The sequence below is a fragment of the Arsukibacterium sp. genome, assembly GCF_018402695.1.
In the GTDB taxonomy this organism is placed as follows: domain Bacteria; phylum Pseudomonadota; class Gammaproteobacteria; order Enterobacterales; family Alteromonadaceae; genus Alishewanella.
The window spans coordinates 173,015-403,700 of the sequence record NZ_JAGYIM010000019.1 but is presented as its reverse complement, the minus strand read 5'-3'; the positions used below and the strand labels follow the sequence as shown (position 1 = coordinate 403,700).

Here is a 230,686-nt window from a genome sequence, read left to right as displayed (position 1 = left end):
CAAATGCAAGGCGCTGGTGGCGTGCTGGCATTTGAACTGAACGCCAGCCTGGAGCAAAGTCGCTATTTTATTAATCAATGCCGGCTGTTAAGCCTGGCAGTAAGCCTGGGTGATGCCGAGTCACTTATTCAACACCCAGCGTCAATGACCCATAGCCCTTATACGCCGGAAGAGCGGCAAATGGCAGGGATCAGCGATGGACTGATCCGGGTATCTGTTGGCCTGGAGCATGTTGCAGATATTATTGCCGATTTGGAACAGGCATTGGCAAAGATGCAGCAACAAGCCTGAAGCTGTTGTATACTGTGGGCTGGCCGGCTGTTGTAATCTAAGCTTTACAACAGTCGCTGCAGCTTTACAGTGCTTTTCATGAGCACACGATACACAGTCGCAGTCTTATCCTCTAGTATCCGCTCTACCAATAAGGTGGCATCAGCCGCTAATTTATTTGCAACAGGTTGTATATGAGTAAGACAAGCCAGTATGTATCCAGACAATCAGATGAAAACGGTATTATTGCCTGGTCAGATGAAGAAAATCAGATTTGGCATGAACTGATCAGCCGCCAGCTAGGGGTTATTGAAGGTAAGGCATGCAATGAATTTCTGGCCGGACTGGAAAAGTTAAAACTGCCCACTGACCGCATCCCGCAATTGGAGGAGGTGAGCAAGGTATTGCGCGCCACGACCGGCTGGGAGTGCGCTGAGGTCCCTGCTTTAATCAGTTTTGATAAGTTTTTTGAACTACTGGCTAATAAACGTTTTCCGGTGGCCACTTTTATTCGTTCTCGCGAAGAGTTTGATTATTTGCAGGAACCGGATATTTTTCACGAAATTTTTGGCCACTGCGCTATGCTGACTAATCCGGCTTTTGCTGAGTTTACTCATATGTACGGCAAGCTAGGTTTAGCCGCCAGCAAACAGGATCGGGTATTTCTGGCCCGGTTGTACTGGTTTACCATTGAGTTTGGTTTATTGAAAACGGCTGATGGTTTGCGGATTTATGGCGGTGGGATTTTATCGTCTCCTGGCGAAACAATATATGCGCTGGAGTCTGACAAACCAGAGCGTAAACCTTTTGATGCTGTAGATATTTTACGCACCCCATACCGCATCGATATTATGCAGCCAATTTATTTTTTGCTGAATGACATAGACGATTTATTTGATGTCGCTCATTTAGACATGATGGCTTTGGTTGAACAAGCCAAAGCCCTGGGATTGCATGCACCGCGATTTGAACCTAAACAAAAACAAGCAAGTTAGGAACTGGAATGACTGAATTAACTGCAATGAAATGCGAAGCCTGTAAGGCAGACGCCCCAAAAGTCTCTGATGCTGAATTGCCGGAACTGATGCGGCAAATCCCGGACTGGACCCCGGTATCCCGTGACGGCATCCTGCAACTCGAGCGGTTATATAAATTTAAGAATTTTAAGCAAGCCTGGGCGTTTCATAACAAGGTTGCGCAACTGGCTGAAGATGAAGGCCATCATCCTGCCTTGTTACTGGAGTGGGGTAAGCTGACGGTGACCTGGTGGTCGCATTCAATTAAAGGTCTGCACAAAAATGATTTTATCTGTGCCGCTAAAACAGATAGTTTACTGGCTGACTAACCTTCTGCTATGTTGATTTCACGCCAATAACCGCGGGGTTATTGGCGCGTGCCTTTTCGTTCTGTCCTGTTAGATCTTCTGCTGTTTTGCCTGCTATCTGGCGTATTACAGACTGCTTCTGGCTTATTTGTTCACATATCTTTACAAAATTGCTGGTCTGACTGTAGCCTGATACCGTATTATGTAACCATTAATTGGTATCGGGGTATGTCGCTGTTATGCGTTTAGAAATTCAATGTCAGAACCGCCTGGGGTTGGCTCAGGAGGTGCTCAATATTCTGGTGGGGTATCAGCTGGATTTGCGTGGAATTGAAGTGGATCCGTCGCTTAACCGGATGTACGTATCCTTTCCAACAGTTAATTTCGAGAAATTTCAGGAACTGATGGCAAAAATGCGGCGGATTGCTGGCGTGGAAGATGTCAAAACTACGGCATTTCTGCCTTCCGAGCGTGAGCATAATGAGCTGACAACCCTACTGAAAACCCTGCCCGATGGTCTGATTGCTATCGACATCAAAGCCAATGTTACCGTGATCAACGATGCAGCACTGGAAGCATTATCGGTGGCGCAGCAGGACATTCAGGGCCAGTCTCTGCAGGGCATGGTCAAAGGCTTCAATTTTCAACGCTGGCTGGAGAGCGACGAAGTGCTGGCACAAACCCGCCGGTTTGAAATACATGGCAAGCGTTTTATTGCCGATATTCTACCGGTAATGGTGCCCGATGAAACCGGCCATGAAATACTGGCCGGGGCGGTTATTAATTTAAAATCTGAAAGCCGTTTAGGCCAGCATATGGTCGCATTTAAGAAAGGTGATCAGGAAAGTTTTAACACCTTGCAGGCCAATAGCAACCTGATGCGCAAAGTCGTGCGCGAAGCCAAAAAGATGGCCCAGCTGGATGCGCCAATCCTGATTATGGGCGAAACCGGTACCGGCAAGGAGCTGCTGGCTCGTGCCTGTCACGCTGCCGGTAGCAGAGCAGCTAAACCGTTTTTGGCAGTAAACTGCGCCTCCCTGCCCGATAATGTGGCTGAATCAGAGTTGTTTGGTTATGGTTCAAATGCGTTTTCTGGCAGTAGCGAAGGTAAAAAAGGTATTTTTGAACAAGCCAATGGCGGCAGTGTGTTTCTGGATGAAGTGGGGGAGATGTCTACCCAACTGCAAACCAAGCTGATCCGTTTCTTGCAGGATGGCAGCTTCCGGCGGGTCGCTGATGAGAATGAAGTGAAAGTAGATGTCAGGGTCATTTGTACCACCCAGAAAGATTTACCCGGTATGGTGCAGGAAGGACGTTTTCGGGAAGACTTATTTTACCGGCTGAATGTTTTAACCCTGACCTTGCCGCCGCTGCGAGAGCGCAAACAAGACGTCGTACCATTGGCCGAATTCTTTATTGCCCGGTTTGCGGCACGACTTGGCCGTAAGGCACCGCGACTGACCGAAAGCTGTAGTCAGTTTTTACAACAGTATCCGTGGCCGGGTAATGTGCGGCAGTTAGAGAATGCTTTATACCGGGCGGTAACATTGCTCGATGGCTATGAGCTGGAAAAGGACCATTTACAGCTGCCCAGTTACACCAGTGATTTTGGTTATCTGGAGCAGGACTTTGATGGCACGCTGGATGAAGCGGTAAAACGGTTCGAGGCGAACTTATTGCGCAAGTTGTACCCGGCTTATCCAAGTTCGCGTCAGTTAGCGAAAAAGCTGGGGTTAAGTCATACTGCGGTGGCAAACAAGCTGCGTGATTACGGTATTAACCGTAAGACCGTAAAAATTTAATTACGGCTTTGTCTGTAATGTTGTACAAACTTATGGCTGATGGGCTTACCTGTCGGCCTTCCCGCTCAATCGAATTCACGTAAGCGCTTTTGTAGTTATTTCTGTACATTTTTTGCAGCAGTGCGGTGTTGCACCACGGTTGCCTCCCCCCTTCCATTTTTTATTGGTAAGCGCATGATAGCGCCCACATTCGTTGTTCGGAGAACCTTTAAATGGCAACTACTAAAAATACAATTAATCCGCTGGGAACTGATGGTTTTGAATTTGTGGAATACACTGCTGCCGATGCAGCCGGAATTCAAAAATTAAAAGACCTGTTTTATTCGCTGGGCTTTACCGAAGTGGCTAAACATCGTTCTAAGCAAGCCTGGCTTTATAAGCAGGGTGATATTAATTTTATCATCAATGCCGAGCCGAATTCTCAGGCCGAAGAGTTTGCCAGGCTGCATGGCCCGTCAGTTTGTGCCATGGCTTTTCGGGTTACTGATGCGGCTGCTGCACTGAAACATGCGCTGGCCAATGGCGCCAAAGAGTATAAAAACCAGGTCGGACCGATGGAGCTGAATATTCCAGCTGTCTATGGTATCGGCAGCAGCCTGCTGTATTTTGTCGATCGCTATGGTGCAAGTTCGGTTTATGATATTGACTTCAAATATTACGACAACTGGCAGGTCGACATGGCTAAACATAGTGTTGGCCTGGAAGTGCTGGACCATTTAACGCATAACGTAATGCGCGGCAACATGAACCTGTGGGCTGGCTTCTATGAGAATATCGGAAATTTCCGGGAAATTCGTTACTTTGATATCGAAGGCAAGCTGACCGGTCTGGTATCGAAAGCGATGACTGCGCCTTGTGGCAAAATCCGCATTCCGATTAACGAATCATCTGACGATAAATCGCAGATTGAAGAGTTTATTCGTGAATACAAAGGCGAAGGCATTCAGCATATTGCCCTGACGTCGGACAATATTTATGAAACAGTGCGTACGCTGCGCAGCCGTGGCATGGAGTTTATGCCTACCCCTGATACCTATTACAATAAAGTGAATGACCGGGTGGAAGGCCATGAGGAAGATCTGGAGCAGATGCGTGAGCTGCGGATCCTGATTGATGGCGCGCCGATGAAAGATGGTATTTTGCTGCAAATTTTCACCAAAACCGTGATTGGCCCGGTATTTTTTGAAATTATTCAGCGTAAAGGCAACGAAGGTTTTGGTGAGGGCAACTTTAAAGCCTTATTCGAGTCTATCGAAGAAGATCAAATTCAGCGCGGAGTATTAAGCGATGCGTAAATGGGCATCTTTTCCGTTAAAGGAAGGTGATGTGTCACGCCAGGCTCACGCCGATTTCCCGGAGCAGGCTATTTATGAGCGGGAAACCGGCCGTAGTGGCTTTTTTGGCCCGGCAACACACTTTCACCATACCCATGCACCAACCGGTTGGAGTGACTGGCAGGGGCCGCTGCGGCCCCATTTGTTTAACTTTAACGAAATTGGCCGTGACAAGGCACAATCGCCCTGGGCGGTGCCGGATTTACTGTTTAACAGCCACTGCAAAATGCGCACCTGGCGTTTGACCGATAGCATGAGCAAACTGGCGCGCAATGCCGATGGTGATGAGCTGTTGTTTATCCACGAGGGTAGTGCCGAGCTATATTGCGACTATGGCCATTTAAGTGTGCGTGATGGAGATTATATTGTTATCCCGCGCTCTACGATGTGGCGTTTAGTGCCACATGAGCCAATGTTTATTCTGCTGATCGAAGCCACTAACGACAGTTATCAGTTACCGGAAAAAGGTCTGGTGGGTAATCATGCTATTTTTGACCCGGCCATGCTTGATACGCCGAAAATAAATGACGCCTTTAAAGCGCAGTACAGCGAAGACAGCTGGCAGGTTGAAGTAAAACGCCATGGCCAGGTGTCAGTGATTACTTACCCGTATAATCCGCTGGATGCAATTGGCTGGCATGGCGATTTAGCAGTAATGCGGATTAACTGGCGTGATATCCGGCCACTAATGAGTCACCGCTATCACTTGCCGCCGTCGGCTCATACGACCTTTGTCGCTCAGCGTTTTGTGGTATGTACTTTTGTACCCCGGCCAATTGAAAGTGACCCTGGGGCATTAAAAGTGCCTTTTTATCACAATAATGACGATTATGATGAAGTGCTGTTTTATCATGCCGGTGATTTCTTTAGCCGCGACAATATTGAAAAAGGTATGGTCACGTTCCATCCGGCCGGTTTTACCCATGGTCCGCACCCGAAAGCCTTTGCTGCCGGTCGCGAGTATAAAAAGAAGTTTACCGATGAAGTCGCGGTAATGCTTGATACCCGGGATGCGCTGGAAATGGGCGAGGCGGCGCTGGCTACCGAAAACCCTGAGTACGTAAACAGCTGGAAAACCAAGCCTCAGGTTTAAGCCCCAGGAACAGATTCAGTTAAGGAATAATATGAAGTTAGCGAGTTTAAAAAATAATACCCGGGATGGCCAGTTAGTGGTGGTCAGCCGTGATTTAAGCCGTTGTGTGGCGATAAGTGACATTGCCACTACCCTGCAGCAGCTACTGGATAACTGGGCCGATTTATCTTTAAAAGCGGGCAAAGTATATCAGGCACTTAATGCTGGTAAACTGGATGGCGAAACGGCGTTTGACCCGACACAATGTGAGTCGCCATTACCGCGTGCATACCAGTGGGCCGATGGCAGTGCCTACGTTAACCATGTTGAACTGGTACGCAAAGCGCGCAATTCAGAGATGCCGCCAAGCTTCTGGACCGATCCGCTGATGTATCAGGGCGGCTCTGATGATTTTATCGGCCCACGTGATCCTATTGAGGCAGTAAGCACTGATCACGGCATCGATTTTGAAGGTGAAGTGGCGGTCATTACTGATGACGTGCCGATGGCTATCAGTCCGGAGCAGGCACTGGATAAAATACGGTTGCTGATGCTGGTCAATGACGTCTCGCTACGGGGCTTAATTCCCAACGAGCTGGCCAAAGGCTTTGGCTTTTTTCAATCGAAGCCAGCGTCAAGCTTCAGCCCGGTGGCCATTACGCCGGATGAGCTTGGTGACAAGTGGCAGGATGGCCGGGTGCATTTGCCGTTACTGTCGACCTATAACGGCAAACCTTTTGGTAAACCCAATGCCGGTATCGATATGACCTTTAACTTTGGCCAGCTGATTGCGCATGCCGCCAGAACCCGCAACCTGGGTGCCGGCGCCGTCATTGGTTCAGGTACGGTATCAAACAAGCAGGGTACTGAGTATGGCACTGCCATTACTGAAGGCGGTGTAGGTTACAGCTGCATCGCCGAAATCCGGATGATTGAAACCATCCGTGATGGCAAACCCAGCACTGCTTTTATGCAATTTGGTGATACCATTAAAATGGAAATGCTGGATAGCAATGGCCAGAGCATTTTTGGTGCTATTGACCAGCAAGTGGTGCAATATAAAGCGAAGTAATTAGCTGGTCCGGTGCAAGCACTCCGTACATTTTTTCTGCAACACGCCGTAAACCCATCCCTGGGGGCTCGTTTATGAACTTCTTCCATGAAGTTCACCCTTCGGGCAAGCGGAGCTGTTCAAATTCGTTCCTGACGAATTTGTCCGCCCGTCCAGGGCTGCAACGGTCGCAGAAAAAAGTACATACGTGCTTTCACCTCCTCTGCCAAGCGGCGATTCTTCTTGTCCAATAATTGAGCAGGTGTTACAGGATGAAACTCTATAGCTACTGGCGCTCTTCAGCTGCCTACCGGGTGCGGATCGCACTGAATTTAAAACAACTTAGTTTTGAAACAATACCGGTACATCTTCTAAAAGATGGCGGGCAGCAACATAGCGCTAAGTATCAGCAACTTAACCCCAACCAGTTAGTGCCGACGTATGTTGATGCTGAGTTCAGCCTGAACCAGTCGCTGGCCATTATTGAATATCTGGATGAGATGTACCCTGAGCCGGCGTTACTGCCAGAAGACCCTGCTGCCAAAGCACAGGTACGCTCACTGGCGCTGGATATTGCCTGTGATATTCACCCGTTGAATAACCTGCGGGTACTGCAATATTTAACCGGCCCGCTGGCCCTGAATGATGATCAGAAAACAGAGTGGATCCATCACTGGCTGCATACTGGTTTCAGAGCACTGGAACAGCGGTTGCAAAAGACTGCCGGCGAGTTTTGTTATGGCGATAGCATAACCCTGGCTGACTTGTGTCTGGTACCGCAAATGTATAATGCGTTGCGTTTTAAACTGGACACGCTTGAATATCCTACCATTAGCCGGATATATCACCATTGCCAGCAGTTGGCAGGCTTTGCCCTGGCAGCACCTGAGCAGCAAAGTGACGCCCAGGTTTAGTGATGGCTGAATTTAAACCAGCAACAAGCAATAAACCAAAGAAGCGAGCAGCTATGCCTAAGCGGCTTATAAACCGGGCACTGGTGTATGTTGGGGTGTTTGGCATCGTATTTCAGCTTACGGCGGCTTTATATGCGCTGTGGCACGGGGTGCAATTACAGAACTTTTGGTTTTTTATGTTGCTGGCACCACTGCTTTGTATCGCTTCCGGATTATTGCCAGCGCTGCAACCGCAGCGCGAGCCGGACTAGAATTGTCAGTTTATTCCTGCGGTTTGGGTATTGGGTAGCTTGAACATTCCTTTAATTTCCACCCGGGCAATGCCTTCATCATTAAAAATAAAGTTAACTTGGCCCGGGCCGCGATTGAAACGATAGCGGCCACCGTCAAAGTGTAAAACGAAGTTACCACGACCATCTTTCAACTCAGGTTCCTGAGTTAACTTTATTTCAAAACCACTTATTTCATAGTCGAAGCTGCTAATCGGCGCATTGACAAAGTCTGGCACCCATACTTCGTCTTCATTTTGCAGAATGAGCGCCAAAGCGTATTTTTGCGGCAGGCTGCCTACTATCAGACTTTGCTCGCCGGCGTTAAAATGATACTGGCCCTCTTTTCGGGTGAAGCCAAAGCCATATTGAAATGCGACTGTATCACCTTCTTGCAGTGTGTAAGTGCCATTACCCATCAGCTGAAACTGAGCAATGGCAGGCAAGCTAAACAATAAACCGATTACGACGATTAACATTTTCATTTCGTTACTCCGGAAACTGCCGTTAGTAAGCTATACCAATTGAGAGTACGTTAAACCTGGGTGACAGCAACAATCAGTTTCAGTTGCTGCCCGGGTTGCAGGTATCGATCAGTATTTATATTATTCCACTTTACTATTTCAGCAACAGAAACACTAAAACGTTGCGCAATCCGGGCTAGTGAGTCGCCCTTGCGAACTTTGTAGCGAACAGTGCGGGTAATAGCGGTACTCGCATTACTGCTGCTGTCATGCCACATTACCAATTTCTGGCCCGGTTTTAACGGGTCACGCTGCACCATGCCATTCCATTTTGCCAGCTCGGCAACCGTTACTTTATGTTCACGGCTGATGTCCCATAAGGTATCGCCACTTTTAACAATATATTCGGTTTTAACATTGCCACTGCTTCGACCCTGGGCTTGGGCAATGCGGTTTTGCTGACTTAATTCATATTTATCGGCAGCTTTCGCTGACATCGGAATCAGTAAGTGCTGGCCAATCCGAATAGTGTTACCGCTAAGTTTATTTAAGCGGCTAATAGCATCTACCGTGGTTTTATATTGGCGGGCAATTTTGCCCAGAGTATCACCGGAGCTAACGGTATAACTTTGCCATTGTAAGCGGTCTGCGGCGGGGGTCTGTGCCAGTAAGCGCGCAAAATTATCCGCCTTTGCCAGCGGAAGTACCAAATGGTGTGGGCCATCGGGATCAGTTGCCCATTGGTTAAACCCCGGGTTCAGGGCCTGCAACTCAGCAACACTTAGCTCAGCCAGGTCTGCGGCAATGGCTAAATCTATCTGACCATCGGTGGGAACTACGGCAATCTTAGGTTCATTAGCAATAAATTTCCAGACGATATCAAAGTCATCCGGTCGCTTTAAAATATCGACCAGTGCCAATAATTTTGGTACATAAACGGTGGTTTCAGCAGGTAAGTCGAGCGACCAGAAATCGGTTGGCAGACGACGTTTTTTGTTTGCTCTGATAGCCCGGCCAATCCGACCTTCACCAGCATTGTAAGCAGCAATGGCATTTAGCCAGTCATGCTCCAGCGTGTTATATAAATATTGTAAGTAATCCAGCGCTGCCCGGGTCGATTCAATAACGTCGCGCCTGCCGTCATACCAAAAGTTTTGTTTCAGGCCGAAACGGGTGCCGGTTGCCGGCATAAATTGCCACATACCAGACGCTCTGGCATGCGAATATGCAAAGGGATCGAACGCACTTTCGACGATGGGCAGCAGTGCCAGCTCAAGCGGCATGTTTCGTTTTTCCAACTCCTGAACAATATGGTACAAGAATGGCTGAGCACGGTTTGCTACCCGATCCAGATAGCTTTGGTGCTGGCTATAGAAGTTACGTTGTTCAACAATCGGCCGGGTTTGCGGTACGTTAAAGGTAAGTTGTAGCTGAATTCGTTGCCATAAATCTTCCAACTCAGTGGCGTCAAGTGGTACCAGCTGCTCAGCTGGTGTTTCGCCATACCACAGCCGGCTGGCTATTTGTTCGGCACTGGCACCGCTTACCTGCACCAATGCCGGGGTATTAACTGACTTATCGGTATCTTGACTATTTGATTCTGTCGTGCTGACACAGCCGCTAAGCAGTGCAACTAACATGACGGCAGATATTTTCAAATGCATAGCGTAATTCCGCGGAAAAAAATTCATGTTACCTGTTCAAAGCCTGATTGCAAGTCAGGATTTAAACTGATCTTTCATCGCTCTTAGTTGGCTGAACAGGCCAACAGCAGAGTCTTGCTGATAGCGCTGTTGCAAAGCATTGTTTTCACATCGCAAAAAAGGATTAATGTGTAGCTCGGTTGCCAACGTGGTGGGTAATGTGGGTTTATTTCGCCGGCGTAAATTCTGGCAATGTTGCTGATAAGCTTGTAAAGGCTGGTTATCAGGTTCAATCGTTAACGCAAAGCGCAGGTTTGCCAGAGTATACTCATGCGTGCAATAGACCTCGGTGTCAGCGGGCAATGCAGCAAGCTTTTGCAGTGAGTTATGCATTTGTGCCGGTGTACCTTCAAACAAACGGCCACAGCCAGCACTAAACAGAGTATCACCACAAAATAGGTAGGGTTTGCTGTAAAAGCCAATGTGACCGAGCGTATGGCCCGGCAAGTCGATGACCTGAAACTGAGTGTTAAAAGGTGTCAGCTGAACCACATCACCTTGTTGCACCTGTTCGGTTAACAGCGGTATTTTAGTATGTTCGGCTGTGGGGCCAATTATCCGTGCATCCGGCCAGGCTTGTCGCAATTCAGCAAGACCACCGGTATGGTCAGGGTGGTGATGGGTGATCAAAATTGCGTACAATGACTTCTGCTGTTGCTGCAAAAATGTCAGTACCGGTTTGGCATCGCCAGGGTCAACTACAACACAAAATGGGTTATCAGGCTGACACAGGCACCAAATGTAGTTATCCTCAAAAGCAGCCAGCGGGCTAATAGTCAGCATCAGGGTTTCTCTTAACATTTTTTCGTAACATTAAAGCTCTCTCAACAATAAAGCGGGTATAACCTTATCATGAAACCGGCATTGAACGAAAACGAACCGCAGGTCCCTGACAGCTGGCAGGCGTTTTTGCAGGGGCCGGCGTTAGCCCAGGCTATAGCCTCGCAGCTGCAACCATGGTGGCAACAAATATTTGGTTACTATTTGCTTAAAGTGGGCGATTTAAGCAGTGATTTGGAGTTGCCGGGTTGTAAAATTAAGCATCAGGTACATTTGGGCAGTGCTGACAATGGTAACAGTCATCTGATAGGTTTGCCGGATACTCTGCCAATAGACAGCCACAGCATCGATGCAGTGCTGCTTAGTCATTGTCTGGAGTATCAAACCGACCCGCACCATATTGTCAGGGAAGCCCACAGAGTGCTATTGCCTGATGGCTACTTGTTATTAACCGGCTTTAATCCGCTCAGCATTCTGGGGCTGGCTGGCATTGCCCCCTGGCTGAAACAACGATACCCATGGCAAGGCCGGTTTTTTTCGCCGGGACGCGTCAAAGACTGGCTGCATCTGATTGGTTTTGAAGTGCTGTCAGAAAAGCGCTTTTTTTACGGCAGCATGCTGGTTAACGAATATAATAACAACAGCATGCAACGTTTTGCTGAAAAGTATTTTAATTATTTCGCCGGATGTTATTTGCTGGTCGCCCGTAAGCGGGAGTTGCCGTTAACCCCCATCCGCCCCCGCTGGCAACTGACACCGGCCTTTAGTGAAGGCGTTAAAGGTGTCAGTGCCCGCCAGGGTTGCCGTTAAATACCAGTTTTAAAGCGGGCGCCGTTGCTTTACTCGGTAAGCTGACTTAACGAATAGCCTTGTTGTTGTAACAGCTGTAATAAGCCATCTTCTCCGGCAAGGTGCAGGGCTCCGACCAGTACCAGCGTTGTTTCGTTACTGCTCAGCGCTTGCAGCTGTGGCAACCAGGCGTGATTACGTTTTACCAGCAGAATGTCGTACAACTGAGGTACTTCCTTTAAATCTCCGATAAACAACTGTTCCAGTTTAGTTGCGTCACCACTGCGCCAGGCTTGCTTCATCTCAGCCAGCTGGTCCGCAACTTTATGCATATCGTCGAGGGTAGAGCTGATAGTCAAATCAGGATCGAGTTGATTCATACCATCCAGCACTGCCAAATGCTCATCAATAGTTTCCAGACCGGCAATGCTTTTATTTTGTTGCTGCCCAAGTTGCATATAATGCATATCAACGCCGGTTTCTGCTGTGCCCAGGCGCTGCATTTCGACACTGGCCAGCATCATCGCTGCAAAGCCGGGTTTAAACTGGCTGATAGCTGCAATAGGCACATTGCGTTCAGTGGCGTAAGTTTTCAGCTGTTGATAAACAGCGGGCGATAATACCTGTTCTAATGTTTTACCGTCGCTGTAAGTATTTTGCTGCATCATTTTAGTTAAACCAGCCGGGCTGGTTAACACGTTTAAATCGGTTTCGAACAGCAGATGAGTGCTGGCATTAAACGCTGTGTCGTAAGCAGCAGGCAATGGATAGTCACTTTTGCTCAGCAGGTGAACTGTACCCGCCAGATAAAAGTGCTGCTCGCCTTTGCTGACCTTCCAGACGCTGGCAGCCGATAATGAGTTGCTGAGCAGCAGTAACGACAAGCATAAAAACTGAGTAAATAAACGCATGGTGGCTCCTGACAATTATTAAAGGTTACTTAAAAACTACCACATTAAATCATCCGGGATCTGATAATCAGCATAAGGATCATCTTCATCAGGCTGTTGCTGCTTAGTGTTTAACAGCACAATACTGGCAGAATCACGCTGCATCAGTTTTTCTGCTACCGGAGCAGGAATTAAAATATATTGTTCCGCCAGACGGGCAATGGCCACCAGACCACGACTAAGCTCGTCATGCAGTTTGCTGCTTACATACAGTTTTTTCACTAACTTACCATCAACGAAATTAAAGCCAACATCACCTTTACTGGTAATTGCATTCGTTTCGATAATTTGTTTTACCTGAGCCGCAAGTGCTTTTTGGGCCAATTCAGCTTGTTTTTGCCGGTTTAGTTCACGATCGCGGGCCACTTGTTCAGCTTTGGCCTGCTGGGCCAGTGAGGTTTGCTGAGTGTCGGGCACGGCTTTCTTACCAGCTTGCGTCTTTTGCTGGTGTTTTTCTTTTTTAACTTTTTTAACTTTCTTTGCATCGGCCAGGCCGGCTTTCAGCAACTGATCACGTAGCGCGTTACTCATATAGGGATACTCGGATCACTGGGTAATTGTGGATATAGTGTACCTTAAGCAATCTTATTAACTCAAATGGGCCAGTTCGGTTATCATATACCAGTACTCCAAGCAAATGAGGTTAATTTTGCCATTTAAAGATTTAGCGTTAGATCCACGCTTACTCAGATCCATTCAGCATTTGGGCTTTGATAAACCTACTGAGATTCAGCAAGAAGCGATTCCTGCTGTGATGGTAGGCCGTGATTTAATTGTATCGTCGCAAACCGGCTCGGGAAAAACGCTGGCGTATTTATTGCCAATGATGCAGCGGCTGTTGAAAAGCAGGGCATTATCGAAACAGGATGCCCGCGCGCTGATCCTGGCGCCGACCCGTGAACTGGCCAAGCAGGTGTATGCCCAGTTGCGCTTGTTGGTGGCTAATACCCCAGTCACTGCGGCACTGATCGTCGGCGGCGAAAACTTCAATGATCAAGAGAGAATCCTCAAGCGCCAACCAACTATCGTGGTGGCAACACCGGGGCGGTTTGTCGATCATCTTGAACATAAAACCTTGTTTTTACATGGTTTGGAGATGTTGATTCTGGATGAGGCCGACCGGATGCTTGATTTAGGTTTCCTGCCGCAACTTACTTTTATTAATAAAGCAGCTGATCATCGGCTGCGCCAGACCATGTTATTTTCTGCCACGCTTGACCACGCTGAAGTGGATAATCTGGCACTGGCGCTGCTGAAGAACCCGTACCGGGTAGCAGTAGGGGCAGGTTACCAGCAACATCAGGACATTGAGCAGCGGTTCTTTCTTGCTGATAATTTAAGCCACAAGGAAGCACTGCTGAGCCACTTTTTGCAACAGCAGGACATTAATCAGCTGATTATGTTTACGGCTACCCGGGCCGACGCCGAGCGTTTAACCAGTGTCTGTGAAGCGGCGGGCTTTACTGCAGTGGGTTTAAGCGGAAAACTAAGTCAGCAACAGCGTAATAGTGTTATGCAGCAATTTGCCACTGGTAAATTTCAGGTGCTGGTTACCACCGATTTAGCATCGCGTGGCCTTGATCTATTGCAGGTATCACACGTTATAAATTTTGATTTGCCAAAACACCCGGAAGAATATGTGCATCGGATTGGTCGCACGGGGCGGGCAGGAGCGAAGGGGCAGGCAATATCGCTGGTGGGGCCAAAAGACTGGCCCAGTTTACAGAATATTGAAGCGTTTTTACGCCACGCTATTGAGTTTTCAGTGGTAGCGGCCTTACCCGCGCGATTTAGCGGGGTTGTTGCCCCAACGCAGCAGCCTATGGTGAGAAGTAAGGCCGGCGGATCGGCAAAAGCGGCTAAGCCAAGGCCGGTTAAGTCTGACAGCGTAAAAACCAAGGCACCAACCTATTTTGAAGGTGGCGACGATGGCAGTGGCCCAGTCCGTCGGAAAAAATAATTTGTTGCTGATTAATTGTTCAGCGTTTTTACTGCTACACTGAAAAAGTTAACTTGTTTCTGCTGCCGGTAACCCGTTATGGCAGATACAAATTAGCCGGTGCGGCCTGTAAAAGAATATATTTTCTGCTCGTCTGGTATTTATGTTGACCGCATGATCAGCTTCACTGATAATGCAGTTGAATATCTACCCGCTTGATTACCTGGCCGGTAATATTTAAGTCGCCGAAATTTCGGCAAATTTAGTTAAAGTAAGAGAGTGTTATGTCACAGTTAATTTCCGGTACAGTTAAGTGGTTCAACGAAGATAAAGGTTTTGGTTTCATTGAGCGCGAAGGCGGCAAAGACGTATTCGTTCATTTCCGCGCTATCAATGGTACAGGCCGTAAGACTTTAGTTGAAGGTCAACGCGTAACTTTCGAAGTTACCGAAGGTCAGAAAGGTCCACAGGCTGAAAACGTCACTGTAACCGGTTAATCTGATAGTTTTTGTAAAGAGCCAGCCAATGAGCTGGCTTTTTTATGTCTGCAAATCAAACGGCAAGCAAAGCTGCCCGGGGTTAGGTCTGCTAAAACCAAGGTGTAAACCCACCAGTCGCACGCCTTGTTGTTGCCGGCGTTGCCAGGCTTGCTGTAACAGTGGCAAAAACTGCTCCATACTGGCCGTCTGCGCCTGACATTCGACGGTAGTTTGCCGAAAATCGCTGAACTTAAGTTTTACCCCTATTTTTTGCAGGCCTTTGTCACCCTGATTAGCTAATCGACGTTGTAGTTTGGGCCATAATGAACTTAACGCTGCAACGCAATCCTGATAAACATCAATATCTGCCGCCAGGGTTTGCTCCACGCCAACAGATTTGGCCTGGCGCTCAACGCGGACCAACCGTTCATCAATACCCTGACTGCGTTTTAGCAGGCTATCTGCCATGGCGCCAAATTGTTTTACCAGCACTGCCAGATCGCAATGGGCAATATCTTTACAATGAGTTAAACCCAGCCGGGCCAGACGTTCTGCGGTTTTAGTGCCCACCCCGGGTATTTTAGCCAGCGGCAGTTTTTCTACAAAAGCAGCGACCTCACCCGGGGTAATAACAAATAAACCGTCAGGTTTATTTTCGTCGCTGGCAATTTTTGCCAGGAATTTATTTGGTGCTACCCCCGCTGACGCTGTTAAGCCGGTCTCTGCCAGGATAACCCGGCGGATATCTGCGGCAATCCGGGTCGCGCTGCCACCAAAATGACTGCTGTCGCTGACGTCAATATACGCCTCGTCCAGCGATAGTGGCTCAACCAGATCACTATAACGTTGGAATATAGCCCGTATTTGCCGGCTAACCGTTTTGTATTTTTCCATATTGCCCGCCATCAGATGCAGCTGCGGGCATAACTTAAGCGCCTGACCGGTGGGCATTGCTGAACGCACACCAAAAGCACGGGCCGGATAATTACAGGTGGCAATAACGCCACGGCTGCTGCGGTTACCACCAATAGCCAGCGGAATATTGACCAGCGCTGGATTGTCGCGCATTTCTACCGCGGCAAAAAAGCAATCCATGTCGATATGAATAATTTTACGCTGACTGCCCATAACGGTTATTTTGCTGTATTGATATACAGTATATTAGTGTGCTGTAGCAAGCTTGTAAAGCACAGCCCGCTGTAAAGCACGATGTGCAGTTTGTCAGATTAATTAATAGCTGCTCAATATGGACGGCCGGACGGCTATATTTTCGGTGCATCCTTTATCAATTCAGGGTAGAATATGCGCCAGTTGATACCTTCGTATTTTAAACCAGTTAGCGTAACCCGCGCCCAGGAGAAAGCATGTTAAAGCGTGAAATGAATATTGCCGATTTTGATCCGGAATTATGGCAGGCAATAACCGATGAAACCGCCCGACAGGAAGCGCATATTGAGCTTATTGCTTCTGAAAATTATGCCAGTCCGCGGGTATTGCAGGCGCAAGGTTCGCAGCTCACCAATAAATATGCTGAAGGTTATCCGCACAAGCGCTATTACGGCGGCTGTGAATTTGTCGATATTGCTGAAGATTTAGCTATCGCCCGCGCCAAGCAATTATTTGGTGCTGACTATGCCAACGTACAGCCACATGCGGGATCACAAGCTAATGCTGCAGTATTTTTAGCCTTGCTGGAAGCCGGCGATACTATTTTAGGTATGAGTCTGGCGCATGGTGGCCATTTGACCCATGGCTCCCATGTCAGTTCCTCAGGAAAATTGTATAAAGCTGTGCAGTATGGCTTACATCCTGAAACGGGTGTAATTGATTATGAGCAGGCTGAAGCACTGGCAATCGAGCATAAACCAAAATTAATTATTGCTGGTTTTTCTGCTTATTCAGGCATAGTCGACTGGCAGCGTTTTCGTGATATAGCCGATAAAGTGGGGGCGTACTTACTGGTTGACATGGCACATGTTGCTGGTTTGGTGGCGGCGGGTTTATATCCAAACCCGGTGCCGGTAGCAGACGTTGTTACAACGACTACCCATAAAACACTGGCAGGTCCACGTGGTGGTTTAATCCTGGCCCGTAAAAATGAAGCGATTGAAAAGAAGCTAAATTCTGCGGTATTCCCGGGAAGTCAGGGCGGCCCGTTGATGCATGTCATAGCGGCCAAAGCCGTTGCTTTTAAAGAAGCATTAGAGCCAGAATTCAAAGTGTATCAGCAGCAGGTGTTGAATAACGCCAAAGCGATGTGTGATGAAATGATTAAACGTGGCTATAAGATTGTATCGGGTGGTACTGAGAACCATTTGTTTCTGATGGACTTAATTGACAAAGACATTACCGGGAAAGACGCTGACGCCGCGTTAGGCAGGGCGCATATTACCGTTAATAAAAATTCAGTGCCTAATGACCCGCGCTCACCTTTCGTTACCAGTGGCTTACGTATTGGCACGCCAGCCATTACCCGTCGCGGTTTTAAAGAGGAGCAGGCACGTCAGGTTGCGGGTTTTATTTGTGATGTGTTGGATAATATTAATGACGACGCAGTAATTGAACGGGTGAAAGCTGATGTTGGTCAGCTGTGCAGTCGTTTCCCGGTTTATGCGTAACCGATAATTTAGTGCTATTATGGCCGCATTTGCGGCCATTTTTATCTCTGAGAACAGCCCATGTATTGTCCCTTTTGTAATGCTGATGACACCAAAGTAATTGATTCGCGTTTAGTGGCTGATGGTCATCAGGTTCGCCGGCGCCGGGAGTGTCTGGCGTGTCATGAGCGCTATACCACATTTGAGACGGCAGAATTAGTAATGCCGCGGATTATTAAACGGGATGGTTCTCGTGAACCGTTTAACGAAGACAAGCTACGTAATGGTTTATTGCGTTCTCTGGAGAAGAGACCGGTATCGACTGAGCAGATTGAGCAGCTTATTCACAAAATTAAATCACAGTTGCGGGCGACAGGTGAGCGGGAGCTGGCCAGTAATATGCTGGGTAATCTGATCATGGATGAGCTGGTTAAGGTGGATAAAGTAGCTTATGTCCGGTTTGCTTCGGTCTACCGTTCATTTAAAGATATTCGTGAATTTGGTGAAGAAATAGCCCGTTTAGGAGAGCAATAGTGGCTTTTACACCGGCTGACAACGCTTTTATGGCGCGCGCGCTGCAATTAGCTGCTAAGGGGTGTTTTACCACCGACCCGAATCCGAATGTGGGGGCGGTAATCGTGCAACATGGCGACGTCGTTGGAGAGGGCTACCATCATCAGGCCGGGGAAGGTCATGCCGAAGTCTATGCTTTAGCACAGGCGGGCGGGCAGGCCCGTGGTGCAACCTGCTATGTGACACTGGAGCCATGTAGCCATTTTGGCCGCACACCACCCTGTGCAGCGGCGTTGGTTCGCGCTGGCGTCAGTCGGGTAGTAATAGCCATGCTGGACCCGAATCCGCTGGTAGCGGGTAAAGGGGTGGCACTATTAGAGCAAGCCGGGATCAAGGTCGAAAGTGGTTTAATGGTGTCCGAGGCAAGGGCGCTTAACCGTGGTTTTTTAAGTGCTATGGAACGACAAAGACCCTGGCTGACATTGAAACTAGCGGCCAGCATTGATGGTCGTACAGCGCTGGCTAATGGTCAGAGCCAGTGGATAACCGGACCGGCGGCCAGAGCCGATGTGCAGTTGTATCGAGCTAAAAGCAGCGCCGTGTTATCCACAGCCAGCACCGTGTTAGCTGATAACGCCCGTTTGACGGTACGTCAAGCTGCTGATGATATGTCAATAACCACGTTAAACAATGGTGAGTTACGACAGCCATTACGAGTTATCCTTGACCGACGGCAGCAATTGACCGGCAGTGAGCCACTATTCAGGTTAGCCGGTCCCATATTACTGTGTGTCGCTGCCGATAAGCCGTTACGGCACATGCCATCGCAGGTTGAGCAGCAAGCGGTGCCGCTCGGTGGTGATGGTTATTTTAATTTAACCGCGTTGTTGCAGTTGCTGGCTGCCCGTCAGGTACGCAGTATCTGGGTGGAAGCGGGGGCAAGCCTCGCCGGGAGTTTGTTGCAGCAACAACTCGTTGATGAGTTCATTTTATATCAGGCACCGGTGTTATTGGGGCCGCAGGCCAGGGCTATGGCCGAACTGCCAGAACTAACTGAATTAAGCCAGGCCAACCGCTTCGCGTTCCATGATATCCAACGGCTTGGGCCAGATATCCGGCTGACTGCACTGTTGAGTCAAGCCAACGGACCAGAAAAAAGATAGCAACACTTTAAAGAACCGGTGAGAAGCATGACGATTGATACCGGTATTATTGCAGCAACATTTAACAAGGGTTTTTATGCAACTGAATACACCTGCTGAAATTATCGAAGACATTCGTCAGGGCAAAATGGTCGTACTGATGGATGATGAGGATCGCGAGAACGAAGGCGACCTGGTGATGGCAGCTGATTATGTTACGCCCGAGGCAATAAATTTTATGGCTAAGCATGGCCGTGGTCTTATTTGTCTCACCCTCAGTAAAAAGCGCTGTAAGCAGCTGAATTTACCGTTAATGGTCGACGCGAATAAATCACCCTTTGCCACCAACTTCACGGTTTCTATTGAAGCCGCGGAAGGGGTCACCACCGGCATTTCCGCTGCTGACCGGGCTCGAACTGTTAAAGCTGCAGTGGCGCGCGACGCCAGCCCGGCAGATATTGTGCAGCCAGGCCATATTTTTCCATTGATGGCTCAGGATGGCGGTGTATTAGTGCGTGCTGGCCACACCGAGGCTGGTTGTGATTTAGCCCGGCTGGCCGGCTTAGAGCCTGCAGCGGTAATCGTCGAGATATTAAACGATGATGGCACTATGGCAAGGCGGCCTGATTTAGAGGTGTTTGCCCGTGAGCACAATATTAAAATTGGCACTATTGCTGATTTAATTGAATACCGTAATTTAAATGAAACCACTATCGAGAAAGTGGCGACATGCCAGTTGCCTACCGAAGTTGGTGATTTTCAGTTAGTAACCTTTAAAGATACCATCGATAATCAGCTGCATTTCGCTCTGGTTAAAGGCGAAATTAAGCCGGAAGACGCAACATTGGTGCGGGTACATTTACACAATACTTTTTCTGATCTGCTATTGGCAGACCGCGCAGCAAATCGCAGTTTTCCACTGCATACTGCAATGAAACGAATTGCTGACGAAGGTGGTGTGCTGGTGCTGCTCGGCAAACATGAATCGACAGCTGAGCTGGTAAGAATGGTGCAGGCTTTTGAAGCTGAAGATAAAGGTGAACAGCCGAAAACGGTGCCGTGGAAAGGTACCTCACGCAATGTTGGGGTGGGTTCACAAATACTAGCCAGTCTGGGCGTTAAGAAAATGCGCTTGCTGAGCCAGCCGAAAAAATACCATGCCTTATCTGGTTTTGGGCTGGAAGTGGTCGACTACGTATCGGAATAACGGCAATGCCGTATTGACGGTTTTTGTGATATTATGCGCGGCTGATTTTTGCAGCCCCAGATTCGAGAGGATTTACCATGCAAGTGATTGAAGCCGGCTATGCAGCCAAAGGCAAGAAGTTCGCGTTAGTGGTGGCACGGTTTAATGGTTTTATTGTAGAAAGCCTGTTAGAGGGTGCCGTTGACACATTAAAGCGGGTGGGCAATGTGGCCGATCAGGATATTACGGTTGTGCGGATCCCGGGCGCCTTTGAGATGCCTCTGGCGTTGCAACGGGTCGCTGCCAGCAAAAAGTATGATGCTATTATTGCCCTGGGTGCGGTGATCCGTGGTGGCACGCCACACTTTGAATATGTGTCTGGGGAATGTACCAAAGGCATCGGCCAGGTAGCTTTAGCCTATGATTTGCCGGTTGCCTTTGGCGTTCTGACCGTTGATAGTATTGAGCAGGCAATTGAACGTGCGGGCACCAAAGCAGGTAACAAAGGCGCTGAAGCGGCAATGTCAGTGCTGGAAATGGTTAACGTACTGGATCAGCTGTAACAGGAAAACTTATGAAACCAAATGTGCGTCGTCAGTCGCGTTCACTGGCAGTGCAGGGTATATACAGCTGGCAGGTCAGCCATAACCCGATAGCCGACATTGAACAGCAACTTCTGCTGGAGAATAATGTTAAGCAACTTGATGTCGCTTATTTTCAGGATATTTTGCGTGGTGTTGTTTTGCACCATAGTAAACTGGATGAGGCGTTAAAGCCTTATCTGGAAAGGCCGTTTGAAGACATTGACCTGGTCGAGAAAGCCGTATTGCGGGTGTCAGCTTACGAGCTGAAATATCGGTTAGATGTGCCTTATAAAGTGATTATCAATGAAGCAATTGAGCTTGCCAAAGCCTTTGCTGCTGATGACAGCCATAAATTTGTCAATGGTATTCTTGATAAAGCGGTCCGGGTGTTACGCACCAACTAACGGAGAGCCGGCGTTTGTCGGCTTTTTTACATACTATGGGTGAATTTGAACTTATTGCCAGCTTTTTTGCTGACGCCGGTATTGCGCGGCAGGATGTGGTCGTTGGGGTGGGCGACGACGGTGCCGTCTTGCAAATGCGTGATGGCTACGATCTGGTCGTCACGACTGACACGATGGTTTGTGGTACTCATTTCTTTCCTGACGTCGATCCAAGAGCATTGGGCCATAAGCTGGTTACGGTCAATGTCAGTGACTTAGCGGCAATGGGAGCGGAGCCTGCCTGGTTATCGCTGGCCCTGACGTTACCGAACGTTGATGAGGCCTGGCTGCGCCAGTTTGCAGCCGGGCTGGCTGAAACAGCCGATTATTATAATTGTCGCCTGGTAGGCGGCGATACGACCCGCGGGCCGCTTAGCCTGACGATGATTGCCAAAGGCCAGGTACCCCGGGGCCGGGCCATTACCCGCTCAGGTGCTAAGGTGGGCGACTACATCTATGTTACCGGAACCTTAGGTGATGCGGGACTGGGGTTAAGGGTATGCCAGGGACATGCAGAAGCCAGCAAAAAACATCAGGCCCACTTGTTACAACGTTTTCATTTTCCGTCGGCCCGGGTGGCTTTAGGCCAGGCGCTGCGCAATGTTGCCAGTAGTGCGATGGACATTTCTGATGGTTTGTGTGGTGACTTACCCCACATTTTGCGCAGATCTGCAGTAGGAGCCTATATAGATGTTAATAAGCTTCCACTGTCGCAGGCATTGAAAGACAGCTGCGATCAGCCCACCGCGCTGAGGATGGCTTTGTCGGGAGGCGAGGATTACGAGCTGTTGTTCACTGTGCCAGAGAGTAAACGGGGCAGTCTTGATGTTCTGTTATCGCCCTATGGCGTACCGGTCAGTTGTATTGGCCGGATCACCGGCGTGGCAGGTAAATTGGAACTGAAAGCGGGTGAGCAACCATTTGAATATCAGCATCAGGGGTTTATCCATTTCCCATGACCACGACTAAATTTCAATTAGGCCGCTGGCAACACCTGCTGGCACTGGGTTTCGGTGCCGGTCTGGCCCCCCGGGCTCCCGGTACCTTTGGTACGTTGGTTGCTATCCCTTTTATCATTGGTTTTGCTTCACTTGGTGTTGTCTGGTACCTGGCATTTTTACTTGCAGGTGCTGTGCTGGGCATTTATATCTGTGGTAAAACAGCGCGTGACGTAGGGGAACATGACCATGGCGCAATTGTTTGGGATGAAGTGATTGGTTATGCACTAGCGATGTTGCTGGTACCGATCACTGCACAAAGCTTGTTAATTGGTTTTTTATTGTTTCGGTTTTTTGATATTCTGAAACCCTGGCCAATCCGCTGGTTTGATAAACGGGTTCATGGTGGTTTAGGTATTATGCTCGATGACTTACTGGCAGCCGTGCCAGTTTGGCTGATATTACAACTGCTTTTTTATTATCAGTTTCTGAATTAGCGGTTAGCAAGGACCAGAGCACAGGGTAAGGGAATGAAAAGAGTTTTACTACTGGCTTTACTGTTGCTGCTGGGTGCATCGTCGCCGGTCAGCGCTCAGAATATTGATTCAGCACAGACTACTGAAGCAGCAACGCAATTTATACCCACTCAGGAAGCTCAGTCAGTTTACGATTTTGATATCCGGCACTGGACCAGTAATGATGGTCTATCCAGTAATTCTGTCCGTGCAGTGATCCAGGACGAGTTAGGATATATGTGGCTCGGGACCTTGTACGGCCTGAATCGCTTTGATGGCCTGCAGTTTGAACATTTCACTACAGCCAATACCCGTCATCTGGCCAGCAATACCATTACTCGTTTGATGCGGGATAATACCGGTTTTATCTGGGTGGGGACTAAAGCTGGTTTGTCGGGTTTTGATCCGACTACGCTGAAGTTTGAACGTTACCCGATCGTAGCTGAAGTCACGGCGATGATTGCAGTGGCCGACGATGAAATCTGGGTGGCAGCGGATAATTTATTCCGGATAAAAAACGGTAAAATCAGCCGGATTGAAGCCGTTCGCAGCCAGGTTCATCAACTTGAAAAAGCCGCAGACAGTATCTGGGTGAGCAGTGCAGAGCATATTTATCAGCTGAACCCTGACGGTAGCCAGCAACTACAGATGTACCCCCTACCACTAGAGCTTGCCCAGACGCCGGTTTATGATTTAACGGTGACCGACCAGGGACTGCATCTCGCCAGCGAGAGCGGTTTCTACCATTTGACGCCGGAAGGCGAGATCCAGAAATGCCAGTTGCCCGATGGAGAGAACAGCCCTGTCTACAGACTTTTTAAAGACAGTCGGCAAGGGAGCTGGATCTCAACCTATCGCAAACTGTTTTATCGCCAACCCCAGCAGGACTGGCAAACGGTTACTACAGCTGAACTGGGTACTGCACCCTGGTTCAGTGACATTTTTGAGGACCAGCAGCAGAATATCTGGCTGGCCAGTTACAGTGATGGTATTTACCGCGCGGCAGCCGGTAATATCAGGCGGGTGATTGACGGCTTAGTTGATCCTGTTGTGCGCAGCGTTGGCCTGACGCCGTCTGACGAGTTGATTATAGCCAGTCAGTCAGCGCTGCAAACCCTTGACGCTTCCGGTAAATTTACCACCTTACTCGATGCTGGCGTGCTGGGTAGTCAGACTATTCACGATTTTTACTGGCCACAGCCCCAGCTGCTTTGGTTTGGTGCTGATAGCGGTTTATTGCAATACAATCTAAGCAGCCGTGAGCTCAGCGTACCTTTCCCCAGTTTGCAGGGAAACACCATTAAAGTTGTCCAGCCTGCCATCGATGGTGGTGTCTGGCTGGGTGGCGTCAGAGGGTTATACCATACCAAAGATAATCAACTGACGATGTCGCCATTGAATGAGCAATTTGAGTCCCGCAATATTACCGCAGTACACCAAACTGCAGAGCAGTTATTCATTGGCACTACCCGGGGCCTGTATCAATATCAGCAAGATAAACTGCTTCGATTGGGGGTAGGGACTGCGCTTTATAACAGCTATATTCTGGCCGTTATTCAGTTACCAGAAGGTAGCTTGTTAATCAGTACTATCGACGATGGTATATTTATCCGGCGTCCTGACCAGCATTGGCTGCAGCTGCATAGCGGTAATGGCATGCCACACGGACCGGCTGTCAGTTTTAGTTACGACGCGAAGCAGCAACAGGTATGGGTTAGCAGCCACAAAGGCATTTACCGGCTTGCGTTAGCGACTCTGCCAGACGACAGTAACCAACCGTTCATCATCAACGAAGTACTGACCCCATTTGACCGGCAGTTAGGTAGTGGTCCAAACCGCTGCTGCAACGGTGCTGGTCATGCCAAAATTGTGCGCTGGCAGAGTGAGTACTGGTTTCCGACTCTGAACGGCTTAATTGCTGTGCAGGCTGATTTGAAGGAAATGTCAGCGCAGACGTTAAAACCACAAATTAAACAGGTCACCACCAGTCAAGTGTATCAACTTACCCAGGGCCAGCAGCGGTTGGTGCTGGAAATGGACGAGCGCAATGTGACCTTGCATTATTCTGCGTTGGAGTTTATTAAACCTGACGCTTTGCAATTTCGCTACCGTCTGGAGGGATTTGATAATCACTGGTATGAGGTAGGACAGCGGCGTGAAGCCGTTTATACTAATTTACCGCCCGGCAATTTTACTTTTCAGTTGCAGGTGCGCCAGAGTGGTCACAGCTGGCAATCTGCAGCGCAAACCAGCCTGACCCTGATAGTGCCGGAACGCTTTGATGAAACCCTGCTTTATCGCTCACTGTGGCTGCTACTACTGCTATGTTGCTTATACGGCGTGTTATGGCTGGTAAGACGCAACACTTTACACAAGCAGCTTGAACTCGAACGGTTGGTTAAACAGCGGACGCAGGAGCTGGAAAACAGTAATGTCAGGTTAAATGAACTAAATGAACAACTGAGCCAGTTAACCCACAAAGATAACCTGACGGGTTTGCGCAACCGTCGTTTTATGTTTGAACAGCTACCAAAGGATATTGAGCACTTTCAACGCAACAGGGAATCGATGCAAGACCAGGGTAAATGTCTGGCGTTGCTGCATGTCGATTTAGATAATTTTAAACAAATTAATGATCAGTATGGCAACAGTGCAGGTGACAGCCTTATCCAGCAAGTCAGCGGCTTGTTAATCCGGGAAACCCGCGGCTCAGATTATGTAGTACGGTTTAGTGGTGCGGCTTTTGTGCTGGTGCTTCGGGATATTCAGGCCGATCTGGTTCGTCAGTTCAGTTACCGGCTGAACGAGCAAGTAGCGAAAGCGGCATTTAGCTTGCCTGATGGTCAGATTGTCAGACTGACGTGTTCAATTGGATATGCTCACTATCCGCTACCACTGCTGGGCGGCCAGTTAATTAATTGGGAAGTATCGCTGCAGCTGGCTGAATTAGCGTTGTATCACGTTAAACATAACGGCAAAAATGCGGTGGCAACGCTGGCGTTTGACTCACAGCTTGACGCGTTTGAGTTTGAAGACTCGGCGCATATTGAAGCACAAATTGAAAAGCTGCTGGCAGAAGGCCTGGTGTGGTTTGAGCAGGGAGACAGCCAGGCACTCTAGGGTACCTGACTGGGTTGATTAGCTAGTTGAGTTGATTAAGTGTTAGAAAAAGCCGTTACCTGCCGGCTAATCCCGTCACTGTCTAAACCCAGCTCAGCATAAATTTCCTGTTGACTACCATGTTTAATAAACTGGTCTGGTAGTCCAAGGTTCAGTACTTTTACGGCAAAACCATGCTGCAGGATAAAATCGTTAACGGCTGAGCCGGCCCCGCCAATCAGCGCATTGTCTTCTACCGTAACGATATGGCTGTGTTCTGCCAGCAGTTGCTGCAGCAGCGCATCATCCAGTGGTTTAACAAACCGCATATCGACCAGGGTTGCGTTAAGCTGTGTTGCGACCTGCTGGCACTGGTTTAGCAAAGGACCAAATGCCAGAATCGCTAACGTTGTTCCCTGCTTAATAACTCTGGCTTTACCCAGTGGTAATAGCTGCATTTGCTGTTCTGCGGTGACGCCTGTGCCGACGCCACGCGGATAACGAACGGCTGCTGGCCCCGGATGTTGATAGCCGGTATACAACATTTGCCGGCATTCATTTTCATCTGACGGTACCATCAACAGCATATTTGGAATGCAGCGCATAAAGCTGATATCAAATGCGCCCTGATGGGTCGGGCCATCCGCACCGACAATACCGGCCCGGTCAATGGCAAATAATACGTCGAGATTTTGCAACGCGACATCGTGGATCAGTTGATCATAGCCTCGTTGTAAAAAACTGGAATAGATAGCCACTACTGGTTTTAAGCCTTCAATTGCCATACCGGCTGCTAACGTAACCGCATGTTGCTCGGCGATAGCAACATCGAAATAGCGTTTGGGAAAGCGTTTAGAAAACTGCACCATATCGGAGCCTTCGCGCATAGCTGGGGTAATACCCTGCAGCCGTTCGTCCTGTGCCGCCATATCACACAGCCATTGCCCGAATATATTGGAGAAAGTCGGTTTTCCCGGTGCTTTAACTGGCTGACTGCTGGCATCAGGATCAAACTTGGCGACAGCATGGTAGCCAATGGGATCGGCTTCAGCCGGCGCATAGCCTTTACCCTTTTTGGTTACAATGTGTAGCAGTTGCGGCCCTTTTAAATTGCGCATATTGCGAATAGTATCGGCGAGGGTTATTACATCATGGCCATCAATTGGGCCGATATAATTAAAACCCAGCTCTTCAAAAAAGGTGCCTGGGGTAACCATGCCTTTAAAATGCTCTTCGGCGCGGCTGGCAAGCTCATGCAGGGGCGGTACGCCTTGTAAAATCTTTTTACCGCCTTCGCGCAGGCTGGTATAAAAGCTACCAGACAAAATTCTGGCAAAATATTGGTTTAAGGCACCGACATTTTCTGAAATCGACATTTCATTGTCATTCAGAATGACCAGCATGTCAGGGCGTACTTCGCCAGCGTGGTTCAGCGCTTCAAACGCCATACCCGCTGTGATAGCGCCATCACCAATAACCGCAACGACTTTGCGCTTTGACTTAGCCTGACTGGCCGCAATGGCCATGCCGAGTGCGGCACTAATAGAGGTGCTGGAATGGCCGACGGTCAGCGTATCGTATTCGCTTTCTTCCCGGCAAGGAAAAGGATGCAAGCCATCTTTCTGCCGGATACTGTGCATTTGCTCACGTCGGCCGGTTAATATCTTATGTGGATAAGCCTGATGACCAACATCCCAGATTAGCCGGTCAAAGGGGGTGTTATAGACGTAATGCAATGCGACAGTCAGTTCAACGGTACCCAGGCCCGACGCAAAATGGCCACTACTCTGGCTGACAGTTTTTAATAAAAAACGTCGCAGCTCAGCACTGAGTGCCGGTAACTTATCCTGAGGTAACTTACGCAGTTGCTCAGGCACATCGGCTGTAGCTAACAATGGGAAATCGGTCATATCTAATGCCATCTTCAATGCCTTTATTAAAACTTGCGGGCAATAATATAATGTGCAAAGGCTTTTAGCTCACCGGTATTGTATGCAAGGGTGCTAAGCGCCGCCAATGCATCCTGATAAAGTTGGTTTGCTTTTGCCTTGGCTTCATCCAGCCCCAACAGCGCCGGGTACGTGAGTTTATTTGCCTTGCAATCTGAACCCTGGGGTTTGCCAAGAACAGTGGTATCACTTTCAATGTCCAGAATATCGTCTTGTACCTGAAAGGCCAGTCCCAGCGCGCTGGCAAATTTTGTCAGCGCGTGTAACGTAGCGGGGCAATCCAGTTCACTGCTGTAATAGGCCAGCTGCACCGCGCATTCGATTAAGGCCCCGGTTTTCAAGCGGTGCATCTGCTCCAGTGTTGCTAAATCAGTGTGCTGATTAGTTTGCGCTAAGTCTATTGCCTGACCGGCGCACATGCCTGCTATGCCACTTGCTCTGGCAAGCAGTGATACACGTTTCAGCTTGCGTGTTGCACTAAGTTCCCCAGCGTCCCCGGCCAGAATGTCAAAGGCCAGTGCTTGTAAAGCATCGCCGGCAAGAATCGCAGTAGCTTCATCAAATGCTTTGTGACAGGTTGGCTTGCCCCGGCGTAAATCATCGTTATCCATTGCGGGTAAATCGTCATGGATCAGTGAGTAACTATGCAGACACTCAATGGCACAAGCCGCGCTATCCAGTTGCGCTAATGGAACGCCTAACATGTTACCACAGGCATACACAAAAAATGGCCGGATCCGTTTGCCGCCATTGGTCAGGCTATATGCCATCGCCTGATGCAGGCGGTCAGCAGTCTGTGGCAGGGCAGCCATTCGCAGTTGTAATTGTTGCTCAATCCGCTGTTGATACAACCTCAGGCTTTCTGGTGCCAAGTTACTCTCCTGGCGGTGGTGTGAATAATTGCAGACTTTCCTGTTGCTGTTGCTGTAATAACAACTGGACTTTCTGTTCAGCGCTCTGCAGTTGCTGCTGGCTTTGTTTTACCAGGCTGATACCCCGTTCAAACTGGCTTAAAGACGCATCCAATGATAAGTCGCCTTGTTCCAATTGCTGCACTATACCTTCGAGTTCTGCCATCGCCTGCTCAAACTGGCTCAGGTCGGCTTTCTTTTTAGTCATGACTATCCTCAAAAAAACTGTGCGCAACGTTACCTTAGCAGGCTATTATGGTCAATCATAACGAATAAGTGAAAGCCTAAATTACTTCTTTTCTGTAATTCAGTGCTCAATATTTACGAAGTTTTGTCGATAACCGACTATAAGCTAATATAAAATAATCATTATTGCCGTTTGGGCGTGTGTTGAGGAGTAAACAGTGGATATAGCAACCCTGGTTGGCATGATTGGCGCTATTGGTTTTGTAGTCATGGCGATGATTATTGGTAGTAGTGGCGACCCGGCTATGTTTGCTGATTTAGTGTCAGTGCTGATCGTCGTCGGCGGGTCTATTTTTGTTGTTATTGCCAAGTTTACCCTGGGGCAATTTCTGGGAGCAGGCAAAGTTGCCGTCAAGGCGTTTATGTTTAAAATTGAAGCGCCGGAGGAACTGATTGAAAAAGCAGTACAATTAGGTGATTCTGCCCGCAAAGGCGGCTTCTTGGCATTGGAGGAAGCGGAAATTCCCAACGCCTTTATGCAAAAAGGCGTCAATATGCTGGTTGATGGCCATGATGCTGATGTGGTCAGAGCAACGTTATTAAAAGATATCAGCCTGACGGAGAAGCGTCATGAAACAGGTATCGCTATTTTCCGCAGTTTAGGTGACGTTGCGCCGGCGATGGGGATGATAGGAACGCTGATTGGTCTGGTGGCTATGTTATCTAATATGGACGACCCTAAGGCAATTGGTCCGGCGATGGCGGTGGCGTTGTTAACGACTTTATACGGTGCTTTTATTGCGAACGTTATCGCGATACCGCTGGCAGATAAACTGGCTATCCGTAATCAGCAGGAAAAGCAGAATAATCAGTTGATACTGGATGCGATCCTGGGCATTCAGGATGGTCAGAACCCGAAAGTGATTGAGGGCATCTTACGCAATTACCTGGCTCAGGGTAAACGCGAGGTCGCTGCCGGAGAGCCGGCATGAACGATCAGGAAGAACAGGAATGCAAATGTCCCCCTCCGGGATTGCCACAGTATATGGGTACCTTTGCTGACTTAATGGCCCTGTTAATGTGCTTCTTCGTACTGCTATTGGCATTTTCTGAAATGGACGTGCTGAAGTTCAAGCAAATAGCCGGCTCAATGAAGTTCGCATTTGGGGTGCAGAATAAAATTGAAGTAGAAGACATCCCCAAAGGTACCAGTGTTATTGCGATGGAATTCAGACCCGGCCGGCCTGATCCGACGCCAATTGAAACGCTGCAACAGCAAACCATGGAAATTACCCAACAGGTAATAGAGTTCCAGGCTGGCGAGGAAGACTCGGCTGGTGGCCGACAGGAGCAGCGGGATGATATGACGGGCGGTCAGTCGGCCGCCAATGCCGAGGAAACCGCTGATGCCGAAGCCGCCGCAGCCGACGCAGCAGCTGAGGAAATGCAGCAACAAACCAATGAGATGGTCAAGAAACTGGCCGAGCAGTTGGAACAACAAATTGTTGACGGCGCGATAGAGCTGGAGTCGTTGGGGCAGCAAATTATTATCCGGATCCGGGAAAATGGTTCCTTTCCTTCAGGGTCGTCTTTTTTGCAGCCCAGATTCAGGCCCATTATTCAGCAAATTGGTACTTTGCTAAATGAGGTGCCTGGCGAGATAACAGTAAGTGGCCATACCGATGATATTCAGGTATCAGACGAGTTGCATAGTAATAACTGGGAGTTATCTGCCAAACGGGCTGTGTCGGTGGCAACGGAATTGATCCGGGCACCTGAATTTGATCGGCAGCGGGTGGTGGTGATGGGCCATGCCGATACCCGGCCACTGGTAGAGAACGACTCAGAGCTAAATCGCCGGCGCAACCGGCGGGTCGAAATTTCGATAATGCAGGGTAAGGCGAAGGAGTCTGATCCTATCAGCTTTGAACCTGCGGCTAACTAGACGCACCAGCCACATTACTGACTCAGCTATAGTCAATAGAGTAAGTGTTACAAATAAAGCCAGAGCGCAGCACGGTGTTAGGTGTTCCTCTGGCTTTGCGCTATAATCCGCGCCACTTTTTAGCGCTGTTACTGTCATGTTTGAATGCTATGCTTGAATTTATTATAAAACTGCACCCTGAAATATCGATTAAGAGTAAGTCGGTTCGCAAACGCCAGACAAAATTACTGGAGCGTAACCTTAAAACGATCCTGACCCAGGTTGACCCGGATGTGGTGGTCACCAACCTGTTTGACCATCTTACTGTCAGTTGTCTCAATGACTCGTCCGCCATTCGCAGCAAGCTAATTGAACGGTTAGAGTGTATTCCTGGGATTGTCACTTTCTCAGAGATGCGCACCGCATCGTTTAACGACTTACACGATATTTACTTACAGGTTCTGGCGGTGTATCAGACGCAACTGCAGGGTAAAACGTTTTGTGTACGGGTAAGACGGCAGGGCAAGCATAGTTTTAGTTCAATTGAAGCTGAGCGGTATATCGGCGGTGGTCTGAATCAGCAGGTTAGCTCAGCGAAAGTCCAGCTAAAGCAACCGGATATTACCATCAAGCTGGAAATTAAGCAGGATAAGCTGTTGCTGTTAAGTGAGAGCTTCCGCGGGATGGGCGGCTTTCCTTTGCCATCACAGTCCGACGTGCTATCCCTTATTTCAGGCGGCTATGATTCGGCTGTAGCCAGTTACCTGATGATCCGCAAAGGTCTGCGCACCCACTACTTGTTTTTTAATCTGGGGGGCGCTGCCCATGAGGCCGGCGTGCGGGAGATGGCATTTTATCTCTGGCAAAAATACAGTCTGTCGCACCGGGTTAAGTTTGTCAGTGTCGATTTTGCACCGGTGGTCGATAATATTCTGCAGCAGGTTGATAACGGCGTAATGGGCGTTATTCTGAAACGGATGATGCTGCGAGCTGCGGCAAAAGTAGCACATGATCTCGGCATTAAGGCGGTCGTTACCGGTGAGAGTATTGGTCAGGTCTCCAGCCAGACTATTGCTAACCTGGCGGTAATTGACCGGGTTATCCCGGATTTAGTGCTGCGGCCCCTTATTTACCATGATAAACAGGATATTATCGATATCGCCCGCCAAATTGGCGTGGAAGAACTGGCGAAGAGTATGCCGGAATATTGCGGGGTAATTTCTAACAAGCCGACCGTGAATGCCGTGCTGACAGAGGTTGAACAGAACGAAAGTAAGTTAGATATGGCATTGCTGGAGCAGGTGGTCAGAGCAGCCAAAGTGCTGGATATCCGGACTATTGATTATCAGGCAGAGCAGGAAGCGCATGTTGTCAGTGAACTTGCTGAGCTCGCCGGCAACGCGGTAATTTTAGATATTCGCAGCCCGGAAGAAACCGAGCATTCACCTTTCAATGATGTTGGCGTGCCGGTGCTTGAGTTACCTTTTTTCCGGCTGGCCAGTCAGTTTGCCACGCTTGATCCCAGTCGTCACTACTACTGTTATTGCAGTAAAGGGGTGATGAGCAGGTTGCAGGCGGTGCTGTTACACGAGCAGGGTCATAGTAATGTCTCAGTATATCGTCCTGCTAAATAACAGCGGTTATTGCTTTAATCTGTAGCAACATCTGTTGGTTAGCCGGCGCTGCAATTTGCAGCTGTGCGGCCTGCTGACAAACGTAGCCACAAATAGCGTCAATTTCGGTCTGTCGTCCGGCTTGCACATCCTGCTGCATTGAAGAAAAATTGTTAGCGGTCGCAGTGATGACCTGATACACCTTAGCCAGGCTGCTGGCGACATCCATCGGAAAGCCTGATGCTGTGGCGACCTGACAGACTTCACTAACCAGCGCTTCAATCTGTGGTTGATAGTACGGGGATGCCAGCTGACCATTCTGGCAATTCTCAATCGCTGTCAATGGGTTAATGGCCGCATTTATCGCCAGCTTTTGCCATAATATGGGGTAAATATCAGCCACCACGCTCAGCGGCCCCAGCGCCGTAGTCATCGCTGCGATAATATCAGCATCGCTATTACTCTCTGCTGTCAGTTTTGCCAGAAAGCTCATGCCCGCACCACTGTGGATCACGTGTTCTGGTGTGGCTTTGTATGCCGCCTGACTGGTTGATAAAAACCATAGCCCCTGCTCAGGCTTTAATTTGTCCAGTAGCGGCTGAAACGGAATAATCCCGTTGTGACTGATAACCAACTGCGCATGATCTGCCAGATGAGGCAATATTTGTGTTATAGCATTGTCAACATCATAGGCTTTCACCGGTACAAGCAACTGCCGGATTGGCAGGTCTGTTTGCTGCGGCAGCATTAACAATCTTTGCTCTTGATGCTGAATATCAGTAAAGGTTAACAGCAGTTCTTCAGGGGTTTTAAGCCAAAGCTTAATCGGGTATCCAGCAAGCTGCAGCCTGGCGCCGGCCAGCAAGCCAATAGCGCCCCGGCCAACTATGCTCCAGCTTAGCGCCGGCTGCGTGGGCGTATATGGTGCCACAAAGCACGTGCCAGATAAAAACTTACCACACCAGCAATGTCGGCCAGCCAGTCCAGCCAGTCGCCGGTGCGACGGGTAAAGTAGTGCTGCGCCAGCTCGACTGCGCCACCATATATACCCAACAACAGAAATGCGGGTAGTGGCGCAAGCTTAAAACCTTTCCATAGCAAGGCAGTAAGCACTGCAAAAATACCAAAATGAGCCAGTTTGTCGACATGTGCAAAGCCGCCACCAATCCGGTGGCCACTTAGCTCAGCCAGAAAGCCAGCGGTTGCCAGCACAAAACACAATACACATATCCAACGATAAAATATCTGTGGCACTACAATCCCCAGTCAGAAACGACGCTCGGATTGTAGCAGTTTTCTGGTTATAATCACCAGCAGACAGAATGGCTTATGCTAAGGAGATTTATAATGCCCTCATTCGATATCGTATCCGAAGTTGATCAACAAGAAGTATTGAACGCCGTAGAGAATGCCAACCGCGAGTTAACCACCCGCTTTGACTTTCGGGGTGTGCAGGCCGATTTCACCCTGAAAGAGAAAGTAATTACTATGAAAGCTGAAGCCGAGTTTCAGTTACAACAAATGCTGGAAATATTTCTGGCTAAGGCGGTGAAACGTGGTCTGGATGTCCGCTCATTTAAAGAGGGAGACGTCGTGCATTCCGGCAAAACCTATAGTCTCAGTGTCAGCCTGCTGCAGGGTATTGAGCAGGATATGGCTAAAAAGCTGGTTAAACTGATTAAAGATAATAAGCTTAAAGTGCAAGCGGCTATTCAGGGCGATCAGGTGCGGGTGACCGGCAAAAAGCGCGATGATTTACAGGAAGCTATGGCGCTGGTGCGTGGCAGTGAGTTAGAACAGGCCTTTCAGTTTACTAATTTTCGCGATTAACGTTACCGCCTGGCATTTTAGCCGTCTGGGTGCCTATTGACATTTTCCGCTTCAAGGTTACACTGCACGCGGCCTTAACTAAGGCCGCTTTTTTCAGGTGCTGCAGCTTGCTGCAGTTAAACGGGAATCTGGTATAAGCCAGAGCTGCCCCCGCAACGGTAAACAACTATCAAAACTTTGAAAACCACTGTCATTCGATGGGAAGGTAAAGTTTTGGCGCAAGCAGGTTGTTAGCCCGGAGACCGGCCTGAAAAGTCCATTAACTAACTAAGATGTGCGGTGGGCACATTGTAGGAGCTTTGATGTTTAAACCTGCTTTTGCAACCATATTGGTTGCTTCCTGCTGTCCGGCTGCAGCAACTACCGTCGATAACACTGCCATTGAACATATCAGTATCTACGCCAATCGCACTGCTACACCACAGCAAGATGTGCTGGCTAGCACTACGGTGCTGGAGCGGGCTGATATTCTGGCACGTCAGGCCAACGATCTACCCGAATTACTTTCACAGTTACCCGGTATTACTATGAGCCGGGACGGTGGCCGTGGTCAAAACAGCAGTATTTACCTGCGCGGCGGCAATACCGGGCACACCCTGGTACTGATAGATGGTGTGCGTAGCGGCTCTGCCACCTTGGGCTATAAAGCGTTAGCTATGGTACCGCTGGAACTGATTGAGCGGATTGAGGTTATCCGTGGGCCCCGGGCGGCCTGGTACGGCTCTGATGCGTTAGCCGGTGTTATTGCCATAACCACCCGGCGAAGCAGTGCTTTAGAATTACATGCCAGCGTTGGCAGTTACGGCCAGGCGGGAGCTGATATCAGCGCGAGTCAGCAATTGGAACGGTTAACACTGAGCGCCACTGCCGGCGCCAGCCAGGCAGATGGTTTTAATGCTCAGCCGGCGCTAGACCCAGATAGTGATGGCTATCGGCAACAATATTTCAAAGTTGCCGCTGATTATCGCTCAGATTTCGGCTTGTGGACGGCCCAGGCTGATGTTAATTCGGGGTTCAATCAGTTTGATACCAGTTTCGGTAATGAGGATGAGACTGATACCCTCAGCCGCGCCTATCTGCTTGGCTGGCAACAGCAATTGGGTAGCTGGCAACATGAGGTGCAGCTTAGTCGTAACCTGGACAGCGACAGTACTTTTGGTCCTGACTCGCGTAGCCCCTTTGTCACCGAGCGGGATGAGTTAAGCTATCAGGCTGCTTCAGACGTCAGTGCCAGCCTGCAATTTGTTGGCGGGCTTAACTGGTATCAGGAGCAGGTTGCCAAGTCAGCGACTGCGTATGAGCAAACCAGCAGAATCAACCGGGCGTTATTTGCCGGTCTGAATTATCAGTGGAACGTTTTGCAGCTGGAAGCCGCTGCCAGGCACGATGCAATTAATCAGTATGGTGCTGAGACAACCTGGCAGCTGGCGGCAGGATATCAGCTAACTGAACGCTGGCAGCTGCGGGTCAGTCGGGGTACCGCCTTTAAGATGCCGTCGTTTAATCAACTGTACTTTCCGGGGTTTGCTAATCCGGATCTTAAACCAGAGCAATCGGTATCAGATGAAGTTGCGCTAAGCTATCAGGCAAGTGGTTTACAGCTACAACTTGCCTGGTTTGACCGTGAGGTGACTAACCTTATTCAGGGGGTTGAACTGGCTGAGAACGTGGTATTGGCGACAGTAAGTGGTTTAGAATTCAGTCTGTTACAACATTGGCAACAATGGTCCAGTAATTTCAGTTACAGCTACCTGGATACTGAAAACCGCAGTAACGGCATGCAACTGGAGCGCCGGCCAGAAAATACCATTAATTGGCGCGGCAGTTACAGTGCAGACAAGTGGACCGCATTTATTAGCGCAGATTATCAAAGTGCCAGCTATCAGGGCGCAGACTGGTTTAGCGGGGATCCTTACCCAGATGCTCCGGCTCATACTATTTGGGGGCTGGGAGTTAGCTACACCCTTTCGCCCCAGCTGACATTAAGAGCCAGGCTGGCGAATATTACCGATAAAGATTATTACACCAGCCGGGGTTATGCGACTGCCGGTGCGAATTTCAGCCTGTCAGTCAGTTACATTCTGCGATAGTCAGAGCCAGGCTTTGATCAGCCTGGCGACGTCATCGGCGGCGGTCATATGACAATGATGGCCGCCAGTTATTTGCTTAACGGTTAATTGTTGATACCAGCTTTGCGTTTCAGTCAGCTTATTAATAAAAGGTCCATCAGTGGCGAGCACAGCCAGCACCGGAACCTTAACGGCCTGGCACAACTCTCTGGCCTGCGGCAGTGTAGGCCGATGCACCGACTTAAGCCGCAAGCGATAGTCGTTACGCCAGCTGATGCCGTGTTGATCTGCAACGGTGCCGCGTTTCGCCAGTAGTAGGGCTTCTGGTAAGCCAAAATCACTTTGTACCAGCCTGGCTTTGGCTGCCGCAACCAGGTCCGGGTAGTATGGTTTGCGTTTAGGTGGCGCTTTTAAACGCGAGATTATTCCCTGACGCAATTGTTCGCTGGCACTGGCTTCTGCAATTACAAAGCCCAGACTGTCAATCAGCACTAAACGGGCGACCAGTTCAGGAAAAGCTGCAGCCAGGGCGGTTGCTACCATACCGCCCATTGAATGACCAATTATGGTCAGGTGTTGCCAGCCCTGTTGCTGACACAGTGCGACAATATCTTCCACCCAGTCAAAAAAGTAATAGTGGGCATCGCTGCTTCTGTACGGCGAATGGCCATGGCCGGGAAAGTCTGGTGCCAACATTGCTACGCCTGTTAACGCATTGGCCAGGGGAATAAAGCTGGCGGCATTATCCTGCCAGCCATGCAGGCACAATACCGGCGGTTCAGAACGACTAAAAACCGGCCTGTTAGCCAGCGCGGCCAGTTGCATGCTATTTTTATAACCAGCTAAGGTAAAGTGTAAACAGTGATCCATAACAGGTACTTATTGCGTTAGATAGTTAACTAAAGGTACCAGCAGTAGTTTTCTGCCGCCCTGTTGCTGCCAGACACGTCATTTGACTCTGCCGGGTCGGACAGGCTATACCAGACTACTGCGTTACACAACAAAGGTTTAAAATATGCCCTATACCCATAATACCATTGTCAAATTGCAAAAAAGCAGTCCGGCGCAAACAGAGTTTTATCAGGCTGTGGAAGAAGTTCTCGATTCACTGGCGCCGGTACTCGATGAAGACAGCCGGTTTTGCAAGCATTCCATTATCGAACGTATGGTAGAGCCTGAGCGGCAAATTATGTTCAGGGTGGCCTGGGTTGATGACAACGGCGATGTTCAGGTCAACAAGGGTTATCGGGTTGAGTTTAATTCTGCCCTGGGACCTTATAAAGGCGGAATTCGCTTTCATCCGAGCGTTAATGCCAGCATTATAAAATTTCTGGGCTTTGAGCAGGTATTGAAAAATGCCCTGACCGGTCTGCCGCTCGGTGGCGGTAAAGGCGGTGCTAATTTCGACCCGAAGGGTAAATCTGATGGCGAAATTATGCGCTTTTGTCAGGCCTTTATGAGTGAGTTATACCGGCATATTGGCCCGACAACCGACGTGCCGGCCGGGGATATTGGGGTGGGTGCCCGCGAAATTGGCTATATGTTTGGCCAGTATAAAAAACTGACCAATCGTTTTGACGGGGTACTGACCGGTAAAGATTTATTATGGGGCGGCTCCCTGGTCCGCAAGGAAGCCACCGGTTATGGCTGTGTTTATTTCGCTGAGCATATGCTTGAAGGGAATAATGATACCTTGGAGGGGAAGGAGTGTCTGGTATCCGGCGCGGGTAATGTCGCGATATACACCATAGAGAAGTTACTTGAACTTGGTGCTAAGCCGGTGACCTGCTCTGATTCCAGCGGCACGATTTATCAAAAAAGCGGTATAGATATTAAAAGTTTGAAACAGATTAAAGAAGTAGAGCAGGGCAGGTTGAGTGATTACGCTAAGCGCCATCCTGACGCTGAGTATATCAGCCGCGACAGCTACCCGGATGATGGTCATGCGGTATGGCGTTTCGCCGGGCAGGTGGCATTTCCCTGTGCCACTCAGAACGAGTTAACCTCTGCCGATGCAAAAGCGCTGTTGGATAACGGCTGTTTTGCCGTCTGTGAAGGTGCCAATATGCCTTGCACTGCCGATGCTGCAGATGTGCTGCTCAAGGCGAAAATTGCCTACGCTCCGGGCAAAGCAGCTAACGCGGGTGGCGTGGCGACCAGCCAGCTGGAAATGGCCCAGAATGCCAGTATGCAGCGCTGGACGTTTCAGGAAGTTGATCAGAAGCTTAAAGATATTATGCAGGGCATTTACCAGCGTACCCGCGATACTGCGGTTGAACTTGACCAGCCCACTAATTTTATTCTGGGCGCAAATGTGGCTGGGTTTCGGCGGGTAGCCGATGCCATGATTCAACAGGGCGTGGTGTAGCTGGCAAAACAGTGCTGGTTACCGTGAGGGGGCTCAGGGGCTCAGCTATCTGGTGATAAATATTCATTATCATAAAACGTTCTGAGCCAGTGCGGACGGTAAACACTCATCAGGGTAATCGCCATGCCATTTAATAAGGCTTCTGCAAACCAGATAAGTAAGGCAAGCTGCAGATAATTCTGATAAATATCTGACCAGCTATAAGGTCCTTGCCAGTATAGCCAGAGTGCAGTCAGCAACATTTTGAAAGTGATCGTTAGCGCCGCGTTGGCAAAGCCAGCGACGAAAATATAGATGAACAAATGGCGGGGTAAATACTGGTAAGACAGAACAAAAATAAGATAACTGAACAATGCCGGCAATATAATCGTCGTCAGGGCCATACTGCCGGCCGCAGCCAGACTAACGTTACCGACAGCAACCAGAATAACCACAACAAGGCTACCAGTTAACCAGGCGATACGCCAGCCATGGCAAAGCACCAGAGTTGTTACCCCCAGCAAATGTAACTCCAGGCCGGGTTTAATGCCTGCCTGGACTAACCAGAACAGGGCAATAATCAGGACTGAACCAAACCACAGGTGCTGATAACCGGGATCTGCTTTTAGTTTTGGAATAATTTCACGCGGAAAAAACCGCAGCACCACTATTAACCAAATCAGCCAGCTTGCCCCCTGCCAAAATGTCATCGGCTTCTCCGCTTAACACCCGCTTATAACAGTATACCTGGCTTAGTAGTTTGGATCAGCCGGTACCTTATTTAATCAGGGTGGTTGCGGTATCCAGATAGCGTTTAGCCTGCTGTTTTACTTTGGCATAATCCATGTTTTCAGAGCCGAGATGCACCTCTTCTAATACGTCTTTTAAATCCGTTGTTTCACTGTGAATTTTTTCCAGAGCATTTTCCAGGGTATAGGTCAGTTGATGAATTTCTACCATGGCTTCCGGGGTAAGCTCGCCTTGCATCAGTTGCTGAAGCTTTTTGTTGTTCACCCGGAACAATTCAATTGCTTCGCTCAGGCTGGCTGCTTGCTGGCCTTGAAAATGATCAGGCCGCGGCTGATCCGCTATGCTGCCGAACGTAAAAGCTGCCAGAAATAACGCGGTGGTTAGGGTAATAGCCGTTTTCATAAAACCTCTTGCTACAGATGATAATAGTTATCAGTTACAATATCACAGCTAACAACAGTTGCAACAAGATTTTAGGATAAGCGGGGCTATTATACTGGCCCATTCAGACCCCCGGCCGCTTATCCCCTTGAAACAGGCTAGGGCTATTTGGTTTGCAGATAATCGATCAGCGCCAGATAAGCCTCCAGGCTGTTAATATCAGCATTGGGCGTAATTAAATAGCGACCATTTACCACTAATGCCGGCACACCATTGATTTTATTCTGTTGCATTTCGCTGGCACTGCGGCGCATTTTGTTAACCACCTGCTCGCTGTTTTCAGCAATATCAAAAAACCTTGGCTGATCGACCTGATGGCTGTTTAAAAACTGCTGTAAATCAACCGGTGTCAGTTGGCGTTTTTCTTCATAAAGCTTAAACAACGGGTCGGTTAAATGCTCCAGCCCCATTTGTTGTAAGCTGTAAAAAATCCGGGCGTCAGTTTGCCAATGCGGTACTGCAGCAGCATGTTTGCGCACCAGGCTAAGCTCTGGCCGGCGTAGCATAATGGCTTCCAGTACCGGTTCAAACTGCTGGCAATGCTGACAACCAAACCAGAAATATTGCACCAGATAAGGCGGCTTGGCATTTTCAGCATCGATATTGTCAACCAGCTTATAATGGACACCTTGCTCAAACTGCAATGGTGCCGGATTGGTTTGTTGTACCTTGGCCTGCTTACTGGTGTCTGCAGGTGCAGTGGGCTCAGAACACGCGGCCACCAGCCAACTTACACTGGCAATAAGCAGTAGTTTAACAACGTTAATTGAAGAAGTGTTGGCAGTCATAGAAGTCTGTTGTAGTAAAAATAAAGTGGCGTTATAACAACAGGGCGGCTGTGACTTGTCAACTGGTGCCAAGTCGAGTGGAACGCGGTCAGGGATAAAATAAATGCACTGTTAAACAGAGGATTCAAAGTAGTCAGGCCGCGTTCGCGGCCCGATTTATCATGTAGCGGCTTCACCAACCGTTTAAATTTTCTTATATTTAATCCGGTGTGGCTCCAGTGCTGCCGCGCCGTATGTGGCTTTAAGCCAGGCTTCGTAGTCTGAATAGTTACCTTCGAAGAAGTTAACCTGGCCTTCATCCCGGTAATCCAGAATATGGGTGGCAATGCGGTCCAGAAACCAGCGGTCGTGCGAGATCACCATGGCACAGCCCGGGAAATCGAGCAGGGCATTCTCCAGGGCGCGCAGTGTTTCCACGTCTAAGTCGTTGGTGGGTTCATCCAGTAACAGCATATTGCCACCGGCTTTTAACAACGCGGCTAAATGCACCCGGTTGCGCTCACCACCGGACAACTCGCCGATAAACTTCTGCTGGTCGTTGCCTTTGAAGTTAAAACGGCCGACATACGCCCGGCTGGGGATCTGAAAATTGCCAATTTGCAGCATATCCTGGCCATTAGAGATTTCCTGCCATACCGTATTTTTTGGGTTCATGCTGTCGCGGAACTGATCGACACTGGCGACCTGCACGGTGTCACCAATTTCAATGCTGCCGCTATCAGGTTGTTCACTGCCGGTAATCATTTTAAACAACGTCGATTTACCCGCGCCATTCGGGCCAATAATACCGACTATGGCGCCTTTAGGTACACTAAAGCTCAAGTCGTTGATTAGCAAACGATCAGCAAAGGATTTACGCAGGTGACTGACTTCCAGTACTTTATCGCCAAGGCGTGGGCCGGGTGGGATAAACAGCTCGTTGGTTTCATTCCGTTTCTGAAATTCCTGGCTTTGCAGTTCTTCAAAGCGGGCCATCCTCGCTTTACTTTTAGCATGGCGGCCTTTGGGGTTAGTGCGTACCCACTCCAGTTCCTGCTTGATCGAACGCTGACGGGCGTTTTCAGTTTTCTCTTCCTGCTGCAAGCGGGCGTCTTTTTGCTCCAGCCAGGACGAGTAATTGCCTTCCCATGGAATGCCATAACCCCGGTCCAGCTCTAAAATCCAGCCGGCAACGTTGTCCAGGAAATAGCGGTCGTGGGTAATGGCAACCACGGTGCCGGGGTAATCATGCAGGAAACGCTCGAGCCAGGCCACCGATTCGGCATCCAGGTGGTTGGTTGGCTCATCCAGCAGCAGCATGTCGGGCCGTTCCAGTAACAGCCGGCATATTGCTACCCGACGCCGCTCGCCACCCGACAAATGGCCAATATTGGCATCCCACGGTGGTAAGCGCAGCGCATCTGCAGCCCGCTCCAGGGTGTTGTCCAGGTTATGGCCATCTTTGGCCTGAATAAGTGCTTCCAGCTCACCTTGCTCACGGGCCAGCGCGTCAAAATCTGCGTTTTCTTCTGCATAAGCAGCGTATACCTGATCCAGCTTGCTAAACGCCTCTTTAACATCAGAGACCGCTTCTTCAACAATTTCCCGTACGGTTTTGCTGGTATCCAGCACTGGTTCCTGCGGCAGATAGCCAATTTTGGTACCGGCCAGTGGCCGCGCTTCACCTTCAAACTCGGTATCAACCCCGGCCATAATCCGCAGCAGGGTAGATTTACCGGCACCGTTCAAACCCAGTACGCCAATTTTGGCGCCAGGGAAAAACGACAGAGAGATATCTTTTAGGATGGTTTTTTTCGGTGGGACAACTTTCGACACCCGATGCATGGAATAAATATATTGCGCCATAGTGTTCTTGCTACCAGTTATTAAGGATGGCGCAAATTGTACGTCATTTTCAGGCATCAGGGAAAGCCACAGGCTACAGCAACGATAATGATGGCTTTTTACCCGCTAAATCTGTTCTAATAGCAGCCATTATTAGCTACTGAAATGCAGGTAAGTTATGGCCGAGTTTGAACACGATCCGAGTTATCAGAAATTTGTTGAAGAAGCCAAAACCAATGGCGTTGTCTGGACACTGGCCGATGGCGAAGATTTATTGGTGGTAGAGTCTGTCGAGTTTGAAGAAACCGATGTCATGCCGTTCTGGTCTAACAAAGCTGATGCCCAGGCTCACTGCTCAGATGAATGGGCTGGCTATAAGCCGGAAGCCATTCCACTGGATGTATTTTGCGAAGGCTGGTTAAAAGAAATGTATGACGATGGTGTATTAATTGGTACTAACTGGGATGAGTCGTTAAACGGCCCGGAAGTAGAACCACGCGAGTTACTGGAATCATTGGCACGGGTTCAGTAGTTACCGGTAAAACGGGGACTGCAGGGTATTTAATATAAAGTTGAGTTAATTACTAAACTAATGGTTTTGTTCTGCCGTAAAAGCATCACATTACCCTTAGTTGGATTTAAAGTATGTTGTCAGAAGAAGCCGTCTTGGTGCGTAGCGCACTTGAAGCACAGGGTCTTGAAACCCCAATGCTGGACAATGGCCTGTCCAGAGATGAAAAATATCAGAAAATCTCGCAGTTAATGACAGAGGTTGTCAGTACGCTTGGCCTGGATTTAACCGATGACAGTTTAAGTGAAACACCACATCGCATTGCAAAAATGTATGTTGATGAAGTTTTTGGTGGTCTGAATTATCAGAACTTTCCAAAAATCGCGTTGATTGAAAATAAAATGCAGGTGCGGGAGATGGTGAAGGTAAAAGACATCAGTTTTACCAGTACCTGTGAACATCATTTCGTTACCATCGACGGCAGTGCCACTGTGGCATATATTCCGCAAGGCAGAATTATCGGCTTATCGAAAATAAACCGGATTGTCCGGTTTTTTGCCCAGCGCCCGCAAGTGCAGGAGCGGTTGACCCAGCAGATTTTATTGGCGCTGCAAACCCTGCTGCAAACCAAAGATGTGGCGGTTACAATGGAAGCGGTGCATTACTGCGTAAAGTCACGTGGGGTAATGGATATGAATTCAAAAACCCAGACTACTGCTCTTGGCGGCATATTTAAGGATGATGGCCGCACTCGTGCCGAGTTCCTTGCCCGCTATTGAGCTCGCCGTTTCAATTGCAACATGGAAGGTGCTTCGGCACCTTTTTTGTTGTAACTTAGCTGTTACCCTACGCTGAGTTGCTGAGCAACCAGCTTATTGTTGTTGAATAAACTTGCTGGCTTCAGCTGCGGCTAATGGTTTACTGTAATAATATCCCTGGATTTCGTCACAACCCAGTTGGATTAACAAGTCGCGTTGTGCTTTGGTTTCAACCCCTTCAGCTATGGTTTTCAAACCGAGATTCCCAGCCATATTAATAATGGCGTTTACAATAGCCTTATCCTGATTGTCTGTCAGTAAGTCGCGTACAAAGGACTGATCTATCTTTAATTTGTTCAGTGCAAATCTTTTAAGATAGCTGAGCGAAGAATAGCCGGTGCCAAAATCATCAATAGCAATATTAAGACCACTGGCTTGAAGCTCGGCAATAAGTGCAATTGCCTGCTCAGGTTGCTCAGCCATCGCGCTCTCAGTAATTTCCAGTTCGACATTGGCTGCTGGTACCCCACTGAACTCGATAGCATTCCTGACATATTGTTGTAAGTTCTGTTGACGAAATTGAATACTGGATAAATTAATTGCCATATTTAAATGCCGGTAGCCAGCACTATGCCACTGTGCCAGCTGCTGCAGCGCGGTAATAATAACCCATTCACCAATAGCAACGATTAAACCGTTGCGCTCAGCCAGTGGTATAAATTCGGCTGGTGAGACCTCACCAAAATCATCGTGATACCAGCGCAGTAGGGCTTCAAAGCCAATTAACTGATGATGAACCAGAGAATACTGCGGCTGATAAACCAGGCTGAGCTGATCGCGCTCAATGGCCCGGCGCAGTGCATTTTCTAACAGTAAATTGCGGGTATGAAATTGCTGCATATCGGCAGTGAAAAAGGAATAACGGTTGCGGCCGCTTTCTTTAGCTTTATACATCGCAATATCAGCATGCTTATACAATTGCTGGAATTGCTGACCATCCTCCGGGTACATGGCGATGCCGATCGATACCGATAAGGTCAATTCTTGTTCCGCCAGATAATAAGGTTGTAAAATTAACGGTAACATCCGCTCAGCTAAGTGGGCCGCACCATTGGCATCGGTATCGGGCAATACCAACACAAACTCATCGCCACCCAGCCGGCACAGGGTGTCTTCCGCCCGGCACAACTTGCGCAGACGATGCGCCACCTGAACGAGTAAATCGTCTCCTGTCTCATGTCCCAGGCTCTCATTTATCTGTTTGAAACGATCCAAGTCCATAAACAGCATGGCCAGTGGCTGACCATTGCGTTCGGCATGCAATATGGCTTGCTCGGTACGGTCCATCAACAGGCTGCGGTTGGGTAGCTGGGTAAGCGGGTCAAACTGCGCCAGAAATTTTATTTGCGCTTCATCTTCCTTGTATTGGCTGATATCACTGAACAGCGCAACATAATGACTAATTTGATTGTGCTCATCAGTGATCTGGCTGATCGACAGCCACTCCGGATAGGGGCTGCCGTCTTTGCGCCGGTTCCAGATTTCCCCCTGCCAGCTGCCTTGCTGGGCAATAGCCTGCCACATATGTTCATAGAAGTTCTTGTCTTGCCGGCCGGAGGCCAGTATTTTCGGATTTTGCCCCAACACCTCACCGGCGGTGTAACCACTGATCTTACTGAAAGCCTGGTTTACCATTACAATTTTTTGTTCAGCATCTGTTATCAGCACGCCCTCTGAGCTTTGCTCAAACATTCTGGCCAGTAATTGCAGGGTTAATTCGGCTTCTTTGCGTTCGGTAATATCCAGATGAATACCAACAGTTAACGCAGTTTTCTGGCCCTGCTCATCGAGCAGCGTTTTACCGCGCGACAAAATCCAGCGCCAACTGCCATCAGCGTGACGCATCCGGAAGGTGTTGTCATAGGTGCTGTCTGGTTCACTCTGCTGCAGGTAGTGGTGAAACGCGGCACAGGCCTTGGCTTTATCCGCTGGATGCAATAAGTTAGTCCAGCAGCTGCTGAGATTGTTTGGTTGGTTGTCGTTAAACTCGCTCTTTTGATAGCCCAGCATGGCATAGTATTCGCTACTTGCAGTTAGCTGATTGGACTGTCGCTGAAGCTCCCAGCTGCCACTATTCGACGCGGCGATAAAAGATTTTTGTCGCTGCAGCTCGGTGTGCAGGGCGGCGGTGCGCTGTCGGACCGTTCGTTCCAGCTGATATTTATGCATTTGGGTCTGAATAAGCTGTGCAACCAGCGCTGCCAGCATAGCGCTGAATAATAGAGCCAGCAGTCGCTGCCGGTAATCAGCGTATTTGTCGCCCCAGCCATTTTTAGGGACGAGCTGCAGCTGCCAGCGGACTTGACCAAGCTCAATTAGCTGCACGACCGGATCGTGGAAAATGCTAGCACCTGACTGACGGATAGTCTGAGGAGTATCGTCAGACTGCAATCGCTCCAGCTTAAAACGCAGGCCCTGCTGTTGCAGGTCATCGAGCCGCTGCAAACTTTTCAGGTCGGCCAGACGTAAGGTGACATTTACTAATCCCCACCATTCCTGTTGTGCAGGGTCCAGATAAACTGCCAGCCGGCCAATGACCCCCTCGCCACCCTGTTTCAGTTGATAGGGGCCAGTCACGCTAATGGCGGTGCTGTTCCGGCTGGCCCGGGCTGCGCTGGCCTGTTGCGGATCAGCCGTAATCTTGTAACCCAGCAGATCTTGGTTGCCCGGCAACGGATACACGGCTGCGACTACCCCGTCCGGTGCCAATGAAAGCGCGGTGACATTCTGATAAAAGGAGAAGAGGGTACTGGCGAACTGGTCAAACTGGCTGAGATCTCCTTTTTGTTGTCTGACAAAGGCTGCCAGCGCATTGCTGGCGCTGAGTTCCCGGCTTAGCTCTTGTTGCAGTGCATAAGCGAAGGCACTGGCGCTGGCGCTTACCTGACGCCGCTGCTGCTGTTGGCGTTGCTCGGACAGATAATTAACCAGGCTAAGGCTAACCACCAGGGTCACGGTAAAAATCAGCAGGATTACGACGATGATCAGCCGGCGCTGTTTACGGATAAGTTGTGGCATAGGGCATTAAAACTACACGAATATGACAGAATCTACAGTTGCTTAGTGTAGCAGTTCAATATGGTAAATAGTGACTAATCATAAAATATCCGAAACCGCTTGTTGCAAATAAAAATGATTATCAATACACTATTGGCCAGTTTTGTATTGGATTATCACAATATGTTTTGGCAAAGCCCTGCACTCAGCCGCCTGATGCGACTGCTGCATAGCTACAGTTCGATGCTGGTATTGGTGTTACTGCTGTTTTTTGCGATCACAGGTATTACCCTGAATCATACAGCTTTAATCAGCAGTACCGCTGGTCAGTATCAGCATCATCAGCAAATTCCGTTACCCGATTCACTGCAACGCCAGGCATTACCGGCCGAGCCTGCTGCAATGGCAGCGTTAGCTGATGACATCCGGCACTGGTTAGCTGAAGAGCATCAGCTACCGTCTGGCCGGTTACAGCTTGAGATACTGCCAGACGAACAAGCGTTGCTACTCGATTTTAAAAGGCCTGCGGGTTACAGCAGTGTCTGGGTCGATTTTGCCGCCAATACCGTCGAGGTTGATAATTATTTTGCCGGCTATCTGGCACTGGCAAATGATCTGCACAAAGGACGTGATGCCGGCAACAGCTGGCGCCTGCTGATTGATGTTACGGCAGTAGCCTGCATTATTTTTGCTGTGACGGGCTTTTATCTGATGTTACTTAACCGTTCCCGGCGCAGCGCCGGGAACCGCCTGGCGTTGCTGGGGATGGTGTTGGCCCTGCTGGCCTATCTTGGTTCGTTCTATTAATTTTTATAAACGTTTAGCCGCAACAGAAAGAAGGGGCCGCAGATGAAAAAAATCATTTTACTATTGTCAGGATGGGTCGGTTGCTGGATGGCTGCACCGTCGACAGCACAAGAGATGCTGATTGGGCTGGAGATCCCGCAGCAACAGGCAGCACAGTATTACCGGCCTTATGTGGCCGTCTGGATTGAAGATGAGCAGCAGCAGCCGGTGAGGTTGCTGACGGTCTGGCAGGATAAACCTGACTGGTTGAAAGATTTACGCCGCTTCTGGCGCAAAACCGGTCGCAGCGACAGCGCTCTGGTAGATGGCATGACCGGTGCGACCCGGGGCCCCGGCCGTTATCAGCTTAGCTGGGATGGTCTGGATGACGAGGGCAAGAAAGTGGCGGCAGGTCAGTACGTGTTGTTTGTCGAGGCAGCACGGGAACAAGGCGGGCGTAGTTTACAACGTCAGCCGTTCAACTGGCAGCAGGGCGCAATAACTTTGCAACAACCCGCTGCACCTGAGCTTGGCCCGCTAAGCCTGACGATTAAATAACTGTGTTTATAAATTAAGGATATGATTATGCGATTACGTTTATCCCTGGCTGCCGCTGTATTGAGTTTACTGGCCACTCCCGCCAGTAGCCATACGTTATACGTCTTGCCCAGCCACTTTGTTATATCAACAGACAGTAGCTGGATAACCGCTGATCTATCAGCGGCAAATATGACGTTTCAGGCTGATAAAGGTGTCAGTCCGGCTAATTTTAAGTTGTATCTGCCGGATGGCACAGTACAGGGGGCAGCGGCCAGTCATCAGGGTAAGCGTAAATCTGTGGTAGATGTTGAGCTGACTACTGAAGGCACCTATCGCTTCGAACTGGGCGGGCCTGCACGCTATTTTACCAGTTATCAGTTAAACGGTGAGCGTAAGCGCTTGATGGCCGATAAAATTGCGCGGGCGGCGACCTTGCCTGAGGGCGCTGAACAGGTGCAAACTATCCAAAGCCGCAGTAAAGCAATCAGTTATGTTACGGTAAAACAGCCCAGTGACAAGGTGGTTACTCCACGCGGTGAAGGACTTGAATTGACAACCAGTTTGCACCCGGCCGACATAGTTGCCGGCGAGCCGCTGACTGTCACTCTGCTGCTTGATGGCAAAGCCCGGGCCGGGGTCGCGATTGAGTTAAGTTTTGACGGTGAAAACTATCGGGATGACGCCATGCGCCGGCAGGGTGAAACTGACAGTAAAGGTCAGTTCAGCTTCACCCCGGCGACCGCAGGACGCTATTTATTACAGGCGCGTTACAGTGCTGATATTGCCAGCGATAAAGCCGACCGGATCAGTGAAGCTCTGACCTGGAGTTTTGAAGCTGCTTTACCATAACGGCTTACCCTGACAGCTCGCTTTAACAGCTGGTGGGAGCTGAACTGACACGATTTAGTCGTCCAGCTCCCAGTCGTCCAGTAGCTGGCGTAAGCGCTTTTGTTCCAGCAGTTCGTCAATCCGCCGGCGCGCCTCATACTTCTGTTTTGCTTTACTGTCTTTGCTGACCTCTTTGCGTAGCTCGATGTCAGTAGCCAGATCGTCTTCTTCTACTTCCGGGTTAACAGCTAACAACATAGACAATACCTCCGTTTTTTTGCCTATTTACCGTTATTCCGGCCGATACAACAGTGAATTATTTTGTATTTAACGATAAAAAAATTTTACTCAAGTTCAATTTGTAATTCAGCGGCGGCCAAAAGCGGCTGAAATACCTGTTTGCGAGGAGAAACGCTTTGCTTACTGGCAATTATATTCTCTATAAAATCAATAACTTTTTCTTGAAGCCTGACTTTGTTTAGTCGGTTAATCCGGGCTATGCCACCTGGGCTCATCACGTTTACTTCAATCAGCTTGCCGTTGATAACATCAATGCCAGCAAAAAATAAACCATCGCGCGCTAACTTCGGGCCGATATGGGCACAGAGTTTTTTCTCCTGCTCGGTTAGCTGATGTTTTACGACAGTGCCGCCCGCATGCACATTTGAGCGCATATCATCTGGCGGTGGAATACGCCGCATCGCACCAATGGCTTTACCGTTTAACATTAATATCCGAATATCGCCCTGCTCAGCGCCCTCGACATACTCCTGCAAAATAACGTAATTACCCTTGTCGCCATCACCAATATAAAAGTCCAGCAGGGAGCGGGCGCTTTGTGCGGCTGATTTTTCCATTACAATAACGCCTTTGCCGCCATAGCCATTTAGCGGCTTTAAAATCATTTTATCGTTGGCTGACTCCGCCAGTACCCGCGCCAGATAATCTTTGTTTTTGGAGACATGAGTAACCGGAATAAACTCATTGGCGGGATCGTGTAGTGAGGCGGTATACATTTTATTATTTGCAATCCGAATGCCGTCTAAATCATTCATAATAAAAGTATCTTCCCGAACTGAGTCGAGAAAGTTCAGTACTATCGGATCCAGCGGTGGGTTTAGCCTAATAAAAATAGCATCAAAGGCAGCCAGCGGTAATTTCTGTTGGTTGAATTCAACTTTCTGGTAAAAGCTGGCGATGTTGCTGGACACTTTCTGACCCTTTACCACCACCTTGCAAAAGGCCATAGCAATACTGTCGCGCACCGTCAGGTTGTTGGCGTGGGTTATTGCCACACTATGGCCACGGCTTACTGCCTCGTGGATCATCCGGATAGTACTGTCACCATCGGGCAGCACTTTTTCCCAGGGGTACATCAGAAAACAAATACGCATGTGATACTCATTTAATTAATAGGGTACTTTACTGATAATGTGCTAAGCATAATGGGCTTATGAAAAAAGGAAAGCGGATGATAGCGCACCTGTCGCAATTAACTGCGGTTTTAAGCGCAATAAAGTGAGTAAAACGGATGTGTTGTTGCATCCAGTTGACGGGCAGCGGCGTAACTTGGCTAAAACAACAAGGAACCAAATATGGAAACATCACAACAACAATTACTTGAATGGTTGTATGCCACCGCCAATGGCAACCGCTCAGCGTTTGAAAAACTTTATCAGGCCTGTTCAGGAAAATTATTTTCCGTATCACTGCATTTGCTGCGTCGCCACGACTGGGCCGAGGATGTGCTGCAGGATGCTTTTGTCAGGATTTGGCACAACGCGGCAGATTATCATGCCGATAAAGGCACAGTAATGACCTGGATGATCAGCATTACCCGCTACCGGGCACTCGATTTACTGAAGTCACGCCGGATTAAGGCCGAGCATATCGATGTCACTGATGATTTAGCCGCCGAGATAAAGCCGGGGGAGGTGCTGGGCTTAACCAGGGAAAAGGTTAAGTTAGATGAATGTATGGAAGCTCTGGTGCCAGAGCAACGTCAGTCTATTCAGTTGGCCTATTTAAATGGCTTGAGTCATTACGAAATTACCGAACACACCGGCTCGCCGCTCGGCACAGTGAAAAGTTGGATCCGGCGTGGTTTAACCCAGTTAAAGAGGTGTCTTGAAGGATGAATTATCTACAACCACAAAGACTGGACGCTCTGGCAGTAAACTTTGTTTTGGGTGGTATGCGTGGCAAGGCAAGAATGCGGTTCCAGCGTTTAATTGCTACCGACAGCCTGGTTCGAAGCACCGTATGGCGCTGGGAGCAACACCTGAACCCACTGGCCGCATCGTTACCTGCTACCGCGCCCCGGTCTGAAGTATGGCAAAAAATTCAGCGCCGCTTAGGCTGGCTGCCACAGGAGCAGGTGATTAACCGCAATACCCGGCCACTATGGTTTAGCCTGGCTGCAGCCGCTTGTGTGCTGCTGGCCGTAGTGTTTGTCCAACCGATGCTGACGTCGCCTGTTAAAACCGAAGTAGCGATTATTCAGACCACTGAAGCCAAAGCATTATGGCTGGTTTCGCGTCAGGAGCAGCAATTGGTGTTAAAAGCCACGACAGCGGTAACAGCAGCTGCTGACAACGACTATCAGCTCTGGATGCTGCCTGCTGATGGCCAGCCGCCGGTGTCACTGGGGATTTTACCGCAACAGGGTGAAACCACAGTACAGTGGCCTGCCGCAGCCTTGGGTATTGATATTGCTGCACTGGCGGTCAGTTTCGAGGCCGTTAGGCGGCTCGCCAACCGGCCAGCCTACCGGGCCAGTGTTATTTACTGCCGAGATTATCGCCATCTGACTTAGGATAGGTCAGTCTTAAACATTAAAAACCGCTGCGGCGGTTTTTTATGTTTTTTTTATCTGGTTGCATCCAGTGGTGCGGGTAGGTCGTTTCTTGGTGGCAACTTAAATAAAAAGGATCCAGATAATGAAACGTTCAATATTATTTCTTGCAGTTACTTCAGCGTTAAGCGCTGCCGTAATGGTTGGTGATTTGCAGGCATCAAGCCACCGGGAAGCACCAAGCATTACCCGTTCCCCCACCGTTGATGCAACTGATTTTTATCTCTTTAACAGTTATGAAAGTGGCCGGGAAGGTTATGTCACCCTGTTAGCGAACTATATTCCGTTACAGGACGCTTATGGTGGGCCCAATTATTTCGCGCTTGACCCGGCTGCCGTATATAGCATTCATATCGACAATGATGGCGATGCGATGCCCAATATCAGCTTTAATTTCCGCTTTAGCCAAAGCCTGGCAAATGACGGAAATGGCGTGCAACTGGCTATTGGCCCTGAGGGCGATCAGAGGATGGTTGGTGTGCCGCTGAAAAATGTTGGCGGCATCAGTAGTGACAGCACTGCTGCATTAAACTTCAACGAAAATTATACTGTTGAAATGGTAAGTGGTAGTGATGTCAGCACGCTTATGCCGGCCGATGGCGCAATGCAATTTACCAAACCCTATGATTATGTCGGCAATAAAACCTTCAGCAGCAGCGCTGCTTATCAGGCTTACGCCGAGCAATATGTTTATGATGTCGCGATGCCGGGTTGCGATGCAGAAAGCCGGATATTTGTTGGCCAGCGTAAAGACCCGTTCGTGGTCAATCTGGGCGAAACGTTCGATTTAGTTAACTACGTACCGGTTGAGGGAGACAGTGCACCTGGTGCTGGCGATGGTGGCGGTTTTCCGGGTGGGATTACCCAAACGAGTGCTAATGACGATTTGACTGACAAAAACGTCACAACCCTGGCGATTGAAGTCCCTACCAGTTGTATCACCGGCTCAGGCAATGGCGTTATTGGTGCCTGGACCACAGCCAGTTTGCCGCAGGCGCGTATTTTAAACCCAAATGCTAACTTTAGCCGGCCTGAAGTCAATGGTGGTGCGTTGGTCCAGGTATCACGGTTAAGTAATCCGCTGGTCAATGAGCTGGTTATTGGTCTGGCTGACAAAGACAAATTTAACAGCAGCAAACCGGCGGATGATGGCCAGTTTGCCGATTATGTCACGCACCCGACATTGCCTGCGTTGCTAAACATTCTGTTTAAAGATGCCGTTAACACCACTCTTGGCACGGATATAGAAGATTTAGCGCCTGCTAACTTTCCGCGGACAGACTTAGTCACTGCATTTTTAACCGGTTTTCCCGGTGTTAATCAGTTATCGACCGTCACGCCTTCCGAAATGCTGCGACTAAATACCGCTATACCTGCTACACCCGCCGCGATGCAATCTGCGTTTGGGGTGGCAGGAGATGACCTGGCAGGCTTTCCGAATGGTCGCCGCCCGGGTGATGACGTGGTTGATATTGCCCTGCGGGTAGTAATGGGCGCACTGTGCCACGATATCCCCATTGCCGGTGAGCCAACCAATTTAGGGTTATGTGAACCTGCTGATGCGCCGGTTGGCAATGTGCCTTTCACTGACGGTGCGCCACTCGATGCCTCGATGTTAAACAGCCAGTTTCCTTATTTGTTAACGCCGTTAGCGGGTTCACCTAACTAAGGAGATAGTTATGACTAACTTAGCATTAAAAACCACCCTGGTGCTGGCAACGCTTGCAGGGCTTGCCGCCTGTAACAGCAGTAGTGATAAGCCCAATAAACCGCCGCAGCTGGTCAGCAGCAGCTTTGTTACGGAAACCGACATGGTCATTATGGATAGGTTGGTTGCTACTGATCCGGAAAACGATCGTCTGCGCTTTAGTTTAACTATGGAGGCAGTAAGCGGCACTGTGGCAATTCAAAGCGATGGCCAGTTTGTTTACACCCCGGCCAGTGAGTTTACCGGAGACGACAGTTTTGTGGTGCAAATTTCCGATGGTGAAAACGTTACAGAAGCGACCGTTGGCATTGATGTTCAGGTAGCCGTTGTCTCGTTTCTTGGTTACAGCCGTGAGGCTTTTGCTGCTGATGGCACCGCTACACCATTAGCGGTAAACGGTCGGGAGTTTACGATGGACGCAATGGCCGAGGCAGATTATGCCGATTTGCTTGATGGTCTGTAAGTTGTAAAAAAAACGGGGCAATAGTCGCCCCGTTCTTTATAAGGCTTGCCTATGAAACACGTATTTTTTGTATTGTTTGCTGTAATTTGCACTGCAGTTCATGCTGACAGTTACAAACCATTAGCAGACGAAACGATAGCTTTGGCGATGCCTCTGCCGTTAACGGGGCAGATGAGCAAACTATCCGCACGAGTTGCTACCGAACCGAACGACGCCGATGTTCTCAAGCTGGCCACTCTGTATTTGCATGGCGCGCGTCAGCCTGGCTACGATGCCTGGTTTCATCAGGCTGAATATTGGCTGAGTCAGCTAAGTGCAGCCACTCGTCGCGGTATTGAATACCCGCTATTGCAGGCTGATATTCTGCAACAACAACATCAGTTTGATGCGGCATTAACCAGCCTTGAGCAGGTGTTTGCAGCAGAGCCGCAGCATTTATCAGCCAGCCTGATGGCCGCGCGTATTTATCTTGCTATGGCACAGCATCAGGCGGCGCAAGACGCTTGTAATAGGTTGTGGCAGCAAGACCTGTTTCTGTTTTCAGTGTGCAGCTATGAAGTGGCCGGCCGCAATGGTGACTGGCAACAAAGCTATGCTGCGTTAGTAACGCTTTATCAGCGTCAGCAGAGCTTATCAAAAGAGATTGAACTGTGGCTGCGCGGTATCCTTGCTGAACAAGCGGAACAATTGGGTAAAACTGCTGAGGCCAGAAACTGGCTTAGTCCGGTGCTGGCAGATGCCCCGACCAGTTTATGGATAAAGTGGGCAGATTTAAGCCTGGCATTAGAGGATTATCGCCAGGTGTATCAACAGTTGCTAGTGAAACATCAGCAGCTTGGCCTGGCCGACAGTCTGCTGGTCAGGCTGGCCGCGGCTGAGCAACAATTGACTGTTGAAACCAGCATCAGCACAGAACTGACAGAGCGGATACAGTTAAGACTTGCCCGGGGCGATACCGAGCATGCAGCCGATTTGGCGCATTATTTTTTAAGGGTTGCCCCCAATCCTCAAGCTGCGCTGCACTGGGCTGAACTGAATTATAAAACCGCCAAAGAGCCGGACGATATTGCCTTACTGCGGCAAAGCGAACGGGCGTTAAGCCGTCAAAAAGGAACAACCCCATGAACACAGGTTTGAAGTTAGTTTTTTGTTTACTTGTTACAGGCCTTCTTGCACCCGCAGCATTGGCACATAAATTCAGTACCGCCTATATGGATGTGACAGAGCAGGCTGGCCAGCCGGTATTGCTCTGGAAAGTTGCGTTGCACGATTTAGCTCAGGCTAAATTACTAGTGGCTGACAATAGTCATCAGGTGTCATGGCAACAGGTTATGGATAGTGCAACCACGCTAAATACGTATTTAATCAGCCATATCGGATTTAGCAGCGCTGGTCAGCCCTGTCAGCTCAAAGCCGTGGTCGCATCTGACTGGCAGTTACAGCGACTGCAACGTGATCTTTACTTGTTACTACCAATAGCTGTTGACTGTGCAAATAGCGACAGTTGGCAATTGACATACCAGGCGTTATTTACCAGCGAACCCAGCCACAAGTTGCTGTTGTCCTGGCAAGTACCTGGCGCCGAGGCTAACGCCGTATTGGCCGCAGATTCTATGAAATTTCCTAATAACTAGCGCTTTTTCGGAATTAATAATGAAAAACTATCGAAATACCATAGTGCTTGCTGCATTAGGCTTAAGCGCGCAGCCTGCAGAGCTCGCTGCCGACCCATTGTCTTCTCATATGATGGAGCAAATTAGTATTAAGGGTCGGCAAACTGATTTGCTGGGTCAGGCCAGGTCGGCATCTGAAGGCATGATAGGCAATGCGGAGATAAGTGACCGGCCATTGTTACGAACCGGAGAGGTACTGGAGTTTATCCCGGGTATGGTGGTCACGCAACACAGCGGCAGTGGCAAGGCAAATCAGTATTTCCTGCGGGGCTTCAACCTTGATCATGGTACCGACTTCAGTACAGCAATCGATGGTATGCCACTTAATATGCGCAGCCATGGTCACGGTCAGGGCTATACTGATCTGAGTTTTATTGTGCCTGAGCTGATCAGCCAGATCGAATATCAGAAAGGGGCATATCATGCAGACGCTGGTGATTTTTCGGCGGCAGGATCTGCCCGGTTCAGTTTACAAAATCGCACCAAAGATGAAGTGGTAATGACGATTGGCCAGAATAATTACCAGCGACTGCTGGCAAAAGGCAGTAGCAGGCAAGGCAGCGGCAACTTGCTGCTGGCAGGTGAGGTGCAGCGGTATAATGGCCCATGGACTGATATCAACGAAGACGTTGATAAATTCAATGCCGTTGCCCGTTATAGTCAGCCGCTGGCCAGTGGCCAGTTTACCGTTACCGCTATGACCTATAACAACAGCTGGAATGCCGCCGATCAGGTCCCAAACCGAGCGGTCACAACAGGTCTGATTGACCGGCTGGGATCGCTGGATCCGACCGTTGGCGGTAACAGCAGCCGCTACAGTCTGTCAGTTGGCTGGGATAGTGATGCCTGGCAGGCGAATGCCTATTTAATTGATTCAGATATGGATTTATGGTCCAACTTTACTTATTTCTTAACGGATCCAGTAAATGGGGATCAGTTTCAGCAAGTTGATAACAGGCGTATAGCAGGTGGGGCGCTTAGTCATCACTGGCATCACCGTATTGGTGAGTTTGCAGTCGAGCATGTGGTGGGGGTGCAGCTGCGTTACGATGATATTGCTGAAGTAGGTTTATATAACACACGGGCAAGACAGCGACTAAATACTGTGCGCAGCGATAAGGTGGAGCAAGGCTCTGTCGGACTTTACAGCCAGTCCGATATTCAGCTGAACGCTGACTGGACTGCTCATATCGGCCTGCGTTACGACTATATGAAAGCATCAGTCGACAGTGCGCTGACCACTGCCAATTCCGGTAATGCTGCTGATGATATCCTGTCGCTGAAAGCCGGCGTCAGCTATCAGTTTGCTCCTAACTGGCAGGCTTATTTTAATACTGGCCAGGGTTTTCATTCTAATGATGCCCGGGGCGCCACCACAGTGGCAGATCCGCTATCACTAGCAGCGGTAGCACCCGTTGATTTACTGGTTAAATCAGATGGTGCTGAGCTGGGGCTGCGTTTTTTTGATTACACCGCATTTAATGCTTCTGTAGCTTTGTGGTACCTGCAGCTCGATTCTGAACTGTTGTATGTTGGTGATGCCGGCACCAATGAACCTAATCGGGGGAGCGAGCGCTTCGGTGTTGAACTGGCCGCGTATTACTGGCTTGGCTCAAACTGGAGTCTGGATGCCGAGCTGGCGTTAACCCGCTCGCGTTTTTCCGGGCAGGCAGAGGATGAAGGCAACTATGTTGACGGCTCCTTACCATTGGTGGCCAGCATCGGGCTGATCTATAAAGCCGCTGCGCCATGGCAGGCAAGTATACGGTTGCGTCATTTCGGTAAACGTACTTTAGACAGCTTTAATCAGCAGCGCTCTGCTGCGACGACAGTAGTCAATGCCGGCTATCAGTATGGCTGGCAGCAGTGGCAGTTTAATCTGGAGTTATTAAACTTGCTGGACAGTAACCAGAATGATATTGACTATTTTTACAGCTCGCGCTTACCAGGTGAGCCGGCAGAAGGCGTGGAGGACCGGCATTCCCACCCGCTGGAGCCGCGAACTTTCAGGATTTCGGCAAGCTATCAATTTTAATCTGCTGCTATCGCTCAGTGACAGATCGGTTTAAGCTTAACTAACGTAACAGCTGACAGTGCAAGTCAACAGCATAACTGGAGATTAAAAATGAAAACATGGTTAAACGCCGCGGTGTTAGCAACATCAGTGATATCAACCTCAGCCATGGCCAATCAGTGTGGTGAAATACTGGGGCATGCTATGCAGCAACTGAACACCCGGGAAACGGTTGATTTGTGCGAGCAGTATCAGGGCAAAACCGTACTGGTGGTAAATACAGCCAGTAAATGCGGCTTTACCAAGCAGTTTGAAGGGCTCGAAGCCTTATACCAGAAGTATCAGGATAAAGGGCTGGTAGTATTAGGTTTTCCCTCTGACAGCTTTAAACAGGAATATGACGACGCTGAAAAAACGGCTGAAGTGTGTTACCTGACTTATGGCGTGAAATTCCCAATGTTTACCACTACTAAAGTAAAGGGTGATGAAGCTAACCCGGTGTTTAAAGCGTTAATTGCCAAAACCGGTGAAACGCCTTCCTGGAATTTCAATAAGTACCTGGTAAGTGCCGACGAACAAACCGTTAAGCATTTTGGTAGCCGCACCGCACCGGACGACAAAGATTTTATTGCTGAACTGGAAAAAATGCTGGCAGCTAGTAGCAGTGGTGAAACTGCAGCCAAATCTGGCGAGTAATTAGATGGCCAGAGGGTCAGCTGCGGCTAGAACCTCGATTTGGACATCACAGAGTGTCTGAGTGAGTGCGCAAGCGCGAGCGAGTTGCTGTGATGGGCCAAAGCGAGTGTTGTAGCTAAAGCAGTTGACCTTGCACCAGCCGCAGTCAACTAACTATGAGCAAGCATGTTGCTGATTACTTTTGGTTCTGCTCAAAAGCTTCATCAGCAGTATTGGGTTTCGCTTCAGCGGCTGTTCTGGCCAGTACATCACAGCGCTCGTTTTCCGGATGGCCGGCATGACCTTTAACCCAGTGCCAGTTCACTTTGTGCCTGGCTGCGGCAGCATCCAGTCGTTGCCATAAATCCTGGTTTTTGACCGGTTGCTTCTGGCTGGTTTTCCAGTTGTTGCGCTTCCAACCGGCCAGCCATTGCATAATACCCAGCCTTACGTACTGGCTGTCTGTCGTTAAATCGACCTGACAGGCAGATTTTAAGCTTTCCAGGGCAATAATAGCGGCCAGCAGTTCCATCCGGTTATTGGTGGTAAGGCGAAAGCCACCGCTTAGTTCTTTGCGATGCTGGTTATACACTAAAATAGCGCCGTAACCGCCAGGTCCCGGGTTACCCAAACAGGAACCATCGGTATAGATCGCAACACTTTTCTGCATAAAGCCTTTCCTCGAAGCAAAACGGCGTATAATCTAACGTAATTGCAGTAAAAAGCGAAATCTATCATGTTAAAGCGTCAAATTATTCTGGATACCGAAACCACTGGTATTAACCCCCGGGAAGGCCACCGCATTATTGAAATTGGTTGTGTTGAATTAGTTAATCGCCGTTTTACCGGTAATAACTATCATGTCTATATTAACCCGGAGCGGGAGATTGAAGCCGAAGCCATAGCGGTGCATGGTATTACCAATGAGCGCCTGGCTAATGAGCCAAAATTTCGCGATATTGCTAAAAGCTTTTATGACTACATTCAGGGAGCAGAGCTGGTTATTCATAATGCCGCTTTCGACGTGGGTTTTATTGACCATGAGTTTGCCCGGCTGCGGCCGGCATTACCGCCGGTAAACGAATACTGTGCAGTGCTTGATACGCTCAAGTTAGCGCGGGAACTGCACCCGGGACAAAAGAATAACCTTGATGCACTGTGCCGACGTTATGATATCAACAACAGCCATCGTACCCTGCACGGTGCCTTACTGGATGCTGAAATTCTGGCTGATGTCTATTTACTGATGACCGGTGGGCAGGTCAGCCTGAATTTAGCTGCAGAGCAAGATCAGGCTGAGCAGGGCGATACCGGCCAAACAGCAATTATTCGTAGCAGCAAGCTAAAGGTTATCAGAGCGTCAGCCGATGAACTACAAGCGCATGAAAGCCGCCTGGATTTAGTCCAGAAAAAAGGGGGAATTTGCTTGTGGCGAAACTAAGCGGCCAATGGTGGGTGGTACTGTGGTTAGCATTATTACACTTACCCGTTATGGTGCAGGCACGTCAGGATACCGCTGGGTCAGTTGAGCAGTCGCTGACCGAGGAGCAAGCCAGTGCCCGGGCCGAAGGGTTCGCCTTACTAGCCGACTTACCCACTAAAAATCAGATCCCTTTTTTTGACAACCGCTTTCGGATTGACAGCGAAGTTGAAACGATAACGCTGTTAATGTTTCGACGCCCCGGTAGTGCCTCAGTTGTGTTGGTGCGACCCGATGGCAGTAAATTGCACTTTAATACCGCAGAAGAAAATCAGGTACGTTGGCACGATGCTGCCAGTTACGATTTGATTGAAATTAACAACCCAATGCCTGGACCGTGGCAGGCTATCGGCCGCATTTTGCCTGAAAGCCGGATCATGGTGCTGACTGACATTAAACTGGACGTTGACCCTTTACCAGACAACCTGATGGTAGGGGAGACAGTAAAAGTAACGGCACGGCTGTTAAACGGTGATACTACGATAAATGCGCGTGATTTTCGGGACGTGTTGACCCTGGAAGTGATTTTTATCAGTACTAACAATGCTGAGTTTGATAACTTTGGCCGCGGTATTATTCAGGTCGCGACGTTCCGGGATGATGGTCGTGGCTATGATGAGCGGGCGCGCGACGGGATTTTTACCGGCGAATTTAAACTGGATTTTGTTGCCGGCGAGTGGACACCAAAATATATCGTGCGAACCGCGCTTTACACCCGGGAGCTGGAGCAGGATCCTGTTATTTTAAAGCCTGCGCCAATTAATCCTGACGTACTGTTGGCCGACACAGAAACCGATAACCATCAGGTTAAATTTACGCTGACAGAGTCAGGAGTGGACGCGGCGAGTTTGCTGATCCAGGGACGGGTGCGTTATCCGGACGGCAGTGTCGACCAGTACGCCCTGAACGCCGAGGATAACCCTGATAATACATTAGATGTGCTGAATAAAGGCTTTGGTAGCTATATTCTGGAAACGGCGGTATTTGGCAACTGGCAAGATGGTCGCGAGTTTATGCTGACGATGCCAGAGTTAAGCTTTGTGGTAAATCAGCAGACATTTGCGGCACCAGAGTTGGCGCAGTTACCCAAGCAACTGCAGGGCGAACTGGTTCCTGAACAGATTGAAGCAGAAGCTGGCTTTCCCTGGGCGTTAGTCATTGGTATTAACTTATTTATTCTGATTACAGGAAGCTTTGCCATCTGGTTTATCATGAGTGGTAAAAAGCCTGCTGCCCTGTTGTTTTGGCGGAAAAAGTCCGCTGCGAGAGCGAGTCCGGCCAAGGTGTCTGAAGCAGGTAATAACAGCACCAAAAAGGCGCCGCCGCAGACAAAAGCACAAAAAAACAACGATCTGGATGATATTCTGGATCTTTCCCTGCCGGATGACTAAGGAATAGCCAAAAGCGACAAAAAAGAAGTTGACGGACTATGGCCATATCCGTATCATTCCCGCCGCACCAGACAATACCCAAACGAAATTGTCAGGTGTAATTAGCGCGGAGCGGTAGTTCAGTCGGTTAGAATACCGGCCTGTCACGCCGGGGGTCGCGGGTTCGAGTCCCGTCCGCTCCGCCAATTTTTGTTGCTTCTTCGGAGCGGTAGTTCAGTCGGTTAGAATACCGGCCTGTCACGCCGGGGGTCGCGGGTTCGAGTCCCGTCCGCTCCGCCATAGCAGCAAAACGCTTTCTGATACCGGAGCGGTAGTTCAGTCGGTTAGAATACCGGCCTGTCACGCCGGGGGTCGCGGGTTCGAGTCCCGTCCGCTCCGCCACTTCAGTTAGTTTGCCAAGAGCTCATGCTCACTCCAGCGCGGAGCGGTAGTTCAGTCGGTTAGAATACCGGCCTGTCACGCCGGGGGTCGCGGGTTCGAGTCCCGTCCGCTCCGCCACTTCATTTAGTTTGCAAAGAGTAGCAGCTCACTTCAGCGTAGAGCGGTAGTTCAGTCGGTTGCTCTCTGTTAAGAGCTTAGCCGGCCTGTCACGCACCTAAGCCATATGGCTCGCGGGTTCGAGTCCCGACAGCGAAGCCACTTCATTTAGTTTGCAAAGAGTAGCAGCTCACTTCAGCGCAAATCGGTAGTTCAGTCGGTTGCTCTCTGTTAAGAGCTTAGCCGGCCTGTCACGCCCCAAGCCATATGGCTCGCGGGTTCGAGTCCCGACAGCGAAGCCACTTCATTTAGTTTGCAAAGAGTAGCCGCTCACTTCAGCGTAGAGCGGTAGTTCAGTCGGTTGCTCTCTATTAAGAGCTTAGCCGGCCTGTCACGCCCCAAGCCATATGGCACGCGGGTTCAAGTCCCGACAGCGAAGCCACTTCATTTAGTTTTCAAAGAGTAGCCGCTCACTTCAGCGCAGAGCTCGCGGGTTCAAGTCCCGATGGTGAAGCCAGCAAACTTTATTTTTTATTGGCTGCCGGGCACGCCGCGGGCAACGTTAAGCGAAAGCTGGTGCCGATACCCAGTGTTGAATCGACACTAATGCTCCCTCCCAGAGTACTGGCAACCAGGTTGTACACTATTGCCAGTCCAAGACCACTGCCGCCATTACTTCTCTTCGTGGTGTAAAAGGGCTCAAAAATTCGTTTTTGCTCTGCTTTGGCTATACCTTTGCCGCTGTCCCGAACGATAAGTTGTACTTTATTTTGTTGAATTTGTTCAATCAGAAATTCAATCTGATTACCATTTTTCTCCTGCTCAAAGGCATGAATACAGGCGTTAATTACCAGGTTGGTGATCACCTGAGCGATGGCTCCGGGATAAGTCGTGATCTTGACCGGCTGCGGACATTGAATAATATGATTTACATTAAAAGTTTTGGTATAGGGTTTCAGCGTTGATACTAACGTGTGAAGGTATTCTGCCAGGTTGATAGTTTGAATATCATAACTGGATTGGTCTACCGCCGTTTTTTTAAAATTAACGACCAGCTCCGCCGAACGGTTCAAAGTACGTTCAATCACCGCATGGCTGTCACGCAGCGCCATGATAGTGGTTTCAAGCTTGCTGCGGCTTAACGTGTTGTTTTCCAGTAATTTCTGAAGTTTATCTGTTAACTCAACACAATGCGAATTAGCGGTAATGGCAATGCCCAGCGGAGTGTTAACTTCGTGCGCCACCCCAGCAACCAGTGTGCCTAAGGATGCCATTTTTTCTGATTCAACCAGCTGTGCCTGCGTCTGCTTCAGTTCGTCAATATGCTTTTCCAACTGTTCGGTGCGTTCGGCAACGCGACGTTCAAGTTGCTGGTTTAACTGCTCAAGTTGTTGCTGATATTGCTTTTTCTGGCTCGCTGTCAGAGCACGACCATACAAGTCGGCCAGTGCTGCAACAAAATGGGTTTCATCATCTGACCAGTGCTTTATCGTTTCTTTTTGTTCACAACAAATTATGCCTATCATCTCACCGCCAAAGCGGATTGGCACATCCAGCATGGAAACAATACAGGAAGGAACAAGATAGTCTTCAGTAAATTCAGCCGTAGCCGGGTGGTTACAGGCGTCATTGGCGCGGATTACGCGTTGATGGTCGAGCGCACTGAAATAAGCAGGCAGGTCACGACGGTGAAAGGTGGCTTTTTCACTGCTTAAGGGTAAATCGGTATCCAGTAGTTGTTCACAGGTAATAACATCGCGATTATCATCAAAACACCACAAGCTTACCCGTGCTATTTTTAAGCCATTTAAACAGGCTTGCAATAACAGCAGTTCAGCGGCCTGGCTATCGCCGCTATCAAGCACCGGACTTAATGATACATGGAGCAGAATATTTTCAAGCGTTGTATCCACATCAACCAACTTTCTGGTTACGGCAGATTGTACTGCCTGCTATATTCGTTGCGGTTAGCTTATTGTTTACTATAGCAATGAATATAGCAGCAGGCGAACAATGTAAATAATAAACTGATTGTTTAGCAATTAATTCTTAATAGGCAATTTGCCAGCGATAAACCAGCCCAGAACCATCATAATGACAAATCCTGCGGTACCACTGCTAGCAGCGGGTAATGCCGCTATGGCCGGTCCCGGACAATAGCCTGCTAATCCCCAGCCAACACCAAAGATAGCCGCACCGGCCAACAGCGATCTATCCAAGTGGTGTTTTGATGGTAAAAAGTATTGTTTGTTAAGTAACGGTGCGTCACTTTTTAACACCAGCCTGTAGCCAAGTGTATAAATTAATAATGCTGCGGCCATCACTAATGCCAGACTGGGATCCCAGTTACCGGTTACATCTAAAAAGTTTAACACTTTTTGCGGGTCAATCATTTTTGAAACAGCAATACCGGCTGAGATCAGCAAGCCGGATAACAGGGCAAAAAACAGTTGCATAAGTAAACTCCTTAACTAAAACAAACTGGCGACAACGACTCCGGTAGCCATAAACATCAGCGTTGCCGCAATGGACCGCGGTGAAAAACGAGCAATACCGCAGATACCATGGCCTGAGGTGCAGCCACTGCCCCAGGCGGTGCCAAGGCCAACCAGTAAACCGGCAATCAGTGTTCTGCTGCTAAGATCTGGGGTACTGAAGTTAAAATCACTGATTACCAAACTGACTACTATAGGCCCCAGCAGTAAACCGGCAACAAACGCCAGTCGCCAGCTGCGCCCCTCACGTTGAAAAATGGCCTGACTGGCAATGCCGGAAATACCCGCAATACGGCCTAATGTCGCCAGAAGTAATAACGTGCCCAGGCCAATCAGGCTGCCGCCAATTAACGCTGAAACTGGTGTAAAATTGTCCATGCCACCCCCTAATTCTGTTGGCTGTTCTGGATTGTCGGGTTCGCGGTAAGCCAGTCTTGCATGCCACCGGCTACTGAATAAACGTCAGTAAACCCCATCCGTTGCAACGATTCTGCGGCCAGGGCGGAGCGGCCACCAGAGCGGCAAATTAGGTATAACGGTTCACTGGCTAATTGTGCCAGCGCCACATCAGCCGCACAGCCGCTGGCTGCAACTGCCGGATGATTTGCCAGTTGCATTTCCAGAACGCCCCTTGGATAATTAACCGCGCCAGCAATATGCTCCTGCGCAAACTCGGCCGGCTCTCGTACATCAATCAGCCGTGGTTCCGGATGCTTTGCCAAATACGCTACCAATTCAGCAATGCTTGCTTCCTTGATATTAGCTTTAGCTTCAGCAATCAATTGTTGTGATGTTTTCATGTAGAGCTCCATAATTTACGTTAAGTTGAATTAAAGAACGGACTGAGTAATAACGACTATGGCCATTACTGCTAAAAATATGGCAAAGCCCCGTTGTAATTTCTCCTTTGGTAACCGGCGGCCAATCCAGCCTCCCAGATAGCTGCCAGCAATGCCGGCAAATATCATTAAAGCAATTACTGTCCAGTCAAACTGTAGTCCCTTTGCGCTGAACACCATGAAATATTTGGCAAAGCCGACAAAAGATTTCATGGCAATAATTAATAAGCTTGTGGCAACACTAATCGCTATAGGCAAGCCGCCCATCAACACTAACGCCGGTACAATTAAAAAACCGCCACCAACACCAACAAAGCCGGTTACCGCGCCAACGACCAGGCCATCGGCAATAACTTTAGGTTTGTTAAAAGACTGTTGGCTTGCGTCATCTTTTAACTTGCTGCGCCACATAAATACTGCGGCGACAAGCATTAGCAGTGAAAATACCAGCAGTTGCCAGCGACTGTCGATAAGTGTGCCTAACCAGGCTCCGCCATAAGTGCCAACCATGCCAGGCAAACCAAACCATAATACATGGCGCCAGCTTATCAGTCTGTTCATGCCATTATGAATAGAACCAAACAAACTAATGCCTGCAACAATTAACAACGAAGATGCGATAGCAAGTTCTGCAGGCATACCAATGAGATACAGCAGTACCGGTACTGTCAGAATGGAACCGCCTGAGCCAAATAGGCCGAGGCTTAAACCGATAATTAATGCCCCAATTAATGCCAGCACTTAGCCTCCTTATATATCAAAAATGAATAAGCTTATAACCTGGATTATTCTAGAGCGTTTTGTCCGAGTCGGCAATTAAAATTTAGTATATTCTAATTTATGTGGGCCAAAAGAACATAAATCAGATTGGTGTTACCGGGATTTGAGAGTCTGAGAGAGTAACCCAGACTGTGTTGAGGCTTTTTGCCTTAACACAGTCTGGTCAGCGGAGAGTTAATCAGCAGGCGAGTTTTTGCTGGATTTCAGTGACAACAGTCGCAATATCAAGCATTACTTTTTCGCCGGTTCGGCGGTTTTTATATTCAACCTGCTGGTTGTCAAGATTACGTTCACCTATCACGATAGTATGAGGCAGGCCAATCAGCTCCATATCTGCGAACATAACACCAGGGCGTTCGCGACGGTCATCAAATAATACTTCAATGCCAGCAGCAGTCAGTTGTTGATAGAGTTGCTCAGTGACTTCTGCAATGCGTACCGATTTGTGCATATTCATTGGAATAAGAGCGACCTGAAACGGTGCTATTGCATCTGGCCAGATAATGCCATTTTCGTCATGGTTTTGCTCAATTGCTGCGGCGACAATCCGTGATACACCAACACCATAGCAGCCCATGGTCATGATTTGATGTTTACCTTCTTCATTTAATACGCCGGCTTTTAGTGCTTTTGAGTATTTTTCTCCTAGCTGAAAAATATGGCCAACCTCTATGCCGCGTTTAATGATCAGGTTACCGAAGCCACAAGGGCTTGGATCGCCGGCAATAATGTTACGGATATCAGCTACCTCGAACTTTGGTATATCACGTTCCCAGTTGACACCGGTTAAGTGATAGCCGTCTTTATTGGCACCAACGACAAAGTCGGCCATGTGCACAGCACTGCGATCGGCAATAATTCTTACTGTTAAACCAACCGGGCCAACTGAGCCAGCGCCCGCATCACATAATGCGCGAATTTGCTCGTCAGTGGCGAATTGGAGAGGGCTGGCAATGCCATTCAGCTTCTCTGCTTTTAACTCATTCAACTCATGGTCACCGCGAACAATCAGCGCAATGAGCTGCTGCTTACCCTGTTCATCAGCTTCTGCCTGCACAAACAGCGTTTTGGCTATATTGGTGCTTGATACCTGAAGTAGCGTTGCTACCTCATTGACGGTGCCTGCACCAGGCGTTGCCACTTCGCAAAGTGCCTTAGTTGCAGCGGGTCTGTCACCTTTCGGTGCCAGGGCTTCAGCCATTTCAATATTTGCGGCGTAGTCACTGCTGTCAGAAAAGGCAATAGCATCTTCGCCAGACTCTGCCAGCACATGGAATTCATGTGAGACACTACCACCAATAGCGCCACTGTCAGCTTGCACCGGGCGGTAATCCAGCCCCAACCGGTTAAAAATATTGCAATAGGCGCTATACATCGCATCATAGGTTTGCTGCAAGCTGGCCTGGCTGAGGTGGAAAGAATAGGCATCTTTCATTATGAACTCACGGGCACGCATTACCCCAAAGCGTGGTCGTCGCTCATCCCGGAATTTAGTTTGGATCTGATATAAATTCAGCGGCAATTGTTTGTAACTGGTAATTTCCCGCCGCACTAAGTCGGTTATGACTTCTTCATGCGTAGGGCCTAGCACATAGTCGCGCTGATGGCGGTCTTTAAAACGCAACAGCTCGGCATCCATGGTATGCCAACGGCCGGACTCCTGCCATAATTCAGCGGGTTGCACCATCGGTAGCAGCACTTCTATTGCGCCTGCTTTGTTCATTTCCTGACGGACAATTTCTTCAACTTTACGTAGTACCCGCACGCCAGTGGGAAGATAGCTGAACATGCCGGTGCCGAGACGGCGGATCATTCCGGCGCGTAGCATCAGTTTATGGCTGATAATTTCGGCATCGGATGGGGTTTCCTTCACCGTAGATAACAAATACTGGCTGGTGCGCATACTACTCTCAGAAAATAGTCATAAAATTGCCGTCATTCTAGCAAGTCATTTAGTCCGGCAGAAGTTGAATCTGATGTTTTATTGGCTTATTTGTCACCTGCTGGCCTGAAATCATGCCACCCAGGGTATAAAGCTCACCATTAAGCTCCAGTAAAGAGCGGACATCCATGACCGGTTCACTGTCTGCCGCGGTTTGCCATTGTTGCCTGGCAACAGAATATATCCAAACTTCGCTACTGGGATTAGCTGCTTGCCCATCAAAACCTATTCCGCTGAAATTATAGGGGGTTTTACTGCCACCAACAAAAACGATGACTTGCTCACCGTCAAGCATGGTGCCGGTAGCAGCCATTCTAAAGCGGGCTTTGCCGGACGGGTGCGGCACTTGTTGCCAGTTTATCTCGTTTGCTTTGCTGCCGATGGTACCTTGCCAGCAAGCAGGTTCACTGACAAAGTTGCGTGGTTTTTCATTAGGGTACTCGATAGCGACACCATCACATAACAGTAGGGTGTTGCCAACAATACCACCCGCCAGGCCAAATACCGGTTTACCTGGGAATGGCGTAGCCTGTGACCAGCGCTGCGTAAAGTTATCAAATAATTGCACCAGATTTACGTTGCCATGATCGCTCCAGCCGCTGGCCAGATAAATATAGCGATTCTGATAGGGCAGGGCGACAGCATCATCTACTGGTACCGGTATATCATTAAGCCGTGTATAGCGCCGGGTTACCGGATCAAGCCGGTAACTGTCGGTTGCGGTTTGCTTGTTGCCATCGTTGTTGATGGTAAAGCCACCGAACAGAAAAAAATTGTTGTTCAGGGCAACTGCGCTGGCTGCAGCCCGGCCACTTAAGCGTTGCTGACTGGGCACTGCTGGTAGCTCTGACCAGCCAAATTCACCCAGGGTATGCATCCATACTTTGTTATGAAAATCAACGCTTTGTTTGCCCGGACCAATTCCCATTGCACTGACAATGTAGGTTTTACCGCGTACCGTAGTGCTGGCAACGCTGTTGTTGCTGACCGGTTCGGGTAGGTCCGGGATAGCTATGCTACTGGCTGCAGCCGTCAGCAAACTAAGGTAGCTGAGAGATTTCAGTAACATGGTTGTGTTCTCCATTGACAGTCCATTTAATATTAAAGTTGTACAAAGTCATACCGTAATGTTGTTCGGCATCGCGTTGTTTTTTATATGATGGCCGTGGATCTTGTTTTAAAACTTTTTCAATCAGCAACGCCAGTTCAGGATGCGCAGTCTGAGCCTGGCAGAATTGTCTGGCTGACTCACTAAAACTTACCGCCATCAAGGTTTCAGGCGCACTGTCTGCAAAGCCACCTGCAGCATTGGGCAGGGCATCAGCATAGGGTAAATACGGTTTAATGTCTAAAATGGGTGTACCGTCCAATAAATCGATGCCACTGAGCTCCAACACCAGTTTGTTATGTTGCCGGTATACCTTCTCTAGTTTTACGACAGAAAGACCAATTGGATTAGGTCGGAAGGTCGCACGGGTAGCAAAAACACCTTTTCGGGTATTGCCACCAAGCCGTGGTGGCCTGACTAACGGCGACCAGCCTTTACTGGCTGTCTGATGAAATACAAATACCAGCCATAAATGACTGAAGCTTTCGATACCCCGGACAATATCATCGTCGGCGTAGGGTGGGTTGAGTACCAGTTTGCCTCTTGCCTCGGCGATCAGCCCAGGTTGTCTTGGGATGGCAAACTTCTGTTTATATGGCGACTCAATGGTGCCAATAACCTTAAACTGGAAAGAACTCATTATTAAATGACGCAAGCTGCATAATTAAACGGGCATTATGCAATTGCAATGACTAAACAACAAGCGGTAGTGTAGCCGTCTGAATATCTTTGACGCTATACGCTTATTGAGGTAAGAATAGTGCTGCCAATGTTAATTAAAGAGTAGAAGATGGAACGAAAAACCCTGTTAACAGAATGCCCTGACTCAAAGGGCCTCATTGCGCAAATTACCAACATTTGTTACAAGCACCAGCTAAATATTATTCGTAACACTGAATACGTCGATCCGGTCACTGGCCAGTTTTACATGCGCACCGTACTGGAAGGGGTGTTTAATGACACGACTTTGCTATTCGATTTAGACCGGGCGTTGCCAGCGGGTAGTCGTCGCAGCTTGTTGAGCGACAGTGCGAAGCGGGTCGTGGTATTGGTTACCCGGGAGGCACATTGCCTGGGTGACATTCTGATGAAAGTGTTCGACGGTTCACTGGCGTTAGATATTGCCGCTATTGTTGGCAATTACGCTGATCTTAGCAATCTGGCTGACAAATTTGCGATCCCATATTATTACATCAGCCATCAGGGGATAAGCCGTGCAGAGCATGAGGAGAAAATTCTGGCAACAATAGCACCTTATCAACCAGAATATGTGGTACTAGCAAAATTCATGCGCATTTTAAGTGCAGATTTCGTGGCAAACTATCGCAACCGGATCATTAATATTCATCACAGCTTTTTGCCTGCTTTTGTTGGTGCCAACCCCTATCAGCAAGCGTTTGAGCGCGGGGTGAAAATCATTGGTGCCACGGCCCATTTTGTTAATGAGCAACTGGATGAGGGGCCGATTATTGAACAGATGGTGCGGACAGTCGACCATAATTTTAGTGCCAGCGATATGGCCAAAGCGGGCCGCGATGTTGAAAAAGCGGCACTTAGCCGGGCTTTACAACTGGTTGTTGAAAACCGGGTTCTGGTTCATGGCAATAAAACAGTAGTGTTATAGACAACGTTTTACTTCTGGCTGATTATCTTTAATACTTCAGCAATGTTGGTATTTTGCAGCTTAGGTGAGATGAGTTATGAAGTTACTTATTTTAATGTGTTACTTGTTTGCGGGTTTCGCGACTGCAACCGCAACCGCAGCTAACGAAGAATCGGCAGAGCTGCATCCGCAACTGGAAGTGTTCCGGCCTTATCTTGGCCAGTACTGGCAGGGCAATTTGACTCAGCCTGGCAGCGAAAAGCAGGTTATTGACCGCTCGCACTGGTCACGGGCACTTAATGGTCAGGCAGTAAAAACGGTGCATTCAATTAATGAGGGTGAATATGGCGGGGAGTCTTTTATTTTCTGGGACGACGCTAAAAATAGTCTGGCCTACTATTATTTTACAACCGCTGGTTTTTACACGCACGGCACCATGCAATTTAATCCTCAAAGTGGCGAAATTACAGCGTTGGAGAATGTTGAGAACAATCAGAATGGTATTACTCAGGTAAAATCGCACAGTAAAATTATGCCTGATGGAAGTTTGCAGGTACGTTCCAGTTATTTACAAAATGAACAATGGGTTGAAGGTCATAGTGCGGTGTATCAACCCGTTGCTCCTCAGGAAATTATCTTTAAATAGCCAACGTTGAACTGTCAGTTATCGAGTGGGTCCATGGCATAAATGTCGTCAATTTTATCGGCACAGGTATGGCTGACCCGCAGATCTTTTACTCTGCCGTTGCGCAAACTGTATACCCAACCATGAATGGCCAAAGGCTGGCCGCGTTCCCACGCCTCCTGCACAAAACTGGTGTGGCAAAGATTACGAACCTGCTCCATCACGTTCAGTTCAATTAACCGGTTTAGCCGCTCATTTTCATCATTGAAACTATCAACTTCCTCCCGGTGCATAGCATAAACATCTTTCACGTTGCGCAACCAGTTATCAACAAAGCCAACCCGTTGTTTCATCATAGCGGCTTTTACACCGCCACAACCATAATGTCCTACCACTAAAATATGCTTAACTTTCAAAATATCGATAGCGTATTGTAGTACGGACAAACAATTCATATCCGAGTGCAGCACGAGATTGGCCACATTACGATGAACAAACAGCTCGCCGGGTAGCAGCCCGACTATTTCATTAGCCGGGACCCGGCTGTCTGAGCAACCAATCCATAAATACTCTGGTGCTTGTTGCTCAGATAACTGTTTAAAAAAACCTGGCTGCTCACGTTCTATCCGATCTGCCCAGTTTTTATTATTGATAAATAAATCTTTAAATTTTGGCATAACACTGATCCTGAAAAAAGTCGCGTTAAGATAGCTGATTCTACCGCAATTAAGAGCACCGACCAGCCCGAATTAAAACCGGTGTTCCGTGTCGTGGCGGATATTGACGAAAATATTCCGGGTGACGGCTGCCCGAAAAGCTGGCTATACTAAGCTGAGCTAACCCACTTAATTTTATGGAAAGTACCGCAAGGAGTTGCAATGATCCCGGTTATTTTATCTGGAGGGTCGGGTACCCGGCTCTGGCCTTTGTCCCGCGCCAAGAAACCGAAACAATTTTTGTCGCTAGTCAACGAAAAAAGCATGCTGCAGAACACGTTGTTGCGCCTCAAGGGCATAGAACAACTTGCCCCACCTATTGTGGTTTGTAATGAAGACCATCGATTTATGGTAGCTGAACAACTGCGTGAGCTCAATATTAATGATGCTTGCATAATGCTTGAACCGGTAGGTCGTAACACCGCGCCAGCTATCGCTATCGCCGCTATTCAGGCTATGCAGGAAAAGCAAGACCCGGTGTTGCTGGTGCTGGCCGCTGATCACGTTATTCAGGATATACCCGCTTTTCAGCAGGCGGTAGCGGAAGCACATGTCGCGGCAGAGGCCGGCAAACTGGTTACCTTTGGCATTGTCCCAGTGTCTGCTCATACCGGTTATGGTTATATTCGCCGTAGCAAACAGAATATCGCTGATATGATTAATACCTTCCAGGTAACTGAATTTAAGGAAAAGCCAGACAAAAGCACCGCGGAGCACTACCTGGCATCAGGTGAATATTGCTGGAACAGCGGTATGTTTATGTTTAAAGCCAGCAGTTTATTGGCTGAGCTTGAAAAATTTGCGCCCGATATGCTAAAAGCCTGCAGGTTAGCCGTTAACGCCGCCGCTCAGGATCTGGATTTTGTCCGGGTCGATAAAGACGCGTTTAGTGCCTGCCCCGCAGACTCACTGGATTATGCAGTGCTGGAGAAATCTGACAATACGGTGATGATTCCACTCAATGCGGGATGGAGCGATGTCGGCAGTTATGATGCGCTATGGGACGTGATGGCGAAAGATGCTCAGGGCAACGCATGTCGGGGTGATGTAATGCTGGAGTCAACCCGCAACAGTTACATTAATGCAGAAGAAAAGCTGGTGGCTGTTATTGGCTTAGATAATGTCATCGTGGTCGAAACCAAAGACGCCGTTCTGGTAGCTGATAAAAATAATATTCAGCAAGTAAAAAATATTGTGCAACGTTTACAGAGTTACGGTCGCACTGAAGTGGATTTACACCGTGAGGTATTTCGTCCCTGGGGTAAGTACGACTCAGTCGATCAGGGCAGCCGTTATCAGGTGAAACATATTACTGTTAAACCCGGCGCAAAACTGTCAGTGCAGAAACATCACCATCGGGCCGAGCACTGGGTCGTAGTCAGTGGTACTGCTTTGGTAAGAAATGGCGATAAAGAATTTATGGTGACTGAGAATGAGTCCACTTTTATTCCAATTGGCGTGGTTCATTCCCTGGAAAACCCCGGCAAAATTCCGTTGGAACTAATTGAAGTGCAGTCGGGTAGCTATCTGGGGGAGGATGACATCGTCCGGTTTGCCGATAAATATGGTCGGGGGTAGTATGAGTACCTTGTCCTGCTTCAAAGCTTATGATATCCGCGGCAAGCTGGGTCAGGAGCTTAACGAGCAAATTGCCTACAGTATTGGTCGGGCCTTCGCCAGAGTAATGAAGCCTAAAAGCGTGGCAGTGGGCGGTGACATCCGTCTCAGTTCTGAATCACTGAAGCTGGCACTGACGTTGGGGCTGCTGAACGAAGGTGTCGACGTGTTGGATTTGGGCATGACCGGTACCGAGGAGGTTTATTATGCCGCCCAATCTCTGGCTGTTGACGGGGCAATAGAGGTTACAGCCAGCCATAATCCAATAGATTACAACGGCATGAAGTTGGTTCGTGCACAATCAAGACCAATAAGTGGTGATACGGGTCTTTTTGCTATCCGCGATGAGGCACTACGGCTGCAAGCGGACTTGTATGAACCGTCAGCATTAAATGAATTAACCCGTCAAAGCAAGATCATCGCTGCGAATACCGTATGGCAATTTGGTCGTGCCAGTTATCAAAAGCACAGTATCTTAATTCCTTATATTGAACATCTGCTGACCTACATAAACGTCACTAACGTTAAGCCACTGAAACTGGTGGTTAATTCAGGCAATGGCGCAGCTGGACATGTTATTGATGCGCTGGAGCAAGCGTTTATTCAACGTGAAATACCTGTGCATTTTGTCAAGGTTAATCATCAGCCAGATGGTAACTTCCCCAATGGTATTCCCAATCCATTACTGGTAGAAAACCGCCAGGTAACTGCAGAGGCGGTGCGTCATTATCAGGCTGATTTTGGCATTGCCTGGGACGGAGATTTTGATCGGTGTTTTTTATTTGATGAGCAAGGTAATTTTATAGAAGGTTATTATATTGTTGGCATTCTGGCTGCAGCATTTTTGAAGAAACAGCCTGGTGCGAAGATCATCCATGATCCCCGCTTATACTGGAACACCGAAGCCATTGTTGAGCAAAACAATGGCAAAGCAATTTGCAGCAAAACAGGCCATGCTTTTATTAAAGAACGAATGCGCGCCGAAGACGCCGTGTATGGTGGCGAGATGAGCGCACATCATTATTTTCGTGATTTTGCCTACTGTGATAGCGGAATGATTCCCTGGTTGCTGATAGCCGAGTTATTGTCATTATCGGGTAAAAAGTTGTCACAATTAGTACAGCAAATGATTGCAGACTATCCATCCTCAGGTGAAATAAACTTTAAAATTGCTAACCCGCAACAGATTATTGCTAAATTAGCAGAACACTATGCACCTTTCGCCATTGAAACTGATGATATAGATGGATTAAGTATGAGTTTTGGCAACTGGCGGTTTAATTTGCGCGTTTCCAATACTGAAAATGTTATAAGATTAAATGTTGAAGCCCGGGGCGATGTAAAGTTGATGGAACAAAAAACGGCGGAACTAAAGTATTTCTTAACTGAAGCTGAATAGCATTGGTTTTTTTTAGTTTATATCTCTGTATTAAATGCAGCAGTAGCTTTATTTAATCCGTTAAATTGCTTATCCTTTATCAAATTTTATATAAAGGAGCCAATCGTGTCTTTATTGTTAGATAAAAAAGAACTTAAGAAAGCAGCGAAAGAATTAACGTTGGTTAAACTGACAGAGGTTATTGAAACGCTGAATGGTGTTCTGGCTGAGCGTCAGCAGGAAGTTGAATTAATTGCCCAGCTTGAACAACTAGCGAAAGCTCAGGGTTACACTATGGAGCAGCTTGGCTACAAACAAAGCAGTGATGTTGTGGTGGCTGAGAATAGTGATAGCAGTAAAGCAAAGCGACCTGTTAAACCGAAATTTAAAACTATTAATAAAGACAGTCAGTTTTTCTACGTTGAAAATGGTCAATTACAGTTGTTGCGTACCCATACTATGAAAAAGGGTTTACAACAGCGCGGAATACAGGTTGTGCCATTAGCTAAAGTAGATAAAAAATTTGCAAAGGACATCGACAAGCTCATTGCTGATGCTACCGCTCAGGCTGTTGAGAATTTTAATAGTAAAGTTGCAATCTGGAATGAGTGGGCCGTGGCCAATGGTGGCGAAATTCTCGAAAAACGTTAGAGTGGACAATAAATAGAAAAACCGGCAGCGCTGCCGGTTTTTTCGTTATTTATATGACGTAAGCTATTTTGGTTGCGCATCCAGCGACTCACCATTCACAGCAATACTGGCATCAGCCATTAAGAACACATATAACCACATCAGGTCTTCCGGCGTTTTTAGACTCATAGGGTCCTCTCCGGGGTAGGCTTTGGCCCGCATGGCGGTGCGGGTGGCGCCGGGATTGATACAATTTACCCGAATTGAACTGCCAGCGTATTCGTCGGCCATCACCTGCATTAAGCCTTCAGTTGCGAATTTTGATACTGCGTAAGGGCCCCAGTAAGCGCGACCCTTCCGTCCAACGCCTGACGAGGTAAATACGATAGAAGCTGCCGGTGCTTTTTTCAGTACCGGCATCAATGCCTGGGTCATCAGCATCGCACCAGTGACATTTATCTGAATGATATCTTGCCAGCTGGCCAGATTAATATGTTCGAACGGGCTGAGTACCCCGAGTAAGCCGGCATTGTGTAATACACCATCCAGTTTGCCGAATTCCCGCGCTATCGTCGTTGCCATATCTTTATAATGGCTGGCTGTAGCCCCCTTTAAATCAAGTGGCACAATCGCAGGCTCGGCGCCTCCGGCTGCAACAATCTCGTCGTATACCGCTTCAAGCTTCTTTACGGTTTTACCCAGCAAAATAACTGTTGCGCCATAACGGGCATAGGTTAAAGCAGCGCAGCGGCCAATACCATCACCAGCGCCGGTAACTAAAATAACTTTACCTTGTAGTGCCCCTGCAGGAGCAGTGTAGTTATCCATAAAATCTAACCTGTTAGCGTTAAAAAACGGCGCAAGCATACGCTTAAAACAACTATTTTGCATCTTTCTTGCTACCAAGCGTATTTTTACGCTAGCGATCTGACAGACTTTGAGTTAACTTTAACTGGTCGTAGCTGTTCAGTATGGGCAGCCACTCTAAACTAAAAAGAATTCGTGATAAGCAAAGCAAGGTTTTGCTTTGCAATAAAAAAATAAGCGTTAAGGACGGGGAGAAATTATGAAAAAGCTTGCTATTAGTATCGCTGTTGCGGCAGCGGTCGGCCTGGCTGGTTGCGGTGATTCGTTAGAAGATATAAAGCAGGAAGTTGCTGAACAAGGACCGGTTGCTCCGGCTTCGAGAGTAATATTTGACCCAACTGCGGGCCGGGTATCGGTACCCAATGATTTGTTATTTCAGGGCACTACCGATGGCACCTTGACGCTGGACAGTGGCGAAAGCCCGGATTATAGCAACCCCCAGACAGCTCTGGGCGCGCTGGATGGCTGGTCCACTCAGAACCCTTTTGCTATTGATCTGAGTTTTCCGTCAGGTGTTACGCTAAACGCAGACACTGCACAAACTCCGGGCGCTGTCCGGGTTTTCAAAGCCCTGATGGGTGACCCGATGTCACCAGAGGCGGCCTGTACTGAAGTGCCACGCGGTGCTGCTTGTCAAATTGTTGAAGAATTGGTTTTTGGTGAGGATTTCGTAACGGCCGGTCGTGGTAACAGCGTGGCGGTTATTCCGTTAAAACCCCTGGATAATGCAACGACCTATCTGCTGGCACTGACCAATGTACTACAGGATAGCAATGGCGAGTCAGTAAAGCCCTCAACAACCTATGAACTGGTTAAACAGGATATTGCCACGTTGCCACTGGCTACTGATGCTCAGCGAGCGCTGCAAGGTGTCATTAACAGTTTTGAAAATGTCTTGGTGCGTGACGAAGGGTTGGATAAGGACAATATTATCTATACCGCAGCGATTACAACCCAGTCAGCAGGTGCAGTTCTTTCTACTTTAAAGCAATTGATGGCATCACCAACCCCAACCGGCTATGGTCCTTCACCATTAGTGGTAGCCGATACCGGTTTAACAGTCTCACAATTGAACCCGGCATTTGCTGGCAATCCTGCATTTGCCATTACCCGCTACTACACAGGTACCATGAACCTGCCTTATTATCTTGGTTTACCAACGGAAGCAAACCCTACGGCACCATTAACTACCCGCTGGATGGCCCGTTGTGATAGTGGTGCAATTATTGCTGCCTTGCCTCCGGAAATGAAACCAGAAACCCCGGTTTCTGAAAACGATGGCGCGTGCCAGGCATTTAGCGGTGGCGCATTAAGAGACTTAGGGGTCGATGACGATCGGCATTTAACCAAGTTTAATACTATCCCTAAAATAAACGGCTACCAGACGGTTGATGTGCAGATGACCGTGCCGGATGCTAACGTCATTGATATGCCTGAAGCAGGCTGGCCAGTAGTTATTCTGCAACATGGTATTACTTCACGCCGGTCAGACATGCTGGCGATTACCGGTACTTTAGCGTCTCAGGGTTTTGCTACGGTGGCGATTGATCATCCGCTGCACGGTGATCGTGGCTTTGGCCAGTTAAATGCCAGTGGCGGTAATGCAACTGTCTATATGAACCTCAGTAATTTATTAGTTACCCGCGATAATCTGCGGCAGAGTATTGCGGATATGCTGGCGTTACGTCTGGCGCTGAATTTTGCTCAGGGTGTCGATTTAGACACCAGCAGAGTGCAGTTTTTAGGCCATTCACTTGGTGGTATTACAGGTACCTCTATGGTGGCCCTGGCAAATACCAGTACTGGCAATACAGATTTAGATGCATTGTACAGTGTTGAAACTGCGGCGCTGGCAATGCCGGGCGGTGGTGTTGCAAATTTCCTGCTTGATTCAGCGGCCTTTGGGCCATTAATTAAAGCCAGTGTTATGTTGGGCGCCGGAGGCGAATTAACGACGCATTTTGTCACCTATGTTGCCGCAAATACCGACTGTGGTGTACCAGAGGCTGAGACAGCGGCCACTTACCCGGCCTGTGCTGCTCCCGTTGTCAATGACTACCTGGTCAGCTTAATGGAGCCTGAGAATGCCGCCCAGCAGGCTCGGGTGTCAGCAACGTTAACCCAGTTTGCTTTTGCTGCACAGACCGTTACCGATGCCGGTGATCCGAACAACTATGCTGAGCGTCTCGTTAACAGTGAAACGCCGGTATATATGATTGAAGTTGTCGGCAACACTGATGGCAATCTGCCAGATCAGGTTATTCCCAACGGTTACTTTAACCCACTGGTCGCACTGGCTGCAGGTAAAATGCCATTAGCGGGTACAGAGCCACTAGCCCGCCTGTTAGGAGCAGTTGCTGTGCCTGCGAGCGCCGGTGGCATCGGTTTGAATGGTAGTAATGCGATTGCCAGATTCAGTGCCGGTGATCATGGTTCTATTCTGAGCCCGGCTGCCAGCCCCGCCGCGACGCAGGAAATGCAAACCCAAAGCGTTACTTTTTTCCTGAACGCAGGTCAGGGTTTGTTAGTATCAAACCCTGCAGTATTGGCCAGCGGAAACTAAGCCTGCTGGTATGAAGAAAGCCCGGCGGCTTCAGGCGCCGGGCTTTTTCTTTTTAAAATTCAGGATAGAATACGCCAACTCAAACACACAGGAGTATTATTTTGGCATTTTTAATGGAATATGGCATGTTTCTGGCGAAGGCTGCGACTATTGTTTTTGCGATAGCACTGGTGGTTGGTATTGTGGTGAACGCCAGCCATAAACCGAAGGCAAAGAAAGGCCAGCTCGAGTTTACCGATATCAGTAAACAATATCAGCAGCAAACTGAGGAATTACAGCAGCGTTTACTGGATAAAAAAGCGTTTAAGCAGTGGCATAAAGCCCGGCAAAAATCGAATAAATTGCAGGACGGCAAGCAACCCTGCCTGTTTTTGCTCGAGTTTAACGGCTCTATGGACGCCAGAGAAACAGAGTCTTTGCGGGAGGAGGTGACAGCTATCCTGACTATTGCCAAACCAGAAGACGAAGTTTTGCTGCGCCTTGAGAGTGGCGGTGGCGTGGTGCATGGTTATGGATTGGCGGCTTCACAACTGGACAGGATCCGTCAGCAAGACATACCGCTTACGGTAGCCGTAGATAAAGTGGCAGCAAGTGGGGGCTATATGATGGCCTGCATTGGTAGCAAAATTATCGCAGCCCCTTTTGCTATTTTAGGGTCGATAGGGGTAATTGCTCAACTGCCCAATTTTCATAAATTACTGCAGAAAAATCATGTCGACTTTGAACAGTTTACTGCAGGTGAGTTTAAGCGGACCGTAACGCTGTTTGGTGAGAACACTGAAAAAGGCCGGCAAAAATTCCAGCAGGAACTGGAAGAGACCCATGTTTTATTTAAAAGCTTTGTGCAGCAGCATCGTCCGCAGTTGGATGTAACCCGTGTAGCAACGGGTGAGCACTGGTTTGGATATCAGGCACTCGAATTGCAACTGGTTGACACTATTCAGACCAGCGACGATTATCTGATGACTAAAATGTCGAGCCACCGCATATTTAAAGTGACTTATCAACTGCGAAAGGGTTTGGCTGAAAAAGTGGGAATGGGTTCTGCCAGCGTGTTTTCAGTCTGGTGGCAAAAATTTGTGCAACAGAACTGGCAACGTTAACAGTATTGCCCGGTGACAACTACAGGCCACTTTCAGCCTGTAGTTGTCTGCAGCAATACTGACATTAGCGCAGGTGATGAAAGTCGACACTTTGTTCTTTAACACCAGCGGCCGCATCGTTAAATACTGCCTCGTCAAATTGCTTTTCACTTTTGCCAACAATACAGGACACCATGGCATCGCCGGTCACGTTTACTGCGGTGCGGGTCATATCCAGTAAGCGGTCCACCCCAATTATCAGGGCGATACCTTCTACCGGCAGGCCTACTTGTTGTAACACCATTGCCAGCATAATTAAGCCAACCCCGGGCACGCCTGCGGTACCAATTGACGCTAAAGTTGCGGTTAGAATAACCATCAGATAATCAGCGACGGTAAGGTCCACCAGATACACCTGAGCGATAAATACCGTGGCTACACCCTGCATAATGGCAGTTCCATCCATATTGATGGTAGCGCCGAGCGGCACAGTAAAAGAGGCAATACTGTTTTTGACGCCAAGTTTTTTAGTAACCGTTTCCATGGTAACGGGCATAGTAGCGTTGCTGCTGGACGTACTGAAACCAAACAAGGCCGCGTCACGCATCTTACGAAGAAATATCAGCGGATTTAAACCCGTTAGTAATTTCAAAATAACACTGTAACTGACCAGACCATGGAAAATAAGCACTGTCAGTACTATGCCGAAATACTTCGCCAGGCTGACAATGGTATCAAAACCCAGGGTCGTAAATAACTTAGCCATTAAGAAGAACACGCCATACGGTGCCAGGTTCATTAATATGGTTACCAGCTTCATAATAACCTCACTGAGATCATTAAATACCGCAGCCAGTCGCTCGCCGGGCTTGCCGCTTAATGCCATGGCAATACCAAACAAAACTGCAAATACAATGATTTGCAGCATATTGCCCTGAGCCATCGACTCAATCGGGTTGCTGGGGAATATATTAATAAATACCTCAGCCAGCGAGGGGGCTTCTGAAATGTCAAAGCTGGCATCAGACTGGCGTTCTACACCCTTGCCGGGACCAACTAATATAGCGGCAGTCATAGCCAGGCTAATTGCAATAGCCGTAGTGATAAGGTACAGGCCAATAGTTTTGCCGCCCAGCCGTCCCAGGGTAGAGGTATCTGACAGTGAGCAGGTACCACAAACCAGAGATACAAAAACTAAAGGCACCACCAGCATTTTTAAGCTGGCGATAAAAATTTCGCCACCAACATGAAAAATACCATCTACAAAAAAGGCTTTCAGTGGGATGGCAAGGCCAAATAGTGAAAGAACCCGCTCTTCCTGTCCCGCTAAAATACTTTTAAAAAAGAAACCAACACAAATGCCGGCTATCATGCCGATAACGATACGGGCCGTTAATCCCAATTTACGATTATTGCTCATTGTTTTAGTAATATATCAGTACGTATTTTGCCTAAGACTATCAGTTTGCAGGGCTATTGGGCAGGTTTGGCAAAAATTTTTTTGAAAATTGCTGTGACGTAGTGATAATTAATGGTTTAAGATGCAATTAACAAAAACTATATATAAAAAACAGCTAGGGAGAGTTTTCATGCGAAACATCCGGCAACTACTGGTTGCATTAATGATTACGTCGCTGGCCGCCTGTGGTGGCGGTGGTACCTTGGGTAGTGGCGGCGATGGCGGCGATGGTGGTGGCTCAGGAGGCAATACACCTGTGTATTCCCTGGCACTGTCACTTACTGATGCTCAGGGCACTGCAACGGGTGAGTTGTCGCAAGATACGCCGTTAACGGTCAGGGCAACCCTGAGCGCGACCAATGATGGTAATGTTGCCAATCAACTTATTACATTTGAACTGACAGGCGAAGGGTTAGCCAGCTTTGGTAACGACTCCGGTGCGGCTTCAACCAATGCTGATGGCGTTGCGACCATAGCCCTCAACGTGGGCAATCAATCTGGTGCCGGCCAAATAACAGCTAGCTATGGTGACGCAACAGCAACAATTGTTTTTAACTCTGCTGGTGACGGTGGGGATGACGTTGATACTACTATAGGTAGTGTAAGACTGATTGCAGACAAGTTGTTACTCGGCTCTGGTGCCTCAGATAAAGTAGAATTAAGCGCGCTGGTTCGTGACACCAACAATGTTACGTTGGCGGATGTACCTGTTACTTTCTCGGCAGACTCCGGTGAAATCAGCATAGTCGACACGGTAACGGGCAGCAATGGTATTGCCAGAGCAACATTGACCACCTTGTCTGACAGTAACAACCGCGATATTACCGTTGTTGCCAGAGTGCAGCAGCAAACTGCTGAGCTGGTTATCGATGTGGTGGGTACTAATCTGGAAATCGCCGCACCTTCAGCTGTCGTGTTAAATGATAGCGCCACTATTGATGTATTTGTCACTGACTCCAGTGGTAATGGTATTCAGGGTGTGGTACTGGATGTGAGCTCAGCGCTGGATAATACGTTAAGTGAAACCAATCCGGAAACCGCAGGCTCAGGCGGTAAAGCGTCGTTCAGTTATACCGGGGTAAACAGTGGCACCGATACTCTGACAGTATCAGCGCTGGGTATCTCTGCGAGTGTTGAACTTAACGTCAGCCCGGATACGTTCGTGTTTCAGCAGGTCAATGGTGAGGAAGATACCGTTGTTGAAATCCCCCTGAATACGGCACAATCTCTCGGTGTACAGTGGCTAATTGATGAGTCCCCTAATTCTGGTGAGCTTATCAGTTTTGCTACGTCTCGTGGCTTTATCGCAACTACGGCGGCCGGTCTGGTTGATGAAAATGTTACTGTGTCACAAACTACCGATGCGGCAGGTGAAGCTGAGGTGTTTGTGCAGTCTGACTATGCTGGTTTAGCAACAATTGCTGCGCAGGCTGGCGATGCGGGTAGCAGTGTCAATGCACAGAAAATCGTTGAGTTTGTTGCAGTTACGCCAACTAAAGTTGAAGTTCAGGCGTTTCCTGCTCAGGTTGGTCTGGGCGAAAACAGTGCAATACGGGCGATAGTGCGTGATGCTAACAACAATCCGGTAAAAAACCAGAACGTGGTATTTACTCTGGATAATGCGGCAGGCGGTCAGTTAAGTTCAGTATTAGCAAGAACCAATTCACAGGGCGTGGCATCAACGGTGTTTACCGCTGACTCAACTACCGGCGGCGGCGTAGCTGACTTGAATCTGGTGGTGAAAGGTGCATTGGCTGCTGATGATACCATCGTCGGACAAACAGAAATTGCCGTAGGCCGCAGAACCTTGTTCTTCCGTTTTGGTACCGGTAACGTTATTACTAAGCCGAACGATAGTACCTATTCAAAAGAGTTCTCGATTATAGTTACTGATAGTTCAGGTAATCCGGTGCCAAATCAGCAGTTGAATGTGGCTGTTGTGCCGTTAGCTTATTCCAAAGGTGTTTGGGTAAAATCGCCTACACCGCCGGCGGCATTCCGTAACTGGGCTGCTGAAGTATCCATTACTTGTCCTAATGAAGATGTGAATTTAGACGGTGTTCTGGAAATCTCCGAAGATACTAACGGTGATGGTCAGATCACACCTGGAAATCTGGCGACAGTGCCGGGTACGGTAACAGCGGATGATAGCGGCATCGCAGTGTTTAATATCCAGTATCCGCAAGATGTGGGAGCCTGGTTAGATGTCCGGCTTCAGGTATCTGGTACGGCTTCAGGGACTGAAAACGTCGCCTCCCGTGATTATGGTTTACCGGTGTCCAGTGAAGATGTAACGACTGAAACATCTCCACCACCTAGTAATCCTTTTGGGGTGGTAGGCAATTGTTCTATTACCGATTAATGCTATCGCAGCCCGCTTAACAGTGGGCCTTAAAAAAACCGCCAGTTTGGCGGTTTTTTTATTCCCCCAGGATTACTTAACGCTGGAACTGATAAACAGAACCTAAATTTAAGATCTGGGTAAGTTCATCCAGCGCGGCCCGTGACTCTGACAGCAACTGTGGATCGGCCAAATCTGCTTCCGAGATTTGATCGCGATAGTGTTTATCAACCCAGTTGTTTAGCGTGGCAAATAACTGGTCGTTCATCAGCACTCGTGGGTTGACTGCCTGACGCTCCTGCTCACTTAGTGCTACCCGTAAACGTAAACAGGCAGGTCCACCACCATTACGCATACTTTGTTTTACATCATAGTAATGGACATGCTTAATTGGCGTGCCACGCCCGGTGAGTTCAGCCAGATAACGACTCACTGCCGGGCTGTCCTGGCATTCAGTCGGGGCAATAATAGCCATTTCACCATTGGCCAGAGTTATCACCTGGGTATTGAACAGATAGGTATTAATGGCTTCCTGCACAGACACATCGTTATCATTTACCTCGATCAGGAAGAGCTCACTGCTATTGCCAAATTTACGTTTAATTTCATCCAGTTTACTCTGAGTATCAACAAAGGCCTGCTGATGATAAAACAGCACATTCTGGTTACCCACTGCGATAACATCGTTATGAAACACGCCCTGATCGATTACGTCGGGGTTTTGCTGCATATAGACGACGTGGTCGCTAGTTAAGCCATGTAAGCGGGCTACTGCCTCACAGGCTTCCAGTGTGTGTCGGGCAGGGAAGCGTTTGGGCGCTGCTTTAGTTTGATCGAACGCATAACGACCAAACACAAAGAGTTCAACACCTTTTTTGCCGTAATCACTGCACAATCTGGTATGATTCGCCGCACCTTCATCACCGAAATGGTCGTTATCGGGTAAGTGCTGGTGATGAGCGAAGTGCTCAGGATCAGCAAACATGGCTTGTAATATCCGGCCGGTAGTCTGAGGTTCGAGTGAGCGGTGAAATTTATTGGTTAAGTTTGCCGGGGTAAAGTGTACTTTGTGATCTGCAGTATCTGCACTGGGCGAGATGGTTGCGGCGTTTGCAGTCCACATACTGGATGCAGAACACACCGCCCGGAATACCGCCGGGGCTTGCCTGGCAGCAGTGGCAATGATATCACTGTCTGAACCGGTAAAACCGAGTCGGCGTAAGGTATACACATCCGGGCGCTCTTGCGGAGCCAGCACGCCTTGCACTAAACCTAAATCGTGCAATGCCTTCATTTTCTGCAAACCTTGCTTAGCGGCTTGTTTTGGGCTGGAAGTGTTGTTAGCGTTAGATAAAGAGGCAACGTTGCCGACTGACAAGCCGGCATAGTTATGGGTTGGTCCTACCAGACCATCGAAATTTGCTTCAAAGTACTTCATTTTTGCTTTATATCCTTCTGTTGGAAGGGGCACTGTTTTTATTATTGTTGCGGCCGCTTATGTTTTTTATGCTTCATTTAGGAGTTGGCTATCAAATAGCCGTTGGGCCTGTAAAATGGCCCGGATTGCATAATAATGAGTTTATTCACTTGTCACAACTGCGGTTTGCGGATATATGTTAAAAAAGGGCGGCCAAAAGGCAGCCTACGTTAGGGAATTCAGGTTTTAAGATGGCGAAATCACTGGTAATAGTCGAATCACCGGCAAAAGCAAAGACAATAAATAAGTATTTAGGAAACGATTACGTCGTTAAATCGAGCGTCGGTCATATCCGCGATCTGCCAACAAGCAGTAGTAAAGATAAAGCCCGCACTACCGATAAAAGTCTGAGCAAAGAGGAAAAAGATTATAAAGCGCTGGTGGATCGGATGGGTATTGATCCGGCGCATGGCTGGAAAGCCCGTTACGAAATTTTGCCTGGTAAAGAAAAAGTGGTAAAGGAACTGAAAGCGCTGGCTGACAAAGCTGACACGGTCTATCTGGCAACGGATTTGGATCGCGAAGGAGAAGCTATTGCCTGGCACTTGCAGGAAATTATCGGCGGCCAGCCTGAAAAATTTAAACGGGTAGTATTTAACGAAATTACCAAATCCGCCATTACTAATGCCTTTGTTGAACCTGGCCAGGTTAATGTTGATCAAGTAAATGCCCAGCAAGCCCGCCGGTTTTTGGACAGGGTAGTGGGCTTTATGGTGTCTCCGCTGTTGTGGAAAAAAGTTGCCCGCGGCTTATCTGCAGGCCGGGTTCAGTCTGTGGCGGTTCGGCTGGTTGTGGAGCGGGAGCGCGAAATAAAAGCCTTTGTGCCGGAAGAATACTGGACCCTGGCCGCTGATACGTTGACTGAGGCCCGACAACCTTTGCAGTTAGATGTGGTAAGGGAAAATGGTAAGGCCTTTAAACCGGTCAATAAAACGCAAGCTGACAGTGCAATTGCACGCTTGAAAAACGCCAGTTTTGAAGTGAAAGAGCGGGAAGACAAGCCAAGCAGCAGCAAGCCTCAGGCACCATTTATCACCTCAACCTTGCAGCAGGCAGCCAGTACCCGTTTAGGTTATGGCGTTAAAAAAACCATGATGCTGGCCCAGCGGCTGTATGAAGCCGGCCATATCACCTATATGCGAACTGACTCAACCAACCTTAGCGCTGAAGCTGTGAGTGCTTGTCGCGATTATATAAATGAAAAGTTTGGTAAAAAATACCTGACCGCTGAGCCCATCAGCTACGGTAGCAAAGCCAATGCGCAGGAAGCGCACGAAGCGGTGCGGCCATCTAACGTTAGTGTGTTAGCCAGTGATTTGACTGATATGGAAGCCGATGCCAGAAAACTCTATGAGCTAATCTGGCGTCAATTTGTGGCGTGCCAGATGCCGCCAGCGCAATATGATGTGACAAATATTACGGTCGCTGCAGCAGATTTTGAGTTAAAAGCCAAGGGGCGGGTGTTACGTTTTGATGGCTGGACCCGGGTGCAACCGGCAGTGAAGCGTAAAGGTGAAGAGGACAACGAGCTGCCAGATGTCAAACAAGGTCAGCAACTGCAGCTACAGCAATTACAAAGTGCTCAGCATTTCACCAAGCCAACTGCTCGTTTCAGTGAAGCCAGTCTGGTTAAAGAGTTAGAAAAACGTGGAATTGGCCGGCCTTCGACTTATGCTGCCATTATCTCTACCATTCAGGACCGGGGTTACGTCAGGGTCGAGAACAAGCGCTTCTATGCTGAAAAAATGGGTGAGATTGTCACCGACAGGCTGGTAGAGAATTTCGATGATTTAATGAATTACGATTTTACCGCCAACATGGAACTGACGCTTGACGATATCGCCAAAGGGCAACGGCAATGGCGTAAAGAGCTGGACAATTTTTATACCGGCTTTTCTGACAAATTAAAGACAGCGGAGCAGGACCCTGAACACGGCGGTATGCGCGCGAATCAGTTTGTACTGACAGATATCGACTGTCCGAGTTGTGGCCGGAAAATGGGTATTCGTACTGCCTCTACCGGGGTGTTTCTGGGATGTTCAGGGTATAACCTGCCACCAAAGGAACGTTGCACAACCACCATGAACTTGTTGCCGGGCGATGAGGCGGTAAAGGTCACCGATGAAGACGAGCTGGAAACTGAAGCATTGCGCCAGAAAAAACGTTGTGCGAAATGTGGTACGGCGATGGACAGTTATCTGATTGACGAGCAGCGCAAGTTGCATGTGTGCGGTAATAACCCGGAATGCGATGGCTACGAACTGGAGACGGGTAACTTCAAAATCAAAGGCTATGAAGGCCCGCTGATCGAATGTGATAAGTGTGGCAGCGATATGCAGTTGAAGTCGGGCCGCTTTGGTAAGTATTTTGGCTGCACGAACAGCGAATGCAAGAATACCCGTAAGTTGCTACGCAGTGGTGAAGCCGCGCCACCAAAAGAAGATCCGGTGCACTTGCCCGAACTGAAATGTGAGAAATCGGATGCTTATTTTGTGCTCAGAGACGGCGCTGCCGGTTTGTTTCTGGCCGCCTCTACCTTTCCTAAATCCCGGGAAACCAGAGCACCGTTAGTCAGTGAACTGAAAATGTTCCGTGAGCGAATTTCACCGAAATTTTATTACCTGGCCGATGCACCGGTTAAAGACAAAGAGGGGAACCCCAGTATTGTGCGCTGGAGCCGCAAAACTAAACAGCAGTATGTGATGACCGAAAAAGACGGCAAAGCTACTGGCTGGGCAGCCTGGTATGAAAATGGCAAATGGGTGGTTTCATCTAAAGACAAGCCGGCGACAAAATAGCCTGATGGTTACTTAATTTTTGGCTGAACAAAAATGGCACCGGCAGGGTGCCATTTTTCTGCTTACCATTTACGTTTAGGCGCAAACAGCTCGTCGATATCTTTGTTTTCTTTTTCTTCTTTCTTTTCCCGATCCCTTAAATTGCCCGCCTTAAGCTCAGTAGCAATATCCTCCAGAGTTTGCACAACTTCGGCTTTACGGCTAACGACATAGTCATCCTGATGGCTGCTGCCATTTAGTGACGTAAGGGCTTTTTCAAAATACTGACGGGCTGAACCAAGCATATTGTTGCTGCGGGCTTGCTTGCCACGCTTAATCTGGCTTTCGACATTAATTCGTAATTGCAGTACTTCCAAACGTTTATCTTCGGCAATAACGGTAGAGGTATCGATGTTACCTCGGGCATGTTCACTGCGCAAAGTGGTGCGTAGTTTTTTGATGCCGCGGATAAGACCGATTAATTGCTGGTCGTTATCAGGCAGGGTCAGATTGTCATTGCCTGGTACATCGGTACTAGCCGGTTCGTTCAGGCGGCTCTCTTTCTCTTGCAGCCGTTGTTTTAATTCTCTGGTAGCCGGATCCAGTTCAATCATAGCGCGCAAGGCAAAAGTGGCCCGCTTCAGGAGCATTGTGGTAATGGCTGGAGTAAACGGTACATTAGCCGTATTGGCCAGCATATCCTCTGTCTCATCCAGCATATGACGTAATTTGGTAAATTCAGCGCGTTTAAGGCTGGCTATCCGCTCTTTATGTTGTTGCACAACATTGACGACAACAGCAATAATCACCAGGGCTACAATTAGCGAGATGATAATGGGTAACAACATGCAGACCTCTGACCGTTTTCGCGTTTATAAATTATAGTAATCTGAATTGATGGCAATGAACAGTTTTCTGAATGTCAGGGTAACGTTAACCTGAAGCTACCACCACTAAGCTCACCGTTGTTCTGCAGACTTACCCTGCCCCGCAGGTTTTTATTGTGATGAGCATGAGCGATCAACTTGGCAAAAAATATACCAAGCCCGGTATGACCATGACGTAAATCCAGTTTTTGCATATCCGTTGCGGCGTGGTCCAGCATAAAGTCAGGGAAACCAGGGCCATCATCTGCAACCTCGATATGCAACATATTGTCAGATACCTCTGCACTGACGATTATCCGTTTATGGCTGTAACGAAGCGCATTGGCAACTGCATCGTTCAGAATATTTAATACCAGATCGCGGTCAAAAAACCAGTTTAAATCGTCTTCGGTGTTAACCGTCACTTCAAGCCCGCGCTGAGTAGCATAGTATTGGTTTTTCAATAGCAGCTCTTCAAACAACTCACTCAGGTAATGCTGGTCAATTTGTACCGGTAATTGCTGACGATCAAGGCGATACAACGACAACAACTGCAATAAGTTCGAATTAAGCCGGTTTGCTTCATAATTAAGCAAGGCTAGTTCTTCACGAGCGGCATGCGACAATTTACTGCCCTCGGCCTGAATGAGTTCTGCCGACTGAATGACCATACACAAGGAATTTTTCATATCATGAACACTGCATGCCAGAACAGTGGCAAAGTCGATTTCTGTGGTGTTAGGCATAACGGCTCCGGGCATCAGACGGAAATGTCTGTCATTCTGTTGTTAAAATTTTTTGCTACTAATAGTTATAGCATTGCCGAATATAAAAATTAGTTGGAATATCTGACAAGACGGGTATATTGAACGGTGATCATTCTTTACCGGACCTGGGCCAGATGAAATTACAGCAATTGCGTTACATTGTAGAGGTGTTAAACCATAACTTAAATGTGTCTGCAACGGCAGAAAGCCTTTATACCTCGCAACCTGGGATCAGTAAACAGGTTAGAATGCTGGAAGATGAGCTTGGTATCCAGGTATTTGGCCGCAGCGGCAAACATTTAACCCATGTGACCCCGGCCGGACGTGATGTGATTGAAATAGCTCAGCAAATTCTGGCCAAGGTTGAAAGTATCAAAGCGGTGGCCAAGGAGCATACGTTACCTGATCAGGGTAAGTTGAATATCGCCACCACCCATACTCAGGCCCGCTACGCCTTGCCGTCGGTTATCAGCGGTTTTATGCAAAAATACCCTAAAGTTTCGCTGCATATGCACCAGGGCTCACCGCAACAAATCTCCGAGGCGGCGTCACGTGGTGAAGCTGATTTTGCTATAGCCACGGAAGCGCTGCATTTATATGGTGATTTAGTGATGCTGCCGTGCTATCACTGGAACCGCAGTGTTATCGTCAGGCAGGACCATCCTCTGGCTCAGCTTGGCCGGAAAATTGCGGTAGAAGACGTGGCACAGCATCCGATCGTCACTTATGTATTTGGTTTTACCGGGCGTTCTGAGCTTGACCGCGCTTTTGCCGCCAAAGGTCTGGAGCCACGTATTGTATTTACCGCAACTGATGCTGATGTACTAAAAACCTATGTCAGGTTGGGCCTGGGGGTAGGGGTTATCGCATCGATGGCTATCGATCCACAACTTGATAAAGATTTAGTTGCCCTGGATGCCAGGCACTTGTTTGAAGCGTCGACTACCAAAATTGGTTTTCGAAAGGGAGCCTTTTTACGGACATACATGTACGACTTTATTCAACGGTTTGCCCCTCACCTGACAAAAGACGTAGTAGAACGGGCCAATTTATTGCGCAATCAGGAAGAAATTGACCGGATGTTTGACAGCTTTGAGTTACCGGTACGTTAAAACCTGCCGTTAAAAAACGGTCAGGTCGCGGTCCTGGCCGTTTTATCACCTTCTATTTCCATTTGCTACAACAGCTCGCTGCGCAGTTCTTTGCAGGCTTTAACCATGTTTATCAGGGCAGAGCGAGTTTCATCCCAGCCCCGGGTTTTTAAGCCGCAATCCGGGTTGACCCATAGTCTGTCAGCCGGAATTTTAGTGGCGGCCTGCCTAATGAGCTGCTTTATCCAGCTAACTGTGGGCACGTTAGGGGAATGAATATCGTACACGCCCGGGCCAATTTCATTCGGGTAAGCAAAGTGCTCAAATGCGCTCAGTAATTGCATATTCGAACGGGACGTCTCGATGGTAATAACATCAGCATCCAGTGCAGCGATGGCCTGAATAATGTCATTGAACTCGCTGTAACACATATGGGTATGAATTTGCGTGGTATCACGAACTTCGCTGCAACACAGCTTAAATGCTGCTACTGCCCACTCCAGATATGACGGCCACTCACTTTGTCGTAGCGGCAAACCTTCTCTTAGCGCCGGTTCGTCAATCTGAATTATTTCAATACCCGCAGCTTGTAAGTCCAGTATTTCAGCTCGTAATGCCAGGCTGAGCTGACAAGCTATATCCCGCCTGCTGATATCCTCGCGCGGGAAAGACCAGCCTAATAGGGTTACCGGTCCGGTCAGCATGCCTTTTACTGGCTTGCTGGTTAGCGACTGGGCATAGCAACTCCATGCTACCGTCATCGGCTGCGGCCGGCTGACGTCACCAACAATGATTGGGGGTTTAACACAACGTGAACCATAGCTCTGAACCCAGCCAGACTGACTAATCACAAAGCCTTCCAGTAATTCACCAAAATACTCCACCATATCATTGCGCTCAGCTTCACCATGTACCAGCACATCAAGTCCTATTTGCTCTTGTTCTGCAATGGCCAACTGTATGTGCTGTTTTATTTGCTGTTGGTATTGGTGGAAATCAATTTTACCTGTCTTTACCGCCAGCCGGCTTTGCCGGATATCGGTGGTTTGCGGGAAGGAACCAATAGTCGTCGTCGGCAATAGTGGCAATTTAAAGTGCTGGCGCTGTGCTTGCTGGCGCTGACTAAAAGGTGAGGAACGACTGGCTGTACATGTTTTCAACTCAGCTACAGCCTGCTGCACCGCCGGGTTATGCACTCTGCCCGAGTTTGCTCTGGCTTTCACTGGCAAACTGTATTGGTTAATGGCAGCTAATTCGCCGGTCTGCAGGGCATGTTTTAACATTGCCAGTTCCTGGCATTTTTGTTTGGCAAACGCAAACCAGCTGCGGCATTCGCTATCCAGTTTTGTTTCCAACTCAAGGTCAACCGGGCAATGCAGCAGCGAGCAGGAGGGGGCCAGCCAGAGCTTGTCCCCGCGCTGCTGATACACCGGCAGCAACTGCTGGTACAAAGCGGTTAAGTCACTGCGCCAGACATTGCGGCCATTTATAACGCCAGCCGACAATACCCAGTTGTCTGGCACAGCCTCATGCAGCACTGCTAAATCACTGTTATCGGCCACCAGATCGAGATGCAGGCCGTCTACGGGCAGCGTTGTCAGCACCGGCAACTGGTGGCTGACATCACCAAAATAGCTTGCCAGCAGCAACTTTACCTCGCCTTTGTTCAGCTGCTGGTAGCCTGCAACAAATGCCTGCAACCAGCTATCGTCCAGCTCCAGTGCCAGTATGGGCTCATCAAGTTGCAGCCAGTTGATCCCCAAAGCGTTCAGCCGGTTGAGAATTAGCTGATAAGTTTGTAACAGCTGGGGTAACAGCGCCAGCTTATCCTGTCCGGTCTCGCTCTTTCCCAAGTGCAGGTAACTTAGCGGCCCCAGTAGTACCGGTTTAGCATTTATGCCGGCTTGTTGCGCTTCGGCAATTTGCTCAAACCAAAAGTTATCGGTCAACTGAAATATCTGGTCTTCAGCAAATTCCGGCACAATATAATGATAATTAGTATTAAACCATTTAGTCATGTCACTGGCGGCGGCAGGCTTACCTTTAGGGGCGCGACCACGGGCAATCCGAAACAGCGTATTGAGATCGACTGCATCGTTATCCGCGCGGTGACGCTCTGGGATCACCCCAAGTAATAGCGATGTCGCCAGCACATGATCGTACCAGGCAAAATCGCCGACCGGTACCAGGTCAATTCCCGCGTCGGTTTGCAACTGCCAGTGTTGCTGGCGTAAGTTGCTGCCAGTTTGCAGTAATTGTTGCTGGCTGATGTCACCCTGCCAGTAGGCTTCCAGTGCTCTTTTTAATTCACGTTTGCGGCCAATACGGGGAAATCCAAGATTGTGAGTTTGCATAATTTCTTCCTTTTAGACGTCTAGATGTTGAAGCGTCTATTGTTTGTGATTATGCTGTTGCTGACAAATGAAAAAAAGGCGTGTGGCAGATGAAGAAAACTCATAATGATTGAAATTAAACATCTGAAAGCTATTCAGGCGATTGCCGATCTCGGTACGGTGCAGGCTGCGGCAGGTTTCCTTTGTGTTACCCAGTCTGCACTATCGCATCAACTGGCAGAGTTGGAGCGCCGGCTGGGCCAGCAAGTGTTTATTCGCAAATCCCAGCCGGTTGTTTTTACGCCCTGTGGCCAGTTGTTACTGCAAAGTGCGGCTAAGATTTTGCCGGAAATTAGCGCGCTCAACCAGTTGCTAAGGCCGGCTGCAACTGACTTCACAGTGCTGAAATTGTGCGTCGAATGTCATGCCTGTTTCCATTGGTTAATGCCAGCGGTTAAAGTATTTACGGGGCAATTTCCGCATTATCAGATTGACTGGGTAGCCGAAATTGAGCATTTGGCGGTGGAAAAACTGCTGCAAGGAGAGCTGGACGTAGTGCTGACCTCCGATAAACGCGCTGATGACAGAGTGAGTTACCAGCCTCTTTTCACTATGCAACTGCGGGCCTTACTAAGCCCGCAGCACCCGTTAGCAGCAAAGCGCTGGTTAGAACCCGCTGATTTGCAGCAGCAAACTTTACTGGGCTATCCTATACCTGAGCATCGGCAGGACGTTTTACGGTATTTTCTGAAAACACTACCATTTAAGGGGGTGCAGCGGCAAGTCAGCCAGGCCAGCCAGATCCTGCAATTGGTCGCCGCTGAGCAGGGGGTAGCGGTATTGCCTGACTGGATGGCAGAGCCCTTTTTACAGCATGGGTTAATAGCCAGCCTGGCCCTGGGACGTCGGGGCTTGTGGCGGCCGATGTTTCTTGGTTGCCGGCGACAGGATGCGCAGACTGATGCGATTCAACACCTGACGCACGTCTTGCGGAACCACCGGCCGCAGAGCACCCATGTTGCTTGTACTGGGGGCCCCGATTAACGTACTATTTATCGCGGTTATCATTGATAGCGAACAGCTATGCCACCAGTTGAATTAATATTATTGTTGTTAAGCCCGTTGTTTCTGCTCTGCGTAGTGTTGGAGTGGCGTTATGCTGTACTCAAAAAGCTTAGCTGGTACCAATGGCGTGATACAGTAGCTAACGCTTCATTGGCGCTATTGCACCAGGGCTCAGATATGCTGGCGGTTCTATTGTTAATGCCGTTTTTTTACTGGCTGCATCAGTATAGGGTGTTTACTATTGAACTAACGGCACTTAACTTGCTGCTGGCGTTTATTCTGCAGGACTTCCTGTACTACTGGTTTCATCGTGGTTCGCATCACATCCGCTGGCTGTGGGCGTCGCATGTCGCACATCACAGTTCGCGGCTAATGAATTTCAGTACGGCTTTTCGGCAAAGTCTGACTTATCCATTGTCCGGCATGTGGTTATTCTGGTTGCCAATGATTTTACTGGGTTATGACCCGAAATTAGTGTTCGCCGTAGTTGCCCTTAACCTGGCATTCCAGTTTTTTGTGCATACCCAGGCCATTGGCCGGCTGGGCTTGCTGGAGCAAGTATTTAATACCCCATCGCACCATCGGGTGCATCACGCCTGCAATGCTATTTACATTGACCGTAATTTTGCCGGGGTACTGATTATCTGGGACAAGCTGTTTGGGACTTTTGTCTCTGAACAAGCCGACGAACCTTGTCGCTATGGGATTACTGATGATTTCAACTCGACTAATCCGCTCACCATTACGTTTTATGAATGGCGGCGAATGTGGCAGGAATTGCGCTGTAAAGAGCGGTCGCAGCCAGCTTGGAAGGTATTACTGAAAATGCCAGGAAAGTTGCCAGCCAAGGAATACCGATAGCAATTCAATTGGAAAAGGATACCGACCAATGAAAACAAAAAGTCGTTTTGCTCAGCGCCTGGCCTGGTTCCTGGACGAGAGTATTCCGCTACCGGGTGGCTATAAAATTGGTCTGGATGGGGTCATTGGATTAATACCAGGAGTAGGTGACTTTATTACCGGCCTCTTATCCAGCGCCATTATCTATAAAGCCTATCAGTTAGGTGTGCCGCGTATGATATTGGGCAAAATGATTATAAATATGATGATTGATACGATAATTGGCGCTATTCCAGTCGCCGGTGATTTGTTTGATTTTGTCTGGAAATCGAATAGGCGCAATGTTGCTTTACTGGAAGATTATCTGCAGCAACCTAAACGAGTTTACCGAAAATCAGTTATGCAAAACATATTATTCGTTGTTGCGCTGTTTGGTATTCTGGCACTGACAGTCGCCTTTATCGTTTGGATAGTAGGATTGCTTGTGGCGGCTATCAGTAGTTAAAAGCGAATTGTATCGGGAAATGATGATCTGGATTTGATGTTCAGTAAAGCGCTGGGGCAGTGTCTGAATTGCTTCAACTCTGGCAAATCTATGACTGTTGCCAGCTCGGGTTGGTAATGCCGGCAATGTTAACCTCCGCTCCGCCAGAAAAAATGCCTGAATAAGTTTGGGCACAGCTGCGCAAAAAAAGCAATTTGCACTAAGCTTGAATAAAGTCATAGCACCCCGAGGTGATTTATGAAATCTATCAAGCTTTTACTGTTGTTAACGCTGATGTTAGTAATAGTTTCCTGCAAACCTGTGTCTGAACCCGAAATCGCGACGCCGGCCGAGCCGACAGCACAGCGTATGTCAGCGGTACCACCACAATGCTCACTGACCATGGGCTTTGATGCGTGGGAGCCGTACCAGTATATGACAGTCGGCAACACCGTTACCGGCCTCGATGTTGAGCTGGTAAGGGCGGTCGCTGCCGAAATGCAGTGTGAACTGAGTATTGTTCAGGGGAGTTGGGTTGAACTGCTTGGCTTGTTAAGAGAGGGAGAAATCGATTTTGTGCTTGGCGCTTCAATTACTGAAGATCGACAGGCATTTGCCTATTTTTCTGAACCCTACCGCCAGGAACAGTTTTCATTATTTGTGCGGGCAGCTGACGTTGACTTGCCCGTTAGCAACATCGAGGAGTTTATCGGCGCTGGTCATAAACTTGGTATCGTCAATGAGTACTATTACGGTGATGAAATTGCCGAGCTGTATGCCTCTGCTGAGTCCCGGCCACAATTTGTTGGCGCAATTATCAGTGAAATGAATATGGCCCGTTTACTGGACGAGGAAATTGACGGTTTGCTGGAAGATAGCTTTGTTGCCGCGTCAATATTGCGACGCAAAGGACTGGATGAACTTATTGAGCCGCACCAGATAACCCTGGGTAATAATGATGTCTATGTAATGTTCAGCAAAGCGTCTGTTGAAGAGCAATCAGTCGCTGAGTTTAATCGGGGTTTAGCAGCGATCAAACAAAATGGTTTATATCAGCAAATAGTTCAGCGATATCAGGACTAGCGCTGAGCAGTTTAGCTTTTTACCTGTTGTTCAGCCAGATTAAATTGGCGCTGGAGAATGGCTGCGGTAAAACTGGCCTTCAGGTAAAAACCACGGGGCAGGGTTTTAATTGGCTCACCATTGGCGCCGACAGCCGACGTCAGGGCTTTACTGTCGGCCGCTTTTGGCCTGAGCTGCAATACCTTGCCATGGGCACCACGGATTTGGTCAATACCTCCGAGGGTAATTAATTCCATTAATTCTTCCCAGTCTTGTTGCAGCGCCAGTTGTTCTGAGGCTGACGGCTGCCATAAAAATGCGGTGCCAATGATTCGCTCTGCCAATGGGATCTGGCGTTCCGCCAATATGGGTACCCAGAGTACCTGTTGCAGTTTCTGGCATATCCATGATTGCTGCCAGCTTTGACTGGTAACGCCAGTCAGTGGCGCTACACAGACGTAAGTGCTTTCCAGTGGCTTACCTTGCTGATCAATCGGTAACGTTTTTAATTCAATGCCCAGCGCCGGGAAGTCAGGTAGTGCCTGAGAGCCGGCTTCGGCACCCAAGGCCAGTTCCAGCAATTGACCAACCCAGCCTTTGTCTCGCTTTAAATCTGCAGGAATAGTTACTTTTAACTGACTAGCCAACTGGCCAAGCGTCAGGCCTGCAATATTGTGGCAATGTTGTAATAGTTGTTCGGTAGTTTTCACAGGGGTAGTGCTCAAAAGGCCATTCGCTGTATTAAGTGGTTTCAACCACGCTTTACCCTAGCATTTTTATCGCCGCGGTGCTGCTTAAAAACGCAGCAAACTAACTTATGCACAGCTAAGAAAAGTGAGTTTCGGTATTCTGAAGTCTATAAGTTATTGTAATTATCAGGTTTAAGTCGGAGTGGCCCAATGTTGAACTGGCAGACTTTATTGTTACTCAACAGCCTTTCGCAACTTAACAACAGTTTTATCCACAGAGTCTGTGAAGAAGTTCACATCGGCTGGTTTTAAGAAATGATAAATGTGGATAACTTTGCTTTACATAAGCAATAGCCCGGGTGAAATTGTGTTTGCCGTAACCGCGACTTTGTGAAAGAATCTTTGTTATAGCAGAAATAGACTCGCTAGAGGTTTGTGTGATCGATGCCGAAGGTTTTCGGGCCAATGTCGGCATAGTGATTTGTAACACCCAGGGACAGGTGTTTTGGGCGAAAAGGTATGGTCAGCATTCCTGGCAGTATCCACAGGGTGGCATCGACGATGGCGAAACGCCAGAGCAGGCCATGTATCGCGAACTGCATGAGGAAGTCGGGCTCCGGCCTGAAGATGTAGAAATAATCAGTGTTACTAAGCATTGGTTGCGCTACAAACTTCCGAAACGCTTAATTCGTAAAGACAGCAATCCTGTGTGTATCGGGCAAAAGCAAAAATGGTTTTTATTGCGTTTGACCTGTCGGGAAGAAGATGTAAATCTGGCTGTAACATCGCATCCTGAGTTCGATAACTGGCGCTGGGTCAGTTATTGGTATCCGGTGCGTCAGGTAGTGGCTTTTAAACGAGAAGTGTATCGAAAAGTCATGCGAGAATTTGCCCCGGTCGCTTTGCCATTTAGCCGCAGAGATGTTAAGAAAAAATATTAAGCAAAAATATAACAAATAGTGAATTTGCTAAAACCGACAGGACAATGAGGTTCTTATGCTAAGCCAGTTACGGCGGATTGTTCAGGATGTGGCTCAGGAGCCAGCTCTAGACAATGCTCTGGCTGGCTTAGTTTCAAGTATTAAAACCGCGTTAGCAACAGAATGCTGCTCGGTTTATCTGGCTGATTATCAACAACAGCACTTTATGCTGATGGCCACTGACGGTTTAAATCAGGACGCGGTTGGTAAAGTTGCTATCGGTTTTTCTGAAGGCCTGATTGGCTGGGTAGGGCAGCGGGAGGAGCCGATAAACCTTGCCCAGGCCCAGCTTCATCCGCGTTTCAGGGTTACTCCTGAGGTGAGTGAAGACCGTTTCTCTGCCTTTCTTGGCTGTCCAATAATCCATCATCGTAAAGTACTTGGCGTATTAACCATTCAGCAGTCGGCTGAGCGGGTGTTTAGCGAAGACGAAGAATCTTTTCTGGTTACGCTTGGGGCACAGCTCGCCTCAGTGCTGGCCAATGCAGAAATGCGTGACGCGGCCAGCCAAAGCCCGTCTACTATGGCAAAATCGGGTCAGCTGGCAGGTTTGCCAGGTGCGCCAGGCATGGCCATCGGCGAAGCATATGTCTTGCAGCCGTCCAGTGATTTTGATGCCATTTCCCTGAAAAAGTCTGACGAACCTGAAAAAGAGCTGGCCTTATTTTACCGGGCGGTCAAAATCACCAAGGCCGAGTTTAACCGGCTGGCCGAGCGAATGGCGGGTCATATACCAGCCGATGCACTGGCGATCTTTGATGTTTATCATCAACTGCTTGATGCAGCCAGCCTCGGCCGGGAAATAGAGCAACAAATTGCTGAAGGCTGGTGCGCTAAAAGTGCGTTAAAGCGGGTGGTGGAGAAATTCGCCCGCCAGTTTGATGATATGGACGACCCTTACCTGCGGGAACGGGGTACTGATATCCGCGATTTAGGGCAGCGGGTTCTGAATAATCTGCTCGATTCTGAGCAACGCAAAGTGAAACTACCACAGCGGGTGGTATTGGTCGCTGACAATGTCACTGCAACCATGCTGGCTGAAGTGCCGCGGGAGCAGCTGGTAGCTATAGTATCGCTGCGGGGATCGGTCAACTCACACGCCGCAATTATGGCCAGGGCGCTGGGTATACCTGCAGTCATGGGCGTAAACGAACTGCCATTGCTGCACTGGCAAAATCAGCAGGTGATTGTTGATGGTTACGAAGGTCATATTCTGCTGTCGCCGGTGGAGGCTATTTGTGCCGAATACCGCCGGCTGATTAATGAAGATGCTGAACTGTCGGCGCGCTATCAGCAGGAAGTAGCATTGCCGTCACAATCTGCCTGCGGCAAAGCATTTAAGCTGATGGTAAATTGTGGCCTGGCAATTGAGCTGGAAACCAGTAATGCTGAGTATACCGATGGTGTGGGGCTTTACCGAACTGAGTTTCCGTTTATTATGCGTAATCGGTTTCCCACTGAGCAAGAGCAAGTGGAGCTATACCGTAAAGTTCTGAGTGGTTATGCTGGCAAGGCTGTGGTAATGCGCACACTGGATGTCGGTGGTGATAAAGCACTACCCTATTTCAGTATCGTTGAAGAGAACCCCTTTCTGGGTTGGCGTGGTATACGGCTGACACTCGATCATCCGGAGATTTTTCTGGTGCAAATCCGGGCGATGCTAAAAGCCAATATCACCCTGGATAATTTACATATTCTGCTACCAATGATTTCTGATCTGGCAGAGGTGGATGAAGCAATCCGGCTAATCCGCCAGGCCAGTTTTGAAGTCAGTGACGAGCTTAATATTGCGCTGCCTAAACCAAAAATTGGCGTAATGATTGAAGTCCCCTCCATTATGTATCAGCTACCTGAATTGGCAGCACGAGTCGATTTTTGCTCGGTAGGTACCAATGATCTTACCCAGTATTTGCTGGCAGTGGACAGAAACAATGCCCGGGTGGCAAACCTGTATGATGCATTGCATCCCTCTGTACTACGAGCCTTGAATTTATTGGCTGAGCAGGCCCGGCAGTTAAAGTTCCCTATCAGTATTTGTGGTGAACTGGGAGGGGAGCCCGCAGGCGTACTGGTATTAGCCGCAATGGGCTATAGCCGCTTTAGTATGAACAACAGTAATCTGGCCAAAATTAAATGGTTATTGCGTCGGGTGAACGTCACTGAATTGGAAGCACTATTGCCTGAAGTGCTGGCTTGCCAGTCGCCAAAGCAGGTGAAACAATTGGTACAGCGTTTTCTGGAACAAAAGCAGTTGCTTAGCCAATTGAGAGCGTAAAACTTATTCAGCTTATTTAATGGTGCAAGCAGCTGGCTTGTACCGCAGTATTTATATTGAGATGTCCTTTGTTAACAATACTTCTGATCTCTGCGCTTATTGGTTGCCTGGCTGGCTTTCTGGCGGGCTTACTGGGTATTGGTGGTGGTCTGGTTATTGTACCGGTATTGGTAGTACTGTTGCCAGCATTAGGCGTGGTTAGTCTGGATAACGTTATGGTGGTTGCGGTAGCCACATCACTGGCCTCGATTATTATCACTTCCGGCTCTTCCATTCGTGCGCACCATAAACGCAATAATGTCAGCTGGTCGCTGGCCGGCACCGTTATGCTGGGTGCAGGTCTTGGTGCCGGCTTAATTGGCCTGGTAGCGCATCATATTAATGGCGCTACGTTACGGGGTATTTTCGGGGTGGCTGTATTTTTGCTGGCCCTGAGAATGCTGGGGTCACGCAGTATCATAGGGCGGGCGCTGTTGCCGGCGAAGCCTGTGCTTGGCGCTATTTCAGCGGTGTTAGGTGCGATATCGGGTTTGCTGGGTATCGGTGGCGGTGCTTTGGTGGTGCCGGTACTGAATTACTTTTCTGTCGATATGCGCCGGGCTATCGGCTGTGCCGCCGCCAGTGGTATCGCTATTGCCGTACTTGGCACCCTGGGGTATGTTATTGCCGGCTGGCAACGCTACCAACTGACCGAGGGGTTTATTGGTTATATTTATTTGCCTGCGCTGGCTGGTATTGTGTCGACGTCGGTATTTACCGCGACGCTTGGAGCCGCAATGACCCAGCGTCTGCCCGTACTCACCATTAAACGGGTATTTGGGGTATTTCTGATGCTGGTAGCCGTCAGAATGGTCTTTAGTTAGTATTTTTAGCCATGACAATGGCTGGTTTTAACGTGTTGAAGGATAAAAATGACAAGTTCCTACCTCGAGTTTCCTGATATTGACCCGGTACTGGTCTCAATAGGCCCGTTGTTTGGTTATGGGCCATTAAATATCCACTGGTACGGCGTTATGTATGCAGTGGCATTTGGCCTTGCCTACTGGCTAGCCAGTCGGGCTGCTGCTAAGCCAGGCTCGGGCTGGACGAAAGAGCAAGTCAGTGACTTGTTGTTTTTCGGTTTTCTCGGGGTCATTGTTGGTGGCCGGCTGGGCTATGTATTTTTTTACAACTTCGAGCAATTAGTGGCAGAGCCGCTCTACTTGTTTAAGACCTGGCAGGGCGGCATGTCATTTCATGGCGGCTTACTGGGTGTATTGGCGGCCATGGCCTGGTTCGCTAAAAAGTACCGAAAGTCTTACCTGGAACTTGGCGATTTTGTTGTCCCGTTGATTCCTCTGGGGCTGGCTGCCGGCAGGTTGGGCAATTTTATTAATGGCGAATTATGGGGCCGCACTACTGATGTACCGTGGGCAATGATCTTTCCCAATGGCGGTGACGTGCCCCGTCATCCTTCGCAGTTATATCATGTGGCACTGGAAGGCATTTTACTGTTTATTATTATTATGCTGGTGCGGCGCTTCCAGCCGGCTACCGGGACATTGGGTGGTGTATTCCTGTTGGGTTATGGTGTGTTTCGTTTTTTTGTCGAGTTCTTCCGCCAGCCAGACGCTCATCTTGGCGTACTATCAGCCAGTATGACGATGGGCCAATGGCTGTGTCTGCCGATGATCGCAGCGGGCCTCGGCCTGATAATTTACGTTAATAGCAAACCAGCAGTACCGGCGCGAGGAGCAAAATGAAACAATATCTTGATTTAATGCGTCATGTGCTGGAGCACGGCCATAAAAAAACAGACCGCACCGGCACCGGCACTATTAGCATGTTTGGTTACCAGATGCGTTTTGATTTACAGCAGGGCTTTCCGCTTATTACCACCAAAAAATGCCATTTACGCTCGATTATTCATGAGTTGCTATGGTTTTTAAAAGGTGAAACTAACATTGGTTATTTGCAGGACAACGGCGTGTCCATCTGGAACGAGTGGGCGACTGACAGTGGGGAACTGGGCCCGGTGTACGGTGCGCAGTGGCGCAGCTGGGCCAGCCATGACGGCCAGGTTATTGACCAGATAAGCCAGCTAATCAATGATATTAAACGCACGCCTGACTCACGCCGCTTAATTGTCAGCGCCTGGAACCCGGCCGTATTGCCCGATACCCGTTACTCACCGAAAGAAAATGCCGCTATGGGTAAACAGGCGTTGCCGCCATGCCATACTTTATTTCAGTTCTATGTTAATGATGGCCGTCTGTCATGTCAGCTTTATCAGCGCAGTGCTGATATTTTCCTTGGTGTACCCTTCAATATTGCCAGTTACGCCTTACTGACCATGATGGTAGCGCAGGTCTGTGATCTTCAACCCGGCGATTTTGTTCATACTTTTGGTGATGCCCATCTGTATTTAAATCATCTGGATCAAGTGAATACGCAGCTGGCCCGCGAGCCTTATCCAATGCCAACCATGCGGCTGAATCCGGAGATTAAAGATATCTTTGGTTTTAGCATTACTGATTTTACTTTAGAGAACTATCAGGCTCATCCCCATATTAAAGCGCCAGTGGCGATTTAATGACAACATTACCTATGATTTTCTGGCCTGGATCTTGCTTTTGCTATAGCCAAAAGCGTTCAGGCTTGAAAAGAGGTATATATGAAGTGGCTATGGTTTGCAGCAATTGGCTTGCTGACAGGTGCGGTGCTGGCCGGTTGTGCACGCCCGGTGGCACCGGCAGCAACAAGCAACGGTATCTGAACTGAGCCCGCAGCCGCTGGGGTTTTACACAGAGCGTTTAGCCCGGCAACTCTTTGCCCAGTTAGACGACAGTCCGCTTTGGCTAACCCGGCCGCAAATTGCCGTTAGTAGTTTTTTGCCTGCGACGGCTCTGCATTTGCGCGACGCTAACACTGAGCAGCGCGACTTTGCCAATCAGCTTAGTGAGAGTATGCTTGCTCACAGCCGTCAATTTGGTTATGCCGTTTACGAATACCGATTGAGCAATGAGGTTATGCTGGCTGAAGACTATGAGCAGGCGTTAAGCCGGCAACTTAGCGACATTAACAGCAAAGGCGAAGCCAATACGCTGCTTACCGGTACTTATACCCTGCAACAGGATGCGGTGATTGTAAATGCCCGTCTAATCCATATTCCATCTAAACAAGTTTTGGCGGCCGTGACAGATTACATACCGGCAAACGTGTTATGGAGCACACAGCAGGTCAACAAACGTGGTGCCATGTTTTACCGGCAAAGCCCGGCAGGAGAAAATCAATGAAACGGCTAGCAACATTCACAATACTGACAGCGCTCAGCGGCTGTGCAGTGCCGGAACGCAGTGTCACTGTTACCGGCCAAAGTGGTGATACTCCGGACAATCGCTCGCAACGCATCGCCAAGCTGCCAAGCTTTGTCTCACCGGCCGGCAACGATGCGCAAAGTTCTGCTGGTTTGCCCTTGTTAACGGTTAATGACTATGTACGCAACCTGGCCCATGAATTAATGGCGTTGCAGCACAGTCTGGATAGTGACAGTCAGATTGGCGTAACAGACTTCAGTTATGTCGACTCAGCCCTCGACCAGGGGTCGGTATTTAGTAATCATTTAAGCGAAGCGATGATTTACGACTTACATAAATTCGGGGTGCCGGTGCTGGACTATAAAGTGACGGATTATATCCGGGTAACCGAAACCGGGGACTTTGTCTTAAGCCGCAACTATGAAGAGCTGTCAGATGAGGTGGCGATTCGTTATGTGGTGACAGGCACACTTACTACCCATCAGCAGGGCGTATTAGTTAATGCCCGTCTGGTACAAATTGACAATAAGCGGGTAGTTTCCGCGGCCCGCACTTTTATACCGCGGCACATTGTCCAGGCGGTAATTTCCCGTCAGGGTGAACAGGTGATGCGAATTAAATAGTCATAATAAAGTCGTTCAGATTACAGACTGTGGCTAAAGAAACCCTATATCTCGCCGATATACTGAAACAGACGTTCAGTATATCGGGCATATCATGATAAAAAAAAGTATTCTCATCACCTTTAGCTGCGCGGCGCTGTTAATAAGCGGCTGCAGCGTGTTACCCCTCAGTCAGAATGACGACTCGCATAACCCACAACTCACTACAGACACGCCCTACATTATTACCGAACCTGGCGCTCGCACTGAGCAAACAGCGCCTGACTATCAGTTGACAGCCTATCCTGCAAGCGGCGGGTTCTACGCCAGCCATAAACAACTGGACGACTATGTCGCTGAGTTAGCTATGCAGCTTTACCAAAATAGTGCGGCGCCGGCTGCTGATTACCGGCTTGCTGTCGCAGGCTTTGCTGAGTTAACCCCGTCACGGAATAATCTGCACCCGCTCGGCAATGCCCTGGCAGAGCGCTTTTTACAGCAAATGCCACGTTATGGCATCACTATGGTCGATCATAAACTGACGGGTGGTATTAAACTTACTGCACAAGGTGATGCGGTATTCAGCAATCGGGCCGGTCAGGTAGCAGCCAATCAGCAAATAGATTACATCCTCAGTGGCACCGTGCAACAAAACCAACGCGGTGCCCAGGTAAATGTGCGGATTATGCATTTAAAAAACAAAACTATACTGGCCAGCGCCAGCCAGTTTATTCCGCAGTTTGTGTTAGATAGTGATCAGCATGGTTGGTAGCGAAATCCCGCTCAGCTTTCGCAGGGAAAAACATTAGTCTTATTTTTGGTGAGGGCGTCGTCAACTGTTTATGCATGGGCCAAAGATACCATTCACTTAAGCCGCTTATTCTGTTAGACTTTTGCCCGTTGAATTACCACCTACTTGCCCTATAGTTAAATGGATATAACGGCCCCCTCCTAAGGGGCAGTTGCAGGTTCGATTCCTGCTGGGGCAGCCATCTTCGGCATCTCAATCTGGACGTACACCAAACAACCTAAAGACCTGGGTTACCGATACTAATCAAATCACCAATTTGTAAGTGGCTTAGCAGAGTCGGGGTGCTGGCGCTGGCCCAGGCAGTGTCGGTGCTAACGTCGGTAAGCTTCAGGTTGATCGGGCTTTTATGCAGCTTTTCCAGACCATCTTTGCCAGCAAAACGTTGAATCTGCATCACGGTGATGCTGTCACCGGCCTTCAGCCCCTGCCGGCTGCCCTTATCGATCGCCAGTTGATGTTGGTCGATATGGCTAACTTGCGCCAGTAATCCCTGGCACTGGGTTTGCTGCTGCAGATCTTTAGCGACCGCTTTTAATACAGTATCAATTTTCTGACCATAGGGCTGTTGCCAGAACTGCTGGCTATGGCTGCCCGCAATGGCGGTTTCAGCCTGCCAGTCTGCCTGTGTGCGGTATTGTTGCTGATATATAATCTGGTTGTTGAACAAATCAAAAAGTGACACATCCAGCGCAAAGTAGCGTTGATAACGGTCGTCCTGCCAGAAACGGCTGATTTTTTTACCTAGTGATAAGTCACTTATGTTGGTCAACAAAACAAATTGCTGGCCGTCCGAGAAGAACTGCCGATTCACTTTGTTGCTCATTGCAGCCGGTTGTATGCTGTAATCAAGAGTGGTTACAAACAGTGCAGGACTGTAATCCTGCATATGGCGCGACAGTTGTGCCGTTATATTTTTATCCAGTGCAAACAACTGACCATAAACGGCATCCTGGCGGGCGCCAAGGGCAACCTGGGCCAGTAACAGCGGTTTTTTCTGCTCAGCGCCATCACAACTTTGTTGTTGCAGCAAAATTTCGGCCTGCAGCGTAACGGTTACCATGTCGTTGTTGTAGTGTTCATTTAGCAGGCGTATCTCACGAATTTCTGAGCTACTGTCCAGCGTCAGCTGATGCTGCTGCATAACCCCGGCTACCAACTGTTGCTGGCTGGTTACCCTTACCCCGGCAAATAAAGCGGCCCTTTCAAGAGCATCAGAAATGGCGGCTTGCTTAGCTTTGCCAATATCGCCTTGCTCTATTGGTGCCTGCCCTGTCATTTCATACCAGTTGGCACTTAAAGGTGCACTAAGCAATAAAGCGCAGCAAGAACTGATCAAATATCGTAATTTCATAGAGGGCCAATATTGCGTTGCAATTATCTTCATTTCTTAGTTAAAGCAAAAACTGTGCCTTTGTTAAACCGTGACCCATGGCAGCAGCGGCATACCGGGGCGTTTTTAACTGCATTTAACCCTGCCAACGGGAAGGTGGCGCAGAATTTGCTTTAGAAGCCAGTAGAATCGATAGCAATAATTCAGGATATACCCTGACTACGGATGCCTTATGAAGAAAATAGCCTTTATCACATTTTCTGCACTATCTGCCCTGATGTTAAGCAGTTGCAGCCAGATTTTTGATAAGCATATTGAGTATACACCGGTTAAGCCCGACGCCTTTCCTCTGCTACATGCTGTTGGTATGGCGCCTATTTCGTTGCAGCCGGGTGAGTCTGACAGTCAGCGGATTTTACTGGCTATGCGGGCGTCTAAGCTGGAAGCTTATCGCGAGCTTGCTGAGCAGGTATATGGTCAAAGAATTGACAGTAGCAATAGTGTCAGGTCTATGGTGGCCGGCAATGATCAGTTTGGGACGTCGGTGCAAGGGGTAATTCGTGGCGCAAGGGTCGTAAAAACTTATGCGCTGGATGATGCTTATATTACTGAGTTAGAGCTTGATTTTGAGCAGGTGTATCATTTGTATCAAAACGTCTATCCACGTCAGACTATAAAAAGCATTCACTATTATTAACGATTTCAGATCCGCAGTCCGGCAGTAGTATCAGGCTTTGATGCCTTTACCCATGTTGTCAACGGTGGGTTTACCTTTATTGGTGTAGGTTAAGCCAGACTTTCCTCTTGCTGACAATAACTCTGTTTTCAGGCGTTGCAGTGTCAGCTGGCTTTGCTCCAGCGTTAGCTGATTGACATCATTTTGCTGTTTACAGTCAGCGAGTAGGTGTTCTAACGTAGCAACCTGCTGGGTGAACCAGGGTTGCTCTCTGGCGGTTTGCAGCAGTTCATTTGCAGCAATGCGGCTATCGGTGGCTTGGATCTCAGCGAGCAAGGTTTGTTTCTGTACTGTATTAGCGTTAAGGCTATCGATATCGCGGGCGGCGAGGGCGGCAAGTTCTTGCCGTAATAACAACAGCAACGCGTCCAATTGCGTTTGCTGTTGTTGTAGCAGGGAGCTCAGAGGTTCAAATTGGCTGTTCATTATTTATTAAACAAATCACCTTCGAATTGCATAATCCGCCGGGCAAGTTGCTCAACATTTACCTTGTACTTGCCTTCGGCAATGGCCTGCTTGATTTTATCAACCTTCTCCTGATCGATGCCACTGGCAGCATTGGCCTTTTCCTGCAATTTAGTAAATTGCTTAGCCTGTGGTGTTATCGATACCGAGTCCTGGCGCTGTGCTGCACCTTGCTGGGTTGCCTGTTGCGTTGCATTTTGCTGCACAGCGGCTTGCTGCCGCTGTGAAGTCTGATCAACTTTGTCATTCTTTACCTGAGACGTATTCTGCAGGTTATTGATATTTATCGCCATGATAGAACCTCTTTACCTTAAACCAGTTCCCTATGTTCAGGTTAACGGCTGAGCTTTAAAAAACTTTAATTTATTTTTTAAAATTTTACTCTTACCTGATTAACAGCAACCACTTCTGTCTGAATTGTCCGGCCAGACTGTTGATTTTGTACCGATATGGTATCGCCAAGTGTGCCATCCTGTTCTGCGATACCACTGGCCGATACACTAAGGCCACTGTTGTCAATCAGTATTGTAACAACATCCCCGCGGCAGACAAGACAAAGATCCTGCATTGTAATTAGTTGGCCGTTGTTCATTGCTCTTTTACTTCTGGCGCCAACTATCTGACGCGGATCGCTAACCAGATTACCGCGGACAAAGCGCCGCTCTTTATCTTCTGTCTGTAGCATATCGGCTGTGATCACCGTACCTGTAGCAATATTTTGGCGCACCGTGACGGTCTCAACCATTTCAGTCACTTTAACCGGGATATAAAGTTGCCACGGCCCGGGCTGATTGCATCGGATACTGACGGTAAACTGGCGGGAATTTTTGTGTTGTGGCCGGCTAAATTCAGGCGCGTCAGCACATTGTTTATTACCGATGCGATTGTCCAGTGGCACCACCTCTATTTGAGTAGCGCTGTTGCTGCTGATATTAAGTTCTTGCTGTAGCCATTTTTGTGTCATTTCAGTCAATTGCTGCGGGCTATATTGGGCGACGTCTGATACGTTGGCCCAACTCAGATTACTGATAAAAAATAATAAGATAAAGACAGTCGGATAAAATTTATCGTACTTGTTCATATGGTTTCAGCTATGCTTTGGGGGCTAACAGTTATACTATTGCCGGTGTAACTTAAATTAATATTGCAAGGTGGCTGAACCACATAAACGGGTTTAGTGCCTGTTGCAATTTACTCTGGCTGCTTCATTGTGATATCGCCACAGGCGTTACTGCAATAATAACGCCAGAATGTAGTAACAGGAGTGGCATATGGCCAGCATATTAGATTCCGTCAATCAGCGCACCCAACTCGTCGGTCAGAACCGCCTGGAGTTGCTGATGTTTAAATTGGCCGGCCAGCAACGATATGGCATCAACGTATTTAAAGTACGCGAAGTACTACAATGTCCAGCGCTGACTGCCATTCCCAGACGGAATAAATATGTGCGGGGTATTGCCCATATCAGAGGGCAGACTATTTCAGTAATAGATCTTAGCCTGGCAACCGGTGGTAAGCCGGTTGCCGATCTCAGAACTGCCTTTATCATTATCGCCGAGTATAATCGTTCAGTGCAGGGGTTCCTGGTCAGTTCAGTGGACCGCATTATTAATATAAACTGGGAAGCAATAATGCCGCCGCCAAAGGGAACCGGCGGTAAGCAGAGCTATTTGACGGCGGTCACCGAGATTGACAAAGAACTGATCGAAATACTCGATGTAGAGAAAATTCTGGAAGAGATCTCACCGTCGCCAACCACAATAAGTGATGACATAGATACGGCAACCATTAGCAGCGACCTGGGAGACCGGCTGATATTAATTGCTGATGATTCCACCGTAGCCCGCAACCAGGTAAAAAGAGCGCTGGAGGGGCTGGGGGTTAAAATGCACCTGGTCAACAATGGCCGCGAAGCGCTCACCTATCTACAACAGGTTGCGAAAGAATGTGAAGCATCAGTTACCGAAAAAGTGGGTTTACTGATCTCTGACATAGAAATGCCGGAAATGGATGGCTATACCCTTACCGCAGAGATAAGGCTTGATCCACAACTGAAAAACCTGCATGTTATTTTGCATACCTCGTTAAGTGGCGTGTTTAACCAGCAAATGGTGCAAAAAGTGGGCGCCAACGATTTTATTGCGAAATTTAATCCGGATGAACTGGCAGAGTCGGTGCAAAAGTGGCTGCACGCAAAATAAGCGCTAAGGGCGAGTAGTGACCAATAAAGAGCTACAGGAAGGCGAGTATAAACTGTTTCGGGATTTTCTCGAGCAGCAGTGTGGCATTGTGCTGGGGGACAACAAGCAATATCTGGTAAAAAGCCGGCTTGGCCCCCTTATGAACCGTTTTAATATTGCCACCTTATCTGAGCTGGTTGGTAAAACCTTAAGCCCGTTTGAGCGGCAATTACGCTCTGCCGTAATCGATGCAATGACCACTAACGAGACCTTATGGTTTCGGGATACCTATCCCTACGAGTTATTGAAAAAACAAATTCTGCCGGAACTGGAAAAAAGTTGCCGCACCCTGAAAATCTGGTCGGCGGCCAGCTCATCTGGGCAAGAACCCTATTCAATTGCAATGACCGGTCTGGAGTACCAGCAAAGCCGGCCGGGATCATTTAGCCTGGGCCTGAACATTCTGGGTACCGATATTTCGAATACCATGCTTGAACACTGTCAGCGGGCCGAGTATGACGGCCTGGCGCTATCAAGAGGCTTATCGCCAGAGCGGCGCAGCCGGTTTTTTGAAGATAGCGGCAACGGCATGATGCGGGTAAAAGATTTTGTCCGTAAAAACGTCAGTTTTCGGCATTTAAACCTGCTTGACAGCTACACCCTGTTGGGCAAATTCGATATTATTTTTTGTCGCAATGTGCTTATTTACTTCTCTCCTGATTTAAAAGCAAAAATTATTAAACAGTTTGCCCAATCACTTAATCCCAGAGGCTATTTGTTTCTGGGCGCCTCAGAATCTATTTCCAGTGTCAACAACGATTTTGAAATGCTCCGCTGTAACCCTGGCATTATTTATCGTAAAAAGGTTTAACCTCCGCTGCTGAAAAACTGGCCTGTGTTTTGCATTTGATTTGCCATAGTTCCAGTTAAGGTGGCAAAAAAATGGCAATCAGTTTTGAAAAAGCATTTGGTATGCACCCTCATGCATTATTAATTCGTGAAAAACGCTCTGAAGTGTTGGCCGAAAATATTGCTAATGCTGATACCCCGGGCTACAAAGCCAAAGATGTTGACTTTCAGCAGGCACTGCAATTAGCGAAGTCCCGCCAGGGACAAAGCGCCAGCCGCACTCATGAGCAGCATTTTCATATTGCTTCCACTATGGCGAAAGACAGCTTATACCGTCATCCAGATCAACCTGACACCGGTGATGGTAACAGTGTGGATATTCATCGCGAGCGCAATGCTGTCATGCAAAACAACCTGGAGTACCAGGCCAGTTTAACTTTCCTAAATAGCCGGATTTCAGGGCTGAAAAAAGCACTTACCGGTACAGGTCAATAATTATGAGCATCTCAAAAGTATTTGATATTGCCGGCAGCGGCATGACTGCACAGTCGGTACGAATGAATACCACAGCCAGTAATATTGCTAATGCCAACAGCGTTAGCAGTAGCGTGGATGAAACCTATCGTGGTCGTCATCCGGTATTCGCCAGCGAGTTATCTGAGGCAAGACGGCAGCAGGGTGACAGTGCAGGGGTAAAGGTGTTGGGTATTGTCGAGTCAGATGCCCCCCTTAACGTGGAGTATGCGCCTAATCATCCATTGGCGGATGAAAATGGCTATATCTACAAACCTAATGTCAACATTATGGAAGAGATGGCCAATATGATTTCTGCTTCCCGCTCATACGAGACCAACGTCCAGACCGCAGATGCAGCAAAGCAAATGATCATGCGCACCTTGCGAATGGGCCAGAGTTAATAAGGAATAGCAGATGAGTACTATTAACAATAACCCGACCAATACTAACCCTGCATTAGATGGCATGTACTGGGAAAACGGCAATAAAGTGCCGGAAAAAAATAACGGCGCCCTGACCCAGTCTGACTTTTTTGCGTTGCTGACCCAGCAACTGGCTTATCAGGATCCCACCAAGCCGGTGGAAAATGATCAGATGATTGCCCAAATGACTAATTTTACTATGGCTGATGGTATTGGTTCACTTAACGAGAGTTTTAAAGGGCTTTCTGAAAGTATGACCTCTAACCAGGCATTGCAGGCCTCGTCGCTGGTTGGCCGCACGGTACTGACACAGTCAGATGAAATTGTGTTTACCGGTGACTCCTTATCGCGGGGCCACATAAATCTCGATCGGGCAGCGGACAATATGCGGGTTAGGATTGAAAAGCCCAACGGCGAGTTGGTCACCAATTTTGACGTCAACAGCCCGGCAATGGGTAAAAACGAATTTGTCTGGGATGGCACTGATGCTAATGGTGAACCAATGCCACCCGGTGTCTACAAAATTAAAGTTGAAGCCAGTTTTGCCGGGGAGAACGAGTCGATACCAGTAAATGTGTTTACCCCGGTATCCAGCGTAAGCCTGGCAGGCAATGGCAAAGGAATTACTCTTAATCTGGTTGGGTTAGGGGCAGTAAAATTAACTGATGTTCTGGAAGTTTCTTACGGTTAAGCAACCGTTTAAGGTGAGGTGATTTATGAGTTTTCAAATAGCGTTAAGCGGCCTGGCTGCTGCCCAGAAAGATCTGGATACCACGGCAAATAACATTGCCAACGTCAACACCACCGGCTTTAAGGAGTCTCGTGCTGAATTTGCCGATGTTTATGCAACATCTATTTTTTCATCGGGTAGAACCAAAGTGGGTGATGGTGTTACTACGGCTACAGTTGCCCAGCAGTTTAACCAGGGGTCATTGCAATTTACTAATAACTCTCTGGACCTGGCAATTACTGGTGAAGGCTTTTTTGCAACAACACCTGATTTACAATCACAGGATTTAACCTACACCCGTTCCGGTGCTTTTAAGCTGAATAAAGATAACTTTATTGTCGATAACCGCGGCAACTTTTTGCAGGGGTTTACCGTTGATCCGGTAACGGGTGAGAACAGTTCAGTGAGCTTAAGTACGTCATCACCTATTGCTATTCCAACGTCAGCAGGGGCACCACGCGAAACCAACAATGTGTTTCTTAGCATGAATGTCGATTCAAGGGCGCTGGAAACCGCAAGTCTGGGGTTTGATGCCACCGATCGTGCGACATACAATCACTCCACCTCAGTTACGGTGTACGATAGTTTGGGTGAGTCGCATATTCTGACCACCTATTTCAGGAAAGTGGATACCACTGCGCCAGATCCATCACAGTGGGAAACATTTGTCGTATGGGATGACCAAACCGCTTCCCCCATTCCGGGTGACGATATTTATTTCGATTCGAGTGGTAATTTTGATACGACCTTGGGTATTCCGGAAGTACGCTTGCCTGCCGCATTATTAAATGACCCGGCAAACGGCTATTTAACTAACGGTGCCCAGTATGCAAATGACGTGGTAGTTAACTTTCGGGATGCTTCGGGCACGCGGGCACCCACGCAATATGCTTCAGGCTTTGATGTCAATAACCTGAGCCAGGATGGTACGACTGTAGGCAGCCTGACCGGCGTAGATATTGATTCATTTGGGCGTGTTCTTGCCACTTACAGCAACGGCGACTCATCATACCTGGCGCAGGTAACACTGGTACGCTTTGCTAATGTCCAGGGCTTAAAACAGGTCGGTAATACCTCCTGGAAGCAAAGCCTGACCTCAGGCGAGCCTATCGGCGGCCAGGGCAATACTGGTACTTTCGGGGCGGTAAATGCGTCGGCGCTCGAGCAGTCCAACGTTAACCTGACCACGGAGCTGGTTGATTTAATCAGTGCGCAGCGTAACTTCCAGGCCAACTCACGGGCATTAGAGGTTAACAGCACCCTGCAACAGACCGTCCTGCAGATCCGTTAAGTTTAACCCCCTTCCTACGCTCAAAAACGCTACCTTCTGGTGGCGTTTTTTTATCCAATTTAGATTCTTAAGCTAACTGGCATTAAAGTTGCTTTACAATAGCAGAGACGTTTAACGGAGCGCGTTATGGACCATTTGTTATACATCGCCATGAGTGGTGCCAAAGAAAATATGCATGGCATCAGCGTGCGGGCAAACAACCTGGCTAACAGCAATACCGTTGGCTTTAAAGCCGATTTTGAACAGGCCCGTGCTATGCAGGCATTTGGTGAAGGCCTGCCATCCAGAGTGTTTGCCATGACGGAACAGCCAGGTCAAAACTTTGACGCCGGCCCAATGATCATGACTGAGCGGGAGCTGGATATTGCTATCCAGGGGGATGGCTGGTTTGCCGTGCAGGATGAAGATGGCAACGAAGCCTACACCCGCGCTGGTAACTTACAACTTAGCCCCACAGGCATGTTGGAGACAGCAAGCGGCCGGGCAGTCATTGGCGATGGCGGCCCAATCCAGTTGCCGGTGCCGCTGGCTAAATTAGAAATTGGTCAGGACGGCACTATTAGTGCGTTGCCGCAGGGCGCGCCAGCGAATGCGCTGGAAGAAGTTGGCCGGATAAAACTGGTTAATCCAGTGTATGCCGATCTTACCAAGGGTACTGACGGCTTGTTCCGGCGCAAAGACGGCCAGCCGGCAGCGGCAGATATCAACGTCAGCCTGTTACATGGCGCCTATGAGGGCAGCAATGTTAATGCCGTGGGTGAAATGACTTATATGATAAGCCTGCAGCGTCAGTTTGAGCTGCAGGTGAAAATGATGAAGAGTGCCGAAGAAATGGACCGCCAGCAGAATGCTTTGCTACGGATCATGGGCTAGTTAACTGATTAATGGGCGACAGCCCGGGAGGTAGCAGATGCATCCAGCTCTGTGGATAAGTAAAACCGGATTAGACGCAAAGCAACGCGATATTTCGGTTATTTCAAATAACCTGGCAAACGCCAGCACAGTTGGCTTCAAAAAAAGCCGGGCAGTGTTTGAAGACTTGCTCTATCAGAACGTTAATCAGCCTGGTGGACGTTCGTCGCAAAACTCTGAGTTGCCAAACGGTTTGATGATCGGCGCCGGTACCAAAGTGGTGGCCACGCAGAAGAACTTTACCCAAGGCAATATGATAACCACTGAAAACAGTCTGGATATGATGATCCAGGGCCATGGCTTTTTTGAAGTGCTGATGCCGGACGGGACAACTTCTTATACCAGAAACGGCCAGTTCACGGTGGATGGCGACGGCAATCTGGTAACCTCTGGTGCCGGTTTTCAGGTGCAGCCCAATATTGTGATTCCGCCTGATGCCACCAGTATTACCGTGTCTCAGGATGGCGAAGTGTCGGTGCGTCTGGCAGGCCAGGTTGATAATGCCGTGCTGGGCCAGTTAACCGTTACCAACTTTATTAACCCGGCTGGCTTAGAACCGACGGGACAAAATCTGTTTAAAGAAACCGCGGTCAGTGGCGATCCGGTGCAGGGCATTCCGGGTCTGGAGGGACTGGGCATTATTGTTCAGGGCTCGCTGGAAACGTCTAATGTCAATGTTACGGAAGAGCTGGTCAGTCTGATTGAATCGCAGCGGGTTTATGAGATGAATTCAAAAGTTATTTCCTCGGTCGATCAGATGCTGGGTTTTGCTATTCAGCAATTATAAGCGGAGGGGTTATGCGTATTCTTGTTTCGGTTTTATCAGCAATTGTGGCAGCAGTATTATTATCTTCATGCGCAGCGACCCAGCAGCCTTTTGAAGATGATCCCTATTATTCGCCAATACCGCCGGAACCGGCACCGCGGCCGGTGCTGAAAACCGGCTCGCTGTTTGCCCAGCATCACTCCAATAACTTGTATTCTGATAATAAAGCGCGGCATGAGGGCGACATTATTACTGTCGTACTGCGCGAGCGGACTCAGGCGTCGAAGCAAGCAAAACACGAAACTGAAAAAGAAAGCAGTGTCAGTGTTGATCCAATGATTGGCCTCGGTGGCCGGGCAGTATCTGTTGCCGGCAATGTGTTGCAATTTGGCGCGAGCTCTAACTCGGAATTTACCGGTGATGCCAAAGCAGATCAAAGTAACAGTCTGGTGGGCGATATTTCAGTCAATGTATTGCAGGTGATGGCCAACGGCAATTTAGTTATTCGTGGCGAAAAGTGGTTAACCTTAAATACCGGTAAAGAATATATCCGCTTAACCGGGGTGATCCGGCCACAGGACGTTGATGTCAATAACACCGTTGAATCAAACAAGATTGCTAATGCCCGCATTGAATACAGTGGCACCGGTGCGCATCATTATGGCCAGTCACCCGGCTGGCTGAACCGTTTCTTTAATGGCCCGCTGTGGCCATTCTGAGCAATGTGGCGATGTTAATCAGCACTTTGAAGTGCCCAGATGACTTTTTCAGAGGAAAGACTATGTTGCGGATAAAATGGCTTGGCGCTCTGCTGGTATTCCTTGCGATATTACCGGCAGAGGCGGCTCGGATCAAAGATGTTGCCGATATCGATGGGGTGCGGTCTAACCAGCTGGTGGGCTATGGTTTGGTGGTGGGATTGCCGGGCACCGGTGAACAAAGCCCGTTTACCGAGCAGAGCTTTCGTACCATGCTGGCAAATTTCGGCATCAACATGCCGGCGGGGCAGCGCAGCCAGATAAAAAATGTGGCGGCGGTGGCGGTGCATGCGGAGTTACCGGCATTTGCCAAGCCCGGGCAGACTATTGATATAACCGTGTCCTCTGTCGGCAGTGCCAAAAGCTTGCGCGGTGGAACCTTGCTGCAGACGTTTTTAACCGGCCTTGATGGCAATGTATATGCGATTGCTCAGGGCAGTTTAATTGTCAGCGGCCTTGGGGCTGAAGGCCTGGACGGCTCACGCATTCTGGTCAATACGCCAACGGTAGGGCGCATTCCTAATGGGGCCATGGTTGAGCGCGAAGTGATCTCTCCTTTTGGTAATGGCGACTTTATTACCTTTAATTTAAAGCGGGCTGATTTTACGACCTCAAAAAGACTGGCTGAGGTGATTAATCAGTTTATGGGGCCGGAAACGGCTTACTCTCAGGATGCCAGCTCTGTGCAAGTCAGGGCACCGCGCGACATGTCGCAACGGGTGTCGTATTTGTCTACCCTGGAAAATCTGGAGTTTGAGCCGGCCGATCATTCAGCCAAGATTATTATCAACTCCCGAACCGGTACTATCGTTATCGGTAAAGACGTCAGACTGTTTCCGGCGGCGGTTACCCATGGCGGTTTAACAGTCACCATTGCCGAGAACCCAGAGGTGGTGCAGCCAAACCCCTTTGGTGAGGGCGTGACGGCAATAGAGGAGAATTCAATTATTGATGTTACCCGGGAAAACTCGCGGATGTTTAAATTCGACCCGGGCGTGACGCTGGACGATTTGGTTCGCACCGTAAATGCGGTAGGTGCAGCACCGGGCGATTTAATGGCCATTTTAGAGGCACTAAAAGAAGCTGGCGCCATCCATGGCGAGCTGGTGGTGATCTAACATGAGCCTGACTAAAACCCAAGTGTCTTATCATGATGTCAACAGCCTGCAGAATATCAGAACTGAGGCCAAAACCGATGAAAAAGCCGGGTTACGGCAGGCTGCGGAGCAGTTCGAAGCTATTTTTATGAGTATGCTGCTAACCAGTATGCGTAAAGCCAACTCTGCATTTGAAGCCGAAGGCATGATGAATAGTCAGACCACGGAGTTTTATCGTGATATGCATGACAGTCAGTTATCTACCGATTTAGCTCAGAAAGGCGCACTGGGTCTGGCCGATTTACTGGTACAGCAGCTTGACCCAACGGCCGGAGTAAATCGTCCGGCCAAAGATGCAGACCTTAAGATGCCAGGCTCGGCCAGTTTTAATCCGCTGCCACAGCGGCCCGACGCCAGCAAGGCAGTAAACAACAGCGAAATCAGCGCCGGGGTAAGACAGGCATTGCAGGCCATTGTTCAGTCGCCAGCCGCTGCACCGTTAAATGCCAGTAACACAGCACCTGCTGAAACGGCTGCCACTTCACCGTTAAAACAAGCAGACTGGCAGATTAGCTCGCCACAGGAATTTGTCCGTAAATTATTGCCGGCGGCAAAGCAGGCAGCAAAAGCGCTGGGGCTGGACCCAATGGCAATGATTGCCCAGGCCGCACTTGAAACTGGCTGGGGTCAGCGCATGATTAAAACCGCCAAAGGTGATAACAGTTTTAATTTGTTCGGCATTAAAGCTAATAACAATTGGCAGGGCGACAGTGCGGTAGTCGATACGCTGGAATTCCGGGGTGGGGTAGCCCAGAAAGAGCAGGCAAGGTTTCGCTCGTACGGCTCGCCAGAGCAAAGCCTGCAAGACTATGCCAGCTTTATCAGTGACAACCCGCGTTATCAGCAAGCATTGCAGGTAACCGCGGAGCCTGCTGCCTATTTTAATGAATTGCAGGCAGCAGGCTACGCCACTGATCCTGAATATGCCCAAAAATTATGGCGGTATATCAAAGCCCAACTTTCAATCAGGTGCGGGCCGAGTTAAATGCCACTCAAGATTTTAATTTTGGCGCCGATGAATAGCATGTTAGCCACCCGATGTGGCAACGGAGCACCCTATGTCAGATAATTTATTACGAATTGGTACGTCAGCGGTATTAGCCAGTAATACCTTGCTTAATACTACCAGTAATAATATTGCCAATATTAATACTCCTGGTTATGTAAGGCAGCGCACGGAATTTGAATCGCAAATTCTTGGGCTGGGAGTGGGTAAAGGCACGACAGAGCGGCTGGTCAGCGAGTTCACACTGAAACAAATGCGACGGGATACGTCAAATTTCACGTACGCTGAAGCCTATGTCAGCGAGGCCAACCGGGTAGATTCGTTATTTTCCAACCCCGCGAATAGCATTGCAACGGGCATCAATGATTTGTTCCGTCAGGTACAAATTGCGAACAACGAACCCGCGACCCTGGCAAACCGGCAGTTGATCATTGGCAGTTCCCAGGCACTGCTAGATAAGTTTGATACCTTGTCCAGCCTGGTACTTGATCAGGAAAGTTTTGTTAATCAGCAGATGGAAATTTATGTTGATGAAACGAATGGTTATATAAAACAAATTGCATCCCTGAACAAAGAAATTGCCTCCTATGGTACCGGTTCCAGCAGGCCTATCCCACTGGATTTGCTGGATAAGCGCGATAAGGCAATTCTGGACCTGTCAGAGATGGTTGAGATTAATACCCTGGACGCGGCCAACGGTGAAAAACTGGTGTTTATGACAACCGGTCAGGCCATAGTCGTTGAACAGGGTAACTTTAATCTGATGGCCCTGCGTGGTGATCCGGACCCGTCCCGGCGCGAATTACAACTGGAGTTGTCAGCCCGCAGCTCAATTACCCGCGATGTCAATGTGAAAGAGGTCGGGGGTAAAATAGGTGGCTTAATTGCGTTTCGAGAGGAAGTGCTGGACCCCACCCAAAACAGGCTGGGGCAACTGGCCCTATCGATGGCTGATGCCTTTAATAGCCAGAACCGATTGGGCATGAATTTAAATGGCGAACTGGGTGGAGATATTTTCCGGTTACCTGCTGCTAACGGACTGGCTCTGAGCAGTAATACCGGCACTGCTGTGGTCAGCAGTGTTATTGAGCCTGGAAAAGGCACCCAGTTGCCGCCAAATGACTTTTTAGTAACCGTTACGGCTGCAGATGAAATAACGGTGCAAGCGCTGGATGTTAAAGGCAATGTTATTACGGGATCTGACAAAGTGATTAGCGGCCTGACATTTCCGGCAACGATTAATTCAGACGATGTGGCTTCTGACGATTTATTTGGATTACAGATTACTATTGATGGGGCACCTGCGGTTAATGATCAATTTATTCTGAAACCGCTGGCGACCGCGTCACGCACCATTAATATGGCGACAACCCGGCCAGAAGATATCGCGCTGGCATCGCCGGTACGCACTGAATTTAATGTGTCGAACTTGGGTAATGCCCAAATCGAGGGTTTAGCTGTTACGGATACGACGCCGGCGACTGCACCGGACTATGGCTTTGAGGCAAGCGCGGGTTTAGTTAATGGTCCCTGGCAAATGACCTATGTTGGCGGTGATACCTTTGAAATTGTTGATAATCTGGGTAACCCGGTGGCAACTGCTGCATTTGGTTCCGGCCAGTACCAGAACATTTTTGAGCAGGCAGGGGTAGATGTCGGCTTTGATTTCTCGGTAACCGGGGTGCCGAGTATTGGTGATACATTCAGTATCGCCTATAACGCGGGCGGTTTTAATGATAATCGCAACGGTCTGGCCATGGCGGCTCTGCAAACGGCAGATACAACCCGGTTAAATGCTCTGTCAACCAGTACCGGCGTTAATTCGGTCAGTTTTAATAAATCGTACGGTGAAATGGTCAGCTTAATCGGTGAGCGGACTAATCAAGCCAGAAATTCCGAGCAGGCGTCACAAGCTTTATTGGAACAGACCACTGCCTGGTACGAATCATTGTCGGGGGTGAGTTTGGATGAAGAAGCGGCTAATTTGGTGCGCTTTCAGCAAACTTATGCTGCGGCGTCTAAAATTATTTCCACGTCTCAAACGGTGTTTGACACCTTATTAGCCGCGGTGAGGTAATAGTATGCGTTTGTCATTTAATATGAAGTTTAATCAGGGCTTGAATGGCATTCTGGACACTAATGCCAAAATGAACCGGGCGCAAGACCAGTTAACCAAACAGACCCGTATTTTAACGCCTGCTGATGATCCGGCGGCGTCTGCAAAAGTGCTGGGACTGGATCAAAGCATTGAACAAGTAGACCAGTATCAGAATAACAGTGTGCTGTTGAAGAATAACCTGGCACTGGAGGAGACGGTATTTACTAATATGCGGCAATCGATGGATCGGGCCAGAACGTTGACCATCGCCTCTGGTAATGGTGCTTATACTGCCGAAGATCGTCAGGCTGTGGCGCAGGAAATGAAAAATATTCAGGTTGAGCTGCTGGATCTGATGAATACCCGAAATGCCGAAGGTGGTTATATTTTTGCTGGTTTTCAGGATAAAACCCAACCCTACGTTTTAAATCCGGCCTCTGGTGAATATGAGTTTCAAGGTGACGATGGCCAAAAAGCGTTGCAAATTTCTCCAACGATCGTGTTACCCGGCAATGACAGCGGAAAACTGGTATTTGATGATGTCAATGGCCGCTACAAAACAACGGCGGCGGTGATCAGTAGTGGCGGCGCTACTGCTGCTGAAATAAATATGGTGGATCAAAGCCGGTTTGACAACTTTTACAAACAAAATTATGACAGCCTGACCCCGGCAAACAATGACTTTAATGTAGTGCTTACCGCGCCGTCAAATTATGAAATTCAGCGTGATGGTGTACCGCTGGTACCGCCGGTAACCGGAACCTTTACTCCGGGCGAGGCAATTAATTTTCAGGGCCTGGCCATTACGATTGAAGGGGCTGCTGCTGTGCCGGGCCAGGTAGACTTTTCCCTGCAACCGCCAGAAAAGAAAAATATCCTGACCACCTTGGGGGAGTTTATTACTGCACTGGAAGACCCCACTATTGATATCTCCGGCTTTAACGAGGCGATCAGCGATTCACTGTCACAGATCAGTGCGTCTTCAACCAAAATAGACAGTTTTTTGTCCACTATTGGTGGCAGGGTGAATGTGTTGGACAGTGTGTTTGGCACCAATGAAGATTTAACGATTAATAACAAATCGTACCGGGCTGATCTTGCAGAAGTTGATTATGCAGCAGCGATAACCGAGATAACCAAACAGGAAATTGCACTGGAAGCTATTTCGGCAACGTTTACCAAAGTGTCTGGTGTTAGCCTGTTTGACTATATAAGATAAATTGTATCCACACGCCTGGCATTCGCCATGCAAATCAAAAATAGTGAAAATTAATTCAAGTTATCCGAATTTCCACCGATAAATAAGTATCAGGCAGATAAATCAGGAATTAAGGGCTGATTTATCACTAGTTACGGAATATCGGGAGCATTATCATGGCTTTATACGTAAACACCAACACATCTTCGTTAAATGCCCAGCGTCAGCTGTTTAATTCTGGTAATTCATTGGATACCGCTTTTAAACGCTTGTCTTCCGGTTTCCGGATTAACAGCGCTGCTGATGATGCTGCTGGCTTGCAAATCAGTAACCGCTTAACCAGCCAGATTAATGGCCTGGATCAGGCGGCCCGTAATGCGAATGACGGTATCTCTCTTGCCCAGGTAGCAGAAGGGGCGATGGATGAAATTACCAATTCATTACAACGGATCCGTACCCTGGCTATTCAATCGCAAAATGGTATTAATAGTTCCACAGACCGGGCTGCGCTTCAAAAAGAAGTTGCCCAGCTAAAACTGGAGATAAGCCGGGTCGCGTCCACCACGCAGTTTGGTGAAACGAACCTGCTAGCGGGTGGCTTCTCAGCGACTTTCCTGGTAGGGGCCAACGCCGGCCAGAATATTGATATCCGTTTATCGCGTGCAGCGGGTTATGGCACTACATCATTGGGTTTAGACGGATTATCGGTATCCTCAGTGGGAGGCGCTTCTGCTGCATTAGCGCTAATTGACGATGCGATTGGTGTCATCGATGGCACGCGGGCAGATTTAGGTGCTATTCAAAACCGTTTTCAGGCAACGATCCGCAACTTAACCAATATTTCAGAAAATGTTGCCGGCGCCCGCAGCCGGATCCGTGATACCGACTTTGCTAAAGAAACCGCAGAGTTAACCCGGACCCAGATCTTGCAGCAAACCAGTACTACTGTGCTTGCCCAGGCCAACCAGCGGCCGCAGGCAGCATTAAGTTTGCTGCAGGGCTAACCAGCACACCCCCTTATCAAAAAGCCACCGCCCGGTGGCTTTTTATTTTAAATGAGTTAAAATCAGAAATTGTATTGAAATTGCTTTTTTTTAATATTATCTAAAGTTTTTCTATTTTATTCCGATATATATATTACACGTTTTAACAGTTATCTCTGTGATAAAGGCGATTTCTGTTAGTGTTTAATTTAATATCAGGAGAGTAACCATGGCTTTATATGTCAATACTAATACATCATCATTAAATGCCCAGCGGCAGTTGTTTAACTCCGGAAATTCTCTGGATGTGGCATTCAAACGTTTATCATCAGGCTTTCGGATTAACAGCGCTGCAGATGATGCGGCGGGCCTGCAGATCTCTAACCGCTTAACCAGTCAGGTGAATGGTCTTGATCAGGCTGCGCGAAATGCCAATGATGGTATTTCCCTGGCTCAGGTTGCAGAAGGCGCAATGGATGAGATAACCAACTCATTACAACGGATCCGTACCCTGGCTATCCAGTCGCAAAATGGTATTAACAGTTCGTCAGACCGGGCGGCCCTGCAAAAAGAAGTTGACCAGCTGAAGCTTGAAATGAGCCGGGTTGCTGACACGACCCAGTTCGGCGTCACAAATCTGTTAGCTGGTGGGTTCTCTGCTTCATTTCTGGTAGGTGCTAATGCTGGCCAGAATATTGACATCAGACTCTCGCGGGCTGCCGGTTATGGTACAACATCATTGGGCTTAGCTGGACTTGATGTAAGCACCGTAGGGGGGGCGTCAGCAGCCTTGGCGTCAATCGACAGTGCTATTGGTATTATCGATGGCACCCGGGCTGACTTAGGTGCAATTCAGAACCGGTTTCAGGCTACTATTCGTAACCTGACTAACATTTCAGAAAACGTCTCAGGTGCCCGCAGCCGGATCAGGGATACCGACTTTGCTAAAGAAACGGCGGAGTTGACCCGTACTCAGATCTTGCAACAAACCAGCACCACTGTGCTGGCTCAGGCAAACCAGCGGCCACAGGCAGCATTAAGCTTACTGCAGTAAAACCGTAAGCCGGGATAGTATCCCGGCTGCTCTAGGCTTTTACAAAGGAGCAGTAATATGACACTTGTTGTGAACAGCAACCAGTCGTCTCTGGCTTCGCAACGCTTGCTCAGTAATGCTACTGCCGGTCTTTCAACCAGTTTTGAACGGCTGGCTTCCGGTCTGCGGATAAACCGGGCGGCAGACGATGCCGCCGGATTGGTAATATCCAATGTGTTAACCAGTCAGGTTAATGGTTTGGACCAGGCAGTACGAAATGCCAATGACGCGATATCATTGGTACAGGTGACAGAAGGCGGTATGGATGAAATCCAGACTTCCATTCAACGGCTGCGCGTACTGGCTATTCAGTCTGAAAACGGCATTAACAGTAATGCTGATGCTGCGGCATTACAGCAGGAATTTGATGAGTTAACCGCGGCTATTCAGAATATTGCAGACAATACGGAATTTGGTGGCATTAAGTTACTTGATGGATCGGTGTCTGCGGTCGTGTTTCAGATTGGTGCCAATGCCGGCCAGCAAATCAGTATTGACTTGGCAACCGGCTACGGCAGTGATGCCAGCGGGTTAGATATCGCCGATATTACTCTGGGTACAGATGATATTGCTGATACCCTGCAGCGGCTTGACAATGCGTTGATAACCGTCGACGGTGCCAGGACAGATCTGGGGGCCTGGCAAAATGTGCTGGAAACGACCATTCGTAACCTGAGTAATATTAGTGAAAATGTTTCAGCCTCACGCAGCAGGATCAGAGATACCGATTATGCCAGAGAGACCACTGAATTAACCCGAACTCAGATTATTCAGCAAAGTAGTACGTCAGTATTGGCGCAAGCTAATCAGCGGCCACAAGCGGCGCTAAGTGTGTTGAACTAAGGTGTAGCACAGAGTCAGTAGCAGAGTAAAAACTGGGTTTAGCCTGCGTTAACAGAGTAGGTATTGTAAAAGCCATGCTGGATTTTTTCTGCATGGCTTTTTCTTGGATAAAAATAAATAAAAAAAATTAAATTTTTTCCTAAAGTTCTTCAGCATGCTGCCGACAACCTGATTAAGCCAAGTTGCAGCTTGGCTCAGATAGCGGGATACCCGTATTTTTAATCATAGTCTGACGTAGTTATTTACCGAAGATTAAGGAGTGACTCATGGCTTTATATGTCAATACCAATACTTCGTCGCTAAATGCTCAGCGGCAGTTATTTAATTCAGGCAACAACCTTGATACAGCGTTCAAACGTTTATCTTCAGGTTTTCGGATTAACAGCGCCGCTGATGATGCGGCCGGCTTGCAGATTTCAAACCGCTTAACCAGTCAGGTTAACGGTTTGGATCAGGCCGCACGTAACGCCAACGATGGTATTTCTGTGGCGCAGGTAGCTGAAGGTGCAATGGATGAAATCACCAACTCATTACAGCGTATTCGTACTCTGGCAATTCAGTCGCAAAACGGTATCAACAGTTCAACTGACCGTGCTGCCCTGCAAAAAGAAGTCACTGCGTTAAAAGCAGAGATGAGTCGTGTTGCAACTGATACCCAGTTTGGTACTACCAACTTGTTGGACGGTAATTACAGCGCCAGCTTCCTGGTAGGTGCGAACGCCGGCCAGAATATCAATGTGTCTTTAACGGCCAGTGGCGGTTATGGCACTACGGCGCTGGGTTTGGCCTCGCTGGATATCAGCACTGTGGACGGTGCGGCCTCTGCACTGGCGTTAATCGACACTGCAATTGGTAGCATTGATGGTACCCGTGCTGATCTGGGTGCTATTCAGAACCGGTTCCAATCTACAATCCGTAACTTAACCAATATCTCTGAAAACGTATCAGGCGCCCGCAGCCGGATCCGTGATACAGATTTTGCCAAAGAAACGGCGGAACTGACCCGGCAGCAGATCCTGCAGCAAACCAGTACTACGGTATTGGCGCAGGCAAATCAGCGGCCACAGGCAGCTTTATCGTTATTGGGTTAAACTAATACGCGTAGCGGTGAAAGCCTTAATTAAAGCTTTCGCCCTGCGCGCCGATAAGGAGGCTGGGTATGAGCAGCATTAATACAATGAGTGCAACACCGGCAAAGTTTGTCCCTGTTGCTGATAGTGTCGGTAAGCCCGCCAGTGCTGAGCCGCTTAAAGTAAGTCAGGCTGAAACCGCTAAAGTCGTAACCCCGGTTATTGACGTTAGTAAAGCCGAATTGCAACAGGCGGTAGATGTCGTTAATCAGGCGGTCGCACTGGAACAGCGTTCGCTGAGTTTCTCAATTGATGATGTGTCGGGGCGTTCGGTCATTAAAGTGGTAGACTTTGCAACAGATGAACTGATAAAACAAATTCCTTCTGAGGAGTTGTTAAAAGTTGCTCAGGATATTAAACGATTACAGGAAGAAATGGGGCAATCTATTGGCCTGTTAATTGATAACAAAGTGTAGAGGTGAAATATGTCTGGTATTAATTTCCTGGGTTCAGCTTCAGGTTTGCCATTGGAAGAGCTGGTATCGACCCTGGTGAAAGTAGAGCGTGACAGTAAACTGGGACGGATCAATACCACCAAAAAGACATTGGACACTTCTTTGTCTGGCGTAGGGCAGTTAAAATCCGCCCTGTCAGCTTTTCAAGATTCAATAAAAAAACTTTCAGGCAATACGCTTAACGCCAGAACTGCCACTGTCACCCAACCAACTGACAACAAAACTTACATCGAAGCCTCTGCCTCAAACACTGCGGCAGCAGCCAATTTTGATATTAAAGTTAATCAATTAGCTTCAGGTAGTCGGCTGGAGAGTGCCGACGCCACTTTTGGGGCGGCAGACGACGTTATTTCTACCACTGATGGCACTTTGACATTTGCCGCTAACGGCAAGAGTTTTGATGTTGCTGTTACAGCCGGCATGACCCTCAATGAATTGCGTCAGCAAATTAACGCTCAGAGTGACAACTTTGGGGTTAACGCCAATATCATCAACGCCGGTGGAGCCATTGGTACCAAACTGGTGCTGACTTCTGATGAGAGTGGGGCAGGTAATGATTTAGTTATCAGCAACAATAATGCTGAGCTTGATAATATTTCGACAGTTCCCACCGGCGCCACTGCCGGGTTAACTGTCAGCCAGGCGGCACAGGACGCAATTATAGAAGTTGATGGCATTACCGCTACCAATAGCAGTAACATTTTTACTGATGTTATTCAGGATGTTACATTAACGGTCAAAGCCATTACGCCTGATGGTAATAATGCGGCGGTCAATATTGCCACTGATAATGCCTCGGCTGAAGAAAACATTCAGAATTTTATCAATAATTATAATGTGCTGGTTGATCAGGTAGCAGATTTAACCAAAAAGCGTACGCTGGGCCCTGATGGTAAAACGGTCACCGCAGAAGGTGGCGCTTTAGCAACAGATCAGATGCCTAAAAATATTATGAGTCAGTTGCGTGGCCTGCTGGGTAATGTAGTTGAAGGCGCAGACGATTCATTGTCCACTTTGTATTCGTTAGGGATCACCTTTCAGGAAGATGGTAAATTACAAATTTCCGGTAGTTCAGAATTTGGTGGTGACTCCGGCCGTGTCCGCTTTGACCGGGCCCTGAACGAAAACTTTGACGGTGTTGCTGCGTTTTTTGGCGGCGAAACAGGGTTGGCGACCAAACTGGATGGGTTTTTAAAGGAGTTTACCCAAAACGGCGGTATTATTGCCAGTAAAGAGAATTCGCTTAAAACACAAATTGATAAAAACACTAAAGATTTAGACGCAGCCAACCGATATATAGCTAGCTTCGAGCAAACACTGCGTAGTCGCTACACTGCGCTTGATGCCTTGTTAGGATCAATGCAGAATATGTCGTCTACCGTGACAGCACAGCTGTCCAGCTTGCCCGGATTTGGCACCAACAAATCGAATTAGTGGAGAGCATTATGAGTTACGGAATTAAAGCGTATAAAGCCGTTGGTATTAAAGATGATTTAGCGGTTGCTGATCCACATCGCGTTATACAGTTACTGATGTTGGGTGCCCTGGAAAATATGGCAAAAGCAAAAGGCTGTATTGAACGAAAAGACTACGCTGGCAAATCAGCATCCTTATCAAAAGCCATGACAATTATTGCTGCGTTGCAGAGTTCATTGGATATGGAGGCCGGCGATATTTCAGACAACTTGTATGCCTTGTATGATTTTATGCAAAACCATCTGATCCTGGCGAGCCGGGAAAAGAGCATTGCCAAAATAGATGACGTACTTGAATTACTGGTGACTATTAAAGGTGCCTGGGATCAGATCCCGGTGCATGCCCGTCAGGAAGGTTATGAAATGCAGGCGCAAAAACAGCAGCGGACAGCCTGATGTCTGAACTGCAACAACGAGCAGAGTCTGCGGCAACTATCCGGCTGCAGGCTGAACAGCTGGTTGATGACCCCGCCTATTCAACAGAACAACTTGGTCAGTTGCTGCAACAGTTGCAGCAGCTCCTGCAATTGCCTGCGGTTGAACCCACAGCAGATTATGCCACTTATTTACAACATAACCTTGACTGGTTACAGGCTTTAATGGCAAAAATGACGACAGAAAAAGAGGCTATTGCGACCACAATGCTGGAACTCCAGAAAGGAAAAAAAGCAAAGCGCAGTTACGGCCAGAATAATTAACCCGCCACCGGGATTTGCCATGCTTAAATTCATTAACTATCAGGTAGCTGAAGACAGTCAGCAGCACGACACCGAACAAGCCTTATCCGTATCCATCCAACAGCAATTTACCGCCAACCTGGAAGCATTTAAGCATTTTATGCCGTCGGTTGTACCTATGATTGAACAACATCAGGTGCAACAGTATTCAGTTTTTGCTACGACAGCAGCGCAGCTCAATATAGTCGATTTTGCTACCGGCCGGGTCTGGTATAGCGCACAGCCACAGCAAGAAGTGCAGCAGGAAGTAGAAGCATTTTGCGCGGCCGCACCTTATCTGATGATTGAAACCGCCAATCCGCCTGGCGAAGCGTGGTCTGATGAGTCGCTGCCGCTTAGCGCGGAAGCCGTGTTAATGTTTGGCCTGGGTTTTGGTTTTCAGCTTACCGAGCTGCTGCAAAACTGCCGGGTCAACTATTTGGTGCTGTATGAGCCGGATCTGGATATCTTGTTGTGTTCTGTGCAGAGCTTTGACTGGCAGGCGTTGTTTGAGCTTGCGGAAGCACGCGGTACCCAGCTATTCCTGCAACTGGGTAATGATGGCCATACTATCAGTGAAGATTTGGCTGAACTTCTCCCGCTACTGCAAAGTGACCGTTTGTATATTTATCGACATCGCTTTCACCCTATGCTGGATGAAGTTATTCATTCTCTTTGGCAGCACAACGGTAAGTTACGGCAATTTGCGGGTAGTAATCAGAATTTGCTGCCGTCAACCAGCTTTTATGATTATGTCGCTGAGCGTAATGCCGGGGTGCTGGGAAACTGCGATATCAGCAGCAGCAACGGCGATGAACAACGCTATCAGCGAAACCTTGACGTGCTGGCAAAGTTTTATCCTGCAGTATTCAAAGCAATCCAGCAGCATTCGTCAGATAGCTGGAAATTAGTGACTGATCATCAGCATCGTATCAATTTATGGCATCCCAGACGCAATGCCTTGTTTCACGAGAATATGGAGTTGGAAGCCGCTACGCTGGTCAACTACTTTATCCATCATCCCTATAAAGATGATGTTCTGTTAGCGCAGCAATCTTTAGGCAAGCTGAAACATTATATTCATTTCTGCCATGTCAATCAGGTACAGCCACTGATAAATGAGCAGTTGCAGGGGCAGAGTATCCTGCCAGAAGAAGTTGACTCATTAATTATTTTTGGGGTGGGGCTCGGCCGGCATATCGAGTTACTTACCGCAGAGCGGAAAATCAGAAATCTGTATATTTGCGAACCTAATCTGGATTTTTTTGCCGCCAGTTTACGGGTCACCGACTGGGCCGCAATACTGGAAAGGGCAGACCAGCAAGAGTGCAGGATTTATCTGAACCTGGGAGGTGATGGCTCAACCTATTTTTACGATCTGATGGCTCAGTTTTATCAGGTGGGTGCTTATTCCATTGCTAACACCTACATGCTGAGCTCATACTTTAATCATAATATGCAAAAATCTATCAGCGACTTACGCTCAGAATTGCGGGTCGTGCTGGCACTTGGTGAGTACTTTGATCACGCCAGATATGGCGTAGCGCATACTTATAACAGTATTGCCCAGCAACACAAGTTTTTGAAAGAAGACCGGCGTTGTTACCGAGATTTACCACTGATGGAGATACCGGTATTTATTGTTGGCAATGGTCCAAGCCTCGATGACTGTATCGAATACCTGAAAGAATATCGCGATCAGGTTATTCTGATCAGCTGCGGTACCGCCTTGTCATCGTTGTATAAACAAGGTATTAAGCCTGATTTCCATGCTGAAATTGAGCAAAATCGTTCAACCTACAATTGGATAACTCAGGTAGACGACCCTGCTTATTTAAAGGACATCTGGTTAATGAGCGTCAACGGCATTCATCCTGATACCGCGACGTTGTTCAAAGACGTTGTTGCTTTGCTTTAAAGATGGCGAGTCGTCAACCTTTCTGTTCCACAACGGTTTACAGAAAAAAGGGGTTCAGATTGCGTCACTAAGTTATGCCTATCCTACGGTGACCAATCTTGTAATGAATTTTATGCTTCGTTTGGGTAGCAAAGCCCTTTACCTGTTTGGCGTTGACCTTGGCTTTATTGACGTTCGTAACCACCACTCCCAATCCTCTGCCTATTACCGGGCTGATGGCAGCGAAGTGTATAATTATCAGAAGGCTCACGGCGGGGGTATTCCCGCCAAAGGTAACTTTATACCCATGGTGTTTACCAAACGTGAGTTTGAAGTTTCCCGCAAGCTACTTGAGCAAGCGATTGAAAAAGCGGGCCGCAAACTGGAAATTTACAACTGCAGCAATGGGGTCTATATCAGCGGTGCGATGCCGTTACAGCCGGCTAATATTTTACTGGAAAAGCATAGGATAAATAAATATGACGCGATTTCAGAGTTAGTGGACACGGCGTTCTACACACCGCAACCAGACTACGCCGAGGATATTTTTAATAGCCTGGATATAGAACGGTTTGAGCAAACGATCCAACAGTGGCTTGCTTTGTTTGACACAGAAATCACTGACAGCAAAACGGCCCGGCAATTTGTAGAGGAGCAGTGGCTGTTATTGCGTTCAACCGTCAAAGTTCCTGCAGACCCGACTTTTTGCTTATTGTACGGCAGCACCAACTATTTTGGCGGGGTGCTGACCAAATTAGCATCCTGTATCAGTACTGACGCGCCCGCTATCCTGGAAACTTTTAACCAGGTTCGGGATATTTGGCGGGATTATCTAATTACAGCAAAAAATGAATTTATCGCTCAGCCACTTAAGTTTGATGATGTTAACGTTGGGCACTTGTTCCAGTCCAAAACTACCGGCTGACCTGAGATTTATATGGATAAAAATGAGCAAGGTTTACACTGATACTGTTGAGGCAATTGATAACTGGCTGCTACCCCTTAGTGCTAACTTTGCCAAAAGCACAATAATAGCGATTTTTGGCGCAGGGCCTTATGCCAGGCATCTGGTCGCACGTTTAAAAATGCAGGGTTTTAGCCGGCTATACTTTTTGCTGTCGCAGCCACGTACTTCGCAATTAGATGGTTATCCGGTGATTTCGAGCTCACAATTATCTGCTTATGGTATTGAGGTTATTCTGGCGGGTTCAATGGCTGAACCCGTTGCCCAGCAACAAGCATTAAACTCTATGGGGATTACCGTACCTTTTTATTATCTGGAAGGCGGCCATTTGCTATGTTCTGAACCAAGGTCTAATCCTTGCAACGCAGCACAATTGTCAGCATTGAAAGATAAACACAAAGGGCAGACTTTTTTTATTATTGGTAATGGCCCTAGTCTGAATCAGACTCCTCCTGAGCATATTCAGAATGCGATTTGTATGGCCGGCAATGGCATATTATTGCGGCCGAATTTTATACCGGATTATTATTTTTTGCTGGAGGAGAGAGCGCTCAATCACTGGCAAGAACGTATCCGGGCACTCAACGTACCTAAAATGTTGGCTTCTCATTTGCATTTTCAGCATGGCGATGCAGACAACCTGACATATTTTCCGGCCTGTTTCCAGTCAGACAGCGATACGGTCGACCCATATCAGTATGGTATTCCATCTGGCGGTACTATTATCAGTTCGATGATGTATTTTGCGGTTTATATGGGGGCCAAGCAGGTTGTTATTATTGGGGTTGATAATAATTATCGCGGCGCGCAACAGCAAACTCATTTTGCGCCGGGCTACTATACTGAGCAGCGACAGCCTATGGCAGAAGAAAAAGCGTTAATTCTGGCTGAGCGACAAAAACAAGGTATTTTACGGGCAGCACGGATGGCCGAGGTCAATAATGTTGCTGTCTATGATGCGACGCCTGTGCAAAATAACCTCGGGATCAACAAGATTGATTTCAGTCAGTTTAGTGTCGCCCATTAAACAATCAATTTGCTAAGGCATCAGTGATGATTAAAGTGCTACATGTCGCTTCTTTTATTGGCAATATCGGTGATAACGCCAGCCACCTTGGGTTGTATGGCTTGTTAAAGCGTCTTTTGCCTTTGCACCAAATCACTCAGCTGGAGATGCGCAAGTTCTATCAGCAATACTCAAAACCTGACAAGCTTTATTTTAATCAACGCTTTATTGAGATGGCTAACAGCTACGATCTGGTGATTATCGGTGGGGGTGGATTCTTAGATTACTGGCACAAAAACAGTCAGTCTGGCACCACTCTCGATATCGATCCTGATCTGCTGCAGTATATTAAGACACCCACTTTAATAAGCAGTATGGGCGCAATGGCGCTGCAACAGGTACCTGAAGGGAACATCGCTAAAGCGCGCAGATTTTTTACAGCATTGCAGGCCAATCCGAATATCAGAGTGGCGGTTCGAAATGATGGTTCGGTGAATTCTATTCAGCGTGATATAGGGCCAGAGTATCTTGAGGGGCATAACAGAGATTCTGGACCATGGCTTTTTCTATCAGCCAACTGAGCATACCGGGTTACCGCTTGGGCCCTATGTCGCCTTAAATATCACAGAAGATCAGCTGGGGATGCAGCGGGCAAGCACTGAGCCGCTGGATGCTGAGCAGTATTATTCTGAGCTTAGACGGACATTAGTTCATATTGTCGAGCGCCACCAACTTAGCATATTGTTAGTGCCACATATCTACAGTGATTTGCGCGCCATCAACCAATTGCTGGCCAGATTGGATGACTGGTTTGTCAGACAACACATCACTATCGCACCATGTATTCAGGGCGATAATGGCGCAGATTATTTATTTAATCTCTACCGGCTGAGTAGTTTGGTTATCGGTATGCGCTTTCATACTAATGTCTGTTCGTTGGCTATGGAGTTAAAGGTTATTGGCCTGGTAGCGTTAGACAGGATAAATTATTTATATAACAGCTTGGGTATAACGGATAGCTGTGTCTCGGTGACCGGTGCGTTTTCACAGCAGTTAAACAAGACCATTGATACTAAGCTCAAGCAAGCTGAAGCTGGTACCTTAACTGAACTTGAGAACAGAAAGGTCCAAACTGCGACGTATTACCAGGGGGTCCTGTCACAGTTTGGCTTAACAACTCTCAAATAAACTTCAGAACTTCGCGGCTTCAAGTTTGGCTAATGCCAGCCAGAATCCTTCCCCATCGTTTTTATGGCCTTGCCATATTTCCGGAATGAAGGTAGCTGTCGGCGCACAACGCTTTAGCTCAGCCGCCAAATCTGCAAAATCTATTTCACCTTCACCGATTTGTAAACCTTCGCCATCAACGCCATCGGCATCGACAATATGTAAGTGGGCAGTGTAGGGGCCTACTTTAGCAACAAACTCGCTAAAAGATGCTTTCTTTAAATTACACGCCAGTTTGGAGTGAGATATGTCCAGACATATCCGCATATCATTTTGTTGGCAAAAAGTGACAACATCATCGGCGTCCATAAACAAATTATGAAAACGCTGACCGCCAAAGTGCCATGGATAGGGAGGCATGGTCTGGGGAATAATCTCCACCCCGGTTGTGTCTAACTGCTGAATGGCGTCGGCAATCAGTCGATATTTTCCGGCCCGTTCATGTTCAGGCATAAAACTGTCCATGGTAAAACCGCCGGCATTAATAATAATCTGTGGTATGGTCGCTTTATGAAAATACGACTTCAGCTGTCGTGTCCTGTCGACAACCCGTTGTAGTTCACTGATAGAACGTTGCCTATACGCAGCATCTGCCGAACATAGATCCATAATATGGTCGCCGGCGAACAGCTCCGGGCTGTGGACCACAAAGTCCATGGCGTAACCGGCCTCGGCCAGAAACTTGGCCGGGTCCAGCTCAAGATCTTTATAGCTGAAATGAAATTCGAGCAGGTCAAAATTAGATTTGGCATGCATGGCTGCGAAATCGTGGTAACGCACCGGAATCCCAAAGGGACGTGTCAAACTTATAAGCTCTGGCTTTCACCGCGTCTGAAGTTAAGATCGGATGGGTAAAAGAAGTCACCTTCTGCTATATCACGATTTGCCACTTTGCCAACCAGTTCATGTTTTTTGTACGGCGGTAAACCTTTCCCCGGGCTGCGGCTGCTGATCACATCCGCATCAATCCGCTCACCTGTTTTAATGGCTTTACTCGCGACAAGGCTTTTGGCAAGTACTTCCCGGTTCATCATTTCACCCTGAGTTACTTTGCGGATGTCGGCAGTTCCTAATGCTTGCTCAGTTTCCCGAATTCCCTGGACCATTTGGGCAAACTCAGCTGGCAATAAACTTACCCGGTGATCGTTGCCTTCCATGTTTCTATCCAGAGTAAAGTGTTTTTCAATTACCCTGGCACCAAGTGATACAGCCGAAATGGCCACGGAAATACCTCTCTCATGGCCAGAATAACCAACAAAGCCGTCGGTAACCAATTCTTTTAAGCGATGCAGATAGCGCAGGTTAACGTCTTTAAACGGGGCCGGGTAAGTCGAATTGCAATGCAGCAGTACAAACTGAGCGCCTTTGCGCTTAAACAGCGCGATAGCATCTTTTATCTCTGACTCGGATGACATGCCGGTAGAGCACAACAGGGGTTTGCCGGTTTTAGCCAGCTTTTCCAGTAACTCATGATTGGTTAAGTCAGCTGATGCAACTTTATAAGCCGGCATGCCATAACGCTCTAATGCGTCCAGGCTGGCTGCGTCCCAGGGCGTGCACAGCGGGGTAATGCCCTTGGTTTTGCAATAGTCAAATACCTTGAACATTTCAGCGGTTGAGAGCTGAAAGCGTGCCAGTAAATCAAGGGTATACTCAGCGCCCAGATCTTCACCATCGTTTCCCGCAGCGGCCTTTGCGGTACATGCTGTCCATATCTGCGAAGCTGAAATTTGGCGCAATCAGCTCCGGCGTGAACGGCCTCGTCAACCAAGTCGACAGGCCAGCTCGATATCACCGTTATGGTTGTTGCCGATTTCGGCGATGATATATACAGGGTTGTCATTATCTATAATCGCGCTGCCAATCTGAATGGGTTGCTGTTTAAAGCTGGCGACAGCGACCAGACGTTGTTGCCGGTCGATAAGGGGGATGTACTCAATTTTATTGGAGAACATCGCTTCAATTTCTTCGCGCGGCGCATCTTCAGTAATGATATATAAAGCTCTTATTCAGCGCATCGGCAACTGGCCGGGTAATATCCAGTTCAGCGCTGCTAAGCAGCCAGCGACGCAGGTCGCCATCGGTAATGACACCTTCAAGCACGCCATTGGCAGCGACCGCAAAAACAATCCGGGTTTTGTTTGTGCTGATTTTACGAAGGGCATGGCTAATCTCATCGTCGGTAAATACCACATAACGTGCGACGTTACGCTCAATAATCATAGTCCGCTCTCCTGCATTAACACCGATACAATACGCAAGTCTGTTAATGAATCAATTTCCCACGATTCTTGTTCCTGCATGCAAAACATGGCAATTTTTCCACCCAGCCGGTTTTTGTATTGTTGCAAAATGGTCGCTTTAGTCAGGTAAATGGAACCGTTTTCCCGATATTGCTTATCTTGTTGCTTGATATCCTGCCGGCGTGGGCGGTGTAAATAGTCATACAAAGCATGGGGCTCTGAAGGGTTTTTCCAGAAGAACGCATGGCTCTCGCATACCGAAACCAGCGAGTCGGCCTGTAACTTTTCAAACAAATTAATGGCCTGGTTTAAACTGTCTGGCAAGCGTAATGGCGAAGTCGGCTGCAATAATACGATAACTTCATCCTTGTCTCCGCTAAGCCAGTGCTGCTGAGCATGTAACATCACGGCTTCAGTAGAAGTGGTATCTTCTGCCAGTTCAGCAGGCCGCAGGCCGGGTATTTCAGCACCTGCTGTTTGCGCTATCTCTGCTATTTGCGCAGAATCAGTAGAGACGATAACTCTGCTGATTAGCTCCGATGCCAGAGCTTGCTGAATACTCCAGCTGATCAGGGGGAGGCCGTGAACCGAACGGATATTTTTGTCTGGTATTCCTTTGGAACCACCGCGGGCAGGTATTAAAGCCGTATATTTCATCACTGAGGTATCCGTTTTGCTATAGCGACTAATGTATCTGTCTGATCACGTGCCGCAAGGTAATGTTCATAAGCCTGGTGTAACGCAATACTGCTGGCATCGTGTGACGTGGCATTAACGCCAGTAGGTTTATGCTGTAAACACCACTGCAGATGGTTCCACACCGGGTACCGTTGTACGGCGCTGATATGCTGGATTTGCCAGCCAGCTTGTTGAAGCACAAAGCTCAGTGTTTGCCGGGTGTGTAACACCAGATGTTCAGACCAAAAGGTAAAGTCCTGAAAGGCCTTGGGGCCATGACAAATCAGCCAGTCTCTGGCATGCGGCACTTCGACGATCAAAGTTGACTGGCTGGCACTCGCGGCATTGAGTTGCGTAAGGATAGCGAGCGGGTCAGTTAAATGCTCCATCACATGAAACAAACTAATAACGTCTGGTACAAATTCATTAATGTCATTCAAATCCTTAGTGACCCTGAAACCATCATTAAGCAGCAGCTCGCGGTTAGCTTTATTAAGCTCTATAGCCAGATGGTTACTGCTAACAGCACTGTCACGGCGTAACTGATAGCCTGGGCCGCAACCAAAATCTAACCAACGTTTGCCAGCGATATAAGGTTGCAGGAGCTGACTACGTCGTGCAGTATCCAGTAAATCCATATCATTTCTGGGTGCTGCCGAAGATGGCACCGCTTTATCGGAATAATACTCAGCTGATTTTCCGCCAAATTCAGGATCCAGAAATATCACGCCAGACTGACTATCAGTATAAACTGCGGTATTATCATCCCGGCAGCGATCGGCAAGTTTACGGCTGTGTTCCGGGGTAATAAAACCCGCTTGTTCTAACATGGTTAGCGCTGGTAGTTTGGCCATAATATTAACTCTTTTCAAATTTGGGCGGGGTAGATACTGCCGCCAGACCTTGCCAATATTAAGCTGTACTTCCGGCATCGACAGTAAGCACAGTACCGGTTACCGCCGCTAGCCTGTTCACTCAGCAAATACAGCACGGCTGCCTGCGGCATCATCCGGTGTTGCCAGCCGGCCGAGCGGGCTGCGTCGTTTAATACTCTCAAGCTTATCGCCCTGTAAGCTCTGGGTCATGTCGGTTTGCATATAGCCTGGCGCCACACAGTTTACCGTGATGCCGGCTTTACCCACTTCCCGCGCCAGCGACTTACTAAAACCTTCCAACGCCGCTTTACTGGCCGCATATACGCTTAAGCCATTGAAGCCGGTGCGGGCAATAATTGACGAAATATTGACGATGCGGCCGGTCTGATTCAGCAACATCGGCCTGAGCAGGTATTTACTTAGCAAGATTGGTGCCTGCACGTTAACATTCAGCAAACTGCTGATTTCACTGTTATGCATGGTGGCCAGTACCCCGTCGTAGCCGACGGCCGCATTGTTGACTAGCGCGTACGGTCGGCCAACCGTTTTCACAATGCGACTGCACAGCGTCGGTATCCCGGCCAGCTCAGCCAGATCGGCCGCCATAAAATGCAACTCAGCGTGCTGTTGTTGCAACTGTTGTAACTCCTGACTATGGCTTCTGGCCAGCGCCAGCACGGTATAACCAGCGTGCAATAGCTGGCGGCAAATGGCCAGGCCTAAACCGCGGCTGGCACCACTGACTACGACTAATTTCGTCATACTAAGGTCCTTGCTTGTTTACCACTGCCGGCAAGAGGCAAAGCGGCGACCAGTTGAAATTTAATAGGTATCTGGTGGCGTTGCAGCTGCCGCTGACAGTGTTGAGTCACCCTGGCAACCAGCTCAGTGATATCAGTATCCTGGGTTGCAACCAATTGCGCCATTACCAGCTGGCCCAGAATGCTGCTGCTTTTGGCGTATACCCGACACGCTGCCACGCCCGGCACTTGCAGCACAACCTGTTCCACCTGCTCGGGGTGGACTTTGTTGCCACCCACATTGATGACCCCGCTGGCCCGCCCGAGAAACAAAACACGATCCGCAGTCAGTTCTACTAAATCCTCGGTATTCAGAAAACCATCCGCATCTACTCTGTTTGCCAGTTCAGGCGCAAATGTTGCTGGCCCTTTCAGCCATAAGTGCTGTTGCTGATCAACCTTAAGCTGCAAATCATAATAGCCCTGGTCAGGTAGCGCCTCGGGAAGCCGGCCTGGCCATCGCTTACTGCAAACGCCACGCCTGCTTCGGTAGAGGCATAGATATGGCGCAGTTGTGCCTGCGGAAACAGCTGCTTCAGCCGGTTTAATAATGGTTGATCAACAATTTCACCACCCAGGGTCAGCTGTTGTAAATGTAATGCAGTAACCTTGCTGCTAAACAAAAATTGCCGCCATAACGAGGGGGTCGCAGACAGCGCCGTCACGCCGGCCTGCACCAGCATATCAAGCCGCTGTTCAATATCGCCGTCGCTGGCGTCAATAAGGCAGGCGCCCGATAACAAGCTTTGCAGCACAACCTGCAAACCGGCAAACCGAAAGGGTTGATACACCAGTCCCCAGCAAAGTTGGCTGCTGGAAGCTTTTGTGTTGACCGTTTTGGTAAGTTGCGCCAGGCTGTGTCCTATCCATTTGGGGGTGCCGGTGGTACCCGACGTCGCCAGATACCAACGGCTGTCGACAGCAGACTGTTTCGCGGCAGCGGGGCGGGTTGAGCGGCTTTGCTCAGCAGGCAGTTCTATTTGCTGATCTGGCAATAAATATAAGGCGGCACAAACACCATCATAGGCCAGCAGGCCAACAATGAAATCGGTAAATTGATGATAGGGTAAGGTGACATTGTACCGTTGCTGCTGACTGATTTGCTGGCGCTTTAACTGTGCGGCTGTAGTTAATTGCTGATAGCTAATCTTGATAACAGAGCCGTCAGCAGGATCGCAATACTGCAACGCTATAGCCGCGCCAGGGTGTTGTTGAATGAGTTCCAGCAAACAAGCGGCCATTTAGCCTCCTGCGAGCTTTGCCTGATACTGCTGGTAAATCCCGACAAAATCAGCAAAAGTACGTGGATAAACCGCAATTTCCATTTCGCTGAAGGGATCAAAACCCAGTTCTTCATCCAGCTGAGCAACCAGCATGGCAAGCCCAGCGAGTCGAGGCCACTTTGTAATAGCACCGTGTCGTCGGTAACGGGCTCCGTAAGCTGACAATTTGCCAGTTGCGCCACCTGCTGCAGGCACCGTCTGATTTGTTGATGTAAATCTGTTTCGGTCATTAATTAATCCTGAAAGTGAATAAACTCGGCGGCGGCAGCGATTTGCCTGGGCAATTTTGCCAGAATATGGCTGCGCTGAGCCCGCCAGTCTGCAGTGTTATACTGAAATACTTTAACGCAATGGCCGGTATGCTGTGGATCTGAGCTTGCTGGTTTATCTGCACAGTGTCGATAACCAAACAGGCGGTGCATGTTTAACACGCTTTGATTAAACGATAGCACCTCGGCGTGTAAAAAACTGATGTCTGGCTGGGCGGCGGCATAATCGAGCGCGGCAATTTCCAGTAATAAACCGCTGCCCGGCCAGACATCAGTCTCACCCAGATAGCAACCCCACTCCAGACCGGACGCAGCGACAGGATCAAAATAAAGTGCGCCAATGGGCCGTTGATTCTGGCGGAAAATATAAAAGACTTTGTCAGAATGCGGCAGCTGATTAAACCAGGCCAGATGCTCCTGCCAGCTTATTTCGTTGCTGTTATGCATATTCTGGCGAATACTGGCCTGATTACGCCAGTGCCACAGTTGGGTAAGGTCTGTTTCCTGTAACAAGGTAAAGTGACTGCGCGGATACACTTTATTGCTCAAATTAGGGCTCATAGTGCCAGCCTGATTTCACGTTCAACCATAAAAGCTTCTGCAGCGGTTAAACCTACAGTACTGCCACGCCATTGCTGTCGCAGGCTAATAGCCTGCAATGAACGGCTATGGGGCCAGGGTCTGAGCTCTGCCGTATAGCACCGCAAGGCATCATTAACTTGGGGTAAAACTGAACTTATATCAATATAACATTGGGGACGGAATGGCGCCTGCTGCTGTGCGGCCCACTCGGTACTGCTGGGGACCTCAAAGCAGTATATGCTCTGCACGCTCTGGCTTGGCTGCGGCCGGCAGGCAGTCAGTACCGCCTGATAGGTCAGGCGGTGGTCAATATTTAAATCGCCACCAAAATGGGTATAAATAAGCTCTGGGTGCAGTGGCTGCAGGGCCTTTTCCAGCGCCTGGACGATTTTTAATAACGGCACGCTATCCATAGCGTTGTCGGCAAAATCCAGAAACTGTACTGACTGCACTTCCAGTATGCTGGCTGCGGCCTGTGCGGCTTGCCTGCGGGCCGACAGTCCGGCTTGCTGGCCGGCTCTGGATGTTTCACCATCGGCCATAAAAATCAGATGCACCTGATCGCCCGCTGCGCTATGTAAGGCAATTGTACCGGCACAGCCCAGCACTTCATCGTCAGGGTGCGCTGCTACTACTACGACTGTTTTCACGGCTTTTCTCCATCTGTATCTGTGACCGGCACGAACCTGACCTTGGCTGTCAACTGACCGTCACTGTCAGTTTCTGCCGCAGTAAACTCCAGCCGCCAACCGGCAACATTAATATAAGCAGGCGGATAACCTTCACCGTCCAACATCCGGATGAAATCATACAGTTGGGCAGCGCTTGCTGTATCAGGCAGTTGGCTCTGGGCCGGTATACGCCGGTCAAAATAGGTGACTTCACCCTGTTGCGACCGGGGCGTCAATTGCTGGTTAATAATCTGACTAATCAGCTGGTAAACCAGCGGCGCAGCGCGTTGGAAAATGTCTGTTGCCGTGCCGGCCAGTGATAAGGATAGTTTGCCAAAAATCGGGCCTGCATCCAGTTGCTCTGTCATTTGTAGTGCGGTCAGTTTAGTGGCGGTCAAACCCCGCAAAATAAGATTTTGTAACGGACTGCCGCCTCTGCCAAAGGGCAGATCTGTCATATGAAAGCATACGCAACAGTAGCGACGGGTAATGTCAGTAGGGACTTTCCAGTTCCAGTGCGGGAAAAAAATATAAGCGGGCTGTAACTCAGCTAAATAGGCAGTGGTTAGTTGATCCCGGCTGGTAATCAGCTGCCAGTTACCAGGTAAGTTAGCGGTATATTTTTGAAAAGCTTCTATATTCCAGCTTTTCACTGTTGCGACCAGGTACGTTGTCACGCTACACATTGCCTTTCGTTAAATGATCCCAACTTAAAGGCGTGCCTTTTGTCAGCGGCTGACTGGCGGGCCTGCCTAAAAACAGCGGCAGATATTTGGGCGCCAGGCCATATCCCGGGCGCACTGAGCGCAGGTTTGTTTCGGTAAATACGTCTCCTTGCTGTATATCTTCAGCAATATACAAGGAGCGGCGGTACTTGCGTGACGCCTGCTCGCTTGAGGTACCGCCATAAGTGACTTTACCCAATGCCACTGCAGCGCGTTTGCACTCTTGTACCAGCGCACTAAACTCGGCCGGTTCCAGCGAAAACTCGGCATCAACGCCACCCTCGCTGCGGTCGAGGACAAAGTGCTTTTCAATAACGGTCGCCCCCAGCACAACACTGGCTACCGCCACACCGATACCGGCAGTGTGATCAGATAAACCTACCTGACAACCAAACAGCGCAGCTAAATGCGGGATGGTAGCCAGGTTTGCATCAACAGGATCAGCAGGGTAGTGGCTGGTGCACTTTAATAAGATAAGCTCATTGCAGCCATTGTCGCGCAGCACCTCTACTGACTCGGCCAGTTCGGTTTGGGTGGCCATACCGGTTGACATAATTACCGGCTTACCGGTTTTTGCCACCGCTGCCAGCAGCGCATGGTCACTGTTTTCAAAAGAGGCAATTTTGTAACATGGGACGTTAAGCTGTTCGAGATAATTGACGGCCATAAGATCAAAAGGCGTGCTGAAAGCCAGCATGCCATGGTGCTGCGCCCGCTCAAAAATCGCTTGGTGCCAGTCCCACGGGGTCATCGCCAGTTGATAAAGCTGATACAGTGACTGACCCTGCCACAGATTGCCTGGATCATTAATTACAAAATCACCGTGCCGGATATCGAGAGTCATGCTATCAGCGGTATAAGTCTGGATTTTAATCGCGTCTGCCCCACAGGCCGCGGCTGCATCGACCATCGCCAGTGCTTTGTCCAGTGACTGATCATGATTGCCTGATAATTCGGCAATAATAAAAGGCGGTTGCCCGGGGCCAATACGTCTGTTCCCAAGCAAAAAATCTGACATAGTTAACCTCTTACCAATGTGTTGATTGCACTGACAACCGCTTGTGTACCGGCTGTGGCGGGCACTAATGTTGCGGCCTGCTTACTAATCCTCGTTAACAGCGTGGGTTGAGTCAGGTAATAGCGCAATTGCTCTGCAAAGTAACTGGCTGACACCTCAGCAGCCTGACCCAACCACACGCAAGCGCCAAGCTTGGCTAAATAGGCTGTGGTCGCCTGCTGGTTTTCCGCCACAGTCACTACCAATGCTGGCAGGGCACATTTGCATCTTTCCCAGTGGCTGGCACCGCCGGCACCAAGCATGAGTCGCGCCTGGTACATCAAACGGGCCATATAGTCGCACTGAACATGTAAAGACACCCCGGGTAGCGCTGCACAGCGTTGTTTCAACTCTGAGCGCAATGGATGTGTTGCCCCGATAACAATATCGGCAGTCAATCCGGGAAACTTTAGCTCGCTGATAGCATCCACTGCCATTTTAGTCAGATTGAAGGGATCAGCACCACCAAAAAAAACTAATAACCGATTGTTGCGCTGCCGGTAGTCGGTGCTTTGTGCCTGACAGAACTCCGGGCGCAGCAGCACGTAGCTCGGGCCCAGCAATTGTTTACAATGTTGAGGTACTAGTTGTGTGTAGCGTGATTCAGCGTCTGGCAACAAGTTCTGGTCTAATACCAAATCACAGTCATGCGACCGGTCGGCAAGGTCATCTATCACCATTACCTTATGGCAGCGTTGGCGCAGCTGCAGGCAATAATGTGCAGCCAGCGAGTAATGATCAACAATCAGTAACTGATAATCTTCTGTAAGTGCAGCCAGTGATTGAATCGCATCACTGGTTTCGGTCAGGGTGGACTCTGCGCTAAGCAGGCTGACGCTATAACCCCGTTGCGCAATTAATGCGCCCAGGTGGCCTGGCTCGGCCCGACACAAAAAATGAATATCAGCACGTTGCGCCAGGCTATCGGCTAATGCGTCCGCCAGTGTCAGGCAGCGCATCACATGGCCAGAGCCGATTACGTCAGAAGCGTCGCAGCGAAAAGCGATATTCACTGCTGCTGTTCCTGCTGCAGCAATTTATACAGGAGTTCAGCTCGATGCCAGTCTTCAGGGGTGTCGATGTCCTGTACCAGATGATCCGGTAACACCCACATTCTGCTGTTCTCGCCAAACACCGATTTATTACCAAGCCATGCGTCAGTTCGTCCCCAGTAAAACTGGCCGGCATCGTGAAAGGTGGCGGGCAAATCCTGGGAACGCTTGCCAATACTGTTCTTGTCAAATGGTGCAATGCCATTGACGGTTTGCAGCAAAGCGCGTTGAATCGGGAAGGAGAAACGTGCGGCCGAAAACACATAATTAAGGTCAGGTGTACTATTTAGTTGCTGCCAGGCTTGCAGCAACAAAGTCGCACTGAGTAGCGGAGTAGTGGCATAAAGACAGCAACAATGGCTTATCGCACAACCCTGTTGCAGCAACTGTTGCAGCTCGTAACGAATCACGGCACTGGTACCAGTATAATCGTCGGCCAGTGCTGCCGGCCGGGTTGCAGCTACTTCAGCGCCAAACTGACGGGCGACGTCAGCAATTTCGGTATCATCTGTTGATACCAGCACCCGCTCAAAGCAGCCGCTTTCAAGTGCGGTCTGAATGGGGTAAGCCAGCATCGGCTGGCCACAAAAGTCTTTAATATTTTTGCGCGGGATACGTTTACTGCCGCCCCTGGCCGGAATTATAGCTACTCTCATGCCAGTAACTCTGTCAGCGTATCAGCAATATATTGTTGTTGCTCACCGCTTAGTTCCGGAAACATCGGCAGGCTTAAAATTCGCTCATAAAAGTCTTCCGCCTGAGGGAAGTCGCCCCAGTCAAACCCCAGTTGCTGATAATATGGCTGGGTATGAATTGGAATGTAATGCACATTGACACCAATACCGGCAGCACGCAGGCCATCAAATACCGCTTTGCGCTTTGTTTTATCGTCCAGTTGGATAATATATAAATGCCAGGCGCTGATATTAAAGGCCTCCGGTTTCGGCAACCTAACAGGCAGTGCGGACAGCAACCGCTGGTAGTGAGCTGCCAGCAGCTGACGCTTTTGGATGATAGGCAACAGCCGCTGGCTCTGGCTTAAGCCCAATGCGGCTTGTAAGTCAGTCATCCGGTAATTTAAACCAAGCTGCAACTGCTGATAATACCAGGCGCCATGACTGGGCTCGGTCATTTGCTGCTCGTCGCGGCTAATGCCATGGCTTCTGAGCAAGCGCATTTTATCAGCAAGCAGGCTATCGTTGGTCAGTGCCGCACCACCTTCAGCGGTGGTAATAATTTTTACCGGATGAAAACTAAATACTGTGATATCACTGTAGCGACAACAGCCAACCGGTTCATCCTGGTAACTTGCCCCGACCGCGTGTGATGCATCTTCAATGACCCTGAAACCAAACTCTGTTGCCAGATAATGTATTTGTTGCATATCGCAGCTGGCCCCGGCTAAATGCACCGGTATCACGACTTGGGGAAGGGTATCATTGCTGCGAGCCTGCTCCAGTTTATGTCGTAGCTGGTCAATAGCCATATTACCGGTGTCAGGCTCTACATCAACAAAGTCAACGGTGGCACCACAATAGCGGGCACAGTTAGCTGAGGCAACAAAGCTAACGGGCGAGGTCCATACCCGGCTGCCCGGGCCAACGCCCAGTGCCAGACAGCCAATATGTAATGCCGAGGTCGCACTGTTTACAGCCACTGCCTGTGTTGCTGTGGTCAGTTCACACAACCGCTGCTCAAAGGCCGGCACGGCCGGGCCCTGAGTTAAAAAGTCGCTTTGCAGTACATCGATAACCGCATCAATATCCTGCTGACTGATATGCTGACGGCCGTAGGGGATCATTTAAGCATAATCCTGGTTAAACTGACGGATGGTGTTGATATCCATAAAATCAGGATTAGTATCAGACACATATTCAAAGTTTACCGCAACGGCCTGGCCTTTTTCCCCTAAGGCATTACCGCTAAAGTCATTACTGCGGTTAAAAACTTAATTGCCGGCGCAATCACGTAGTGATCGGCAAATTCAAAAGTATGATACGACATATCGCCGGGGCACATCATTTCATGCAACTTTTCACCGGGGCGAATGCCGACAATTTTTACGGGTAAGTCGGGCGCCATCGCTTGCGCTAAATCGACAATCCGGATTGATGGGATTTTAGGGACGAATATTTCACCGCCCAGCATCCGTTCAAAGTTTTTTAGTACAAAATCAACACCTTGCTGCAAGCTAATCCAGAATCGGGTCATTTCGGCATGGGTAACCGGCAGGTGGTCATGGCCTTTGTCAATAAGTTGCTGGAAGAATGGTACAACTGAGCCGCGGGACCCAACGACATTGCCATAGCGGACTACTGAAAAGCGTGGCCGGGTGCCGCCGGAGATGTTATTGGCGGCAACAAACAATTTGTCGGAGGCCAGTTTAGTGGCACCGTACAAGTTAACCGGATTGGCGGCTTTATCGGTGGATAAGGCAATCACCTTTTCCACGTTATTATCCAGCGCGGCATTAATAACGTTCTCAGCGCCATTGATATTGGTACGAATGCATTCCATCGGATTATATTCTGCGGCAGGCACCTGCTTTAACGCAGCGGCGTGAATCACATAATCGACACCATGCATGGCGCGGCTCATTCGCTGGGCGTCACGCACATCACCAATAAAGTATCGCATGCAGCTGTGGTCAAACTTCTGCTGCATTTCATATTGTTTTAATTCATCACGTGAATAGATGATTATTTTTTTTGGCTTGTAGCGCGCAAGCAGTGTCTCGGTATATTTATGACCAAAAGAACCGGTGCCACCGGTTATTAATATGGTTTTTCCATCAAACATAGCGCGCCCTCAACAAATTTTCTGGCATAGTAGCTGTCGTTGTGACTTTAGCACAAAGCCACAAGCCTAATCTCTAAAAAGCTGGTAGCGTATTTTTACATTACTTTTAGCATAAAGCATAAAGCATGCCTAAACTTAGATTTTTAGTGTTTTTATAATGTTAGGCTAACTTTAGCGCCGTTGTAACCCGCCCGCCAGTTAATTGGTAACTTTACCTCGGATCGACTAAACTATAACCAATTTCTTCGCACAGGTAGTATTGCTATGAAACTGAATAACCCTACCGGTTTAAACAACCTGAATCAGGCACAGTTGCAACAGGAAAGTCTGCTGAAAAAGCTGGCCACAGCACGGCGGATTAACAGTGCTGCGGACGATGCGGCCGGCTTGCAAATTGCCAACCAGCTGAGCAGCAGTATTAATGGTAACGCGCAGGGCGAGCGTAACGTCTACGATGGTATTTCCCTGGCGCGTGTGTATGAGCAGGGCCTGCAAGGCATTAATGATAACCTGGGCGAACTGAACCGTTTAGCCGTAGCGGCCGGCAATGGTATTTATGGTGCAGAGGAGCGTCAGGCGTTGCAAACTGAAGCTGACAGCTACCTTGCCAACATTCAGCAGACTATCGACAATACCGAGTTTGCCGGTAAAAAATTGTTTGGCGCCGATGCGTCAGTCGCCTTTGGCACCGGTAATGGTGCAGTTAACCTGACGACAACCGATGTGCAAACTGCGTTGCAAAACCAAGATGCATTTAATATAGACTTCAGCTCTGCAGCTTCTGCTGAACAGTCACTTGGCCGGATCACTGATGCCATTGACGTGATAGGGGGATTACAGGCTCAGGCCGGTGCTGAAGCGAACCGGTTTGCCAGTGCCGGCAATAACCTGAATAGTCAGCAAATAGCAGAATCTGCAGCCCGCAGCCGGATAGAAGATTTAGACTTTGCCAAAGCAACCAGTGAAAAAACTGCCGCCGATATTCTCAGCCAAAGTTCAACCAGCGTGGCCATGCAGGCCCGGATGCAACAGCAGCAAGCGCTAACGTTGCTAAGCTGATCCCAGCACAGGCTATCGTAGTCAGACGAACGCTATTTTTTTGACAGCTGTCAAAAAAATAGCGTTTAAGGTTGCAAGCGCTGGTTTGCGCAGTACAATGAAATTAAAGCAATAACAATAATGCGGCACAATGGCAGCAAATCCCCCTCTTTATATTGTTGATTTACAACAGCGTCGTGCCGAACGACTGGCGACAGTTCTCAGTTTTATTAATGAACCGCATCAGCTGCTTAGTGACCAGGCGCTGTTGCAGCAATTAACAACAGAGACACCTGCGGTGGTGTTGCTTGGCGCTGTTGGCAGTGCTGAACATGCTGATTTGTTGGTCCGCTTCCCTAGTTGCGCTTTTTTACTGATAGGCGAGCCACTTACGCCGTTACTGCAGTATCCGAATGCAGTTGGCTTGCTGACTGAGCCATTTTCATACAACTCCCTTACCCAGTTACTGCGAGATTGTCAGCAATATCACCGTTTATTACCCGGCCAACGTCAGACAGAAACTATCCTGAAGTTTGATGGTATGGTGGGCCAGACCGAACCGATGCAAAAAGTGCGTTTTCTGATTTCGCAAGTGGCTAAAACTGATGCCAATGTGCTGGTATTGGGCCAGTCGGGGACCGGTAAGGAAGTGGTCGCCCGAAATATTCATTTGCTATCGAACCGCGCCGCCGGCCCGTTTGTGCCGATTAACTGCGGTGCGATACCGGCAGAGCTGCTGGAAAGTGAGTTATTTGGCCACGAGAAAGGTGCCTTCACCGGCGCCATTTCGACCCGCAAAGGCCGGTTTGAACTGGCACAGGGCGGCACCCTGTTTCTGGATGAAATAGGCGATATGCCCCAGCCAATGCAGGTGAAGCTGTTGCGGGTGTTACAGGAACGGATTTTTGAGCGGGTAGGTGGCAGTCAGACCATTAAAGCTGATGTCCGGATCATCGCCGCGACCCACCGCAACCTGGAGCACATGATTACCGAAGGGCAATTCCGGGAAGATTTATTTTACCGGCTGAATGTGTTTCCGATTGAAACCCCGGCCCTAAGTGAGCGATGTGACGATTTGCCTTTGCTTATTCAGGAGCTACTGAACCGCCAGGCTGCCAGTCATCAGACCCGGATCCGCTTTACTGAGCGGGCGCTGGAGAGTCTGAAACTGCACAGCTGGCCGGGCAATGTGCGAGAGCTGGCTAATTTACTGGAGCGAATGCTGATAATGTATCCGGACCAGGTAGTAGATGTCTCGGAGCTGCCACAAAAGTATTGTTATCTGGACATAGACAGTTATCAGCCTGAGTATCCGGAAGCGTTGCTTGAGCGCGATATGCTCAATGACTTGTTTGCCGCGAGCGCGGACGACGCTGAAGACGATGTCGCCGCTGACAACAGCAATACAGCGCAAAATACTAAAAGCCATAGTGGTATTGCCGTGAGTTTGCCCCAGCTTAGTGATATCCCGGCAGACGGCTTCGATTTAAAAGAGTACCTGGCTGAACTGGAAGTGCAGCTGATATCCAATGCTTTGCAACACCATGATTATGTGGTGGCCCGCGCTGCTGAAGTGCTGGGTTTGCGCCGGACCACCCTGGTTGAAAAAATGCGCAAATATAATCTTGGCCGGGATGAGTAGTGGCTGCCTGTCAAGCCTTTGACGGCGCATAATGTTTTTTAATGAGCATAATCAATAGTTTAACCTTGGCATAATCTCTGCATCAACTTTATTATTTGCAGTAAGGTCAGGTACTATGCCCAATGTCAGCCATTTTACGTCGAGCAATACCGCGCAAGCGCTAACTCAAGCTGCATTTTGTCCGCAGGAGCTAAGCAGCATGGTTAGTCAGGCCTTGGCGGGCCTGCAAAGTGATGCCGACCATCGGCTGCAGCATATTATAAATGTGCTACCTGCCGGGGTGGTGCTACTCAGCGGCAGAGGCATTGTGTCAGAAGCTAACCCGGTTGCAACGACCATGCTGGGCCAACCTTTATTGGGCCAGCCCTGGCTTGAAGTAATAAACCGTTGTTTTGCGCCGCGCAGTGATGATGGCCTGGAAGTGTCTTTAAAAGATGGCCGTCGGGTTAAACTCGAAATCAGTCCACTGAGCCCGGAGCCAGGCCAGCTTATTGTACTGACAGATCTGACACAGACCCGCCAGTTGCAAAGCCGCTTGGCTCATTTACAGCGCTTGTCTACCCTTGGCAAAATGATGGCAACTCTGGCTCATCAGATCCGCACGCCACTGTCATCCGCCATGCTATATGCTGAAAATCTGGCAAGCAGTAAGCTTACTCCTGTATCACAACAACAATTTCAACAGAAATTACTGGCACGACTGCATGACTTAGAGCAGCAGGTCAACGATATGTTGCTATTTGCCCGTGCCGGCACAGCCCAGGCGGTGCAGCCCTTTACCTTGCAAAGTTTACTGAATGAAGTAACGGCTGCAGCCGAGGCATTGCTGCAGCAGCATCAGGCACAGCTGACCATCAGTACCCGCTGTCAGGATGTGTATTTACTGGGTAATCTCAGCAGTCTGGCCGGCGCCATTAATAACCTTATTCAAAACAGTATTCAGGCGATGAAGGGTGGCGCTCATATTCATATTTCAGCGCAGCAACAAGGTACCAATTTACAATTAACCATTACCGATAATGGCCCGGGCATTGCTGCTGATTTACAACCGCATATATTTGAACCATTCTTCAGCCGGCAGCCCCAGGGCAGTGGTTTGGGGCTGGCCGTGGTACAGGCCGTGGTGAACTCGCATCAGGGAAATGTGCAGTACCTGCAACGCCCTGATTGCGGTGCCTGCTTTGTTATTAATTTACCCATTCATTTTTCTGAACCAAACAATCCGCAAGCTAATTCTTTAAGCAGAGGTATCGAATGACTACAGCTACGCCAATACTGATAGTAGAGGATGACGCCGGGTTACGTGAGGCCTTGTGCGACACACTGAGCCTGGCAAATTATCAGGTGTTTAGTGCTGACAGTGCCGAAAGTGCCTTGTTGCTGCTGAAAAAACAGCGGGTACAATTGGTGGTCAGCGATGTGCAAATGGGCGAGGTCTCCGGGTTAACTTTATTAAAGACCTTACGCCAACATTATCCACAGTTGCCTGTACTAATGATGACCGCCTATGCCAACGTGCAGGATGCGGTTGAGGCCATCCGGCTTGGCGCCGTAGACTATCTGGCTAAGCCTTTTGCGCCTCAGGTATTGCTCAGCACCGTCAGCCGTTATGTGTTAGCCGAGCAAGCTAATTCGGCGACGCCTGTGGTAGCGGCACCGGCCAGCATAGCACTACTGGAGCTTACTGCCCGGGTCGCCCGCTCTGAGGCCAGCGTGATGATTTCCGGGCCCAGTGGTTCCGGTAAGGAAGTACTAGCACGCTATATTCACCAGCAATCTGGTCGTGCGCAGGGCCCGTTTATTGCCATTAACTGCGCTGCTATTCCAGAAAACATGCTGGAATCCACCTTGTTTGGTTATGAAAAAGGCGCGTTTACCGGCGCGATTGCCGGCTGTCCCGGTAAGTTTGAGCAGGCACAACACGGTACCTTATTGCTGGATGAAATAACCGAAATGGATTTAAACCTGCAGGCCAAATTATTGCGGGTATTGCAGGAGCGGGAAGTTGAGCGGCTTGGCAGCCGTAAAACCATCAAGCTGGACGTGCGGGTGCTGGCTACCAGTAATCGCGATTTACAGCAGGCTGTCGCTGAAGGCAGCTTCCGCCAGGATTTATTTTTCAGATTAAATGTGTTCCCGTTAAACTGGCCGGCGCTGGCCGAGCGGCGCGAAGATATACCCCCGCTGGCAATGCACCTTATCAGCAAATACTGCCAGCAGCAGGGGCGGGCGGTATTGTCGCTCAGTGACAGCGCAAAGCAGCTGCTGCTGCAGCATAGCTGGCCGGGTAATGTCCGTGAGCTGGATAATGTTATCCAGCGCGCGCTGATTTTATGTCAGGGAGAACAAATTACCCCGGCAGATATCCTGTTATCAGCAGATTCAAACACCGCCACTGCCATGTCCGACAGCCAAACTGTGCCAAAATCTATGGCACAGCCCTCAGCTGAAATAGCAGCAGCCCCGTCAGTACTAACACCTCAATTGCCAGCAGATACCGCGGTACCAGAGGATTTTAAAACTGAATTACACGAGCAGGAGCACCGAATTATTCTGGCAACGTTAAAAGCCTGTGCTTATAAACGCAAAGCGGTGGCAGAAAAGCTTGGCATAAGTGATCGTACTTTAAGGTACAAGCTAGCCCGGATGCGGGAATCGGGTATTGAGTTACCGGCCTGAGTAGCCTGCCTACAACGATTGAAAAGCCAGCATGCTGGCTTTTTTTGTATATAAATCATAACTATAAATGTGGCATAACTCCTGCTTAGTTACCTTGTGGCCGACCGCTGGCAATTTATTGACACCGCGTTGCTGAACCGGCTCCATTTATCAGGCTGTTGTAAACAAGGCTTTATTTAACAAGGTACCGTTATGAACATTAAAGGTCAGGCGTTATACGCCCAAATGCAATCGATGGCCAGCCAGGCCCGCAGTGTGTCGGCCGAGATGAAACCGCTTAATCAGCTGACGGAGGTCAACCCCAGTCAGTCTGAATTCAGTACCTTATTTAAAGATGCGTTGAAAACCGTTAATAACGTGCAAATGGAAGCCGGAGAGCTGAGAACCCGGGTTGAAATGGGTGATCCGAATGTGTCGCTGGTCCAGGCGATGATTGCCGCGCAAAAATCGTCACTGGCGTTTGAGGCAACAGTACAGGTACGCAACAAAATGGTTGAAGCGTACAAAGACATTATGTCAATGCCGGTTTAAGGGGTAGCACGTGGCAGATAATCAATCGACAGAGCTGGCAATTAGCCCTAATGATTACAACAGCTCAAATAATTCTGAAGCTCAGGAGCAGAAATCCGGGTTTCTCGGGGCGATTGGCGGCGTAGATATGATGCGTCAGGTTACCCTGATGGTCGCCCTGGTAATTTGTCTGGTCATTGCCGTATTAATTTTCTTCTGGGCCCGTCAGGCCGAAATGCGCCCGCTGGGCACTTATGCTACGCAGGAGCTTATTCAAACCCTCGATCATTTAGATGCGCAGCAAATTAAATATCAGCTGGAAGGCAACGTGATTTATGTACCTGAAGATCAGTATCAGGCGGTAAAACTGGGTTTATCCCGGGCAGGCCTTACTCAGGAGCCTTCAGCAGGAACCGAGTTTTTATTGCAGGACAGTGGTTTTGGTGTTAGTCAGCGCCTGGAAATGGAGCGGTTAAAGCACAGCCGTGAACAACAACTGGCCCGCACCATTGAAGAGCTGCAAAGTATTGCCCGCGCCCGCGTGCTGCTGGCTATTCCGAAAGAAAATGTGTTTGCCCGTCAGGCCGCCTCGCCGTCTGCGACCGTACTGGTTACTGCGCGTGGCGGTACCGTGATTCGCGACAGCGAAGTTGATGCTATTGTTGATCTGGTTGCCTCTGCCGTGCAGGGCATGGAACCGTCTAAAGTAACAGTCAGTGATCAGAGTGGCCGGCTGCTGAACAGTGGGTCCCAGGATGGTAGTGCTGCCCGTTCGCGTCGCGAGCATGAATTGCAGCGCGCCCGGGAAGATGAATACCGCCAGAAAGTCGACTCTATTCTGCTGCCGGTGCTGGGTTATGGTAACTATACCGCTCAGGTTGACCTGATGCTGGACTTTACCGCTGTAGAGCAAACCCAGAAACGTTTTAACCCCGACTTACCGGCTATCCGCAGTGAAATGACTATCGAAGAAAGCAGTGTCGGTGGCAGCAGCGGGGGGATTCCCGGCGCCTTGTCTAACCAGCCGCCACTAAATTCAACTATTCCGGAAGAAGCGGACGATGGTGCTGCAAGGCCGGTTATCCCGGGGCGCAATCACAAAGAAGCCACCCGAAATTACGAGCTGGACACCACTATCAGTCATACCTCACAGCAAAGCGGGGTTATCCGCCGGCTGTCAGTGTCGGTAGCGGTGGATTACGAGCCTGGTGAAGCCAATGCCGATGGTGTCACGGTACCTCAGCCCCGCACGCAGGAAGCACTGGCCAATATTCGTCGCTTGTTACAAGGTGGTATCGGTTTTGATGCCCAGCGTGGCGATACCATCGAAGTCATCTCTGTGCCCTTTGTCCGTGAAGAACTGTTTGAAGAGCCGGCGCTGGCAATTTATCAGGAAGAATGGTTTTTACGGATCCTGCGCTTGCTGATAGGTGGCCTTATTATCATTGCCCTGATGCTGGGTATTGTGCGGCCGATGCTGAAAAAACTTATCTATCCTGAACAAACTGATGATGCCTACGATGATAAAGCCCTGAGCAGTGGCTTAGATCTGGGTGATGACACCATAGATATGCTAAATTCAAGTTTTGATGAAAACGCAGTGGGTTTTGCACCTGACGGCACCTTAATGCTGCCAGACCTGCACGGCGATGAAGATTTACTGCGGGCGGTTCGGGCACTGGTCGCCAATGAACCTGAGTTATCCTCTCTGGTAGTGAAAAACTGGTTGGCTGAAGATGAATAATATAGAAGAAAAACCTACGTTTGATGTTGGTAAGCTGGATGGCGTTGAGAAAGCAGCCATTCTGCTGCTCAGCTTATCAGAGGAAGATGCCGCCCAGATTTTAAAGCATCTCGAGCCTAAACAGGTACAGAAAGTCGGCCTGGCAATGGCGCAGATGACGGATTTAAATCAGGCGAAAATCTCAGCTGTGCATCGGTTGTTTATTGAGCAGATTCAGAACTTCAGTACTATCGGCTTCCAGAGTGAAGAGTTTATTAAGCGGGCGCTGACCGCCGCACTGGGTGAAGAAAAAGCCGCCAATCTGATTGACCAGATTGTGCTCGGTGGGGGTGCCAAAGGGCTGGATTCGCTGAAGTGGATGGACTCCAAGCAGGTGGCCAATATTATTCGTAACGAGCACCCGCAAATCCAGACCATAGTGCTGTCCTATCTGGAGCCGGAGCAATCGGCAGAAATTTTATCGCAGTTCTCAGAGAAGGTACGGTTGGATTTAACCATGCGTATCGCCAATCTGGAAGAAGTGCAACCTGCAGCATTACAGGAATTAAACGAAATTATGGAAAAACAATTTGCCGGTCAGGCGGGTACTCAGTCAGCGAAAATGGGCGGTTTAAAAGCGGCGGCCGATATTCTGAATTATCTGGATACCAATATGGAAGGTCAGCTGATGGATTCAATCCGTGAGCACGATGAAGAAATGGCCCAGCAAATTCAGGACCTGATGTTTGTGTTTGAAAATCTGGTTGATGTTGATGACCGTGGTATTCAGGTGTTGTTACGGGAAATTCAGCAAGATGTATTGATGAAAGCCCTGAAAGGCACCGACGAGAATTTAAAAGAGAAAATTCTGAAAAATATGTCAAAACGCGCAGCTGAACTGCTGCAGGACGATTTGGAAGCGATGGGGCCGGTGCGGGTCAGCGAAGTGGAAACAGCGCAGAAAGAAATCTTATCTACGGCCCGCCGTTTATCAGATGCCGGTGAAATTATGCTCGGTGGTGGCGGTGGCGAAGATTTCTTATAAAAACCCCGCTGTAACAGGCAACGGAAGACGTGATGACGAAAAGCGCATACAGCCGTAACCGGCCATATTCACCGGACCCTGCCGCAGCAGAGCAGGTTAAGCACTGGCATACCCCGGATTTAACTGCTGAGGCCCGCAGTCAGGATACCCGCACTAATGCCCTGAATATGCAGCAGCCAGAAGCCCGGGCAGCAATGGCTGAAGCGGCAGAAGAAGAGTTAGTGGTTAAACCCCTGACCGCAGCAGATATTGAACAAATGCGCCAGGAAGCTCATGACGAAGGCATGTTGCAGGGCAAAGAAGAAGGCTTTGCCAAAGGTTACAGCGAAGGCCGTGAACAAGGCCAGCAAGATGGCTTTAAACAGGGCCTGGCGGAAGGTAAGAAACAAGGCTTAGCCGATGGTGCGACAGAGCTTGATACCCTGCGGGCGGAGTTAAGTGTATTACTGAGTCAGTTACAACAGCCACTGGCAAAAATAGATAGCCGGGTAGAGCAGGAGTTGGTGCAGCTTAGCCTGGCCATGGCCAAGGCAGTGATCAACGTCGAAGTGACCACGAATCCAAAAGTTATTCTGCAGGCCTTGCAGGAAGCGGTTAATGCGCTGCCACTGCAAAGCAGCAACCTGGTGATAAAACTTAACCCGGCAGATGTAGCCAGTGTTAAGCGTCATTACAATGACACAGAATTAGCAGAGCGCGGTTGGCAGTTGCGGCCAGAGCCCTTGGTTGAACAAGGCGGTTGTCTGGTTGAAAGCACCAGCTCCAGTGTCGATCGCAGTTTAAATCAGCGCCTGCAAAGCAGCCTGGAGCACTTTTTGCAAGCTTCAGAGACGGCTGATGCCGCAGTAAGTGTTAAAGCATCCGAACCGGCAGGACCTGCTCAATCAGCGGACAGCCTGACAGAGCATGCTCAAGCAGAGGATACTCAAGCAGAGGATACTCAGGCAAAGAATGCTCAAACACAGGATGCTCAAACACAGGATGCTCAACCAAAAGAGTCGGGGTCACATGACTGACAGCACCAGCTTGCTGCAACGGCTGCAACAGCAACAGCAGTATATCCACCCATCATTGCCTGCGGTATCCGGCCATCTGGTGCGGGTAGTCGGCTTAACCCTGGAAGCCACGGGCTGTCGGGCGGCCATTGGTCAGCCATGTCTGGTCGAAAGTGCCCGCGGTGCTATTCTGGCTGAAGTTGTCGGCTTTGCCAACGACCGGTTATTTTTGATGCCGCAGGATGATATTGCCGGCGTAGTGCCGGGTGCCCGGGTTACCCCGGTTATTCAATACAAGGGTGTGCCGCTGACATTAAATTTACTGGGACGGGTGATTGACGGCGTCGGTAAACCGCTGGACGGCAAAGGGCCGATTAACGCCACTGAATTCAGTAAAGGCAAAGGTAAACCGATTAACCCGCTACTACGCCGGCCGGTTAAACAACCGCTGGATGTTGGGGTACGGGCAATCAACAGCATTATAACCGTAGGCAAAGGCCAACGGATGGGGCTATTCGCCGGCAGTGGTGTCGGTAAAAGTGTCTTACTTGGCATGATGACCCGCGGTACTGCCGCCGATGTCATTGTGGTTGGGTTGGTCGGTGAGCGGGGCCGGGAAGTCAAAGAGTTTATCGACGAAATTCTGGGCGAAGAGGGTAAGGCACGATCAGTGGTGATTGCCGCACCGGCCGATGTATCACCGTTAATGCGTTTAAAAGGCTGTGAAACTGCAGTGCAGGTTGCCGAATACTTTCGTGATCAAGGGCTTGATGTATTACTGCTGATTGACTCTATCACCCGCTATGCCCAGGCGCAGCGTGAAATCGCCCTGGCGGTTGGCGAGCCACCAGCCACCAAAGGGTACCCGCCTTCGGTTTTTGCCAAATTACCGGCGTTAGTGGAGCGGGCGGGCAACGGTACCGGCCACCAGGGCTCGATAACGGCTTTTTATACCGTGTTGTCTGAGGGGGATGATTTACAGGATCCGATAGCAGATGCTTCGCGGGCTATCCTCGATGGCCATATTGTATTGTCCCGCGCGCTGGCGGACAGTGGCCATTTTCCGGCAATAGATATTGAAAAGTCTATCAGCCGGGTTATGCCAGCCGTTACCAGTGCTGAGCATCAGCAACTTGCCCGCACAATAAAGCAGTTGTATGCCAGCTACCAGCAAAGTAAGGATCTGATTGCCATCGGCGCTTATGTGCGCGGTAGTGACCCGTTATTAGATCAGGCCATTGGTTTGATGCCAAAAATAAAAACTTTTTTACAACAGGGTATGCAGGAAATTGTACCTTACGATGACAGCCTGACGGCGCTGAGCCAGGTAATGCCTGCACAGCGAATGGCCGGCTAATGGCAACTCACCGCTTTAGTTTAATTATAAAAGTTCAGCGCGAACGCGAGGACAATCTGCAGGCGCAATTTATTAAAGCCCAGCAATATTTTCAGCAGGCAGAGCAAAAGTATCAGGGACTGGCAAATTATCGTACCGAATATATCCAGCAGAGCCAGCGCCAGGGTAGCCAGGGCTTGCAAAGCCGGCAGTACAGCCAGTATGTCAATTTCATTGGTAAGCTGGACCAGGCACTGATCCAGCAAGCCAGAGTCGTGCACCAGGCAAAGGCGGCGGCAGAGCAACGCAAACAAAGCTGGCTGAAAATGCAAACAAAACGCAAGGCGCTGGAGCTGTTAGTCGAGCGGGCAGATAGCGCGGCGTTGCAGCTGCTGGAGCGGCAACAACAAAGCCTGAGTGATGAGTATGCCGGCCAGCAATTTTATCGCCGGCAACTCAGCCAGGAGCAGTAATAGTGATTATTCTTAAAACTGGCGCGATTTTTGTATTAAAACATCAGTAATACCGCAATCAGTAAGCGGTAAGCAGTGAATAATCAGCACAACCAGGAGATCCAGATGAATCCATTGTTGTCACTTTCTTTTGCCAGCTCAGGCTCCGTGGCGGCAGGCGCAGAGCCAGCTGCTCACCATGCCGAGGCCGCAATGGATCAGACTACTGGTGCGCAAGACTTCGGACGCCTGCTCAATCAATCAGGCGAGCAGCAAACGACAGGCAGGCAAAGTTTTGCCGGTTTTAATATATCCGCTAAAGGCAAACGGGCCGCCAGCATGGAAGGACTGCCTGCAGGCCGGCCCCAAGATAAAATTCCCCCGGTTATCTCGCCCGATACTGAGCTAAGTCAGTTGGCAGACGCAGACAATGAGCCCGGCACCCTGCTAGGGATGTTAGATCTGGCAAGCCAGACCCGACTGCAACTTACCGCTGGTCGCGCTGAAAAAGGCAAGGCAGCTGCTGAAGCGGCTACCGATCCGGGTACGACGTCTGGTGCAGATAGCACAACACTGCCAGACGGGAAAAAAGTGGCGAAGGGCGAGTGGTTTATTCTGCCGGTATATCCGGAGCTGGCTAACGCCGACGCTGTCGACCATGATGCTCCCAATGCAATGCTTAAGGAAGTACCCGCTGCCAAAACTGCCGCTGGCAACCTGAATCAATCCAGCGCAGAGCAAGCCGCAGCGACAGCGTTGGCTGCGGCGGGCAAAAATGCTGCTGCCGGGGATGGTAGCGACGGCACTACAGACGATAAGTTAAACCCCAATCAGCACAATAACCAGGGCGGCAAGGTACTTGCTCAGCAAGCGTTAGCAAATCAGGCATCAGATGCAGATACTGCTGTTGCCCAACATAACATTATTGCCGGTGAAGCCGATGTCACGGCCGACCGGCAATCGAATGCTGATGAGTCCGGATCTGCTGGTTTGTCCGATAAGTTTTCGGCTACATCGTCTGGCCAGTCCAACGACGAAAAAATAGTCGCTGCCTCCCCAGCAGCATCAGTGTCCTCTGCAAAAGATGGACAGAGTACAGTGTCAGCTGAAATTGAAGCGGAGCTGGCGGCCCGGCAACTCGCCATCGACGACCGTGTTGCAACTGACCCTGAATTGACTGCTGAACTTCAAGCCACAGCCCAGGCTGGGTCTGCAGCGGTGAAAAGTGCTGCGGCAAACCCGTCGGCAGAGCCCGAGCGAAGTGGCGTAGAGGCACCTGAACTTCAAAAGGCTACCGCTAGCTCAAAGCCCACAGCAGCGACCATTTTTGACAACGCAGATAAAACTACCGTAGTTACGGCTGATGCTAAGCCAGGAAGTGTCCTGGCCAGTGCCGCGGCGGTCGCGGAATCATTGCTGGCAAAACAAGCACAGGGTGGGGCGGCAGACAGCGCTACTCAAACTAAACAGACACAAGGCGCAGATACTGACACTGGTGGCCAGCAAACGAAAGCCGACCTTGGCGCAGCAGTCAGTGGTGTCAGAGCTGACTCATCGTTAAGTGGCTTTGGTACTATTGCCAGTTCAGCAGGGCAGAGTCAGAGCGAGGCCATTTTAGCCAGACTGGATGCAGCGACGGTAACCGGCAGCCAGCAAACTGCAGAGCGGGCCAAAGCGCAAAGCGTCAATAAGTCGGTTACGGAGCAACTCAAGCAGGTCAATTTACTGGCGCAGAACGCGGCAGGTCAGTTAAAAGAGCGGATCAACCTGATGGTACGGCAGAATATTCATGTTGCTGAAATCAGGCTAGACCCGGCAGACTTAGGCCAGATGCAAATTCGGGTTAATTTGCAACAAGAGCAAGCATCAGTACAGTTTATCGTGCAGCAACAGCATGCCAAAGAGTTGTTAGAGCAGCAGATGCCCAGATTGCGGGAAATGCTGCAGCAGCAAGGTATTCAGTTGGGTGAAGGGCATGTTCAGCAGCAACGCCAGGGCGACAGCCAGACCAGTGGCCGGCGCGATGGTCATACAGCAAGCGGCCAGAGCGGCAATGAGCAGCTGAGTGACGAACAGGCGACAGTTGTGCAGTTAGACGTTAAGCTTAGTGAGCGGATTGTCGACTACTATGCTTAGTAACACGTTAAATCACAATTGCATTGCAAAGCAGAAGCGGCCAGCGATAAACAATTTACAATAGTGGCAGCCGGTGAGCATAATAGCCTGAAATTATAAAAGATACGGAGTTCAGATGGCAGCGGATGGCGATTTAAAGCTGGGTGAGGGCAAAGGTGGCCTGAAAAAGATCATACTGCTGGGCAGTGCAGTTTTGCTGGTATTACTGCTGGCCGCTGGCGCTTACTTTTATTTTCTGGGCAGCGAAAGTGCTGAACAAGCCGCTAATGCAGAAACATCAGAGAGTCAGGCCAGTGGCGAGAATCGGCCAGCAGGCCCTGAGGGAAACGCGTTATACGTTGCGTTGCCAAGACCTTTTATTTTTAATGTTCCCGGTTCGGCGCGGGATAGACTGGTGCAGATAAAAGTGCAGTTGTTAGTGCGGGGAAGCAATAACGAGACGTTAGCACTTCGCCATATTCCGTTGATTGAAGCCAGTTTGTTAGCGGCGTTCAGTAGTGCCAACGCCGATGAGCTTGTTACAACGACGGGCAAAGATGCCCTGAAAAACAAAGCCCTCAGTGATTTACAGCAAGCCTTGCTGGAAGTCGCAGGCTCAGTGGTGGTGGAAGAGGTGCTTTTCACCAGTTTTGTTATGCAATAAGAGTGAGCTAACGTGACCGATTTATTGTCGCAAGATGAAATTGATGCGCTGTTACACGGTGTCGATGACGTCGAAGAAGAAGAAATAGACGACGGCGGTGATGGCCGCGGCCGGTCTACCATGGAATACGATTTCTCGTCGCAGGATCGTATAGTCCGTGGTCGTATGCCTACTCTGGAGATGGTTAACGAGCGTTTTGCCCGTCATATGCGGATCAGCTTGTTTAATATGATGCGTCGCACTGCCGAGGTCTCTATTAACGGCGTGCAGATGATTAAATTTGGTGAGTATGTTCATACCCTGTTTGTACCGACCAGTCTTAATATGGTGCGGTTCCGGCCTTTAAAAGGTACCGGTTTAATTACCATGGAAGCACGGTTGGTGTTTATTCTGGTCGATAACTTCTTTGGTGGAGATGGCCGCTACCATGCGAAAATCGAAGGCCGGGAATTTACCCCAACCGAGCGGCGGATCATTCAGATGCTGCTGAAGCTGATTTTTGAAGATTACAAAGAAGCCTGGGCGCCGGTGATGGATGTGTCCTTTGAGTATCTTGACTCGGAAGTGAACCCGGCAATGGCCAATATTGTCAGCCCGACTGAAGTGGTGGTAATCAGCTCATTTCATATCGAACTGGATGGCGGCGGCGGCGATTTTCATGTCGCGTTACCCTACTCGATGCTCGAGCCCATCCGGGAGTTGCTGGATGCCGGGGTACAAAGTGATAAAGAGGATACCGATTTACGCTGGAGTAAGGCGCTGCGTGACGAAATTATGGACGTTAAAGTCGACTTATCTACCAAGATGCTCGATGTAGACTTAACCCTGCGGGAAGTAATGGAGCTGAAAGCTGGCGATATTATTCCGGTGGAAATTCCAGAGCATATCACGGTGTTAATAGAAGATTTACCGACTTACCGGGCGAAACTGGGCCGGTCACGTGAGAACGTAGCCCTGAAAATTATTGAGAAAATCAGACGGCCGGAATCAGTTAAATCTGAGCTTCACGTCTTTACCAAAGGTGGCCGGCGCCTGGATAGCGATGCAGATATTTCAGAATTAGAAGCCGATCTGAATTTAACAGAGCGGGACAGAGGGTAACATTATGGCAGACGATAAAGATACGATGGACGAATGGGCGGCAGCCATGGCGGAAGCCGAGGGAGAGGACGGTGGTGCCAAAGCCGTTGATCTGGAAGAGCTGAAAGATGAAAAATCTAATATTACCGTTGATGAACAGCGCAAATTAGACACGATTCTGGATATTCCGGTAACGATTTCGATGGAAGTGGGCCGGGCAAAAATCAGTATCCGTAATTTATTACAGTTAAATCAGGGCTCGGTGGTTGAGCTGGAACGGGTAGCCGGTGAACCGCTGGATGTATTAGTCAACGGTACCCTGATTGCCCATGGCGAAGTGGTGGTGGTGAATGATAAATTTGGTATCCGGCTGACCGATGTGATCAGTCAGATTGAACGGATTAAAAAGTTACGCTAATGCAGTTACTGATAAAAACCGGGTTAAATGTGCTGTTATGGTTAGCGCTGGCAACGGCAGCTGGCGTAGCGGCACCGTCGGCAGCAGCTGGCCCACAGCAGCAAGCGTCAGGCCAGCAAGCAGAGCCCGAGCCCTCAGCGGAGCAAGAGCCTCCAGCTGGGAAAGAGCCCTCAACGGGACAAGCGCCTTCAGCGGAACAAGAGTCTTCAGCCGGACAAGAGTCTTCAGCCGAACAAAAGCCCTCAGCTGAACAAGAGCCCTCAGCCGGAAATGAGCCCTCAGCCGAACCACGGCAGGGGGTGCCGTTTCAACGACAGGACCCTCCGGCAGCACGCAGCCCGAACAGTGGTATTAGTCTGACCAAAATCGCCATTTCTCTGGCGGCGGTGCTGCTACTGGTCGTTGCGCTTGGCTGGTTATTCAAAAAATTGACATTACGCTTGCCGGGCAGCCAGCATGTTAAAGTTATTTGCTCGGTGCCGCTTGGGCAGCGAGAAAGGCTATTAGTTATTGAAATACAAGGAAAACAGCGGGTGCTAGGTGTCACGCCACAAAGCATCAATATGCTGTTTGAGTTAGAAAATTCCCTTCCCGAGACAAAGTTGGCATCAGACTTTCATACACAGTTGCAATCATTCCTGAAAAAGTAAGTTTTTATGTTGCGATTGCTGTGTGTGTTGTTGCTGTTACTCAGCCCTGCGGTGCTGGCCGATAACAGTATGTTGTCGGCTGTAACCGTTACCACTAATGATGATGGCTCACAGCAATACAGCGTAACGCTGCAAGTGCTGGCGCTGATGACCATGCTGAGCTTTATTCCGGCAATGGTGATTATGATGACCAGCTTTACCCGGATTATTGTAGTGCTGGCCATTTTGCGCCAGGCGATCGGCCTGCAGCAGACGCCATCCAACCAGGTACTTATCGGTATCACTCTGTTTCTGACGTTTTTCATTATGGCGCCGGTATTTAAAACCGTTAATGAGCAGGCCATTCAGCCCTATCTGGATGAGTCAATTACCCCGGTGCAGGCGCTGGATGCGGCAATTGTGCCGGTAAAAGCCTTTATGCTGCATCAAACCCGGGTCAGAGACTTAGATACCTTCGCCCAGATTGCTGGTATTGAAGTGTTAGAGCAACCACAGGATTATCCGCTGACGGTGGTTATTCCGGCATTTATCACCAGTGAATTAAAAACAGCCTTTCAGATTGGCTTTATGCTGTTTATTCCGTTTCTAATTATCGATTTAGTGGTGGCCAGCGTGCTGATGGCGATGGGTATGATGATGTTGTCGCCAATGATTATCTCCCTGCCATTTAAACTGATGATGTTTGTGCTGGTCGACGGCTGGATCCTGGTGATGGGTACCCTGGCCACCAGTTATGGAGTAGGCACATGAGTCCAGAGGTCTTTGTCGATGTGCTGCGCGATGCGCTGTTTATCGTGATTTTGCTGGTTAGCGCTATTATTCTGCCATCACTGTTTGTCGGTTTAATTGTCGCGGTATTTCAGGCCGCCACTTCTATTAACGAACAAACCTTAAGCTTTCTGCCCAGGTTAATTGTCACCTTGCTGGCCCTGATATTTGGTGGCCACTGGTTTGTGCGGGTGATCATGGATTACACCCAGGATTTATTCCTAAGTATCCCAACCGTGGTGAGTTGATGGAGTTTCCGCTGGATATATTAATGCAGGGCATAGCAGATTTTCTGCTGCCGCTGTGTCGGGTTACCGGCATGCTGATGATTATGGCAGGCCTGGGCGCGCGTAATATTCCAATGCGGATTAAAACCGGCCTGGTGGTGATGATTACCCTGGCAGCAATGCCAATGTTACCACCGGTAACACCGCCCGACTTATTATCGGCGGCAATGTTTGTTGAAGTGTTTTTTCAGATCATGATTGGCTTTGCACTGGGTTTTATTTCGCAAATGTTTATTACTACCTTTGTGTTGGCAGGCCAGTTACTGGCCACCCAGACCGGCTTGGCGTTTGCGTCCATGGCTGACCCGTCCAGTGGCGTCAGTGTGCCGGCCATCGGCCAGTTTTATCTGATTTTAGCCACCTTGCTATTTTTTGTATTTAATGGCCATTTAATTATGATCCAGATGCTGGTGTTCAGCTTCGACACCTTGCCTATTAACGGCTCCTGGTGGGACGTAACCAGTTACTGGACCATTGTTGAATTTGGCGGCTGGATGTTTGCCACCGCGCTGGCGATTGCCCTGGCCCCCATCGTTGCCATGCTGGTGGTGAATTTATCGTTCGGCATAATGACCCGGGCGGCACCGCAGTTAAATATATTTTCGATAGGTTTCCCTATCACTATGTTGTCCGGTTTACTGATTTTATGGCTAACCCTGGACACCTTTTTATTCCACTACGACAAGCAATGGCAGCACGCAATAGACTACAGCTGCCGGCTTATTGGCTGTTAACGGAGGCTGACCATGGCAGAAGATTCCGGCGCAGAAAAAACCGAACAGCCCACGCCCAAGAAGCTGCAAGACGCAGCAGAAAAGGGCCAGATAGCCCGCTCAAAAGACCTTGGCACGGCTTTTGTGTTAATCGCCAGCGCGGCCTCAATGCTGATGTTTGGCAAAATGCTGGCCGTCGGGGTGCTCAATGTCGGCCAGCGCATGATGCATCTCGATCAGAAAGATATGTTTGAAACCAACTCGATGTTTACTGCCTGGAGTGAGGTCGGCGAGGAGCTGTTGCCACCGCTGGCCGCTATTTTTGGTTTTATTCTGGTGGCTTCTTTTGTAGGTAACTGTTTATTAGGCGGTTTTAATTTCAGCTGGCAGGCGGCAGGGCCGAAATTGAGCAAAATGAGCCCGCTCAAAGGCTTTAAACGAATGTTTGGCTTGCAAGCTTTAGTGGAGCTTGGCAAGGCCATCTTAAAAGTGGCGGTGGTGGTTACTGTTGCGTATCTGCTGCTGAAATTTTTCTTTATGGACATTATGGCGCTGTCGCTAATGAGCGAGCCGAATAATATCGAGTCGGCGCTGTATGTACTGGCCTGGCTGTTTCTGGGGCTGTGCAGCAGTGTCTCCATTATTGCGATGGTGGATGCCCCTTATCAGAAATGGAACCACATCAAGCAGCTTAAAATGAGCCTGCAGGAAATTAAAGACGAGCATAAAAACTCGGAAGGTAGCCCGGAAATTAAAGCCCGCATTCGCCGCACCCAGATGCAAATGTCGATGAAGCGGATGATGCAGGAAGTCCCAACGGCCGATGTTATCGTCACCAACCCGACCCATTTTGCGGTGGCATTAAAATATGACCAGGGTAAATTCCGGGCGCCGGTGGTCGTGGCTAAAGGCGTGGATGAAGTCGCCATGCATATCCGCAAAATCGGCAACGAGCATAAAGTACCGGTGATTGAATCGCCGGCGCTGGCCCGGTCAATCTTTTACACCACTGAGCTAGATCACCCCATCCCCGAGCAGCTGTTCGCAGCGGTAGCTCAGGTACTGGCTTATGTGTACCAGCTGAAAATGTACAAAAAAGGTAAAGGCAGCCGGCCAAAAACGCTGGCCAGGGAACTACCAATCCCGGCCGATTACCGCCATTAAGTGCCACCAGACACCGCTAACACAGCAAAAAAAGGGTCAGAGTGAATAATTTATTCACTCTGACCCTTTTTTTGCTGGCAGTTATGGAATGGTTTTTGCTGTTACTGGGCTAGCCACGCATTATGCGCCAATAATTTGTTAGGTACGCCATGCAGTTTGTTCAGTATTTCAACAACTTTGATAAATCAAAATTGTCTTTTATGAAAGGGCTTGGCACGCCGATGCTTATTCTGGCAGCACTGGCGATGGTAGTGTTACCGTTACCACCCATTCTGCTCGATACCTTGTTTTCATTTAATATTGCGCTGTCGCTGGTCGTGTTGCTGGTGACCATTTATACCCTGCGACCACTTGATTTCGGTATTTTCCCCAGCGTACTGCTGGTGGCGACTATCATGCGGCTGGCCTTGAATGTTGCCAGTACCCGGGTGGTGCTGCTGGAAGGCCATAATGGCGGTGATGCGGCCGGTAAAGTGATTGAAGCCTTCGGCTCGGTGGTTATCGGCGGTAACTATGCTGTCGGTATCGTGGTGTTTTTAATTCTGATCATCATTAACTTTGTGGTAGTGACCAAAGGTGCGGGGCGAATTGCTGAAGTGTCGGCCCGCTTTACCCTGGATGCGATGCCCGGTAAACAAATGGCAATAGATGCCGACTTAAACTCTGGCCTGATTACCCAGGATGAAGCCCGGACCCGGCGTGAGGAAGTAACCAACGAAGCGGATTTCTACGGTTCAATGGACGGTGCCAGTAAGTTTGTCAAAGGTGATGCGATTGCCGGTATTGTTATCCTGGTCATTAACTTAATCGGTGGTCTGTTTATCGGCATGCTGCAGCATGATTTAAGCTTCGGCGATGCCATGGAAATTTATACCCTGCTGACCATCGGTGATGGTCTGGTTGCCCAGATCCCATCGTTGTTGCTGTCAATCGGCACCGCTATTATCGTTACCCGGCAGAATAAATCGGGTGATTTAGGCGAGCAAATGACCGCACAGCTTAGCGACAACACCCATGTGTTGTTTATTGCGGCTGCGGTACTGACCTTAATGGGTATTGTACCTGGCATGCCACATTTTGCCTTTTTAAGCCTGGCCGCGCTAATTGGCGGTACCGCCTGGTTTATCCGCAAAAAAGCAGTGCGGGTGCAGGCAGCACTGGTGACAAAAAATACTGCCCCGGCAAATGATAACCAGGTGCAACCGGTGAAGGAGATTGGCTGGGATGATGTCCAGGGCGTCGATACCATAGGTCTGGAAGTGGGCTATCGTTTAATACCGCTGGTTGACAAAGCGCAGGGCGGTGAGCTGCTGAACCGGATTAAAGGGGTGCGCAAAAAACTGTCCCAGGAGCTGGGCTTTCTGGTGCCACCAGTGCATATTCGGGACAACCTCGATTTAGAGCCAAACAGCTATCGGGTGGCGTTAATGGGGGTGACCAGCGGTGAGGGCGAACTACGCCATGATAACGAACTGGCGATTAACCCGGGGCAGGTATTCGGTCAGGTGAAAGGGGTGCCTACTAAAGATCCGGCCTTTGGTCTGGAAGCGGTCTGGATATCCAAAGATCAGCGTGAGCACGCCCAAACACTGGGTTACACCGTAGTTGACGCCGCAACAGTAGTGGCTACTCATCTGAGCCAGATTTTAACCAATAATGCCGCCAATTTACTGGGCCATGAAGAAGTTCAGAACCTGCTGGATATGCTGGCCAAGCATTCACCGAAGCTGGTGGAAGGCCTGGTACCGGATGTGTTGCAACTGACTACCGTCGTCAAAGTGCTACAAAACCTGCTGCAGGAAGGGGTGCCAATTCGTGATATGCGCACCATAGTGCAGACACTGGTGGAATATGGCAGTAAAAGTCAGGATGTTGACGTGCTTACTGCGGCCTGCCGGATCTCACTGCGCCGGTTAATTGTGCAGGAAGTGGTGGGCAGTAAACCAGAAATTCCGGTAATTACCTTCGCCCCGGAGCTTGAGCAAATGTTACATCAGTCCATGCAGGCCGCCGGCAACGATGGCGCCGGTATCGAACCCGGGCTGGCCGATCGGATCCAGCAATCATTGCAGGAAGCGCATCAGAACCAGGAATTAAATGGCGACAGTGCCGTGATGCTAACGTCAGGAATTTTACGCTCAGTCATGGCACGATTCGTGAAGTATACCATTCCAGGTCTGCGGGTATTGTCATATCAGGAAATTCCCGATGATAAACAAATTCGAATTGTCAGCGTTATTGGTCAGCAAAACTAGGAGTAACTCATGAAAATTAAACGCTTTGTCGCTAAAGATATGCGTACCGCCTTGACGGAAGTCAAAGAGTTCCTTGGACCAGATGCGATAATATTATCAAATAAAAAAGTAGCGGAAGGCGTTGAGATTGTCGCCGCAATTGATCCGGAGAGCCAGAGTGCTAAACCTGCTGCAACCCCAGCTACCACAGCGCCGCACACGCCAAGGAGCGAGCCCCGGTTCAGTGCCCGGATTGATGATAGCGAGCCCATGCCAGCGGCCAGAAATACGCCGGGTGAGCAGACAGAAGCCCCGGCCGATTCATTGCGTGAATTGCTGGCCCGGCAAATGATTAAACAGCAGGGCCGCGAGCCAACTGCGCAAAGCAGCAAGCGCCCGCCTGCTGCAGCGCAGCAGGCAGCAAATCCAGCCGCGGTGTTTGAGCGTCAAAGTTCTGGCACCAATTCAGCTGCGGCGGCCAGCCAGTGGCAGGAACTGAGCAAACAACAGCAACAACAAAGTCAGGCCATGGCCACCCAGTTTGAAGCCATGCGCAATGAAATGTTGTCGATGCGTCAGTTACTGCAACATCAGGTGTCGGGCTTAATGTGGCAGGATCTGGCCCGGCGGGAGCCGGTGCGGGCATTGGTAATTGAGCATTTACAGCAACTGGGCTTATCAGAGCAGGTTGCCGATCAGCTGGCGTGTTTTATGCCGGAAGATATTGGCGCCAGCGAAGCCTGGGATACAGCGATGGAACTACTGAGCGGGCAGCTGAACACCACCAACGATGATATTTTACGCCGTGGTGGTATTGTCGCCTTAGTCGGCCCTACCGGAGTAGGTAAAACAACTACCGTGGCCAAGCTGGCAGCGGGCTTTGCCAAGCGTCATGGTGCTGACCAGGTGGCGTTAATTACCACAGATTCATACCGGATAGGTGCGTTTGAACAACTGGCCACTTATGGTCGGATCATTGGCTGCCCGGTTAAGCAGGCGAAAGACAGTGACGAGCTAGCGATGTTGTTAAATCAGCTGGCGCAGCGCAAACTTATCCTTATTGATACGGCCGGCATGAGCCAGCGTGACGTACGTCTGGCGGAAAAACTTGCCAGTTTAGTGCATAATTCACGTGTCAAAATAAAAAGTTATCTGGTATTGTCTGCGACAGCGCAGGCCAGAGTAATGCAGGAGACGGTCGCGCAGTTCAAACGGATTTCTCTGGCGGGTTGTATTTTTACTAAACTTGATGAATGCTTAAGTTTGGGGGAAGTAATCAACGTGGCCATTCAAAATGCATTGCCGGTTAGTTATCTGACCAATGGCCAGCGGGTGCCGGAAGATATTGTGGTAGCCGATGCCGCCGATTTAGTGCAACGTGCTGAAATATTGCGGCTGACTCATAGCAGTACGGAACATCAGTGGTATCAGGATGATATGTCCCGAACGGAAACAGCCTATGCATAGTCACGAATTAATTGACGATCAAGCCAGTGGCCTGAGAAGAATGAATAAGCAGATGGTAAAAGTAATTTCAATAACCGGTGGCAAGGGCGGCGTGGGTAAAACTAACGTCAGTCTGAACCTGGCAATGGCAATGGCTCAGCTGGGCAAAAAAGTGCTGGTGCTGGATGCCGACCTTGGTCTGGCAAATTGCGATGTGATGCTGGGTTTGCGGGTAGAAAAAAATCTGTCACATGTGTTGTCCGGCGAGTGTGAGCTGGACGATGTTATTATCGATGGCCCTTTTGGCATCAAAATTGTGCCCGCTACGTCAGGCTCACAAAATATGACCGAGTTATCGCCGGTCGAACATGCGGGTTTAATCCGGGCTTTCAGTGAATTAAAAACACCGGTTGATGTTCTACTGGTTGATACGGCTGCCGGTATTTCCGATATGGTATTAAGCTTTTCCCGGGCATCTCAGGATGTGGTGGTAGTGGTCTGTGATGAGCCGAGCTCAATTACCGATGCCTACGCGCTGATGAAAATCCTTAGCCGGGATCATGGCGTTGAGAAATTTAAGATTGTCGCCAATATGGTGCGCAATATGAAAGAAGGCCAGGAATTATTTGCCAAATTAAGCCGGGTAACCGACCGTTTTCTGGATGTCAGCCTCGAGCTGGTGGCCACGGTGCCCTACGATGAAAATGTGCGCAAAGCGGCCCGGAAACAAAAAGCCTTTATTGATGTATTTCCGAAAAGTCCGGCCAGTATGGCCGTAAAAAGCCTGGCATTAAAAGCGATAAAATGGCCGGTGCCGGCTAATGCCTCTGGTCATCTGGAGTTTTTTCTTGAACAACTTTTGCAGCCTCACGCTGACCAGGGGGTAGTGTGAACAGTAAACTGGCCGCATATGGTGGTGTTGACCAGATGCAGCAGCTGGTTGAACGTCACGCTCCGTTAGTAAAACGTATCGCTTATCATTTAATGGCCCGCTTGCCGGCCAGTGTGTTGGTGGACGATTTAATTCAGTCCGGCATGATTGGCCTGATTGAAGCAACCAAAAATTTCGACGGTAGCAAAGGTGCCAGTTTTGAAACCTTTGCCGGCATCCGCATTCGTGGAGCAATGCTGGATGAAATGCGCCGTGGTGACTGGACCCCTCGCTCGGTGCACCGCAACGCCCGCTTAATTGCAGACACCATAGCTGAACTTGAAGCTGAGTTCGGGCGCGATATTAAAGACTTTGAAGTTGCTGAAAAACTTGATATATCCCTCGATGAGTACCATCATATGTTAACCGATGTCAGCACAGGCAGAATTATCGGTATTGAAGATCTCGGTGTGTCAGAAGATGTATTGGTAACATCTGACGACAGGGACGGAGATCAGTTATATGAACAACAAGCGAATGAAGCATTTAATAAAGCACTGGTAACAACCATTAGCAGTTTGCCGGAGCGCGAAGCTCTGGTACTCTCACTGTATTACAACGAAGAATTAAATTTAAAAGAAATTGGGGCAGTGCTGGATGTCAGCGAGTCCCGGATAAGTCAGATCCATAGCCAGGCACTTGTGCGCTTAAAAGCCAGAATGCAGGCTTGGGTATAAATTAGAGCAGTTGAGATACCAGGCGTATTATCTCGTCGGAGGGGACTTTGGATAAAAATATGAAAATTCTTGTGGTTGACGACTTTTCAACCATGAGGCGCATTATTAAGAACTTGCTGCGTGACTTAGGCTTTACTAATGTGTCAGAAGCTGATGATGGCAGTACTGCTTTGCCTATGTTGCAGAACGGCGATTTTGATTTTGTGGTTACCGACTGGAATATGCCCGGCATGCAGGGTATCGATTTGCTGCGGGCTATCCGGGCTGATGCCAAGTTAAAGCATATTCCGGTACTGATGGTGACCGCTGAAGCGAAAAAAGAGCAAATTATTGCCGCCGCTCAGGCTGGCGTTAATGGCTATATTGTTAAACCTTTTACTGCCGCCACCCTGCAAGAAAAGCTGGCAAAAGTCTTTGAGCGTTTAGGTTAAGCCGTAACTGACAAGGAGTGACACTATGTCTGACACGACGGCTGCTGATATTACGCTGGAGCAAGCAAAAGAACTGGTGCAGTTACTGGAGATGGGCGAGCAGCAGCTGGCAAATAAGCTGGTGCAATCCATAACGGTCCCCGGTTCTTCTGAGTTATTTGCTGAGGTGGGTAAACTCACCCGGCAACTGCACGATTCGCTGAAAAACTTCCACATTGACCCGTCGTTGAATAATTTGCTGGAAGAAGATATTCCAGACGCGAAAAAACGGCTCAATCACGTTATCGACATGACGGAGCAAGCGGCCAATAAAACCATGGATGCGGTTGAATCCTGTCTGCCGATTGCTGATCAAATCACCCAGCAGCTTAATCAGCTGCAGCCGCAGTGGCAGCGTTTAATGCAACGGCAAATTCAATTGGCCGAATTTAAACAGCTCTGTCATGGTGTTGACGGCTTTATGCAACAGGCCAGTGTCGATTCTGCCACGTTGAACGCGTTACTGACTGACGTTTTAATGGCTCAGGACTATCAGGATTTAACCGGCCAGATTTTACGCCGGGTTATTGAGCTGGTCCGTGAGGTTGAAGATAGCCTGATTGGCCTGCTAACGGCATTTGGGCAAACTAACCCTGATTTACCAGAAATCAAAGCTAAGCCAGCCAAAGCGAAAGCCAAGGCTGCACATGAAGCAGAAGGTCCCATTATTGATGCAGCGGAACGTGATGATGTGGTGTCTGGTCAGGACGATGTTGATGATTTACTGTCCAGTTTGGGATTCTAACAGAGGTGTCTGCGCATGAGCTTTGATATGGATGAAGACATTTTACAAGACTTTCTGGTCGAAGCCGGCGAGATCCTGGAGCTGTTGCAGGAGCAATTGGTTGAACTGGAGAATAATCCAGATGATGCCAATTTACTGAACGCTATTTTTCGTGGCTTTCATACTGTAAAAGGCGGCGCTGGCTTTTTATCATTAACTGAACTGGTTGATGCCTGCCACGGTGCTGAAAACGTATTTGATATTTTGCGTACCGGCAAACGGCGGGTTACCCCGGAATTAATGGATGTTATTTTACAAACGCTGGATGCGATAAATGCGATGTTTGTCGAAGTACAGGCGCGTCAACCGCTAACCCCTGCAAACCCGGCGCTGCTTGATGCGTTACATCACTACAGTGAACCGGAACGTGCAGGTGAAGCGCCGCCGGCCATTGCGGTATCTGCTGAACCAGAACTGCCAGCTGAGCCTGAACCACAGATATCGGCAAGTACTGAAGCAGGTGATATTGACGATATCAGCGAAGCTGAATTTGAAAGAATGCTTGATGAGTTGCATGGTAAAGGGGCACCCGGGCGGGCAGAGCCTACAGCCGCCGTCGCGCCGCAAGCGCCGCTTACTGATGATGACAGTGCCGATATTACCGATGATGAATTTGAAGCTATCCTGGACCAATTGCATGGTAAAGGTTCGTTCGTGCCTGATACCAATAAAACAGCAGGGGCGCCACCAGCGGCAAAACCACCAGCTAAACCCGCTGCCAGTGCTGCCGCAGCCGGGCCATCAAGCGATGATGAAATAAGCGACGATGAGTTTGAAGCATTGCTGGATGAGTTGCACGGTAAAGGTAAAGCCCCGGTAGAAGTGCCTGCGCCGGCAGAGCGTAAAGCCGCGCCTTCAGCTGCTGCGCCCGCAGCGCCAGCCGCAGCAGCTAAACCCGCCACTGCGCCCGCGCCGGCAACCCCGGCACCGGCAGCAGATAAAGCCGCTGCTGCTAACGCTGCGCCAGCGGCTGAAACCACAGTCCGGGTTGATACCAAGCGGCTTGATCAGATAATGAATATGGTGGGCGAGCTGGTACTGGTGCGTAACCGTCTGGTCAGTTTATCCACCAGCACCCAGGACGAAGAGATGACCAAAGCCATTTCTAACCTGGATGTAGTAACGGCAGATATTCAGGGTGCAGTAATGAAAACCCGGATGCAGCCAATTAAGAAAGTCTTTGGTCGCTTCCCCCGGGTTGTCCGTGATTTAGCCCGGTCACTGCAAAAAGACATTAATCTGGTGCTTGAGGGCGAAGATACTGATTTAGATAAGAACCTGGTAGAGGCACTGGCCGACCCATTGGTGCATTTAGTCCGTAACTCGGTTGACCATGGCATTGAAATGCCTGATGTCCGTTTAAAGGCAGGTAAGCCGAAAGTCGGCCTGGTTAAGCTGGCTGCTACCCAGGCTGGCGATCATATTCTGCTGACTATTCAGGATGATGGCGCCGGCATGGACCCGGAAAAATTAAAAGGGATTGCCATTAAGCGTGGCATTCTGGATGTCGACGCTGCCGCTCGGATGTCTGACAACGAAGCGTTTAATCTGATTTTTGCCCCGGGCTTCTCCACCAAAGAACAAATTTCTGACATATCCGGCCGTGGCGTGGGTATGGATGTAGTGAAAACCAAAATTAATCAGCTAAACGGTACTGTGCAAATTAATTCTAAGCTGGGTGAAGGCACCTTGCTGGAGATTAAAGTGCCGCTGACCCTGGCTATTTTGCCAACGCTGATGGTGATGGTGGGGAAACAAACGTTTGCCTTGCCGTTGGCCGGCGTTAATGAAATTTTCCATCTGGACCTGGCAAAAACCAATATTGTTGATGGTCAGTTAACCATCGTCGTGCGCAATAAAGCCATTCCGCTGTTTTACCTCGAGCATTGGTTAGTAAAAGGTTCTAATAAGCAACTGCGCCGGGAACAGGGCCACGTGGTTATCGTGCAAATCGGTACCCAGCAGGTTGGTTTTGTGGTCGATTCATTAATTGGCCAGGAAGAAGTCGTGATTAAACCGCTGGACGCCTTATTGCAGGGCACCCCAGGTATGGCGGGTGCGACTATCACCTCTGATGGGGGTATTGCTTTAATTTTGGATGTACCAAATTTACTGAAACATTATGCCAAAAAATCCAAGATTAAATTTGATCGGTTTAATAAGCTAAACGCTTAAGAGAGTGCTGCATGACGATCAGGGTACTGATTGTAGATGATTCCAGTTTTTTTCGCCGTCGCCTGACGGAAATTCTGAATTCAGATCCGCAGCTGGAGGTGATCGATACCGCCAGCGATGGTCGTGAAGCAGTCACTAAAGCGCTGGCTTTAAAGCCCGATGTCATCACCATGGATATCGAAATGCCGGTGCTGGACGGTATTAGTGCGGTACGGGAAATTCTGCAAAGCCAGCGCATCCCCATTCTGATGTTTTCGTCATTAACTCATGAAGGCGCTAAAGCAACTTTTGATGCACTGGATGCCGGTGCTGTCGATTTTTTACCGAAGAAATTCGAAGACATAGCCCGGGATAAAGAAGAAGCCGGTAATGTGCTGCGGGACCGGGTCAAAGCAGTGGCCCGCAAAAGGCCCTTAGGGCGCACAACGTTCAGTAGCTCACAACAGAGTAGTTTACACGGTAGCACTGCTAACACTACTGCACCCGGCCGGCCTGCTTTGTCAGGTAGCAGTAGTGGCCTGACCCGCGGTGCGCTGGGCCGGCCCCAGCTGAGTGAACGGCTGGGTGGCAATGTTGCACGCACTGCTAACTTTAAAGCCAGCGGCCATAGCTATAAATTAGTTGCTATCGGTACCTCCACCGGTGGCCCGGTTGCCCTGCAACGGATCCTGACTAACCTGCCAGCTGACTTTCCGCTACCAATAATTTTAATTCAGCATATGCCTGCCGCCTTTACCGGTGCTTTTGCCCAGCGGTTGAATACCCTGGCAAAAATTGAAATTAAAGAAGCCGCCGATAATGATATTTTACGCCCGGGCGTGGCCTATCTGGCACCGGGCGGTAAACAAATGCTGGTAGATGGGAGCGACAGCCAGGCCAGGCTGAGAATTAAAGAAGACGATTCAGCACGTATTACGTTTAAACCCAGTGTTGATGTCACCTTTGCTACCGCTGCCAGGGTTTTTCAGGACAAAGTACTTGCCGTAGTGTTAACTGGTATGGGAGCAGATGGCCGGGAAGGGGCCAGAATGCTTAAACAGGCGGGCTCGCGGGTTTGGGCTCAGGACGAGGCAAGTTGCGTGGTATATGGCATGCCTCAGGCAATTGCAGCGGCAGGACTGATGGACCTCGAGGTCAGTTTAAATGAGGTGGCCAGCCGGCTGATAACGGAAGTGAAACATGGATAAACTGGCAATCAGTGGTTTTTTACTGGCGGTACTGGCCGTAGCCGGGGGTTTTATGCTGGAGGGCGGTGCCCTCAGTACCCTGCTGCATTTACCGGCGTTTATTATCGTGGTGGGGGGCACTGTGGGGGCCGTGATGTTACAAACTCCGTTGCCTCAGTTCCGGCTGGGCCTGAGTATGTTGCCCTGGGTATTAAGGCCACAAAGTTTACCCATGCAAAACGCGGTAGAGCGAATTGTTAACTGGGGCACTTCAGCCAGAACCAATGGTTTTCTGTCGCTGGAGTCTGCAGCATTGGAGGAAAGCGACCCGTTTTTACATCGCGGCTTAAATTTACTGGTAGACGGCGTTGAGGCGAAAGTATTGCAAGACACGCTTGATGCTGAACTCACCCTGGAGCGAGAACGCTTGTTACGTGGCGCCCGCATTTTTGAAGCCATGGGGGGATATAGCCCGACTATCGGTATTGTCGGCGCGGTACTGGGGTTAATTCAGGCAATGGCTAATATTTCAGAGCCAAAATTACTCGGCATGGGGGTGGCTACTGCCTTTGTGGCAACGATATACGGCGTTGGCTTTGCCAATTTGGTATTTATTCCGGTAGGCAATAAACTTAAAAGCCTGGTGTATCAGCATACTTTGTATCACGAACTGATCGTCGAGGGGTTGGTATCGATAGCTCAGGGTGAAAATCCGCGCAATATCGAGCGCAAGCTCGCTGCATACCGGCTGAGTTAATTACTATGTACCGGCACAAGCAGCAACATCAGCACGATGAACCCGAGCAACTCGACCGCTGGTTAGTGTCGTATGCTGATTATATGACGCTGATGTTTGCCCTGTTTGTGGTGTTGTACGCCATGTCAGTGGTAAAAGATGAAGAATTCAGTGCCCTGGCTGATACCCTGACTAATGTATTCGAACGACCAGCCCAAAAGGGCAGTGGCGTTAGTGGCAGCGGGGTATTACCACAACAAGCACCGCAAAGTGATTTCAACCGCTACGGCAGCTCACTGGAGCCAGCGCAAGGGCCCGAGCTGGTGGCCGATGCCAGTAAGTTGTCAGACGTGCGCCGACAACATCTTGGCAGCCCGTTAGTATCGCTGGAACAAGAGCTTACCCAAGCACTGGCGAATTTAATTGAGCAAGGCGTGGTCGATATTCAGCAGGACGAAGACTGGCTGATTATTGAACTGAGCAGTGGCTTGCTATTTGCCAGTGGCAGTGCAACGGCAACGAGTTCTGCCAGAACCCTACTCAATGAAATTACCCGGATAATTAACCCGATAAATAACTTTATCCGGATCCGGGGGTATACCGATAACCAGCCGATAAATAACGAGTTATTTTCGTCAAACTGGGAGTTGTCGGTAGCCAGGGCAACATCGGTATTGCGGATGCTGGAAGCGCTGGACACCCCTTCTCATCGCATGGCGATAGAGGGGTATGGTCAATATTACGCCGAAAGTAGTAATGAAACGGCCCAGGGCCGGGCAGAAAACCGTAAAGTTGTTATTGCGCTGTCACGTTATGGTTATATGCCGGATGAGCTGGAGCAGCAGCAACAAAGCGAGGACTTACAACAACAATTACAGCAGGTTACTCAGGAAGATGGCAGTATCAGAGTAATCGCTTTGCCAGGTGGTGGGGTTAGAATCACCACCCGTCAGGACAATCCGGATGCACTGCCCGAACAACAGGAACCCTGAATGTGGTAATTTGGACAATAGCAAATCAGAAAGGTGGTGTGGGTAAAACCACCACGACTGTTACCTTAGGTGGACTGCTGGCTGAGCGCGGCAAAAGGGTATTGCTGGTTGACACCGATCCGCATGCTTCACTCACTTACTATTTCGGTATCGACGCTGAAGAGCTGGAAAACAGTGTTTACGATATTTTTATTCGCGGTAAAGACATTACCCGGGAAGAAATTTTGCAGTCGTTGTGTCCCAGCGGGGTCAGTAATCTGGATATTCTGCCGTCATCGATGGCGCTGGCGACCCTGGATCGGTCATTAGGTAACAAGGGCGGTATGGGGCTTATTTTAAAAAAAGCCCTGCAAAAAGTGCAAACTGAGTATGACTATGTGTTGCTTGACTGCCCACCGGTAATGGGCGTATTGATGGTCAATGCCATAGCCGCCTGTAACCGGATACTAATACCGGTGCAAACCGAGTTTCTGGCTCTCAAAGGCTTAGAACGAATGATTGCCACCATGGCACTGATGCGCAGCTCGCAGCAAAAAGATTATGCCTTTACTATAATTCCCACTATGTATGACAAACGAACCCGGGCCTCGCTGGAAGCGTATAAAGAGTTAAAGGCGAAGTATCAGGATAAAGTATGGTCTGCGGTGGTACCGGTAGATACCAAGTTTCGTGATGCCAGTGTGGCGCAAACGCCACCTAACGTCTATGCGCCAGCCTCACGTGGGGTGTTTGCCTACAACACCCTGCTGACTTACTTATTGCAGCTGGCGCCGGAGGCATAATGAGCAGTTTAATTGCCAGTCAGAAAGTGATGCAGCACTACTTGTCAGCCTTATTAACTGACGATGGGGCGACCGAAACCAGTCTGGTTGAAGATGCTAAAACCCGCGAGCTGAACCGGTTGCTTGCCCAAGCCAGCCCGGTCGCTAAGGTAGCAGCGCCGGACAAGGGCAAGACTGCTATTAGTGCTGCCGTACCGGTTAAACTGCAGCTGAAAACAGATATTCACTCCGAAGTGCCAGCTGCCCCTGCGGTACAGAGCCGGGATGTCCCTATTGCCCAGCGCCTGGGCGCAACCAGCGTAACTGAACCAACCGTTATCGCCAAAAAAACAGAAACCCGGGCTTATCGGCAGGGCCGCTTTCAGGCATTATTTTTTAGTGTCGCCGGTTTAAAACTGGCCGTGCCGCTGACTGAGCTGGGCGGCATCCATCAGTTGGGCGAGATAAACAGTTTGTTTGGTAAGCCGGCCTGGTTTAAAGGCGTTATGCTATACCGGCAGCAGAAAATCAGTGTGGTGGACAGCGCCCGCTGGGTGATGCCGGAAAAATATGATCAACAACTGCAGCAAAAGCTAAACTATCAGTATGTTATTATGCTTGGCACCAGTAATTGGGGGCTAACCTGTGAAACGTTAATTAATACCTTTAGTCTGGAACAGGACGAGGTAAAATGGCGGGAAACGGATGGCAAAAGACCCTGGATGGCAGGATTAATTAAAAAGCATATGTGTGCTTTAGTTGATGTTGACGCTATGATTAACCTACTTAATCGCGGTCAGGACATTAATGCCTGAGCAGGCAGTGAATTTTACAGGAGCGGTATATGAGCAATAATCAGGCAAAGGCAGCCGGCAAAAAAGAAAATGCCGATCTGGTTTTACAGTGGGTGACCTTCCGTTTGCAGGAAGAAACGTATGGCATCAACGTTATGCAGGTTCAGGAAGTGTTGCGCTATACCGAAATTGCTCCGGTGCCCGGTGCGCCTGGCTATGTTATGGGGATCATCAACCTGCGTGGCAACGTTGTCACCGTTATCGATACGCGGGCCCGGTTCGGCCTGGCACCGGGCGATGTGACTGATAACAGCCGGATTGTCATTATTGAAGCGGAACGTCAGGTAATCGGCATTCTGGTCGACAGTGTCGCTGAGGTGGTGTATCTGAAGCAGTCTGAAGTGGATACCGCACCAAATGTTGGTACTGATGAAAGTGCCCGTTTTATCCAGGGCGTATCAAATCGCGAAGGCGAACTATTGATACTGGTTGACTTAAACAAACTGCTCAACGATGAAGAGTGGGAAGAAATTAATAGCCTGTGAGCGGAGTACTGCCGATGAACCCATGGCTGCTGGGCCAGGCAATTGTTATTGCAATTTTACTGGTGCTGCTATTCTGGTTATTACTGAAACAACGTAGCAGCGGTAGGGAGCAGCTGGCGATACTACAACGACAGCTGGAGCAAACTAATCAGCAACTTAGCAGTGCGCAAAGCGAAACGGAAGAATTACGGGCCGGTATTATCGGGGTAGGCCAACGGGTATTAACGCTTGATCAGCGGGTACTGACGCTGGAAAACGAATTGCAACAGCTGCAAGGCGCCTGTGCCGAGTTGGCCGAGCAACAGCAGGCGTTATCGCTGACCGATCCTGAAAGTAAAATTTATACCCGGGCAATGAAAATGGTCCAGTTGGGCGCCGATTTAGAAGAAATTATGCGTGAATGTGAACTGCCCCGGGCCGAAGCCGAACTGCTGTTCAACCTGCACCAAGCCAAATCCTAGTCTTCCAGAAAAAAGGGTCAGAGTGAATAAACAATTCACTCTGACCCTTTTTAACTAATTTTTTATTCACTCCGACCCATTTTATTAGGTTTTTAAGTCAATTCTCTGGTGGATATTTTGCCATTGCTCAGGGAATTTCCCCTGTAGTACATAAGAAAAGGCAATTAGCTCCGCAATCACAATGTACAGTTCTTTCGGGATGTTATCACCTAGCTGTAATTGACTTAGCAGCCGGTTCAGCTCATCGTCCTGGTGAATAAGAACACCGTGCTCTCTGGCCAGGGCAATAATGTCTTCGGCCAGTTCACCATGCCCCTTGGCGACAATGGTCGGTGCAGATTTACCATCATATTTTAAAGCCGTGGCACTTTTTTGCTTCGCGCTGTCTGTCGGGGTGGGGTTTATTGAATCGTTTTTACTCATACTCTCACCGTCAGCAGGCTATTGTGGCGTGGGATCAGGCTGTCAGGTATTTTGCCAAGTTGACAGTCAGCCTGGCTAACGGTTAACCCTTGCGCGGCGATGCGGTCTTTAAGCAACGGCAGAAACTTCTGAGCCAGCCGTAACGCCTCATTATGATCGGTATAAAATTGCAGTTGTAAGTCCTGCTCCTGTAATTTGGCCACCGCCAGCAGGTTGCCATATTGCTGTAAATCAAATTTCATAGTCAGTTGCCATTGTTTCTGACTTTTACCACCACTTTTACCATCAGCTTCGCGTTGCTCTATCATCAGTTGCGGCATAATGGTCTGCCCCTGTTGCTGCAGTGGCAGCTGCAACAACCATTGTTGTAGCTGGCTTTGCGCGTCAACAGTCGCTAACTGGCTTTGCTGAAGTGGGCTGCTTAAGCTTGCCAGTTGGCGCAGTGCAGTAGCGGCCTGGCCGCTATCCAGCTGCGCTACCAGCTGGCTTAACCGGTTTGCCGGGGTGTTATTGGCAGGCGTAAGCTGCTTCTGGCTTAAATGTCCCAGCAGTAATTGAATCGCCAGCGCCAGGGTACCGCCCGTCGTCTGCGGGTTCGGTTGGCTTTGCAGGGGTTGAAACTGCAGCAGAGCGCTAAGTTGAGCAGCGATAGCAGGTGGTGCCAGTGGTTTGCTGATTTCTGGCAGGCTTTGCTGGATTTGGTTGAATAACTGCTGCAACGGCGCGGGCAGGTTTGGCATGCTATTGGGCTGCATTAACGGCTGAGATAATAAGGGTACAAGGTTACGCCAGGCCTGTGTTTTAACATCCGGGGCCAGCTGCATCAACTGTTTGTTAACATTGCCGGTTGCCGGCACGTTTTTAGTTGTAGCGGGCGCTGTTTCTGCTTTTACCGGCGGGGCCTGCCAGTTGACCGGTCTGTCAACCTGCTGCTGACTAACGGTTAGTTGTTGGCTGTGGCCGGCAGGTTGGATTATCAGTTGCCACTGGCCATGCTTTGTTGCCGGCGGTTGTAATTGCAGCAGCAGCGGTACCATTGGGTTACCGCCTGCTGGCGGGACGGTTGTCGTATTGCCGGCTGCGTTTTTGCTATTAAAATTTGCGAGCGTTGCAGCAAGTTGTGGCGAAACACTAATGCTTAGCTGACCCAGGCTGATTTTAGCGGCGTCTGCTGACACAGTGTGTTTGATGGGCGCTAACTGGCTGATCAGAGCCTGTAGTAATTGTTGCTGCGTCGCCGGTGTTAGCGGCAGAGCCCGTGCTTCAGCAGCCGTCGGTTGCAATACCGGTTGTAATGAAAGCTGTGCCGGTGCCGTGGTCTGGCTGAAGGTTATATTGAGAAGCACTGGCTGACGACTGCTATTTTGCCCCGGCGTGGAGCCGTGCTGGGAAGAGGCAGCTTGTTGCTGGCCGCTCTGAATAAGCTTGCTAAAAGCAGCAACGTCCTTGGGCGATAAGGTCAGCAACAGCGGGTTAGCTGTTGCAGAACCACTCAGGGTTAACTGGCCTGTTTTCAGATCCAGTTGCAGTGGTACCGTCAGGTTATTGGCTGCGGCCTGGCTATTTACAGCACTATTAATCGCCTGGTTAGCCACAGCAGTGAGCTGACCCTGCTGTGACAGCTGAGGTAGCTGCTGGTTCAGCCACTGGCTGATAACCGGCTGCAGTTGAGCCGGGCTGAGGTTGATGCTGCTGGCAGGCGCCGGCATGGTCTGCAGGGTCAGACTCAGCTGGTTATTTGCTGCCGGGGTTAATTTAACCTGCAACTGCGGGCCGAATTGCTGACTAAGCTGGCGGCTTAGTTGGGCCGGCAGGCTGATAACCAGCGGGCCTTGCGGGGTTTGCAGTTGTAGCTGGCTGCTGCCAGATAACATCTGCAAACGGGCCGTGTACAGCTCACCAACTAACAGTTTTAGCTCAGCGCCTTTAGCCCCGGTTTGCTGAGTAGTGCCTGGCAGCGGGTGTTGCAGTAATTTGTCCAGATTGATCTGGTTCATATTTCCCCTGATTAATCACCGCACCCGGCGTGGATCTGATTCGTATTCCGGTCACGGTATGCTACTATGCGCGCAATTTTAACAGCAGTCGATACCGAGGCCAGTGAACATAACGCAGCCATCCGCTACAGCCACCACTGCAAGCTCCCCCGGGCCCGTTACGCCTATTTTGCAGGGCGACGGTTTAAGTTGTATCCGCCAAGACCGGGTATTGTTTTCGCGATTATCTTTGCAACTTAGTGCTGGTCAGTTACTGCAGATACAAGGCAAAAATGGTGCCGGTAAAAGCTCACTACTACGTATTTTAGCGGGCTTAGCCCAGCCTGACGACGGTCAGCTGTATTATCAGGCTAAGCCATTGGCGCATTGCTTGCCAGCTTATTGTGGCAACTTGTGCTATATCGGCCACCAAAGCGGTGTGCATGAGCAATTAACCGCACTGGAAAATTTACACTTCTGGCGTGCGGCCTCAGGCCTGAACAAAGCAGACGACTGGGCTTTACTGGCGCACCTTGGGCTGGCGGGTCTGGAAGACGTGCCGTGTCGGATGTTATCAGCCGGACAACAACGCCGGGTGTCACTGGCCAGACTCTGGTTAACGCCTGCATCACTCTGGATCCTGGACGAACCTTTTACCGCACTGGATCAAAGTGCTATCGGCTTGCTGCAACAGCATATGCTCGATCATCTGAATCGGGGCGGCGCTATTATTCTTACCACCCATCAGAGTCTGACCCTGCAATTTCAGTCTCTGGTACAGCTGGAGCTGGCCTACCGATGGTAAGTGTTATTTTCTTACAGCGCGAGTTACGGTTACTGGCCCGGCAAAAGGCAGACTGGCTTAACCCTATTCTGTTTTTTATCATCGTGCTCAGTCTGTTTCCGCTCGGCGTTGGGCCAGAGCCTAATATGTTACGTATTATTGCTCCGGGAGTTATCTGGATAGCCGCATTACTCAGCGTGTTGCTGGCCTCCGAGCGGCTGTTTAAAGACGATTACCGCAACGGTGTGATTGAGCAGTTAGTTGCTGGCCGGCAAAGCCTGTTAGCATTTGTGCTGGCAAAAACTTTTGCTAACTGGTTAAGCACCGGCTTGCCGCTGCTATTACTGTCGCCGGTTGTTGCCTTACTGCTGGGGTTAGAGCAGGCAGCCCTTGGCGCGATGGCATTGACCTTGTTGCTGGGTACGCCATTGCTCAGCCTGTTAAGTGTGCTGGGCTCGGCGCTGACCATGGCAGCCGATAAAGGTGGTATTTTACTGGCGCTGCTGATACTGCCGCTGTATATTCCGCTTTTAATTTTTGCCAGCAGTGCCATCGAGGCCGCCAGCATGGGGCTGGGCTATCAGGGACAGTTGGCCATTTTACTGGCCATGTTATTATTGGCGTTAGCGCTGGTGCCGATGGCCGTGACCAGTGCCTTGCGAATTAATGTGAGTTGATATGTTTAAGTGGTTAGATCCGTACGCTAAAAGTGAAACGCTTTATCATTTCTGCGGCAAACTGTTACCGTACCTGATGGTAACTGCACTGACCCTGCTGCTGCTGGGTAATGTCTGGGGGCTGGCGTTTACCCCGGCTGATTATCAGCAGGGCGACAGCTACCGGATCATTCACATTCACGTACCTTCGGCCATCATGTCAATGGGCGCTTACGCCGCTATGGCCAGCGCCGCTTTTGTGGCGTTGGTTTGGCAAATTAAAGTGGCGCACTGGGCCGTGCTGGCCATTGCGCCTATTGGTGCTACTTATACCGCAATTGCCCTGATCACCGGTATGGCCTGGGGCAAGCCGATGTGGGGCGCCTGGTGGGTATGGGATGCCCGCTTAACTTCGGAACTTATTCTGTTATTTCTGTACTTAGGTGTTATTGCCTTAAACGGTGCCTTCAGCGACCGTCAGGTTGGCGCTAAAGTGTCCAGCTTGCTGGCATTAATCGGGGTAATTAACTTACCTATTATTCATTTTTCAGTAGAATGGTGGAATACCCTGCATCAGGGCGCCAGTATTACCAAATTTGCCAGGCCCTCGATTGACCCGAGCATGCTGTGGCCACTGTTAATCAGTATTCTGGCCTTTGCCGTATTATTAATGGCACTAACCTGTTTACGGCTGCGTACTGCCATTTTAGTGAACGAGCAGCACCGGCCCTGGGTCAGAAAGCTGGTAGGAGGCCTATAATGCATTTTCAGTCTTTCAGTGAGTTTCTGGCCATGGGCGGCTACGGTTTTTTTGTCTGGCTATCTTTTGGCATTACCTATCTGTTGCTGCTGGGGTTGATATTAATTAGTGTGTATCAGCAAAAACAGTTTAAACAGCAACTTAAAGCCACGATTGCCCGCGAACAACGAGTTAAGCAGTATCAGGAGCAACAAGTCTAATGCAACCAAGACGGAAAAAACGCCTGTTTTCGATTTTACTGATCATCAGCCTGATTGCCGGGGCTATTGCTGCCATGCTGTACGCGCTGCAGCAGAATATAGACTTGTTTTATACCCCGACCCAGTTAGTAGAAGGCCTGGGCAAAGACAAGGTAAAACCTGTGGTAGGCCAGCGCCTGCGCATTGGCGGCATGGTGGTGCCGGGCACGGTGTCACGTGACGGGCAAAGTTTAAAAGTGCGGTTTCAGCTGGTTGATACCGGGCCAACGGTCTGGGTAGAGTACGACGGTATTTTACCTGATCTGTTCCGCGAAGGTCAGGGTATTGTGGCGCAGGGCACCTTGCTGGCACCCGACGTTATTCAGGCCAGTGAAGTGCTGGCCAAACATGATGAAGAATATATGCCACCCGAAGTTGCAGAAGCCATGAAGGGTATCCGGCATGTGCCGCCGTCACAGGCTGATTTCCCAGCCAGCGACAGCTCGCCAGACGGCAATGACACCAAACCAGAATATAAACCAACTTATTAAGGGGCTGGGCGATGATAGCTGAATATGGCCAGCTGGCACTGACCTTTGCCCTGGCGTTGTCTGTTTTGCTGGCCGCAGTGCCACTGTATGGTAGTTTTAGTGGCAACCAGCGGGCGCTGTTGCAGGCCAAACCGCTGGCCATTGGCCTGTTTATTTTCTGTTTGCTGGCCAAGCTGGCGCTGGTGCATGCGTTTTTAAACAGCGACTTTACCGTGATAAATGTCGCCACTAACTCCAGCTCTATTTTACCCTGGTACTATCAAATCACTGCCAGCTTTGGCTCGCACGAAGGCTCGATGCTGCTGTGGATCTTAATGCTGGCCGGCTGGACGGCACTGGTCGCAATATTCTCCAAAGGTTTGCCGCTGCTGATGCAGGGCCGCATTCTTGGGGTGCTGGGGCTGATCAATATCGGCTTTATTGCCTTCTCGCTGTTTATGTCAAACCCGTTTGCCCGCAGTTTGCCGTTTTATCCGGTCGAGGGTATGGATTTAAATCCGCTACTGCAGGATTTTGGCATGATTATCCATCCGCCATTGCTATACATGGGTTATGTGGGTTTTGCCGTATCGTTTGCGTTTGCAATTGCCGCCTTAATTGGTGGTAAATTTGACAGCACCTGGGCGCGCTGGGCCCGGCCCTGGACCCTGGCAGCCTGGTTGTTTTTAACCCTGGGTATTATGTTTGGCAGCTGGTGGGCATACCATGAGCTGGGCTGGGGCGGCTGGTGGTTCTGGGATCCGGTAGAAAATGCTTCATTTCTACCCTGGTTAGTGGGCACTGCCTTATTGCACAGCCTGGCGGTAACGGAAAAGCGCGGTACTTTTAAGTCCTGGACGGTGTTACTGGCACTGGCCGCCTTTTCGCTTAGTTTGGTTGGGGCCTTTTTAGTGCGGTCCGGCGTGTTAGTGTCAGTGCATTCTTTTGCTGCTGATCCGGATCGTGGCATCTTTTTACTGGTTTTCCTGTTGCTGGTTATCGGTAGCTCACTGGCGCTGTATGCCAGCCGGATGAATTCAGTGCGCAGCCAGGCCCGCTATCAGTTGTTTTCCCGCGAGGTAATGTTGTGGGGTAACAATGTGTTTTTACTGACCGCCACGCTGGTGGTGTTCTTAGGCACCTTGTTTCCGTTATTTCACAAAGAGCTGGGGCTGGGTACCATCTCAATTGGCGAGCCGTTTTTTAATCAGATGTTTTATTACCTGACCATTCCGTTTGCCCTGCTGTTGGGGCTGGGCCCCTGGGTACGCTGGAAGCAACAACCGGTAAAGCCGCTGCTGGGGCCGTTAAGTTTAATTGCCATTGCCAGCCTGGTACTGGCGCTGGGCACATTGGCGGCAATGCAAAGCGTGCAGGCAAATTTAGCTCTGCTGGGCCTATTGTTAGGGGCCTGGGTCGGGTTATCGGCACTGTACGAGCTGTATCAGCGAATGAGCCAGTTTGGTTCGGTCAGCAAAGGTGCCTTTAAATTGCATGCCAGTCACTATGGCATGACGATTGCTCATATCGGTTTTGCGGTGTTGGTAGTCGGGGTAGCGATGACCAAAACCTACAGCGTCGAGCGCGATGTCCGGATGCAGCTCAACGACAGCATCAGTCTGGCCGGTTACCAGTTTACCTTGCTGGAAGTGTATCCGTTGGAAGGCGCAAATTATGGCGGCGAAGCGGCAGAGATAGCCGTTCATGATAAAAATGGCGAATTTGTCAGCCAGCTGCATGCAGAAAAACGCTTTTATACTATTCAGCGTACGGTGATGACAGAATCCGCGGTGCACGCCCGGCTAAGCCGTGATTTATATGTATCACTGGGTGAAGCCTTACCAGACAATGCCTGGGCGCTGCGGCTGTACGTGAAGCCGTTTGTGCGCTGGATTTGGCTGGGTGGCTTACTGATGGCGCTGGGTGCTCTGGTAGCATTGCTAGACAAGCGCTACCGGCGCAGCGGGCCCACGGTGTCTGCAGTAACTCCGGCGGAGCAAGCGAATGCGTAAACTGATGTTCTATCTGCCATTGGCGTTGTTTCTGGCCCTGGCGCTGTTTTTACTCAGTGGCCTGTTTTCTAACCCGATGGAACGGCAGTCAGTCACCACCGACAAACCGCTGCCAGCTTTTAATTTGCCCGATTTAATGAACCCGGAAAAACGCTGGCAACCGCAGCAGCTGCATGGCGAAACTTTTTTGCTGAATGTCTGGGGCACCTGGTGCCCGACCTGTAATGCTGAATTAAGCTATATGACCGAGCTAAGAGAACAAGGAGTTAAAATTATTGGCCTGTACTATGTGCTACCGGCTGATCCGGTGCTGGGCGAGCGTTTTGATTTAGCCGAATTACAGGCCGATGTCAGTAACAAATTGCAACAACGTGGTAATCCTTATCAGTTTAACATTCTGGACTTTGATCGCAGTCTGGCGCTGGATTTAGGAGTAAGCGGCGCACCGGAAACCTTTATAATTGACAGTACGGGCATAGTGCGGGCCCATCATATTGGTGATATTAATCCGCAGGTGTGGCGCAGTAAACTGGCACCGCTTTATCAGCAATGGCGCCAGCAGGATGGAGTCCAACCATGAAAATTATCAGCGGCTTGTTCGCTCTGTTCATGCTAAGCCTGCCCGTGCTGGCAACGGAAGAAGCACTCCGCTTTGACAATGAAGCGCAACGCCAGTTATATCAGCAGCTGACTGCTGAACTACGTTGCCCGCAGTGCCAGAATCAGAATATTGCCGATTCCAACGCGGTGGTGTCGGTCGATATGCGCCAGAAAACCTATGACATGATTATGCAGGGTAGCAGCCGTAGCGACGTGCTCGATTACATGATTAACCGCTACGGCAATTTTGTCCACTACCAGCCACCACTGAACCGTTACACCTTGTTGCTTTGGCTAGCCCCATTGCTGATGCTGTTGGGGTTGTTCGCGTTGCAGTTAAAGCGGCGCCGGCAGCAGGCGGCAGCACAGGCAAACGAGCAGTTATCCGGGCTAGCAGAAGAGCAACCATCGGCAACGCTTGACGCTGAACTGGATAAACTGATTGAACAATACCGGAGTAAAAAATGATGTTATGGCCGTTACTGTTTGCTGCCCTGATAATGCTGGCCCTAAGCGCTATTATTATCAGCTGGCCCCGAAAGGCCAGTGCTGCCAATAATCAGACACCCTTGCAATTGTTTGAAGAGCGTCTGCAATTATTGGCCTTAGCGCGGGACAGTGGCGAACTGGCCGAGCAGGATTTTGCCAGCGCCGCAGCAGAGTTAAAACAACAGTTTAACCAGCAACAGCAACAAACAATGAATTACAGCCAGCCGAAGCGGCAGCTCTGGTGGCATCTGGGGCTAGTGGTGTTTGTGTTGGTCGTGGTTGCCGCCATTTACCGCTTTAATGGCCATTACACTGAACTGGCCGACTGGCAGCAAGCCCGGGTCGACTTAGCCAGCTATGGTGAGCGGTCGTTGCTGGGAGAAGGCGAGCCGTTATCTGAACATGAAACCCGCTTATTTGCGCTGGCACTGCGGACCAAGCTGGCAGAAGAGGGCGACGATGCGGTAGCCTGGATGTTACTGGGCCGGATCTGGATGTCGCAGGGGCTGATGGAAGATGCCATTGATGCCTTTGAAAAATCATTGGCGTTAAGCCCGAACCGGATCCCGTTACTGCTTAATTTCGCTCAGGCGTTAATCGTGGTCGGCGGTGATGACAACCTGGCCAGAGCGGGGCGCGCCGTGGCCAGAATATTGCTATCTGAGCCTGACAATCTGGATGCGATGTCACTGATGGCGTTAATTGCTCATGAAAAAGGCGACACCGATGAAGCAATTAAAGCCTGGAGTTTACTGGCCGAGCAACTGGAGCCATCTGATCCGCGCTACCCGCTGGTACTGAGTAAGCTCAGCGAGCTGGGTGTCGATAGTAGCGACAGCATTGGCCGGCAAATCCGGGTGCGTTTAACGGTGGCGCCAGAACTGGCCGCTGATAATCCAGACGCCAGTTTATTTTTATTCGCCCGTGCCGTAGATGGCCCTAATTTACCGTTGGCCGTGCAGCGAATTCCGCTGCCCAGCGGCGAAGTAGAATTGTTGCTGGACGAGAAAATGGCAATGCAGCCTGATTGGACGCTGAGCCAGGCGGACCAGGTTGTGGTGGTGGCGCGGATGTCTCAGGCCGGTACGGTTGAAAAAATGGCCGGCGATCTGCAGGTTGAATCGGCTGTCCTTACTTTTAATGATGCAAAAATCAGCGTGAAGCTGACTCTGGAACCCTGACATGGTCGTTAACATCCTTAAGCTTCGTTTTGGCCTGACCCTGGTGCTAACACTGGTACTAGCCGGTTGTGCCAGTAAACCGGCATCGCAAACAGCCCCGCCGCAAGCCCAATTGGCCCAACCCGGTGTGTCGCAGCAAGACAGCTCAACTGAACAACCTGCTGATGGCAACGACTATGTTGCAGCAGCTGAAGCCGCCGATACTGAAGCAGCGCCCTATGCTGATCCGCGGGATCCGCTGGAAAGCATTAACCGGCCATTATGGGACTTTAACTACGACGTATTGGACAAGTACCTGCTGCGGCCTGCTACCGTCGGTTACATGACGGTGGTACCCAAACCGGCCCGCAAAGGCCTGATAAATGTGGTAGAAAACCTGAATGAGCCCGCCAGTTTTCTAAACGGTTTATTGCAGGGTAAACCCGGCCGGGCCGCAGTGAGTGCCGGTCGTTTTCTGGTTAACTCTACCGTGGGTATTTTAGGTCTGTTCGATGTCGCGGCGAAAATCGGCCTGGCCGAAGCCGATGAAGACTTCAACCAGACATTAGCGGTGTGGGGCGTGGGCGACGGAGCCTACCTGATGATCCCCGCCAGGGGGCCAACCACAGTGCGTGGCACAGCGGGTGGTATTGTCGACGGCCTATACTTCCCGCTCGGTTTGCTGAATACGCCATTGACCATTACCCGCTTTGCTATCGATGCGCTGGACAGCCGCGAACAATTAATGAATGTTGAGCAAATGCTGGAAGACTCACTTGACCCTTATTCATTCGTTAAAGAGTCGTATTACCAGCGCCAGGAATTTAAAATATACGACGGTAATCCGCCGCAGCCCGAGGAAGAAGAGCTGGACGACGAGCTGCTGGATTATTTGGACGAATTCCAGTAAATAAAATCACTCCGACCCCTTTTTCTTTTTCTTAAATAAATAGAAAGCAGAAAAAGGGTCAGAGTGATTTAAATTAAATAATGGAGCAACAGAATTAAGGATTATTATGCTTAAAGTACTCAGCGTATTCGGTACCCGCCCCGAAGCCATTAAAATGGCGCCACTGGTTAACTTGTTAAAAGATGACAGTGAGATTGACAGCCGGGTCTGCGTAACTGGCCAGCATCGGGAAATGCTGGATCAGGTGCTTAGCCTGTTTGCCATTGAGCCCGAGTATGACCTGGCCATTATGAAATCCGGCCAGGACTTGTACGATGTTACCACCAGCATTTTATTAAAAATTAAGCCGGTACTGCGCGATTTTCAGCCTGACATTGTGCTGGTGCATGGTGATACCAGCACCACCTTTGCGGCGGCGCTGGCTTGTTATTATGAAAAAATTGCAGTGGGGCACGTTGAAGCCGGGCTGCGTACCGGCAATATTTACAGCCCGTGGCCGGAAGAAGCTAACCGTAAACTGACCGGCGCTATTACCCGCTTACATTTTGCGCCTACTGATACGTCTGCCGCTAATTTGCTGGCTGAAAATGTTAGCGCTGATACGATTGTGGTTACCGGCAATACGGTTATCGATGCATTGTTACAGGTAGTCAATAAAATTGGCCAGGATGACAAGCTTAACGGTGCTTTTGCCCAGCAATTTCCCTATGGTCAGCATGGCCGGCGCTTAATTCTGGTTACCGGCCATCGCCGCGAGAGCTTTGGCGACGGTTTTGAGCAAATCTGTGCAGCGCTGGCTGACGTGGCTAAGGCCTTTCCGGATTGCGATATCGTCTATCCGGTCCATCTAAACCCCAATGTCCGCGAACCGGTGTATCGTTTGTTAAGTGACGTCAGCAATGTTCACCTGATCCCGCCGCAAGACTACCTGCCGTTTGTCTACCTGATGAGTAACGCCACTATCGTGTTAACCGACTCGGGTGGTATTCAGGAAGAGGCACCCTCGCTGGGTAAGCCGGTGCTGGTTATGCGCGATACCACCGAGCGGCCGGAGGCGGTCAGTGCCGGTACCGTTAAACTGGTTGGTACTGATCGGCAGAAAATTGTTGAGCAGGTGAGCCGCTTGTTAACTGACAACGAATACTATCAAAGCATGAGTTTTGCGCATAACCCTTATGGCGATGGCAAAGCCTGTCAGCGGATTGTTACTGCGATAAAACAGCAAATGGCAGCCGGCGAATAAGCTTAAGACGGTCTAAACAACAGTTTAAATCAGTTTGTCAGCCATGCTATGCTGCATAAACTAAAAATGCCAACACCCTGTAACGAACGAGAATTTGGACGGAGAAAAAATGGATTTTAGTCAGATTATCGGCAGTGTAGCCAGTGGTACCCAGCCACAGCGCTGGCTGATTACCGGTTGTGCCGGTTTCATTGGTTCTAATTTGCTACAGGCATTACTGGCTGCAGATCAACAGGTTACCGGGCTGGACAATTTTGCTACGGGCCATCAGCGTAATTTAGCTGAAGTGCAAAGTCTGGTAAGCCCGGAGCAGTGGCAAGGTTTCACCTTTATTGAAGGTGATATTCGTAACGCTGAACACTGCAAGCAAGCGGTTGCCGGTGCCGACTATGTCCTGCATCAGGCTGCGCTCGGTTCAGTCCCGCGTTCACTTGCCGATCCGGTTACCACCAACGAAGTGAATATCAGTGGCTTTTTAAATATGCTGGTGGCTGCCCGCGATGAAGGCGTTAAGCGGTTCGTGTATGCGGCGTCCAGTTCAACCTATGGCGACCACCCGGCGCTCCCCAAAGTGGAAGCCAATATTGGTAAGCCGCTCTCACCCTATGCCATCACCAAGTATGTTAACGAGCTTTATGCCGATGTCTTTAGCCGCAGTTACGGTTTTCACAGTATAGGCCTGCGCTATTTTAACGTGTTCGGCCCGCGGCAAGACCCTAACGGTGCTTATGCCGCGGTGATCCCGAAATGGACCGCCGCTATGATCGCTGGCGACAAAGTGGTGATAAACGGTGATGGCGAAACCAGTCGTGATTTCTGTTTTGTTGACAATGCCGTCCAGGCCAATTTACGCGCAGCATTAGCCGATATAGAACAAAGCGAAGTTTTTAACGTGGCCGTAGGGGACAGAACCACCCTGAACGAATTATTTCGCGCTATTCAAACGGCACTGGCCAGCAATGGTATTGCTTATCCGCATTGTCCGCAATACGCTGATTTCAGACCCGGTGATGTGCGCCATTCGCAGGCCGATGTCAGTAAAGCACGGCTTATGCTGGGCTACTTACCCAGCCACACCATTAACGAAGGTATTGCGGTAGCGATGCCCTGGTATATTGCCCAGCCAGCGAAATAATGGCAAAAGGAAAGATATGACAGCTTTAACAGATGCAAAACTGGCTATTATCGGCCTTGGTTATGTTGGCCTGCCGTTGGCCGTCGAATTTGGTAAGCATTATCAGACCCTGGGTTTTGATATTAATCAGGCCCGGGTCGCTGAATTGCAAAGCGGTACAGACCATACGCTGGAAGTCAGCAGCGAAGAGCTGGCCAGTGCCAGTAAGTTGCAATTCAGCCACCAACTGGATGAATTAAAAAGCGCCAATATTTATATCGTTACCGTGCCAACGCCCATCGACGAACATCGCCGGCCCGATTTAACGCCGTTAATCAAAGCCTCCGAAACCCTGGGCAAAGTCATTAGCCCCGGCGATATCGTCATTTATGAATCAACTGTCTACCCGGGCGCCACCGAAGAAGATTGTATTCCGGTTATCGAGCGGGTCAGTGGCCTGAAATATAATATCGATTTTTATGCCGGCTACAGCCCCGAACGCATAAACCCGGGTGACAAAGAGCACCGGGTCACCACCATTAAAAAAGTCACCTCCGGCTCAACCCCGGCTATTGCCGCTACCGTAGATGCCTTGTATGCCAGCATCATCACCGCCGGTACTTATCAGGCCAGTAGCATCCGGGTAGCCGAAGCGGCCAAGGTCATCGAAAACACCCAGCGCGATTTAAATATTGCCCTGATTAACGAACTGGCCGTTATTTTTAATAAACTGGGCATTGATACCGAAGAAGTGCTGCTGGCGGCAGGCACCAAGTGGAACTTTCTGCCGTTCCGGCCAGGTTTAGTTGGCGGCCATTGTATCGGCGTCGACCCTTATTATTTAACCCATAAAGCACAGTCGATAGGCTACCACCCCGAAGTGATTCTGGCCGGTCGCCGCATCAACGACAGCATGGGCCGCTATGTAGTCAGCGAGCTGGTTAAAGCCATGGTGAAAAAACGCATTCATGTCGCCGGTGCCAAAGTGTTGCTGATGGGCCTGACCTTTAAAGAAAACTGCCCGGATATCCGCAACACTAAAGTGATTGATATCGTCAGTGAGCTTAAAGAATACGGCGTAACTGCTGATGTGTACGACCCCTGGGTTGATGGCAAGGAAGCCGAGCACGAATACGGCATTACGCCTATTACCAAGCCGGCCAGCGGCAGCTACGACGCCATTATCCTGGCCGTTGCCCATAAACAGTTCCGCGAACTGGGTGCTGCAGGCATTAAAGCCCTGACCAAACCCGACCATATCATCTACGATCTGAAATACCTGCTACCCGCAGGCGAAGCCGACCTGAGGCTGTAACCGCTATCTCCGTATAAACAAAAAAAGGGTCAGAGTGAATAATTTATTCACTCTGACCCTTTTTCTGGCCTGCCTTTAGTTTTCCGGCCAAAACTAATGTTGTACTTATTAGTTATGTGTTGCACAAAGCTTTCGTTCGCTAATGGATAATTATGCTTAATCGCATCGCGGATTTTTTTCAACTCATGATCTGGCAAACGCTGCTCAAATAAGGCTTGGTAATTTTCTAAACGCTGCTCAGTCGTTTCTGCCAAATTTAAATAGACTTGATGTGGGCTGATAATATTAATGTTCACGCCTCTGGCATTGGCATGATAACTTGACCAGTGATAGTCAGCAGGGTGCGGCACCATCATCGCCCTAACCGGATTCAGCTCGATATATCGCTGACAGGACAGAAAATACTGATCGCAATCCACCAGACTATCTTTGAATCGCCCGTCCCATAAGGTACCCACCCGGTGATAGCGCTTATTAAAATAGTGTACATAACCCCGTCCCAGGTTCTGCATTACCGTTGAAATAGCACCATTTTGCCGGCCAGTCAGCAGCAAATGAACATGATTACTCATTAGCACGAAAGCATGCAGTTGCACCTGATAGGCTGTCAGATGTGTCGCCAGTATCGATAAGTAGCAAGCTTTGTCAGTGTCGTCATAAAAGCAATTGCTGCGGTTGTGGCCACGTTGCACCACGTGGTAAGGCATATTCGCTATCAGGTATCGTTTTCTACGCGGCATTTTATTGAAATTAAGTTAATTAAATTATAAAAAAATATAGCAAGCATGGTGGCAGATGCAATAAAAAGGGTCAGAGTGATTTTTAAAATCACTCTGACCCTTTTTATTTGGGCGATAAGGTCGTTACAGCGGGTTAGCAGCATGCTAAACTTTTGCGGTTATTTAGGCCTCATCTCACCGGGCTATATTTTTTCAAGGAAAGACAATGTCTGAAGCAGCAACGCTGGCCACTGGCAGCGTTAAAGGTATCGTTTTAGCCGGCGGTTCGGGTACCCGCTTGTATCCCATTACCCGTGGCGTGTCGAAGCAACTTTTACCTGTGTATGATAAGCCGATGATTTATTATCCAATATCGGTGTTAATGCTGGCCGGTATCCGGGATATTCTGATCATAACTACCGCTGAAGATCAGGCGAGCTTTCAGCGTTTACTCGGTGACGGTAACGATTTAGGGATAAATTTTCAGTATTGTATTCAACCCAAACCGGATGGTCTGGCGCAGGCGTTTATTTTAGCAAAGATTTTTTAGCTGGCAGTGCCGCGTGTCTGGTGTTGGGTGACAATATATTCTTTGGTCATGGCTTGCCTGAAATGTTAGCTAGTGCCGCCACGGCTGCGGCTGACAAAGCGACAGTATTTGGTTATCGGGTAAGTGATCCTGAGCGCTATGGTGTAGCAGAATTTAATGCCGCAGGCGATGTGGTGTCTATTGAAGAAAAACCGGCTAAACCCAAAAGTAATTTTGCCGTCACCGGCCTTTATTTTTATCCGCCGGATGTCGTCGCTAAAGCCTGCCAGGTAAAGCCGTCAACCAGGGGCGAGTTAGAAATTACCAGCCTTAACCAGATGTATCTGGCAGAGCAACGTCTGAAAGTAGAGCTTATGGGCCGCGGCTTTGCCTGGCTTGATACCGGCACGCACGAAAGTCTGCTGGAAGCTTCTGCTTATATTGAAACGATTGAGAAACGACAGGGTTTAAAAATCGCCTGTCTGGAAGAAATCGCTTTTGAAATGGACTACATCAATAAACAGCAATTGTTGGCGCTGGCAGCACCGTTAGCAAAAAACCAGTACGGCCAGTATTTAATTCAACGTGCAGAAGATACCCAGTTAATATGATTATTGAAGCTCAGTCACTGTCGGGCTTGCTGTTGCTAAAGCCTGAATTAATTGGTGACGAACGCGGCTATTTTGCTGAAACCTACCGGCATGATGCGCTGACCGAGGCCAGTGGCATTGCTTTTAATTTCGTCCAGGATAACGAATCACGTTCCCGTTATGGCGTGTTAAGGGGCTTACATTATCAAAAGCCGCCTTATGCGCAAACTAAACTGGTTAGGGTTACCGAAGGGCGAGTGCTCGACGTCGCGGTAGATATACGCCAGGGTAGCCCTTCGTTCGGGCAGACTTTCAGCGTTGAACTTAGCAGTGATAATAAATATCAGTTGCTGGTTCCGCGCGGTTTTGCCCATGGTTTTGTGGTGCTATCAGAGTTTGCCACGTTGTGCTATCGGGTCGATAATTATTATGCCCCCAGCCATGATGCAGGTCTGGCTTTTAATGATCCGGCACTTGCTATTGATTGGCAGCTACCAGCGGCAGATATTATTTTATCGGCCAAAGATCAGCGTCAGCCTGGCTTGGCGCAACTGCAGTCAGGTTTTGCAGTTGGCAACAACTTATATCAACAAGCACCAACGTTATGAAAAAGATTAAACTGATGTTGCTTGGCGCTGGCGGTCAGCTTGGCCAGTGCATTCAGGCTGAAGTAGGCCAGTTTGCTGCGCTTGAACTTGTCAGCTTTAGCCACCAGCAACTGGATGTTACTAAGCTGGCTGCGCTGCAGCAGGTCATGACAGAGGTGCAACCTGCTATCGTGATCAATTGTGTCGCTTATACAGCAGTAGATAACGCTGAAACAGACCCTGGTAATGCTTATTTACTGAATTGTGACGTGGTGGCCGATATTGCCACGCTGTGTCTGCAGCAAGATGCCGGGCTTATTCATATCAGCACCGACTACGTCTTTAATGGCCAACATTACCGCCCTTATCAGGAAAGCGATCTGGCCGCGCCAGTGGGGCAATATGGTGCCAGTAAACTGGCAGGCGAACAGGCGCTGCTGCAGGCCGGGGTGGCAGGGGTCATTTTACGTACCAGCTGGCTGTATTCAGAGTTTGGCAACAATTTTGTAAAAACGATGCTAAAGCTGGCCCGTTCACGGTCTCAGCTTGGTGTAGTGGCGGATCAAATTGCCAGCCCGACGTATGGCCGCGATCTTGCTCAAGCCATTTTAACCCTGGCAAACCAGGCTGATTTTTGTCAGCGCTTTACGCCAGCTAAAGTGTATCACTATGCCAATCAGGGGGTTGCCAGTTGGTTTGATTTTGCCAAAGCCATTTTCGAGTTCAGCAACCAGCCCTGCCAGGTGCAGGCTATCACAACTGAAGCCTATCCGACGCCAGCCCGGCGGCCGGCTTACAGTGTGTTAAACACCGCAGCAATTCGTCAGGATTTGCAACTTCCTATTCCGTACTGGCGCGACAGCCTGCGGCGCTGTCTTACTGAGTTAGCAACAGAGTTATGATGAAAAAAACCATTTTAATTACCGGCGGTGCCGGCTTTATTGGCTCAGCACTCATCCGTTATTTGCTGGCCGAAACACCTCACAGCGTTATTAACGTCGACAAACTAACTTATGCCGGTAATTTACAGTCGCTGGCTGAAGTCGCTGACCATCCCCGTTATCATTTTGCCCAGGTGGATATTTGCGACCGGCCGGCGCTGGATATCTTGTTTTACCAATACCAGCCCGACTGGATTATGCATCTGGCCGCAGAGAGCCATGTTGACCGGTCAATAGACGGACCAGCAGCATTTATCCAAACCAATATCGTGGGTACTTATACGCTGTTGGAAAGTGCCCGACATTATCTGGCGGGGCTAAAGCCGGCGCTACAGCGGGCATTTCGCTTTCATCATATCTCTACCGATGAAGTGTTTGGCGATTTAGAGGGCAGTACAGATTTATTTACCGAAAACACGCCCTATGCGCCCAGCAGCCCATATTCTGCCAGTAAAGCCAGTTCAGACCACTTGGTCCGGGCCTGGCACCGTACTTATGGTTTGCCGGTGGTCATTACCAATTGTTCCAATAACTACGGGCCTTACCATTTTCCGGAAAAGCTTATTCCGCTGGTTATCAGTAATGCGCTGGCGGGTAAAGCCTTGCCGGTTTACGGTAAAGGTGAGCAAATTCGTGACTGGCTGTATGTTGAAGACCACGCCCGGGCATTGTATCAGGTGGTTTCTGGGGGCACAGTGGGTGAAACCTACAATATTGGTGGGCATAACGAAGTTAAAAATATCAGTGTCGTAGAGCAAATCTGCGACTTGCTGGATGAGCTGGCACCAGCAGCGTTTTGCCAGCTGAGCGAATTTAGCAGTTACCGTCAGCAAATCCGCTTCGTTACCGACCGGCCGGGGCATGATCAGCGTTATGCCATCGATGCCAGCAAAATACAACGTGAGCTGCAATGGCAGCCGCAGGAAACCTTTGCCAGTGGTTTACGCAAAACAGTACTGTGGTATCTGAATAATCGGCAATGGTGGCAGCCACTTGTTGATAGTGTTACTGCAAAGGCGCCGGCAAAGGGCCACCAGTGACAGCCGCCGCTAATAAAGTGCTGGTTAGTGGCGCATCCGGTTTTATTGGCCTGGCATTGTGCCAGCAGCTGCTTCAGGCCGGTTATGCAGTAAAAGCACTTGGCCGCAATTTAGCTGCTCTGCAAAACTTAGCACAACGCTACCCGCAACAACTTGAGTGCGTGAATCAAGACTTGGTCGCTGCCGCGCCCACCCCGGAATTATTTAATAATGTTGATTTTGTTGTGCATCTGGCCGCTTACGCCTCGGCCGCCGGTATCTCAGCCGCTGCATTAAAAGCGCTGAATGTCGATGCCAGTGTTGCTTTGGCGCAGCAAGCCCAGCAAGCCGGGGTAAAACGTTTTATCTTTTTAAGCAGCGCTCAGGTTGTCGCAATAAAGGGGGCAATAAAGGGGTCAGAGTCATTTAATCCGCAGGATAGTTATGCGTTAAGCAAACTGGCTGCAGAGCAGGCATTGCAGGCGCTGTGCCAGCAGGGAGCCTGCAGTATGCAACTGGTTATCATCCGGCCGCCATTAGTGTACGGGCCAGGTGTCAAAGGCAATTTTGCCCGGCTGCAACAGGCCGTGGCTAGTGGCCGTTGGTTGCCGCTGGGTGGATTAAAGCATAATAAACGCAGCTATCTGGCACTTTTGAACCTGACCGACTTTATTCAGTTATGTATTACTCATCCACAAGCGGCTGACCAGCCATGGCAGCTCTCTGATAACGCTGATATTTCAACCCGCGAGTTAATCAGTAATATGGCCCGCGCTCAGGGTAAGCCAGCGCGGCTGTTGCCCGTACCGCTTTGGTTGCTCGGCACAATTGGCAAGCTTACCGGCCACAGTGGCGCCGTTTCGCGCCTGACAAGCGCCATGCAGCTGGATATCAGTGCTACCCAACAGCAACTTGGCTGGCAACCGGTAATAACAATGAAGCAGCAGTTGGCATTAATGTGTCAGTCAGCTGCGGTCGAATAAACTACCAATTGCTGCTAAAAACAGCGATTATGGCAACAAACCGACTTATTGGTAGCACCCTGGTGCGGGCCTATGATAAATTATTGCTAATTTCCGCTTATACCGTTTAGATGGACTTAACCATGCAATTAAGTGTGCACTCTTTTATGCAACTGACACTACCTAAACCGGCCGTGCTACTGGCAGGTTTTTTTGTTTCAGCAACGTTTCTCTCTGGCTGTGCCACCACATCGTCCGCACCTGCGTCTTACTCGTCATATGCCAAAGCACCGCAATTTATCGCAGCAGAAATGGCCAGTCAGCTGGTTCAGGCCCGGGCCGGTCAGCAACTCACTTTCAGTAATAGTCCGTGGGGACAGCAGGTAACTGCACAAGTTGTCAGTCGTTACTTTTCCGCTGCCGGCCGTGAGTGCCTGCAGCTTCAGTTGACTAGTAACAGCGCCGACAGCGCTGTTATATGTCGCTATAATGAGCAGCAATGGGCTGTAAACCGTGAACTTACCGTTGCTAACCTGCCGCAGGAATAAATATAACCATGAAATTTTGTCGTCTAACGTTCAGCCGCTGGGTGATCACTCTGGCTGCATGCAGTATTGCATTGCCGGCTGCAAGCCAGAGTTTTGGGGATTTACCCGCAGCGCAGCAGGCTCAGGCACTACAAGCCCAATCACAACAAACAGACTCTCAGCAAATTCAGCTGCAACAGTTACAAAATGGCCAGATTAACCGACTGCCACCTCCACTGAGTGAGCAACCCAGTCAAACCAGCTGGCAGCAGGGTACCTATGGACCACTTGGACCAGATGGCAATCAGCTTGAGGATGAGATTCAACCCTTTGGCGCAGAGTTATTCAGCGGTGGCTTTCGCGGGGTTCGGGCTGACGGCTTAAACCCGCAATACCAGATTTTGCCAGGCGATCAGATTACCTTGCGGGTATGGGGTGCAATAGACATCGACCGTATCTTACCGGTTGACGCTCAGGGCAATATCTTTATCCCTACCATTGGCCCGGTAAAAGTGATGGGGGCCAGTCATAGCCAGTTAGACGGTATCGTCCGCAATGCAGTGCGTCGGGTGTATTCTGATAACGTTAGTGTTTACACTAACTTGCAGGGTGTGCAGCCGGTAGCGGTGTTTGTCACAGGTTTTGTTAATAAGCCGGGGCGCTATGCCGGGGTTCCCAGCGATTCAATCCTGTATTTTATTGATCAAGCCTCGGGCGTTGATAACCAATTAGGCAGTTACCGCAATATCCGATTAATCCGTAACGGCGAAACGCTGGCGGTGATGGATTTGTATCAGTTTTTATTACATGGTGAGCTTGCTCACGACCAATTGCAAAGTGGCGACACCATTTTGATAGAAGAACGGGGCCCGGTTGTTACGGTTCACGGTGATGTTGGCCGGCCGTACCATTATGAATTAAATCAAACTGAACAGCAGCAGTATCTGGCAGGTGAAGTGTTAACCGAACTGGCGCAGCTCAATGCTGGTGTCTCCCACGCCCTGATCCGCGGCATGCGCGACAGTGGGCCGATAGCCCGCTATCTGCCATTGTCAGAATTTAATCAGGCCAGGGTAGCCAACGGTGATGAGGTAATGTTTTTTGCTGATCATCAGCAAAATAGCATCGTCGTGCAATTGGAAGGCGAATATCTTGGACCTTCCCATTTTGTGTTGCCCAAAGATGCCATGTTGCATGAACTGTTAAATATTGTGGCGATTGAGCCTGAACTTACCGATTTTCAGAATATTTCATTGCGCAGGCTCAGTGTCGCTGAACGGCAAAAACAGGCATTAGATGAAAGTCTGCGCCGACTGGAAACCACCTATTTAGGCGCACCATCGGCTACTGCCGAAGAGTCGGCAATTCGCGCCCGCGAAGCCGAGCTTATCAGTGAGTTTGTCGCTCAGGCGCGGGAAATTCAGCCCAACGGCCGCATGGTGCTGGCACATAACGATAACATTGTCGACTTGCGGTTGCAGGACGGTGATATTATTACTATTCCATCCCGTTCCGATGCCATTCTGGTTAGTGGCGAGGTGTATATTCCGCAGGCCGTAGTTTATGTGCCGGGCCGCAAAGCCATGGATTATATTGAAGGTGCCGGTGGTTTCAGCCAGCACGCTGATGAAGACAGAGTATTAGTGGTGCGCCAGAATGGCGAAGTGCGGAACGCCAGCGATGTTACGCTGCGCCCGGGTGATGAAATATTAGTGTTACCCGCCGTGACGACTAAGAACCTGCAGTTAGCTGCCAGCATTACCCAGATTTTATATCAGGTAGCAATTGCCGCCAAAGTGGTATTGGACCTGTAAAAATGCAATTACGCTCACCCTGGCAGGTATCTATTCACGTCTGGCATGCATTGTTTATGCGTGAAACGACGGCCAGAATAAGTGGTGACCGGTTTGGCTGGACCTGGCTGCTAGTCGAACCTATTGCTCATCTGATTATTTTAATTAGTGTCCGCCAACTCATGGGCCGGCTGAATCTGACCTCCGGTGCAGAATTTATCCCCTGGCTTATTATCGGCATCATGGCATTCTTATTGTTTCGCAATGCCATGAATCGCAGCATGAATGCGATTGCCGCTAACCGTGGTTTATTTGCCTACCGCCAGGTGCATCCGTTCGATACTGTGCTTATTAGGGCAGTGCTCGAAGGGGTATTAAAATCAATAGTGTTGGTGCTAATGGTTTTGGGTGCTTCGTTTTTGGGGCATGATATTTTGCCGCATGACGCTATTATGGTTGGCTGGGTATGGCTTAATATATGGCTGCTCGGTCTGGGCTTTGGTTTGTTATTCGCAGTAGCGATTACGCTGGTGCAAGAGCTCGCCAAAATAATCGGCATGATCACCTTTCCATTGTATTTTTTATCTGCAGTTATTCTTCCTGTTCAGTTAACGCCTCATTACATACGAGAGTATTTGCTTTACAACCCGGTGTTACATGGCGTTGAAGCTTTGCGGCTGGCTTTTTTTGAGCACTATCGCACTGTAGATGGTATTAGCTTGCTATACCTGCAATTTTGGACTGCATCGATACTGTTGCTTAGTTTAATGCTGCATATTCGCTTAAAAACACGGCTGATGGCGCAATGATTGAAGTTAAAAATCTTTATAAACGTTACCACGGTCCCTTCGGCGGTGACTGGGTATTAAAAGATGTTAACTTTCATATTCCGCGAGGAGTCAGTGTCGGTCTGGTTGGCCGCAACGGTGCCGGCAAGTCCACATTACTGCGGTTGCTAGGTGGTATGGATGCCCCCGATAAAGGCCAAATCATTCAGAACTGTAAAGTATCCTGGCCTATCGGCTTAGGCGGCGGTTTTCAAAGCACCATGACCGGGCGACAGAATGTAAAGTTTGTGGCCCGCATTCACGGCGGTGACGACAAAATTCCGGAAATTATTGAATTCGTGCAAGATTTTGCTGAAATAGGCCGGGCGTTCGATCAGCCGGTAAAAACCTACTCCAGTGGTATGCGCAGCCGGCTGGCATTCGGGCTGTCGCTGGCATTTGACTTTGATGTTTACTTATCAGACGAAGCCACTTCAGTAGGTGATGCCAGTTTTAAAGAAAAAGCAAAAAAAGCCTTCAGAGATCGGGTTGGCCGTTCCAGCCTGATCATGGTGTCGCACAGTACCGGCATCCTCAGAGAGATGTGTGAATCGGGTATCTGGCTACACAAAGGCCAGGCTATCTGGTATGACAAACTAACAGACGCGATTAACGATTATCATCAAAGCATAGGTAAGAAAGAATAATGAATAGGGTGCTACGCGCTAAAAAATTTGCCAGGTCTCAGCCACATTGGGCATTAAGTTTTGTGGTTATCGTGTTAGCGGTATTGTATTGGGGCGTTATGGCCTCCGACCGCTATGTGTCACAAACCCATATCGTATTACAAAGTCCGGAAATCAGTCCGATAGGCTTTAATGTCTCGTCGTTGTTGGCTGGCACCAGCGGTTCCGGTGATTTGCTTCTGTTAAAAGATCATTTGCAATCTGTTGATATGCTGCAAAAGTTACAGCGAAAGCTGGATATTCGCAGTCACTATGCTAATGGCGATATCGACTACTGGTCTCGTTTAAGTAGTTCCGATGTCGAGCTTGAAAAACTGTATGACTATATTCAAAACCGAATCGAAATTCATTTTGATGAATATGCCAGTGTGCTGCGGATTAAAGTGCAGGCGTATAGCCCTGATATGGCCCACGCTATTGCCCAGACCTTGTTAAGTGAAGGCGAGCAGCATATGAACGATATGGGGCAGCGCTTAGCGGCGGAACAAGTTGCTTTTATCGAAGAGCAGGTGGCAACCCTGGAAAAGCGCTTGTATTCAATCCGCGAAGAACTGATTACCTTTCAGAACGAACAGGGCATGGTATCGCCGACCGGTACGGTGCAAAGTTTCTTTGCCATCGTCTCACAGCTTCAGGGCCAATTGTCTGTTTTAGAAGCCCGAAAAAGTTCTGCCGCCAGCTTTCAAAGCCCCACGTCACCTGAGATCATCCGCCTTAACAGTGAAATTAACGCCTTGCGCCAGCAAATTGACACAGAAAAGCAAAAAATGGCCACTGCCAGTGGTAATTCGTTGAACCGGATTTCGGCCCAGTACCAAACCCTGGAACTGAAAGCCCAGTTTGCGCTCGAGCTTTATTCCAATGCCTTATTAACCCTGGAAAATACCCGGGTTGAAGCCGCCCGTAAACTTAAGCAGGTATCAATACTACAACAACCAACTGTTCCGGAATTCTCAACTGAGCCCAAGCGTTGGTATAATATCGTTATCGTTATTTTCTTCGCTATTTTTCTGGCCGCTATTGCTCATTTAACCCGCGCCATTATCCGGGATCACCGGGATTAACTATGGCAGGTGATCAAGGCTTGCTGTTCTGCCCACCGCTGAACGGCAAAGAACCGGTGATGTTGGTAAGTAACACCGCACCGGAACGTTTTCGGCTGCAGCCTTTGTTGTCTGCCCAGGATGCCACGACAGCGCAGTTTATTCAGTGCTGGCAGCAAGCTGCGGTATCACGGTACAACCGTTATCCGGATGCTGATACTATACCGCCGGCTTATGTGCTGCTGGTGCTGCAAACCAACATGCCCAAAGCAGTTGTCAGCCAGATGTTTGTTAAAGCCCGGCACCTGGCGCAGCAAAGTGATGCGGTGGTGCTGGTGTGTCATGATCAGCATGCCAGCTGTCAGCTAGCCGCAGCATATTGCAACAATAGCCTGGTACAGTTATGCCCACCTCAGGTTCACCATGCAAAATTACTGGCTAATGCTGCTGCCGTTATTACTGCTAACAGCTGGTTGGGCTTTGAGGCGCTGTTGTGGCGCAAAGCCGTTTATAGTTTTCTACCGTCATTTTATCTGGATGGCACCCATTATTGTGGCTCGCCATCTGAAGCGGAGCCGACTGCAGCCGATGACAGTGTGTTGGGTAAATTAGTGTGGCAGATATTTTCCGACGCTAAGGTAGACAGTGCACTTACAGATGGCAGGTTAACGAAAATAAGCCATGACGCTCAGCTTGAGCCTGGCAGTGGTTTTATTACAAGTATGCAGGCTATTCAGTGGCTTTCATGGCAACGCCAGCAGCGCCAGCGCTTTGCACCCGAGCTGTATGCCATTGGCTTTAACCGGATTTGGCGGCCCGTGGTCAAACAATTTATCCAGGGTAGTAAGTTACACTTCGTAAAACGAGCAAAGCAGGTGCCAACGAATAGCCATGCGGTTAGCTGGGGCTTTAAACCGTTAGCGGGTCTGGCAGAGTCGGTAAGCCTTACCCGCTTAGAAGATGGCTTTTTACGCTCAGTGGGTCTGGGTGCCCAGTTTGTTAAACCGCTATCCTGGGTGGCCGATAGCTGCGGATTGTATTTTGACGCAACCGCACCTTCAGATTTAGAAAACTTGCTTGCTCAGCATCCGTTCAGCCAGCCTTTGTTAGAACAAGCCGCTGAACTGATCAGCCAGCTGCAAAGCAGCGGTATCAGTAAGTACAATACCGGCATTGCCAACTGGCAACGGCCGGTCACGGCTAAAAAAGTAATTTTAGTGCCGGGCCAGGTTGAAACCGACGCGTCTATCGCTCGCGGTGCGCCCGGCATAAAGCAGAATATGGCGCTGCTACAGGCCGTGCGCCAGGCCAATCCTGACGCCTGGCTGATATATAAACCACACCCTGACGTCTTAGCCGGCGCCCGGGCCCGGGGCGAGAACGAGCAGCAGGCATTGGACTATTGCGACCAGCAGGTAACCGACTGTAGCATAGTCGCAATGTTTGACCAGATTGATGAGGTACATGTGTTGACCTCGCTGGCCGGCTTTGAAGCCTTGATCCGCGGGGTAAAAGTAACTTGTTACGGTATGCCGTTTTATGCCGGCTGGGGTTTAACCACAGATAAGTACCAATGTCAGCGCCGTGGCCGGCAATTGACATTACAACAATTAGTGGCGGCGACATTGCTGTTATATCCACTTTATATTTGCCGCCACACCGGCTATTACACTAATGCACTGGCTACCCTGGCAGATTTGCAGCAGTGGCGCCAGCAGAAACCTACATTCAGCAGTAAACTTTGGCAATGGCTAAGGTGGGGACTAAATAATTTTGTTAAACCAAAATAATGTAACAGGTCGCCAGCAGCTACGGCGAGCCAAACAGGCCCCAGCGACGTATTGCCGTAGTCGGAACTCTGGCTGAAACCATGTTAGGGTTCAGAGCTGATCTGTTAAAAACCATGGTAGCGGCAGGTCATCAGGTATATGCCTTTGCCACCGATTATGACGAGCAAAGCCGGGCGGCCGTGCAAGCGCTGGGCGTAACGCCGGTATGTTATAAATTAAGCCGTTTTAGTTTAAACCCGCTGGCCGATTTAAAAACCTGTTGGCAGCTGTATAAATTGTTTAAACAGTATCAAATTAACCTTACTTTTTGTTACTTTGCCAAGCCGGTTATCTATGGCAGTTTAGCAGCCTGGCTGGCACGGGTGCCATTGCGGGTAGCTAAAATAGAAGGTTTGGGCCGGGCTTTTACCGTGCCTGCTGCGGGGCTAACCGTTAAAGCTAAAATTGTGCGCAGATTGCAAGTCGCGTTATATCAGCTTAGTTTACCCACTACTCATTGTGTGTTTTTGCTAAACCAGGACGATAAAACCGATTTAATTGACCATTACCGGATCAAGCTTAACCAGTTGTGCGTGTTAAAAGGTATTGGTGTCGAGTTAAATAAATTTCCGGTTATACCGGTTTCTGCGACCCCGGTAAGGTTTATCTTTGTTGGCAGGTTATTAAACGAAAAAGGCATTCGCTATTACCTGGCGGCCGCTGAGCAGCTTAAAAAACGCTACCCCGAAGTGGAATTTGTGGTGTTAGGCCAGCCAGACGCGGGGGCCGATGCGCTATCCTCTGCTGAGTTGGATTACTATGTACGGCAAAATATTGTTTGTTATCCGGGCAAAGTCAGTAATGTTGTGCCATTTTTGGCGCAAAGCAGTGTGTTTGTGCTGCCGTCATACTACCGGGAAGGGGTGCCACGCAGTACCCAGGAAGCGATGGCCATTGGCCGCGCTATCATCACTACCGATGCCCCTGGTTGCCGGGAAACGGTAGAGCAAGGCAGGAATGGTATTTTAGTGCCGGTGCACGACCAGGCCGCGCTGGAGCAAGCCATGTTATATTTTATTCAACAGCCGCAGCAAATTTGTATCATGGGCCAGCAAAGCAGGTTGCTGGCAGAACAACATTTCGACGTGCATAAAACCAACGCCAGAATTATGAAACTGCTTCAGTTACAGTAATAAGCAATGTCACAACTACCTCACAGAAGTGTCGTAACGTATCCAGCCCATTTCCCTGGCATTTTCGGCTGCCAGTTTAGCGGCTAAACTGCTACAATCTGCGGTTTATTAACAAGTACAATTTCAGGTTTACCCAAATAAGGATATAAAAGTGAAAGTTACTAAAGCTGTTATTCCGGTTGCCGGCTTAGGCACCCGCATGTTGCCTGCCACTAAGGCTATTCCAAAGGAAATGCTGCCGGTGGTCGATAAGCCGCTTATCCAATATGTGGTGCAGGAATGTATTGCCGCCGGAATAAAAGAAATTGTGCTGGTAACGCACTCCTCAAAAAACAGCATTGAAAACCATTTTGACAAGAGTTTTGAGCTGGAATCGATGCTGGAAAAGCGGGTAAAACGCCAGTTGCTGGACGAAGTGCAGAATATTTGCCCGAAAGACGTCACTATAATGCATGTGCGCCAGGGCGAAGCAAAAGGCCTCGGCCACGCCGTGTTGTGCGCGCGGCCATTAATTGGCGATGTGCCTTTTGCCGTGGTGCTGCCTGATGTGTTAATTGATGGCTATGACAGTAACCTGAAAAAAGACAACCTGGCCCAGATGAACAGCTTGTTTTCTGAATCGGGTATCAGCCAGGTAATGGTAGAGCCGGTGCCGCTGGAAAACGTCAGCAGCTACGGTGTAGCCGATGTCGAAGGGCATAAAATGGCCGCCGGTGAGTCGGTACAAATGACCGCTATTGTTGAAAAGCCGCCGGTAGAAGAAGCCCCGTCTAATTTAGCCGTAGTTGGCCGCTATGTATTTGGCCCGGAAATCTGGGAAGCACTGGAATATACTCCGCTGGGTGCTGGAGATGAAGTGCAGCTGACCGATGCCATCGCTATAATGATGCGCAGCAAGCAGCAGGTTAATGCCTACCATATTAAAGGCCGCAGCCACGATTGTGGTAATAAACTGGGTTATATGAAAGCCTTTGTCGAGTTTGGCCTGCGCGATAAAAATTTAGGTGCAGATTTTAAAACAGAACTTAAGCAATTAATCGCTAAATATTAATGCTGGTAAATAAATTACCGGCAACGTGGTACCAATAAAAATTAATCAAAAAAAGAGAGTGTCCGATGCAGCTTTTAGCAGGTATTCATCAAAGTGATTTATGGCAACAGCTGATAACAAATTGCCAGCTGCCAATAATTAGTAATTTTAATGATGAGTTAAGCGCTGAGTATCCAGCTGCCCTGCTGCAAAGTTGTATTAGCCTGGAAGAGTTACAATTACTGTTGCAACGACAGGCTAAACAGGCAGCAGAGCAAAACCCGGCGCAAGTTGCCCTATGCTTTGATGCGCCGGAAATGGTTATTGGTCGTTCATTACAGCAGGGCAACAGCATCAAAGAGGCTGTTGCCAGCTGGCAACAACAAACCACGGTGCTGCTGCAAGTGCAACAGCAATACCGGCGCCAACTGCAGCTACTGCAAACGGATGCGCTGCTGCAAAACCCGGCTGCCGCGCCAGACTGGCTAGCTACGGCGCAGCAGTCAGCAGCAGAACCACAGGCAGCCGCACAGCAAATAGCAGAGCCATTCGTTGCGTCAAGTCCAGATATTTATGTATTGCTGGCTGCCCAGGCGCTGCGTCAGGATAACCAGGCTTACCAGTTATGGCAGCGGCTTATTGCCTGTAGCCTGCCGTTAACTGAACAAACCAGTTTGGTTTTAGATTTGCAGAATCTGCAACAGCAGCTAACTAATAACTCCAAAGAAGATGCCCTGCAAAGCCAGCTTAATGCCAGTAACGAAGAGCGTGATTTATTATTGCAGCAACTACTGCATGTGCAGGAAGAGTTAGAACAACTGTTTCAGAAAAAACAAAACGTAAAGCAGCAGTACAGTCAGCTTGAGCAGGATTATCGTAATGAGATGGCGACTCTGACAGCCCAATTGCAGAATGGCGAGCAAACGGTTGAGAAAACAGCAGAGCAGCTGCATAAATTTCAGGATGAACTTACCCGGATAACCGAAGCGCATAACCAAACTCAGCAGCAGCTAAGCGCCAGTAATGATGAGCGTGGTCTTTTACTGCAGCAGTTACTAGATGTTCAGGAAGAGCTGGAAAAGCTATTTTTGCAAGAACAAGCATTAAAACGTAAGCACGACACGTTAGAGCAAGGTTATCGCACTGAGGTAACCAGCTTGAATGAAAAGCTGCAACAAGCCGAGCAAGCAATAGCAAAAAGGGATAAACAACTTAATGCTCTTCAGCAAGAGTCGACACAGCTGGCAACGGAAAAACAAGCGCTCGAAAAGCAGAACATTAAAATAGAGCAAGACTTCCGTAAAGAAATCGCCAGTCAGAATGAAAAACTGCAACGCCTGGATTCTGAGCATGCGTCGTTGCAGCAACAACATACTACTATTAAAAAGGAGCATGCGACGTTGCAACGACAACATGCTGATACTGAATCTTCGCTGGCCGTCAGCAATAGTGAGCGCGACTTGTTCCAGCGGTTGCTGCTTAATGTACAGGACGAGATGGAGCAATTTCATCAGAAAAATCTGCAGCTTCAAGCCAATCTGGATAAGGCCACGAACGCTTACCAGGCAGAGCACAAGCAAACTATTACGTTACAAAAGCAGAATGAACGTAGTCAAAGTAAACTGGAGCAGCAGTTAAAAGTAGCGGTAGCAGAAGCTGCCCGGGCCAGGCAACAGGCTGCGGCCTTCAGTAACGAATTGGCTGCGATTAAAGGTTCAACCCTCTGGAAAAGCGGTGCGCCGGTAAGAAAGTTAGCCAGTGTCCTAAGTAAAAGTGAGCGTGAACGTCAGCGTATGCAGCAAGATGCGGCGTTAATATACACCTCTGAATACTTCGATGTTGAGTGGTATTTGCAAAGTTACCCCGATGTTGCCGAGTCGGGCATCAACCCGGCAGAACACTACTTGCGTTTTGGCGCGAAAGAGGGTCGCTACCCCGGTCCCTTATTCGATGGTAACTGGTATCAGCAGCGCTATGCTGATGTCGCCGAAGCGGGTCTTAATCCATTATTACACTTTATAAAGTTTGGTTGTGCCGAAGGCCGCACAGCGTCACCTATTTTGCTGGCAAATAAACAGCAGTCAACTGCTAAGGCTACCGCCAATAAAAGCGCAAAAAAAAATAATAAGGGATCTAAAGTATGAGTGTAGAGACTCTGGTTTGGTTAGGCTGTGGTGAGTCTGTAAGTCAGGCGGCGTTGTCTGCGAAGCGGATTATTTTGGTCGAGGCGCGAAAAAGCGCTGTTGATAAACTAAACCAGCGGTTTGGCCCAAGTAATAATGTGCAGTTACAACAAGCCTGTATCGCTGCTACAGCAACTAATAGTGATTTTTTCCACTACAGTGTGCCAGAGTTCTCAGCATTAAGTCAGCTTAGTGGTCTGAAACAGTTGTTTCCCGGCATCAGGCTTGAACGAATAGAACAGGTAAGTACGACAGCCATAGATGACTATATAGTCAGTCTGGGCCTTGAAGACAGCAAGCAACATAAACTGGTAATCGATATTATCGACCAGGGGTTAACTTTGCTAGAAGTGCTGACCAGCAGTCAGCTACTAAACAAATTCAGTCAACTGGAAATACAAAGTAGTACCCAGCCGTTGTATCAGGGCGCAGTTGATGTCAGTGCCATTTGCAGTTTTTTAGCGTGGCAAGGCTACGATTTAATTAGTCAGGACAATACCGACCCGGATCTGCCCCGTCTTTGTTTTAAGTTGAATGTGTTATGGCAGCCATTACAGGATGCCCGGCATAACGCACAGCAATTAACAGATAAGAATTTACAGCTGGAAAAAGCAAAACAACAAGCTGTTGAAAAAGTTTCACAGGTACAGCAGCAAATTGCTGAGCAAAAACTCCAATATGAACAAAAACATGCCGAAATTAGTAAACAATTAACTAACAGCGTTTCCGAAAATGAAACGTTGCAACAGCAGTTTAGCACTGCTAAAGTGACGGCCGAAAAAACGCAGGCTGAACTAAACGGCCGTATTACAGGCATGGATGCTGAGCTTAAAAAAGCCCGTCAACAGCTGGCAACAGCTGAACAGCAATTATCCTCTGTTACAGAACAAGTAAAAAAACTAGAGCAGGCCAAGACCTTGCTGCAACAACAGCTAGGGCAAGCTGAGCAAGCTGCTCAGCTTGATAAAATGCTGGATGAGAAGATCCAAAAGCTTGCTGAAATTCAGGCGCAAGATTTAAACAAAGCGGTTGGTAATTTAAAAAACCACGTTAATACCGGCTTAGGTAATGCAGCCAAGCAACTTGAAGCCTTTATGGGAATTCAAAGCTATCTGGAAAAAGGCATTAAGCCGTTAAGCTTCCATGGCTGGCCAATAAGTCCGGACATTGGCCTGTATATAGCAGGTTTAATTGATGCCAATAATTACGATGTCATTATCGAGTTTGGCAGTGGTACTTCAACGGTATTAATGGCCAAAGCGCTAATTGCTAAACATCGCAGCAGAGCGCAGAAGTTGCAACATGAAGGCGAAGTAAGTGCCCGCACAGATATCGCAGTCATTGAAGGAGACATTTCAGCTTTGCCAGCACGGATAGTAACGTTTGAGCATAATAGTAAATACCATGCGCAAACCTTAAAGGCGTTGCAGGACAATGGCGTAGATAATTTGGTGGATTTAGTACATGCGCCGCTGGTCGATTACCAACACAAGGACGGAACCCAGTATTTGTATTACAGTTGTGCTGACAAGCTGGCAGAACTTGCCAGGGTGTTTAAAGACCGCAAAGCGAATATTATGGTACTGGTAGATGGCCCACCGGGTGCAACAAATAAAAATGCAAGGTTCCCGGCAATGCCGCATTTATTAAACGAATTATCGCAACACACTTTTACTGTAATTATGGATGATTACAACAGGGCTGAAGAGAAGGAAATTGTTGAGCTTTGGAAAAAAATAGCAATAGATAGGTGCTTAAATCCTGAAGTGGAAGTAATTCCAAGTGAAAAGGGTTTAGCTGTATTGGCTTTACAATAGGTGATTGAATAGTAAGATGAGTTATTTTGAACGGGCACGGAAGTTCTTCATTGAGGGCAACTATAGAGAGGCTTTGAAGCTTTATAGAAAAGCTGGTGAGACTTTTGGAGAAAAAATAGTAGCTTTCAATATTAAACAATGTCTGGATAAACTCGAAGGCCAACCCGAGTTTGTGCCTTCTATTGATGTTATCACTAAATTATTAATATCTAATGCTGAGGCTAAAGAAGCGCCTGAAGCCATTCAAAGTTATCTCGATTTTTATAATAGACTTAAGAAAACGAAGTCTGCCGAGTTAGAAGTTAAAAAAGTAAATCCAATTCCATCAGACTGGCCTGACGATTTGGTTTTAGCACCTTTACCAGAGTCTACAAATGACTATTCTTGGTATGGTGGTAAAAATCGAGCCGGTAAGCTTAACTCTGGCGAAATTGGTCTTAGTATAATAGTGCCAACTTTTAACCGTTCTAATATTCTTGATATGACACTAGCTTGTCTTGTCAATCAGCGTACTAGCTATAAGTTTGAAGTTATCGTTGCCGATGATGGAAGTAAAGAAGACTTAACTCCCGTTATCCGTAAATATGAATCGATGTTAGATATTAAATTCGTCAGGCAAAAAGACTATGGTTATCAGCTTTGTGCCGTAAGAAATTTAGGCTTAAGAACTGCTAAATATGATTATGTGTCTATATTAGACTGTGATATGGCTCCCGGTACTATTTGGGTGCAAAGTTATGTCGATGAACTACGTAACAACGATAATGTTGCTTTAGTGGGCCCACGTAAATATGTCGATACTTCTATGCTGTCTGCTAGCGAAATTTTTGCTGATGCTAACCTTATAAGTTCATTGCCAGAGGTCTTAACTACAGAGACAGTTGGGCGCTCAAGCACTGGTGAAAAGTCGGTAGACTGGCGCTTAGAACATTTTAAAAACACAGATAATCTGCGTTTATGTGATGCGCCATTTCGTTTCTTTAGTGGTGGTAATGTAGCTTTTGCCAAAAAGTGGCTGGATATTGCAGGTTGGTTTGACGAAGAATTTACTCATTGGGGTGGTGAAGACAATGAGTTTGGATATCGCCTTTACAGAGCTGGTTGTTTTTTTAAGTCAATTGACGGCGGTATGGCCTATCACCAGGAACCTCCAGGAAAAGAAAACGAGACAGATCGCGCTGCTGGTAAAGCAGTGACAATTAAAATTGTGCAGCAAAAGGTACCGTACTTTTACAGGAAGTTAGAACCAATTGAAACTGCAACTATTAAAAAAGTGCCGTTGGTATCTATTTATATACCTGCATACAACTGTACAGAGTATATAGAACGTTGCGTTAACAGCGCACTGAACCAGACCGTTACAGATCTAGAAGTATGTATTTGTGACGATGGCTCTACCGATGGAACGTTAGCATTGTTACAAGAGTTGTATACCAACCATCCCAGGGTTCGTTTTATGACACAAACCAACGGTGGTATTGGTAAGGCTTCAAACTCAGCGGTAAGAATGTGCCGGGGTTTTACATAGGCCAACTGGATTCAGATGATTATCTTGAGCCAGACGCGGTTGAGGTATGTTTAAAAGAGTTTTTTGCCGACAGAAAATTGGCTTGTGTATACACTACTAACCGAAATGTTAATCCTGATGGTTCGCTTATCGCTAATGGCTATAACTGGCCAGAGTATTCGCGTGAAAAGCTAACAACAGCAATGATATGTCATCACTTTAGAATGTTTACTGTAAGAGCATGGAATTTAACTACTGGTTTTGATGAGAAAATAACTAACGCAGTTGACTATGACATGTACTTAAAATTAAGCGAAGTTGGTCCGTTCAAGCACATTAATAAAATATGCTACAACAGAGTCCTCCATGGTGAAAACACGTCTATAAAAAAGCTTGGATTACAAAAAGAAAATCACTTTAAAGTTGTTAATTTATCATTCGAAAGACAGATGATCAAAAGCCACAAATACGAAAGCTTAAGTAATAACGACGATGCATGTCGCAAGTACGTAATAAAGGAAGTGACCAAATGATATTTTTACATTATGTATCTGGAGGTTGTACTTTCATAGAAGCTATCTTTGAAGATAATGATCTCAAAACTTCTAAACGACTCGAAGGTGTAGGTGTCGAAATATCTAATAGAAATCCTCTGGTGTTTTTTAACAAAGAGTATTCTGATATTCACCCCGACATTATTGGTTTAGTTTGCTTGGCAATATTCTATCCTTTCATAGGTAGTGATGTGACTTTTCCACAACCAATTACACCTAAGCTTGCAGAGTCAATTAACAGAGATATTTTTTTAAAACATAAAAAACTTAATATAAGAAATGTATCTCAAGATTTAATACCTTATCTGGGAGAGCAAGGCGAAGTACTTGCATTTGGCGGTGGTATGGATAGTTCTGCAATCAGAGCGTTATTTCCAGAGGCGTTTGTTGTCCATGAGGCTTCAATAAAAAATGGTATTTTAGTTGCAGATGATGCAAACGAGTTAACTGCTAGCCTAGAGTCTAAGGGCCGAGGTTCATTAGTTGAGACTAATTCACGGTTTATCTCAAATCCCGGAGGTTGGCACGTCTGGATTGGTTCAATCGTTACTGCCTTACTAGAAGCTGGTAAAAGAAGAGCTAAATATATATATGCGGGGACTATTCTGGGCTCTGCGTTTATGTCGAATGGTGCAAAGTATTTTGATCGTCATGCAAGTTCTAAGTGGCATGGGCCCTCAGGTAATTATTGGCAGCAACTATTTTGGGATATAGGTTTGCCTTTAGTGCAGCCACTTATGGGTTGTTCAGAAATACTGACAATGCAAGCTAGTTTAAAGTATTTGAATAAAAATGAAATATCCTATTGCACCGCTGATAACGGAAAAGCATGTGGAGTGTGTCCAAAATGTTTCAGAAGAAGCTGCATAGAAAACTATGTAACTGGGGAGCAGATAGATTTCAGTAGATTTGATAATAATGCTGTAAATCTAATTCTGAATAAAAACCTCTTTATTTTGGACACATATACTCAGCACTTATTTCATCTGGATGGAAGGCCCCAGGTTTTGTTGGAGATAGACTGGCATTTTTACCTAAAGACAATTCTTTCAGTTTAGGGTTTAATCCTGAAAGTATAGATTTTTCACCTCCAGAGCTTAAAGAAAAAATTACTAAAGTTGTTAATGATAATTTCAGAGTTATGACTCAACAAGAAATCAATCAAATGAAACTTTGGGACCAGAGTAAATTTAGCACTTAATATTATTGATATTGAATATATTGGGTAATCTTGACCTAAAATTCAAGTTTATTGATATTTTGCTAGTTATTTTATATTTATTTTTTTGATTTTACTAAATTGCTCCAGGTCTGACTAATTAAATAGGTTGATAAAATGGCTAAAAGCTCATGGGAGCTTGTACTTAATAAAACCTTTTTGAAAGTTATAGATGCTTTTGCTGAGGGGCGGTTAAAGTCTAGCCTTCCTGTAAGAGGACGGGACGATTTACATCGATACGAAAAAAGTACGTATTTAGAATGCATAGGCAGAATGTTGTGTGGCTTATCTTCCAGTATTGAACTTGCAGGCAGTTTTTCAAAGGCCAATGCACCTAAATTTTTTCAGGGCTTGGTAAATGTTACTGATAACCGTCATGCAGATTTCCTAAACTTTAACGAGGGAACACAACCTTTAGTTGATGCAGCGTTTTTGGCTTTAGCGTTTCTTCGTTCGCCCAATATACTTTGGAAGCAGCTGCCAGATAATACAAAACATCAAGTGCTGATTTCGTTAAAAAGTACACGCGTAATTAAGCCACATTTCAACAATTGGTTGTTATTTTCTGCCATGATCGAGGCCTTCTTTTTTATGGTAGGCGAAGATTATGACAAAATGCGCATAGACTATGCGCTTCGACAGCACGAGCAATGGTACCTGGGCGATGGTCATTATGGCGATGGTTCACTGTTCAGGGCTGACTATTATAATAGTTATGTGATTTTACCTTTTCTGTTGCAAATAACGGAGACCCTGAAAGGTCAGGTAAAAGACTGGGACAATATAGGCGTAAGGGTTTTACAGCGTGCACAGCGGTATGCCGAGATCCAAGAGCGTATGATATCGCCTGATGGCACCTTTCCTCCGATAGGGCGTTCGCTGGCTTATCGTGGCGCGGCATTCCATTTATTAGCTCAGTTAGCTTTAATCAAGAAACTGCCACAATCATTAAAACCAGCACAGGTTAGATGTGCTCTATGGTCAGTAATTGAAAAGACACTTTTGGCACCAGAAAATTATGATGAAAATGGTTGGTTGACAATAGGTTTGAATAGTCATCAGCCTGATATAGGTGAAAATTACATTTCTACTGGTAGTTTATACTTAACTTCGGTGATATTTTTACCTCTAGGTTTACCCGAAGATGATGAATTTTGGCGAGCACCAGACGAACCCTGGACACAGCGCAAAGTGTGGTGGTTTGGTGACAATTTACCGGCTGATAAAGCCCTATAATATTTGGAAAGTATTGAATGTCAGATTTTAAAATAGCCATTGCTGGCACTGGTTACGTCGGCTTATCTAACGCTATGTTGCTGGCGCAGCATAATCAGGTTACGGCGGTTGATATCGTGCCGGAAAAAGTCGCGCTGCTTAACAGCAAAAATCACCGATTGAAGATAAGGAAATTAGTGATTTTCTGGCGAATAAAGCGCTGAATTTTACCGCTACCCTGGACAAAAACCTGGCATACCGTGATGCTGACTTTGTGATTATTGCCACACCTACCGATTACGACCCTGAAACTAACTATTTTAATACTAAAAGTGTTGAGGCGGTTATTCAGGACGTGATGGCAGTAAATCCGACAGCGGTAATGATTATTAAGTCGACCGTGCCGGTGGGGTACACCAAAAGTGCCCGGGAAAAGTTTGGCACAAATAATCTGATTTTTCGCCTGAGTTTTTACGCGAAGGCCGGGCGCTTTACGATAACTTATACCCCAGCCGGATTATAGTGGGTGAGCAAAGCGAACGGGCAGAGCAGTTTGCAGCCCTGTTGCAGCAAGGTGCAATAAAGCAGGAAGTACCAGTACTATTTACCGATAGCACCGAAGCCGAAGCCATTAAGCTGTTTAGCAATACCTACCTGGCGATGCGGGTAGCTTATTTTAACGAGCTGGACAGCTATGCCGAAAGCCATGGTTTAAGTAGCCGGCAGATTATTGAAGGTGTTGGCTTAGATCCACGGATTGGCATGCATTACCACAACCCGAGTTTTGGTTATGGTGGTTACTGCTTACCAAAAGACACTAAGCAGCTTTTAGCCAACTACAAAGACGTGCCCAATAATATGATCCAAGCGGTGGTAGAAGCCAACCGTACCCGTAAGGATTTTATTGCTGAGTCGATTTTAAAGCGCAAGCCTGAAATTGTTGGGGTATACCGGCTGGTAATGAAGTCAGGGTCAGATAATTTTCGCGCCTCTGCCATTCAGGGTATTATGAAACGGATAAAAGCCAAAGGCATTGAAGTAGTGGTATACGAGCCAGAGCTTAAAGAAGACAACTTTTACCATAGCCGGGTAATTAAAGATTTAGCAGAGTTCAAACGCATCAGTGATGTGATTGTCGCCAACCGCCACAGTGATGTACTGGCTGATGTGCTGGATAAGGTGTATACCCGGGACTTATTTGGCAGTGATTAAGGTATATTGTAAGCAACTGCCTGTTAACTGCAGTTAGTATTACTTGGCTATGCATAGAGTTTGTAGCGTTTAGCAGAGAGGCAAATGTGTCAGTTTTGAAAATAACAGATTGTTACAAGCGAATAATTTTTTTAGGGATAAAAACAACTTTGCCGCTATAGAGCACATACAAAGCAATGGCTGACACCCATTACCTGCCAGAGATATGTTATTTCAATATGAGCATGTCTTATTTAAAAGAGGGTATGGTTACAGATGCAAGCAAAACAGCTTACGAGCTTTCTGTATTAAACCCGGAGTCGGTGTTTAGTAAAGAAATTAACTTGCACCTGAATAAAGTTTTTTATGTCGATAATAAAGGCCCGGAATTGAGTATTATTGTCCCGGTATATAATTCCGGGCAATATCTTGAGAAATGCCTGAACAGCATAGTTAACCAGCGCTTTAAAAATTTCGAATTAATAATAGTTAATGATGGTTCAACTGACAACTCGGCAGAGATTATTGCCAGGTTTGCAGAGTTAGACGACAGAGTTGTGGTAATTGAAAACAAAAAAGCCAGCGGTAACCCGGGCACACCAAGGAACCAGGCGTTAGATATATGTAAGGGCGCATACATTGGCTTTGTAGACAGCGATGACTGGTTAGATAATGATTACTACTCATCTTTGATGGAAAAAGCACTTGCTGGTTTCCCAGATATAGTCTTTTCAAATGGTTTTAAAAATTGTCTCAGAACGGGTGAGGTGTCAGTAAGAAAATATAATAACGCAGGTTTCAATGACCCTAAGTCAACGCGTTATAAATTCCATGATAGTTTTATGATTTGGGACAAAGTTTTTCATCGTCGACTTATTAAAACATTTGACATAAAACTTGGCGAAACACCGGCTGCTGTCGATGTGCCCTTTATTTTTAAAGCATACTATTATTGTGCGACGGTGTCGTATTCAGACGGCCTGTTTGGTTACAACTACCGAAGAGAGAGTGAATCCTCAGTTACGGTTGCCCATCGTAAAAATTCGAATTGTGATTTTGAGTTTGAGTCCTATAAAAATGTGTTGAGCTGGTCTGAAGATGTTAATGTTACTGAACACTATAAGCAGCTTATAAATGTTAAGCTAATAAACTCTTTACTTTACACGCTTGGGTTGATAAATAAAAATCACTTCAGCGACTTCCTGAAAAAGATAAAAATAGCATTTAATAAGATAAATAAAGCTAAATTTAAAAAATTCTGCATCGATAATAAAAAATGGTGGGCTTTACAAAGAGTTTTTAACTGTATCTGATGGTAATGAAGTTGAGGTGCAAGTATTTCTTGAGAAGAAAAGACACGAAGCTGAAGAAAAAAAGTACAAAAGTACTGTTGAATCTAAGTTTGCTCTTAAGGGCAGTAAAAATGGGATTCTATTTTTCCCTGCCTGGGTAGGTAATAATCCATACCAAAAGCTGCTTTACGAAGCTATTAATAAAAAAAATGACATTTCAGTTTCGGGTCATGCAAAAGAAGCACTATGTGAAAGGTTTTTAAAAGAAAAGCGCAATAGTTATGATTATATTCATTTACACTGGCTGCAGGCTTTTATAGATTTCTCTGATGATGCGGGTGCAGACAACCTGGTTTCCATACTCACTTATGCTAAGAGTATAGGGTATAAAATAATATATACTGCGCACAATATTACATCTCATGATACAGAGTTTGCTGAGAGAGAAGTTGTGTTGCGCAAAAAGGTAGCGAAGTTATTTGACTATGCGTTAGTTCAGTGGTGACAAAGCCGAAGAAATTTTAATAGAAAAAATTGATATCAAAAAACAAAAGATTTATAAAGTCCCGCACGGCTCGTATGGTAATTATTACGGCAACCTTATTGACAAGGAAACAGCAAGATCTGAGTTTGATATAGATAAGCACGCTGTAGTTTTCTTGTTTTTTGGTAATATTAAAGGCTACAAAGGCTTGGGTAATTTACTTCAGGCTTTTGAGCGGGTTTACAGTAAAAATAACAAAGCAGTGCTTATTGTTGCTGGTAATATTACTGATGACGATAGCAGAGAAATGGTTAGTAATTACCTCGCTCATCCAGCTATAAGATTCAGGTTGGGTTTTATAGAAGATAGCACTGTTAAATATTTATTTAGTGCTTCAGATTATGCTGTGCTTCCATTTAAAAAGATTTTGACTTCAGGTTCGGCCGTTCTTAGTTTGACCTTTTCACGTCCGGTAATAGCACCCAAAGATGGTATCCTTCCAGAGTTTATTACTAAAAACCTCGGTTTCCTATTTAATAGTTACCATGAGATGGAGGATATTATGATGAATATTGCTTCAGGTAAACAAGCGATAACTGATGATACTGATCTTCTCAATTTTAATGGTAAGTATTCCTGGGTTAATTGCGTAAGTGATTTAAGAAAAATTTTTACCGATCAGGCTGTTTAGTATGTTGACTGTTAAAAATAAAATTTCATTAGCTATAGTTTTTTATGAAAAAGAATTAGATATGTTGGCTTTGTTAGCTCGCAGTATCAATATCTTTTTAAGTGATGATGTTTGCGACGAGATAATATTTGTCGATAACTCTTTTAATCAACCAGATTTGAAAAGTAGATTTCTGGCTAAAGTAGCACGCGAGATGCCGAAATTAGCCGGTATTGTGAAATATGTATACGCGACTGAGTTGGGTGTTGATTTAAGATCCAGAGACGATGGTTACAGAACGCAGCAAGTTTTGAAGCTCGAGGTTTCGAAAATAGTCCAAAACGCTCACTATCTGCTTCTTGATGCTAAAAACCACTTAATAAGCAGCTTAGATAAATCTCAACTGTTTAGTGATGACGGAAGGCCGCTTAGCGAATTTGTTAAACATGCTGGTCATTTAGAGCAATGCAGGCGGCATAGTTTTAATTTTTGGAAGGTAAAACTTGCCGATGATAAGAAGTGCTTGCCTACTGTAACGCCGTATCTGCTGATCACTGAGCAGGTTACTCAAATGCTTGCTGCTATTACAGCTTCTAAACATAGAAATCTATATGAGGTTATTGCCAGCAATAGTAGACATACTGAATTCTTATTATATGCTGGTTGGCTGCTTGCTATAGGCGAACTTGACCGTTTTTATGCAGCGAGACCCCGGCCTTCAGCAACACTTTTTGCCAGATGGCCAGAGAAGCACGATGACGTTGTGTTAGTTTTAAAGCGCTCTGAACATCCTAAGGTTTACAGTCTGGGCGTTCACGCTAACAGGTATAAGCAGTTATCAGGTGAGCAATCACTTTTGTTGGCGCAAGTTTGGCTAGCTGCAGGTTTATTCTCCGATGTTGCTGAGTGCCGGGAGTTTATAGCCAGACAGGTTATTCAGTATAGCCAGGAGGGTGAGCAAGGGGTTGATGTTGTTGTAGGGAAGGGAGGACGCTTGTCTCTGGGCCAGGGTACCAACAATTACTTAAACCAACATTTAGGTTTAGTAACCCTGTCTGATAGTGAAGTGGTCCGCTGGAAACATACCCTAGAGTTGAGGCATGCTTGGTGTGCCGTTCGGGATATTACCTATGCTTATTTAATTTGCCCTGACACTATTTCTGTTCACATAGACGATTTTCTTGATCAAGACGCTGCATTAAGACCCGTAATGAAACTTCTCGCGTCACTATCCAGTTTTAAGCCTGTTTATCCGCTTTGTGCCCTTTCCGACGCCAGAGACAATGGAATTGTATGTAATACGGTTGATTCTCATTGGAGCCCTTATGGCGCTTTTATTGCTTATAACGAATTACAAAGACAGTTTCCTGCAATGCTTAAGAAGTTTGAACTTGACGAGGTGTCAGTTAAACATCAGGTAGTAACTGGTGATTTAGGTGATAAATTTTCAGTTAAATTACTTGGCGAGCAAACAAGCTGTTCAATAAAAAATCCTGGCGCTAAAGCGGTTTGGAATAACGGTATAAACAACCGCGGTTATATGGGCCTTTGGGTTAACTCCCATAATAAGTCATTGCCCAGAGCGGTTATTTTTATGGATTCTTATGGCTGGAAAATTCAAAGCTTTCTTGCAGAGTCTTTCAGTTATATGTTAGTGGTGCATACACCATTCTTCGAATGGGAAGCAATTGAATTATTAAACCCTCATTTTGTAATGAATTTACAGGCAGAAAGGTTTATCCTTCGGGTTCCCGACGATCATAGTACCGAAAAAGCGTTGTTTACCGCTAAAACTAAAGATAAAACCGCAAGTTGGCCAGATATGAAATTATTTGGATTGTAATTCTATTAATTGAAATTAAAAATGAAATTGATGTGATGATGATTTTACCTGTGATTATGGCCGGTGGGACTGGCAGTCGTTTGTGGCCTTTATCTCGTGATCTGATGCCAAAGCAGTTTTTAAAACTGGATGGCGAGCAAACTATGTTGCAGGCTACGGTTAAACGTTTAGCTGACGTGGATGCCTTGTCGCCGTTGGTTATTTGTAATGAAGAGCATCGATTTATTGCTGCTGAGCAACTGCGCCAGATAAAGCAGTTAGACCACAATATTATATTAGAGCCAGTTGGCCGTAACACTGCACCGGCCATTGCTTTAGCTGCCCTTACTGCGGTTAAAAAAGGCACGGACCCGCTGTTGCTGGTATTGGCAGCTGATCATGTTATTACCGATAAAAATGCTTTTAGTTCAGCGGTACAAAAAGCAGCTGGCTTTGCAGCAAACGATAAACTGGTAACATTTGGTATAGTGCCCACCGCAGCTGAAACCGGCTATGGTTATATTAAACGCGGCGATGCAGTAGATACTGCATACAGCGTTGCTGAGTTTGTAGAAAAGCCCAGCATGGCGATTGCTGAGCAATACCTGAAAAGCGGTGAATATTACTGGAATAGCGGTATGTTTATGTTCAAAGCCTGTGTTTACCTGGCTGAGCTTAAACAGCACCGGCCAGATATTTACGCCGCTTGTGAGCAGGCCATGGCTGAAGTTGACCCGGATTTAGACTTTATTCGGGCAAATAAAGAGGCCTTTTTGGCTTGCCCGGATGACTCAATAGATTATGCAGTAATGGAGAAAACCGCGTCTGCTATTGTAGTGCCTTTAGATGCTGGTTGGAGTGATGTGGGGGCCTGGTCGTCATTGTGGGAAATCAGTGAAAAAGATGGCTCTGGTAACGTGCACCAGGGCGATGTATTAACGGTAAACAGCAGCAACAACTATATTTATGCAGAAACCAGCCTGGTGGCGACTGTTGGTTTAGATAATGTTGTTGTGGTGCAAACTAAAGACGCTGTGCTCGTGGCTGCAAAAGATAAAGTGCAGGATGTTAAAGCCATAGTGCAGCAGTTAAAAGCAGCGGGGCGTACTGAACATAAAGTACACCGCGAAGTATACCGACCCTGGGGTAAATACGACTCAATAGACTACGGTGAGCGTTATCAGGTAAAACGAATTACCGTGAAACCTGGTGAAAAATTATCTATTCAAATGCATCACCACCGCGCCGAGCATTGGATAGTAGTATCTGGTACCGCTAATGTGACGGTGGATGGTAAAGATACATTATTAAGTGAAAACCAGTCAGTTTATATTCCGTTAGGCGCTGTGCACGCGTTGGAAAACCCGGGTAAAATACCGCTTGAATTAATTGAAGTGCAGTCGGGTTCATACCTGGGTGAAGATGATATTGTGCGTTTTTCTGACCGCTATGGCCGGGCCTGACAATGACTGTTAACACTTCACAAATTATTGCTAATAGCCATGTTGCGTTTGGCACCAGTGGCGCACGTGGTCTGCTAACCGATTTTAATGCTGAGGTTTGTGCCGCTTTTACCCAGAGCTTTATAACAAGCACTCAGACAAATTTTAAATTTGAGCGGGTGGCTATTGGTATTGATAACCGGCCCAGCAGCCCGCAAATGGCGGCGGCATGTATAGGCCTTCTACAAGCAATGGGAATTGGGGCAGATTATTATGGGGTTTTACCCACCCCGGCATTAGCGTTCCAGGCTATGCAGGATAAAATACCGGCAATAATGATAACAGGCAGCCATATACCGTTTGACCGCAATGGCATTAAATTTTACCGGCCAGACGGTGAAATCACTAAAGCGGATGAAAGCACCATTTTAGCCCAGCATGAACCGTTACTTTCTTTTACTGCACATCTACCTGTTGTCAGCAAGGTAGCGACAGAGAACTATATTAATCGCTATTTAAGCATTTATCCGGCAAATATATTGGCGGGTAAACATATTGGTATTTATGAGCATTCAAGTGCAGGTCGGGAAATATATCACCGGGTATTTGCAGCGTTTGGTGCCACCGTTACCCGGTTAGAGCCCAGTGATAGTTTTGTGCCTATCGACACCGAAGCGGTAAGTGAGGCCGATAAATTAAAGGGCCTGAACTGGGCCAGGCAGTATCAGTTCGACGCCATTTTCTCTACCGATGGTGATGGTGACAGGCCACTAATTGCCGATGAGCAAGGCAACTGGCTGCGTGGTGATATTGTGGGTTTGTTATGTGCCAAAGCCCTAGGGGTTGATGCGCTAGCAGTGCCGGTAAGTTGCAATACGGCAATAGAAAAAAGTGGGGTGTTTAGCCAGGTAATTCGCACTAAAATTGGCTCACCCTATGTGATAGCTGCTTTTGCAAACCTAGCCGCAGAAAAAAACGTGGCAGGCTTTGAAGCCAATGGTGGTTTTTTGTTAGGTAGTGACATTATGTTGGCTGATAAAGAACTTAAAGCGCTGCCGACCCGGGATGCATTATTACCCGTGTTGGCGTTGCTGACTATGGCTGGTGACAGGCCACTATCTACCCTGCTGGCTATGCTGCCGCAGCGTTTCACCGCGAGCGATCGGATCCAGAATGTTCCAACGGCCTGGAGTAAAAAATTTATAGAAAAGCTTGCTCTGCAGCCGGAGTCGGCCATTACAGCACTGAATTTAACAGAGAAAAAACTGCAATTGGTTAACCAAACCGATGGTTTACGACTGACTTTTACTGATGGTGATATTGTTCATTTACGGCCGTCGGGTAATGCACCTGAGATAAGGTGTTACTCTGAGGCGAATAAGGAATTTCAGGCAGAAGATTTGACAACTACAGTGTTACGCGCAGTACGAGCTCTTTATCTGGCTGATTCTGATTAAGGTTAAGTAAGAAAAAATAGTGATGGCGTTACCGGTCAAAGTGATTTACTCATTGAAATGTGGCTCGGGTAAATTGGATATCCAGGACTTGTTTGGGAGTGGTTGAGTCGGTTTTGCCGACGTGACTAGCTTGCGGAGCAAGCGGTGACTAGTTGCTAAAAGCAACGGTGACTAGCTCGTGAAACGAGCAGTGACGAGCTTACTTCGTAAGCGGTAACTAGTCGGCTACGCCGACGGTAACTAGCTCGCAAAGCGAGCGGTCACTAGGCCCTTCGGGCCGGTCACTGCTGGCAACGCCAGCTCGTCACCGGCGGCTTCGCCGCCTAGTCACCGCATTTAAAAGGATATTATGAAAGCCATATTTAGCCGTAACCAACATTTTTCTGACCCGGTACTGGGCCATGCCGGGCTTAACAAGGCCGGCTTACATTTGCTGCGGCTGCAGTTAGCCTCGGGTTGTTTTGGCTGGCGCCGTTTAGTGCATTATGCTTGGGCACACCGCCAGGCGCTGCGCCAGTTGCGGCGCGATGGCTATGTCGTGCTGCCGAACTTTTTGCCAGATGCTGAGTTTAGCCTGTTGCAGCAGGAAATTCGCCAGAAAATAGCCGCTGTTGACAGCCAAACCCCGATGAAGTTCTTCAATGAGCACGGTTTTGGTAAAAAGCATTTTTTTAGCGGTGGCTTTGATCGCTTTGATGGCAATACTCTGAACCGCTTTTATGAGATACAGCCAGAGGATACGGCGTTATCTGCGCTAGCCCATTCGGAACGGCTTTTGTCGTTATTTAGTTGCCTGGCCGGCGTGGCGGCTAAGCCGCAGCAGTTATCGTTGTATAAAGTGGTGCATGGTGCAGGCCAGGATAACCCTGATATCCAGAAAGACTGGCATCGTGATACGTTTCAGCCGGCGTTAAAGATGTGGTACTTCACCGAGGACGTTACAGCTGAACATGGGCCTTTTGCTTACATACCCGGAAGTCACCGGCTAACTAAAGCCCGGCTGGCGTGGGAGTATCGTCAGTCTGTTGATGCGGCAAAGCGCAAAGCTGGCGGCTCGTTTAGGATTGACGAGCAGGAAGTGTGTCAGTTGTATAAGCAGCAACCGAAGCTGATGACGGTACCGGCCAACAGTTTAGTGCTGGCCGATATTCGCGGCTTTCATCGCCGTGGTGATGGTAAGGCTAATGCAGAGCGGGTAAGCTTGTACGCCAATTTCCGGCCACATCCGTTTAAGGTTTGGTGAGACGAGCTTGCGGAGCAAGCGGTGACGAGTTCGCTGCGCGAACGGTGACTAGCTGCCTTTGGCAGCGGTAACGAGCTTACTTCGTAAGCGGTAACTAGTCGGCTACGCCGACGGTAACTAGCTCGCTATGCGAGCGGTCACTAGGCCCTTCGGGCCGGTCACTGTTGCCTACGGCAACTAGTCACTGTTTATCCAACATTTCTTTAACCTGCTTTATTGGTGTAGCCAGATGATTTGGGTATACTTGGCCGCTTGTGGCTGTTGGTAATTTTCCAGACGCATTTTCTATCTACTCTGGGCCGGCTTTAGGTAAGGGCAACATTTTGGTAATACGACACATTAAAAAGTTTAAACAAACTATTTTTGGAAAGCCGGTAAGAAGTGGTAGCCCTGAACATTTACATGCACTGATAACTGAAAGCGGCTATTTTGACCACAGCTGGTACTTAACTAAATACCCGGATATTGCCAGCCATTATAAATGGGCTACCGACCCGGTTGGCCATTATTTACGCCATGGCGCCAGCGAAGGCCGTAACCCGTCGGCAGAGTTTAAAACCCAATGGTACTTGCGGGAAAACCCCGACGTCCAGCAGGCGGGTATGAACCCGTTGGTGCATTATATTTTACATGGTATGGATGAAGGGCGCTTACCTAATGCCAAGGCCAGAAAACGTGGCTCGACAGTCAACCTGAATAAAGTTGAAACCTTACGCGCTAAGTTATGGTCTGGCTATGCCCGTTATGCTTTACCGTTGCTTGAGCAAAAAGCTATTGAGCAGCAAAAAAGCAATGCCAACTGGCATCTGGCTGCCTGGCACTACGCCCATGGCGATTTTAATAAAGCCATCAATTTTATTGAACAAGACATTGAGCACAGTGAGCATGGCGCCAGCCGCCGCAAACTGGTGGCATTGGTGAAGTGTTTAAGCCAGCAAAAGCAGCTTAAGCCACTACAGGCATTACTGACGAAATTACCTGCCAAGCAGCAACTGGCGCAATTGTTACCGTACGCCGAAGCGAATGCGGCCGGTCTGGCAAATGATACGGCTGGTCAGCTTGCTGCGGTAAACCGGTTGTTTGCCCAGTTTGATTTAGCCGAAGTGGCATTGCTGGATGAATCAAAGCCGCTGTTGCTGGAGAATTTGCAAGCGAACGCGCAGCAGGCAGCGCTAAGCGGCGATGCTAAAGTGTCGGTGATTATTCCGGCGTACAATGCAGCGCAGACTATAGGTATTGCATTGCATAGTCTGACCCAGCAAACCTGGCAGAACCTGGAGATACTGGTGGTGGATGACGCCAGTACTGATAATACGGCACAAGTGGTAAAGCAGTGGTGTCAGCAGGATAAACGCATACGCTATCTGGCCAACCCTCAAAATATGGGGGCTTATCCAAGCCGGAACAATGGTATGCAACAAGCCGCAGGTGATTTTGTTACGGTGCATGACAGTGATGATTGGTCGCATCCGGAGAAAATCGCCCGCCAGCTGGCCCCAATGCTGGATAAGCCGGCAGTAAAAGCAACATACAGTAGTTGGGTACGGGTGTTGCCGGATATGACCTTTGTCGGTTCCTGGTATCTGAATGATGTGTTTGTCGAGAAAAACCACTCATCATTGCTGCTGCGCCGTAGTACCTTAGAGCAAACCGGTTTGTGGGACGGCGTAAATGTGGCGGCCGACACCGAGTTTCTGTGGCGGTTGGAGCATCATTTTGGCCAGAGTGCGATTAAGCATATTCTGCCTGGAGCGCCGTTGTCGTTTGCGCTGTCGGACGACTCAAGTTTAACCCGCACCAAAGCCAGCCATGTGAAGACCATTCATTTCGGCTTGCGCCGCTTGTATCGCGAGGCTTCCCGCTGGTGGCACCGCCAAAGTGAGAGCGGTGGTTTTATGGATGCCACCCAGCGGCCGTTCCCGCTGCCGCTTGGCATAGTGCGCGGCTCGCCCCGCCATTTTGACAGCCTGTTGGTTGCAGATTTTGCGACTGCTGATGATGGCGAATTAAAACAAATTTTAATGGAAGCTAAACGGCGTTTTACTGCTAAAGAAAAGTTATGTTTTTTTCACTGGCCGGGTTTTATGCAGTTTCACGGGGCAGAAATTCATGATGATGTATTTGCTTTTTGTCAGCAGTATGGCGTGCAGTTTGCCCACGCCGGCATAGAAATCAACTGCCCCAAAATTGTTATCGCTGGCCAGCGCTTGTTAGAGCATATTCCAGACCAGGTTGTGGCGGTTCGGGGTGTGAAAGCGGTGATTGATTTATCGGGTGAGAAGCTGGATGAGCAACAAAGCTGGTGTCGCTTATGGCAAAGTGGTGCCGAAGTGGACGCTCCCACTGCGTTAGCGTCAACAGAAACAGAATTACCCGAAGCGCCGCCGATTGCTGCGCTTTTTGCTGAGCGTACAACTTTTGAGCCTTTTCCAGAACCGCAATGGCAGCGTGATAACCGGCAATTTGTTAAAGAGAATTTGTATAAAAATGGTTTTATTGCCGCACTTAATGGCGCGGAACATGCGCTGACAGCAACGACTGACATCGCTGATTGGGTGAAACTGGAATGGGCCGATTGGCATGTTTGCTTGCAAAATAAGCAGCTGTGGCACTTTTTTGGCAACAGGTTGGCCATCATTGGTACCGCTTTTGACCCTTACAATAAAATATTTGAGCCGCAACAGCTGTTACAGCATTTAGCGGGCAAGTTAGGTAACGAGAGTGCATTTTTAAATGCCTTAGATAATTTGTCAGGAAAGTTTGTGTTGTTGGCTCGCCATGATGATGGCTGGAAATTATACAATGATGCTTTTTCATCGTGTTCCATTTTTTATCATGATGAGCGCACGGCGGGTTGGTTGCCTCTCATGCGGCCTTGCTGGCGAGCGCAGTAAAAGCCAGCGTAGACTACGATTGTCTGACTTTCGTTCAGCATGCAGATTTTAAAGCACGGGATGTGAAGTATTTACCGGGTCGGCGCACGTTATATTGTGATCTATATTATTGCCCGGCGAATCACCGATTAGTGATGGCCGACCATACCACTGAGCGATACTGGCCGCGGGCTGGCACGCAAATTGATAACGATGCAGGACAGAGCCTGATCCAATATCTGGATGGTTATGCTGATTATATTAAACAGCATTATGATCAGGAGTTTTTCGGCCTGACCGCGGGTATGGATAGCCGGGTACTGTTTTCTGTAATGATTGCCAAAGGCATGCCAATGCAGGTTTTTACCATGCGGCGAGGGGACCCAAGTGGCGGCAGCAAAGCTGATATGGAGATGGCGAAGGCAATGTGTGCCCACTTTTCCTTACCGCACCGCGAAGTTCAGGTAGATTTTAAACGTCTTGGCAGTAAGAGCTTTACACCCAGTATGCAGGTGTTACGGGCCAATACCGGCCACATGCGTGGTAATGCTGTGGTCGCCAACGCCCAGTTTTCTGATGAGTTTGGCCCAGAGTTACTCAAGGTTAAAACCAGCTATTCCAGAGGGTTTGGTGGTGAAATTATGCGCGGCTTTTACCATCGGCAAGGACCAGCAACTGCAAAGCATTTTGCCAGCCTGTATGGGCTAATGGCTGGTACCGCCTATGTGCAGGATTCATTTGAGCATTTCGTTAAGTGTTCTGACTTTAGCCAGACTCATGGTATTGCAGTTAACGATTTGTATTACTGGGAACACAGAATGAGTGGTTGGGCTGCACTGGGGGTTGCTGAAACCGATATATTTGCCAACACTTTCGCCGGCTACAACTCACGCCGGCTATACGAAGCGTTTATGCGGGAGAGTCCGGCAGAGCGGGAAGCAAGAGCAGGCTTTATTGCCGCGATACGCCATTACTGCCCAACCTTGTTAGACTGGGAATTTGCCTGATGTTGGCTTGTTTTGGGGTGGCTAAGTATAGCCAAGAGAACTAATTTGGATATTTACTCATTATTGGTTACCCGCAACCCGGGAGCAACAGAGAAAAAGTTAAGATGGTGTATTGATGAGCCTGCAAAAGAGCAACGTTATAGCGATGCGGCGTTGCAGCAAGGCTTGCTGATACGTGGCTGGGTGCTTTGT

226 protein-coding genes, 5 tRNA genes, 2 pseudogenes and 1 riboswitch (2 of these 234 cut by a window edge) are annotated in these 230,686 nt (G+C 48.7%); of the genes and pseudogenes, 172 read left to right on the top strand and 61 right to left on the bottom strand.

The window, feature by feature from the left end:
• From megL to KG631_RS13355, 9 genes are all read left to right on the top strand, one after another.
• On the top strand, positions 1–291 hold the 3' portion of the coding sequence (gene megL, locus KG631_RS13395; protein WP_214000197.1) for a methionine gamma-lyase. Its footprint begins 903 nt before the window's first position; only the last 291 of its 1,194 coding nucleotides appear in the window; its start codon lies beyond the left edge, outside the window; the stop codon is at positions 289–291.
• 173 nt (positions 292–464) lie between these two features.
• A complete protein-coding gene (phhA, locus tag KG631_RS13390) occupies positions 465–1,265 on the top strand; it encodes a phenylalanine 4-monooxygenase (RefSeq protein WP_214000196.1) in 801 nt (266 codons plus the stop codon).
• Positions 1,266–1,273: 8 nt separating this feature from the next.
• Positions 1,274–1,615: a 4a-hydroxytetrahydrobiopterin dehydratase gene (locus KG631_RS13385; RefSeq protein WP_097112106.1), complete on the top strand. Its 342-nt coding sequence runs from the start codon at positions 1,274–1,276 to the stop codon at positions 1,613–1,615.
• 218 nt (positions 1,616–1,833) lie between these two features.
• Complete coding sequence (gene tyrR, locus KG631_RS13380; RefSeq protein ID WP_214000195.1) at positions 1,834–3,396, top strand: transcriptional regulator TyrR; 1,563 nt, start codon at positions 1,834–1,836, stop codon at positions 3,394–3,396.
• Between the two features lie 212 nt (positions 3,397–3,608).
• Entirely contained in the window at positions 3,609–4,691 is a 1,083-nt protein-coding gene (gene hppD, locus KG631_RS13375; RefSeq protein ID WP_214000194.1) for a 4-hydroxyphenylpyruvate dioxygenase, read from the top strand.
• Positions 4,684–5,823, top strand: a complete 1,140-nt coding sequence (locus tag KG631_RS13370) for a homogentisate 1,2-dioxygenase (RefSeq protein ID WP_214000193.1) — start codon at positions 4,684–4,686, stop codon at positions 5,821–5,823. Before hppD ends, KG631_RS13370 begins: the two co-directional genes overlap by 8 nt.
• A 31-nt stretch (positions 5,824–5,854) precedes the next feature.
• Positions 5,855–6,874: a fumarylacetoacetate hydrolase family protein gene (locus tag KG631_RS13365; protein ID WP_214000192.1), complete on the top strand. Its 1,020-nt coding sequence runs from the start codon at positions 5,855–5,857 to the stop codon at positions 6,872–6,874.
• A 251-nt stretch (positions 6,875–7,125) separates the two neighbouring features.
• Complete coding sequence (maiA, locus tag KG631_RS13360) at positions 7,126–7,767, top strand: maleylacetoacetate isomerase (protein ID WP_214000191.1); 642 nt, start codon at positions 7,126–7,128, stop codon at positions 7,765–7,767.
• 53 nt (positions 7,768–7,820) lie between these two features.
• The gene (locus KG631_RS13355) at positions 7,821–8,018 is read left to right on the top strand and encodes a hypothetical protein (protein WP_301003808.1); all 198 of its coding nucleotides are present in this window, start codon (positions 7,821–7,823) and stop codon (positions 8,016–8,018) included.
• A 5-nt stretch (positions 8,019–8,023) separates the two neighbouring features.
• Here KG631_RS13355 and KG631_RS13350 read toward each other — a convergent pair whose 3' ends face one another.
• Genes KG631_RS13350 through gloB form a run of 3 tightly spaced genes read right to left on the bottom strand, consistent with a single transcriptional unit; the run spans position 8,024 to position 10,986 of the window.
• A complete protein-coding gene (locus KG631_RS13350) occupies positions 8,024–8,521 on the bottom strand; it encodes a hypothetical protein (RefSeq protein WP_214000189.1) in 498 nt (165 codons plus the stop codon).
• A gap of 50 nt (positions 8,522–8,571) precedes the next feature.
• Positions 8,572–10,164 (bottom strand): LysM peptidoglycan-binding domain-containing protein, encoded by a 1,593-nt coding sequence (locus tag KG631_RS13345; RefSeq protein ID WP_214000188.1) that lies wholly within the window; start codon positions 10,162–10,164, stop codon positions 8,572–8,574.
• Positions 10,165–10,218: 54 nt separating this feature from the next.
• Complete coding sequence (gene gloB, locus KG631_RS13340) at positions 10,219–10,986, bottom strand: hydroxyacylglutathione hydrolase (RefSeq protein WP_214000187.1); 768 nt, start codon at positions 10,984–10,986, stop codon at positions 10,219–10,221.
• A 69-nt stretch (positions 10,987–11,055) separates the two neighbouring features.
• On the opposite strand from gloB, the gene KG631_RS13335 reads away from it, so the two are divergent.
• Entirely contained in the window at positions 11,056–11,793 is a 738-nt protein-coding gene (locus tag KG631_RS13335) for a methyltransferase domain-containing protein (RefSeq protein ID WP_214000186.1), read from the top strand.
• 29 nt (positions 11,794–11,822) lie between these two features.
• Here the strand turns inward: KG631_RS13335 and KG631_RS13330 are convergent, their stop codons facing one another.
• Both KG631_RS13330 and KG631_RS13325 read right to left on the bottom strand, forming a co-directional pair.
• Complete coding sequence (locus KG631_RS13330; protein ID WP_214000185.1) at positions 11,823–12,683, bottom strand: TraB/GumN family protein; 861 nt, start codon at positions 12,681–12,683, stop codon at positions 11,823–11,825.
• Positions 12,684–12,719: 36 nt separating this feature from the next.
• Entirely contained in the window at positions 12,720–13,253 is a 534-nt protein-coding gene (locus KG631_RS13325) for a DUF2058 domain-containing protein (RefSeq protein WP_214000184.1), read from the bottom strand.
• A 118-nt stretch (positions 13,254–13,371) separates the two neighbouring features.
• Here KG631_RS13325 and KG631_RS13320 point away from each other — a divergent pair, with 118 nt between their 5' ends.
• Both KG631_RS13320 and KG631_RS13315 read left to right on the top strand, forming a co-directional pair.
• Positions 13,372–14,682, top strand: a complete 1,311-nt coding sequence (locus tag KG631_RS13320; RefSeq protein ID WP_301003807.1) for a DEAD/DEAH box helicase — start codon at positions 13,372–13,374, stop codon at positions 14,680–14,682.
• 263 nt (positions 14,683–14,945) lie between these two features.
• The gene (locus KG631_RS13315) at positions 14,946–15,158 is read left to right on the top strand and encodes a cold-shock protein (protein WP_019674773.1); all 213 of its coding nucleotides are present in this window, start codon (positions 14,946–14,948) and stop codon (positions 15,156–15,158) included.
• Positions 15,159–15,200: 42 nt separating this feature from the next.
• Here the strand turns inward: KG631_RS13315 and dinB are convergent, their stop codons facing one another.
• Entirely contained in the window at positions 15,201–16,268 is a 1,068-nt protein-coding gene (gene dinB, locus KG631_RS13310) for a DNA polymerase IV (RefSeq protein ID WP_214000182.1), read from the bottom strand.
• 236 nt (positions 16,269–16,504) lie between these two features.
• Here dinB and glyA point away from each other — a divergent pair, with 236 nt between their 5' ends.
• The 9 genes from glyA to KG631_RS13265 all read left to right on the top strand — a co-directional run bounded on the left by glyA (position 16,505) and on the right by KG631_RS13265 (position 26,178).
• Positions 16,505–17,758, top strand: coding sequence for a serine hydroxymethyltransferase (gene glyA, locus KG631_RS13305; protein ID WP_214000181.1), 1,254 nt, complete (start codon positions 16,505–16,507; stop codon positions 17,756–17,758).
• Between the two features lie 60 nt (positions 17,759–17,818).
• Complete coding sequence (gene nrdR, locus KG631_RS13300; protein ID WP_214000180.1) at positions 17,819–18,271, top strand: transcriptional regulator NrdR; 453 nt, start codon at positions 17,819–17,821, stop codon at positions 18,269–18,271.
• Positions 18,271–19,413 (top strand): bifunctional diaminohydroxyphosphoribosylaminopyrimidine deaminase/5-amino-6-(5-phosphoribosylamino)uracil reductase RibD, encoded by a 1,143-nt coding sequence (gene ribD / locus KG631_RS13295; RefSeq protein ID WP_214000179.1) that lies wholly within the window; start codon positions 18,271–18,273, stop codon positions 19,411–19,413. The genes nrdR and ribD overlap by 1 nt, the downstream gene beginning before the upstream one ends.
• A gap of 76 nt (positions 19,414–19,489) precedes the next feature.
• A complete protein-coding gene (gene ribBA / locus KG631_RS13290; protein ID WP_214000178.1) occupies positions 19,490–20,599 on the top strand; it encodes a bifunctional 3,4-dihydroxy-2-butanone-4-phosphate synthase/GTP cyclohydrolase II in 1,110 nt (369 codons plus the stop codon).
• A gap of 77 nt (positions 20,600–20,676) precedes the next feature.
• Entirely contained in the window at positions 20,677–21,141 is a 465-nt protein-coding gene (ribE, locus tag KG631_RS13285) for a 6,7-dimethyl-8-ribityllumazine synthase (protein WP_214000177.1), read from the top strand.
• 11 nt (positions 21,142–21,152) lie between these two features.
• The gene (gene nusB, locus KG631_RS13280; protein WP_019674766.1) at positions 21,153–21,566 is read left to right on the top strand and encodes a transcription antitermination factor NusB; all 414 of its coding nucleotides are present in this window, start codon (positions 21,153–21,155) and stop codon (positions 21,564–21,566) included.
• A 14-nt stretch (positions 21,567–21,580) separates the two neighbouring features.
• Positions 21,581–22,564: a thiamine-phosphate kinase gene (thiL, locus tag KG631_RS13275; protein ID WP_301003806.1), complete on the top strand. Its 984-nt coding sequence runs from the start codon at positions 21,581–21,583 to the stop codon at positions 22,562–22,564.
• Entirely contained in the window at positions 22,561–23,040 is a 480-nt protein-coding gene (locus KG631_RS13270) for a phosphatidylglycerophosphatase A (RefSeq protein WP_214000176.1), read from the top strand. Before thiL ends, KG631_RS13270 begins: the two co-directional genes overlap by 4 nt.
• A gap of 33 nt (positions 23,041–23,073) precedes the next feature.
• Positions 23,074–26,178 carry a ligand-binding sensor domain-containing diguanylate cyclase gene (locus tag KG631_RS13265; RefSeq protein ID WP_214000175.1) on the top strand — a complete coding sequence of 1,035 codons (3,105 nt, stop codon included), beginning with the start codon at positions 23,074–23,076 and terminating at the stop codon, positions 26,176–26,178.
• Positions 26,179–26,213: 35 nt separating this feature from the next.
• Here the strand turns inward: KG631_RS13265 and dxs are convergent, their stop codons facing one another.
• Genes dxs through KG631_RS13250 form a run of 3 tightly spaced genes read right to left on the bottom strand, consistent with a single transcriptional unit; the run spans position 26,214 to position 29,225 of the window.
• Positions 26,214–28,079: a 1-deoxy-D-xylulose-5-phosphate synthase gene (gene dxs / locus KG631_RS13260; protein ID WP_214000174.1), complete on the bottom strand. Its 1,866-nt coding sequence runs from the start codon at positions 28,077–28,079 to the stop codon at positions 26,214–26,216.
• A gap of 14 nt (positions 28,080–28,093) precedes the next feature.
• Positions 28,094–28,978, bottom strand: coding sequence for a (2E,6E)-farnesyl diphosphate synthase (gene ispA, locus KG631_RS13255; protein WP_214000173.1), 885 nt, complete (start codon positions 28,976–28,978; stop codon positions 28,094–28,096).
• Between the two features lies 1 nt (position 28,979).
• Positions 28,980–29,225, bottom strand: coding sequence for an exodeoxyribonuclease VII small subunit (locus tag KG631_RS13250; RefSeq protein WP_214000172.1), 246 nt, complete (start codon positions 29,223–29,225; stop codon positions 28,980–28,982).
• A 196-nt stretch (positions 29,226–29,421) separates the two neighbouring features.
• Here KG631_RS13250 and pomA point away from each other — a divergent pair, with 196 nt between their 5' ends.
• The 3 genes from pomA to thiI are packed head-to-tail and all read left to right on the top strand — an operon-like array spanning position 29,422 to position 32,761.
• Positions 29,422–30,195 carry a flagellar motor protein PomA gene (gene pomA / locus KG631_RS13245; RefSeq protein ID WP_214000171.1) on the top strand — a complete coding sequence of 258 codons (774 nt, stop codon included), beginning with the start codon at positions 29,422–29,424 and terminating at the stop codon, positions 30,193–30,195.
• Positions 30,192–31,148: a flagellar motor protein MotB gene (locus KG631_RS13240; RefSeq protein ID WP_214000170.1), complete on the top strand. Its 957-nt coding sequence runs from the start codon at positions 30,192–30,194 to the stop codon at positions 31,146–31,148. The genes pomA and KG631_RS13240 overlap by 4 nt, the downstream gene beginning before the upstream one ends.
• A gap of 44 nt (positions 31,149–31,192) precedes the next feature.
• On the top strand, positions 31,193–32,761 hold the full coding sequence (thiI, locus tag KG631_RS13235; protein ID WP_365869055.1) for a tRNA uracil 4-sulfurtransferase ThiI: 1,569 nt from the start codon (positions 31,193–31,195) through the stop codon (positions 32,759–32,761).
• Here thiI and KG631_RS13230 read toward each other — a convergent pair.
• Both KG631_RS13230 and KG631_RS13225 read right to left on the bottom strand, forming a co-directional pair.
• The gene (locus KG631_RS13230; protein WP_214000169.1) at positions 32,754–33,671 is read right to left on the bottom strand and encodes a 2-dehydropantoate 2-reductase; all 918 of its coding nucleotides are present in this window, start codon (positions 33,669–33,671) and stop codon (positions 32,754–32,756) included. The genes thiI and KG631_RS13230 overlap by 8 nt on opposite strands.
• Entirely contained in the window at positions 33,638–33,994 is a 357-nt protein-coding gene (locus KG631_RS13225) for a VanZ family protein (protein ID WP_214000168.1), read from the bottom strand. Before KG631_RS13225 ends, KG631_RS13230 begins: the two co-directional genes overlap by 34 nt.
• 93 nt (positions 33,995–34,087) lie before the next feature.
• Between KG631_RS13225 and KG631_RS13220 the strand changes: the two genes are divergently transcribed.
• Positions 34,088–34,570 (top strand): YajQ family cyclic di-GMP-binding protein, encoded by a 483-nt coding sequence (locus KG631_RS13220; protein WP_214000167.1) that lies wholly within the window; start codon positions 34,088–34,090, stop codon positions 34,568–34,570.
• Positions 34,571–34,648: 78 nt separating this feature from the next.
• Positions 34,649–34,836, top strand: a riboswitch (cobalamin riboswitch).
• Between the two features lie 36 nt (positions 34,837–34,872).
• Positions 34,873–36,660 carry a TonB-dependent receptor gene (locus KG631_RS13215; RefSeq protein WP_214000166.1) on the top strand — a complete coding sequence of 596 codons (1,788 nt, stop codon included), beginning with the start codon at positions 34,873–34,875 and terminating at the stop codon, positions 36,658–36,660.
• Here KG631_RS13215 and KG631_RS13210 read toward each other — a convergent pair whose 3' ends face one another.
• Positions 36,661–37,509 (bottom strand): alpha/beta hydrolase, encoded by an 849-nt coding sequence (locus KG631_RS13210; RefSeq protein WP_214000165.1) that lies wholly within the window; start codon positions 37,507–37,509, stop codon positions 36,661–36,663.
• A gap of 145 nt (positions 37,510–37,654) precedes the next feature.
• Here KG631_RS13210 and gdhA point away from each other — a divergent pair, with 145 nt between their 5' ends.
• Complete coding sequence (gdhA, locus tag KG631_RS13205) at positions 37,655–39,007, top strand: NADP-specific glutamate dehydrogenase (protein ID WP_214000164.1); 1,353 nt, start codon at positions 37,655–37,657, stop codon at positions 39,005–39,007.
• A 41-nt stretch (positions 39,008–39,048) separates the two neighbouring features.
• Here gdhA and KG631_RS13200 read toward each other — a convergent pair whose 3' ends face one another.
• The 4 genes from KG631_RS13200 to ettA all read right to left on the bottom strand — a co-directional run bounded on the left by KG631_RS13200 (position 39,049) and on the right by ettA (position 42,810).
• Positions 39,049–39,696 (bottom strand): energy-coupling factor ABC transporter permease, encoded by a 648-nt coding sequence (locus KG631_RS13200; RefSeq protein WP_214000163.1) that lies wholly within the window; start codon positions 39,694–39,696, stop codon positions 39,049–39,051.
• A 67-nt stretch (positions 39,697–39,763) separates the two neighbouring features.
• The gene (locus KG631_RS13195) at positions 39,764–40,138 is read right to left on the bottom strand and encodes a DUF6746 family protein (RefSeq protein ID WP_214000162.1); all 375 of its coding nucleotides are present in this window, start codon (positions 40,136–40,138) and stop codon (positions 39,764–39,766) included.
• Positions 40,139–40,281: 143 nt separating this feature from the next.
• Complete coding sequence (locus tag KG631_RS13190; RefSeq protein WP_214000161.1) at positions 40,282–40,965, bottom strand: thiol:disulfide interchange protein DsbA/DsbL; 684 nt, start codon at positions 40,963–40,965, stop codon at positions 40,282–40,284.
• Between the two features lie 183 nt (positions 40,966–41,148).
• Positions 41,149–42,810: an energy-dependent translational throttle protein EttA gene (ettA, locus tag KG631_RS13185; protein ID WP_214000160.1), complete on the bottom strand. Its 1,662-nt coding sequence runs from the start codon at positions 42,808–42,810 to the stop codon at positions 41,149–41,151.
• A 157-nt stretch (positions 42,811–42,967) separates the two neighbouring features.
• Between ettA and KG631_RS13180 the strand changes: the two genes are divergently transcribed.
• Both KG631_RS13180 and folE read left to right on the top strand, forming a co-directional pair.
• Positions 42,968–43,321 (top strand): DUF2750 domain-containing protein, encoded by a 354-nt coding sequence (locus tag KG631_RS13180; protein ID WP_214000159.1) that lies wholly within the window; start codon positions 42,968–42,970, stop codon positions 43,319–43,321.
• Between the two features lie 113 nt (positions 43,322–43,434).
• A complete protein-coding gene (folE, locus tag KG631_RS13175) occupies positions 43,435–44,079 on the top strand; it encodes a GTP cyclohydrolase I FolE (RefSeq protein WP_214000158.1) in 645 nt (214 codons plus the stop codon).
• Between the two features lie 93 nt (positions 44,080–44,172).
• On the opposite strand, the gene KG631_RS13170 is transcribed toward folE, so the two are convergent.
• Positions 44,173–47,136 (bottom strand): EAL domain-containing protein, encoded by a 2,964-nt coding sequence (locus tag KG631_RS13170; protein WP_214000157.1) that lies wholly within the window; start codon positions 47,134–47,136, stop codon positions 44,173–44,175.
• Between the two features lie 114 nt (positions 47,137–47,250).
• Here KG631_RS13170 and KG631_RS13165 point away from each other — a divergent pair, with 114 nt between their 5' ends.
• From KG631_RS13165 to KG631_RS13155, 3 genes are read left to right on the top strand one after another with little or no spacing between them, the layout of a single operon-like run.
• Positions 47,251–47,922: a PepSY-associated TM helix domain-containing protein gene (locus tag KG631_RS13165; protein WP_301003805.1), complete on the top strand. Its 672-nt coding sequence runs from the start codon at positions 47,251–47,253 to the stop codon at positions 47,920–47,922.
• Between the two features lie 42 nt (positions 47,923–47,964).
• Positions 47,965–48,459, top strand: a complete 495-nt coding sequence (locus KG631_RS13160; protein ID WP_301003804.1) for a DUF2271 domain-containing protein — start codon at positions 47,965–47,967, stop codon at positions 48,457–48,459.
• A gap of 27 nt (positions 48,460–48,486) precedes the next feature.
• On the top strand, positions 48,487–49,290 hold the full coding sequence (locus KG631_RS13155; protein ID WP_214000156.1) for a DUF4198 domain-containing protein: 804 nt from the start codon (positions 48,487–48,489) through the stop codon (positions 49,288–49,290).
• Positions 49,291–49,344: 54 nt separating this feature from the next.
• Here KG631_RS13155 and KG631_RS13150 read toward each other — a convergent pair whose 3' ends face one another.
• Positions 49,345–49,527, bottom strand: coding sequence for a PA3496 family putative envelope integrity protein (locus tag KG631_RS13150; RefSeq protein WP_019676984.1), 183 nt, complete (start codon positions 49,525–49,527; stop codon positions 49,345–49,347).
• 86 nt (positions 49,528–49,613) lie between these two features.
• Positions 49,614–50,663, bottom strand: coding sequence for a glutathione synthetase (locus KG631_RS13145; RefSeq protein WP_214000155.1), 1,050 nt, complete (start codon positions 50,661–50,663; stop codon positions 49,614–49,616).
• A 201-nt stretch (positions 50,664–50,864) separates the two neighbouring features.
• Between KG631_RS13145 and KG631_RS13140 the strand changes: the two genes are divergently transcribed.
• From KG631_RS13140 to KG631_RS13105, 8 genes are all read left to right on the top strand, one after another.
• Entirely contained in the window at positions 50,865–51,407 is a 543-nt protein-coding gene (locus tag KG631_RS13140) for a sigma-70 family RNA polymerase sigma factor (RefSeq protein ID WP_214000154.1), read from the top strand.
• Entirely contained in the window at positions 51,404–52,084 is a 681-nt protein-coding gene (locus tag KG631_RS13135; protein WP_214000153.1) for an anti-sigma factor, read from the top strand. The genes KG631_RS13140 and KG631_RS13135 overlap by 4 nt, the downstream gene beginning before the upstream one ends.
• A 124-nt stretch (positions 52,085–52,208) precedes the next feature.
• Positions 52,209–53,792: a DUF4331 domain-containing protein gene (locus KG631_RS13130; protein WP_214000152.1), complete on the top strand. Its 1,584-nt coding sequence runs from the start codon at positions 52,209–52,211 to the stop codon at positions 53,790–53,792.
• A 10-nt stretch (positions 53,793–53,802) separates the two neighbouring features.
• Positions 53,803–54,294: an Ig-like domain-containing protein gene (locus tag KG631_RS13125; RefSeq protein WP_214000151.1), complete on the top strand. Its 492-nt coding sequence runs from the start codon at positions 53,803–53,805 to the stop codon at positions 54,292–54,294.
• Between the two features lie 51 nt (positions 54,295–54,345).
• Positions 54,346–55,419, top strand: a complete 1,074-nt coding sequence (locus KG631_RS13120; protein ID WP_214000150.1) for a tetratricopeptide repeat protein — start codon at positions 54,346–54,348, stop codon at positions 55,417–55,419.
• The gene (locus KG631_RS13115; RefSeq protein ID WP_214000149.1) at positions 55,416–55,928 is read left to right on the top strand and encodes a hypothetical protein; all 513 of its coding nucleotides are present in this window, start codon (positions 55,416–55,418) and stop codon (positions 55,926–55,928) included. Before KG631_RS13120 ends, KG631_RS13115 begins: the two co-directional genes overlap by 4 nt.
• 19 nt (positions 55,929–55,947) lie before the next feature.
• Positions 55,948–58,002, top strand: coding sequence for a TonB-dependent receptor (locus KG631_RS13110; protein ID WP_214000148.1), 2,055 nt, complete (start codon positions 55,948–55,950; stop codon positions 58,000–58,002).
• A gap of 90 nt (positions 58,003–58,092) precedes the next feature.
• Entirely contained in the window at positions 58,093–58,677 is a 585-nt protein-coding gene (locus KG631_RS13105) for a glutathione peroxidase (RefSeq protein ID WP_214000147.1), read from the top strand.
• A gap of 175 nt (positions 58,678–58,852) precedes the next feature.
• On the opposite strand, the gene rnhA is transcribed toward KG631_RS13105, so the two are convergent.
• Positions 58,853–59,326 carry a ribonuclease HI gene (gene rnhA / locus KG631_RS13100; protein WP_214000146.1) on the bottom strand — a complete coding sequence of 158 codons (474 nt, stop codon included), beginning with the start codon at positions 59,324–59,326 and terminating at the stop codon, positions 58,853–58,855.
• A 66-nt stretch (positions 59,327–59,392) separates the two neighbouring features.
• Here rnhA and dnaQ point away from each other — a divergent pair, with 66 nt between their 5' ends.
• The 6 genes from dnaQ (at position 59,393) to KG631_RS13070 (ending at position 62,025) form a co-directional block, all read left to right on the top strand.
• Entirely contained in the window at positions 59,393–60,097 is a 705-nt protein-coding gene (gene dnaQ, locus KG631_RS13095) for a DNA polymerase III subunit epsilon (protein WP_214000145.1), read from the top strand.
• Positions 60,085–61,527, top strand: coding sequence for a TIGR03503 family protein (locus KG631_RS13090; protein ID WP_214000144.1), 1,443 nt, complete (start codon positions 60,085–60,087; stop codon positions 61,525–61,527). The genes dnaQ and KG631_RS13090 overlap by 13 nt, the downstream gene beginning before the upstream one ends.
• Before the next feature lie 108 nt (positions 61,528–61,635).
• Positions 61,636–61,712, top strand: a tRNA-Asp gene (locus KG631_RS13085).
• A 17-nt stretch (positions 61,713–61,729) separates the two neighbouring features.
• Positions 61,730–61,806 (top strand) — tRNA-Asp (locus KG631_RS13080).
• A gap of 25 nt (positions 61,807–61,831) precedes the next feature.
• A tRNA-Asp gene (locus KG631_RS13075) sits at positions 61,832–61,908 on the top strand.
• A gap of 40 nt (positions 61,909–61,948) precedes the next feature.
• Positions 61,949–62,025: transfer RNA gene (locus KG631_RS13070), tRNA-Asp, on the top strand.
• 503 nt (positions 62,026–62,528) lie between these two features.
• Here the strand turns inward: KG631_RS13070 and KG631_RS13065 are convergent.
• From KG631_RS13065 to tsaA, 8 genes are all read right to left on the bottom strand, one after another.
• Positions 62,529–63,917 (bottom strand): ATP-binding protein, encoded by a 1,389-nt coding sequence (locus KG631_RS13065; protein ID WP_214000143.1) that lies wholly within the window; start codon positions 63,915–63,917, stop codon positions 62,529–62,531.
• A 129-nt stretch (positions 63,918–64,046) separates the two neighbouring features.
• Positions 64,047–64,460: a DUF6691 family protein gene (locus KG631_RS13060; RefSeq protein ID WP_214000142.1), complete on the bottom strand. Its 414-nt coding sequence runs from the start codon at positions 64,458–64,460 to the stop codon at positions 64,047–64,049.
• Between the two features lie 15 nt (positions 64,461–64,475).
• Positions 64,476–64,877 (bottom strand): YeeE/YedE thiosulfate transporter family protein, encoded by a 402-nt coding sequence (locus KG631_RS13055; protein WP_214000141.1) that lies wholly within the window; start codon positions 64,875–64,877, stop codon positions 64,476–64,478.
• A gap of 8 nt (positions 64,878–64,885) precedes the next feature.
• The gene (locus KG631_RS13050; RefSeq protein WP_214000140.1) at positions 64,886–65,299 is read right to left on the bottom strand and encodes a rhodanese-like domain-containing protein; all 414 of its coding nucleotides are present in this window, start codon (positions 65,297–65,299) and stop codon (positions 64,886–64,888) included.
• A gap of 30 nt (positions 65,300–65,329) precedes the next feature.
• Positions 65,330–66,079, bottom strand: coding sequence for a TSUP family transporter (locus KG631_RS13045; protein WP_214000139.1), 750 nt, complete (start codon positions 66,077–66,079; stop codon positions 65,330–65,332).
• A gap of 217 nt (positions 66,080–66,296) precedes the next feature.
• The gene (locus tag KG631_RS13040; protein WP_214000138.1) at positions 66,297–68,021 is read right to left on the bottom strand and encodes a proline--tRNA ligase; all 1,725 of its coding nucleotides are present in this window, start codon (positions 68,019–68,021) and stop codon (positions 66,297–66,299) included.
• Positions 68,022–68,070: 49 nt separating this feature from the next.
• A complete protein-coding gene (locus KG631_RS13035) occupies positions 68,071–69,129 on the bottom strand; it encodes a galactose oxidase (RefSeq protein WP_214000137.1) in 1,059 nt (352 codons plus the stop codon).
• The gene (tsaA, locus tag KG631_RS13030) at positions 69,101–69,808 is read right to left on the bottom strand and encodes a tRNA (N6-threonylcarbamoyladenosine(37)-N6)-methyltransferase TrmO (RefSeq protein WP_214000136.1); all 708 of its coding nucleotides are present in this window, start codon (positions 69,806–69,808) and stop codon (positions 69,101–69,103) included. The genes KG631_RS13035 and tsaA overlap by 29 nt, the downstream gene beginning before the upstream one ends.
• A gap of 150 nt (positions 69,809–69,958) precedes the next feature.
• Between tsaA and purU the strand changes: the two genes are divergently transcribed.
• Both purU and KG631_RS13020 read left to right on the top strand, forming a co-directional pair.
• Complete coding sequence (gene purU, locus KG631_RS13025; protein ID WP_214000135.1) at positions 69,959–70,792, top strand: formyltetrahydrofolate deformylase; 834 nt, start codon at positions 69,959–69,961, stop codon at positions 70,790–70,792.
• Between the two features lie 76 nt (positions 70,793–70,868).
• Positions 70,869–71,417, top strand: coding sequence for a hypothetical protein (locus KG631_RS13020; RefSeq protein ID WP_214000134.1), 549 nt, complete (start codon positions 70,869–70,871; stop codon positions 71,415–71,417).
• Between the two features lie 14 nt (positions 71,418–71,431).
• Here KG631_RS13020 and can read toward each other — a convergent pair whose 3' ends face one another.
• Positions 71,432–72,073, bottom strand: coding sequence for a carbonate dehydratase (can, locus tag KG631_RS13015; RefSeq protein WP_214000133.1), 642 nt, complete (start codon positions 72,071–72,073; stop codon positions 71,432–71,434).
• 201 nt (positions 72,074–72,274) lie between these two features.
• Between can and KG631_RS13010 the strand changes: the two genes are divergently transcribed.
• The 3 genes from KG631_RS13010 to KG631_RS13000 all read left to right on the top strand — a co-directional run bounded on the left by KG631_RS13010 (position 72,275) and on the right by KG631_RS13000 (position 75,758).
• Positions 72,275–73,690 carry a mannose-1-phosphate guanylyltransferase/mannose-6-phosphate isomerase gene (locus tag KG631_RS13010; RefSeq protein WP_214000132.1) on the top strand — a complete coding sequence of 472 codons (1,416 nt, stop codon included), beginning with the start codon at positions 72,275–72,277 and terminating at the stop codon, positions 73,688–73,690.
• 1 nt (position 73,691) lies between these two features.
• A complete protein-coding gene (locus KG631_RS13005) occupies positions 73,692–75,128 on the top strand; it encodes a phosphomannomutase CpsG (RefSeq protein ID WP_214000131.1) in 1,437 nt (478 codons plus the stop codon).
• 105 nt (positions 75,129–75,233) lie between these two features.
• On the top strand, positions 75,234–75,758 hold the full coding sequence (locus tag KG631_RS13000; RefSeq protein ID WP_214000130.1) for an H-NS histone family protein: 525 nt from the start codon (positions 75,234–75,236) through the stop codon (positions 75,756–75,758).
• Between the two features lie 63 nt (positions 75,759–75,821).
• Here the strand turns inward: KG631_RS13000 and KG631_RS12995 are convergent, their stop codons facing one another.
• Positions 75,822–76,565, bottom strand: a complete 744-nt coding sequence (locus KG631_RS12995) for a YciK family oxidoreductase (protein ID WP_214000129.1) — start codon at positions 76,563–76,565, stop codon at positions 75,822–75,824.
• A gap of 238 nt (positions 76,566–76,803) precedes the next feature.
• Here KG631_RS12995 and KG631_RS12990 point away from each other — a divergent pair, with 238 nt between their 5' ends.
• Both KG631_RS12990 and sohB read left to right on the top strand, forming a co-directional pair.
• A complete protein-coding gene (locus tag KG631_RS12990) occupies positions 76,804–79,167 on the top strand; it encodes a VolA/Pla-1 family phospholipase (protein WP_214000128.1) in 2,364 nt (787 codons plus the stop codon).
• A 101-nt stretch (positions 79,168–79,268) separates the two neighbouring features.
• Positions 79,269–80,270 carry a protease SohB gene (sohB, locus tag KG631_RS12985; RefSeq protein WP_214000127.1) on the top strand — a complete coding sequence of 334 codons (1,002 nt, stop codon included), beginning with the start codon at positions 79,269–79,271 and terminating at the stop codon, positions 80,268–80,270.
• A gap of 64 nt (positions 80,271–80,334) precedes the next feature.
• Here the strand turns inward: sohB and KG631_RS12980 are convergent, their stop codons facing one another.
• A complete protein-coding gene (locus KG631_RS12980) occupies positions 80,335–81,669 on the bottom strand; it encodes a dicarboxylate/amino acid:cation symporter (protein WP_214000126.1) in 1,335 nt (444 codons plus the stop codon).
• 169 nt (positions 81,670–81,838) lie between these two features.
• Between KG631_RS12980 and KG631_RS12975 the strand changes: the two genes are divergently transcribed.
• A complete protein-coding gene (locus KG631_RS12975) occupies positions 81,839–84,070 on the top strand; it encodes an Ig-like domain-containing protein (protein WP_214000125.1) in 2,232 nt (743 codons plus the stop codon).
• A gap of 76 nt (positions 84,071–84,146) precedes the next feature.
• On the opposite strand, the gene astB is transcribed toward KG631_RS12975, so the two are convergent.
• Complete coding sequence (gene astB, locus KG631_RS12970) at positions 84,147–85,487, bottom strand: N-succinylarginine dihydrolase (RefSeq protein WP_214000124.1); 1,341 nt, start codon at positions 85,485–85,487, stop codon at positions 84,147–84,149.
• A 230-nt stretch (positions 85,488–85,717) separates the two neighbouring features.
• Between astB and topA the strand changes: the two genes are divergently transcribed.
• Entirely contained in the window at positions 85,718–88,324 is a 2,607-nt protein-coding gene (topA, locus tag KG631_RS12965) for a type I DNA topoisomerase (protein WP_214000123.1), read from the top strand.
• Between the two features lie 62 nt (positions 88,325–88,386).
• Here topA and KG631_RS12960 read toward each other — a convergent pair whose 3' ends face one another.
• Entirely contained in the window at positions 88,387–89,151 is a 765-nt protein-coding gene (locus KG631_RS12960) for a hypothetical protein (protein ID WP_214000122.1), read from the bottom strand.
• Between the two features lie 74 nt (positions 89,152–89,225).
• Positions 89,226–89,915, bottom strand: coding sequence for an ATP-binding protein (locus KG631_RS12955; protein ID WP_214000121.1), 690 nt, complete (start codon positions 89,913–89,915; stop codon positions 89,226–89,228).
• A gap of 155 nt (positions 89,916–90,070) precedes the next feature.
• On the opposite strand from KG631_RS12955, the gene cysB reads away from it, so the two are divergent.
• Entirely contained in the window at positions 90,071–91,048 is a 978-nt protein-coding gene (gene cysB / locus KG631_RS12950; protein ID WP_214000120.1) for an HTH-type transcriptional regulator CysB, read from the top strand.
• A gap of 65 nt (positions 91,049–91,113) precedes the next feature.
• Here the strand turns inward: cysB and metE are convergent, their stop codons facing one another.
• Positions 91,114–93,381 carry a 5-methyltetrahydropteroyltriglutamate--homocysteine S-methyltransferase gene (gene metE, locus KG631_RS12945; RefSeq protein ID WP_214000119.1) on the bottom strand — a complete coding sequence of 756 codons (2,268 nt, stop codon included), beginning with the start codon at positions 93,379–93,381 and terminating at the stop codon, positions 91,114–91,116.
• A 105-nt stretch (positions 93,382–93,486) separates the two neighbouring features.
• On the opposite strand from metE, the gene KG631_RS12940 reads away from it, so the two are divergent.
• The 4 genes from KG631_RS12940 to KG631_RS12925 all read left to right on the top strand — a co-directional run bounded on the left by KG631_RS12940 (position 93,487) and on the right by KG631_RS12925 (position 96,832).
• Positions 93,487–94,404 carry a LysR substrate-binding domain-containing protein gene (locus tag KG631_RS12940; protein ID WP_214000118.1) on the top strand — a complete coding sequence of 306 codons (918 nt, stop codon included), beginning with the start codon at positions 93,487–93,489 and terminating at the stop codon, positions 94,402–94,404.
• A 39-nt stretch (positions 94,405–94,443) separates the two neighbouring features.
• On the top strand, positions 94,444–95,286 hold the full coding sequence (locus KG631_RS12935) for a sterol desaturase family protein (RefSeq protein WP_214000117.1): 843 nt from the start codon (positions 94,444–94,446) through the stop codon (positions 95,284–95,286).
• Between the two features lie 28 nt (positions 95,287–95,314).
• Positions 95,315–95,770: a DUF4112 domain-containing protein gene (locus tag KG631_RS12930; RefSeq protein WP_214000116.1), complete on the top strand. Its 456-nt coding sequence runs from the start codon at positions 95,315–95,317 to the stop codon at positions 95,768–95,770.
• 237 nt (positions 95,771–96,007) lie between these two features.
• A complete protein-coding gene (locus tag KG631_RS12925) occupies positions 96,008–96,832 on the top strand; it encodes a transporter substrate-binding domain-containing protein (RefSeq protein ID WP_301003802.1) in 825 nt (274 codons plus the stop codon).
• Between the two features lie 11 nt (positions 96,833–96,843).
• Here the strand turns inward: KG631_RS12925 and mutH are convergent, their stop codons facing one another.
• Entirely contained in the window at positions 96,844–97,521 is a 678-nt protein-coding gene (mutH, locus tag KG631_RS12920; protein WP_365869036.1) for a DNA mismatch repair endonuclease MutH, read from the bottom strand.
• 416 nt (positions 97,522–97,937) lie between these two features.
• Between mutH and rppH the strand changes: the two genes are divergently transcribed.
• The 9 genes from rppH (at position 97,938) to KG631_RS12875 (ending at position 105,645) form a co-directional block, all read left to right on the top strand.
• Positions 97,938–98,441, top strand: a complete 504-nt coding sequence (gene rppH, locus KG631_RS12915) for an RNA pyrophosphohydrolase (protein WP_214000114.1) — start codon at positions 97,938–97,940, stop codon at positions 98,439–98,441.
• A 55-nt stretch (positions 98,442–98,496) separates the two neighbouring features.
• A complete protein-coding gene (gene ptsP, locus KG631_RS12910; protein WP_214000113.1) occupies positions 98,497–100,755 on the top strand; it encodes a phosphoenolpyruvate--protein phosphotransferase in 2,259 nt (752 codons plus the stop codon).
• A gap of 68 nt (positions 100,756–100,823) precedes the next feature.
• A complete protein-coding gene (locus KG631_RS12905) occupies positions 100,824–101,618 on the top strand; it encodes a sulfite exporter TauE/SafE family protein (protein WP_214000112.1) in 795 nt (264 codons plus the stop codon).
• A 48-nt stretch (positions 101,619–101,666) separates the two neighbouring features.
• Positions 101,667–102,497, top strand: coding sequence for a prolipoprotein diacylglyceryl transferase (lgt, locus tag KG631_RS12900; RefSeq protein ID WP_214000111.1), 831 nt, complete (start codon positions 101,667–101,669; stop codon positions 102,495–102,497).
• A complete protein-coding gene (locus tag KG631_RS12895) occupies positions 102,494–103,327 on the top strand; it encodes a thymidylate synthase (RefSeq protein ID WP_214000110.1) in 834 nt (277 codons plus the stop codon). The genes lgt and KG631_RS12895 overlap by 4 nt, the downstream gene beginning before the upstream one ends.
• A gap of 139 nt (positions 103,328–103,466) precedes the next feature.
• On the top strand, positions 103,467–104,030 hold the full coding sequence (locus tag KG631_RS12890; protein ID WP_214000109.1) for a FlgO family outer membrane protein: 564 nt from the start codon (positions 103,467–103,469) through the stop codon (positions 104,028–104,030).
• Positions 104,027–104,674 (top strand): FlgO family outer membrane protein, encoded by a 648-nt coding sequence (locus tag KG631_RS12885; RefSeq protein WP_214000108.1) that lies wholly within the window; start codon positions 104,027–104,029, stop codon positions 104,672–104,674. The genes KG631_RS12890 and KG631_RS12885 overlap by 4 nt, the downstream gene beginning before the upstream one ends.
• 94 nt (positions 104,675–104,768) lie before the next feature.
• Positions 104,769–105,425 carry a FlgO family outer membrane protein gene (locus KG631_RS12880; RefSeq protein ID WP_214000107.1) on the top strand — a complete coding sequence of 219 codons (657 nt, stop codon included), beginning with the start codon at positions 104,769–104,771 and terminating at the stop codon, positions 105,423–105,425.
• 145 nt (positions 105,426–105,570) lie between these two features.
• Positions 105,571–105,645 (top strand) — tRNA-Arg (locus KG631_RS12875).
• Positions 105,646–105,681: 36 nt separating this feature from the next.
• On the opposite strand, the gene KG631_RS12870 is transcribed toward KG631_RS12875, so the two are convergent.
• Positions 105,682–106,740, bottom strand: coding sequence for a flagellar assembly protein T N-terminal domain-containing protein (locus KG631_RS12870; RefSeq protein WP_214000106.1), 1,059 nt, complete (start codon positions 106,738–106,740; stop codon positions 105,682–105,684).
• 286 nt (positions 106,741–107,026) lie between these two features.
• Here KG631_RS12870 and KG631_RS12865 point away from each other — a divergent pair, with 286 nt between their 5' ends.
• Entirely contained in the window at positions 107,027–107,491 is a 465-nt protein-coding gene (locus KG631_RS12865) for an LPP20 family lipoprotein (RefSeq protein WP_214000105.1), read from the top strand.
• Positions 107,492–107,521: 30 nt separating this feature from the next.
• Here the strand turns inward: KG631_RS12865 and flgN are convergent, their stop codons facing one another.
• The 3 genes from flgN to flgA form a co-directional block, all read right to left on the bottom strand.
• Positions 107,522–107,956 carry a flagellar export chaperone FlgN gene (flgN, locus tag KG631_RS12860; protein WP_214000104.1) on the bottom strand — a complete coding sequence of 145 codons (435 nt, stop codon included), beginning with the start codon at positions 107,954–107,956 and terminating at the stop codon, positions 107,522–107,524.
• Positions 107,956–108,288 carry a flagellar biosynthesis anti-sigma factor FlgM gene (gene flgM, locus KG631_RS12855; protein WP_214000103.1) on the bottom strand — a complete coding sequence of 111 codons (333 nt, stop codon included), beginning with the start codon at positions 108,286–108,288 and terminating at the stop codon, positions 107,956–107,958. Before flgM ends, flgN begins: the two co-directional genes overlap by 1 nt.
• 77 nt (positions 108,289–108,365) lie before the next feature.
• Positions 108,366–109,076, bottom strand: a complete 711-nt coding sequence (gene flgA / locus KG631_RS12850) for a flagellar basal body P-ring formation chaperone FlgA (protein ID WP_214000102.1) — start codon at positions 109,074–109,076, stop codon at positions 108,366–108,368.
• 190 nt (positions 109,077–109,266) lie between these two features.
• Here flgA and KG631_RS12845 point away from each other — a divergent pair, with 190 nt between their 5' ends.
• From KG631_RS12845 to KG631_RS12725, 26 genes are all read left to right on the top strand, one after another.
• The gene (locus tag KG631_RS12845; RefSeq protein ID WP_214000101.1) at positions 109,267–110,196 is read left to right on the top strand and encodes a chemotaxis protein CheV; all 930 of its coding nucleotides are present in this window, start codon (positions 109,267–109,269) and stop codon (positions 110,194–110,196) included.
• A 16-nt stretch (positions 110,197–110,212) separates the two neighbouring features.
• Positions 110,213–111,046, top strand: a complete 834-nt coding sequence (locus KG631_RS12840; RefSeq protein ID WP_214000100.1) for a protein-glutamate O-methyltransferase CheR — start codon at positions 110,213–110,215, stop codon at positions 111,044–111,046.
• A 71-nt stretch (positions 111,047–111,117) separates the two neighbouring features.
• Positions 111,118–111,519 carry a flagellar basal body rod protein FlgB gene (flgB, locus tag KG631_RS12835; RefSeq protein WP_214000099.1) on the top strand — a complete coding sequence of 134 codons (402 nt, stop codon included), beginning with the start codon at positions 111,118–111,120 and terminating at the stop codon, positions 111,517–111,519.
• A gap of 2 nt (positions 111,520–111,521) precedes the next feature.
• Positions 111,522–111,941: a flagellar basal body rod protein FlgC gene (gene flgC / locus KG631_RS12830; protein ID WP_214000098.1), complete on the top strand. Its 420-nt coding sequence runs from the start codon at positions 111,522–111,524 to the stop codon at positions 111,939–111,941.
• Between the two features lie 13 nt (positions 111,942–111,954).
• Positions 111,955–112,653: a flagellar hook assembly protein FlgD gene (locus tag KG631_RS12825; protein ID WP_214000097.1), complete on the top strand. Its 699-nt coding sequence runs from the start codon at positions 111,955–111,957 to the stop codon at positions 112,651–112,653.
• A gap of 25 nt (positions 112,654–112,678) precedes the next feature.
• The gene (flgE, locus tag KG631_RS12820) at positions 112,679–113,983 is read left to right on the top strand and encodes a flagellar hook protein FlgE (RefSeq protein WP_214000096.1); all 1,305 of its coding nucleotides are present in this window, start codon (positions 112,679–112,681) and stop codon (positions 113,981–113,983) included.
• Between the two features lie 126 nt (positions 113,984–114,109).
• Positions 114,110–114,856 carry a flagellar basal-body rod protein FlgF gene (gene flgF, locus KG631_RS12815; RefSeq protein WP_214000095.1) on the top strand — a complete coding sequence of 249 codons (747 nt, stop codon included), beginning with the start codon at positions 114,110–114,112 and terminating at the stop codon, positions 114,854–114,856.
• 37 nt (positions 114,857–114,893) lie between these two features.
• Positions 114,894–115,682, top strand: a complete 789-nt coding sequence (gene flgG, locus KG631_RS12810; RefSeq protein ID WP_097112206.1) for a flagellar basal-body rod protein FlgG — start codon at positions 114,894–114,896, stop codon at positions 115,680–115,682.
• An 11-nt stretch (positions 115,683–115,693) separates the two neighbouring features.
• Positions 115,694–116,380, top strand: a complete 687-nt coding sequence (gene flgH / locus KG631_RS12805; protein WP_214000094.1) for a flagellar basal body L-ring protein FlgH — start codon at positions 115,694–115,696, stop codon at positions 116,378–116,380.
• Between the two features lie 62 nt (positions 116,381–116,442).
• Positions 116,443–117,537, top strand: a complete 1,095-nt coding sequence (locus tag KG631_RS12800; RefSeq protein ID WP_214000093.1) for a flagellar basal body P-ring protein FlgI — start codon at positions 116,443–116,445, stop codon at positions 117,535–117,537.
• 1 nt (position 117,538) lies between these two features.
• The gene (flgJ, locus tag KG631_RS12795; protein WP_301003800.1) at positions 117,539–118,561 is read left to right on the top strand and encodes a flagellar assembly peptidoglycan hydrolase FlgJ; all 1,023 of its coding nucleotides are present in this window, start codon (positions 117,539–117,541) and stop codon (positions 118,559–118,561) included.
• Between the two features lie 73 nt (positions 118,562–118,634).
• On the top strand, positions 118,635–120,659 hold the full coding sequence (gene flgK, locus KG631_RS12790) for a flagellar hook-associated protein FlgK (RefSeq protein WP_214000092.1): 2,025 nt from the start codon (positions 118,635–118,637) through the stop codon (positions 120,657–120,659).
• A gap of 4 nt (positions 120,660–120,663) precedes the next feature.
• Complete coding sequence (flgL, locus tag KG631_RS12785) at positions 120,664–121,899, top strand: flagellar hook-associated protein FlgL (RefSeq protein ID WP_214000091.1); 1,236 nt, start codon at positions 120,664–120,666, stop codon at positions 121,897–121,899.
• 155 nt (positions 121,900–122,054) lie between these two features.
• Complete coding sequence (locus KG631_RS12780) at positions 122,055–122,882, top strand: flagellin (protein ID WP_214000090.1); 828 nt, start codon at positions 122,055–122,057, stop codon at positions 122,880–122,882.
• A 208-nt stretch (positions 122,883–123,090) separates the two neighbouring features.
• Positions 123,091–123,915: a flagellin gene (locus KG631_RS12775; protein WP_214000089.1), complete on the top strand. Its 825-nt coding sequence runs from the start codon at positions 123,091–123,093 to the stop codon at positions 123,913–123,915.
• 57 nt (positions 123,916–123,972) lie between these two features.
• A complete protein-coding gene (locus KG631_RS12770) occupies positions 123,973–124,797 on the top strand; it encodes a flagellin (protein ID WP_214000088.1) in 825 nt (274 codons plus the stop codon).
• A 266-nt stretch (positions 124,798–125,063) separates the two neighbouring features.
• Positions 125,064–125,888: a flagellin gene (locus tag KG631_RS12765; RefSeq protein WP_214000087.1), complete on the top strand. Its 825-nt coding sequence runs from the start codon at positions 125,064–125,066 to the stop codon at positions 125,886–125,888.
• A gap of 68 nt (positions 125,889–125,956) precedes the next feature.
• The gene (locus KG631_RS18950) at positions 125,957–126,343 is read left to right on the top strand and encodes a flagellar protein FlaG (protein ID WP_301003799.1); all 387 of its coding nucleotides are present in this window, start codon (positions 125,957–125,959) and stop codon (positions 126,341–126,343) included.
• 9 nt (positions 126,344–126,352) lie between these two features.
• Positions 126,353–127,816: a flagellar filament capping protein FliD gene (gene fliD, locus KG631_RS12755; RefSeq protein ID WP_214000086.1), complete on the top strand. Its 1,464-nt coding sequence runs from the start codon at positions 126,353–126,355 to the stop codon at positions 127,814–127,816.
• A gap of 11 nt (positions 127,817–127,827) precedes the next feature.
• Positions 127,828–128,253: a flagellar export chaperone FliS gene (gene fliS / locus KG631_RS12750; RefSeq protein WP_214000085.1), complete on the top strand. Its 426-nt coding sequence runs from the start codon at positions 127,828–127,830 to the stop codon at positions 128,251–128,253.
• Complete coding sequence (locus KG631_RS12745) at positions 128,253–128,555, top strand: hypothetical protein (protein WP_214000084.1); 303 nt, start codon at positions 128,253–128,255, stop codon at positions 128,553–128,555. The genes fliS and KG631_RS12745 overlap by 1 nt, the downstream gene beginning before the upstream one ends.
• Before the next feature lie 19 nt (positions 128,556–128,574).
• Positions 128,575–130,491 (top strand): 6-hydroxymethylpterin diphosphokinase MptE-like protein, encoded by a 1,917-nt coding sequence (locus tag KG631_RS12740; RefSeq protein ID WP_301003798.1) that lies wholly within the window; start codon positions 128,575–128,577, stop codon positions 130,489–130,491.
• Between the two features lie 103 nt (positions 130,492–130,594).
• A complete protein-coding gene (locus KG631_RS18945) occupies positions 130,595–131,395 on the top strand; it encodes a hypothetical protein (RefSeq protein ID WP_301003797.1) in 801 nt (266 codons plus the stop codon).
• 22 nt (positions 131,396–131,417) lie between these two features.
• Positions 131,418–132,461, top strand: a complete 1,044-nt coding sequence (locus KG631_RS12735; RefSeq protein ID WP_214000083.1) for a 6-hydroxymethylpterin diphosphokinase MptE-like protein — start codon at positions 131,418–131,420, stop codon at positions 132,459–132,461.
• A 23-nt stretch (positions 132,462–132,484) separates the two neighbouring features.
• Positions 132,485–133,021 (top strand): hypothetical protein, encoded by a 537-nt coding sequence (locus KG631_RS12730; protein WP_214000082.1) that lies wholly within the window; start codon positions 132,485–132,487, stop codon positions 133,019–133,021.
• Positions 132,969–133,628, top strand: a complete 660-nt coding sequence (locus KG631_RS12725; protein ID WP_214000081.1) for a polysaccharide pyruvyl transferase family protein — start codon at positions 132,969–132,971, stop codon at positions 133,626–133,628. The genes KG631_RS12730 and KG631_RS12725 overlap by 53 nt, the downstream gene beginning before the upstream one ends.
• Positions 133,629–133,631: 3 nt before the next feature.
• On the opposite strand, the gene KG631_RS12720 is transcribed toward KG631_RS12725, so the two are convergent.
• The 18 genes from KG631_RS12720 to pseB form a co-directional block, all read right to left on the bottom strand.
• Positions 133,632–134,471, bottom strand: coding sequence for a TIM barrel protein (locus tag KG631_RS12720; RefSeq protein WP_214000080.1), 840 nt, complete (start codon positions 134,469–134,471; stop codon positions 133,632–133,634).
• A 2-nt stretch (positions 134,472–134,473) separates the two neighbouring features.
• Positions 134,474–135,406, bottom strand: a complete 933-nt coding sequence (locus KG631_RS12715) for an N-acetylneuraminate synthase family protein (RefSeq protein WP_214000079.1) — start codon at positions 135,404–135,406, stop codon at positions 134,474–134,476.
• 24 nt (positions 135,407–135,430) lie between these two features.
• Positions 135,431–135,622 (bottom strand): hypothetical protein, encoded by a 192-nt coding sequence (locus KG631_RS12710; protein ID WP_214000078.1) that lies wholly within the window; start codon positions 135,620–135,622, stop codon positions 135,431–135,433.
• A gap of 28 nt (positions 135,623–135,650) precedes the next feature.
• Complete coding sequence (locus tag KG631_RS12705) at positions 135,651–135,890, bottom strand: CBS domain-containing protein (protein WP_214000077.1); 240 nt, start codon at positions 135,888–135,890, stop codon at positions 135,651–135,653.
• Positions 135,887–136,567 carry an acylneuraminate cytidylyltransferase family protein gene (locus KG631_RS12700; protein WP_214000076.1) on the bottom strand — a complete coding sequence of 227 codons (681 nt, stop codon included), beginning with the start codon at positions 136,565–136,567 and terminating at the stop codon, positions 135,887–135,889. The genes KG631_RS12705 and KG631_RS12700 overlap by 4 nt, the downstream gene beginning before the upstream one ends.
• Positions 136,567–137,442, bottom strand: a complete 876-nt coding sequence (locus KG631_RS12695) for a class I SAM-dependent methyltransferase (RefSeq protein ID WP_214000075.1) — start codon at positions 137,440–137,442, stop codon at positions 136,567–136,569. Before KG631_RS12695 ends, KG631_RS12700 begins: the two co-directional genes overlap by 1 nt.
• A 117-nt stretch (positions 137,443–137,559) precedes the next feature.
• Positions 137,560–138,225 (bottom strand): SDR family NAD(P)-dependent oxidoreductase, encoded by a 666-nt coding sequence (locus tag KG631_RS12690; protein ID WP_214000074.1) that lies wholly within the window; start codon positions 138,223–138,225, stop codon positions 137,560–137,562.
• Positions 138,222–138,674, bottom strand: coding sequence for a hypothetical protein (locus KG631_RS12685; RefSeq protein WP_214000073.1), 453 nt, complete (start codon positions 138,672–138,674; stop codon positions 138,222–138,224). The genes KG631_RS12690 and KG631_RS12685 overlap by 4 nt, the downstream gene beginning before the upstream one ends.
• Complete coding sequence (locus KG631_RS12680; RefSeq protein ID WP_214000072.1) at positions 138,635–139,504, bottom strand: AMP-binding protein; 870 nt, start codon at positions 139,502–139,504, stop codon at positions 138,635–138,637. Before KG631_RS12680 ends, KG631_RS12685 begins: the two co-directional genes overlap by 40 nt.
• Positions 139,453–139,776 (bottom strand): hypothetical protein, encoded by a 324-nt coding sequence (locus KG631_RS12675; RefSeq protein WP_214000071.1) that lies wholly within the window; start codon positions 139,774–139,776, stop codon positions 139,453–139,455. Before KG631_RS12675 ends, KG631_RS12680 begins: the two co-directional genes overlap by 52 nt.
• A 3-nt stretch (positions 139,777–139,779) precedes the next feature.
• Positions 139,780–140,376 carry a UDP-4-amino-4,6-dideoxy-N-acetyl-beta-L-altrosamine N-acetyltransferase gene (gene pseH, locus KG631_RS12670; RefSeq protein ID WP_214000070.1) on the bottom strand — a complete coding sequence of 199 codons (597 nt, stop codon included), beginning with the start codon at positions 140,374–140,376 and terminating at the stop codon, positions 139,780–139,782.
• Positions 140,373–141,047, bottom strand: coding sequence for a PIG-L family deacetylase (locus tag KG631_RS12665; protein ID WP_214000069.1), 675 nt, complete (start codon positions 141,045–141,047; stop codon positions 140,373–140,375). Before KG631_RS12665 ends, pseH begins: the two co-directional genes overlap by 4 nt.
• A complete protein-coding gene (locus KG631_RS12660; RefSeq protein WP_214000068.1) occupies positions 141,044–141,745 on the bottom strand; it encodes a hypothetical protein in 702 nt (233 codons plus the stop codon). Before KG631_RS12660 ends, KG631_RS12665 begins: the two co-directional genes overlap by 4 nt.
• A gap of 1 nt (position 141,746) precedes the next feature.
• On the bottom strand, positions 141,747–142,811 hold the full coding sequence (gene pseI, locus KG631_RS12655; RefSeq protein ID WP_214000067.1) for a pseudaminic acid synthase: 1,065 nt from the start codon (positions 142,809–142,811) through the stop codon (positions 141,747–141,749).
• Positions 142,812–142,813: 2 nt separating this feature from the next.
• Complete coding sequence (pseG, locus tag KG631_RS12650) at positions 142,814–143,863, bottom strand: UDP-2,4-diacetamido-2,4,6-trideoxy-beta-L-altropyranose hydrolase (protein ID WP_214000066.1); 1,050 nt, start codon at positions 143,861–143,863, stop codon at positions 142,814–142,816.
• Positions 143,860–144,558 carry a pseudaminic acid cytidylyltransferase gene (gene pseF, locus KG631_RS12645; protein ID WP_214000065.1) on the bottom strand — a complete coding sequence of 233 codons (699 nt, stop codon included), beginning with the start codon at positions 144,556–144,558 and terminating at the stop codon, positions 143,860–143,862. The genes pseG and pseF overlap by 4 nt, the downstream gene beginning before the upstream one ends.
• The gene (gene pseC / locus KG631_RS12640; protein ID WP_214000064.1) at positions 144,555–145,703 is read right to left on the bottom strand and encodes a UDP-4-amino-4,6-dideoxy-N-acetyl-beta-L-altrosamine transaminase; all 1,149 of its coding nucleotides are present in this window, start codon (positions 145,701–145,703) and stop codon (positions 144,555–144,557) included. Before pseC ends, pseF begins: the two co-directional genes overlap by 4 nt.
• A 107-nt stretch (positions 145,704–145,810) precedes the next feature.
• Positions 145,811–146,701, bottom strand: a complete 891-nt coding sequence (gene pseB, locus KG631_RS12635) for a UDP-N-acetylglucosamine 4,6-dehydratase (inverting) (protein ID WP_214000063.1) — start codon at positions 146,699–146,701, stop codon at positions 145,811–145,813.
• A 264-nt stretch (positions 146,702–146,965) separates the two neighbouring features.
• On the opposite strand from pseB, the gene KG631_RS12630 reads away from it, so the two are divergent.
• From KG631_RS12630 to KG631_RS12470, 33 genes are all read left to right on the top strand, one after another.
• Positions 146,966–147,760, top strand: coding sequence for a flagellin (locus KG631_RS12630; RefSeq protein WP_214000062.1), 795 nt, complete (start codon positions 146,966–146,968; stop codon positions 147,758–147,760).
• Between the two features lie 130 nt (positions 147,761–147,890).
• The gene (locus KG631_RS12625) at positions 147,891–149,381 is read left to right on the top strand and encodes a sigma-54 dependent transcriptional regulator (RefSeq protein ID WP_214000061.1); all 1,491 of its coding nucleotides are present in this window, start codon (positions 147,891–147,893) and stop codon (positions 149,379–149,381) included.
• A 115-nt stretch (positions 149,382–149,496) separates the two neighbouring features.
• Positions 149,497–150,639, top strand: a complete 1,143-nt coding sequence (locus KG631_RS12620; RefSeq protein WP_214000060.1) for an ATP-binding protein — start codon at positions 149,497–149,499, stop codon at positions 150,637–150,639.
• Positions 150,636–152,060, top strand: a complete 1,425-nt coding sequence (locus tag KG631_RS12615; protein ID WP_214000059.1) for a sigma-54 dependent transcriptional regulator — start codon at positions 150,636–150,638, stop codon at positions 152,058–152,060. Before KG631_RS12620 ends, KG631_RS12615 begins: the two co-directional genes overlap by 4 nt.
• Positions 152,061–152,252: 192 nt before the next feature.
• Positions 152,253–152,591 carry a flagellar hook-basal body complex protein FliE gene (gene fliE, locus KG631_RS12610; protein WP_214000058.1) on the top strand — a complete coding sequence of 113 codons (339 nt, stop codon included), beginning with the start codon at positions 152,253–152,255 and terminating at the stop codon, positions 152,589–152,591.
• Positions 152,592–152,601: 10 nt separating this feature from the next.
• Complete coding sequence (gene fliF, locus KG631_RS12605; RefSeq protein WP_214000057.1) at positions 152,602–154,314, top strand: flagellar basal-body MS-ring/collar protein FliF; 1,713 nt, start codon at positions 152,602–152,604, stop codon at positions 154,312–154,314.
• The gene (gene fliG / locus KG631_RS12600) at positions 154,307–155,338 is read left to right on the top strand and encodes a flagellar motor switch protein FliG (RefSeq protein ID WP_097112244.1); all 1,032 of its coding nucleotides are present in this window, start codon (positions 154,307–154,309) and stop codon (positions 155,336–155,338) included. The genes fliF and fliG overlap by 8 nt, the downstream gene beginning before the upstream one ends.
• A gap of 32 nt (positions 155,339–155,370) precedes the next feature.
• A complete protein-coding gene (fliH, locus tag KG631_RS12595; protein ID WP_214000056.1) occupies positions 155,371–156,354 on the top strand; it encodes a flagellar assembly protein FliH in 984 nt (327 codons plus the stop codon).
• Positions 156,347–157,690 (top strand): flagellar protein export ATPase FliI, encoded by a 1,344-nt coding sequence (fliI, locus tag KG631_RS12590; RefSeq protein ID WP_214000055.1) that lies wholly within the window; start codon positions 156,347–156,349, stop codon positions 157,688–157,690. The genes fliH and fliI overlap by 8 nt, the downstream gene beginning before the upstream one ends.
• The gene (fliJ, locus tag KG631_RS12585) at positions 157,690–158,142 is read left to right on the top strand and encodes a flagellar export protein FliJ (protein ID WP_214000054.1); all 453 of its coding nucleotides are present in this window, start codon (positions 157,690–157,692) and stop codon (positions 158,140–158,142) included. The genes fliI and fliJ overlap by 1 nt, the downstream gene beginning before the upstream one ends.
• 105 nt (positions 158,143–158,247) lie before the next feature.
• Positions 158,248–160,257 carry a flagellar hook-length control protein FliK gene (locus tag KG631_RS12580; protein WP_214000053.1) on the top strand — a complete coding sequence of 670 codons (2,010 nt, stop codon included), beginning with the start codon at positions 158,248–158,250 and terminating at the stop codon, positions 160,255–160,257.
• A 115-nt stretch (positions 160,258–160,372) separates the two neighbouring features.
• Positions 160,373–160,900, top strand: a complete 528-nt coding sequence (gene fliL / locus KG631_RS12575; protein WP_214000052.1) for a flagellar basal body-associated protein FliL — start codon at positions 160,373–160,375, stop codon at positions 160,898–160,900.
• Positions 160,901–160,912: 12 nt separating this feature from the next.
• Positions 160,913–162,001 (top strand): flagellar motor switch protein FliM, encoded by a 1,089-nt coding sequence (gene fliM / locus KG631_RS12570; protein WP_097112250.1) that lies wholly within the window; start codon positions 160,913–160,915, stop codon positions 161,999–162,001.
• Positions 162,002–162,005: 4 nt separating this feature from the next.
• Entirely contained in the window at positions 162,006–162,398 is a 393-nt protein-coding gene (fliN, locus tag KG631_RS12565; protein ID WP_214000051.1) for a flagellar motor switch protein FliN, read from the top strand.
• The gene (fliO, locus tag KG631_RS12560) at positions 162,398–163,048 is read left to right on the top strand and encodes a flagellar biosynthetic protein FliO (protein WP_214000050.1); all 651 of its coding nucleotides are present in this window, start codon (positions 162,398–162,400) and stop codon (positions 163,046–163,048) included. The genes fliN and fliO overlap by 1 nt, the downstream gene beginning before the upstream one ends.
• A 6-nt stretch (positions 163,049–163,054) precedes the next feature.
• Complete coding sequence (gene fliP, locus KG631_RS12555) at positions 163,055–163,798, top strand: flagellar type III secretion system pore protein FliP (protein ID WP_214000049.1); 744 nt, start codon at positions 163,055–163,057, stop codon at positions 163,796–163,798.
• A complete protein-coding gene (gene fliQ / locus KG631_RS12550; protein ID WP_214000048.1) occupies positions 163,795–164,064 on the top strand; it encodes a flagellar biosynthesis protein FliQ in 270 nt (89 codons plus the stop codon). The genes fliP and fliQ overlap by 4 nt, the downstream gene beginning before the upstream one ends.
• Positions 164,064–164,837: a flagellar biosynthetic protein FliR gene (gene fliR, locus KG631_RS12545; RefSeq protein WP_214000047.1), complete on the top strand. Its 774-nt coding sequence runs from the start codon at positions 164,064–164,066 to the stop codon at positions 164,835–164,837. The genes fliQ and fliR overlap by 1 nt, the downstream gene beginning before the upstream one ends.
• 12 nt (positions 164,838–164,849) lie before the next feature.
• Positions 164,850–165,980 (top strand): flagellar biosynthesis protein FlhB, encoded by a 1,131-nt coding sequence (flhB, locus tag KG631_RS12540; protein ID WP_214000046.1) that lies wholly within the window; start codon positions 164,850–164,852, stop codon positions 165,978–165,980.
• A 149-nt stretch (positions 165,981–166,129) separates the two neighbouring features.
• A complete protein-coding gene (gene flhA / locus KG631_RS12535; protein ID WP_214000045.1) occupies positions 166,130–168,235 on the top strand; it encodes a flagellar biosynthesis protein FlhA in 2,106 nt (701 codons plus the stop codon).
• A 9-nt stretch (positions 168,236–168,244) separates the two neighbouring features.
• Positions 168,245–169,681 (top strand): flagellar biosynthesis protein FlhF, encoded by a 1,437-nt coding sequence (gene flhF / locus KG631_RS12530; RefSeq protein ID WP_214000044.1) that lies wholly within the window; start codon positions 168,245–168,247, stop codon positions 169,679–169,681.
• Positions 169,682–169,721: 40 nt separating this feature from the next.
• Positions 169,722–170,552 carry a MinD/ParA family protein gene (locus KG631_RS12525; RefSeq protein ID WP_214000384.1) on the top strand — a complete coding sequence of 277 codons (831 nt, stop codon included), beginning with the start codon at positions 169,722–169,724 and terminating at the stop codon, positions 170,550–170,552.
• A 35-nt stretch (positions 170,553–170,587) separates the two neighbouring features.
• Positions 170,588–171,268: an RNA polymerase sigma factor FliA gene (locus KG631_RS12520; RefSeq protein ID WP_301003839.1), complete on the top strand. Its 681-nt coding sequence runs from the start codon at positions 170,588–170,590 to the stop codon at positions 171,266–171,268.
• Positions 171,269–171,315: 47 nt separating this feature from the next.
• The gene (cheY, locus tag KG631_RS12515) at positions 171,316–171,699 is read left to right on the top strand and encodes a chemotaxis response regulator CheY (protein ID WP_026349410.1); all 384 of its coding nucleotides are present in this window, start codon (positions 171,316–171,318) and stop codon (positions 171,697–171,699) included.
• 25 nt (positions 171,700–171,724) lie between these two features.
• Positions 171,725–172,483: a protein phosphatase CheZ gene (locus KG631_RS12510; protein ID WP_214000042.1), complete on the top strand. Its 759-nt coding sequence runs from the start codon at positions 171,725–171,727 to the stop codon at positions 172,481–172,483.
• A 15-nt stretch (positions 172,484–172,498) separates the two neighbouring features.
• Entirely contained in the window at positions 172,499–174,697 is a 2,199-nt protein-coding gene (locus KG631_RS12505) for a chemotaxis protein CheA (protein WP_214000041.1), read from the top strand.
• Between the two features lie 11 nt (positions 174,698–174,708).
• Complete coding sequence (locus tag KG631_RS12500) at positions 174,709–175,884, top strand: chemotaxis response regulator protein-glutamate methylesterase (RefSeq protein ID WP_214000040.1); 1,176 nt, start codon at positions 174,709–174,711, stop codon at positions 175,882–175,884.
• Positions 175,877–176,620: a flagellar motor protein gene (locus KG631_RS12495; protein WP_214000039.1), complete on the top strand. Its 744-nt coding sequence runs from the start codon at positions 175,877–175,879 to the stop codon at positions 176,618–176,620. Before KG631_RS12500 ends, KG631_RS12495 begins: the two co-directional genes overlap by 8 nt.
• A gap of 5 nt (positions 176,621–176,625) precedes the next feature.
• Entirely contained in the window at positions 176,626–177,591 is a 966-nt protein-coding gene (locus KG631_RS12490; RefSeq protein WP_214000038.1) for a flagellar motor protein MotB, read from the top strand.
• Between the two features lie 2 nt (positions 177,592–177,593).
• Complete coding sequence (locus KG631_RS12485; RefSeq protein WP_214000037.1) at positions 177,594–178,373, top strand: AAA family ATPase; 780 nt, start codon at positions 177,594–177,596, stop codon at positions 178,371–178,373.
• Positions 178,373–179,167 (top strand): chemotaxis protein CheW, encoded by a 795-nt coding sequence (locus KG631_RS12480; RefSeq protein ID WP_214000036.1) that lies wholly within the window; start codon positions 178,373–178,375, stop codon positions 179,165–179,167. The genes KG631_RS12485 and KG631_RS12480 overlap by 1 nt, the downstream gene beginning before the upstream one ends.
• Before the next feature lie 29 nt (positions 179,168–179,196).
• The gene (locus KG631_RS12475; protein ID WP_019676457.1) at positions 179,197–179,691 is read left to right on the top strand and encodes a chemotaxis protein CheW; all 495 of its coding nucleotides are present in this window, start codon (positions 179,197–179,199) and stop codon (positions 179,689–179,691) included.
• A 14-nt stretch (positions 179,692–179,705) separates the two neighbouring features.
• Positions 179,706–180,152 carry a DUF2802 domain-containing protein gene (locus tag KG631_RS12470; RefSeq protein WP_214000035.1) on the top strand — a complete coding sequence of 149 codons (447 nt, stop codon included), beginning with the start codon at positions 179,706–179,708 and terminating at the stop codon, positions 180,150–180,152.
• Between the two features lie 84 nt (positions 180,153–180,236).
• On the opposite strand, the gene KG631_RS12465 is transcribed toward KG631_RS12470, so the two are convergent.
• Together KG631_RS12465 and KG631_RS12460 are read right to left on the bottom strand one after the other, a co-directional pair.
• The gene (locus tag KG631_RS12465) at positions 180,237–180,575 is read right to left on the bottom strand and encodes an EscU/YscU/HrcU family type III secretion system export apparatus switch protein (protein WP_214000034.1); all 339 of its coding nucleotides are present in this window, start codon (positions 180,573–180,575) and stop codon (positions 180,237–180,239) included.
• Entirely contained in the window at positions 180,572–182,572 is a 2,001-nt protein-coding gene (locus KG631_RS12460) for a flagellar hook-length control protein FliK (protein ID WP_214000033.1), read from the bottom strand. The genes KG631_RS12465 and KG631_RS12460 overlap by 4 nt, the downstream gene beginning before the upstream one ends.
• A 103-nt stretch (positions 182,573–182,675) precedes the next feature.
• Between KG631_RS12460 and ccmA the strand changes: the two genes are divergently transcribed.
• The 13 genes from ccmA to tviB all read left to right on the top strand — a co-directional run bounded on the left by ccmA (position 182,676) and on the right by tviB (position 194,303).
• A complete protein-coding gene (ccmA, locus tag KG631_RS12455; RefSeq protein ID WP_214000032.1) occupies positions 182,676–183,356 on the top strand; it encodes a cytochrome c biogenesis heme-transporting ATPase CcmA in 681 nt (226 codons plus the stop codon).
• Positions 183,350–184,012 (top strand): heme exporter protein CcmB, encoded by a 663-nt coding sequence (gene ccmB / locus KG631_RS12450; protein WP_214000031.1) that lies wholly within the window; start codon positions 183,350–183,352, stop codon positions 184,010–184,012. Before ccmA ends, ccmB begins: the two co-directional genes overlap by 7 nt.
• Before the next feature lies 1 nt (position 184,013).
• Complete coding sequence (locus KG631_RS12445) at positions 184,014–184,751, top strand: heme ABC transporter permease (RefSeq protein ID WP_214000030.1); 738 nt, start codon at positions 184,014–184,016, stop codon at positions 184,749–184,751.
• A complete protein-coding gene (gene ccmD, locus KG631_RS12440; protein WP_214000029.1) occupies positions 184,751–184,951 on the top strand; it encodes a heme exporter protein CcmD in 201 nt (66 codons plus the stop codon). Before KG631_RS12445 ends, ccmD begins: the two co-directional genes overlap by 1 nt.
• The gene (ccmE, locus tag KG631_RS12435) at positions 184,951–185,481 is read left to right on the top strand and encodes a cytochrome c maturation protein CcmE (protein ID WP_214000028.1); all 531 of its coding nucleotides are present in this window, start codon (positions 184,951–184,953) and stop codon (positions 185,479–185,481) included. Before ccmD ends, ccmE begins: the two co-directional genes overlap by 1 nt.
• Before the next feature lie 11 nt (positions 185,482–185,492).
• Complete coding sequence (locus KG631_RS12430) at positions 185,493–187,472, top strand: heme lyase CcmF/NrfE family subunit (protein ID WP_214000027.1); 1,980 nt, start codon at positions 185,493–185,495, stop codon at positions 187,470–187,472.
• The gene (locus KG631_RS12425) at positions 187,465–188,052 is read left to right on the top strand and encodes a redoxin family protein (RefSeq protein WP_214000026.1); all 588 of its coding nucleotides are present in this window, start codon (positions 187,465–187,467) and stop codon (positions 188,050–188,052) included. Before KG631_RS12430 ends, KG631_RS12425 begins: the two co-directional genes overlap by 8 nt.
• Positions 188,049–188,540, top strand: a complete 492-nt coding sequence (locus tag KG631_RS12420) for a cytochrome c-type biogenesis protein (RefSeq protein ID WP_214000025.1) — start codon at positions 188,049–188,051, stop codon at positions 188,538–188,540. The genes KG631_RS12425 and KG631_RS12420 overlap by 4 nt, the downstream gene beginning before the upstream one ends.
• Positions 188,537–189,742: a c-type cytochrome biogenesis protein CcmI gene (gene ccmI / locus KG631_RS12415; protein WP_214000024.1), complete on the top strand. Its 1,206-nt coding sequence runs from the start codon at positions 188,537–188,539 to the stop codon at positions 189,740–189,742. Before KG631_RS12420 ends, ccmI begins: the two co-directional genes overlap by 4 nt.
• 1 nt (position 189,743) lies before the next feature.
• Positions 189,744–190,631: a VacJ family lipoprotein gene (locus KG631_RS12410; RefSeq protein ID WP_214000023.1), complete on the top strand. Its 888-nt coding sequence runs from the start codon at positions 189,744–189,746 to the stop codon at positions 190,629–190,631.
• 106 nt (positions 190,632–190,737) lie between these two features.
• Complete coding sequence (wecB, locus tag KG631_RS12405) at positions 190,738–191,874, top strand: UDP-N-acetylglucosamine 2-epimerase (non-hydrolyzing) (protein ID WP_214000022.1); 1,137 nt, start codon at positions 190,738–190,740, stop codon at positions 191,872–191,874.
• Positions 191,875–191,983: 109 nt separating this feature from the next.
• On the top strand, positions 191,984–193,009 hold the full coding sequence (locus KG631_RS12400; protein ID WP_214000021.1) for an SDR family oxidoreductase: 1,026 nt from the start codon (positions 191,984–191,986) through the stop codon (positions 193,007–193,009).
• A 16-nt stretch (positions 193,010–193,025) separates the two neighbouring features.
• Positions 193,026–194,303, top strand: a complete 1,278-nt coding sequence (gene tviB / locus KG631_RS12395; protein WP_214000020.1) for a Vi polysaccharide biosynthesis UDP-N-acetylglucosamine C-6 dehydrogenase TviB — start codon at positions 193,026–193,028, stop codon at positions 194,301–194,303.
• 47 nt (positions 194,304–194,350) lie between these two features.
• On the opposite strand, the gene KG631_RS12390 is transcribed toward tviB, so the two are convergent.
• Entirely contained in the window at positions 194,351–195,010 is a 660-nt protein-coding gene (locus tag KG631_RS12390) for a transposase (RefSeq protein ID WP_214000019.1), read from the bottom strand.
• 238 nt (positions 195,011–195,248) lie between these two features.
• Here KG631_RS12390 and rfbA point away from each other — a divergent pair.
• From rfbA to KG631_RS12240, 30 genes and pseudogenes are all read left to right on the top strand, one after another.
• Positions 195,249–196,162: pseudogene (gene rfbA, locus KG631_RS12385) on the top strand (glucose-1-phosphate thymidylyltransferase RfbA).
• Positions 196,159–196,749, top strand: a complete 591-nt coding sequence (gene rfbC / locus KG631_RS12380; RefSeq protein WP_214000018.1) for a dTDP-4-dehydrorhamnose 3,5-epimerase — start codon at positions 196,159–196,161, stop codon at positions 196,747–196,749. The pseudogene rfbA and the gene rfbC overlap by 4 nt, the downstream one beginning before the upstream one ends.
• A complete protein-coding gene (rfbD, locus tag KG631_RS12375; protein ID WP_214000017.1) occupies positions 196,746–197,630 on the top strand; it encodes a dTDP-4-dehydrorhamnose reductase in 885 nt (294 codons plus the stop codon). The genes rfbC and rfbD overlap by 4 nt, the downstream gene beginning before the upstream one ends.
• Complete coding sequence (gene rfbB, locus KG631_RS12370) at positions 197,630–198,709, top strand: dTDP-glucose 4,6-dehydratase (protein ID WP_214000383.1); 1,080 nt, start codon at positions 197,630–197,632, stop codon at positions 198,707–198,709. Before rfbD ends, rfbB begins: the two co-directional genes overlap by 1 nt.
• On the top strand, positions 198,706–199,671 hold the full coding sequence (locus KG631_RS12365; RefSeq protein WP_214000016.1) for an SDR family NAD(P)-dependent oxidoreductase: 966 nt from the start codon (positions 198,706–198,708) through the stop codon (positions 199,669–199,671). The genes rfbB and KG631_RS12365 overlap by 4 nt, the downstream gene beginning before the upstream one ends.
• A gap of 122 nt (positions 199,672–199,793) precedes the next feature.
• On the top strand, positions 199,794–200,198 hold the full coding sequence (locus tag KG631_RS12360; protein ID WP_214000015.1) for a DVU3141 family protein: 405 nt from the start codon (positions 199,794–199,796) through the stop codon (positions 200,196–200,198).
• 8 nt (positions 200,199–200,206) lie between these two features.
• Complete coding sequence (locus KG631_RS12355) at positions 200,207–201,991, top strand: polysaccharide biosynthesis/export family protein (RefSeq protein ID WP_214000014.1); 1,785 nt, start codon at positions 200,207–200,209, stop codon at positions 201,989–201,991.
• Between the two features lie 2 nt (positions 201,992–201,993).
• Complete coding sequence (locus tag KG631_RS12350; protein WP_214000013.1) at positions 201,994–202,779, top strand: ABC transporter permease; 786 nt, start codon at positions 201,994–201,996, stop codon at positions 202,777–202,779.
• A complete protein-coding gene (locus KG631_RS12345) occupies positions 202,776–203,444 on the top strand; it encodes an ABC transporter ATP-binding protein (RefSeq protein WP_214000012.1) in 669 nt (222 codons plus the stop codon). Before KG631_RS12350 ends, KG631_RS12345 begins: the two co-directional genes overlap by 4 nt.
• Positions 203,444–204,547 (top strand): chain-length determining protein, encoded by a 1,104-nt coding sequence (locus KG631_RS12340; protein ID WP_214000011.1) that lies wholly within the window; start codon positions 203,444–203,446, stop codon positions 204,545–204,547. Before KG631_RS12345 ends, KG631_RS12340 begins: the two co-directional genes overlap by 1 nt.
• A 2-nt stretch (positions 204,548–204,549) precedes the next feature.
• The gene (locus tag KG631_RS12335) at positions 204,550–206,316 is read left to right on the top strand and encodes a capsular polysaccharide biosynthesis protein (RefSeq protein ID WP_214000010.1); all 1,767 of its coding nucleotides are present in this window, start codon (positions 204,550–204,552) and stop codon (positions 206,314–206,316) included.
• 50 nt (positions 206,317–206,366) lie between these two features.
• The gene (locus KG631_RS12330) at positions 206,367–207,488 is read left to right on the top strand and encodes a glycosyltransferase family 4 protein (protein ID WP_365869132.1); all 1,122 of its coding nucleotides are present in this window, start codon (positions 206,367–206,369) and stop codon (positions 207,486–207,488) included.
• Between the two features lie 151 nt (positions 207,489–207,639).
• Complete coding sequence (galU, locus tag KG631_RS12325; protein ID WP_214000008.1) at positions 207,640–208,539, top strand: UTP--glucose-1-phosphate uridylyltransferase GalU; 900 nt, start codon at positions 207,640–207,642, stop codon at positions 208,537–208,539.
• Positions 208,540–208,604: 65 nt separating this feature from the next.
• Entirely contained in the window at positions 208,605–210,662 is a 2,058-nt protein-coding gene (locus KG631_RS12320) for a hypothetical protein (protein ID WP_214000007.1), read from the top strand.
• Positions 210,659–212,518: a hypothetical protein gene (locus tag KG631_RS12315; RefSeq protein ID WP_214000006.1), complete on the top strand. Its 1,860-nt coding sequence runs from the start codon at positions 210,659–210,661 to the stop codon at positions 212,516–212,518. The genes KG631_RS12320 and KG631_RS12315 overlap by 4 nt, the downstream gene beginning before the upstream one ends.
• 16 nt (positions 212,519–212,534) lie before the next feature.
• Positions 212,535–214,046, top strand: a complete 1,512-nt coding sequence (locus KG631_RS12310; protein ID WP_214000005.1) for a glycosyltransferase — start codon at positions 212,535–212,537, stop codon at positions 214,044–214,046.
• Positions 214,028–214,558 carry a hypothetical protein gene (locus KG631_RS12305; RefSeq protein ID WP_214000004.1) on the top strand — a complete coding sequence of 177 codons (531 nt, stop codon included), beginning with the start codon at positions 214,028–214,030 and terminating at the stop codon, positions 214,556–214,558. Before KG631_RS12310 ends, KG631_RS12305 begins: the two co-directional genes overlap by 19 nt.
• Entirely contained in the window at positions 214,555–215,637 is a 1,083-nt protein-coding gene (locus KG631_RS12300; protein WP_214000003.1) for a DUF6395 domain-containing protein, read from the top strand. The genes KG631_RS12305 and KG631_RS12300 overlap by 4 nt, the downstream gene beginning before the upstream one ends.
• A 278-nt stretch (positions 215,638–215,915) precedes the next feature.
• Positions 215,916–217,034, top strand: a complete 1,119-nt coding sequence (locus tag KG631_RS12295) for a DUF2264 domain-containing protein (protein WP_214000002.1) — start codon at positions 215,916–215,918, stop codon at positions 217,032–217,034.
• Positions 217,035–217,051: 17 nt separating this feature from the next.
• Positions 217,052–218,225, top strand: a pseudogene (locus KG631_RS12290) (nucleotide sugar dehydrogenase).
• Positions 218,226–218,401: 176 nt separating this feature from the next.
• The gene (locus KG631_RS12285) at positions 218,402–219,517 is read left to right on the top strand and encodes a glycosyltransferase family 2 protein (RefSeq protein WP_214000001.1); all 1,116 of its coding nucleotides are present in this window, start codon (positions 218,402–218,404) and stop codon (positions 219,515–219,517) included.
• A gap of 16 nt (positions 219,518–219,533) precedes the next feature.
• The gene (locus KG631_RS12280) at positions 219,534–220,001 is read left to right on the top strand and encodes a hypothetical protein (RefSeq protein ID WP_214000000.1); all 468 of its coding nucleotides are present in this window, start codon (positions 219,534–219,536) and stop codon (positions 219,999–220,001) included.
• 13 nt (positions 220,002–220,014) lie between these two features.
• Positions 220,015–220,671, top strand: a complete 657-nt coding sequence (locus KG631_RS12275) for a glycosyltransferase (protein ID WP_214000382.1) — start codon at positions 220,015–220,017, stop codon at positions 220,669–220,671.
• A gap of 1 nt (position 220,672) precedes the next feature.
• Positions 220,673–222,493, top strand: a complete 1,821-nt coding sequence (locus KG631_RS12270) for a DUF6492 family protein (protein WP_213999999.1) — start codon at positions 220,673–220,675, stop codon at positions 222,491–222,493.
• A 38-nt stretch (positions 222,494–222,531) separates the two neighbouring features.
• Complete coding sequence (locus tag KG631_RS12265; protein ID WP_301003836.1) at positions 222,532–223,935, top strand: mannose-1-phosphate guanylyltransferase/mannose-6-phosphate isomerase; 1,404 nt, start codon at positions 222,532–222,534, stop codon at positions 223,933–223,935.
• A gap of 2 nt (positions 223,936–223,937) precedes the next feature.
• Positions 223,938–225,371 carry a phosphomannomutase gene (locus KG631_RS12260; protein WP_301003790.1) on the top strand — a complete coding sequence of 478 codons (1,434 nt, stop codon included), beginning with the start codon at positions 223,938–223,940 and terminating at the stop codon, positions 225,369–225,371.
• Between the two features lie 349 nt (positions 225,372–225,720).
• Positions 225,721–226,614, top strand: coding sequence for a phytanoyl-CoA dioxygenase family protein (locus KG631_RS12255; protein WP_213999998.1), 894 nt, complete (start codon positions 225,721–225,723; stop codon positions 226,612–226,614).
• A gap of 323 nt (positions 226,615–226,937) precedes the next feature.
• The gene (locus tag KG631_RS12250) at positions 226,938–229,508 is read left to right on the top strand and encodes a glycosyltransferase family 2 protein (protein ID WP_213999997.1); all 2,571 of its coding nucleotides are present in this window, start codon (positions 226,938–226,940) and stop codon (positions 229,506–229,508) included.
• Positions 229,469–230,494: a hypothetical protein gene (locus KG631_RS12245; RefSeq protein ID WP_214000397.1), complete on the top strand. Its 1,026-nt coding sequence runs from the start codon at positions 229,469–229,471 to the stop codon at positions 230,492–230,494. The genes KG631_RS12250 and KG631_RS12245 overlap by 40 nt, the downstream gene beginning before the upstream one ends.
• 45 nt (positions 230,495–230,539) lie before the next feature.
• Positions 230,540–230,686, top strand: the start of a protein-coding gene (locus KG631_RS12240; RefSeq protein WP_213999996.1) for a hypothetical protein. It continues 471 nt past the right edge of the window; the window shows 147 of its 618 coding nt (coding positions 1–147); it begins with the start codon at positions 230,540–230,542; the stop codon falls past the right edge of the window.

Excerpts from the sequence above, each read along its gene's own strand:
- phhA (WP_214000196.1), top strand. The coding sequence starts at position 465 with ATGAGTAAGACAAGCCAGTATGTATCCAGACAATCAGATGAAAACGGT.
- KG631_RS13385 (WP_097112106.1), top strand. The coding sequence starts at position 1,274 with ATGACTGAATTAACTGCAATGAAATGCGAAGCCTGTAAGGCAGACGCC.
- tyrR (WP_214000195.1), top strand. The coding sequence starts at position 1,834 with ATGCGTTTAGAAATTCAATGTCAGAACCGCCTGGGGTTGGCTCAGGAG.
- hppD (WP_214000194.1), top strand. The coding sequence starts at position 3,609 with ATGGCAACTACTAAAAATACAATTAATCCGCTGGGAACTGATGGTTTT.
- KG631_RS13370 (WP_214000193.1), top strand. The coding sequence starts at position 4,684 with ATGCGTAAATGGGCATCTTTTCCGTTAAAGGAAGGTGATGTGTCACGC.
- KG631_RS13365 (WP_214000192.1), top strand. The coding sequence starts at position 5,855 with ATGAAGTTAGCGAGTTTAAAAAATAATACCCGGGATGGCCAGTTAGTG.
- maiA (WP_214000191.1), top strand. The coding sequence starts at position 7,126 with ATGAAACTCTATAGCTACTGGCGCTCTTCAGCTGCCTACCGGGTGCGG.
- KG631_RS13355 (WP_301003808.1), top strand. The coding sequence starts at position 7,821 with ATGCCTAAGCGGCTTATAAACCGGGCACTGGTGTATGTTGGGGTGTTT.
- KG631_RS13350 (WP_214000189.1), bottom strand. The coding sequence starts at position 8,521 with ATGAAAATGTTAATCGTCGTAATCGGTTTATTGTTTAGCTTGCCTGCC.
- KG631_RS13345 (WP_214000188.1), bottom strand. The coding sequence starts at position 10,164 with ATGCATTTGAAAATATCTGCCGTCATGTTAGTTGCACTGCTTAGCGGC.
- gloB (WP_214000187.1), bottom strand. The coding sequence starts at position 10,986 with ATGCTGACTATTAGCCCGCTGGCTGCTTTTGAGGATAACTACATTTGG.
- KG631_RS13335 (WP_214000186.1), top strand. The coding sequence starts at position 11,056 with ATGAAACCGGCATTGAACGAAAACGAACCGCAGGTCCCTGACAGCTGG.
- KG631_RS13330 (WP_214000185.1), bottom strand. The coding sequence starts at position 12,683 with ATGCGTTTATTTACTCAGTTTTTATGCTTGTCGTTACTGCTGCTCAGC.
- KG631_RS13325 (WP_214000184.1), bottom strand. The coding sequence starts at position 13,253 with ATGAGTAACGCGCTACGTGATCAGTTGCTGAAAGCCGGCCTGGCCGAT.
- KG631_RS13315 (WP_019674773.1), top strand. The coding sequence starts at position 14,946 with ATGTCACAGTTAATTTCCGGTACAGTTAAGTGGTTCAACGAAGATAAA.
- dinB (WP_214000182.1), bottom strand. The coding sequence starts at position 16,268 with ATGGGCAGTCAGCGTAAAATTATTCATATCGACATGGATTGCTTTTTT.
- glyA (WP_214000181.1), top strand. The coding sequence starts at position 16,505 with ATGTTAAAGCGTGAAATGAATATTGCCGATTTTGATCCGGAATTATGG.
- nrdR (WP_214000180.1), top strand. The coding sequence starts at position 17,819 with ATGTATTGTCCCTTTTGTAATGCTGATGACACCAAAGTAATTGATTCG.
- ribBA (WP_214000178.1), top strand. The coding sequence starts at position 19,490 with ATGCAACTGAATACACCTGCTGAAATTATCGAAGACATTCGTCAGGGC.
- ribE (WP_214000177.1), top strand. The coding sequence starts at position 20,677 with ATGCAAGTGATTGAAGCCGGCTATGCAGCCAAAGGCAAGAAGTTCGCG.
- nusB (WP_019674766.1), top strand. The coding sequence starts at position 21,153 with ATGAAACCAAATGTGCGTCGTCAGTCGCGTTCACTGGCAGTGCAGGGT.
- KG631_RS13270 (WP_214000176.1), top strand. The coding sequence starts at position 22,561 with ATGACCACGACTAAATTTCAATTAGGCCGCTGGCAACACCTGCTGGCA.
- KG631_RS13265 (WP_214000175.1), top strand. The coding sequence starts at position 23,074 with ATGAAAAGAGTTTTACTACTGGCTTTACTGTTGCTGCTGGGTGCATCG.
- dxs (WP_214000174.1), bottom strand. The coding sequence starts at position 28,079 with ATGGCATTAGATATGACCGATTTCCCATTGTTAGCTACAGCCGATGTG.
- KG631_RS13250 (WP_214000172.1), bottom strand. The coding sequence starts at position 29,225 with ATGACTAAAAAGAAAGCCGACCTGAGCCAGTTTGAGCAGGCGATGGCA.
- KG631_RS13240 (WP_214000170.1), top strand. The coding sequence starts at position 30,192 with ATGAACGATCAGGAAGAACAGGAATGCAAATGTCCCCCTCCGGGATTG.
- KG631_RS13220 (WP_214000167.1), top strand. The coding sequence starts at position 34,088 with ATGCCCTCATTCGATATCGTATCCGAAGTTGATCAACAAGAAGTATTG.
- KG631_RS13215 (WP_214000166.1), top strand. The coding sequence starts at position 34,873 with ATGTTTAAACCTGCTTTTGCAACCATATTGGTTGCTTCCTGCTGTCCG.
- KG631_RS13210 (WP_214000165.1), bottom strand. The coding sequence starts at position 37,509 with ATGGATCACTGTTTACACTTTACCTTAGCTGGTTATAAAAATAGCATG.
- gdhA (WP_214000164.1), top strand. The coding sequence starts at position 37,655 with ATGCCCTATACCCATAATACCATTGTCAAATTGCAAAAAAGCAGTCCG.
- KG631_RS13200 (WP_214000163.1), bottom strand. The coding sequence starts at position 39,696 with ATGACATTTTGGCAGGGGGCAAGCTGGCTGATTTGGTTAATAGTGGTG.
- KG631_RS13195 (WP_214000162.1), bottom strand. The coding sequence starts at position 40,138 with ATGAAAACGGCTATTACCCTAACCACCGCGTTATTTCTGGCAGCTTTT.
- KG631_RS13190 (WP_214000161.1), bottom strand. The coding sequence starts at position 40,965 with ATGACTGCCAACACTTCTTCAATTAACGTTGTTAAACTACTGCTTATT.
- ettA (WP_214000160.1), bottom strand. The coding sequence starts at position 42,810 with ATGGCGCAATATATTTATTCCATGCATCGGGTGTCGAAAGTTGTCCCA.
- KG631_RS13180 (WP_214000159.1), top strand. The coding sequence starts at position 42,968 with ATGGCCGAGTTTGAACACGATCCGAGTTATCAGAAATTTGTTGAAGAA.
- folE (WP_214000158.1), top strand. The coding sequence starts at position 43,435 with ATGTTGTCAGAAGAAGCCGTCTTGGTGCGTAGCGCACTTGAAGCACAG.
- KG631_RS13170 (WP_214000157.1), bottom strand. The coding sequence starts at position 47,136 with ATGCCACAACTTATCCGTAAACAGCGCCGGCTGATCATCGTCGTAATC.
- KG631_RS13165 (WP_301003805.1), top strand. The coding sequence starts at position 47,251 with ATGATTATCAATACACTATTGGCCAGTTTTGTATTGGATTATCACAAT.
- KG631_RS13160 (WP_301003804.1), top strand. The coding sequence starts at position 47,965 with ATGAAAAAAATCATTTTACTATTGTCAGGATGGGTCGGTTGCTGGATG.
- KG631_RS13155 (WP_214000156.1), top strand. The coding sequence starts at position 48,487 with ATGCGATTACGTTTATCCCTGGCTGCCGCTGTATTGAGTTTACTGGCC.
- KG631_RS13150 (WP_019676984.1), bottom strand. The coding sequence starts at position 49,527 with ATGTTGTTAGCTGTTAACCCGGAAGTAGAAGAAGACGATCTGGCTACT.
- KG631_RS13145 (WP_214000155.1), bottom strand. The coding sequence starts at position 50,663 with ATGCGTATTTGTTTTCTGATGTACCCCTGGGAAAAAGTGCTGCCCGAT.
- KG631_RS13140 (WP_214000154.1), top strand. The coding sequence starts at position 50,865 with ATGGAAACATCACAACAACAATTACTTGAATGGTTGTATGCCACCGCC.
- KG631_RS13135 (WP_214000153.1), top strand. The coding sequence starts at position 51,404 with ATGAATTATCTACAACCACAAAGACTGGACGCTCTGGCAGTAAACTTT.
- KG631_RS13130 (WP_214000152.1), top strand. The coding sequence starts at position 52,209 with ATGAAACGTTCAATATTATTTCTTGCAGTTACTTCAGCGTTAAGCGCT.
- KG631_RS13125 (WP_214000151.1), top strand. The coding sequence starts at position 53,803 with ATGACTAACTTAGCATTAAAAACCACCCTGGTGCTGGCAACGCTTGCA.
- KG631_RS13120 (WP_214000150.1), top strand. The coding sequence starts at position 54,346 with ATGAAACACGTATTTTTTGTATTGTTTGCTGTAATTTGCACTGCAGTT.
- KG631_RS13115 (WP_214000149.1), top strand. The coding sequence starts at position 55,416 with ATGAACACAGGTTTGAAGTTAGTTTTTTGTTTACTTGTTACAGGCCTT.
- KG631_RS13110 (WP_214000148.1), top strand. The coding sequence starts at position 55,948 with ATGAAAAACTATCGAAATACCATAGTGCTTGCTGCATTAGGCTTAAGC.
- KG631_RS13105 (WP_214000147.1), top strand. The coding sequence starts at position 58,093 with ATGAAAACATGGTTAAACGCCGCGGTGTTAGCAACATCAGTGATATCA.
- rnhA (WP_214000146.1), bottom strand. The coding sequence starts at position 59,326 with ATGCAGAAAAGTGTTGCGATCTATACCGATGGTTCCTGTTTGGGTAAC.
- dnaQ (WP_214000145.1), top strand. The coding sequence starts at position 59,393 with ATGTTAAAGCGTCAAATTATTCTGGATACCGAAACCACTGGTATTAAC.
- KG631_RS13060 (WP_214000142.1), bottom strand. The coding sequence starts at position 64,460 with ATGCAACTGTTTTTTGCCCTGTTATCCGGCTTGCTGATCTCAGCCGGT.
- KG631_RS13055 (WP_214000141.1), bottom strand. The coding sequence starts at position 64,877 with ATGGACAATTTTACACCAGTTTCAGCGTTAATTGGCGGCAGCCTGATT.
- KG631_RS13050 (WP_214000140.1), bottom strand. The coding sequence starts at position 65,299 with ATGAAAACATCACAACAATTGATTGCTGAAGCTAAAGCTAATATCAAG.
- KG631_RS13040 (WP_214000138.1), bottom strand. The coding sequence starts at position 68,021 with ATGCGCACCAGCCAGTATTTGTTATCTACGGTGAAGGAAACCCCATCC.
- KG631_RS13035 (WP_214000137.1), bottom strand. The coding sequence starts at position 69,129 with ATGTTACTGAAATCTCTCAGCTACCTTAGTTTGCTGACGGCTGCAGCC.
- tsaA (WP_214000136.1), bottom strand. The coding sequence starts at position 69,808 with ATGAGTTCTTTCCAGTTTAAGGTTATTGGCACCATTGAGTCGCCATAT.
- purU (WP_214000135.1), top strand. The coding sequence starts at position 69,959 with ATGGAACGAAAAACCCTGTTAACAGAATGCCCTGACTCAAAGGGCCTC.
- KG631_RS13020 (WP_214000134.1), top strand. The coding sequence starts at position 70,869 with ATGAAGTTACTTATTTTAATGTGTTACTTGTTTGCGGGTTTCGCGACT.
- can (WP_214000133.1), bottom strand. The coding sequence starts at position 72,073 with ATGCCAAAATTTAAAGATTTATTTATCAATAATAAAAACTGGGCAGAT.
- KG631_RS13010 (WP_214000132.1), top strand. The coding sequence starts at position 72,275 with ATGATCCCGGTTATTTTATCTGGAGGGTCGGGTACCCGGCTCTGGCCT.
- KG631_RS13005 (WP_214000131.1), top strand. The coding sequence starts at position 73,692 with ATGAGTACCTTGTCCTGCTTCAAAGCTTATGATATCCGCGGCAAGCTG.
- KG631_RS12995 (WP_214000129.1), bottom strand. The coding sequence starts at position 76,565 with ATGGATAACTACACTGCTCCTGCAGGGGCACTACAAGGTAAAGTTATT.
- KG631_RS12990 (WP_214000128.1), top strand. The coding sequence starts at position 76,804 with ATGAAAAAGCTTGCTATTAGTATCGCTGTTGCGGCAGCGGTCGGCCTG.
- KG631_RS12980 (WP_214000126.1), bottom strand. The coding sequence starts at position 81,669 with ATGAGCAATAATCGTAAATTGGGATTAACGGCCCGTATCGTTATCGGC.
- KG631_RS12975 (WP_214000125.1), top strand. The coding sequence starts at position 81,839 with ATGCGAAACATCCGGCAACTACTGGTTGCATTAATGATTACGTCGCTG.
- astB (WP_214000124.1), bottom strand. The coding sequence starts at position 85,487 with ATGAAGTACTTTGAAGCAAATTTCGATGGTCTGGTAGGACCAACCCAT.
- topA (WP_214000123.1), top strand. The coding sequence starts at position 85,718 with ATGGCGAAATCACTGGTAATAGTCGAATCACCGGCAAAAGCAAAGACA.
- KG631_RS12960 (WP_214000122.1), bottom strand. The coding sequence starts at position 89,151 with ATGTTGTTACCCATTATCATCTCGCTAATTGTAGCCCTGGTGATTATT.
- KG631_RS12955 (WP_214000121.1), bottom strand. The coding sequence starts at position 89,915 with ATGCCTAACACCACAGAAATCGACTTTGCCACTGTTCTGGCATGCAGT.
- cysB (WP_214000120.1), top strand. The coding sequence starts at position 90,071 with ATGAAATTACAGCAATTGCGTTACATTGTAGAGGTGTTAAACCATAAC.
- metE (WP_214000119.1), bottom strand. The coding sequence starts at position 93,381 with ATGCAAACTCACAATCTTGGATTTCCCCGTATTGGCCGCAAACGTGAA.
- KG631_RS12940 (WP_214000118.1), top strand. The coding sequence starts at position 93,487 with ATGATTGAAATTAAACATCTGAAAGCTATTCAGGCGATTGCCGATCTC.
- KG631_RS12935 (WP_214000117.1), top strand. The coding sequence starts at position 94,444 with ATGCCACCAGTTGAATTAATATTATTGTTGTTAAGCCCGTTGTTTCTG.
- KG631_RS12930 (WP_214000116.1), top strand. The coding sequence starts at position 95,315 with ATGAAAACAAAAAGTCGTTTTGCTCAGCGCCTGGCCTGGTTCCTGGAC.
- KG631_RS12925 (WP_301003802.1), top strand. The coding sequence starts at position 96,008 with ATGAAATCTATCAAGCTTTTACTGTTGTTAACGCTGATGTTAGTAATA.
- ptsP (WP_214000113.1), top strand. The coding sequence starts at position 98,497 with ATGCTAAGCCAGTTACGGCGGATTGTTCAGGATGTGGCTCAGGAGCCA.
- lgt (WP_214000111.1), top strand. The coding sequence starts at position 101,667 with ATGACAAGTTCCTACCTCGAGTTTCCTGATATTGACCCGGTACTGGTC.
- KG631_RS12895 (WP_214000110.1), top strand. The coding sequence starts at position 102,494 with ATGAAACAATATCTTGATTTAATGCGTCATGTGCTGGAGCACGGCCAT.
- KG631_RS12885 (WP_214000108.1), top strand. The coding sequence starts at position 104,027 with ATGAAACGGCTAGCAACATTCACAATACTGACAGCGCTCAGCGGCTGT.
- KG631_RS12880 (WP_214000107.1), top strand. The coding sequence starts at position 104,769 with ATGATAAAAAAAAGTATTCTCATCACCTTTAGCTGCGCGGCGCTGTTA.
- KG631_RS12870 (WP_214000106.1), bottom strand. The coding sequence starts at position 106,740 with ATGACAGGGCAGGCACCAATAGAGCAAGGCGATATTGGCAAAGCTAAG.
- KG631_RS12865 (WP_214000105.1), top strand. The coding sequence starts at position 107,027 with ATGAAGAAAATAGCCTTTATCACATTTTCTGCACTATCTGCCCTGATG.
- flgN (WP_214000104.1), bottom strand. The coding sequence starts at position 107,956 with ATGAACAGCCAATTTGAACCTCTGAGCTCCCTGCTACAACAACAGCAA.
- flgM (WP_214000103.1), bottom strand. The coding sequence starts at position 108,288 with ATGGCGATAAATATCAATAACCTGCAGAATACGTCTCAGGTAAAGAAT.
- flgA (WP_214000102.1), bottom strand. The coding sequence starts at position 109,076 with ATGAACAAGTACGATAAATTTTATCCGACTGTCTTTATCTTATTATTT.
- KG631_RS12845 (WP_214000101.1), top strand. The coding sequence starts at position 109,267 with ATGGCCAGCATATTAGATTCCGTCAATCAGCGCACCCAACTCGTCGGT.
- flgB (WP_214000099.1), top strand. The coding sequence starts at position 111,118 with ATGGCAATCAGTTTTGAAAAAGCATTTGGTATGCACCCTCATGCATTA.
- flgC (WP_214000098.1), top strand. The coding sequence starts at position 111,522 with ATGAGCATCTCAAAAGTATTTGATATTGCCGGCAGCGGCATGACTGCA.
- KG631_RS12825 (WP_214000097.1), top strand. The coding sequence starts at position 111,955 with ATGAGTACTATTAACAATAACCCGACCAATACTAACCCTGCATTAGAT.
- flgE (WP_214000096.1), top strand. The coding sequence starts at position 112,679 with ATGAGTTTTCAAATAGCGTTAAGCGGCCTGGCTGCTGCCCAGAAAGAT.
- flgF (WP_214000095.1), top strand. The coding sequence starts at position 114,110 with ATGGACCATTTGTTATACATCGCCATGAGTGGTGCCAAAGAAAATATG.
- flgG (WP_097112206.1), top strand. The coding sequence starts at position 114,894 with ATGCATCCAGCTCTGTGGATAAGTAAAACCGGATTAGACGCAAAGCAA.
- flgH (WP_214000094.1), top strand. The coding sequence starts at position 115,694 with ATGCGTATTCTTGTTTCGGTTTTATCAGCAATTGTGGCAGCAGTATTA.
- KG631_RS12800 (WP_214000093.1), top strand. The coding sequence starts at position 116,443 with ATGTTGCGGATAAAATGGCTTGGCGCTCTGCTGGTATTCCTTGCGATA.
- flgJ (WP_301003800.1), top strand. The coding sequence starts at position 117,539 with ATGAGCCTGACTAAAACCCAAGTGTCTTATCATGATGTCAACAGCCTG.
- flgK (WP_214000092.1), top strand. The coding sequence starts at position 118,635 with ATGTCAGATAATTTATTACGAATTGGTACGTCAGCGGTATTAGCCAGT.
- flgL (WP_214000091.1), top strand. The coding sequence starts at position 120,664 with ATGCGTTTGTCATTTAATATGAAGTTTAATCAGGGCTTGAATGGCATT.
- KG631_RS12780 (WP_214000090.1), top strand. The coding sequence starts at position 122,055 with ATGGCTTTATACGTAAACACCAACACATCTTCGTTAAATGCCCAGCGT.
- KG631_RS12775 (WP_214000089.1), top strand. The coding sequence starts at position 123,091 with ATGGCTTTATATGTCAATACTAATACATCATCATTAAATGCCCAGCGG.
- KG631_RS12770 (WP_214000088.1), top strand. The coding sequence starts at position 123,973 with ATGACACTTGTTGTGAACAGCAACCAGTCGTCTCTGGCTTCGCAACGC.
- KG631_RS12765 (WP_214000087.1), top strand. The coding sequence starts at position 125,064 with ATGGCTTTATATGTCAATACCAATACTTCGTCGCTAAATGCTCAGCGG.
- KG631_RS18950 (WP_301003799.1), top strand. The coding sequence starts at position 125,957 with ATGAGCAGCATTAATACAATGAGTGCAACACCGGCAAAGTTTGTCCCT.
- fliD (WP_214000086.1), top strand. The coding sequence starts at position 126,353 with ATGTCTGGTATTAATTTCCTGGGTTCAGCTTCAGGTTTGCCATTGGAA.
- fliS (WP_214000085.1), top strand. The coding sequence starts at position 127,828 with ATGAGTTACGGAATTAAAGCGTATAAAGCCGTTGGTATTAAAGATGAT.
- KG631_RS12745 (WP_214000084.1), top strand. The coding sequence starts at position 128,253 with ATGTCTGAACTGCAACAACGAGCAGAGTCTGCGGCAACTATCCGGCTG.
- KG631_RS12740 (WP_301003798.1), top strand. The coding sequence starts at position 128,575 with ATGCTTAAATTCATTAACTATCAGGTAGCTGAAGACAGTCAGCAGCAC.
- KG631_RS18945 (WP_301003797.1), top strand. The coding sequence starts at position 130,595 with ATGAATTTTATGCTTCGTTTGGGTAGCAAAGCCCTTTACCTGTTTGGC.
- KG631_RS12735 (WP_214000083.1), top strand. The coding sequence starts at position 131,418 with ATGAGCAAGGTTTACACTGATACTGTTGAGGCAATTGATAACTGGCTG.
- KG631_RS12710 (WP_214000078.1), bottom strand. The coding sequence starts at position 135,622 with ATGTTCTCCAATAAAATTGAGTACATCCCCCTTATCGACCGGCAACAA.
- KG631_RS12705 (WP_214000077.1), bottom strand. The coding sequence starts at position 135,890 with ATGATTATTGAGCGTAACGTCGCACGTTATGTGGTATTTACCGACGAT.
- KG631_RS12700 (WP_214000076.1), bottom strand. The coding sequence starts at position 136,567 with ATGAAATATACGGCTTTAATACCTGCCCGCGGTGGTTCCAAAGGAATA.
- KG631_RS12695 (WP_214000075.1), bottom strand. The coding sequence starts at position 137,442 with ATGGCCAAACTACCAGCGCTAACCATGTTAGAACAAGCGGGTTTTATT.
- KG631_RS12690 (WP_214000074.1), bottom strand. The coding sequence starts at position 138,225 with ATGACGAAATTAGTCGTAGTCAGTGGTGCCAGCCGCGGTTTAGGCCTG.
- KG631_RS12680 (WP_214000072.1), bottom strand. The coding sequence starts at position 139,504 with ATGGCCGCTTGTTTGCTGGAACTCATTCAACAACACCCTGGCGCGGCT.
- KG631_RS12675 (WP_214000071.1), bottom strand. The coding sequence starts at position 139,776 with ATGACCGAAACAGATTTACATCAACAAATCAGACGGTGCCTGCAGCAG.
- pseH (WP_214000070.1), bottom strand. The coding sequence starts at position 140,376 with ATGAGCCCTAATTTGAGCAATAAAGTGTATCCGCGCAGTCACTTTACC.
- pseI (WP_214000067.1), bottom strand. The coding sequence starts at position 142,811 with ATGTCAGATTTTTTGCTTGGGAACAGACGTATTGGCCCCGGGCAACCG.
- pseF (WP_214000065.1), bottom strand. The coding sequence starts at position 144,558 with ATGAGAGTAGCTATAATTCCGGCCAGGGGCGGCAGTAAACGTATCCCG.
- pseC (WP_214000064.1), bottom strand. The coding sequence starts at position 145,703 with ATGATCCCCTACGGCCGTCAGCATATCAGTCAGCAGGATATTGATGCG.
- pseB (WP_214000063.1), bottom strand. The coding sequence starts at position 146,701 with ATGTTTGATGGAAAAACCATATTAATAACCGGTGGCACCGGTTCTTTT.
- KG631_RS12630 (WP_214000062.1), top strand. The coding sequence starts at position 146,966 with ATGAAACTGAATAACCCTACCGGTTTAAACAACCTGAATCAGGCACAG.
- KG631_RS12625 (WP_214000061.1), top strand. The coding sequence starts at position 147,891 with ATGGCAGCAAATCCCCCTCTTTATATTGTTGATTTACAACAGCGTCGT.
- KG631_RS12620 (WP_214000060.1), top strand. The coding sequence starts at position 149,497 with ATGCCCAATGTCAGCCATTTTACGTCGAGCAATACCGCGCAAGCGCTA.
- KG631_RS12615 (WP_214000059.1), top strand. The coding sequence starts at position 150,636 with ATGACTACAGCTACGCCAATACTGATAGTAGAGGATGACGCCGGGTTA.
- fliE (WP_214000058.1), top strand. The coding sequence starts at position 152,253 with ATGAACATTAAAGGTCAGGCGTTATACGCCCAAATGCAATCGATGGCC.
- fliG (WP_097112244.1), top strand. The coding sequence starts at position 154,307 with ATGAATAATATAGAAGAAAAACCTACGTTTGATGTTGGTAAGCTGGAT.
- fliH (WP_214000056.1), top strand. The coding sequence starts at position 155,371 with ATGACGAAAAGCGCATACAGCCGTAACCGGCCATATTCACCGGACCCT.
- fliI (WP_214000055.1), top strand. The coding sequence starts at position 156,347 with ATGACTGACAGCACCAGCTTGCTGCAACGGCTGCAACAGCAACAGCAG.
- fliJ (WP_214000054.1), top strand. The coding sequence starts at position 157,690 with ATGGCAACTCACCGCTTTAGTTTAATTATAAAAGTTCAGCGCGAACGC.
- KG631_RS12580 (WP_214000053.1), top strand. The coding sequence starts at position 158,248 with ATGAATCCATTGTTGTCACTTTCTTTTGCCAGCTCAGGCTCCGTGGCG.
- fliL (WP_214000052.1), top strand. The coding sequence starts at position 160,373 with ATGGCAGCGGATGGCGATTTAAAGCTGGGTGAGGGCAAAGGTGGCCTG.
- fliN (WP_214000051.1), top strand. The coding sequence starts at position 162,006 with ATGGCAGACGATAAAGATACGATGGACGAATGGGCGGCAGCCATGGCG.
- fliO (WP_214000050.1), top strand. The coding sequence starts at position 162,398 with ATGCAGTTACTGATAAAAACCGGGTTAAATGTGCTGTTATGGTTAGCG.
- fliP (WP_214000049.1), top strand. The coding sequence starts at position 163,055 with ATGTTGCGATTGCTGTGTGTGTTGTTGCTGTTACTCAGCCCTGCGGTG.
- fliQ (WP_214000048.1), top strand. The coding sequence starts at position 163,795 with ATGAGTCCAGAGGTCTTTGTCGATGTGCTGCGCGATGCGCTGTTTATC.
- fliR (WP_214000047.1), top strand. The coding sequence starts at position 164,064 with ATGGAGTTTCCGCTGGATATATTAATGCAGGGCATAGCAGATTTTCTG.
- flhB (WP_214000046.1), top strand. The coding sequence starts at position 164,850 with ATGGCAGAAGATTCCGGCGCAGAAAAAACCGAACAGCCCACGCCCAAG.
- flhA (WP_214000045.1), top strand. The coding sequence starts at position 166,130 with ATGCAGTTTGTTCAGTATTTCAACAACTTTGATAAATCAAAATTGTCT.
- flhF (WP_214000044.1), top strand. The coding sequence starts at position 168,245 with ATGAAAATTAAACGCTTTGTCGCTAAAGATATGCGTACCGCCTTGACG.
- KG631_RS12525 (WP_214000384.1), top strand. The coding sequence starts at position 169,722 with ATGAATAAGCAGATGGTAAAAGTAATTTCAATAACCGGTGGCAAGGGC.
- KG631_RS12520 (WP_301003839.1), top strand. The coding sequence starts at position 170,588 with ATGCAGCAGCTGGTTGAACGTCACGCTCCGTTAGTAAAACGTATCGCT.
- KG631_RS12510 (WP_214000042.1), top strand. The coding sequence starts at position 171,725 with ATGTCTGACACGACGGCTGCTGATATTACGCTGGAGCAAGCAAAAGAA.
- KG631_RS12505 (WP_214000041.1), top strand. The coding sequence starts at position 172,499 with ATGAGCTTTGATATGGATGAAGACATTTTACAAGACTTTCTGGTCGAA.
- KG631_RS12500 (WP_214000040.1), top strand. The coding sequence starts at position 174,709 with ATGACGATCAGGGTACTGATTGTAGATGATTCCAGTTTTTTTCGCCGT.
- KG631_RS12495 (WP_214000039.1), top strand. The coding sequence starts at position 175,877 with ATGGATAAACTGGCAATCAGTGGTTTTTTACTGGCGGTACTGGCCGTA.
- KG631_RS12490 (WP_214000038.1), top strand. The coding sequence starts at position 176,626 with ATGTACCGGCACAAGCAGCAACATCAGCACGATGAACCCGAGCAACTC.
- KG631_RS12480 (WP_214000036.1), top strand. The coding sequence starts at position 178,373 with ATGAGCAGTTTAATTGCCAGTCAGAAAGTGATGCAGCACTACTTGTCA.
- KG631_RS12475 (WP_019676457.1), top strand. The coding sequence starts at position 179,197 with ATGAGCAATAATCAGGCAAAGGCAGCCGGCAAAAAAGAAAATGCCGAT.
- KG631_RS12470 (WP_214000035.1), top strand. The coding sequence starts at position 179,706 with ATGAACCCATGGCTGCTGGGCCAGGCAATTGTTATTGCAATTTTACTG.
- KG631_RS12465 (WP_214000034.1), bottom strand. The coding sequence starts at position 180,575 with ATGAGTAAAAACGATTCAATAAACCCCACCCCGACAGACAGCGCGAAG.
- KG631_RS12460 (WP_214000033.1), bottom strand. The coding sequence starts at position 182,572 with ATGAACCAGATCAATCTGGACAAATTACTGCAACACCCGCTGCCAGGC.
- ccmB (WP_214000031.1), top strand. The coding sequence starts at position 183,350 with ATGGTAAGTGTTATTTTCTTACAGCGCGAGTTACGGTTACTGGCCCGG.
- KG631_RS12445 (WP_214000030.1), top strand. The coding sequence starts at position 184,014 with ATGTTTAAGTGGTTAGATCCGTACGCTAAAAGTGAAACGCTTTATCAT.
- ccmD (WP_214000029.1), top strand. The coding sequence starts at position 184,751 with ATGCATTTTCAGTCTTTCAGTGAGTTTCTGGCCATGGGCGGCTACGGT.
- ccmE (WP_214000028.1), top strand. The coding sequence starts at position 184,951 with ATGCAACCAAGACGGAAAAAACGCCTGTTTTCGATTTTACTGATCATC.
- KG631_RS12430 (WP_214000027.1), top strand. The coding sequence starts at position 185,493 with ATGATAGCTGAATATGGCCAGCTGGCACTGACCTTTGCCCTGGCGTTG.
- KG631_RS12425 (WP_214000026.1), top strand. The coding sequence starts at position 187,465 with ATGCGTAAACTGATGTTCTATCTGCCATTGGCGTTGTTTCTGGCCCTG.
- KG631_RS12420 (WP_214000025.1), top strand. The coding sequence starts at position 188,049 with ATGAAAATTATCAGCGGCTTGTTCGCTCTGTTCATGCTAAGCCTGCCC.
- ccmI (WP_214000024.1), top strand. The coding sequence starts at position 188,537 with ATGATGTTATGGCCGTTACTGTTTGCTGCCCTGATAATGCTGGCCCTA.
- KG631_RS12410 (WP_214000023.1), top strand. The coding sequence starts at position 189,744 with ATGGTCGTTAACATCCTTAAGCTTCGTTTTGGCCTGACCCTGGTGCTA.
- wecB (WP_214000022.1), top strand. The coding sequence starts at position 190,738 with ATGCTTAAAGTACTCAGCGTATTCGGTACCCGCCCCGAAGCCATTAAA.
- KG631_RS12400 (WP_214000021.1), top strand. The coding sequence starts at position 191,984 with ATGGATTTTAGTCAGATTATCGGCAGTGTAGCCAGTGGTACCCAGCCA.
- tviB (WP_214000020.1), top strand. The coding sequence starts at position 193,026 with ATGACAGCTTTAACAGATGCAAAACTGGCTATTATCGGCCTTGGTTAT.
- KG631_RS12390 (WP_214000019.1), bottom strand. The coding sequence starts at position 195,010 with ATGCCTTACCACGTGGTGCAACGTGGCCACAACCGCAGCAATTGCTTT.
- rfbC (WP_214000018.1), top strand. The coding sequence starts at position 196,159 with ATGATTATTGAAGCTCAGTCACTGTCGGGCTTGCTGTTGCTAAAGCCT.
- rfbD (WP_214000017.1), top strand. The coding sequence starts at position 196,746 with ATGAAAAAGATTAAACTGATGTTGCTTGGCGCTGGCGGTCAGCTTGGC.
- rfbB (WP_214000383.1), top strand. The coding sequence starts at position 197,630 with ATGAAAAAAACCATTTTAATTACCGGCGGTGCCGGCTTTATTGGCTCA.
- KG631_RS12360 (WP_214000015.1), top strand. The coding sequence starts at position 199,794 with ATGCAATTAAGTGTGCACTCTTTTATGCAACTGACACTACCTAAACCG.
- KG631_RS12355 (WP_214000014.1), top strand. The coding sequence starts at position 200,207 with ATGAAATTTTGTCGTCTAACGTTCAGCCGCTGGGTGATCACTCTGGCT.
- KG631_RS12350 (WP_214000013.1), top strand. The coding sequence starts at position 201,994 with ATGCAATTACGCTCACCCTGGCAGGTATCTATTCACGTCTGGCATGCA.
- KG631_RS12345 (WP_214000012.1), top strand. The coding sequence starts at position 202,776 with ATGATTGAAGTTAAAAATCTTTATAAACGTTACCACGGTCCCTTCGGC.
- KG631_RS12340 (WP_214000011.1), top strand. The coding sequence starts at position 203,444 with ATGAATAGGGTGCTACGCGCTAAAAAATTTGCCAGGTCTCAGCCACAT.
- KG631_RS12335 (WP_214000010.1), top strand. The coding sequence starts at position 204,550 with ATGGCAGGTGATCAAGGCTTGCTGTTCTGCCCACCGCTGAACGGCAAA.
- KG631_RS12320 (WP_214000007.1), top strand. The coding sequence starts at position 208,605 with ATGCAGCTTTTAGCAGGTATTCATCAAAGTGATTTATGGCAACAGCTG.
- KG631_RS12315 (WP_214000006.1), top strand. The coding sequence starts at position 210,659 with ATGAGTGTAGAGACTCTGGTTTGGTTAGGCTGTGGTGAGTCTGTAAGT.
- KG631_RS12310 (WP_214000005.1), top strand. The coding sequence starts at position 212,535 with ATGAGTTATTTTGAACGGGCACGGAAGTTCTTCATTGAGGGCAACTAT.
- KG631_RS12300 (WP_214000003.1), top strand. The coding sequence starts at position 214,555 with ATGATATTTTTACATTATGTATCTGGAGGTTGTACTTTCATAGAAGCT.
- KG631_RS12295 (WP_214000002.1), top strand. The coding sequence starts at position 215,916 with ATGGCTAAAAGCTCATGGGAGCTTGTACTTAATAAAACCTTTTTGAAA.
- KG631_RS12285 (WP_214000001.1), top strand. The coding sequence starts at position 218,402 with ATGGCTGACACCCATTACCTGCCAGAGATATGTTATTTCAATATGAGC.
- KG631_RS12270 (WP_213999999.1), top strand. The coding sequence starts at position 220,673 with ATGTTGACTGTTAAAAATAAAATTTCATTAGCTATAGTTTTTTATGAA.
- KG631_RS12265 (WP_301003836.1), top strand. The coding sequence starts at position 222,532 with ATGATTTTACCTGTGATTATGGCCGGTGGGACTGGCAGTCGTTTGTGG.
- KG631_RS12260 (WP_301003790.1), top strand. The coding sequence starts at position 223,938 with ATGACTGTTAACACTTCACAAATTATTGCTAATAGCCATGTTGCGTTT.
- KG631_RS12255 (WP_213999998.1), top strand. The coding sequence starts at position 225,721 with ATGAAAGCCATATTTAGCCGTAACCAACATTTTTCTGACCCGGTACTG.